A 168,549-nucleotide genomic window follows, 5' to 3' on the forward strand; every position below is an offset into this window, starting at 1 on the left:
CCGGCCGGAGCATCCAGCTCGCTCCCGCCGTCCTGAACTGCGCGGCACCCGACACCGGCAACATGGAGGTGCTGGCGCGGTTTGGCACGGCAGCGCAGAAGGAGCAGTGGCTGGAGCCGCTGTTGAACGGCGAGATCCGGTCGGCGTTCGCGATGACCGAGCCGCAGGTCGCCTCCTCCGACGCCACCAACATCGAGTGCCGGATCGAGCGCGACGGTGACTCCTACGTGCTCAACGGGCGCAAGTGGTGGATCACCGGGGCGATGAACCCCAACGCGAAGGTCTTCATCGTGATGGGCAAGACCGACCCGTCCGCCGACCGGCACCGCCAGCAGTCGATGATCCTCGTGCCCCGCGACGCGGCCGGGGTCGGGATCGAGCGCGGCATGCACGTGCTGGGCTACGACGACCACGACCACGGCGGGCACGCCGAGATGTCGTTCACCGACGTCAGGGTCCCGGCGGCGAACCTGATCGGGGGAGAGGGCGACGGCTTCGCCATCGCGCAGGCGAGGCTCGGGCCGGGCCGCATCCACCACTGCATGCGTTCCATCGGCGTCGCCGAGCGTGCCATCGAGCTGATGTGCCAGCGCGCCGGGGACCGGATCGCGTTCGGCAAGAAGCTGTCGGAGCAGGGCGTCATCCGCGACTGGATCGCCGAGTCGCGCGTGCGGATCGAGCAGCTCCGCCTGCTGGTGCTGAAGACCGCGTGGCTGATGGACACCGTCGGCAACAAGGGTGCCCACTCGGAGATCCAGGCGATCAAGATCGCGACGCCGAAGACGGTCCAGTGGATCCTCGACAAGGCGATCCAGACCCACGGCGCCGGTGGCCTCTCGCAGGACTTCCCCCTCGCCTCGGCGTACGCCGGGATCCGGACGCTGCGGTTCGCCGACGGGCCGGACGAGGTCCACAGCAACGCGCTCGCGAAGACCGAGCTCCGTCGCCACGCCTCCGGCGCCGGGCGGTGACCACGATGCTGGAGCAGTGGCTGGTGACCGCGCCCCAGATGCAGCCGAGGTCCTTCTCGGTCGAACGGCTGCCGTGGGGGCGCCATCACCTGAAGAGGGACGGTGCCGCGGTGACCGCGTGCGGCAGGTTCGCGGTGGGCTGGCACACGTTCTGGGAGCGGCCCCTCGATCCACGGGACCCGGACGCCTGCGAGGCGTGCCTTCGCGTGGCGCTCGCCGTGCACACCGGAGCAGCAGCGGGTTGACGCGGCGGCGTCAGGGCGAGGGCGTGGGCTGCCTCGTCCCGACCGCGAAGAGCTCGAGGGCGCTCGACTTCCCCTTGAGCTCGATGGCGCCGCGGCTCACCAGGTCGTGCTCGCGCCGCAGCCGGTCGCGCGTCGCGCGCGTCAGGAGCACGTCGTCCCCGGTCTGGCGGGTGGCCGCCTCGACGCGGGCGGCGACGTTGACCGCGTCGCCGATGACGCTGAAGTTGAGGCGGCCGGCGCCGCCCAGCGGCCCGGCCACGACAGTGCCGGTGTTGATGCCGCACGCGACCTGCAGGCCGCTCGGGCCGTGGTTGACCGCCTCGACGATCGCGCACGCCGCGGCGACCGCGGCGTCGGCGTGGTCGGTCAGCGGGCGGGGCGTGCCGAAGACGGCGAGGAGTCCGTCGCCGAGGAACTTGTCGACGTGTCCGCCGTGCGCGCTGACGATCGGGACGATCGTGGTGAAGACGTCGTTGAGGGCCGCGATCACCTCGGGGGCGGCGAGCCTCTCGGCCCACGGGGTGAAGCCGCGGACGTCGCAGAACAGGATCGTCGCCTCGACCTCGAACCCCTCGGGCGGGAGGTCGCCGGAGAGGATCAGCGCGGCGACCGCCTCGTCGGCGTACGTGCCGAAGGCGCTGCGGATCTGCTCGCGCTCGGCGAGGCCCTGCGTCATCCGGTTGACGTCGTCGGCGAGCTCGCCGAACTCGTCGCTGCTCAGCACCGCGGCACGCGCCTCGTAGTCGCCGTCGCGCACGGCGGCGAGCTGGTGCTGGAGCCGGCGGATCGGGTCGGTGACGGCATCGGAGAGAAGCACGGTGAGCTCCCGCGAGAGCAGGACGCCGACCGCGAGCGCGGTCACGGTGGTGACCGCGAGGGCGCCCGCGCCGTTGGCCTGGCCGAGGACGCCGACGGTGAGGATCGCGGCGGTCGTGGTGTACGCCGGCACGGAGACGCGAAGCCGCTGCGCGAGCGAGGTGCCGCGCTGGTAGACGGGGACCTCGGGAGCCCGGGCGGCGATCTCCTCGGCCATCGGTCGCGAGAGCAGCTCCGAGGTCGAGTAGGCGACCGCGGTCGCGTAGTAGGCCGGCACGATGGTGGCGACCAGGATCGCCGCGACGCCCGCCCAGTCGACGCTCCATGCCCAGTGCGTGATGGCGAGGATGGGCACGACGGAGATGAGGACCGTGCGGCCGGCCCACCGCCGGTAGATGTCCGCGGTGCCGTTGACCACCAGGCCCCACACCTCGCGCGTCTCCCTGGAGGAGGGGGCGGGGTCACGCCGCCAGGACCGGAACCGCTCGAGACGGGGTCGCACCTGCGCGCTCGCGAGGGTGACCGCGAAGACGGTGAACACTGCCTCCGCCATCACGGCCAGCACCACACTGCCGAGCGGCGGATCGAAGAACGAGGCCACCAGCACGACCGTCGCGCAGGCGACGAGTGCGGAGGCGCCGCTCTGTGCCGTCGCCATGACGATCCAGTACGCCGACCCGGTGCCGCACCGCTCGTAGAGGCTGCGGATCAGCCGGTCACGCATGGGCGGAGTCTCGCGCCAGCGCCCGGCGTACGTCGGCGACGACTCCTTCGACGCTCGGTGCGGAGGAGACGACGACCACCGTCTGGCCGCCCGTCTCGCTGGTGAGCGTGCGGAGGGCGAACGGCATGGCGCGCTCGAAGTCGCGCGGCAGGTCGGTGGTGGCCCCGCGCAGCCACTGGCGCAGGACGTGGTTGTGGGCGGTGATCACCGCGGTGGCGGTGAGCTCGGCGCGCAGGGCGCCGTCGGGCTCACCCTCGAGCCAGTGGGTGATGTGCTGGCTGAAGAGCCGCCGGTAGCGCTCGACGCTGGCGATCTCGCGCTCGCGGAGCGCCGGCACGGAGCTGGTCAGGCGGTAGCGGCGCCGCGCCACCTCGCCCTCGGCGATGTAGTGGTCGAGGACGATCCGGGCGGCCTCCTGGACCGCGACGGCGCGGGTGCCGGGCGTCGCGGTCCCGAGCCGTGCGGCGACCCGGGCGAGGACCTCGTCGTGGTGGGGGAAGAGGACGTCCTCCTTGGTGCCGAACGTCCGGAAGAAGGTGGTGCGCCCGACGCCCGCCTGGGTGGTGATCTGGTCGACCGTCGTCGCGTCGAACCCCTGCGCCTCGAAGAGGTCGAACGCCGCGGTGATCAGCCGCTCGCGTGTGGTGAACGTCATGCCGGGGATGTTACTTCTCGGTATCGAGTACCGCTAGTACGGTACTGAGTACAGCCACGATGTGAAGGAGTCCCGCGATGAGTGCTGGCATGTACGCCCTGTCCGAGGAGCAGCAGGAGATCCGGACCGTCATCCGCGCCATCTGCGACGACAAGATCGCGCCGTACGCCGCGGACGTCGACGAGCAGGCCCGCTACCCGCGCGAGGCCCACGACGCCCTGCTCGCCACCGGCTTCTTCGCGCCCCACGTCCCCGAGGCGTACGGCGGCGCCGGTGCCGACGCGCTCGCCACGGTCATCGTCATCGAGGAGATCGCCCGCGCCGACCTCAGTGCGAGCCTGATCCCGGCGGTCAACAAGCTCGGCTCGCTGCCCGTGCAGATCGGTGGCTCCGAGGAGCTGAAGAAGAAGTACCTCGGCGGGCTCGCCAACGGCGACGGTGGCTTCTCCTACTGCCTCTCCGAGCCCGACGCCGGCTCCGACGCCGCCAACCAGAAGACCCGCGCGGTCCGCGACGGCGACCACTGGATCCTCAACGGGGTGAAGCGCTGGATCACCAACGCGGGGGAGTCGGAGTACTACACGGTGCTCGCGATGACCGACCCCGAGAAGCGGTCGAAGGGCATCTCGGCGTTCGTCGTGGAGAAGTCCGACCCGGGTGTCTCCTTCGGGGCCCCGGAGAAGAAGCTCGGCATCAAGGGCAGTCCGACCCGGGAGGTCTACCTCGACAACGTCCGCATTCCCGGCGACCGGCTGATCGGCGAGGAGGGCCGTGGCTTCGAGTACGCGATGAAGACCCTCGACCACACCCGCATCACCATCGCCGCGCAGGCCGTCGGCATCGCCCAGGGCGCCCTCGACTACGCCCTCGGCTACATCCAGCAGCGCAAGCAGTTCGGCAAGGCGATCGCGGAGTTCCAGGGCGTCGAGTTCATGGTCGCCGACATGGGCATGAAGGTGGAAGCCGCTCGTCAGCTGACGTACGCCGCCGCGGGTCGCTCCGAGCGTGGCGACGCGGACCTGACCTTCTTCGGTGCTGCCGCGAAGTGCTTCGCCTCCGACGTCGCCATGCAGGTGACCACTGACGCCGTGCAGCTGCTCGGCGGCTACGGCTTCACCCGCGACTACCCGGTCGAGCGGATGATGCGCGACGCGAAGATCACCCAGATCTACGAGGGCACCAACCAGGTCCAGCGGATCGTGATGGCGCGCCAGCTGCTCGCGGGTGTGCAGAGCCAGCTCTGACGACGACACCGGTCGTCAGCGCGACGCCGCCTCCGGCGGACCCATCGACGGGACGACGGCGACGGGGAGGGGTGCCTGGCGCAGGACCGTCCGGGCGACCGTCCCGAGACTGACGCCGAACGGGCCATGGCGGTGCCGGCCGAGGACCAGGAGGGACGCACCGGCGGCCTCGCGCAGCAGTTGTCCGGCCGCTGAGCCAGTCGGTTGCGTCGTACGCACACGCACCCCCGGAAAGCGCTCGAGGTAGCCCGCGACCAGCGCGGGCAGGGGCGCGTCCTGCGCGTCGGACACCGGCCCGAAGCAGGTGTCGTACGGCGTGACCTCGCGGCCGCTGCTGACCCGGACCACGACCACGGGGGCACCGGTGTCCTGCGCCTGCGCGAAGCCGTAGTCGAGCTCGGCGCGACCGCTGGTCCCCGGATGCACGGCCACCACGACGGGTGCGTCGGGCCGCGCGGGCCGGGGCGCGTCGTCCGGCACGACGACGACCGGCACCGAGCTGCGCCGGGCTGCGCCGAGGGAGGTCGACCCGAGCAGGAGCCTGCGGGTGGCGCCGAGCCCGCGACGTCCGACGACCAGGACCGCCTCCTCGCGGGCCGCTTCGGTCAGCTCGACGGCGGGGGAGCCGGAGCGCGCTGTCTCGGTGACGGCGAGGTCGGGGTGGTCCTGCGTGGCGCGGGCCCGGCCGGCGTGCAGGGCCTCGAAGCCCTCGCCGAAGCCGGGTGCCCGCGGAGCGGCGGGGCGGCGTACGACCGCGCCCGCCGTGGGGTCGATGACCGCGGTGAGCCGCAGGGGCCGCCCCGTGCGATCCGCGAGCTCGGCGGCGTAGGCGACTGCGGCGTGGTTGGACGCCGACCCGTCCACGCCGACCACGACCGCGGGGACGGGGTCGCCTGGATGGGCCGCAAGGCCTGCGGCGCTGCGGACGTCCGGCGGCTGGATGCTGGTCATGGCCCGCCTTCCTCTGGGGATGACTCGAGTCCACCAGCCGCGGGCGCCCGCGGGGCAGGGCCGCACGTCGGAGGTGGGCGGGACCATGGGCCCCAGCCTGCCGCTCGCCTGCAGGGTCGGGAGCCGGGTCAGCGGGTGACGACGATCTTGCCGCGGGCCTTGCCCTGCTCGACGTACGCCATCGCGTCGAGGGTCTGGTCGAAGGGGAAGGTGCGGTCCAGGACCGGGCGCAGCGTGCCGTCGTCGTACAGGCGGGCAAGCGTGGCGAGCTGCTCGCCGCTGGCCTGCATGAAGAGGAACGAGTAGCGCACGCCGAGCTTCCGCGCCGTGCGGCGGACCTTGCGGCTCAGGACGGCCATGACCGGCTTGAGCAGCGGCTGGCCGAGCTGCGTGGCGAACGAGGGGTCAGGCGGCCCGACCACGCTGATCGCCAGGCCACCGGGCCTGAGGACGGTGAGTGACTTCTCGAGGCTCTCGGGGCCGAGGGAGTCGACGACGACGTCGAAGCCGGAGAGGACCGCGGCGAAGTCCTGCTGCGTGTAGTCGACGACCTCGTCGGCCCCCAGTGCGCGGACCTTCTCGACGTCGCGGCTGCTCGCCGTGGTCGCGACGTGGGCACCGAGGTGCTTCGCGACCTGGATGACCGTGGAGCCGAGGCCGCCGGCGCCGGCGTGGACGAGGACCTTCTGCCCGGGCTGTACGCCGGCCACGTCGACGAGCGCCTGCCACGCTGCGAGCGCGACGAGGGGGACCGCGCCGGCCTCGGCGAACGAGAGCGTGGCGGGCTTGTGTGCGACGTCGGCCGCGTCGATCGCGATGCTCTCGGCGAAGGCGCCGATCCGGAGATCGCGGGGACGTGAGTACACCTCGTCGCCGACGCTGAACTCCGTCACCTGCGACCCGACGGCGGTGACGACACCCGCGAGGTCATGGCCGAGGACGAAGGGCAGCTTGTACTTCAGCAGCTGCTTGAACTCGCCGTTGCGGACCATCTTGTCGAGCGGGTTGATGCTCGCGGCGCGGATGTCGACGAGGACGTCGCGGGGGCCGACGGAGGGCACCGGGACATCGGCCTTCTCGGCTCCGTCCGGTCCGTAGTGGGTGACGACGAAGGCCTTCATTCCTGCTCCTGGTTCGTTGATGAACCGGCGCGTCCGGACGCGCCGATCAAGGTCATGGCGTTGTCGTACGCCGCCGCGAGGATGCGGTCGGAGAGGTCGGGGTCCGTGACGGCGCGTGCGAGCTGGAGGGAGCCGACCAGCAGCGAGAAGAGGCCGATCGCCTGCTCGGTCACCCGGTCGGGGTCGCGTCCGTCCAGGTGACGCGTGATCGCCTGGATCATCGCGAGGGAGCCCGCGGTGTAGGCCTCCCGCACCGGGAGGTCGCAGCGGGCGACCTCGTCGAGGAGGGCTGCGGACGGGCAGCCGCCGGCCGGATCGTCGCGATGGGCGGGGGAGAGATACTCCCGGAGGTAGCCGACGACCGCCTCGAGGTCCGGCAGCGCGTCGACGACCGCCACCTGGTCGGCGAGCTGCTGCGTGACGACGGAGGCGATGAGGTCGTCCTTCGAGGCGAAGTGTCCGTAGAAGGCGCCGTTGGTCAGCCCGGCATCCGCGACGAGGGTCGCGATGCCGGAGCCGTCGAAGCCGTCGGCCTTGAAGCGCCGGCCAGCGGTCTCGATCATCCGGCGGCGGGTCGCTTCCTTGTGCTCGGCGGTGTAGCGGGCCATGACGGGGGTCTCCTTCCAGGGGCTTGCCACGACTTTAACATTATGACCATACTATTACGAACGTACTGCAATGACGAACGGGAGAACCCCATGGCTTCGCTGGCTGATCCGCTCGACCTGCCCTCCGGCGTACGACTCGCCAACCGCATCGCCAAGGCGGCGCTGAGCGAGGCCCTGGGCGACGCGGACAACTCGCCCGACGAGCGCATCGTCACGCTCTACCGTCGCTGGGCGGAGGGCGGCTACGGCCTGCTGATCACCGGCAACATCATGGTCGACCGCGCGCACCTGGGGGAGCGGGGCAACGTCGCCATCGAGGACGACAGGGCCCTCCCGCAGCTGACCGCCTGGGCGAAGGCTGCCCACGACGGCGGCGCCGCGATCTTCGCCCAGCTGAACCACCCGGGCCGGCAGTCGAACCTGATGGACATCGGCCACACGCCGGTCGCGCCGAGCGCCGTGCCGCTCGCCCTTCCGGGTGCTGCGGTCCCGCGTGCGCTCACCGGTGCGGAGATCGAGGAGATCATCGAGCGGTTCGCCACGGCCGCCGAGGTCTGCGAGGACGCCGGCTTCGACGGCGTACAGCTCCATGCCGCGCACGGCTACCTCGTCACCCAGTTCCTGTCACCGCTGACCAACCTGCGCGACGACGAGTGGGGCGGCGACGCGGAGCGCCGGATGCGCTTCCTGCTCGAGGTCGTACGCCGTGTGCGTGCGCGCGTCAGTCCCGGCTTCGCCGTCGCGGTCAAGCTGAACTCGGCCGACTTCCAGCGCGGCGGCTTCACCGAGGACGACTCCCGTGCCGTGGTCGCAGCCCTGGCGCAGGAGGGCGTCGACCTGATCGAGGTCAGCGGCGGCAGCTACGAGGCCCCGGCGATGTCGGGCTCCCAGGCCGCCTCGACCCGGGCCCGGGAGGCGTACTTCCTCGACTATGCCCGCTCGGTGCGGGCAGCGGCCGGCACCGTGCCGCTCGCGGTGACCGGTGGCTTCCGCACACGCTCCGGCATGCAGGACGCCCTCACGGCGGGGGACTGCGACGTCGTGGGCATCGCCCGACCGACCGTGACGACGACGGACGCGGCCCACGTGATCCTCCAGGGCCGCGCGGCATCGCTGGAGACCCACGAGATCGGCGTCGGGATGCGCCGGGTGATCGGCCGCTTCGCGGACCTGAAGATGCTCGACGGGGTGGTCAGCCTGGCGTGGAGCACGGACCAGCTGCATCGCCTGGCGCGCGGTCTGGAACCGGACCTCGAACGGGGCGCACTCCGCACCGTCGTCGCGATGGTGCGGCGCAACGGCAAGGTCTCCTTCAGGCAGCGCCGGGGGCTCAAGTGAGCCGCGCGACCTACGACCTGGCCGGGAAGGTCGTCCTGATCACGGGCGGCAACGGCGGGATCGGGGCGGCGACCGCCCGCGCGCTGCTCGGCCGCGGAGCCCGTGTGGTGATCGCGGACATCGCGCCGACCACCCCCGAGCGGGCGCTCGAGCTCCACCGCACCCACGCAGTCGGCGTCGTCGCCGACGTGCGCGACCGGCCGTCCCTCGAAGCGGCTGTCGCGCACGCCGTCGACCAGTTCGGACGGCTGGATGTCGTCATCGCCAACGCCGGGCTGCTGGCCAAGGCGGCCACGCTGCGCAACACCCCGGCAGCCGACATCGAGGCGACGCTCGCCGTCAACGTCACCGGTGTGGCCAACACGGTTGCGGCGGCCCTCCCGCAGGTGATCGCGAGCAAGGGGCAGGTCGTCCTCATCAGCTCCGTGTTCGCCTTCCTCAACGGCATGGGCACGATCCCGTACGCGATGAGCAAGGCCGCCGTCGAGCAGCTCGGGCGCGGACTTCGCGTGGAGGTCGCCGACCACGGCGTCTCGGTGCTGACTGCGTACTTCTCGCTCGTGCAGACCGACATGATCGCCCGCGGCGTCGACGAGGACCCCGTGGTGATGGAGCTCATGGGCGCACTCCCCAAGCCGATGCTGAAGCGGATCACGCCCGACCACGCAGCGGCCGGACTGGTCGAAGGCATCGAGAGCCGGGCGCCCCGCGTCGTACGGCCCGGCCTGTGGCGGCCGGTCTCGTCGCTGCGCGGCCTGCTCAACCCCACGCTCGACGCCCGCTTCGCGCAGGACCGTCGGATCCTCGACGTCCTGGCCCGCCTCGACGCGCGTCCGTCGCCGGCTCCCGTCCCTCCCACCGCCCCCGCAGCATCGTCCCGAAGGAAGAAGTCATGACCACCTGGAAGAACACCCCGACCAAGAGCGTCGACGTCGACGGCACCCCGTTCGCCTACCGCGAGCTCGGCAAGCCCGGCGGCGTACCCGTGGTGTTCCTGCACCACTTCACCGCCGTGCTCGACGACTGGGACCCGCGCGTCCTCGACGGTGTGGCTGCCCGGCACCACGTGATCGCCTTCGACAACCGCGGCGTCGGCTCGACCGGCGGCAAGGTGCCCCACGACATCGAGCAGATGGGTGCGGACGCGATCGCCTTCATCCGCGCGCTCGGCTACGACCAGGTCGACCTGATCGGCTTCTCGCTCGGTGGCGCGGTCGCCCAGATGGTCGCGCTCCAGGCCCCCGACCTCGTACGCCGCATGGTCCTCGCCGGCACCGGACCGCGCGGCGGCGGTGGCATCTGGAAGATGCCGTTCATCGTGGGCGGTGCCTACACGAAGGCGTTCCTGGCGCGGAAGGACCCGCGCCACTTCCTGTTCTTTCCGCGCAACGCGGAAGGCAAGAAGGCCTCGAACGAGTACTTCGCGCGGCTGGCTGAGCGGACCCAGGACAGGGTCCGCCCGGTGACGAGCCAGGCGCGCAACGCGCAGCTGCGTGCGATCACCAGCGGAGGCCTGCACAAGCCCGACGACCTGTCCGCGATCAAGATCCCCGTGTTCGTGGCGAACGGCGACAACGACCTGATGGTCTCCAGCGACCACTCCGCCGACATGGCGGCCCGACTGCCCGACTCGCGCCTGCGGATCTACCCGAACTCCGGTCACGGCGGGGTGTTCCAGCACTACCGCACGTTCGTGCCCGAGGTGCTGGAGTTCCTGGGCGAGGAGCGGGCGTGATCACCTCGTACCGGGAGGCCCCCTCGCAGACGGTGCGGGGCGGTGACGTCACCTTCGCCTACCGCGAGCTGGGACCGCGGGGCGGCGTACCGGTCGTGCTGTTCGTCCACCTTGCTGCCACCCTCGACAACTGGGACCCCCGCATCGTCGACGCGCTCGCCCGCGACCACCACGTGGTCGCGTTCGACAACCGTGGCGTGGGCGCCTCGAGCGGACGGGTGCCGGACACGATCGAAGCGATGGCCGATGACGCCTACACCTTCATCGCTGCGCTGGGGTTCGAGCAGATCGACATCATGGCGTTCTCGCTGGGAGGCATGGTCGCGCAGGACCTCGTCGTCAAGCACCCCGATCTGGTCCGCCGCCTCATCCTGACCGGCACCGGTCCGCGTGGCGGCGCGGGCATCGACAAGGTGGCCGGGGTGACCTTCGGGGACATCCTGCGCGCCACGCTCACCCGGTCGGACCCGAAGGAGTTCCTCTTCTTCAAGCGCAACGCCGCCGGGAAGAAGGCCGGGAAGGAGTTCATCGCCAGGCTCGACGAACGGACGAACGATCGTGACGCGGAGATCACCCTCACCGCGTTGAGGATCCAGCTGAAGGCGATCAGGAAGTACGGCCGTTCGGCACCGTCAGACCTCTCGGTCATCCAGGTGCCCACGCTGATCGCCAACGGCGATCACGACCGCATGGTCCCGACCGCGCTCTCCGAGGACCTGCACCGCCGCATCGCCGGCTCGGAGCTCGTGATCTACCCGGACTCGGGCCACGGCGGCATCTTCCAGTACCACGAGCAGTTCGCCCGGCTCGCCGTCGAGTTCCTGGCGTCATGAGCGGCCCCGACTTCGTCACGGTGGACGTCTTCGAGCGGCCGCCCGGCGGACGCATCAGGTGGCGTCGTGACCTCAAGCGCGCCATCGGCGGCGGCATCCCGGGCCTCCGCGGTGCGTCGGTCAACTTGGCGAACGACGGCACGCGCTCGCTGGTCCCGCACGTCGTCCCAGGTGGCACCGCGCTGGTGGCGGCCTGGGAGTCGGCGGAGGCGGCCGAGGCGGCGTTCGCAGGCCCGCTCCGCCGGGCGATCGACGGTCCTGGTCGGTTCAGCCTCGACACCGAGCTGGTCCGGGTGAAGGTCGACTCCGAGTCCGAGGTCGACACGTGGCACGGCTGGAGGCCGTCCGCCGAGGGGGCCGCGCCGCTGGCCGACGGGGAGCCGATGGTCGCGATCGTGCACGGGATCCTGCGTCGCGGCCGGCTCCTGGAGTTCGTCCGCAACAACGTCCACGCGGCCAGCCGGGCAGCACATCATCCCGGTCACCGTGGCAGCGTCGACATCTCCTCGCAGCTGCCCTACGAGCACACCTCGATCAGCCTCTGGAAGACCTACGCCCTCGCGCAGGACTTCGCCTACAAGAAGGGCGGCCACGCGAGTGCGATGACGCATGCGCTCAAGCAGAAGACGCACCGGGTCGGCGTCTTCCTCCAGGCCCGCCCGCTCGCGGCCAGCGGCACCCTCGGCCTCGACCAGCCGCCGTACCCGCAGCTGCCGGCCGCCCGCCGCGCCGGGCTCTAGGGGAGCGCGACCCGTGCGAGCGCAGCCTCGTGCGATGCCAGCGCCGACTCGGGATCCGCCCCGAGGCCGATGCAGAGGGTGACTCCCATCGGGAGCAGCACCTGGCGGACCGGGTCGTCGAAGTCGCTGAAGTGGTTGGCCAGCTCGAGTGTGATGTAGCCGTGGACCGAGCTCCACAGCGCGCCGGCTGCAGCGAGGGGGTCGTTGACGACGAGGCCGCCGTTGTCGCCCAACCGCTCCGCCGCCGCGATCACGTGGGCGTATGCCGCGGTGAACGCCGGCGAGTGCCCCGAGCGACGCTCTCCCTTGTCGGTCGACGGCCGGTAGGTCGCGCGGGTCGACAGCCCGAACATGGCGTCGTACAGGTGGGGGTTCGCCCGGGCGTACGCCAAGGTGGTGAGTGCCATCGTGAACAGGTCGGTGACCGGATCACTGCTGGGACCGATCTCGGCGAACGCTGCTCCGATCTGCTCGAAGCCGTGGTCCGAGACGGCGTTCATCAGCTCGGGTACGCCGCCGAAGTAGTTGTAGACGACCATGCTCGACATCCCGGCCTCCGCGGCGACCGTGCGCGCCTTGACGGCGCCCGGTCCCTGGGTGGCGAGCAGGTTGACCGTCGCGGCGATCAGGCGCTCGGAGATCCCGTTGGAGGGAGACTGTGCAGTCGTCGTGTCCTCGGCCATGCCGCTATCGTCCCAAACCGGCCGCCGGGACCTGCGCCATCGCATGCTCCGCGAGCGCAGTGATGGTGAGCGCAGGGTTCACGCCGGGATTCGCCGGCAGGGCAGCGGCGTCGCAGACGAGCATGTTCCGGTAGCCGAACACGCTGAGATCCGCATCGACGACGCCGGTCGCGTCCGTGGCTCCGATGACGGCACCGCCGAGGACGTGAGCGGTCATCGGCATGTTGCCGAGCGCCTCGAAGACGCTGCTCTGGGCAATGCCGCCGGTCCGGTCCGCCAGCCACCTGGCCACCGCGTGCCCGGCATCGAGGTACGTCGGCGCGGGTCGACCGGGGTCGACCCGCGTCACGATCCGGTAGCCACGACCCAGCCGGCGGCGCCTGGCCTGGAAGCGGATCGCGTTGTCGCGCGGCTGCATGACCAGCATCATCAGCGTCCGCCTGCTCCAGCCTGACCGAAGGGTGGCGAGCCATCTCCGCGGGTGCCGGGCCACCGAGCCCGCCCAGCGCAGCCGCCTCTGCCAGCGGCCTCCTTCACCGACCAGCACCGTGAAGAGAAGCCTCATGACGTCGGCGCGGCGTCCGTAGGTGAGGAACTCGACCTGGGTGTCGCCATCGATGATCACCCGACTGCTCGCGGTGACGTCGCGCCACGTCTCGATGTCGGACGGAAGCAGGACGGAGAGGACAGCTTCGCTGTTGGTCCGCACCAGTGCGCCGAGCTGGTTGCTGATGCGTGGCAGTGAGCCGCGGCCCTTGCAGTCGGCGAGGAGCTCGTTGGTGCCCACCGCGCCCCCGGCGAACACGACACCGCGGGCGGTGGACGTCTGCACGTCCCGCCTGAGCAGCCTGCCCGGGCGCCGGGTCGTGACGCGGTACCCCTGACTACCGTCGGCGGCTCCGAGTGGCCTGACGTCGATGACCTCGCGCTCCGGGAGGATCGTCGCGCCGGCCCTGGCTGCGAACCACAGATAGTTCTTGGTCAGCCGGTTCGCCGCGCCCGTGCGGCAGCCGGTCATGCACTCGCCGCATCGCGTGCAGCCGGTGCGGTCCGGGCCGGTGCCCCCGAAGTACGGGTCGGGGACCGTCTTGCCCGGCTCGCCGAAGTAGACCGCGACCGGAGCCGGAGCGAAGCTCCCGCGGGCGGCGAAGTGGTCCGCGACGTCGCGCGTCAGGCGCATGGTCACGGACTCCTACGGCGTCGTGGCGACGCCCAGCATGCGCTCGGCCTCGGCGTACGGGCGGGCGAGGAGCTGCTGCCAGTCAGCCAGGTCGTTCCACTGCGGGTCGGTGAAGAACGGATCCTGTGCGCGGAACAGCACGCCGCCGTACACCAGGCTTCCCCCGCCGACCCCGGTCTGGGTCGAGCTGAACACGTGCCCGAACAGGACGTTGCGCATGATCCCGCGCAGTCCCAGCGCGGGTGCCCAGAAGAAGCGCCGGTCGGAGGCGGACCGGGGGAGATCCTCATCGGCGTAGTCGCGACCACGTTCGACGACGGCGACGCGGTATCCCTTCTCGGCGAGGCGCAGGGCGGCGACGCTGCCGCCGAAGCCGGAGCCCACGACGATCCAGTCGTGGTCCAGCGGGGGATGGGTGGCGTTGCTCACGGCGTCTCCTCGGGGCTTGTCGAGGCAGAATAACTTCGTTATTGTCTGAGGACAAGGGGCGCCCCCGCCCGTCAGATCCGTAACGGAGACCGGTCATGGCAGAAGAAGTTCGCGGCAACATCGAGATCGAGGACCGCGGTGCCGTCCTCGTCGCCCGCATCGACGGCGGGCCGCTGGGCCTCTTCGGCAACGACATCGCCGAGCAGCTCGACGCGCTCGTCGACCGCGCCGACGCCGACCCGGAGGTCCAGGCTGTCGTCTTCACGGGCACGCACCCCGGCCGTTTCGTCTCCCACGCCGAGGTGCGCTGGCTGCAGGAGGGCGGCGCGAAGGTGCCGTCTGTCGGGGTCCGGGGTGCCGCCGCCCTCGCCCGTACGGCGCGTGGCGTCAACCGCGCCGGCGGGCTCAAGCCCGTGCTCGGGAAGACGCCGTTGTGGCCCGCCGTGCAGCTGGAGCGGGTGCACCAGACCTTCCTCAAGATGAACCGCAGTGGCGTCATCTTCATCGCCGCGCTCAACGGCTCGGCGCTCGGCCTCGGGGCCGAGTTCGCCTGGGCCAACGACCTGCGCGTGATGGCGGACGGCGACTTCGTCATCGGTCAGCCGGAGGTGCTGCTCGGGATCATGCCGGGCGGTGGCGGCAGCCAGCGGCTCCCGCGGCTGGTCGGCAACCACCGGGCGCTGCTGGCGATCCTCTCCGGCGAGCCGTTCACGCCGGCGGCAGCGCTCGAGGTCGGCGCCGTGGACGAGGTCGTCGAGCCGGCCTGGGTGCTCGACCGTGCGCTGGAGCTCGCCGCCCACCTCGGGTCGCGCCCGAAGTCGTCGCGCGCGGCGATCAAGCGGTCGGTCTACTTCGGTGGCTCGGCCGGACTCGAGGAGGGGCTCCACATCGAGCGCTCCGAGTTCCTCGCCACCGCACTCTCCGACATCGGTCAGGAGCTGATGCTCGACTACATGGCCAACACCGAGGCCAGCGGAGAGCTGCCGCTCTACCAGCCCGGCGTCTTCGACGACGTCCTCGAACGCGGGACCACCCGTGGCGCGGGAGCGATCCGATGACCGGCCATGTCGTCGTACGCCACGACGTCACGTTCGACTCCGACGGCGACAGCTGCGCCGCCTGGCTCTTCCTTCCGCAGGGTGTGGAGCGCTCACCGGTCGTCGTGCTCGGGCACGGGTTGGGGGCCAGTCGGGAGATGCGCGTGGACGCCTTCGCCGAGCGCTTCGCCGCCGCCGGGATCGCCGCTCTTGCCTTCACCCACCGCAACTTCGGTACGTCGGGCGGCGCGCTCCGCCAGGTCGTGTCGATCAGGCAGCAGCTCGAGGACTGGGAGTCGGCGCTCCGCTACGTGAAGGCCCACCCCGCCCTCGACGGATCGCGCGTCGCGGTCTGGGGCTCGTCGCTGGGCGGGGGCAACGCGATCACCGTCGCGTCGCGCCACCCCGAGCTGGCCGCGGCGGTCGCGCAGTGTCCCTTCACCAGTGGTGTGGCGACCTCCCTGGCGCTGGGTCCGGTGAGCAGTGCCCGGCTGCTGCCCGCCGTGCTCGCCGACCTGGTTGCCCAGGCGCGGGGCGGCTCCCCGGTGCTCGTGCCGCTCGCCGGCGAGGCGCGCGCGAAGGCCCTGATGGCCGGTCCCGGCGTCCTCGAGGACTGCCAGTCGCTGATGCCGGCGGGGGAGACCTTCCGCAACGAGGCAGCGGCGCGGATCGTGCCCGCCATCGCCCTCAGCCGACCGGGCCGTGCCGCGCGCAACGTCGAGGCGCCGATCCTGTTCTGCGTGTGCGAGCAGGACACCGTCACGCCGCCGAAGCCGACGTTGCGCTACGCCCGCAGGGCGCCGCGAGGGGAGGTCAGGACCTATCCGGCCAGCCACTTCGACATCTACGTCGGCGAGCAGTTCGAGGCGGCCGTGGCCGACCAGACCGAGTTCCTGGTCCGGCACCTGGACGCCTGAGCCACACGAAACCTACGCGAGCCGCGCAAGCGCGCGGGTGGCGGCGTTGTAGCCGCACATCCCGTGGGCACCAGCGCCCGGAGGGGTGGCGGCCGAGCAGAGGTAGACCCCCTCGACGCCGGTGGCGTAGGGGTCGAGTGCGACCCGGGGCCGGAAGAGCAGCTGGAGCGGGTCGTTGGCCCCGGTGACGATGTCGCCGCCGACGTAGTTCTCGTTGTGCTCGCTCATCGCCGTCGTCGAGCGCACGTACGTCGCCCGGATCCGGTCGCGGAAGCCCGGGGCGAACTGCTCGATCCGCTGCACGATCGCCTCCGTGGCGTCGCCGGTGTAGCCCGCAGGCACGTGGGCGTAGGCGTAGAGCGGGTGGACGTCGCCGACCGATCGCGTCGGGTCGGCGACGTACTGCTGCCCGACCAGCACGAAGGGCCGCTCAGGCATCCGGCCGGCGGTGACGTCACGCTCGGCGGCGGCGATCTCGGCGAGGTCGCCGCCGAGGTGGACGGTGCCCGCGATGCGGGAGCCCTCGTGGGTCCAGGGCACGCCGCCCTCGACGGCGAAGTCGACCTTGAAGGCGCCGGGACCGTGCCGGTAGCGGGTGTACGCGCGGCGCACGCGGCCCGGCAGCCGCTCGCCGATGATGGCGGCCGCGGCCCGGGGCGTCATGTCGAGCATGACCAGGTCGGGGCCGCCGAGCTCGTCGAGGGACCCGACCCGGCGACCGGTCTCGAACTCCGCGCCGTGCTCTGCCGCCCGCTTGAGGATCGCGTCGCGGATCGCCACCGATCCGCCCTGCGCGACCGGCCACCCGTCGGCCTGGGCAGCGGTCACGAGCGCGACGCCGATCGCCGAGGAAGCGATGCTGCCCAGCTCCTGGAAGGAGTGGGCAGCGACGCCTGCGAAGAGGGCGCGGGCCTCCGGGGTCGGGAAGTGGCGGGCCAGCAGGGTCGCCGGCAGCGCGGAGGAGAGCCCGAAGCGCGCCAGGTGGATCGGGTGGCGCGGCAGGTGGAGGACCGGTTGCAGGATCTCCTGGCTGATCGTGTCGAACCGCTGGACGAGCGGTCCGAAGACCTGGCTCCACGTGCGGCCCGCCTCGCCCAGCCCGGCGGCGGTCTCGGCCACCGACCGGCGTACGACGGCACCGCGGCCGCCGTCGAGCGGGTGGGCCGTCTCCGCCTCTGCCCAGCGCCAGGTCAGGCCAGCCCGCGCGAGGTCGAACCGCGCGGCGAAGGGCGAGGCGAGCGCAAACGGGTGGAAGCCGGAGCATTCGTCGTGGACCAGCCCCGGGAGGGTGAGCTCGGCAGAGCGCGTGCCGCCGCCGAGGGTGTCCGCGGCCTCGATGACCCGGACCTGAACCCCCTCGGCGGCGAGGGTGAGGGCAGCAGCGAGGCCGTTGGGCCCGCTGCCGACGACGACGGCGGTGGTCACGTCCTCGCCCCGGCGGCAGGACACTGGCCGTGGTCGACGCACGCAGGGAGGCAGCAGAGCACGCTGGTGATGATCACGGGCTGCCCCGTACCCCGGTGTCCGGCGATGACGCGCCGGTGCGCGTCGAGAACGCCGCGGACATCGACCGCACCTGGCCGACCCGGCCGTCTCGCCAACCCGACACCGCGCGGCGCAGTCAGGAAGTTGTCAGGTCGAGGGCCGCAGGCTGACCCGATGACGACGACCACGGCTGGGGCTCCGCGCACCACAGGAGAAGAAGTCCACATGCTGCTGCACGACGTGACGTCGTACAGCTTCTGACCCGTCGACGAGGCATCGCGGGGAGGAGAACGCAGGAGGCCGGGCCCGTCACGGGCCCGGCCTCCTGTCGCGTCAGCCCTCGAGTCCCCGCGTGATCGCGGAGATGATCTCCGGGCGCAGGTTCTGCGCCGAGATCACCGCGTCGACCGATCCGACGCGCACGGCACGGTGGATGTCGTGGACGCCGTCGAACTCACCGGCGACCTCGCTCAGCTTCTCCGCCCGTACGCCGGCGCGGAGCCGGCCCAGCTCCACGGCGAGCCGGCCGCGCTCGGCCGGGTCGGCGTCGGCGAGGGCTGCCTCGAGCTCCTGGACCTGCGTGTCGCGGGCGGTGCGCTTGTCGACCTCGGCGGAGAAGACCACCGCAGCCGCCGGGGCGCCGCCGATGACGGAGGCGAAGGAGCCCTCGAGCGCCAGCACCGTCATGCGCGGGTTCAGTGCCTTGGAGAAGACCACGAAGGCACCACCGTGGTAGCGCGAGATCACGACGAAGACGATCGGACCGTCGAAGTTCGTGATCGCGCGGCCGATCTCCGCGCCGTACTCCAGCTGGAGGTTGCGCATCGAGTCGGGCGAGCCGTCGAAGCCGGAGAGGTTGGCCAGGACGACGAGCGGGCGGTTGCCGCTCGCCGCGTTGATGGCGCGCGCGGCCTTCTTCGACGAGCGCGGGAAGAGCGTGCCGCCGGTGTAGACGTCGGGGCCGTCCGCCGGCGGGAACCCGCGCCGCGGGACCGGCTTGGACTCGATGCCGAGCAGGCAGACGGGGTGACCGCCGAGGTGCGCGTCGAAGACGACGGCCGTGTCGGCGTCGGCCATGCCGGCCCAGCGCTCGAGCGTGGCGTGGTCCTGGTCGGCCACGGCCCGCATGACCGTGCGGATGTCGAACGGCTTCTTGCGGTCGGGGTTGCTCGCGGACGAGAAGATCTCGCCGACCGTCGTGAAGTCGCTCGACGGGTCGTCGTGCGGGTAGGTGCAGACGTCGCGGTCCGCGGGGTCGCTGGTCGCGGCCTTGCGGGGGCCGGCCTCGCCGGGCGCGACGTACGTGTGCTCGTAGTGGGCCATCAGGACGTCGAAGGCGCCCGGCAGGTCGGCGGCCCAGTACTGCGCCTGGCCGTTGGCGCCCATGACGCGGTCGTAGCCGCCGATGCCGAAGTTGTCCTCGGCCGAGACACCGCCGGAGAAGTCGAGCGACTGCTTGCCGGTGAGCACCATGGCGCTGTCGGGCGTCATCACGAGGATGCCCTTGGTGTGCATGAGCATCGTCGCCTCGGCGTTCCAGTACGGCTGGGCGCCGACGTTGATGCCGGTCACGACGACGTTGATCTCGCCGCCGTCCTGGGTGAACTCGATGATGCGGCGCAGGCCGGCCGCCACCCAGTCCATGTTCTCGGTGCCGGACTCCATGGAGATCCGGGCGCCGGCGGAGAGGGCGTACCACTCCAGCGGTACGCCGAGCTGCTCGGCGAGGTCGATCGCGGCGATGACGCGCGAGCACTCGGCCTCGGCGACGGCGCCGAGTGCCTTGGTCGGGTCACCGCAGAGCACGACGCGCGTGACGCCCTCGGGGTGGAGCGCGGTCGGGGTCGTGACGACGCCCGCGATGATGCCGGCCTTGTTGAGGCCGCGCGGGCGGTCGACGGGCACCAGCACGCCGGTGTCGTCGAGGTCGTGCTCGACGAAGGAGCCGCGCGGTCCGGTCAGCAGCGGGAGCAGCTCGTAGGGGTAGACGAGGCCGCGGCGGCGGGCCCGCAGCACCTTGCCGTCGTACTCGTCGAGGGTCTTGAGGGGCTCGGTCGGGGGAGCCTCGACCGCGGTGACGACCCGGCCGCCGGGTCCGCGCGAGAAGCGGATGGACGCCGGGTGGGCATCCCCGTTGCTGCCTCCATCCCGGTGTGCGAGGCGGCCGCTGACGACGACCTCGCTGATGCCGGCGGCGTCGGTGAGCGGCGTGATCTTCCGCTGGAGGGCGGTCAGCTGCTCGACGTCGGCGTCGACGACCGGCCACACGTGGACCCAGACGTGGTTGAGGTCGAGCTTCACGCCGGCGCCGCCGCGCGAGGTGCGCGCCCGGCGGACCGCCTCGAGGCAGTTCTCGATGGCGCGCTCCGCGTGGGGTACGCCGGTCACGGTGCCGTCCTCGTCGCGGACGACGGCGAGCTGGCGGACCTGGGCCAGCGCGACCAGCCGCCGGTCATCGGCGTTGTCGCGGCCGACGCACTCGTAGAGCAGGACGTCCTCGGGAGCGTCCAGGCGGGTGATCTGGAAGTCGCGCAGCCGCCACAGGTCGAGGCGGCGCGCAACCATCGGGTGCACGCCGTGGACCAGGTCGTCCTCGGCGACGGTGCGGCCGCCGCCCTCGGGCAGCTCGGTGCCGGCGGGCGGCTCGGGCCGGAACGTGTAGTAGTCGACGCGGCCGTCCTCGCCCGGCAGGACGGCGACGGTGACCCGGCGGGCCAGCTCGATGAGGCCGCTCGCGGCGAGGGCGTCGCCGAGCGAGCCGACCAGCTCGTCGCCGGCGGGCGCTGAGGGCCAGTGGAGGAAGAGGTCGGCGACGACGTCCTGCGGGGCAGCCGCGTCGGCGAGCGCCGAGGAGAGGCCGCGGACCAGCGAGGAGGAGGCGTCACCCAGCTCGTCGAAGGTGCCCGTCGTGGTGACCAGGTGACGCGTCGCGCCGTCGAGCTCGTAGGTCGCGTGGAGGAGCTCGCGTCCCTCGCGCGGCTTGATGGAGACGTCGCCCAGGTGGTCGCGGTAGTGCCGCCGCGTCATCACCTCGAGCATCGGCTCCGGGCCCGTGGCGCCGGCGGCGATCCGCTCACCGAGGAACCCGACGATCTTCTCCGGGATCGTGGCCAGCGCCTCGATCCGTGCCTCGCGGTCGGTCGCGTCCGGCGCGGCGAGCGCCGCCACCTCGTCCCGTACGCCGGCCAGCACGGCCGCGCGGTCGGCGTCGACCAGCGGCTGGTCGAACCAGCGGAACCGGATGCTGCGGGCCAGGTCGCCCACGACGGGGAAGCGACGCTGGGTGGCGCCCTTGAGCCGCTCGAGACGGGCCCGGAGGTCGCCGGCGACGGCGGCGTCGGGCGCGGGCTCGTCGATCCAGCGCTGCAGCAGCGCGATCACGATGTCGGCGTCGTTGGCCGCACCCTGCTGCGCGAGGAACATCCGGAAGACGGCGTCCTCGAGCTCGGCGGTGCGGGTCAGGTCCTCGACGCCGTAGCGGGCGAGCACCCGGCACAGGCGGTCGCGGAAGTGCTCCGGCAGCCCACCGCGGTCGGCGTCGAGGCTGCGCAGGTAGGTGTGGAAGTGCTCGCGCGAGCTGTGGACGCGCAGCTCGGTGCGGCGCTCCTCGTCGGCCGGACGGTCGCGGTGCAGGTCGGCGACGTCGGTGAAGAGGTCGACGAGCGTGGAGTCGAGCGCGATCACGTCGGCACCGGAGGCGCGCAGCTCGTCGCGGGCGGTGAGGTACTCCTTCAGGGCGCTGGCGCGCTCGCGCGACGGCACGTCGTACCCGAGGAGGAGGGCGGTGAGGGTGGTGCGCGCGAGCTCGACCCGCTCCTCGAGGGAAGCGGGGGTGGCGGCCGTGGGCAGCACGAGGGCAGCGCCCTCGACGTCGGCGGCGGCCTCGGCGCCGTCGACGGCGACCGGCTCGATGCGGAGCAGGGGAGCGCCGGTCTCGACCTGGCTGCCGGTGATGACCTGGAGCTCGCGCACCCGGGCCTCGAACGGCGCGGGGAGGACGGTCTCCATCTTCATGCTCTCGAGCACCAGGAGGGGAGCGCCGGCGGGGACGACGTCACCGACGGCGACGGGGGTCGCGACGACGAGCGCCGGGGCGGGCGAGCGGACGACGCCGCCCTCGTCGCGGGTGACGCGGTGGGTGACGCCGTCGACCTCGACGAGGTGGACCGGGCCGTGCACCGCGGAGACGATGCGGTGGCGCTGGCCGGCGACGACGAGGTGGGCGTGGAACTGGTCGAGCCACTCGAGCTCGACGTCGGCGGTGGCCGTGCTGGCGCCCGCCTCGAGCGTGACCTGGTAGCGGCCCGGCGCGAGCTGCAGCGCGGTCAGTCGGTACGTCGTGCCGCGGAGCTTGACCTCGACCGGCTTGCCGACCTCGTGCTGGACCTGCGGCCGGCCGCCGTGGGCGGTCTCGAGCAGGCGGGTGCGCTCGACGCCCGTTCCCTCGTCGTACGCGGCGATGGCGGCGACGAGCAGGGCGACCTCCCGGTGTGCGTCGGAGACCAGGCGGCCCTCGCCGCGGGCGCGGTCGATCCACGCGGTGTCGGCCCAGGCCGGCTCGCCGGAGACGACCTCCGGCTGGTCGAGGAGGTCGAGGATGAAGCCCTTGTTGGTGGTGCCGCCCTCGATGACGACGGTGGTCTCGGCCATCGCGCGGCGCAGGCGGGCGAGCGCCTCGTCGCGGTCGCGGCCGTAGGCGATGACCTTGGCGATCATCGAGTCGAAGTCGGCGGGGATGACGTCGCCCTCGCCGAGGCCGGTGTCGACGCGTACGCCGGGGCCGCTCGGCAGCTCGAGCAGCGCGACGCGGCCGGGGGCCGGGGCGAAGTCGCGGTCGGGGTCCTCGGCGTTGAGGCGGGCCTCGACGGCGTGGCCCGCTTCGGCCGGGCGCTCCTGGGTGCCGGTGAACTCCTGGAGCCGGCCGCCGCGGGCGACGTGGATCTGCGCCTTCACGAGGTCGACCGAGGTGGTCACCTCGGTGATCGGGTGCTCGACCTGGAGGCGGGTGTTGACCTCGAGGAAGGCGAAGGTGCGCTCCTCGGGCTGGTAGAGGAACTCGACCGTGCCGGCGCCCGTGTAGCCCACCGCGACCGCGAGCCGCTCGGCGGACGCCTTGAGCTCGGCGACCTGGTCGGGGGAGAGCAGGGGAGAGGCGGACTCCTCGATCACCTTCTGGTTGCGGCGCTGCACCGAGCAGTCGCGTACGCCGAGGGCCCAGGCGGTGCCGTGGCCGTCGGCGATCAGCTGCACCTCGACGTGGCGGGCGCCGGTGACGACGCGCTCGAGGAAGACGACGCCGCTGCCGAAGGCACGCTCCGCCTCGTCACGGGTGCGCTGGTAGGCGTCGGTGAGCTCGGCGACGGTGCTGACCTTGCGGATGCCGCGACCGCCACCGCCGGCGGTCGCCTTGAGCATCATCGGGTAGCCGATCGCCTCGGCGGCGGCGAGCGCCTCCTCGAGGGTCTCGACCGGGCCGTTGCTCCACGGGGCGACGGGGACGCCGACCTTCTCCGCGATCCGCTTGGACCCGATCTTGTCGCCGAGCTGGCGCATCGCCTCGGCGGAGGGACCGATGAAGGTGATGCCGAGCCGGTCGCACAGGTCGACGAACGTCGGGTCCTCGGCGACGAAGCCCCAGCCGACCCAGACCGCGTCGGCGCGGGAGGCGACGAGCGCGCGCTCGAGCACGGCGAGGTCGAGGTAGGGCCGTGCCGAGGCCGGGCCCAGGCCGTAGGACTCGTCGGCCTCGCGCACGAACATCGCGTGGCGCTCCGCGTCGGTGTAGAGCGCGATCGTGGTCAGCTGCTCGCCAGCCGCCTTGAGGTCACGGACGGCGTGGACGAGCCGCATGGCCGCCTCGCCACGGTTCACGATCGCGATTCGGGAGAACACCAACAACCTCCGGGGCCTGCGCCCCGAGGGCGCGTCGATAGAACGAGAAGCTTCTGCAGGGATCGTCTCAAAACATGAGGGAATACTCAAGAAAAACTTGAGCAAAGGCTCATGTTTCTGTTCTCATGGTTCTCGTGACCCCAGACACCGCCCTCACCCCCGCCGCCCCTGCCCCCTCCGCGCCCCTCAAGGAGCGCACCTCGACCAAGCGCCTCCTGGACCGCCTCGCCGCGGGCACGCCCTTCGCCGTCGCGTTCGGTGGTCAGGGCGCCGACTGGCTCGAGCCGCTCGCCGAGCTCGTCCGGGTCCACCGCCTCGAGCTGGGCTCCCTCGTCGTCGCTGCCGACGCCCGCCTCGCGCCCGTCGCGCAGGACCTGCTCCACGCCGACGCCGAGTTCCAGCCGCTGACCTGGCTCGACGGCGTCGCCGAGGCCCACTCCTCCGAGGTCGAGGACGCTCCCGACCTCCCGTCGGTCGAGCGCCTGCGCGCTCCCTCCCGCTCCCTCCCCGGCATCACGCTGGGCCACCTGGCCGCGATCCGCGCGGTGCGCGAGCTGGGGCTCGACCTGCGCGGCGCCGTGGCCAGCATCGGCCACTCCCAGGGCTGCCTCCCGATCGCCGTCCTCGACGGCGCCGACGAGGCCGACGTCCTCGCCCTCGCCCGCCTCCTGGGTGCGGCGACCGAGGTCGTTGGCGTACGACGTGGCCTCCTGGGGGAGTGCCTCGTCGCCGTCCCGCGTCCCCGCGCCGAGCTGCAGGAGCTGATCGACACCCTGCCGGCCTCGAGCCGCATCGTCCCGGCGATCGTCAACGGCGCCTCCGCGACCGTCGTCTCGGGTCCGGCCGTCGGCCAGGCCCGCCTGCGCGAGGCCCTCGGTGACAAGGTCACCGTCGACCCGGTGCTCGCGCGTGCCGCCTACCACCACCCCGAGCTGGCCGAGGCCGTCGACCTCGCCGTCGAGTGGGCCGTCCGCTGCGGCCTCGACGCCGACTGGGCCCGCGACCTCGCGCACCGCTCGCTCGTCGAGCCGATCGACTGGCCCGCCGCCGTCGAGAGCGTCGCCAACGCCGGCGCCCGCTGGCTCCTCGACCTGGGCCCGGTCAACCTGGCCAGCCAGATCTCCGCCCCGACCGCCCGTGCCCACGGCATCGGCATCGTCGCCCCGACGACCGCCCGCGGCCTGCGCGAGCTCACCGTCGCCGGTGCCGCTCCGCGCCCGACCGCCGCGTGGTCGTCGTTCGCGCCCGAGGTCGTCGAGCTCCCCGACGGCAGCAAGCGTGTCGAGACGCGCTTCACCCGCCTGACCGGCCGCTCGCCCGTCGTCCTGGCCGGCATGACGCCGACCACCGTCGACCCCGCGATCGTCGCCGCCGCCGCCAACGCCGGCTTCTGGGCCGAGCTCGCCGGTGGTGGCCAGGTCACCGAGGAGATCTTCGCCGAGAACCTCGAGCGCCTCGGTGGCCTCCTCGAGCCGGGCCGCACCGCGGCGTTCAACGCGCTGCTGCTCGACCCCTACCTCTGGAAGCTCCAGCTCGGCGGCAACCGCCTGGTCCAGAAGGCCCGCGCGGCCGGTGCGGCCCTCGACGCGGTCGTCGTGACCGCCGGCGTCCCCGAGGTCGACGACGCCGTCTCCCTCATCGAGGAGCTGCGCGAAGGCGGCATCGAGTACGTCGTCTTCAAGCCGGGCACCGTCGCCCAGATCAAGAAGGTCCTCCAGATCGCCGACGAGGTCGCCCCCGTCCCGGTGATCATCCAGGTCGAGGGCGGCAAGGCCGGTGGCCACCACAGCTGGGAGGACCTCGACGCGCTCCTCCTCGCGACGTACGCCGACCTGCGCCGCCGCAGCAACGTCGTCGTCTGCGTGGGTGGCGGCATCGGCACGCCCGAGACCGCTGCCTCCTACGTGACGGGTGCCTGGGCCACGTCCCACGGCCAGCCCGCGATGCCGCTCGACGGCGTGCTCATCGGCACCGCCGCGATGGCGACCCTCGAGGCCACGACCTCGCCGGCCGTCAAGCAGCTGCTCGTCGAGACCCCGGGCACCGATGTCTGGCTCGAGGACGGCATCGTCGACGGCGGCATGACCTCCGGTCGCAGCCAGCTCGGCGCCTCCATCCACGAGGTCGAGAACACCTCCGCGAAGGTCGGCCGGATCCTCGACGAGGTCGCCGGCGACGCCGACGCCGTCGCGGCCCGCCGGGACGAGATCGCCGAGCTCCTCGACCAGACCGCCAAGCCCTACTTCGGCGACGTCGCCTCCATGACGTACGCCGGGTGGCTGGCCCGGTTCCTCGAGCTCTCCGCCACCCCGGAGTGGCTCGACGTCACGATCCGCGACCGCTTCCACGCGCTGGTGCAGCGCGCCGAGGCCCGCCTCGCCGAGGCCGACCACGGCACGATCCCGACGCTCTTCCCGGCGGCCTCCGACGTCGAGGACGGCGCTGCCGCGCTCGCGGCCCTCCGCTCGGCGTACCCGGCGGCCGACACGGTGCAGCTGCACCCGGCCGACCTGCCGTTCTTCCTGACGGTCTGCCGTCGTCCCGGCAAGCCGGTGCCGTTCGTGCCGGTCATCGACGCCGACGTGCGCCGCTGGTGGCGCGCCGACTCGCTGTGGCAGTCGCACGACCCGCGCTTCCCGGCCGACGCCGTCTCGATCATCCCGGGCCCGGTGGCCGTCGCCGGCATCACCCAGGTCGACGAGCCCGTGGCCGACCTGCTGCGCCGCTTCGAGGCCGGCATCCTGGACGCCGTCTCCGACGGCGCTCCGGCGGTCGTCCCCGGCCTGCGCCGTGCTCCCGACACCACCGGTGCCGTCTCCCTCGTGCTCGCCGCCCCCGACGCCGTCTGGGCCGGCCGCACCGTCATCAACCCGGTCCACCGCCTGGGCGACGACTGGCTGGTCGTCACCCCGGAGCGTGCCGAGCACCCGGCCACCGGCTCGGTGCTCACCGCCGAGGGCGAGGTCGCGCTCCTGGAGGTGCCGCTCGGCGCCACCACGCTCCGCTTCCGCATCGCTGCGGGCGCCGACGTCGCCGCGGGCGCTGCCCCGGTCGTGCTCAACCCCGACACCGAGATGGCCGCGCTGCTCAAGCTCGCGGGCGGCTCGGCCAGCGGCACCACCCGCTGGGAGCCTGCCGCCGGCGCCGCGCACGCCTCGGCCACCGCCGCCGGCGGACCCGCGACCGCGGTCGTCCCCGACGCGCTCGTCGGCCTGGTCTGGCCGGCCGTCTTCGGCGCCCTCTCGCAGCGCGCCGACGTCGTCGAGGGCATGCTCGACCTGGTCCACCTCGACCACGCCCTCGTGGGCGAGATCCCGGCCGAGGCGACCGACCTGAAGGTCGGCGTCGAGATCCGCGACGTCGCCGACACCGAGGTCGGCCGGGTCGTCACCGTCGACGTCACCGTCGACGACGCCACCGGCGAGCCCGTGGCGACGCTCGTCGAGCGGTTCGCGATCCGTGGCCGCACGGGTGCCGACGCCCTCGCCGACCCGCAGCGTGCGGGTGGTGCGCTCCTCGACGAGCGCAAGGCCGAGCGCCGCCGCCGGGCCCGGGCCACGGTCACCGCGCCGACGGACCTGCGCACGTTCGCCAGCGTCACGGGCGACCACAACCCGATCCACACCAGCACCGCGGCCGCCGCGCTCGCCGGCCTGGGTGGCCCGATCGTCCACGGCATGTGGATCTCCGCGGTCAGCCAGCGCGTCGTGGTCGAGCAGACCCGCCGCACGCTCACCGGCTGGACCGCCCGCTTCCTCGCCCCGGTCCGCCCGGGTGCCGAGGTCGAGGTCACCGCTCACCGCGTGGGCATCGACGAGGGGGCCGAGGTCCTCGAGGTCAGTGCCCGCGTCGACGGCGACCTCGTGCTGCTCGCCTCCGCCCGCCTGGCGGCGCCGCGCACGGCGTACGTCTTCCCGGGCCAGGGCATCCAGCACGCCGGCATGGGCATGGAGGGCTACCGCCGCAGCAAGGCCGCGCGCGCCATCTGGGACCGCGCCGACGCCCACACCCGCAAGGTGCTCGGCTTCTCGGTGCTCGAGGTCGTCCGCGACAACCCGACCGAGCTGGCCGCCTTCGACGGCACCCACCACCACCCTGACGGCGTCCTCTTCCTGACGCAGTTCACCCAGGTCGCGATGGCGGTCCTCGCCGCTGCGCAGATGGCTGAGCTCATGGAGGCGGGCATCGCCGTCGACGACGCGATCATCGCCGGCCACTCCGTCGGTGAGTACAACGCGCTCGCCGCGGTCTCCGGCGTCCTCTCGCTCGAGGCGGTCGTCGAGGTCGTCTTCCAGCGTGGCTCCGTCATGCACACGCTCGTCCCGCGGGACGAGGAGGGGCGCAGCGACTACCGCCTCGCGGCCATCCGTCCGGCGCAGTTCGGCGTGGCCGACGACGACGTCCGTGCCTTCGTCGAGGGCGTCGCCGCCGAGACCGGTGAGTTCCTCGAGATCGCCAACTACAACCTGCGTGGCTCGCAGTACGCCATCGCCGGCACCGTCGCGGGCCTCGAGGCCCTCGAGGCCGAGATCGAGCGCCGCCGTGCGGCGTTCGGCGGCAAGGCGTCGTACATCCTGGTGCCCGGCATCGACGTCCCGTTCCACTCGGGCGTCCTGCGGGGCGGCGTCGACGACTTCCGCGCCAAGCTCGAGGACCTGCTCCCGCCGGCCGTCGACCCGGCGCCGCTGCTCGGCCGCTACGTGCCGAACCTCGTCGCCCGGCCGTTCGCGCTGACGCGTGAGTTCCTGGAGTCGATCCTGGAGGTCGCGCCGGCCACCCGCGTCGAGGCGGCCCTGGCCGACTTCGACACGTGGGCTGCCAGGCCGCAGGAGCTGACCCGTCTGGTCCTCATCGAGCTGCTGGCCTGGCAGTTCGCCAGCCCGGTGCGCTGGATCGAGACCCAGGACCTGCTGTTCGCGGACTCCGCCGACGGCGGCATGGGCGTGGAGCGGCTCGTGGAGGTCGGCGTGGGTCGTGCCCCGACGCTCGCCAACATCGCGTCGTCGACCCTCAAGCTCCCCGAGGTACGCCGCACCCTGGCCGGTCCGGTCGAGGTGCTCAACGTCGAGCGTGACGCCCTCGTGGTGTTCGCCCGCGACGAAGACCCCGTCGAGGCCGTCGAGCCCGACGAGGGGTCGTCGGTGGAAGTCCCCGCCTCCACGACGGCCGAGCCGGGGAACTCTCCCTCCCTGACCCCGGCAACCCCGGCGCCTGCTGCGTCGGGCGGGCCGCGTCCCGCCGACCTCTCCTTCACTGGTGCGGACGCGACCCGGCTGCTTCTGGCGTGGTGGACGAAGGTCCGCCCCGACCAGCTCGGCGACGCCGACTCGATCGAGTCGCTGACCGACGGTGCCTCGTCGCGTCGCAACCAGCTGCTCGTCGACCTGGGTGCCGAGCTCAGCCTCGGTGCCATCGACGGTGCGGCCGAGGCCGACCTCCCGACGCTCTGCGCCCAGGTCGCCGGCCTCTCGCGTGGCTACAAGCCGCTCGGCCCGGTGCTCTCCGCCGCGATCGGCGACCACCTGCGCAAGGTGCTCGGCCCGCTCGGTGCCCGCCAGTCGGCGATCACCGACCGCGTGACCGGCGCCTGGCAGCTCGGCGAGGGCTGGGCCCTGCACACGCTCGTCGAGGTCGCTGCCGGCACCCGTGAGGGTTCCAGCGTCCGTGGTGGCGACCTCGCCACCCTGACGGTGCCCGGCTCGGCTGCCGAGGTCGACGCGCTCATCGATGCCGCGGTCGCTGCGGTCGCCGCCCGCCAGGGCGTGTCCGTGAGCCTGCCGTCCGCCGGCGGTGGCGAGGTCACCCTCGACGCAGCCGCGCTGGCCGGCGTCACCGGTGTCATCACCGACGCCCTCGCCTCCACCGCCCGTCACCTCCTCACCCAGCTCGGCGAGGACGCCCCGGCGCCCGCCGCGCTCGAGGACGCCGCCGAGGGCCGCCTGGCCCTCGAGCGGATCGAGGCCGAGCTCGGCTCCGACTGGCTCACGATGACTGCTCCGGCGTTCGACGCCACGCGTGCCGTCCTGCTCGACGACCGCTGGGCCTCGGCCCGTGAGGACGTCGCCCGGGTCGCCGCCGGCGAGCTCACCGAGGCCTCCGTCACCGGCGCCGGTCCGGTCGTCGCCGCCCAGGCCCGCTGGTACGGCCTCGACGACCTCGCCGCGCAGGCCGAGGACACCACCAAGGGTGTCTGGGCCGACGAGGTCGCGGTCGTCACCGGCGCCAGCAAGGGCTCGATCGCGGCCGCCATCGTCGAGGACCTCCTCGCCGGCGGTGCCACGGTCGTCGCCACGACCTCCAACCTCGACGGCAAGCGCCTGGCCTGGTTCAAGGAGCTCTACCGCACCCACGCCCGCGTCGGTGCCTCGCTCTGGATCGTCCCGGCCAACCTCGCGTCGTACGCCGACGTGGACGCGCTCGTCGCCTGGGTGACCACCGAGCAGACCCGCCGACTGGGCCCGACGACCGAGGTCGTCAAGCCCGCGCTGCACCCGACGCTGCTCTTCCCGTTCGCCGCCGGACCGGTGATGGGTGACCTCGCCGACGCCGGTGCGAAGGCGGAGCTGCAGGCCCGCATCCTGCTGTGGTCGGTCGAGCGCCTCGTCGGGGCCGACTGGGGCCGCAACCGGGTCCACGTCGTGCTCCCGGGCTCGCCCAACCGCGGCATCTTCGGTGGCGACGGTGCGTACGGCGAGGCCAAGGCCGCGCTCGACGCCATGGTCGCCAAGTGGAGCTCCGAGTCGGGGTGGCCCGAGCGGGTCACGCTCGCCCACGCGATCATCGGGTGGGTCGCCGGCACCGGCCTCATGGGTGCCAACGACGCCATGGTCACCGCCGTCCGCAACGCCGGTGTCCGTGTCTGGAGCCCCGACGAGATGGCCGGCCGGCTCCTCGCGCTCTGCACCCCTGCCGCACGTGAGTCCGCCGCCGAGCGTCCGCTGCACCTGGACCTCGCCGAGGGCCTCGAGAACGTCAACCTCCGCGACATCGCCGCCGAGGCGCAGAAGGCCACCGCCGCTGCCGCCGAGGCCACGGGCGACGACGAGGACGAGACGGTCACGATCGACGCCCTCCCGGCGTCGCCCGCCCAGCTCCCGGCGTACGCCGCTCCGGAGCTCGACGGCGTGCCCGCCGCCCCCGAGGACCTGATCGTCATCGTCGGTGCCGGCGAGCTCGGCCCGTGGGGCTCGTCCCGCACGCGGCACGAGGTCGAGGTCTCCGACGAGCTCTCCGCCGCCGGCGTGCTCGAGCTCGCCTGGTCGACCGGACTGGTCCGCTGGGACGCCCAGGGCGCCTCCTGGTACGACGTGGAGAGCGGCGACGCGATCGCCGAGAGCGAGATCCACGAGCGCTACCACGACACCGTCATGGAGCGCTGCGGCATCCGCCGCTACGAGGACGACGGCACGATGGTCGACAACGCCGCGCCGCTCATGGCCCAGGTCTTCCTCGACCAGGACATGACGTTCCGCGTGGAGAGCGAGGCGGAGGCCAAGGCCTTCGTCGCCGCCAACCCGGCGCAGACGACCGCGGCCCCGACCGCGGACGGCGGCTGGGCGGTCACCCGCAAGGCCGGCACCGAGGTGCGCGTCCCGCGCCGGGTCGAGATGACCCGGACCGCGGGCGGCCAGATCCCGACGGGCTTCGACCCGGCGGTCTGGGGCATCCCGGCCGAGATGCTCGAGTCCGTCGACCGGCTCGCGCTGTGGAACCTCGTCTGCACCGTCGACGCGTTCCTCTCGAGCGGCTTCACGCCGGCCGAGCTCATGCGCTGGGTCCACCCGGCGCGCGTGGCCAACACGCAGGGCACCGGTCTCGGTGGCATGACCTCCATGCAGTCGCTGTACATCGACACCCTGCTCGGCGAGCCCGTCGCCAACGACCTCCTCCAGGAGGCCCTGCCCAACGTCATCGCCGCCCACGTCGTCCAGTCGTACGTCGGCTCGTACGGCGCGATGATCCACCCGGTCGCCGCCTGCGCGACGACCGCGGTCTCCCTCGAGGAGGGCGTCGACAAGATCAAGGTCGGCAAGGCGGACGTCGTCGTGGCCGGTGGCTTCGACGACCTGGGCACCGAGGGCATCGTCGGCTTCGCCGCCATGTCCGCGACCGCGGACACCCAGGCGATGCTCGACCAGGGCATCGACGTCCGGCACATCAGCCGGCCCAACGACCGCCGTCGCGGTGGCTTCGTGGAGTCGCAGGGTGGCGGCACGATCATCCTGGCCCGCGGTGACGTGGCGGCCCGGATGGGCCTGCCGGTGCTCGGTGTCGTGGCCTACGCCGCGTCGTTCGCCGACGGCATCCACACGTCGATCCCGGCTCCCGGCATCGGTGCCCTCGCGGCCGGTCTCGGTCGCAAGGAGTCGCCGCTGGCGAAGGCGCTGGCCGAGCTCGGCCTCGGTGCCGACGACGTCAACGTCGTGAGCAAGCACGACACTTCGACCAACGCCAACGACCCCAACGAGTCGGACCTGCACGAGAGGCTCGCCGAGGCGCTCGGCCGCAGCGAGGGCAACCCGCTGTACGTCGTGTCGCAGAAGTCGCTGACCGGTCACGCCAAGGGTGGCGCCGCGGCGTTCCAGGTGATCGGGCTCTGCCAGGTCCTCCGTGACGGCGTCCTGCCGCCCAACCGGGCCCTGGACTGCGTCGACCCGGAGCTGGCCAAGCACCCGCACCTGGTCTGGCCGCGTCGTCCGCTGCGTCCCGGTCCGCTCAAGGTCGGCCTCGTGACCAGCCTCGGCTTCGGTCACGTCGCCGGTCTGGTCGCGATCGCCCACCCGGAGGTCTTCGTCCAGTCGCTGGGCGAGGCCGAGCGGGCGGCGTACCTCGAGGCTGCGCGTCAGCGCGAGGTCGAGGGTGCGATGACGACCACCCGCGTGATGCTGGGTGAGCCGGGCTTCGTCAAGACGACCGACCGTCGTCTCGGCAAGGAGAACCGCAAGGAGCTCGAGGCCGGGCTGCTGCTCGACCCCGACGCGCGCCTCAGCGAGGCAGGGCGCTTCCAGTGCCGCTGACGGACGTGAACGCGCTGACCCGGGCGCCGGAGGTTCCGGACGGCCTGGCCGTGCACGGGGTGGGCGTGGACCTGGTCCACGTCCCCTCGTTCGCGGACCAGGTCGGCCAGCCCGGCTCGCGGTTCGCCGACGTCTTCAGCCCGGGGGAGCGCGCCGACGTCGCCGCCCGTGGCGGCCACCCGCGGCACCTCGCCGCGCGGTGGGCCGCCCGGGAGGCGCTGGTCAAGGCCTGGTCGGCGCTGCTGTACGGCGAGCCCCCGCTCCTCGGCGACGAGGCGCTCAGGCAGATCGAGGTCGCCTGCGACGCGTGGGGCCGGCCGCGGCTGGTCCTGCGCGGCGCGGTCGCGGCGTACCTGGGGGAGTGCAGGGTCGACCTCTCGCTCTCCCATGACGGCGACTACGCCGTCGCCTACGTGGTGCTCTCGGCCGCCAGCAGGTAGGCCGCGAGCAGCCGCTTCAGCTCGATGACGGCCTCCTCGTGCTCCTGGCCGTCGCGGATCGAGAAGTTGAGCATCGAGTAGGTCACGTGCACGAGCACCTCGGCGATGATCCGCCGGCGGTCGCGCGGCGTGCCCGGCGTCAGTGGCGCCAGCACCCGCGCGACCTCGGCGGCGAGCTCACGCTCGGTGACCGCTGCCGTCGCGCGGGTCGCCGGGGTCGACTGCACGGCGTGCCAGACGGCGCGTCGTGACGGGTCCGTGCGCCAGAGCGTGACCAGGTGCTCGAGCAGTCGGTCGAGCAGGTCCAGCCAGTCGAGCGAGGGGATCTGCGCCGCCAGCGAGGCGACCTCCTCGCGCACCGCCACCGCGTGCACGCGGTCGAGCTCGCAGACGATGACGTACTTGTTGGCGAAGAACTGGTAGAGCGTGCCGATCGGCAGGCCGGCACGGTGCGCGACCTCCTCACAGGTGAACTTCTCGAACCCCACCTCGGTGAGCAGCTCACGTGACACCTGGAGCAGGTGGTCGAACTTCACGTGGCTCCGCTCCTGGGAGGGCCGCCGCCGTGGCTCGAGGATCTCGCTGGTCACGACCCCGAGGTTACCGGTACGTGGCGTTGCGGTGACGAAGGTCTACCGTGGGGGCATGAGCGGTGACACCGCGTTCACGGGTGGCGTCCCGGAGCTCTACGAGCGGCTCCTGGTGCCGATGATCTTCGCCGCGCCCGCGCGCCTGCTCGCCCAGGCCGTGCTGGCCGAGGCCCCGCAGCGCGTGCTCGAGACGGCCGCAGGCACCGGGGTGCTCACGCGGGAGCTGCTCGCGGCACCCGGCCTCGAGGTGGTCGCCACCGACCTCAACCCGCCGATGCTCGCGGCCGCGCAGGCCCGCATGCCCGACGGCGCGTCCGCGACCGTCCGCTGGGAGGTCGCCGACGCGCTGGCGCTGCCCTTCGCTGACAGCGAGTTCGACGTGGTGGCCTGCCAGTTCGGAGCGATGTTCTTCCCCGACAAGGTGCGCGGCTACGCCGAGGCACTGCGCGTGCTGCGCCCGGGCGGGCGCTTCGTCTTCAACGTGTGGGACACCGTCGCCACCAACCCGGTCCCGGGTGTCGTCTCCGACGCCGTCAGCGCGGCCCGGCCGGGGGAGTCGCTCGACTTCATCCGGCGCACCCCGCACGGTTATGCCGATCGGGAGCGGATCACCGCGGAGCTGGTCGAGGCCGGCTTCGCCGAGGTCGAGGTCGGCCTGCACCAGGCTCCGAGCCGTACGACGGCAGCCGAGGCCGCGGTCGCCTTCTGCCAGGGCACCCCGCTGCGCGCGCACATCGAGGCCTCCTCGCTCGACCTCGCCGAGGCGACGGAGCTCGCGCGCGTCGCGGTCGAGGAGCGCTGGGGCGAGGGTCCCTTCGAGGCGCCGATCGGCTGGCTCCAGGTCACCGCCCGCGTCCCGGCGTGATCACGCCGGGACGAGCCGCCGGCCGGTGAGGTCGGTGGTGCGGACCCGCACGTGGAACCTGCGGTCGCCCTCGGCCCACGGATAGGGCCGGTGCTCGTTGTCGTCCGGCAGGTCGGCGTACGCCGGGACCTCGGCCTCGCCGCGGACGACCACGGACCAGCCGGTCTCGTTGGCGGCGTCGAAGTCGTCGATCTCGAAGGCCACCTGGCGCCCGGGAGTCCAGTGCGCGATCGAGCCGTAGGGGCTGGTCGCGATCAGCACGTCCTCGCCGACGACGACGTAGTTGACGGGCAGGGCAGTGGGACCGCGGTCGTCGTCGAAGATGATCCGCCCGACCGTGTATCCCTTCAGGTGCTCGAGGCTCTCCTGGCGGTCCATGTCGCGGATGTGTGCCTTGAACCAGTGCTCGCTCACGGTGGTGCTCCTCTGTCGTCGGTGTCTCCTTCAGGAGACCGCGACGAGGGAGGCGCCGGCAGTGGCGACGGACTCCCCGCGACGTGACCTTCGGCCCGTCCGGCCGGGTCAGCCGGCGGCGCGCTCCGCACAGAACGCGCTGATCGCGTCGACCATCTGGTCCAGCCCCGGCTGCTCGAGCGGGTAGTGGCCGGCGTTCGCGAGCATGACCGTCGTGACCGGCACCTTCGTGATCCGGCGGAGGAACGGCTCGGAGAGCGACAGCGGCGTCCACCTGTCGGCCGCCGGCTGGGTGAGCAGCACGGGGCAGACCGCGAACTCCTCGGGCGTCACCACCGGCCGGTAGTTGAGGAACGACGCCAGGAAGGCGATGGTCGCACTGTTGCCGGCGGACGACTTGTCGGCGTAGCAGGCGTCCTTGGCGGCCTTGTTGTTGACCAGCGTGCGCATCTTGACCGCGAGCCACATCGGGATCCTGAACCGGCGCAGCGGAGTCCGGGTGAGCAGCCCGAGGACGAAGCCGCCGAGCAGGCCCGAGACCGGGTCGAAGCCCGCAGTCATCGCCACCTTGCGCGAGCTCGTGTCGAGGAAGGTCATGCCGACGATGCCCTGCACGTTGCCGTTCACGGCCGCCACGTGGAACGTCTCCATGCCGCCCGCGGAGAGGCCGTAGAGGACGATCGGCCGGCCGTCGCGCTCCTTCTCGACGAGGTCGGAGCCGATCCGGACCCAGTCGTCGTAGGTCACCAGGGCGTCGTCGGCGACCTCCGTGACGCCGTACGTCGGCATGTCGATCGCGACGGTCTCGTAGCCGCGGTCGGCGAGCGGACGGCCCAGGATCAGCGACATCTGGCGCCCGTTGGTGCCGACGCCGTGGAAGAGGATCACCTTCACCGGAGCCGCCGGGTTGCGGTAGGTGTCGAGGTGGATCCGGTGGCCGTCGTGCTGCCACCACTCCTCGGCCGGCTCACGCCCCGGCTTCAGCTGGTACTCCGCCGGGAGGAACTCCTGGATCCGCCGCCACTCCGCCTGCTGTGCGTAGGTCGTCATGGGACGACGATCGCACGCGGCAGCAGCACCGTCACGCGCATCCGCTGGTCGTGCGCGCAGGGCACCCCCGCCGCCACGCCGTACGCCGCGTGGTCGCCGCCGCAGCAGAGGCGCAGCTCGCCGCCGGCCGAGGTGACCAGCTGCTCGACGAGGGAGAGGCCGAGGCCCGAGCCGCGGCGACTGCGTGCCTCGGGGGCGCGGGTGAAGCGGCCGGTCACGCTGCGCAGCAGGTCGGGGGCGAGGCCCTCACCGGCGTCCTCGACCTCGAGCACGACCCACGGGCCGGTGGTGCGCGCGGACAGGCTCACCGGGGCGGAGCCGTGGAGGAGCGCGTTGTCGAGCAGGTTGGTGAGCACCCGGCGCACCTCGTGGTCGGCGAGGCCGGTGGCGAGCGCCGGCTCCGCCACCCTCACGTCGGCGATGCCGTGGTCGGCGGCCGCCTCGCGCGCGAGCGCTGCCACGTCGACCGGTTCCGCGGACCCCGACGGCTCTGCCTGCTCGAGGAGGTCGGCGCCGAGCTGGACCAGCCGGTCGACGTCGGCGCCCAGCTCGTCGAGCGTCCGCTCGTACGCCGCGGCGTCGCGTGGCCGGCTCCGGGCCAGCTGGATGCGGGCCTTGAGAAGGGTGAGCGGGGTGCGGAGCTCGTGGCTGGCGTCCTGGACGAAGCGGCGTTCGCGCTCGAGGGCCTGCTCCTGGGCGCCGAGCATCGCGTTGAGGGTGTGGCCGAGCCGGGTGACCTCGTCGTGCCGGTCGGCTGGCACGTCGAGGCGCAGGCCCTGGCGGCCACGCGCGATCTCGGCCGCCTGGTGGCGGTAGCGCTCGACGGGCCGGAGGGCGGACCGGGCGAGCATGCTGCCCACCGCGGTGGCGAGCGCGAGCGAGACCACCCCGGCGAGCAGCAGCTGGCCGAAGAGCTCGCGCAGGGCCTCGTCGCGGTGCTGCCGGCGGACCGCGACGAGCAGCCACGGCCCGTCGGCGGAGAGTCGCACGGCCCGCACCCGCACCGGCCGGGAGTCGTCCAGCAGGAAGATCGAGCCGACGTCGAGCGTGCGCGAGCCGGTCTGCGGGAGCCGAGAGGGGGCCACGATGGGGGCATCGGAGGCGGCGCCGCCGTGCGCGACCACGCGGCCGTCACGGATCACCTGCCAGTCCGTGCCCGTGGCGGTCGCCCGGGCGGGAGCGCTCACCGTGCCCTGCGGTCCGACCAGGGGCGTGATCGTGGCGACCGCCTTGTGGAGGTCGGTGGCGAGCCCGCGGTCGAGGGCGTAGGCGACGCGCTCGTAGACGAAGCCGCCGGCCAGGCAGAGCAGCACGGCCATCGCCGCCGCGAAGCCGGCGACGAGGCGCACGTGCAGCGGCAGGCGCTTCACGGCAGGTCCACGCGGAAGCCGGCGCCGCGCACCGTCGTGATCGTGTCGGTGCCGAACGGGCGGTCGATCTTGGCCCGGATGCGCGCCAGGTGGACGTCCATGACGTTGCTGGCGATGTCGGTCTCGCCGTCCCACACCCGGTCGAAGAGGTCGAAGCGCGACACCACGCGGCCCGCGTTCGCGACGAGTACCGCCAGGATGTCGAATTCGCGGACCGACAGGTCGATCGGCACCTCGCCCCGGCTGGCGGTCCGGGCCGCCGTGTCGACGACCAGGTCACCGACGGTGAGCACGGGCGGAGCCTCCCGCTGCGAACGGCGGTGGAGCGCCCGCAGCCGGGCCAGCAGCTCGCCCAGGTCGAACGGCTTCGGCAGGTAGTCGTCGGCGCCCGCGTCGAGGCCCTCGATCCGGTCGTCGACCGCACCGCGCGCGGTGAGCAGGAGGACCGGCGTCGTCACGCCGGCGTCGCGGAGCCGGCGGCACACGGTCACGCCCGACATCTGCGGGAGCATCCAGTCGAGGAGCAGTGCGTCGTACGGCAGGCCGCCGGGCAGCGCCCGCTGGTACGCCGCGCGGCCGTCGGCCACGAGCTCGGCCGTCCAGCCCTCTTCGGTGAACGCGTCGACGAGCAGCGGCCCCAGGCGGGGGTCGTCCTCCGCGATCAGGATCTGCATGACTCCACTCTGCCGTGTCGATGGCGGCTTCACGGTCCCGAAAGGTCCGGGAACCTACGGTCCGGGCATGGCTGCCGCCGCCGTACGCCGCGTCGCCGGGCTGGTCGTCCTGGCCGGCGCACTGCGGCTGCCGTTCGTCGGCCGGCCGCTCTCCTCTGACGAGGCCGGCTTCCTCATGCTCGCGCGACAGTGGGGCCACGGCCGCTCGCTCTACGGCGACTACTGGGTCGACCGTCCGCCGCTGCTCGTCCTGCTCTTCCGGGTGGCTGCGTTGGCCGGTGGGGAGATCCCCCTGCGCCTCCTCGGCGCGGGCGCGGTGATGGCGTCGGTCGCGCTCGCGGCCGTGCTCGGTGGCCAGGTCGCCCCACGGCGCAGCGGCCCTGTGATGGCCGCCGCCTCGGCGCTGGTCCTGCTCGACAGCCCGCTCCTCGGTGGCCTCCTGATCGACGGGGAGCTGCTCGCGGTGCCCTTCGTGCTCGCTGGCCTCTGCAGCGTCCTCGACCGGAGGTGGCTGCTCGCCGGCTGCTGCGCGATGGCGGCTGCGCTGGTCAAGCAGAGCCTGCTCGACGTCTTCGCCCTCGCCGCCGCGGTGCTGGTGTGGCGCCTGGTCCGGGGCAGCCGCCGCGTCGCCGTCCGCGACGGACTCGTCTTCGCCGCCGGCGCTCTGGCCACGCTGGGCGTGGTGCTCGCCGTGGCCTGGGCGCACGGCACGACGCCCGCGGGGGTCTGGGACGCCGTCGTCGTCTTCCGTGGCGAGGCCGGCGACGTCATCGCCACCCACGCCTCGCCGGCGACCAGCCACCGTGCGCGGCTGCTGGTCCTGCTCTGGATCGGCAGCGGCGCGCCCGTCCTGCTCGGGGTGACCCTCCTGCGGAAGGTGGGGCGGTCGCCGCACACCGACCTGCCGCTCGGCTGGCTCGCCGGAGCGCTGCTGGGGTGGGAGGCGCTCGGCGTGCTCCTCGGCGGCAGCTACTGGCCCCACTACCTCGTCGGCACCGTGCCCGGCACGGTCTTCGTGCTCGCCCGGGCGCTGGCCGGTGGTGCCTCCGTACGTCGCTACCTCGCCGCGCTCGCCGGCTGTGCGGTCTCGCTCGCGGCGACGTGCACCTACGTCGTGGTCATGGGCGTGCCCCGGCCCGTCGGCGTACCGGAGGTGGAGGGGTGGCTCGCTGCCCACGCGGAGAGGGGCGACACCGGGGTGGTCGCGTGGGGCCACGCCGAGATCCTCGCCAACGTCGGGCTGCGCAGCCCGTACCGCGAGCTGTGGAGCCTGCCGGTGCGGGTGCGCGACCCTCGCCTGCACGAGCTCACGCGCGTGCTGCGCGGCCCGCACCGGCCGACGTGGTTCATCACGCGGGGCCCCGGCCTCGCGTCGTGGGGGATCGACGCCTCGACCGCCCAGCCCGTCCTCGACGCGCGGTACGCCGAGGTCGAGCGGATCGGCATCTGGCGGATCTTCCACCTCGTGTGAGCTGCGGGCTCAGCGGGCGCCGACCGCCGCAGCGAACGCGGCCGGGTCGGGAGCTGCGACCGTGCCGAGCTGGATCCGCACGCCGTACTCGTCGCGGATGCCCCAGTGCTCCGCCAGCCGGTCGCCCTCAGTGCGGTAGATGTGCACCGTCTGCATGACGAACGGCTTCCCCTCCGATCCCGGCCCGTGCATGGCGTCCAGACCCACACCGTGCCCGGTGGCGCGGACGACGACCCGGTCCTCGGTGTCGAAGACGTCCTCGATCTCGTAGCGGAGCTGGAGGACCTCGGTGACGAAGCCGAGGATCATCCGGGCGCCCTCCGGTCCGGGCGGCAGCGGGAAGGGGGAGCCGTGGTCGACGTAGTCAGCCGTCATGACCTCGTCGAGCACTGCCAGGTCCCGGCGGTTCATGGCGTCGAAGACGGCGAGTGCCGCGTCGCGTGCTGCGTTCATGGGGGTAGCCTCCAGACTGGAACTGCATTCTAGTGGAATATCAATCTAGGCAAATGGAGGCGTCATGGGAAGGGCCTACGACAACAGCGGTCGTGCCGTGCGCGCGCAGGCGACGCGCGACCAGATCGTCGACACCGCGCTCGCCCTCCTCCTCGACGGCGGGTACGCCGCGATGACCGTCGCCTCCCTCGCCGCGGCCGCGGGGGTCAGCCCCCAGACCGTCTACAACTCCATCGGCGGCAAGCCCGCCGTCGTTAAGGCGGTCTACGACCGGCTGATGGCCGGCGACGCCGAGGATGTCTCGATGAGCGAGCGCCCCGAGTTCCACGCGCTCTTCTCGGCCACTGACCGCCTGGCCTTCGCCCGCGCGTACGCCGGCTGGTGCCGGGTCCGCGGCAGTCAGGTCGCCCCGCTGCTCGGCGCCCTCCTCGCACACGGCACCGACGCCGCGCTGGTGGACTTCCTGGCCACCATCGAACGTGAGCGCCACGTCGGCGCCACCCATGCGCTCGAGGGCATGCGTGACCGCCTCGGCCTGCCCCCCTCGGTGCGCGGCGCCAAGGGGTTCACGCGGCTCGTCGATGCCGTCTGGGCGCTCAACGCCTCCGACACCTACGACCGGCTGGTCCGGCGTTCGGGGTGGACGCCTGCTGAGTACGAAGAGTGGCTCGCCGGCCAGCTCGCCGTGCTGCTGGTGTGATCGGCTGTTGCTGAAGGCCCGTTGACGTCAGCCCTGCGCGGGACGCCCCAGAACGCACCAGAACGCGCCGCCCACGGCGCTGCCGAGGACGACGATCACCAGCCATGCCGGCTTCGACAGGGCCCGCACGTCGCGCTCGTCGGTGCGGACCAGGTCGACCAGGCACCATGCCCAGAAGGTGAGGGCGACAGTTACGAGCAGTGTGGGCAGGAGCACCGCCGGGGACGCGTTCACGCTTCGAGTCTCCTCCTGGGCCGCTGTCCGCGCCAGCGTCGCTCAGAGCGTGAGGGTGCCGCTGTGGGTGACGAGGACCCGGTGGCCGTGGGGCGTGCGCCACAGGTAGTAGCCGGGCTCGAGCATCGTGTAGCTCCAGCCGCCGAAGGTCTTGTGGCGGTGGTGGTTGCGACAGAGCGCGGCGAGGTTGTCGCTTGAGGTCTGGCCGGGTGGTCCACCGGGGTCGTACGGCGTGATGTGATCGATGTCGGCGCGGTGCGCGGGGCGGGTGCAGTGGGGGAAGACGCAGTGGCCGTCGCGTTCGATGACCTGGCGACGAAGCCGGTCAGGGATCTCGTACCGGTCGGCGCGGAGGGTGGCGGTGGTGTCGATGACCTGCCGGATTGCGAGTCTCAGGTCGGGGCGCGACAGCCATCGGCGCAGGGCGTCGAGGTCGATGAACGAGCGGGTCTTCTCGACCCGGGCGAGGCGCGCTGAGCTCGGCTGCTCTCCGGTGTGTGTTTCGGTGGATGTCTCGGCGAGGGCCGCGGCGAGGTCGTCCGCGGTGACGTGCACCCGGAGCTCCACGCCCGCGCACGCGCCAGGGGCGCGGTTGCCGGTTGCGAGGTCCAGCCCGAGGTCGGCGCGGGCCATCTGGCCGAGGGCCTTCGCGCGGCGTACGTCGAGGGGGTCGGTGTCGCCGTGGGCGCCGAGGTGGGCGGCGCGGCGGGCGATGGCGGCTTCGAAGTCGTCGGCGTCGGTGAGGTCGACGGTCGCGTGGATGTCGGCGAGGCCGGCATGGTCGCGGTCGTCGCGGTGGACGTCGACCTTGCGGGCTTCGGCTGCCGCGGCTGCGCGGGCGTGGGCCTGGTCGGGGTCGAACCGGCTCATCGCTTCGTCGACGAGCCGGTCGATGGTGACCTTGCCGACCTTGTGGGCGACCGGGGCGAGCTGCCGGTCGACGTACGCCGCACCCGTGGGTGGCAGGCAGCGGGTGGCCTGGGCGATCTGGCGGGCGCGCCAGACCTCGAGGGTGCCGGCCTGGGTGCGGGCGTAGATTCGCGGGAGGCGGTGGGCGAGCTCGAGGGCGTCGCCGATGTAGGTGCGCCCGGCGTCGGTGGACCTGCCGAGGACGGCGGCGAACTCGGCGATGCTGAACTCCGCCACCTCCGGGGTGCCTTCGCCGGCGAGCGGGAGGAAGCCCTGCTCCCACGACGCGCATGGGCCGACCCGTGAGCCCTCGGCGTGGAGCGCTGCCCAGGTGGCCGCGGAGGCGAGGGTCTCGGCCTCGGAGTGCTGCACGATCCGGCGGTGCTGCTCGACCCAGCGCAGCAGTGACGACGTGTCGTCGCCGGTGCCGTCGAGAAGAGCCGCTCCCATGCCTCTATTGTGATCGAACATGTGTTCGACGTCAATGGGCGTTCAACATGTTTCCGCAGGTCAGAGGCGGTTCTGTGGACGAAAGCCGGGCCGCTTCGTCAGGGGACGCTCACCCGCCGTGGATGCCCAGCTCCAGCTCGATGAAGGCCCCGATCATCGCCCGGTACGTCGCCTCGACGACCGTCTGCGAGGCACCCGCGACCTCCGCCTGAGCACGCACCTTCGCGACGACCTCCTCCACGCGCGCGGGCGCGCGGACAGCATCGCGAGGCTGCCCACGCTTGAGCTCGCCGGCGCGCGCGACGTACTGCTGGCGCTGCGCCACGAGGTCGATGATCTGGCGGTCCAGTGCATCAACACCTGCGCGCACCTCGTCGAGGGTCGTCACAGCAATTGCCGCCGCCGCCTCGACGGCGAGTGGCTCCAGCGCGAAGTGACTGACGTCGGGGAACGGGTCGTAGAAGTGGTGGAGCAGCGCCTTCCACTCCAGGTACTCCGGCGACGTCCGGAAGCCGTCCTCATGCGCGGTGACCGACTCCCAGCGCACCAGCAGCAGGAACTCGTGCGGCCGCTCGACGCCGCGGCGCAGCTCGAGGTCGACGAACCCGGGCTGGCACGAGATCAGCGGCCGGGCCAGCTCAAACGCTGAGAGAAAGGCGGGCTCGTGCCCCGGGATGACGGGCAGGACGACGTGTTCGAGGATCACCCGCCCGATCGTGCCGCAGCTGTCACCGGAAGTCGCGCGACTTCGGCGAGGCCCGCACGATCAGCTGCTCGCACCTGTCGGCGACGAGGTTGAGCACGCCGTCGGAGGTGTGCTGCAGGATCCCGCGGACGACGAGGGCAGCCGACGTGCGTGCGACACGCCGGTAGCGGGCCCAGGCGCCAGGCGAGACCACGACGTTGAGCAGGCCGGTCTCGTCCTCGAGGTTGAGGAACGTGACGCCGCCGGCGGTGCCGGGGCGCTGGCGGTGGGTGACCAGCCCGGCGACCTCGATCCGCCGCCCGGATTCCACACCTGCCACGTCGGAGATCGCCACCACGCCCCGCGAGGAGAGCCCCGCCCGCAGGTGCCGCAGCGGGTGGTCGCCGGGGGAGAGGCCGGTGGTGGCGAGGTCCTGCACGAGCTGCTCGGCCTCGGTCAGCATCGGCAGCAGCGGCGGCTGGTAGCTCAGCCCGCCCAGGTCGAGCTGGCCCGGGGCGAGCGCAGAGGCCTCACGCGAGGTCCAGAGGTCCTGCCGACGGTGCTCGCTGAACGCCCCCGCCATCGCCAGCGCCTCCAGCTGGGTGGTGGTCAGGTCGACGCGGCGGGCGAGGTCGGCCTGGTCGCGGAACGGCCCGTCGGTCTCGCGCGCGGCGACGATCCGCTCCGCCACCTCCACCCCGAGCTGCGTGACGTTGGCCAGCCCGAGCCGCACGCCCCAGCCGAGGTCGCGGTGGTGCGACGTCGTCGTGTCCGGCGCGTGCCGGTCGAACTCCCCGACCGGCGGCTGCTCGAACGAAAGGCACGACGCCATGCCCCCGTGCCCGTCGTACGACGGAAGGCGCTCGAGCCCCGCGTGCACACCCGACAGGTCGAGGGAGGGGCCGAGCACCGTCACCCCGTGGCGGCGGGCATCGGCGGCGAGCGACTGGGGCGAGTAGAAGCCCATCGGCTGCGCGCGCAGCAGCGAGGCGAGGAAGGCGGCGGGGTAGTGGAGCTTCATCCACGAGCTCGCGTAGACCAGCACCGAGAACGAGATCGAGTGCGACTCGGCGAAGCCGAAGTTGGCGAAGGCCTGGATCTTCTCGTAGATCTCGCTCGCCTTCTCCGCACTGAGCCCGTTGGCCTGCATGCCCGCGAACAACCGCGACTTGAGCGCCTCGATGCGGACGACGCCCCGCTTCGAGCCCATCGCCCGCCGCAGCATGTCGGCGTCCGCGTGGTCGCAGCCGCCGACCGCGACGGCCATCTGCATGAGCTGCTCCTGGAAGAGCGGGATGCCGAGCGTCCGCTCCAGCACCGGCTCCAGCAGGGGGTGGTCGTAGTCCCACGGCTCGCCCTGCCGACGGCGGAGGTAGGGGTGCACCGCGCCGCCCTGGATCGGGCCGGGGCGGATCAGGGCGACCTCGATGACCAGGTCGTAGAAGCAGCGCGGCTTGAGCCGGGGGAGCGTGCCCATCTGGGCGCGGGACTCGACCTGGAAGACGCCGATCGAGTCGGCGCGACAGAGCATGTCGTAGACGCCCTGCTCCTCGCGCGGGAGCGTCTCGATCGTCCACTTCTCGCCGAGGTGCTGCTCCACGAGGTCGAACGAGTACTGCAGGGCAGCCAGCATGCCGAGCCCGAGCATGTCGAACTTCACCAGCCCCATCCACGCGCAGTCGTCCTTGTCCCACTGCAGGACGGTGCGCTTCTCCATGCGCGCCGGCTCGATCGGGCAGACCTCGCCGATCGGACGGTCGGTGAGCACCATGCCGCCGGAGTGGATGCCGAGGTGGCGCGGGAACGTCAGCACCTCGCTCGCCATCGCGACGACCTGCTGCGGGATGCCGGCATCGGGGTCGACGGCGACCGAGCCCCACGAGTCGATCGACTTCGACCACGCGTCCTGCTGGCCCGGTGAGAAGCCGAGCGCCTTGGCCATGTCGCGCACGGCGTTCTTCGGGCGGTAGGTGATCACGTTGGCGACCTGGGCGGCGTTGCGGCGGCCGTACTTGTCGTAGACGTACTGGATGATCTCCTCGCGCCGGTCAGAGTCGAAGTCGACGTCGATGTCGGGCTCCTCGTCGCGCAGGTGCGAGAGGAACCGCTCGAACGGCAGCCCGTAGAAGATCGAGTCGACGCTGGTGATCTCGAGGACGTAGCAGAGCGCGGAGTTGGCCGCGGATCCCCTTCCCTGGCAGAGGATCCCGCGCCGCCGCGCCTCCTGGACGATGTCGTGGACGATCAGGAAGTAGCCCGGGAAGTCCTTCTGCTCGATCACCCCGAGCTCCTTCTCCAGCCGCTCACGCACCTCCTTCCCGTACGCCGGGTAGCGCTTCGCCGCGCCCGCCCAGGCGAGCTCGCGCAGCCGCTCCATCGGCGTCTGGCCGCCGGGCAGGTCGAGCTTCGGCAGACCCGGCTTCGCGGCCCGCAGCGGGAAGGCGAGGTCGTCGGCGATCTCGACCGTGCGCTCGACCGCGCCCGGGTAGCGCCGGAACCGCCGCGCCATCTCGTCGCCGCTGCGCAGGTGGGCCCCGTCGCCACCGGGCAGCCAGCCGTCGAGCTCGTCGAGCGACCTCCGCGCCCGCACGGCGGCCAGCGCCGTGGCCAGTGGGTGGCGCGCGGGCGTGGCGTAGTGGGCGCCGGTCGTCGCGACCGTGGGCAGTCCGAGTCGCGCGGCGACCCGGGCCAGCGCGTCGTTGTGGATCGAGTCGAGTGGTTGGCCGTGGTCGAGCAGCTCGACCGCGACGCCGTCCCGGCCGAAGAGCTCACGGAGCCGGGCCAGTGCGCGCTCGGCGGCCATCTCGCCGGCCAGCAGGTCGGGCGCCGACGTCAGCGCCCGGCGTACGGCACCCTTGCGGCAGGCGGTGAGGGCCACGACGTGCCCCGCGGTCGACAAGGCGAGTGCAGCGAGGTCGTAGACCGGCTTGCCCTTCTCGGCCCCCATCGCCAGGTGCGCGTCGGTGAGGGCGCCCGCGAGCCGGTGGTAGCCGGCCTGGCCGCGGGCGAGCAGGACGAGGTGGTCGCCGACCGGGTCGGCCACGCCCTGCTGGGGAGCGGGCAGGCCGAGGGAGACCTCCACGCCGTAGATCGTGCGTAGCGACGGGTAGGCCTCGGCGGCCTCGGCGAAGCGGACCACGCCGTACATCCCGTCGTGGTCGGTGAGGGCGAGGCCGTGCAGGCCGAGCCGGGCCGCCTCGATGACCAGCTCCTCCGGGGAGGAGGCGCCATCGAGGAAGCTGTAGTGGGAGTGGGTGTGGAGCTCGGCGTAGGGCGTCCTCGAGAGCTGCTGCTCCACGACCGGCGCGCGGAACGGCTGCCGCTTGCGCGAGACCGGCGCCTCGTCACGCCCGTTGGGGGCCGGCTTGGGAGGTCGGCCCGAATGGATCCGCTCCATCTCCTTCCAGGAGATCGGCGGGTTGTTGAAGCCCATGTCAGCCGGCTCGCTCAGTCATAGCGCCCCTCGACGGACCACGGTGCGGGCTCGTCAGCGGAGAGCTGCTCGTAGAGGAGCAGCCAGGCCTGGTCGTGGTCGTCGACCAGCTGGACCCGGTCGACGCGGCGGGTCTCGGAGGGGTCCCACCAACGCTGACGGATCGGCCAGGGACCGGCCCAGGCGGTGACCCGGCGGGGGCCGTCGCCCAGGGCGCCGGGGTCGAGCCAGGCCGGGTCACCGGAGAGCTCGCCACGGGCGCTGATCGTGATCAGTGCGCGGGCGGCGTCGAGGAGGCGGGCAGGCACGGGCTCGTCGTAGACGAGGGTCGGCGCGAGCCCGGGCAGGCTGCCCGGCCACGGCTGGTCGGCCCGGCGTGCGCTCACCGAGGGAGCAGCCTCGCCCCACGGCCGCAGCTGGGCGCGCTCGGCGAGCAGGCGACCGCCCCCGATCGTCGCGGTGAGGACGCCGTCGTGCCCCAGCCGCCCCTGCAGGCGGGTGGCCGTGTGGTGGACCCGGTCGGCCGGGCCGTCGCGCCAGAGCCCGCCGGCATGGGCGGCGGCGTCGTCGAGGGCGAGGGGAGCGACCTCGACGCGGACGACGGCCCGCTCCGGCCCCGAGCCGGAGCCCTGGAGCTGCCACCGGATCCGGTCGACGACCTCGGTCGAGGTGAAGTGGCGTGGGTGGGTCCAGACCTCGTCGCTGTGGGCACGCCCCGTGCTGTCGTCGTCGGTGAAGACGGAGACCTGCACCTGGCTGCAGACCAGCTGGCGGGCGGTGAGGGTGGCGATGAACTCCTCGGCCATCGTGCGGCAGCCGAACGCCACCTGGTCGACCCGCTCGAGCCCCGGCTCGAAGACGACGTGGCGGGTCAGGTCGGGTGGCGCGGCGGCGGGCCGCACGGGCGCCACCTCACGCCCGCGGGCCAGGTCGTGGGCCTGCATGCCCGGCACGCCGAACCGCGCCCGCACCGACGACCCCGGCAGCGCCGCGAAGTCACCGAGCGTGGTCAGCCCGAGCCGCTTCAGCAGCGTCACCAGCTCCGGCCCGGCACCGGGAAGGTCGGCCAGGACGTCGAGGGGGAGAGCGGCCAGGAAGGCGCGCGAGGTGCCCGGCGGGAGGACCCGCAGCGGGGCCGCGGCCGTGGTCGCCTGTGCCGCCAGCTCGGCGGCGTGGATGCCGTCGGCGATGCCGATGCGGACGTCGACCAGCCCCGCGACGCCGCGCACCTGGTCGGCCACCGCCCGTGCGGCCGCCTCCTCGCTGCCGTAGTAGCGGGCAGCGCCGGCGACGTGGACGGCGACCAGCCCGGGGCGGCGGACGTCGAGGCCGGGGACGACCTCGTCGACGGCGCGGACCACCGGCTCGAAGGCGCGCGCGTCGCGCAACGGGTCGTGGGGGAGCAGCGTGATGCCGGGGCAGCGGGCCTGGGCCTCGCGCAGTCGCAGGCCGACCGTCACGCCCTCGGCATCGGCGGCCGCGGAGCGGGCCACGACGCGCCCCTTCTCCATCAGGGCCAGCGCCACGTCGGGGTCGAGCCCGTGCTCGGTGCGGGTGGCCAGGAGTGACCAGTCGGGGCACCAGAGAGCCAGGGCGCGCCTGGTCCCGGGATGCGTCATGAGACATCCAGGTGGTGACGGGTGCGGCGGCCGGTGCGCTGCTGGACCTCGACCGCGAGCCGGCGCTCCAGGAGGCAGCCGTGGCCGGCACCCAGCCCGCGCCAGCCGGCGGGGGAGGCGTGGAGGGTCGCCTGCACCCCGGACCAGGTCGCGGCGGGAGGCTCGGTGAGCAGCAGCGTGCAGCCGCGCTCGCGCAGCCGTGCGGTGAGCCGCGAGGCCTCGGTCGGCGCCAGCCGGACCGGGCGGGCCAGCACCACCGGCACGATCTCGGCGAGCGCGGCGACGACGGTCGCCCACTGCTCGCCCGGCGCCGGGACGAGGAGGGTCCGCTCCAGGTCGAGCCCCATCCGCGCGGCCACCTCGAGCCCCAACCCGGGGAGTCCCACGACCGCGCTCCAGGCCCCCTGCGAGCAGGCCTCGGCGAGCAGCACGAGGGCCAGGGTCAGCGACCCCGTCACGGCGTACGTCGCGCCGGCGCGCAGGCCGGTCGGGAAGGCGGACCGCAGCGGCTCGGGCACCCCGAAGCCCGTCACGTCACCGGGGGCCCCGGCCCCCTCCAGCCGCTGGATCCGGGCGCGCAGGGCCGCCAGGTCGGGGGCCAGGTCGAGGGCTGCGGTCACCCCTCCATGTTCGAACAGATGTTCGAACATGTCAATCGGGCCGTTTCCCCACGGAGGCGGGTGAGGGGCCTCTAGATTTGTCCGGATCCGACGGCTCAGGAGGGGGCTCGCATGGGCGCTGCACGCGCGGGTGACCGCCGGGTCCAGTTGGCGCAGGCTGCCCTCGAGGTGCTCAGCGAGAGCGGCTACGCCAACACCGGTGTGCGCGACATCGCCCAGCGCTCGCAGTACTCCCACGGGGTCCTGCACTACTACTTCAAGGACAAGTCCGCCCTCATCCTCGAGGCGATCCAGCTCTTCAAGACGACGTGCGTCGGCCGCTACGACGCCGCGCTCGAGGAGGCCACCACACCCGATGCCGTGCTCGCCGCGCTCGGCGAGCGGCTCACTCACTCCATCGAGGTCGACGGCAGCGCCCACCGGCTCTGGTACGACGTCCGCACCCAGGGCTGGTTCGGCGTCGTCGACGGTGCCGAGCTGGCCGCGGTCGATGCCCTGCTCGAGGCGATGGTGCTCCGCTTCGTCGACACCTACGCCCGGCTCGCCGGCGTCCGGCTCCGGGTCGAGGGCGCCACGGCGTACGCGCTGGTCGACGGCCTCTTCCAGCGCGCCCTGCAGGACCACTTCCAGGGCGATCCGTACGCCGCGAGCACGCTCGTCGCGCGCCTGCGCGAGGCGCTGCCGCTGCTGCTCTCCTGAGCCGGCCGGTGCCCGGGGCGGGGCTAGAGTCCGCGCATGCCTACCGTCCTCGTCACCGGTGCCTCACGCGGCATCGGCCGCACCACGTCCCTGCGCCTCGCCTCAGCCGGCTGGGACGTCATCGCCGGCGTCCGCCGTGAGGAGGACGGCGCCGCGCTCGCCGCCCTCGACGCGCGGATCACCCCCGTCCTCCTCGACATCACCGACGCCGACCAGGTCGCCCGTGTCGCGGCGTCCGTCCCGGCCCTCGACGCGCTCGTCAACAACGCCGGCGTCGCGAAGCTCGGACCGCTCGAGGGGATGACCCTGGAGACCCTCCGGGAGCAGCTGGAGATCAACCTCGTCGGCCAGGTCGCCGTCACCCAGGCGCTGCTGCCGCAGCTGCGTGCGGCGCAGGGCCGGATCGTCTTCACCTCCTCGCTGAGCGGGCGGGTGGCGACGCCATTGACGGGTGCCTACAACGCCTCGAAGTTCGCCCTCGAGGCAGCCGCCGACGCGCTCCGCATGGAGCTGCGGCCGTGGGGCATCCGGGTCTCGCTCGTGGAGCCCGCGCAGGTCTCCACCGACATCTGGCACCACGCCGAGGCCGACCTCGACGCCGCGATCGACGCGATGCGCCCCGGCACGGAGGAGCTCTACGCCCCGCACCTGGCCGGCTTCCGCAAGATGATCCCGCTCTCGCAGAAGCTCGCGGTCCCGGCCGACCACGTGGCGAAGGCGATCGAGAAGGCGGTCACCGCCCGCCGTCCCCGCGCCCGGTACGTCGTGGGGTTCGGCCCCAAGGCCCAGGTCGCGCTGAGTGCGACCACGCCGACCCCGGTGCTCGACGCCGTGCTGCGCAAGGCGACCGGCGTACCGACGAAGGCCTGACAACGCAGCGAGACCCGGGTCTGGACGAACCAGGCCCGGGTCTCGCTGCTTACCGGATCAGCACTTCATGTGGATCCGCGAGTTGCCGAAGCTGAGCCGCGGGCCACCGTTCGGCCCGAGGACCGCCATGCTCAGGGCGGAGAGCTCCATCGACCCGTCGCTCCCGTCAGCGCACTGGCTGCGACGCTGGTGGTTGACCTGGATCGAGAAGGCGTTGTCCATGACCTGGAGCACCGGGTCGACCGCCCTGCGGACCGGGATCGTGATGATGCCGGTCTTGATGTCGTCGACGGCGAGCGCGAAGAGCTGGTGCCCGGCGTCGCTGAGCAGGAAGTCCCGGGCGGGGACGACCAGCGACTTGACGATCGGGTTGGCCACCACGACGGCTGCCAGGAGCGTCTTGCAGAGGAGCCCGCCCGTGACGCCGACCGGCGTGCACGTCGGTGCCGTCGTGTCGCCCATCAGGTTGACGCTCCACGTGGTGGTCGCGCTCTGGCCTGCCAGCGGGTTGAGGACCGCCGTCAGGTCGACCGTGACGCTGGCGAGAGCACCCTGCGCGGCGCCGATGACGATCGTCGCGACCTCCTCCATGAGGTCGTGGACCGTCTCGGCGATCATCGGGTAGATCTCGTCGTCGATCAGCTCGGTGTTCGGGTTCTGGCCGTTGAGGCCGGTCGGGTCACCCGGACGGACCTGCTGGGCGGGCAGGAGCGGACCGTCGACCGTCTCCTCGCCGTGCAGTGCCTGGTCGAGGCGCACGGTGGCCTTGCCGGTGGAGAAGTCGACCGTCAGGACCTTGTTCTTCGTGGTGATCGGCTTGGCCAGGATCGCCTTGAAGATCTTGTCCTGCATCTGCGAGCGCACCCGCGCCGTGACCTGGGTGCCACCCGGCAGGGCCGAGGTCAGCTTGGTCAGGTCGAGAAGCGAGTTGACCTTCTGCTCGACGACCCGGTCGATCGCACCGGCACCGTCGTAGAGCTGCGACGAGGCCTGCTGGATGGCCGGCTAGTGCAGGTCGAGGTCGGCCTGCGCGATGCGGTAGCGACCCGGTCCGCCGACACCGTCGGGGTCGGTGAACCGGCCGTCGACCGCCTGCAGCTCCGAGCCACCGATGCCCAGCTTGAGCAGGAGCTGGTCGACCGCGAGGTCGCTCAGCCCGCTGGCGCCGGCCTTGCGCAGCACCGACAGGACGTCGATGGTGGCGGGGTCGAACGTCGTGCCGTCGAGGCTGTCGAGCTCGATCGAGCCGTCGGCTCCGGCAGCGCCCGTGATGGCCCGGCCGTCGTTCGGCGTGGTCGCCGTCGACTCCGAGAGCATCGTGGCCAGCTGGCCGTAGTTGATGAACTGGTCGAGCGGGATGTCCGCCCCGCCCAGCTTGATCGTGCGGGTGTTGAGGACGCTCGGGTCGACGCCGCCCTGGTTGGGGCCGGGGTTGGTGCCCGGGTCTGCCTCGGAGTAGCCCTCCTCGGCGAGCGGCTGGTTGCCGCCGACGCTCACGACGCTCGCCTGGACCATCGGGGTGCAGGCGGCCACGCGGCTGCCGGCGTTGCCGAGGTTGAGCACGGCGCCGTTGGCGTTGCGCAGCACGGCCAGGCTGACGGCCGAGACGCGGAGCCGGTTGATGCCCTTGGTGCCGTCGGCCATCGTGCAGGTCCGGGTCTCCTGGTGGTTGACCTGCAGCGAGACGACCTTCGCGAGGACGTCGAGGAACGGCGCGACCGCGTTGCGGAGCGGGACGGTGATCATGCCCGTCTTCAGGTCGTCGACCGCCAGCCGGAAGAGCTGGTCGGCGTTGTCAGCCGTCCAGTAGTCGTACGCCGCCTTGAGCGGGTCGGCCCACGTCGTCGCCTTCACGACGCCGGTCTGGGCGTCGCAGAGCGCCGGTCCGTTCGGGCCCGTGGCGACGCAGCTCGGGGCCTTCGTGGTGGTGCCGCGCAGGGTCGTCGACCACGTCGTGACCGCGCTGTTGTCGGCGTCGGGCTTCGTGGTGGCGGTCCAGTCGACCGTGGTGGAGTCGAGGGAGCCCACGACGACGCCGGCGGCGATGTTGTAGACCTCGTCCATCAGGTCGTGGATCGACTCGGCGACCATCGGGTAGATCTCGTCGTCGACGATCTCGGTGTTCGGGTTCTGGTTGTTGAGGCCGGTCGGGTCACCCGGGCGGACGTCCTGGGCCGGCAGCAGCGGACCGTCGACGGTCTCCTGGCCGTGGAGGACCTGGTCCAGGTGGATGGTCATGACGCCGGTCGAGAAGTCGACGGTGATGATGTGGTTCTTCGTGGTGATGGGCTGGGCGAGGATCGCCTTCATCACCTTGTCCTGGAAGTTCGCGTGGACGTCGGCGTCGACTGTCGTGCCGGCCGGGAAGCGGCTGGCGACCGCACCCTTGTCGATGAGGTCGTTGACCTTGCCCTCGAACGCCGTCTGCATGCGACCGGCCGCGTCGTACAGCGTCGCGGAGGCGCCCTTCACGACGGGGGAGCCGAGGTCCAGGTCGGCCTGCCCGACGCGGTAGCGGCCGGGGCCGCCGACGCCGTCGGGGTCGAGGAAGTCGCCGCCCTTGGCGATCACCTCGGCTCCGCCGATGCCGAGCCGGAGGTCGGCCTTGTTGACCAGGCTGTCCGTGAGTCCGGAGACCCCCACCTTCTTCAGGACGGACAGCAGGTCGACGGTGACGGGTGCGAAGCCGCCGTCGGCGCGGTCGAGCTGGATCGAGCCGTCGCTCGAGAGGGTGCCCGAGATCGAGCGGGCGTCGAACGGCGTGGTGGCCGCCGACTCCGAGTAGAGGGCTCCGGCCTGGCCGAAGTCGATGAAGTCGGACAGGGGTACGTCGACCCCCGCGATCTTGATGGTGGCCCGGCCGAGGGCGGTGGCGTTGAGGCCACTGCGGTTCGGTCCGGGGTTGGTCTCCGAGGAGGCCTCGGAGGAGGCGGCCGAGGCGATCGGCAGTGAGCCGATGCCCGACTCGAAGACACTGGCGGAGGCCCCGCCGGGCTCATCGGCGCCGGCGGCCTGGGCGGCCGGCATGACAGGAATGACAACTGCGAGAGCGCCGGCCGCGGTGATGGCCAGCCCCTTCTTCCAGTTGCCGGCGACGCCCGAGCGGCGCGCCGTTGCAGACAGATCGAACATGCTCTCCCCTTCGCTTGAACCCCATGAATGCGAAACAGACGGCATGGAAGGGAGACCCGAGAACACGCCCCACCGTGACCTGGGTAACACTCAATTGCCGTCGGGGTGCGCTGTCAACGGTTACTGGGGAGTACCGATCTGCAGCAGTCGATCTGAGCGGAACAATCCGCTTCCGCCGCCCAAGTGGTCCAGACCGATCGGGGCGGGAATGACGATGCGGCTCCGGTAGGATCGCGCGTCGTGTCGACACCTGCGCAGAGCCCCGAGAACCCGTCCGGACCGGACGCCACGACGTACGACGTCGAGGCGGTCCAGGCGAAGTGGCTGGAGCGCTGGGACGGGCTCGACCTCTTCCGCGCGGACGACGCGGTGGCGCTGGCCGGCGAGAAGCCGACGTACTACGCGCTGACGATGTTCCCGTACCCGTCCGGCGACCTGCACATGGGTCACGCCGAGGTGATGGCGCTGCACGACGTCGTGGCGCGCTACAAGAAGTTCCGTGGCTTCGAGGTGCTCAACCCGATGGGCTGGGACTCCTTCGGCCTCCCGGCGGAGAACGCCGCGATCAAGCGCGACGAGCACCCCTCGGCGTACACCTACGCGAACATCGAGACGCAGTACGAGTCGTTCCGCAAGTACGGCCTGGCGTTCGACTGGTCGCGCCGCCTGCACACCTCCGACCCGGAGTACTACAAGTGGACGCAGTGGCTCTTCCTCAAGCTCCGTGAGCAGGGCCTGGCCTACCGCAAGAACTCCCCGGTCAACTGGTGCCCCAACGACCAGACCGTGCTCGCCAACGAGCAGGTCCTGGCCGACGGCACCTGCGAGCGCTGTGGCGCGGAGGTGACCAAGAAGGAGCTCACGCAGTGGTACTTCAAGACCACGCACTACGCGCAGGAGCTCCTCGACTGCCTCGACGACATGCAGGACACCTGGATCCCCAAGGTCCTCAACGCCCAGCGCAACTGGATCGGCCGTTCCGAGGGTGCCCACGTCTCCTTCGACGTCGTCGACCCCTCCGGGCGCACGCTCGAGCCGATCAAGGTCTTCACGACGCGCCCTGACACGCTGCCCGGCGCGACGTTCATGGTCGTCGCCGCCGACGCGAAGCTCGCCGCCTCGCTGGTCACCGACGAGCAGCGCCCGGCCCTCGAGGCCTACCTCGACGAGGTCAAGAAGGCCTCCGACATCGACCGCCTCGCGACCGACCGGCCCAAGACCGGCGTCGACCTCGGCGTGAGCGCGACCAACCCGCTGACCGGCGAGCAGGTCCCGGTCTGGGCCTCCGACTACGTGCTGGCCGACTACGGCACCGGCGCGATCATGGCCGTCCCGGCGCACGACGAGCGAGACCGCGAGTTCGCGGAGAAGTTCGGCCTCCCGGTCGTCGAGGTGTACGCCGAGGACGCGGCGTACGACAAGGCGGCGGAGATCTCCGCGGCGATCGCCAAGATCGAGGAGAGCGGCCACGGCGAGGGCACGATCAACTACCGCCTGCGCGACTGGCTGCTCTCGCGCCAGCGCTACTGGGGTGCGCCGATCCCGATCATCCACTGCCCGGTCGACGGCGAGGTGCCGGTGCCCGACGACCAGCTGCCGGTGCTGCTGCCCGAGCTGACCGGTGCCCAGCTGAAGCCCAAGGGCACCTCGCCCCTCGGCGCCGCGACCGAGTGGGTCAACGTCGCCTGCCCGACCTGTGGCGGCCCCGCGCAGCGCGACACCGACACCATGGACACGTTCGTCGACTCGTCCTGGTACTTCTTCCGCTACCTGTCGCCCAACGACGACACCCAGGCCTTCGACCCGGCGCTCGCCGAGGCGTGGGGCCCGGTCGACTTCTACCTCGGTGGCGACGAGCACGCGGTGCTGCACCTGCTCTACGCGCGGTTCTTCACCAAGGCGCTGCGCGACATGGGCCTGATCACCTGGGACGAGCCGTTCACGTCGTACCTCTCGCAGGGCAAGGTGATCAACAACGGCAAGAAGATGTCGAAGTCGCTCGGCAACGGCATCAACCTCGGCGAGCAGATCGACAAGTACGGCGTCGACGCCGTGCGGCTCACCCTGGTCTTCGCCTCCCCGCCGGAGGACAACATCGACTGGGCCGACGTGTCGCCCGAGGCGTCGCTGAAGTTCATCAAGCGGGCCTGGCGCCTGGCCGGCGACGTGACCTCCGAGGTCGGCGCCGACGCGTCGACGGGTGACGTCGCGCTGCGCCGCGTCACGCACAAGACCGTCCACGAGTGCTCCGACCTGCTGGAGCGCCACCGCTTCAACGTCGTCGTCGCGCGCACGATGGAACTCGTCAACGCCACCCGCAAGGCGATCGACTCCGGCTGCGGTCCGGCCGACGCCGCGGTGCGCGAGGCCACCGAGACCGTCGCGATCCTCCTCTCCCTCGTCACGCCGTACGCCGCGGAGGAGATGTGGGAGCTGCTCGGCCACGACACCTCGGTCTCGCTCGCCGCGTGGCCGACCGTCGACGAGGCGCTGCTGGTCGACGACACGGTGACGGCCGTCGTCCAGATCCAGGGCAAGGTCCGGGGTCGTCTCGAGGTCGCTCCGTCGATCTCCGAGGCCGACCTCGAGGCGGCTGCGCTGGCTGACCCGAACGTCCAGCGCGCGCTCGAGGGCAAGACGGTCCGCAAGGTGATCGTCCGCGCCCCGAAGCTGGTCAACATCGTCGCGGGTTGACCCGCGATATCGTCGGGGAATGGCAGAGCGGAAGGACCGGCGGATCGCGCTGGTCACGGACTCCACGGCGTCGCTGACGGCCGAGTGCGTGGCTGAGCTCGGTGTCACCGTCGTGCCGGTCCAGGTGATCATCGGAGCGACCGTCTACGACGACGAGATCGCGACCCCCGAGATGGTCGCCACCGCCCTGAAGGAGTGGACGCCGGTCTCGACCTCGCGGCCCAACCCCTCGACGTTCCTCGAGGCCTACGAGAAGGCCGCGGCTGATGGTGCGACCGAGGTGCTCTCGATCCACCTGTCCGGCGAGCTGAGCGGCACGGTCGAGTCGGCCCGCCTCGCCGCCCGTGAGGCCGGCGACAAGGGCATCAAGGTCACCGTCGTCGACAGCCGGCAGTCCGCCTTCGCGCTGGGCTACGCGGTCTGCGCCGCGGCTGCCGTCCTCGCCGAGGGCGGCTCGGTGCGCAAGGCGGTCAAGGCGGCCGAGCGGGTCAGCGAGGCGTCGCGCACGATCTTCTACGTCGACACGCTGGAGTACCTCCGCCGCGGCGGGCGCGTCACCACCGTGGCTGCCCTGCTCGGCGGTGCGCTCGCGGTGAAGCCCCTGCTCCACGTGCACGAGGGCCGCATCGAGACGCTCGAGAAGGTCCGCACGGCCGGCAAGGCGCTGGCCCGTGTGGAGGAGCTCACCGTGGCCCACGCGGCCGCGCTCGCCGAGTCGTTCGGCTCCGACGTCCGGGTCCAGGTGACGATCGGCCACCTGGCCAGCCCCGAGCGTGCGGCCGTGCTGGCCGACCGGATCAGCCACCGCCTGGGCGACCAGCTCGCGGGTGAGGTCCACGTGGGCGAGATCGGTGCCGTCCTCGGCGCCCACGTCGGTCCCGGCATGATCGCCGCCGTCATCGCCCCCGCTCACTGAGCGGGTTGTCCACAGGCCTGCCGCACGCCGGTTGGCGGGGTCTCCGTCGCTGCCTAGCGTCAGCGCCATGGGATCTCGGGAGTCGTACGACGAGGCGCTGGCGCGGCGCCTGGCGCTGCTGCGCGCGGAGCTGACGGGGGAGCGGGCGGCCGCCGAGGCCGCGCGGGCGCGCGACGAGGAGGAGCGGGTGCGCGAGGAGCGCGTCGAGGTCGAGGCAGGTGACCTGCCCCCGGGCGTCACCGCCCTCCGTGCTCCCGGCCGCCACGCCTCACGACGCCTCCCGGAGCCTGCCGGCGGCGTGGTCGGGCGGGTCTCGGGCAGGGTGCCGGGGGCGCTCCTCGGGCCGGGGCCGATCGCGGTCGTCGCCGTCCTGCTCGCGCTCGGCATCGGCCTGGTCGCGTGGCTCTCGCTCCGCAGCCAGCCGCGGGACCTGCCGATGGCGGTGCCGGTGGCCGGTGCCCTGGCGACGCCGGTCGGGGTCTCCGGTGCTGCCTCGCCCGCCGTGTCCGCGGGCGCCTCGGCAGCCGCCAGCTCGTCGGCCGAGGTCGTCGTCCACGTCGCGGGCAAGGTCCGGCGACCGGGCATCGTGGTGCTGTCGCCGGGCGCCCGGGTCGTCGACGCGCTCAAGGCGGCGGGCGGTGCACGGCCGGGCGTCGACCTGGCCGGGCTCAACCTGGCGCGCCTCCTCGTCGACGGCGAGCAGGTGGTCGTCGGCGCTCCGGCGGCGGCTGGCGGGGGAGCCGCGACGGGCGCGGGCGGGGCTGCGGGCGCCGGCGTCGATGCCGGCGGCAAGGTCAATCTCAACACCGCGTCCGAGGCACAGCTCGAGGAGCTGCCGGGGGTGGGCCCGGTGACTGCGGCGGCGATCGTCGCCTTCCGCGAGGAGCAGGGGCCGTTCGCCAGCGTCGACCAGCTGCTCGACGTCAGCGGCATCGGCGAGGCGACGCTCGCCGAGATCGCTCCCCACGCGACTGTGTGATGCCGACCGGCCGCGAGGAGCGCGGCCGCGACCTGCGCGGGCCGGCGCTCGGGGCCGCGGCCTGGTGGGGTGCGCTGCTCGTCCTCCTGGTGCCGCCCGTCCCGGCCGCGGTGCTGACGGTCGTGGCAACCGCCGCCGGTGGGTGGCTTGCGCTGCGGCGGCCGCTGTTGCGGGTCACGGTGGCCGCGTGGGCCCTGGTCGCGCTGGCCACGGCGGGCAGCGCGCTGCTCCACACGGAGCAGTCCGCCGCCGGGCCGGTCCCGGGCCTGGCGCAGCGGCTCGCCGCCGTCGACGCCCAGCTCGTGGTCACGTCAGACCCGGTGCCGCTCGTGCAGCGCTTCGGCGGAGGCGTGCGGTTCGACGCCACGCTCCTCGTGGTCCGCCAGGGTCGCGGTGGCGCCCGGCTGCACGCGCCCGTCCTCGTGGTCGCCGACGAGTCCTGGACACGCGTCGAGCTGGGCTCCCGCGTCGTGGCGAGCGGCCGGCTCCGGTCCGCCGCCGACCCGGCGAAGTCGGCCGTCTTCCTCCCACGCGGCAGTCCCGGGCACGTCTCCGGCCCCGGGCCGGTCTGGCGGGCGGCTGCGGCGCTGCGTGGCGGCGTACGGGAGGCGGTGGCGGGGCGCGGAGCGCCGCAGCGCGACCTCGTGCCCGCGCTGGTCGACGGCGACGACGCCGGGCTGCCGCAGCAGGTGCAGGCGGAGTTCGCCACGGCCGGGCTCACGCACCTGACCGCCGTGAGCGGCACCAACCTCACGCTGGTGGTGGGGTTCCTTCTGCTCGTCGGGCGCGCGGTCGGTGTGCGCGGACGGTGGCAGGTCGTCCTCGCCGTCGCGGGCATCGTGGGGTTCGTCCTGGTCGCGCGCACCGAGCCGAGCGTCGTCCGGGCTGCGGCGATGGGGTCGGTGGCGCTGCTCGGCTTCGGCAGCGGCGGACGTGACCGCGGGCCACGCGCGCTCGGGCTGGCCGTGCTGGTGCTGCTCCTGGTCCAGCCGTGGCTGGCCGTTCAGGCCGGCTTCGCGCTCTCCGTGCTGGCGACGGCCGGCATCCTGCTGATCGCGCCCTCGTGGACGCGCGCGCTCGCGCGCTGGCTGCCCGAGTGGCTTGCCGCCGCGCTCGCCGTCCCGGCGGCCGCGCAGCTCGCCTGCACGCCCGTGGTCGCGGCGATCTCGGGACAGGTCAGCCTCGTTGCGGTGCTCGCCAACCTGCTCGCGGAGCCGTTCGTCGCGCCCGCGACGGTAGCGGGCCTCCTCGGCGGACTGCTCGAGCTCGTCTGGCACCCGCTCGGTGCTGCGCTCGGCTGGGTCGCTGCCGGCTGCGGAGCCGCGATCATCGCGATCGCGCGGACGACGTCCGGGCTCGCGACGCCGGCACTCGACTGGGGTGCAGGACCGGTCGCGCTGACGCTGCTCACGCTGCTCTGCATCGTCGGCGGCCTGCTGACCGGGCCGCTCCTGGCACGCCGGGGGCCGACGCTCGTCTTCTCCGCCGGGCTGGTCGTGGTCATGCTCGTCCCGCCCCCGACTCCGGGCTGGCCGCCCGACGGCTGGGTGATGGCGATGTGCGACGTGGGGCAGGGCGACGGCCTCGTCCTCGACGCCGGGCCCGGCACCGCGGTCGTCGTCGACGCCGGGCCTGACCCCACCCTCATCGACCACTGCCTGGACCGCCTCGGCGTACGCCGGGTGCCGCTGGTCGTCCTCACCCACTTCCACGCCGACCACGTCGACGGCCTCGCAGGCGTGTACGCCGGACGGCAGGTCGGGTCGGTCGCCGTGACCAGCCTCGGCGAGCCGCCCGAGCGGGTTGCGATGGTGCAGCGGCTGGCGGCGGGGCGGGCGCGCGTCCCGGCGTACGGGACCCGCTGGCGGATCGGGGCGGTGCAGCTGCAGGTGGTCGGTCCGGTGCCGGGCGTGGTGCAGCACGGCACCGCGGCCGACGAGGGGAGCGGGCCCAACAACGCCTCGGTCGTCATGCTGGCGGAGATCGGAGGGGTGCGGATCCTGCTCGCCGGCGACGTCGAGCCGGAGGCCCAGCGGGTCCTCGAGCGCACGCTGCCGGGGCTCCGCGTGGACGTGCTGAAGGTGCCGCACCACGGCAGCCGCTACCAGGAGACCGACTGGCTCACCTCCCTCGGGGCGCGGCTCGCCCTGATCTCCGTCGGAGCCGACAACGACTACGGCCACCCGGCACCGGACCTGGTCGCCGCGCTGGCCACGGCCGGCATGGACGTACGCCGCACCGACCGCGACGGCGACGTCCTCGTGGTCGCGCGACCCGGCGGCGGCATCGCTGTCAGTACGCACCACTAGGGTGGGGCCCATGTCCGGACCGCAGGTGCTGGGCCGCGTCACGCTGGTGACCGGGCCCGAGGAGTTCCTCAACGAGCGCACCGTGCAGACGGCCAGGCAGGCGGTCCGTGGGTTCGACGCCGAGGCGGAGTTCTCCGACGCGCGCGGCGGCGACCTGACGCTGGCCACGCTCGGCGAGCTCGCAGCCCCCTCGCTCTTCTCGACCACCCGCTGCATCGTGGTGCGCCAGCTCGAGGACCTGCCCGAGGAGTCCGTCGCCGGCCTGCTCGACTACTGCGCCAGCCCGGTCGACGACATCGCCCTCGTGCTGGTCCACTCCGGTGGCCAGAAGGGCAGCGGAGTGCTGACCAAGCTGCGCAAGATCGCCACGGTCACCGAGGTGAAGTCAGCCGCGCTGAAGCCGTCGGAGTTCGTCGGCTTCGCGGTCTCCGAGGCGCGGGTCTCGGGTGCGCGCATGGACTCCGAGGCGGCCGGCTTCCTGGTCACCGCCGTCGGCCAGGACCTCCGTTCGCTCTCCGCCGCTGCCCACCAGCTGGCCAACGACTTCCCGGGCGAGCCGCTCACCCTCGAGAAGGTGAAGCGCTACTTCGGCGGCCGGGCCGAGGCGAAGTCCTTCGCGGTCGCCGACGCCGCCTTCTTCGGCCGCCGTGCCGCTGCCCTCGAGGAGCTCCGCTGGGCGCTCGACGGCGGCACCCCGCCCGTCCTCGTGACCTCCGCCTTCGCGGGTAGCGTGCGCGGCCTGGCCAAGTTCGTCGGCGCCCCGCGTGGCATGCGCGACAACGACCTGGCTCGCGAGGTCGGCGTCCCGCCGTGGAAGCTCCGCACCATCCGCGACCAGGCCCGCTCGTGGTCGCCCGACGGGCTTGCGGCCGCGATCCGGGCCGTGGCCCAGGCCGACGCCGACATCAAGGGCGCGGCCCACGACGCGGCGTACACGCTGGAGCGGCTGGTCCTGACCGTCGCCGGCCTCCGCGACGCCCGCTGAACTGCGCCGCCCGGACGTCGCTTCCTGACCCGGCCGGTCCGGTCGGACAGGACCAACGGCCCTGTTTCGGCTTCCGCGCAGCGGCTTCGCTGGTCCACGAGCCCACCAGGCGCGTGGCAGGAGGCCATCATGACGACGACGGACGAGATCAGGCGGGCCAACGAGCTGTTGCTCCAGACCGCTGCGAGGCTGGCGCAGGAGAACGACCGGGTCCCGGCAGGCGTCGCCCTGCGCAGCTTCTCCCGGGCCGTGCGGATGGCCCGCCTCGCTGGCTGCCCGGCAGGTCAGCTTCCGGTCGAGGCCGAGCGAGTGGCCCGCCAGATGCTGGCGCTGCGCAGCGAGGTGCCGCGACCCCGCCAGGGCTGAACCCCGGCGCCGGTCCACGGCCCAACCTCCCGAAATGCAGAACGCCGGCCCCGAAGGACCGGCGTTCGCGCTATCGCTGAGGGGCTCAGAGCTGAGCGGCCTGCTTGGCGATGGAGGACTTGCGGTTCGCAGCCTGGTTCTTGTGGATGACGCCCTTGGAGGCGGCCTTGTCGAGCTTCTTCAGCGCGACCTTGGCGGCGTCCACAGCGGCGTCCTTGTCGCCGGCGGCGGCGAGCTCGCGGAACTTTCGGATCGCGGACTTGAGGCCGGTCTTGACGGCCTTGTTGCGCTCGCGAGCAACCTCGTTCTGCTTGTTGCGCTTGATCTGCGACTTGATGTTCGCCATGAAAAACGTCCTTCTGAGACTGGAGAAAAAGGGTGTTTGGTACGGCGCTCGATCCCTGGCCACTCGTGGGGTGAGAGGGGAGAGGCCCGTTTGAACACGCGACCGCAAAGATTACCAGCGCGCGTCCGGCCCGCAAAAACGGGTGAAGCGCGGCCGGGTCACCAGCCGCGACGGGCGGCGAGCCAGTCCCAGAACGCCTCGCCCGCCGCCTGCTGGTGGCCGCGCAGGTGTGGGGCCGCAGGGGGCACCTGGTCGCTCGCCGACTTCAGGAAGTAGCCGGCGAGCAGCGCCAGCCAGGAGTCGACCGCCGCATCCGGTACGTCGCGGGTCAGCGCCCGCGTCGCCAGCAGGTCATCGACACCGTCCGCGCCCTGCGAGCGCGCGAGTGCGAGCAGGGTGACCGTGTCGAGCCAGGCTGCGCCCTCGGCGGGCCAGGTCCAGTCGAGCACCTCGGCACGGAGGCGCTCGGCGCCCGCGCCGTCAGCCTCGCTCACGAGGAGCAGGTTGTCGGCGCGGACGTCGCCGTGCACGAGCGTCTCGCCGGCACAGTGCTGCGCGAAGCCCGCCGCCAGCTCCCGGGCCTCGTCGAGGTGCTCACGCGGCAGCACCCAGTCCCAGTACGACGGCCACGCCGCGAACTCGTCGACCACGGACCCGGCGGAGATCGGTGACGGCGTCAGCAGTGCCGCGGCCTCCTCGAGCGCGTCCAGGCACGCCTCCAGCTCGGACGCCACCCAGGGGAGCGACGGCGCCCGCCCGCCGGCGTACGACGTGGAGAGGGCGACCCAGTCGCTGTCGATGGACCACAGCAGGCGGGGGACCGGGAGCGACGGGTGCAGCGACCTCAGCACCGCGATCTCGGCACGGTAGGAGAGGGCGGAGCCGCGCTGCGCCTTGGCGGAGGCCGCCTTCACGAAGTGCCGTGTGCCGTCGGCCAGGGTCAGCAGCGCTGCGAAGCCCGGGGTGAAGCCGAGCTCGCACGGCTCCTCCGCGACGACCTCGCCGCCACAGCGTGCGGCGATCTCGGCGCGCAGCTCGGGCGGCAGGAAGGGCCACGAGATGCGGCGCGCGAGGGGGAGACGGAGGGCTGGGACGGTCACGGGGAGCCATGGTGCCCGACGGGTGGCAGGAACGAGCCACAACCCATGGGAGAATCGCCCGTTGTGAGCACCGCAGCGAAGTCGGCACCCCAGCCCGGCGCGACCGACCCGTCGATCATCCGCAACTTCTGCATCATCGCGCACATCGACCACGGCAAGTCGACCCTCGCCGACCGCATGCTGCAGCTGACCGGTGTCGTCGGCGAGCGTGAGGCGAAGGCGCAGTACCTCGACCGCATGGACATCGAGCGCGAGCGCGGCATCACGATCAAGTCGCAGGCGGTCCGCATGCCGTGGACGGTCACCGAGGGCAACGACGCCGACGCCGAGCCGGGCACGTACATCCTCAACATGATCGACACCCCGGGCCACGTCGACTTCACCTACGAGGTCTCCCGGTCGCTCGAGGCGTGCGAGGCCGCGATCCTGCTGGTCGACGCCGCGCAGGGCATCGAGGCGCAGACCCTCGCGAACCTGTACCTCGCGATGGGCGCGGACCTGAAGATCATCCCGGTCCTCAACAAGATCGACCTGCCCAGCGCCAACGTCGAGAAGTACGCCCTCGAGCTGGCCAACCTCGTCGGCTGCGAGCCCGAGGACGTGCTGCTCACCTCGGCCAAGACCGGCATCGGCGTGGAGCACCTGCTCAACGAGATCGTGAAGCAGGTCCCCGCCCCCGTCGGCGACGCCGACGCCCCGGCCCGTGCGCTGATCTTCGACTCGGTCTACGACACCTACCGCGGCGTGGTCACCTACGTCCGTGTCGTCGACGGCTCGCTCAAGCACCGCGAGCGGATCCGGATGATGTCGACCGGCGCCGTCCACGAGATGCTCGAGGTCGGCGTCATCAGCCCCGAGCCGCTCAAGGCCGGCGAGCTCGGCGTGGGCGAGACGGGCTACCTGATCACCGGTGTGAAGGACGTCCGCCAGTCCCGCGTCGGTGACACCGTGACCCTGCAGCACCACGGCGCGACCGAGCCGCTCGGTGGCTACGAGCACCCCAACCCGATGGTCTACGCCGGTCTCTACCCGATCGACGGCGACCAGTACCCCGACCTGCGCGACGCCCTCGAGCGCCTGCAGCTCAACGACGCCTCGCTCACCTACGAGCCGGAGACCTCCGGTGCCCTCGGCTTCGGCTTCCGCTGCGGCTTCCTCGGCCTGCTCCACATGGAGATCACGCGCGAGCGCCTCGAGCGGGAGTTCAACCTCGACCTGATCTCGACCGCCCCCAACGTGGTCTACCACGTGACGATGGACGACGGCTCCGAGATCGAGGTGACCAACCCGAGCGAGTACCCCGACGGCAAGATCGCCGAGGTCCGCGAGCCGGTGGTCAAGGCGACGATCCTGTCGCCGTCCGACTACATCGGCACGATCATGGAGCTCTGCCAGAACAAGCGCGGCACGCTGCACGGCATGGACTACCTCTCCGAGGACCGCGTCGAGATGCGCTACACGCTGCCGATGGGCGAGATCGCCTTCGACTTCTTCGACCAGCTGAAGTCCAAGACCAAGGGCTACGCCTCGCTCAACTACGAGTTCGACGGCGAGCAGCCGGGCGACCTGGTCAAGGTCGACATCCTGCTCCAGGGCGAGCCGGTCGACGCCTTCTCCGCGATCGTGCACAAGGACGCGGCGTACGCGTACGGCGTGATGCTCGCCGGCAAGCTCAAGGACCTGATCCCGCGGCAGCAGTTCGAGGTGCCGATCCAGGCTGCCATCGGCGCCCGCGTGATCGCCCGCGAGACCATCCGCGCCATCCGCAAGGACGTCCTCGCCAAGTGCTACGGCGGCGACATCAGCCGCAAGCGCAAGCTGCTGGAGAAGCAGAAGGAGGGCAAGAAGCGGATGAAGATGGTCGGCCGCGTCGAGGTCCCCCAGGAGGCGTTCGTCGCCGCGCTCTCCACCACCCAGCCGGCGGAGAAGAAGACCAAGTAGGGACCGGCCGGTGAGCCACCCGATCGAACGCCACCTGCTGCGGGCGAAGGACCTCGCCGACCGGCACTACACCGAGCCGATCGACGTGGCCGCGATGGCCGAGGCCGCCGGCCTGAGCCGGGCTCACTTCAGCCGGGCCTTCAAGCGAGCCTTCGGCCAGTCGCCCCATGTCTACCTGCTGACCCGGCGGCTCGAGCGCGCCGCCTCGCTGCTGCGCCACACCGACCGCTCCGTCGCGGACGTCTGCATGACGGTCGGGCTCACCAGCGTGGGGTCGTTCACGACCAGCTTCAAGCGCATGTACGGCGTGACGCCGTCGGCGTACCGGGCCGCGGGGCCGCCCGCCTCGGCGTACGCGGTGGTGCCGGCGTGCGTCGTGCGGGCCCACGGCCGGCCGGCGCACGTCCCGGAGACCGCACGATTCGAGAAGCCAGCGGGCGACCCGGCTCCCTAGCGTTGAGACATCACCTCGACAACTCAAGGAGAACCCGATGTTCAAGCTGTCCACCGCGCAGGTCTGGGTCCACGACCAGGACGAGGCGCTCGCCTTCTACACCGAGAAGCTCGGCATGGAGCTCCGCACCGACGTCACCGTCCCCGAGCTGGGCAACTTCCGCTGGCTCACCGTCGGCGTCCCCGGCCAGGACGTCGAGATCGTGCTGATGGCGATCCCGGGCGCGCCGATGCTCGACGACGCCACGCAGGCCGAGATCGCCTCGCTCACCGCCAAGGGCTTCGCCGGCACGGTCTTCTTCACCACCGACGACTGCCGCAAGTCCTACGAGGAGCTCAGCGCCCGCGGCGTCGAGTTCACCGAGACGCCGGAGGAGCGCCCCTACGGCATCGACGCCGGCTTCCGTGACCCGTCGGGCAACTCCTTCCGGCTCACCCAGGTCACCGGCGACCTGGGCTGACACGCGGCTGACAGACTGGCCGCGTGAGTCAGCGCGACCGCGACGAGGCAGGACGGCCCCGGCAGGCGCGCCCGCGCGATGCCCTGGGCCGCCCGCTGCCGTACGACGCGGAGGGCGTCGAGCCGGTCTCGGAGGAGCCGCTGCCGCCGCTCGAGACGGTCGCCGAGGCCCGGCGGCTGCTCGCCGAGGGCAGGCCGTTCTCCGCGCACGAGGTCCTCGAGGCGCGCTGGAAGTCGTGCCCCGAGGAGGAACGGCCGCTGTGGCAGGGCCTCGCGCAGCTCTGCGTCGGGCTCACCCACGCGGCCCGCGGCAGGCCCGTCGGCGCGCAGCGGCTGGTCGAGCGAGGTGCCGGCAACGTCGCGGCCTACGCCGCGACCGGCGGCCCGACGTACGGCGTGGACCTGGCTGCAGCCGTCGCCTGCGCGCAACGGCGGGTGGGTTAGCGAGCGCCGAGGCCGGGCTCGGGCACCTCAGCCGCAGAGGGGCCGCTTCAGCTTCGACAGCGGCACGGCGGCTGCCATCGCCCTGTAGCCCGCGGCGCTGAAGTGCAGGTGGTCTCCGCCGTCGTACGCCGGGAGGATGCGCGAGGGCTGCGCCGGGTCGCGCACCGCCTTGTCGAAGTCGATGACGCCGTCGGCGAGGTGCTGACCACGGATCCACGTGTTGACCGCCAGCCGGGCCGGCTCGCCGAGTGCGCCGTACGCCGGCGGCTGGAGGGCCCCAGCCATCGGCGTGAGCGTGCCGATGAGGACGCGCAGCCCGCGTGCGTGCGCGGCCTCGATCGCCCGCGTGTAGCCGGCGACGAGCGCGTCACGGCTCGCGTAGGTCTGGCCGATGTCGTTGATTCCCTCGAGCAGGATGAGCGTCGTCGCGCCGGAGCGGCTGAGGGCGTCGCGGCCGAGGCGCGAGAGGCCCGAGGGACCGAAGACGGGCACGATCGCGTCCTTGAGCAGCATGTTGCCGGAGATGGCGGCGTTGGCCACGGAGAAGGGCAGGCCGGCCGCGGCGATCCGGTTGGCGAGCTGGTCCGGATAGCTGGCGAAGGCGTCGATGTTGGCGGCCGAGAGCACGAACGGAAGGACCTCGGCCTGCGTGCCGTCGGTGATCGAGTCGCCCATGGTCACGACCGCTCCGGTCGAGCGAGGGGCCAGCACGTCGACGCCGGTGAGGTAGGGGATCGACTGGGGGAGCGTGGGCGCGGTCTTGAGGAGCGGGGTCGGGAAGAAGCCCTGACCGGTGAGCTGCGCGGTGTGGTTGCCCGTGAGCGGCAGCGTCTGCCACGTGGTCTGCTCGGCGATGCCGTGCTGCGTCGCCGGGCCCGGGGCGCCGACGACGTGGACGCTGACCAGGAGTCTCTGGAAGCGGGCGAAGGTGATCCGCACCGGATCGCTGAGGACGTCAGCCCCCTTCGGCACGGTGGTGCGCGTGGCGCCGCCGAAGGTGATCGGGCGCAGTGTGCCCGGTGTGATCGCGGCGCCGGACTGCTGCAGGCCGACCGTCGCGTGGCCGAAGGTCACCGGCGCGATCCCGAACCGGTTGGAGAGGCGGAAGCGGGCCACGGTGCCCTGCGCGAGGGGCCGGACCTGGATCCGGAACGTCTGCTCCAGCGGAGGCTGGGAGAGCAGGGCGTCCCCGGGCGCGGCGTACCAGGCGGAGAGCCAGGCCTTCGAGCTGCACGACGGCAGGGCGGCGCCGGCGCCGGCGCCGGTCGTGACGGCGGCCGGCGCGAGGGCGGCGAGGGCACTGCCGACGAGGGCGAGGGCGGAGGCGAGGACGACGCGGCGCATGGTGGGAACAACGAGCCGACCCGGAAGTGGTCACCGTCACGGATCGCGACTTCGCTCGTTTGCCTCGTGAGGTCATCGAGCTGAGGAGTTCCCGTGTTCCGTCGCGTCATCACTGTCGTCGCAGGTCTCGCGTCCGCTGCGGCGGTGGCCGTCGTCCCGGCCGGGGGTCTCACCGCCGACGCCGCCACCCTGAAGTACGTCGCGATGGGCGACTCCTACAGCGCGGCCTCGGGCGTGCTGCCGCTCGACCTGACCGCCCCGCCGGAGTGCCTGCGCTCGACCCGCAACTACGGCCACGTCATCGCCGCGGCCAAGGGCTACGCCTACAAGGACGTCACCTGCGGCGCGGCGCAGACGAAGGACTTCGCGGGTGCGCAGTACGGCGGCGTCGCCCCGCAGCTCGACGCGATCGACGGCACGACGAACCTGGTCACGATGACGATCGGCGGCAACGACAGCGGCGTCTTCATCAACACGATCCTCAAGTGCGGTCAGGCCGGGCTCTCCACCCTCGGCCAGGGCCACCCGTGCCAGACGAAGTACGGCTCGTCGTTCACCGACACGATCAAGAACGTCACCTACCCGTCGCTGGTGGCCACGCTCGAGGCGGTGCACGCCAAGGCGCCGGCCGCGCGCGTCGCGATCGTCGGCTACCCGTGGATCACGCCGGCCACCGGGGGCTGCTTCCTCAAGATGCCGATCGCCTCGGGCGACGTGCCGTACGTCCACAACATCCAGTGGACCCTCAACGATGCCGTACGCCGGGCGGCGGCGGCGACCGGATCGACGTACGTCGACATGAACGCCGTCTCGACCGGCCACGACGCGTGCAAGGCGTCCGGCGTCCGCTGGATCGAGCCTGTGCTGACGGGCACGAACCCGGTGATCGTGCACCCCAACGCGCTGGGTGAGTCGAAGATGGCCGCCCAGACCCTTGCGGTGCTCGGTCTCAGCTGACGCGGGTGGGGCGCCGCGGTGGGAGAGTGCGCCCATGGAGCTCCGCCTCGTCCACCGGATCCGCCTCGACGCCAGCGGCGACACCCGTGCGCCGGGTGGTGCCGTCACGGTCGCCCTCTGCGGCGTCTGGGAGCACGACGGCGACTGCCGCTGGCCGCACCGCACCGACGTCGTGACCCGCGGGGGTGCGCTCGTGGTCGATGTCAGGGTGACCTGCCCGGCGTCTGACGAGGCAGAGGTCCGTTCACTGGTGCTCGGTGCCCTCGCCGCCGGCGTGCTCGTCGGCCCCGACGGGCGGCGTACGACGTGGGAGCTGGTGCGGTGAGGCACCGGAAGCCCCGCACGACGGTCGTCATCCGCCGCGCGACCCCGGCCGATGTCGACGGGGTCCTGGCTGTCGGCCGGGCGACGTGGCCGCCGACGTACGGCCCGCTGGTGGGGGACGCCTACGTCGACCACGTGCTCGCGAGCTGGTGGACGCCGGAGTCGACGCACGCGTCGATCGAGCGCGGGGTCGTCTGGGTCGCCGACGACGGCGGGGAGGTCGTGGGCATGGCCTCGTACGGCCTCCGCGAGCGCACCGCGACGATCGGGAGGCTCTACGTCCGGCCGGAGCGACAGCGCGAGGGTGTCGGTGAGGCCTTGTTGGCCAAGGTGCTCGGCGCGGTTGCCGGCACCGCAGACCGGGTGACACTCGCCTTCATGGACGGCAACGAAGCCGCCCGGCTGTTCTACGGCGCGCGGGGGTTCGTCGAGACGCGTCGGGAGACCGACGCATTGGGTGGCCCGGACGACGTCTGGATGGAGCTCGACCTCCGGCGTTGACCAGGTCGGGGCATCCCTGCGCATGACCGGGCGTGCGTCGCAGGAGCTGGCGCGGTGAGGTGTGCTGCTGGGCTCACCGGTGGTGACCAAAGCCCCGTCCTCGTATGACTGCGTGCCCTGACGAGAGGCGGTGCCGCCGGGCGACCGTGGGAACGAGGTGATGAGGATGACGAGCCCGCTCCCGCCCATGGTGAAGTCCGACCCTGACGTCCGCCGTGCCTGGTGGTCGCTGGCGGCGTTCATCCCCTCGTTCGTCGCGGCCTCCGTCGCGGGCGAGGGCCTGCTGGCGGCGCTGGGCCACAGTGGCGACGAGACCGTCCCTCCGGGGGTTGCACTCGCTGCCGGCTTGCCGGCGATTCTCGTCTTCGCGCTGCCGGCGCTGCTGGTGGGGTTCCTGGGGCGGCGTGCCATCCGCGGAGGACATCCCGAAGGTCGTACGCCGGTGCTGGTCGCGGTCAGTCTCGCGGGGGTGTTCCTCGCTCTCAACCTGGTCCAGCTGATCGCGGGGCTCGTCTCCTGAGTCCGTCGCGAGGCGCCGGCGCGCCGTCTTCGGGCATGCGCGTGACGCGATCGGGCAATGTCCGGGCGACGGCACGCTGACGGAAGGGACCACGATGAGCGGCTACGAGATCGGGCAGTCCGTGCAGGTCAAGGGCAGGGACGGGACGGACAGCACCGGCACCGTCGTCTCCTGGGACGACACCCGGCAGCAGTACCTCGTCCAGGTCGACGGCGACGAGGGGCAGCACTACTTCGCCGGCGACGAGCTCGCCACCGACGCCTGAGCGCGCGACGACTGCAGTTCCGGCGCGTCAGAGCTCCGCGCGTCGGCGCGTCAGCCAGGCCTGCTCGGCGGGGTTGCCGGCGAGCTCGATCGCCTGCGCATAGGCGTCATCGGCCTCGACCGCGCGCCCCAGGCGACGCAGCAGGTCCGCGCGGGTGGCGTGGAAGGCGTGATAGCCCGTGAGCGCCTCCGCCAGCGACTCGACCAGCGCGAGCCCGGCCGACGGACCGTCGAGCTCCGCCACCGCGACCGCGCGGTTGAGCGCCACCACGGGCGACGGCGCGACCACCATCAGCTGGTCGTAGAGCGCCCGGATCTGCGCCCAGTCGGTCATCGAGACGTCGACGGCGTCGCAGTGCACCGCGTTGATCGCCGCCTGGAGCTGGTAGGGCCCCGGACGACCGATCGCCAGGCAACGACGCACGAGTGCGTGGCCCTCGTCGATGAGCGCGGCGTCCCACAGCGAACGGTCCTGCGCGTCCAGCGTGACCAGGCAGCCGTCGACCACACGCGCAGTCGCCCGCGCCTGCGTGAGCAGCATCAGCGCCAGCAGCCCGAGCGGCTCCGGCGCGTCGGGCAGCAGCGACACGACGAGGCGGGTCAGCCGGATCGCCTCGTCGCACAGCTCCGAACGGACGGCCACGGGCGCGGCGGCATCGGGGCCCGCCGTACGGGGGAGGACGCCGGAGGAGAGGTAGCCCTCGTTGAAGACGAGGTACAGCACTGCCAGTACGCCGGACACGCGCGCCGGCAGGTCGGCTGCAGCCGGCACGCGGTAGGGGATGTGGGCGGCCGTGATCTTCTTCTTGGCGCGCGTGATGCGCTGCTCCATGGTCCGCTCGGGGACCAGGAAGGCGTGCGCGATCTCGGCGACGGTGAGGCCGCCCAGCAGCCGCAAGGTGAGGGCGACGCGGTTTTCCAGCGCGAGTGCCGGGTGGCAGCAGGTGAAGACCAGCCGCAGCCGGTCGTCGTCGATCGGACCACCAGGCTCGGACGCGGAGCCGGCGAGCTGTGTGGCCATGAGCGCTGCCTCCGCTTCCTTCGTGTCGCGCCGGCCTTCACGCCGGATCCGGTCGAGCGCCTTGTTGCCGGCGACCGTGGTCAGCCACGCGCCGGGGTTGGGTGGGATGCCGTCGACCGGCCACCGCTCGACCGCCACCAGCAGCGCCTCGGACGTCGCGTCCTCCGCGAGGTCGAGGTCGCCGAGGCGACGGGCGAGGGTGGCCACGACCCGTCCGTGCTCGGCACGGAAGACAGTGGTCAGGTCGACGTCGGACAAGAGCGGTCAGAGACCCTCGGTGTCGCCCTGGAAGGGGCGCACCTCGACCTTGCCCTCGCACGCCTTCGAGCCACGCTGGGCCCAGGCGAGCGCCTCGTCGAGGTCGGCGGCCTTGATCACCCAGAAGCCACCGAGGAACTCCTTCGACTCCGAGAACGGGCCATCGATGACGAGCGCCTCACCCTTGGTGTTGTCGACGGTCGTCGCCGCCTCGATCGGCTCGAGGCCGCCGGCGAAGACCCACGATCCGGCGTCCTGCAGCTCCTTGTTGAAGCGGTCGACCGCCTCGAAGACCGGCTGCAGCTCCTCCATCGTCTTCGACTCGAAGTCGGCGGTGCCGTCGTGGTGCACGGAGAGCATGTAGAGCGTCATGTCGCTGGTTTCCTTTGCAAGAGGTGGGCGGGTCCATCCTGCCCTGACACCCACTCCACGAACGCCGTACGCCGGATCCGACAGGCCTTGCAGAAAAATCTGCGGGAAGGCCTCAGCCGCCGTGCGAGTGCGGGGGCACGGTCGGCCCCTCGGAGGGCTGGACGATGACGAAGCCCTGCCCGCCGAACGCCACCTGGAACGCCTCACCCGACCCGCGCCCGATCAGTGCACCCGCGGTCGCCGTCGACCGGATCGACGTCTGGAGGTCGATCGACCAGGCCACGAGCGCGTTCGCGTCGGCGTACGTCGGGGCCTCGGCGGCGTCGAGGACGACGGGGTCGCCGTCGGTCGTGATGGCGACCCAGCCAGTGCCGCGCAGGGTGGTGTTGAAGAGTCCGCCGGCGACCATGCTGCCGCCCCGGACCCGCTCGACGTTCCACGCCAGGTCGGCGGAGAAGGCGAGGACGTTGGAGCCGTTGATGGAGATGCCGCTGTCGTCGAGCTGGAGGAGGTGGACCTGCTTCGCCTCGTCCGCGAGGAAGACGTCGCCCTGGCCCTCGACGCGCATGAGCGAGAGCCCCTCGCCGGTGAGCGCCTTCTTGAGGAAGCGCGCGGCCCCGCCGCCCTGGTAGGCGAAGCTGACCGCGCCCTGGTAGGCGACCATCGCGCCCTGGCGGGCCATGAACGGCTCGGCGACGCGGACCCGCAGCAGCTTGGAGTTCTGCAGGGACGGGCCGGGCGCGGCGGAGGTGCTCTCGCTGTAACGGCCGTCGACGAGGTCGCCGCTGATGCCGCCACGGCCGTGGCCGCCGCCGGTGGGGACGTGCTCGTCGATCGGCTCCGCGGGCTCGGGAGCGCTCCCGTCCGCCAGCGGGTCGACGGCCTGCACGCCCTCGTCGGCGACGTGCTCGGTCCACGCGTCGCCGCTCCAGTAGCGGAGCTCGTGCCGGCGGGTCGGGTCGGGAAGCCACTGCGCTGCGGTCATGCGCCTTGTCTACCGGGCATGATCAACCGGTGACCACCCCCCATCCGGCCCATGCCGTCGTCCTCTCCGTGAACGTCGGCCAGCCCCGCGCCACCACCGGCTCCCGCGAGGCACGAACGGCGATCGGCAAGGTGCCCGTGTCGGGTCCGGCACGCGCCACGCCGTTCGGCCTGCTGGGCGATGCCGTCGGCAGCCCCGACGTGCACGGTGGGGTCGACATGGCCGTCTATGCCTACGCGCGCGAGGACCTCGACCGGTGGGCGGCCGAGCTCGGGATCGAGCTCCCCGACGGCTGGTTCGGCGAGAACCTCACGACCTCGGGCATCGACGTCAACGAGGCGCTCGTGGGGGAGCGGTGGCGGATCGGCGGAGCGCTCTTCGAGGTCGCCAAGGTGCGGATCCCGTGCAACACCTTCCAGATCCGGATCGCCGAGGCGGGCGGCCCGACGCGCGGCTGGGTCCGGCGCTTCACCGAGGACGCGCGCCCCGGCCCCTACCTCCGCGTGCTCGAGGAGGGCGAGGTGGCGGCCGGCGACGCGATCGAGATCGTCCATCGCCCCGACCACGGCGTCACGGTCAGCCACATGTTCCGCGCCCTGACCACCGAGCCGGCACTGCTCCCGGACCTCGCGGCGATCGAGGGGCTCGCCACGTCGGTCCGGTCCAAGGTCGAGGACTACATCTCCTAGCGGGTTACCCGGGAGTACGCTGCGCGCATGCCGATCAACCGCGATGCGTCCTTCCTGGACACCATGCCGGCCAACGTGGCCATCCAGTTCCTCGACCGGGTGAAGACCTCCGGTCCCCGCGAGGCCTACCGCTTCCCGAGCACCGACGGATGGGAGTCGGTGACCTGGCAGCAGGCCGGCGACCGCGTCCGCAAGCTCGCCGCGGGCCTCATCTCCCTGGGCATCGAGCCCGAGCAGCGTGTCGGCATCCTGTCCGGCACGCGCTACGAGTGGATCCTCGCCGACCTCGCGATCATGTGCGCGGGCGCGGCGACGACCACCGTCTACCCGTCCACCGGCGGCGAGGACACGGCGTACATCCTGGCCGACTCGGGCAGCCGCCTCCTCTTCGCCGAGGACGAGGGCCAGATCGCCAAGGTCGCGGCGCACCGCGCCGAGATGCCGGAGCTCACGACCATCGTGACGCTGACCGGTCCGAGCTCCGAGGGCGTGCTGAGCCTCGCCGACCTCGAGGCGAAGGGCGCCGACTACCTGGCCAAGCACCCGAACGTCATCGACGAGATGGCCGCTGCGATCCCGGCCGACCAGCTGGCCACCCTGATCTACACCTCCGGCACGACCGGCAAGCCCAAGGGCGTCCGCCTGCGCCACAAGGCGTGGGTCTTCGAGGGCGAGGCGATCAAGTCGCAGGGCATCCTCGGCGAGGACGACCTGCAGTTCCTCTGGCTGCCGATGGCCCACTCGTTCGGCAAGGTGCTGCTCTCCACGCAGCTCGCCTGCGGCTTCGCCACGGCCATCGACGGCCGTGTCGACAAGATCGTCGACAACCTCGCCGTCATCCGGCCGACGTTCATGGGTGCGGCCCCGCGCATCTTCGAGAAGGCCTACGGCCGGATCGTCACGACCGTCGCCTCCGAGGGCAAGCAGGGCATCTTCGACAAGGCGTTCGGCGTCGGCCTCAAGGTCCGCAAGCTGCAGGCCGAGGGCAAGAAGGTCCCGCTGCCGCTCAAGGTCCAGTTCGCACTCTTCGACAAGCTGGTCTTCAGCAAGGTCCGCGCGCGCTTCGGCGGCCGGATCAAGTTCTTCATCTCCGGCTCTGCCGCGCTCAACCGCGAGGTCGCGGAGTGGTTCAACGCCGCGGGCCTGGTCATCCTCGAGGGCTACGGCCTCACCGAGACCTCGGCCGGCGCCTTCGTCAACCACCCCGAGCAGAACAAGATCGGCACCGTCGGCATCCCGTTCCCGGGCTCCGAGGTCCGCATCGCCAAGGACGGCGAGGTCCTGATCAAGGGCCCCAACGTCATGGAGGGCTACCACAACCTCCCCGAGGCGACCGCCGAGACGCTGGTCGACGGCTGGCTGCACACGGGTGACATCGGCGAGCTCGACGCCGACGGCCACCTGCGCATCACCGACCGCAAGAAGGACCTCTTCAAGACCTCCGGTGGCAAGTACGTCGCGCCGTCGTCGATCGAGTCGCAGTTCAAGGCGATCTGCCCGTACGTCGCCAACATGCTGGTGCACGGCAACGAGCGGAACTTCGTCTCGGCGCTGATCACCCTCGACCCCGACCTGATCGCCGACTGGGCCAAGGAGAACGGCCTCGGTGGCAAGTCGTACGCCGAGATCGTCACCTCCGACGCCTGCCAGACGATGGTCCAGGGCTACGTCGACGAGCTCAACGCCCGCCTCAACCGCTGGGAGACGATCAAGAAGTTCGTCGTCCTCGACCGCGACTTCTCGATCGAGGGTGGCGAGCTCACGCCGTCGCTCAAGGTGAAGCGGAAGGTCGTCGAGACCAACAACAAGGAACTGATCGACGCGCTCTACAGCTGAGTCAGCCACCTGGAAGCCCCGTGCCGCCCCGAGCGGTGCGGGGCTTCCTGCGTCCTGCTGGGAGGATGGGCGCGTGAGCCCCTCGACCCTGCCCGACGGAGAGCCTGCGCCCGCTGACGGCGCGCTCCCGGCCGAAGCGCTGGCGGGGCAGGAGAAGCGGCCCTTCGCGTTCTACGTCCACGTCCCGTTCTGCCGGGTGCGGTGTGGCTACTGCGACTTCAACACCTACACCGCGCAGGAGCTCGGCGGCGGTGCCTCGCAGGCGAGCTACGCGGAGACGGCCGTGCGCGAGGTCGCGCTCGCCCGCCAGGTGCTGGGCGAGGTGGACCGGCCGGTCGAGACCGTCTTCCTCGGCGGAGGCACCCCGACGCTGCTGCCCGCGCGCGACCTCGGCCTGGTGCTGCGCGCGATCCGCGACGAGTTCGGCTTCGCGCCGGACGTCGAGGTGACGACCGAGGCCAACCCCGACAGCGTCGACCTGGCCTACCTGAGCGAGCTGCGCGAGGCGGGCTACACCCGGCTCAGCTTCGGCATGCAGTCGGCGGTCTCCAGCGTGCTCAAGGTGCTCGACCGCACCCACGACCCCGAGCGCGTGCCGCGGGCGGTCGAGTGGGCGCGCGAGGCCGGCTTCGAGCAGGTCAGCCTGGACCTGATCTACGGCACGCCGGGGGAGTCGCTGGCCGACTGGGAGACGTCGCTCCGGGCCGCGCTCGCCAACCGGCCCGACCACGTGTCGGCGTACGCGCTGATCGTCGAGGACGGCACCGCCCTCGCCCGTCAGGTACGCCGGGGCGAGCTGCCGATGCCCGACGACGACGACCTCGCCGACAAGTACCTCCTCGCCGACGAGCTGCTGAGCGCCGACGGCCTGCACTGGTACGAGGTCTCCAACTGGTCGCGTGACGAGGCGAGCCGCTGCCGCCACAACCTCCTCTACTGGAAGGGCGCGGACTGGTGGGGCGTCGGCCCCGGCGCCCACAGCCACGTGGGCGGCGTCCGCTGGTGGAACGTCAAGCACCCGAGTGCCTACGCGCAGCGCCTGGCCGCCGGGACGAGCCCTGCGCACGGCCGCGAGCTCCTCTCCGTCGAGGACCAGAGGGTCGAGCGAGTGCTCCTCGAGCTGCGCCTCGCCGACGGCGTGCCTGATGTCGTCCTGGACGCGGCCGGCCGGGCAGCGGTGCCCCGCCTGATCGCCGACGGCCTGCTCGACGGCCGTGGCGCGATCAAGGGCTCGCTGGTGCTGACGACACGCGGGCGCCTGCTCGCCGACGCGGTTGTGCGCGACCTGCTCCCGTAGGCCGATGACGCGCCCTAGGCTGCGCACATGACCGCTGTCGTCGCCGTGATCGCGCTGATCGTCGCCCTGCTGCTCGCGGGCGCGTGCGCCGTGCTCCTGTGGCAGCTCAACGGCCTCAAGGTCCGTGCCGCCGCGCTCACGGAGCAGGTCGAGGCGCTCGAGCCGGCGGTGCCGCTGCCGGTCGACCTGGAGGCGCTGCTCGGTGCCGGGTCGCGCCGCGTGCTGGTGGTGGAGATCCTCAACCCCCTCGACGTGGCGCTCACCCGCAACAAGGCCGCTGGCGTCCTCGCCGCGATGGCCCCTGACAGCGTGCGCAAGGTCGTGCTCGAGCAGGCCTCGCGCGAGCTGGTCACCGAGATGGCCGCCGAGGGCGTCGAGGTCGAGGTGCGCGTCCATGCTGCTCGCTAGCGCGGTCGTCCTCGTCGTTCTCTGCCTCGGGCTGGTGGTCCTGGCCGCACGCTCCTTCCGCGACGCCGACCAGGCCCTGCTCGACGGTGAGCGGGCGGTCCGGCGCCAGCGGGCGTGGGCTGTCGAGCGCCGGGTCTACCTCGACTCCCGCACCCGCATCGCCGACGGCGTCCAGGTCGGCACCGAGGCGGTCGCGTTCGGCAGCGCGCTCGCGCGCGTCGGCCACACCGCCGCGGCCCGCATCCCGTTCGGCCTCTTCCGGGCGATCCCCGTCACCCGCGCGAGGGCGGAGCGGCTCCAGGCCGCCCACGACGAGAAGGCCGCGCAGATGTACGACGCGATCGACTCGGTCTCCGCCCGCATCGCCGAGGGCGTACGCCGTCGGCTCACCGGCGTCGACGACAGCCCGCGCGAGCTGCGCTCGAGCGAGCAGCCGGACGTGCTCGAGGTGGAGTTCGAGGTCCGCGACGAGATCGACCCCGGCTGATCAGGCCTGGGTCACGAAGTCGATGAGCTCCTCGACCCGGCCCAGCAGGGCCGGCTCGAGGTCCTGGAAGCCACGGACGCCGCCGAGGATGTGCTTCCACGCCCGGGCGATGTCGGCCTGGTCGCGGTGCGGCCAGCCGAACGCCTGGCAGACGCCCTTCTTCCACTCGAGGTGGCGCGGCACGTCCGGCCAGGCCTTCTTGCCGAGCCGCTCGGGCTTCACCGCCGCCCAGACGTCGATGTAGGGGTGGCCGACGATCAGGACGTGCTTGCCCTGCTCGGACTTCATGATCGACTGCGCGATGCGGCTCTCCTTGGAGCCGGGCACGAGGTGGTCGACCAGCACGCCGACGCGGCGGTTCGGCCCGGGCTGGAAGTCGCGCAGGTGCTCGGAGAGGTCGTCGATGCCGTCGAGGTACTCCACGACGACGCCCTCGATCCGCAGGTCGTCGCCCCACACCTTCTCGACCAGCTCGGCGTCGTGCCGGCCCTCGACGAAGATCCGGCTCGCACGCGCCACCCGGGCCTTCGTGCCGTGCACGGCGATCGATCCCGACGCCGTACGCGTGGGGAGCTCGGGGCCCTTCTGCGTCACCGGCGGGCAGAGGATGACGGGACGTCCTTCGAGCAGGAAGCCCGGCCCCATCGGGAACGTACGCCGCTTGGCCCGGCGGTCCTCGAGGGTCACCGTGCGGAGGTCCCGGTCGACCGCGACGATCTCGCCGCAGAAGTCCGTCATGACCTCCTCGAGCACGAGACCGAGGTCGGAGGAGATCTCGACGGCGCGGCCGTTCTTCGGCTTGCGCCAGTCGTTGTTGAGGACGTCAGTGCCGTAGCGGTCAAAGCTCACTGCGCAAGTCTGCCGAGCCGACCGCCCCGGATCGGGCACCGACACACGGGTGTCGTCCGCGTCACCGGCGCTGACGATGCCCGGCCGGGTAGCATTGGCACTCGCCAGTTCGGAGTGCCAGACGCGGCAACACCAGACCCCCGATGAGGAGGACGCATGCTCGAGGAGCGCAGGCTCGCGGTGCTGCGTGCCATCGTCGAGGACTACGTCGCGACGGAGGAGCCCGTGGGCTCCAAGGCCCTGGTCGAGCGCCACTCGCTGGGCGTCTCGCCCGCGACGGTCCGCAACGACATGGCCGCGCTCGAGGACGAGGGCTTCATCACCCAGCCCCACACCAGCGCCGGCCGGGTCCCGACCGACAAGGGCTACCGGCTCTTCGTCGACCGGCTCTCGACCGTGAAGCCGATGAGCCCCGCGGAGAAGCGGGCGATCTCGACCTTCCTCGACGGCTCGGTCGACCTCGACGACATGGTCCAGCGCTCGGTGCGGCTGCTCGCGCAGTTGACCCGCCAGGTCGCCGTCGTGCAGTACCCCACCCTCAGCTCCAGCACGGTCCGCCACGTCGAGGTCGTCTCGCTGGCCCCCACGCGGCTGCTGCTCGTGCTGATCCTCTCGACCGGCCGGGTCGAGCAGCGCCTCGTGGAGCTGCCGGGCGAGCTCGACGAGCACAACCTCGCCGACCTCCGCAGTCGTCTGCTCCACGCGGCCGTCGGTACGCGCATCGCCGAGGCGGTCACTGCGCTCGGTGGCGTGCCCGACCAGGTCGCACCCGAGGTGAAGGCCTCCGTCGAGACCGTCGTCCACGTCCTCACCGAGGCGATGTCCGACCACCGCTCCGACGAGCGGGTGGCGGTCGGCGGCACGGCCAACCTGGCGCGCTTCGGCACGTCGTTCGACACCGCCGTGCGGCCGATGCTCGAGGCGCTCGAGGAGCACGTCGTGCTGCTCAAGCTGATCGGCGAGGCCTCGTCCGACCTGGTGACCGTGCGGATCGGCCACGAGGGTCCCTACCAGGAGCTCTCCGGCACGAGCGTCGTCGCCGCCGGCTACGGCCCGCAGGACCAGGCGATCGCCAGCCTCGGCATCGTCGGCCCGACCCGCATGGACTACCCCGGCACGATGGCCTCCGTCCGTGCCGTCGCCCGCTACATCTCCCGCCTGCTCGACGAGCAGCCCTGACCAACAACCTGAGGAACCCCACGTGAGCCAGGACTTCTACGAGCTCCTCGGTGTCGGCCGCGACGCGGACGCGGACACCATCAAGAAGGCCTACCGGCGTCTTGCCCGGCAGTACCACCCGGACGTCAACCCCGACCCCGACGCCCAGGACAAGTTCAAGGCGGTCTCGCACGCCTACGAGGTGCTCAGCGACCCGGCCAAGAGGCAGCAGTACGACCGCGGTGGCGACCCGTTCGGTGGTGGCTTCGCCGGCGCCGGCCAGGGCTTCTCCTTCACCGACATCATGGACGCCTTCTTCGGCGGCGGCGGGCAGCCGGGCGGTGCGGCCAGCGGTCGCGGTCCCCGTCCGCGCGTACGCCGGGGCCAGGACGCGCTCATCCGGCTCGAGGTCCAGCTCGCGGAGGCGGCGTTCGGCGTCACGCGTGAGCTGAAGGTCGACACCGCCGTCCGCTGCACGGCGTGCAACGGCGACGGTGCGCAGCCCGGCTCGAAGCCGGTCGCCTGCGAGACCTGCCACGGCGCGGGCGAGGTCGCCCACGTGCAGCGCTCGTTCCTCGGCGAGATCCGCACGCTGCGTCCCTGCGCGGCGTGCAAGGGCTTCGGCACGGTCATCCCCGACCCGTGCCGCGAGTGCGCCGGCGACGGCCGGGTCCGCGCGCGTCGTTCGCTCACCGTCAAGATCCCCGCAGGCGTCGACAACGGCACCCGCGTCCAGCTCTCCGAGCAGGGCGAGGTCGGCCCCGGTGGCGGCCCCGCCGGTGACCTGTACGTCGAGATCCACGTCGCGCAGCACGCGACCTTCCGCCGCCACGGCAACGACCTGCACGCGACCGTCTCGGTGCCGATGACGGCCGCCGCGCTCGGCACCGTGCTGACGCTGCCGACGCTCGAGTCCGACCTCGGTGACGAGGGCCAGCAGACCTTCGACCTCGACGTCGCGGCGGGCACCCAGTCGGGCAGCAGCGTGACGCTCCGCGGCCTCGGCGTCCCCGGCCTGCGCACCCAGGCGCGCGGCGACCTCGTCGTGACGATCGTGGTCGAGACGCCGACGAAGCTCGACGCGCGCCAGGAGGAGCTCCTGCGCGAGCTCGCCAGGCTCCGCGGCGAGGAGGCCGTCGAGGGCTCGCTCCGCCCGGCCCACAAGTCGGTCTTCAACCGCCTGCGCGACGCGTTCTCGCAGCACTGATCCGGCCCCGAGAAGAGCACTGCTGATGTCGCTTCCCGTGCACCTCGTCCCCACGCTCTCCGGCGTCGCCGAGGGATCAGTCGTCGAGGTCACGGGCGACGAGGCGCACCACGCCGTCGCCGTACGCCGGCTGGCGGTGGGGGAGCAGGTCGTCCTGACCGACGGTTGCGGCGTCTCGGTGACCGGCGAGGTCGAGTCGACGGGCAAGCGGGTCTTCACGGTCACGGTCTCGTCGGTCGACGTCGCCGAGCCGGCGACGCCGCGGATCACCGTCGTGCAGGCGCTGCCGAAGGGCGAGCGCGGCGAGCTCGCCGTCGAGGTGCTGACCGAGATCGGCGTCGCCGAGATCATCCCGTGGGCCGCCTCGCGCTCCGTGGCCGTCTGGCGTGGTGAGCGCGCGGTGAAGTCGCACGCGAAGTGGGTCTCCACCGCTCGCGAGGCGGCGAAGCAGGCGCGTCGCTCGTGGTTCCCTGTCGTGGCGCCGCTCGCCACCACGGCCCAGGTCACCGCGCTCGTGCGCGACGCCGACCTCGCCGTCGTGCTCCACGAGGAAGGCCCCGCGTCGTTCGCGTCGCTGTCGGTCCCGGCCGAGGGCTCCATCGTGGTCGTCGTCGGCCCCGAGGGCGGCATCAGCCCCGAGGAGCTCGCGGCGTTCGCCGAGGCGGGCGTCCAGGGCGTGAAGCTCGGCGACGAGGTGCTGCGCACCTCCACCGCCGGCGTCGCGGCTGTTGCTGCGCTGCTGTCGCGCACCGCCCGCTGGGCGTGAGACAACCGGTCGCTGGACGCGGCCGCACCGTGCGAGGCTCAGCCATGGGCAAGGTGCACGAGGCGATCGACGGACGGCTGCGGGAGTTCATCGAGCGGCAGCAGGTCTTCTTCGTGGCGACCGCGCCGCTCGACGCGGACGGCCACGTCAACCTCTCTCCACGCGGTGTGCCGGGCACCTTCGCGGTGCTCGACGGCCACACCTTCGGCTGGCTCGACATGACCGGCAGCGGCAGCGAGACGATCGCGCACCTGCGCGAGAACGGCCGGGTCACCGTCATGTTCTGCGCGTTCGACGGCGCGCCCAACATCGTGCGCCTGCACGGGCGCGGCCGCATCGTCACGCCGTACGACGAGGGGTTCGGCGACCTCGTCGGCCACTTCGCCGAGCAGCCGGGCACGCGTGCGGTGATCGTCGTGGACGTCGAACGGATCTCCGACTCGTGCGGCTACGGCGTCCCGCTGATGTCCTTCGAGGGACACCGCGACCTGCTCGGGCCGTACTTCGCGCGCAAGGGCCCCGACGGTTCGGCCGCCTATCGCGTCCAGAAGAACCGGACCAGCCTCGACGGCCTCCCGGCGTACGACTTCGACCCGGTGGAGTGAAGGCCGATCTGCACAGCAAGCCGCCGCGACACTCCGGTGGGTCCGGTGTGTCGCGGCGGCTTGATGTCCAGATCTGCCCTGGCTACTTGATCGTGATGACCTTGGAGTCGGTGAAGGCACCGTTGCCCTCGGCGCCGCCCGACGGGTCGTCGGTCACCGCCATCAGCGTGTAGGTGCCGGGCTCGACCTTGGAGATGTCGATCTTCGTGCTGAACGGGAACAGCTTGTCGCCCATCCAGCCGTCGGCGGTCACCGGCCCCTGGAAGGCGATGTAGGTGCCCTCGTAGCGCTGCAGCCGAAGGACCACGTTCGCCTCGAAGGAGTTGGCCACGCCGGTCACGTCGATCGTGTCGCCGGTGATGACGTCGCCCTCGGCAGGGGTCGAGATGTTCACGTGGGAGAGCGTCTTCAGCACCGGCGCGTTGGCCAGCGGCTCGGACGTGGGTACGCCGAGGATGGTGTCGGTGTGCTTGCCGTCGAGCAGCAGCTGCACCGGGAGCCGGCCCATGCCGAGGGAGCCCTGGGCGGTGTAGATCAACTGCTCGATGGCGAGGCTGGCCTCGCGCTCGGTCATCTGGGCGGGGCGGTCGTGCAGGTTGCCGCTGAGGTCGATGGTGATCAGGCCGTCGCCGGGCTCGTCGCTCAGGTAGGCAGCCCGCACCTCGGTGCCTGCCGGCCACAGCGTGCGGTAGTCGCGGTCCTTCGGGTCGCCGGTGGCGGCGAATCCGACCGCGTCGACCAGCAGGTCGTCGGCGTTGCCGGCGAAGAACTCGCGGTAGAGCGCCAGACCGCCCGGAGCGTCGCCGGCGAAGTAGGCGACGTGGGCCTTGAGGGGCGAGGTGGGGGCCGACGAGTTGGACGGCGACGGCGAGGCGCTCTGGGTCGGAGTCGGCGACTGGGAGCCGGTGATGGTGCCGGTCGGCGACTCGGCCGGGCCGGGCGTCGGCGAGTCGTCGCCGTTGGTGGTGGCGAACCAGACGCCGCCGATCACGGCTGCGGTGGCGACGGCGCCGCCGAGGCCTCCCAGCAGCCAGGTGCGTGCAACAGACATGGGGCTCTCCTTGGGGGACGTGACGGTCCGGGCACGGATGGCGTCGAGGGCGGGGTGGGGCTGCACCTGGTCGGCCGCCTCACGGATCAGCTGAGCGAGGTCGTCCTCGTGGAAGCGATCGTTCATCGGAGGTCCTCCAGGTGCGGAGCGAGGTGGGAGCGGAGTGCCGCGGAGCCGCGCGAGGCGTGGCTCTTCACCGCCCCCTGGCTGATGCCGAGCGTGGCGGCGATGTCGGCCTCGGAGAGATCGAGGTAGTAGCGCAGCGCGAGGACCTCGCGCTGGCGTCGGGGGAGTGCCTGCAGCGCTGCCAGCACCTCCGTACGCCGGACCCCGGCGTCGACGCCCGTGTCGGCGCCCGGCGCGGGCTCGGGCAGCCGCTCGCGCGCGGCGTGGCGGTCGACGACCTTGCGGTGGCGCAGGGCCGAGCGGGACCGGTTGACCACCGACTGGCGGAGGTAGGCGAGCGCGGCCGCTGGGTCACGCAGCCGCGACCAGCGGTCGTGGAGCGCGACGAACGCGTCCTGGGTGATCTCCTCGGCGAGGCCCTGGTCGTGGACGAGGAGGACCGAGAGCCGCACGAGACGCCGCCAGTGGGCGGCGTACAGCTCGGCGACGGCCTGGTCCGCGCTCGACGGGGGCAGCCAGCCAGGCGCGTCGGCGAGCGGGTCCGGGTCCACGATGGTCACGCTAGTCCCACGCGCACCACGGCCGAGTGGTTTACACGCGTTACCGACGAATCCCTAGTGTGGGCTCCATGAACGCACCCGCGCCTGATGAGAACTGCCTGTTCTGCAAGATCGTCGCCGGCGAGATCCCGGCCCGGATCGTGCACGCCAGCGACCACTCGGTCGCGTTCCGCGACGTCAACCCGCAGGCGCCGACGCACGTGCTCGTCGTGCCGAAGGACCACTACGCCAACGCGGGTGAGGTCGCCCAGCACGCTCCGACGATGGCCGCCGACCTGATCACCACCGCGCGCGACGTGGCCGCCCAGGAGGGCCTCGACAACGGCTACCGGCTCGTCTTCAACACCGGCGAGGACGCCGGCCAGACGGTCTTCCACGTCCACCTCCACCTGCTCGGCGGCCGCTCGCTCGAGTGGCCCCCGGGCTGAGCGACCGGCACGACGACCAGCGCCGCCGCCGCTGTCGGCGTACGCGGATAGACTTGCTCCACCCATGACAGAGAACCCGCGCACGCCCCCACACGCCGACGGCCCCTTCAAGGAGCCCGGCGCCAAGAACACCCGCCACACGGTGGTCATCCCGGCCAGCGTCGACATGGTCAACGTGCTCGGCCCGGGCGACGAGTTCCTCGGCATCATGGAGGGCGAGTTCGAGGCCGACATCCACGTGCGGGGCAACACCTTCACCCTCCACGGCGTGCCTTCGGAGATCGCGCTGATCGAGCGCTACCTGCACGAGCTGGTGACGGTCATCCGCACCGGCCAGGGCGTCACCAACGAGACCGTCGAGCGGATCATCTCGATGCTGCGGGCGGAGACGAAGGAGAAGCCGGCCGACGTCCTCGGGCTCAACATCCTGAGCAACCGCGGCCGCACGATCCGCCCCAAGACGCTCAACCAGAGCCGTTACGTCGAGGCGATCGACAAGAACACCATCACCTTCGGGATCGGCCCCGCCGGCACCGGCAAGACCTACCTGGCGATGGCCAAGGCGGTCCAGGCGCTGCAGTCCAAGCAGGTCAACCGGATCATCCTGAGCCGCCCCGCGGTCGAGGCCGGCGAGCGCCTGGGCTTCCTGCCCGGCACGCTCACGGAGAAGATCGACCCCTACCTGCGCCCGCTCTACGACGCGCTCCACGACATGCTCGACCCCGAGCTGATCCCCAAGCTCATGGCGGCCGGCACGATCGAGGTCGCCCCGCTGGCCTACCTCCGCGGCCGGTCGCTCAACGACTCGTTCATCATTCTCGACGAGGCGCAGAACACCACGCCCGAGCAGATGAAGATGTTCCTCACCCGCCTCGGCTTCGGCTCCAAGATCGTCGTCACCGGCGACATCACCCAGACCGATCTCCCCGGCGGGGTGAAGTCCGGCCTGCGCGTCGTCGAGGGCATCCTCGACGGCATCAAGGACATCTCGTTCAACCGCCTCACCGCCCACGACGTCGTCCGCCACAAGCTGGTCGGCCACATCGTCGCGGCGTACGACGAGCACGATGCTGCGCTCGAGGCGGCCGCCGCCGCGACCACCGCACTCAACAAGACCATCAAGCCCCAGCAGAAGGAGACCCGTCGGTGACCATCGAGGTGCTCAACGAGTCGGGCCTGCCGCTGGACGTGCAGGCCACCTCGAGGCTCGCCCGGTTCGTGATGGACCGGCTCCGGGTCCACCCCCTCGCCGAGCTCTGCATCAAGGCCGTCGACGAGCCGACGATCGCCGAGCTCAACGAGAAGTGGATGGAGAAGGAGGGCCCGACCGACGTGCTCGCCTTCCCCATGGACGAGCTCCGTCCGGGCAAGGTCAACGAGGAGCCCGAGGAGGGCGTGCTCGGCGACCTCGTGCTGTGCCCCGCGGTCGCAGAGCGCCAGGCCACCGAACGCCGCGAGGCCGGCCAGGCCGACTACTCCACCGAGGCCGAGCTCCAGCTGCTGACCGTCCACGGCATCCTCCACCTGCTCGGCTACGACCACGCCGAGCCCGAGGAGCACCGGGTCATGTTCGGCCTGCAGGACCAGCTCCTCGCCGAGTTCCACGCGAGCTGACCCCGATGGAGCCTGCGGATCTCTGGCTGCTCGTCCTCGCGGTCGCCCTGACCGCGGTCGCCGGCCTCCTCTCGGCGGCCGACGCCGCCCTCATCTCGTTCTCGCGCGCCCGCGCCGAGGAGATCGAGCACGAGGGGCGCGCCGGCGCGCGGAAGCTGGTGCGGCTCCTCGACGACCCGCCGCGCTACCTCAACAGCGTGCTGCTGCTGCGCATCGCTGCCGAGGTCGCCGCGATCGTCCTGGTCACCTACCTGGCGGTGACGCGCATCGACTCCTGGTGGCAGGCGCTGCTGCTGGCCAGCGGCGTGATGATCGTCGTCTCCTACGTCGTGGTCGGCGTCGCTCCGCGCACGCTCGGTCGCCAGCACGCCGTACCCATTGCGCTGGCGGCAGCCCCGCTGCTACTCACGCTGACGCCGTTCTTCGGGCCCCTGCCGCGGCTGCTGATCATGCTCGGCAACGCGATCACGCCCGGCCGGGGCTTCCGCGAGGGCCCGTTCTCGACCGAGACCGAGCTGCGCGAGCTCGTCGACCTGGCCACCGCCTCGAGCGTCATCGAGGAGGGCGAGCGCCAGATGGTGCACAACGTCTTCGAGCTCGGCGACACCTCGGTGCGCGAGGTGATGGTGCCGCGCAACGACGTGGTCTTCGTCGAGCGCCACAAGAACCTCCGCCAGACGATGTCGCTCTTCCTGCGCAGCGGCTACTCCCGGCTCCCGGTCATCGGCGAGAACCTCGACGACGTCATCGGCCTGGCCTACCTCAAGGACGTCTCGCGCCGGGTCTTCGACGACGCCGACTCCGAGACCACGCAGCGGATCGACACCCTCCTCCGCCCGATCCACTGGGTGCCCGACAGCCTCCCGGCCGATGCCCTCCTCAAGGAGATGCAGGCCCGCCGCCAGCACATGGCGATCGTCGTCGACGAGTACGGCGGCACCGCCGGCATCGTGACCATCGAGGACGTCCTCGAGGAGATCGTCGGCGAGATCACCGACGAGTACGACGCCGCCTCGGTCGAGGTCGAGCACCTGCCCGACGGCCGGGTGAAGGTCTCCTCCCGCTTCCCGGTCGACGACCTCGACGAGCTCTTCCCCGACGTCGACATCTCCGACGACGACGTCGACTCGGTCGGCGGCCTGATGGCGAAGCTGATGGGCGTCGTGCCGATCCCCGGCTCTGCCGTCGAGTGCGAGGGCCTGCACTTCGAGGCGGTGGCCGCGAGTGGCCGTCGCAACCGCATCGACACCGTCGTCATCAGCCGGGTCCCCGTGGCCGAGGTCGCCGCCGACGACGAGCGCAGCGAGCGCCGGCAGGCCGCTGCGGGGGAGCCGTCCGCAGGCTCGGTAGCCTGACCCCCATGCCCGATCTTCCCGTTGCCCTGTCTGCCGAGGACAACAAGCTCGTCGTGCTCGCCCGCGCGACCCGTGCCCGCACCCGTGCCGCCGAGGGCGCCGCCGTCCGCGACAGCGACGGCCGCACCTACGCCGCGGCGACGGTCGACCTCCCGAGCCTGCAGCTCAGCGCTGTCCAGGTCTGCATCGGCATGGCGGTCGCCTCCGGCTCGCGCGGCCTCGAGGCGCTGGTGCTGCTCGGCGACGCCGAGGCCCTCACCGAGCCCGACGCCGCGGCCGTCCGCGACTTCGCCGGTGACGACGTCACGATCATCGTCACCGACCCCGCCGGCAAGCTCCGCTGAGGCCTGGGACACGCCCCAGGTTGCGGTTCGGTCTCAGGCAGTGACGCTCTCCGGAGCGCCGCGCTAGCGTCGTCCGTGTGACGACCCCCCTCGGATGGGACCGACACCGGGAGGGCGTGGCGCGACTGCTCTCGTCGTACGCCGCGATCCCGACCGGAGCGCCCGTGCGCCTGCGCAAGCGCACCTCCAACCTCTTCCGTCCGCGCGAGCAGGTCGAGGCCGGGCTCGACGTCTCCGGGCTGGACGGCGTGATCGCCGTCGACCCCGTCGCGCGCACCGCCGACGTGCAGGGCATGTGCACCTACGAGCACCTCGTCGAGGCGACGCTCGCCCACGGCCTGGTGCCGTTCGTCGTGCCGCAGCTGCGCACCATCACCCTCGGCGGCGCGGTCACCGGCCTCGGCATCGAGGCGACCAGCTTCCGCCTCGGCCTGCCGCACGAGTCCGTCCTCGAGATGGACGTGCTGACCGGGTCCGGCGAGGTCGTGACGACCCGACCGGGGGAGCCCCTCTTCGACACCTTCCCCAACTCCTACGGCTCGCTCGGCTACGCCACGCGGCTCCGCATCGAGCTCGAGCCCGCTCCGGCGTACGCCGCGCTGCGGCACGTGGCCTTCAGCGACTCCGGCCTGCTGGAGAAGGCGATCGCCGAGGTCGTCGAGACCGGCGAGTGGGAGGGGCAGCGGGTCGACGCGATGGACGGTGTGGCCTTCGCGCCCGGCGAGCTGGTGCTGACGCTCGCCCGGTGGACCGACGAGGCGCCCCACGGCGGCCAGCCCTCCGACTACACCGGCTCGCAGGTCTTCTACCGGTCGCTGCAGGAGCGCGAGAGTGACCTGCTCACGTTCCACGACTACCTCTGGCGCTGGGACACCGACTGGTTCTGGTGCTCGGCCGCGTTCGGTGCGCAGCACCCTGTCGTGCGCCGCCTGTGGCCGCGGCGCCTGCGGCGCTCCGACGTCTACCACCGGCTGCTCGGCCTCGACCAGAAGCTCGGCATCTCGCGCCGGCTCGACGCCCGTGCGGGTCGGCCCGAGCCCGAGCGCGTGGTCCAGGACGTCGAGGTGCCGCTCGACCGGCTGGGGGAGTTCCTCACCTGGTTCGACGCCGAGGTCGGCATGCGGCCGGTCTGGCTCTGCCCGCTGCGGCTGCGGCGCGAGGCGGCCCCGGGCGAGCGGCCCTGGCCGACGTACCCGCTGGAGCCGGGCACGACCTACGTCAACGTCGGCTTCTGGGGCACGGTGCGGGTCGGCGACGGCGCCTCCGAGGGGCCGACCAACCGCGCGATCGAGGCGAAGGTCAGCGAGCTCGGCGGCCACAAGTCCCTCTACAGCGAGGCGTTCTACGACGCCGCGACGTTCGACCGGCTCTACGACGGTCCGCACCTCGCGGCGGTGAAGCAGCAGCACGACCCCGACGGGCGACTCACGTCGCTCTACGACAAGGCAGTTCACAGGAGGTAGCCCATGGCCCGGATCGCCGAGGTTCTCGACAGCTTCTTCGACGGCGGACTGCCCATCCGCCTCGCCGCGTACGACGGGAGCGAGGCGGGCGACACCGACTCGCCGTACACGCTCGACATCACGTCTCCGCGCGGCCTCGCCTACGTGCTCACGGCACCGGGCGACCTCGGCCTCGCGCGTGCCTACGTGAGCGGCGACCTCGTGCTCCAGGGCACCCACCCCGGCGACCCCTACCCGGCCCTGTCCCTCATCGTCGGCCGCACCGACGTGGCCCGCCCCGGCCCGCTCGAGGTGATCAGGCTGATGACCGAGCTCGGCCTGTCGCACTTCATTCCTCCGAAGCCGCCGCCGGAGGAGCACCTTCCGGCCTGGCGCAACAAGCTCGAGGGGCTGCGCTGGTTCCAGCGCCACACCGAGGTGCGTGACGCCGACGCGATCCACCACCACTACGACGTGTCCAACCGCTTCTACGAGCTCGTGCTCGGCCCCTCGATGACCTACACCTGCGCGGTCTTCCCGCGGCCGGTCGCGACGCTCGAGGAGGCGCAGGAGGCGAAGTACGACCTGATCTGCCGCAAGCTCGACCTGCGCCCCGGCCAGCGGCTGCTCGACCTCGGCTGCGGCTGGGGCGGCATGGTCCGCTTCGCGGCCCGCGAGTACGGCGTGCACGCGCTCGGCGTCACGCTCTCGCGCGAGCAGGCGTCGTGGGCCCAGCGCGCGATCAAGGAGGAGCACCTCGACCCGTACGCCGAGGTGCGGCACCTCGACTACCGCCACGTCGAGGAGAGCGGCTTCGACGCGATCAGCTCGATCGGCCTCACCGAGCACATCGGGGTGGCCAACTACCCGGCGTACTTCGGGTTCATCCGCGACCGGCTCAAGCCCGACGGGCGGCTGCTCAACCACTGCATCACGCGCTCGGACAGCCGCCACGGTGCGCGGGCGGGTGCGTTCATCGACCGCTACGTCTTCCCCGACGGCGAGCTGGCGACCTCGGGCACGATCGTCGCGGCGATGGAGGACAGCGGGCTGGAGGTGCAGCACCACGAGAACATCCGCCGCCACTACGCGCTCACCCTCGCCGGCTGGAACCGCAACCTCGTCGACAACTGGGACGCGTGCGTCGAGGAGGCGGGCATCGGCACGGCACGGGTGTGGGGCCTCTACATGGCGGGGTCGCGGGTCGGCTTCGAGCGCAACGAGATCCAGCTCCACCACGTGCTCGCCACGAAGACCGTCGACGGCCAGACGTCGTACCCCATGCGCCACGCGTTCGGGGTGTAGCTCTCCCGCCGGTAGCCTTGGCCGGTGAGCACCCGAGCAGCGCAGTACGCCGCGACCGTCCTGAGGCGGGAGCAGCTCTCCGACCACTTCGTGCGGATCGTGCTCGGCGGCGACGGCCTCACGGCGTTCGAAAGCACGGGCGTGCCGGACGAATGGGTAGCGCTCACGGTGCCGGGGCAGTTCCAGACCCGCTACTACACGGTCCGCTCGTGGGCTGCGGGTGAGCTCACCCTCGACATCGTCGTCCACGACCACGGCCTGGTCACGGAGTGGGCCGCGGGCGACTGCGTCGGCGACGTGGTGACGATCAGCGCCGCCAAGGGCAGCTTCGACATGCCCGAGTCGGCGCAGTGGCTGCTGCTGGTCGGTGACCTGACCGCCCTGCCCGCGATCGCGCGGATCATCGAGACGGCTCCGGCCGGCCTCGACGTGCGCGCGTGGGTGGAGATCCCCGACGCCCCGCTCACCGATTACCTCCTGGGTGTCGCGGACGGACAGTCGGGGACGATCACGTGGGTCCCGGTGCCGCACGACGCCGAGACCGCGACCGCCGCGATCGTCGAGGCCATCACGTGGCCCGACGGCGAGGGCTACTTCTGGATGGCGGGGGAGTCCGCGCAGATGCGGGCGATCCGCAAGCACCTCATGCGCGAGGTGAAGCTCCCCACCAGCGCCTACGACGTGATGGGCTACTGGCGCGGCGGTGGCCACCAGCGCCAGCCGCGTGCGGTCGACCCCGGGCCGATCTGGCGCGAGGGCAAGGCACAGGGCAAGACCGACGACGAGATCTGGGCGGCGTACGACGCGGCCCGCGACGAAGCAGCCGCACAGGCGGCCGATGACGCAGCACGAGAGGCTGACCGATGACCGAGCACGACCGCGACTTCGACATCAAGGGCGTGGCGCCGGCGCCACCGCTCCACGGCCAGCGTCCCGAGGGCTACCGCAGCGGCTTCGCCTGCTTCGTGGGCCGTCCCAACGCCGGCAAGTCGACGCTGACCAACGCGCTGGTCGGCTCGAAGGTGGTCATCACCTCCAACAAGCCGCAGACCACCCGCACCGTGGTGAAGGGCATCGTCCACCGCGACGACGCCCAGCTGATCCTCGTCGACACCCCTGGCCTGCACCGCCCGCGGACCCTGCTCGGCGAGCGCCTCAACGACCTGGTCATGTCGACGTGGTCCGAGGTCGACGTGGTCGCCGTCTGCTTCCCGGCGGACGAGAAGATCGGTCCCGGTGACACCTTCATCGTCAACGAGCTGGCCAAGGTCCGGCGCACGACGAAGATCGCGATCGCGACGAAGACGGACAAGGCGACGCCCGAGCAGCTCGCCTCGCACCTGCTAGCGATCGCCGAGCTCGGCCGCACCACCGGCACCGACTGGGCCGAGATCGTCCCCGTCTCCGCCGTGGGCGACAGCCAGGTCGGCCTGCTCGCGGACATCCTGATCGGCCTGATGCCGGAGGGCCCGCAGCTCTACCCCGACGGCGAGCTGAGCGACGCACCCGAGGAGGCGATCGTCGCCGAGCTGATCCGTGAGGCTGCGCTCGAGGGCGTGCGCGACGAGCTGCCGCACTCGATCGCGGTCGTCGTCGAGGAGATGAACCTCCGCGAGGGCCGTCCTGCCGACCGGCCGCTGCTCGACATCCACGCCAACCTTTTCGTGGAGCGCGACAGCCAGAAGGGCATCATCATCGGCCACAAGGGCTCGCGGCTGCGCGAGGTCGGCACGGCCGCGCGCCTGCAGATCGCGGCGATGCTCGGCACGCCCGTCCACCTCGACCTGCACGTGAAGGTCGCCAAGGACTGGCAGCGCGACCCGCGCCAGCTGCGCAAGCTCGGCTTCTGAGCCCTACTGCTTCTTGGGCGCCCAGCAGAAGCCGTAGTGCTGGCCCGCCTGCCACTGCGTCTTCGTCGGCGGGGTCCAGCCCCAGGTGAAGCTCAGCTTGTCGTGCGCGAGGCCACGCACCCGGTCCTCACAGGCGCTGCCGGCGGCACGCGCCTTCGCAGGACCGGGGAAGCGGCCCTTCGCGGCACCCCTCACGTCGAGGCTCGCGACCGCGCGCCAGCTGCTCGGCGCCGAGCAGATCACCTGCTGCGCGCCCTTCGAGCCGGGCTTGGCCGTGGCGCAGCGACCCCAGCGGTCGCGCCCGGACTGCTTGTCGAGGACCTTCCGCAGGTGGCCGTCGAGCCGGGCGAGGCGACCTTCCGCGGCGAGCGCGATGACGTCACAGCGCACCCACGACTGACCGGCGTCGGACTGCTCGAGCGTGGGTCCGAACCAGGTCGGCGAGAGCATGCTGAGCCGGCGCTGCTCACCCGACCCGCCGACGTACGCCGCGAACCGGCGCGGGCACTCCGTCGCCATCTGGCTGCGCACCTTCTCGGAGTCGATGGCGAGGAGGTGGCCGCTCGGGGTGAGGGTCGCCGCGGGGCCGACGAAGTAGGTCTGCACGGTGTGGACCCTGCGGCAGGCCACGGGCCTGGCGTCGCTGGTGGCGGCCAGGGCCTCGGCGTACCGGAGGCGGTAGCAGGCGCCCGTCGAGGGCCAGGGGGCCGCGCTCGCGGTCGGCGGGTGGGTCGGGGTGACGGTCGGGGCAGCGACCGGCGCCTTGTCGTTGCACGCGGCGGTGGCCAGCGCCAGGGCGGCCACGGCGAGCAGTCGGGTGATGCGCATCGGGTCCCTCACTTCTCGGTCCTGGCCCAGCAGACCGACCGGCGGTTGCCGGCCTCCCACTCGTCCTTGTGGAACCACGTGTAGCCGAACTGGAAGTCCACGGCGTAGTTGAGCCAGGCGCTGATCGACGTGCGGCAGTACTCGTGCGTCTTCACCTCGATCTCGCGGTCGCCCGGGTAGGCCTCGCCGGGCTCGCCGACCTTGATCGTCGTCGCGGCGCGCCAGTCGTGCGGACGGCTGCACGGGACCTTCCTGCTGGTGCTGACCGAGGGCCCCCGCCCGCACACCATCCAGCGGTCGGCGGGCTTGCTCGAGTGGAGCAGCCCCTCCGTACGCCGCGGGAGGGCGGGCAGGTCGTGCCCCGCTGCAGTGGTGCCGGCGAGGAGGTCGCAGCGGTACCACCGCGCGCCCTTCTTCCAGGCCTTCTCCGACGGCCGGAACCACCGCCAGGTCAGCACCGTGCGCATCACGACGGACTCGTCGGCACCGAGGTGCTCCGCGAAGGCGTCGTTGCACGCGCGGTAGCCCGCGAGCGCCACCTCCTCGCTGTCGTACGCCGCGTGGTCGAGCGCCGCCGGCAGCTCGCCGACGGCGTACGTCTCGGCGGTGTGGCGCTTGCTGCAGCTCACGGTGCGCGTGGCGTTGGTGGTCAGCCGGACGTCGTGGGCGTCGAGGACGCGGCACGCGCCGCGGCTGGGTGCGGAGACCGCGTCGACCTGGTCGGGGTCGACGTCCGCGCCGAGGCCGGGGCCGCAGCCGCTGGTCAGGAGGAGGGCGGCCAGCGAGAGCGCGAAGGCCCCCGTCAGTGCGCACATGCGCAGCACGCCTCGCACCATCGGTCCTGTCCCGTTCACCCTCGCGTGCTCACTCGAGCGTGAGCGCGGCGATCGTACCGCCCAGCTCGTAGGCCGCCTCGCGGTGCGCGTCGGTGACCTCGCCGAGGACCTCGAGCACGTCGTACCCCTGCTTCCAGCCGAGCGCGCCGACGATGCTGGTGACGCTGCGGACGGCTCCGGTGAGGTCGTAGCGACCGTGGACGTAGAGCCCGAACGGGCGCTTGGCGGTGGTGCCGCTCTCGTTGCTGACGTCGGTGGAGCCGGTGTCGTCGAGCTGCCCGCCGACGGCCAGGAAGGTCGAGTCGAAGAAGTGCTTGAGCGCGCCGCTCATGTAGCCGAAGTTGGCGGTCGTGCCGAGGAGGTAGCCGTCGGCGGCGAGGACGTCGTCGGCGGTCGCCTCCAGCGCCGCCTTCACCACGACCTCCACGCCCTCGATGCTCTCGTCGTGGGCGCCGGCGACCACTGCGTCGGTGAGGGCCTGCAGCGAACGGGTCGGGGAGTGGTGGACCACCAGGAGCCGTGCCATGACCTCGAATCTAGTGCCAGCATCAGCACATGAGCACCCCACACCAGAGCAGGCACCCCGGCGTCGCGGCGTACCTCGAGAAGCGGGCCGGCAGCGTCCAGGCCCGGCTTGCCGACCTGATCACGGCGTTCGCGGGGTCGATGACCTTCGTCTACGTGCATGTCGTCGTGTTCGCGGTCTGGATGCTCGTGGCCGAGAAGAGCCCCTGGCCGACGCTGACGCTCGTCGTCTCGCTCGAGGCGATCTTCCTGTCGACCTTCGTGATGATCGGGCAGAACCGGCAGGCGGCGATCCAGCAGGCGAAGGCGGACCACGACTTCGTGGAGCAGGAGCTCGAGCTGAAGACCAACACCGAGATCACCCGGGCGATCCACCAGCTCACCGCCGAGCTGCACCGGCGGCTGCTGATCGAGGACTGACGAGGAGTGACGCGCGCGGTGTGGGGAGGCGCTGCTACTGTGGTTGTCGTCATGATGCGCCAGTTCCTTCTTCTTGGTCGCCGCAGCGAGGCCTGATCAGTCGGCCTTCCTCGCTGCGGAGAGCGTGTTGCGCGCCGGCGCCCCTCTGAACCAAGGCGAAATCCCATGACGTACATCAGCAACACCCAGAACCAGCAGAAGCCGTCGCCGATGCCGTACGGCCGCTACGCGGCGTTCGAGCCCGTGACCGTGCCGGACCGCACGTGGCCCGACGCGAAGATCACCAAGGCGCCGCGGTGGCTCTCGACCGACCTGCGCGACGGCAACCAGGCCCTGATCGACCCGATGGACCCGGCCCGCAAGCTCGAGATGTTCGAGCTGCTGGTCAAGATGGGCTACAAGGAGATCGAGGTCGGCTTCCCGTCGGCCTCGCAGACCGACTTCGACTTCGTCCGCTCGCTGATCGAGGGCGACAGGATCCCCGACGACGTCCAGATCTCGGTCCTGACCCAGGCCCGCGAGGACCTCATCGAGCGCACCGTGCAGTCGCTGGTCGGCGCGCCGCGTGCGTCCGTGCACATGTACAACGCGACCGCGCCCCTGTTCCGCCGCGTCGTGTTCGGCGTGACGCCGGAGGAGTGCATCGGCATCGCCACCCGCGGCACCGAGCTGGTCATGAAGTACGCCGAGTCGCTGCTGTCGCCGCTCGTCGGCAGCGAGGACTTCGGCTACCAGTACAGCCCGGAGATCTTCACCCAGACGCCCACCGACTTCGCGCTCGAGGTCTGCGAGGCGGTCTCCGACGTGTGGCAGCCCGAGCCCGGTCGCGAGATCATCCTCAACCTGCCGGCCACCGTCGAGATGTCGACGCCCAACACCTACGCCGACCAGATCGAGTACTTCTCGCGCGGCCTGACCCGTCGCTCGGTCTCCGCGATCTCGCTGCACCCGCACAATGACCGCGGGACCGCCGTCGCCGCGACCGAGCTGGCCCTGATGGCCGGCGCCGACCGCGTCGAGGGTTGCCTCTTCGGCCACGGCGAGCGCACCGGCAACGTCTGCCTGGTCACCCTGGGCATGAACCTCTTCTCCCAGGGCATCGACCCGCAGATCGACTTCAGCGACATCGACGAGGTGCGCCGCACGGTCGAGTACTGCACGAACCTGCCCGTCCACCCGCGCCACCCGTACGCCGGCGACCTCGTCTACACGGCGTTCTCCGGCTCGCACCAGGACGCGATCAAGAAGGGCCTGGAGGACCTCGAGCGGGTCGCCCGGGAGCAGGGCAAGGACGTGCGTGAGGTCCCGTGGGAGGCGCCGTACCTGCCGATCGACCCGAAGGACGTCGGCCGCTCCTACGAGGCCGTCATCCGGGTCAACAGCCAGTCCGGCAAGGGCGGCGTGGCCTACCTGCTGAAGGCGGAGCACAACCTCGACCTGCCGCGGCGCGCGCAGATCGAGTTCTCCCGCGTGATCCAGGAGCACACCGACGCGTCCGGCCAGGAGATCTCCTCCGAGGCCATCTGGAACATCTTCACCGCCGAGTACCTCGAGAAGACCGCTCCGCTGCAGCTCAACTCGGTCCACACCGAGTCGGCCGTCGGTGCCGCTGACGCGCTGCGCGTCGGTGTCTTCGTCGACGGCGAGCACGTCGAGCTGTCCGGCAGCGGCAACGGCCCGATCGCGGCGTTCGTCAACGCACTGGGCCAGGTCGGCCACGACGTCCGCGTCCTCGACTACACCGAGCACGCGCTCTCGGCCGGCGGCGACGCCGTGGCCGCGGCGTACGTCGAGTGCGCGGTGGGCGACAAGGTCCTGTGGGGTGTCGGCATCGACGCCAACATCGTCACGGCTTCGCTGAAGGCGGTCATCTCCGCGGTCAACCGCGCCTGATCCCGCCTCCCCGTACGCCGGTGCCCGCCCCGGGCGCCGGCGTACGTCATTTCCGGCGCCTCAGGAGGGGGCGAGTGCCCGGACCTCGTCGAGATCCCCGAGCTTGTGGAACGGCCCGATGTGGACGCGCGTGACCTTGCCGTCGACGATCACCACCGAGCTGGGGATGAACGAGATCGGCACGAGCCCGGAAAAGTGGTCCATCCAGGACGCGTCGGCGTCCTGGACGTTGGGGTAGCTGACATCGGCCTTGTGAATCGCGCGGAGCGCGTAGTCGTCGAACCGGTCTCGGGTGACGCCCACGACCGCCACCCCGTCGTCGGCGAGGTGCTGCAGCAGGGGCATCTCCGCGCGACACGGCCCACACGTGCTCGCCCAGAAGTTCACGAGCACCGGCCGGCCCGGCCGTACGTCGGGGGCGTGGCCCTGGAGGTAGTGCTCCGTCGGCAGCGTGACGCGGCGGCCGTCGGCGTCCGCCCAGCCGAGGTGGGGGAGGGCGATCTCGTCGGAGGTCGTGGTGCGCTCCTGCGCCGTCGGCCCGCACGCTGCGAGCAGCAGGACGGCGGTTGCGACGGCGACATGGCGCAGGCGGGGCATGCGGTGAGTGTGGAGCCGCCGCCTGAGTGGGTGCTGAGAGGATGATGCCCTCGTGATCACCTCGCTCCCCGCAGCAGAGATCGCGCGTCTGACGGCGGCGATCGTCACCTACGACGCGGTCGGTGCCACGCGCGGCCTCGTGCCCGACGGCTACCGCGCGCTTGCGCACACCCGGACGCTGCGCGATCGCACGTTCGACGAGGCCGCCGAGCTCCTGATGACCTGGCGGCTGCACGAGCGCTCCGGGCTCAGCGTCACCGCCTCGAGCACCCGGGTCGAGCGGGACGGCGTCGTCGTCCTCGGGCTCGGAGTGGGACGCATGCGGCTGCGGATTCCGTGCCGGGTGGTCTACGTGATCGATGAGCCGGACCGCCGCGGCTTCGCCTACGGCACGCTTCCCGGGCACCCCGAGGAGGGAGAGGAGCTCTTCCTCCTCGAACGCCGTGCGGATGGTGGCGCCGACCTGACCGTTCGTGCTTTCTCCCGCCCGGCCAGCCTCCTCGCGCGCGCAGGTGGACCGATGTCGCGTCGGGTGCAGGACTGGATGACCCGGCGCTACCTGAGGGCACTTGACGGCTGATCCGCCGGGCCGCAACGCCGCCGCGGCGTCGGGCGTGGCTGAGGAACCCAGGCGCGCTGCGGCACGTCCCACCCACATGCGCCCACGGTTCGTCGTACTCCTCGTCCTCCTGACGATCGGTCTGGTCCCGGCGACGTCGGCGACCACCGTGCCCCCGGCGCAGGCCAGCTGTGCCGGGCCGGTGCTCGACCTCGGCCGCCCGGCGAGGTTGCCTCGGACGGGTGAGGTCACGGTGACGGGCCGCTTCTTCGTCGACGGGTGCAACGACGTCGGTGTCTGCCACGGGGTGCTCGGCTGTCAGTCGTGCGACTACGGCCCGCCGGTGAAGCCGCTGACGGACCTCACGATCCAGCTCCACCAGCGCGGGCGCACGTGGGACCTCGCCACGGCTGACGCGACGGGTGGCAGCGGTCGGGTGAGCTGGACCTTCCGGTTGCCACCTGCTGCCCGGAGGGGCGCAGCCACCCTCACCGTCGACGGCGCGTACGCCGACGCCACGCCGGTGCGGATCGGCTGACTCCGGCTTCCGCGTTCACGCAACGGCATCGTCAGGGGTGAAGGCACGCAGCTCGACGTCGTTGGCCAGGTGCACCGCGAACGCGCGCACCCCGCACTCGCGCGCGGCAGTGGTCAGTCCGGACGCCCACGCCCGGTCGTACGCCGAGACCCCCGGGCCGCCGGGCCGGCTCAGCAGGAAGCCGACGCGGCCGTCGGGCACGCCCGCGATGCCCAGGACGTAGTCGCACAGGCGCATCAGGCTGGCCAGGTCATCGACGGAGGGCAGCTCCGGGAGGTCGTCGATCTCCTGGAGCATCGGCAGCGAGTGGCCGTCCTCGTCGAAGAAGGCGAGCCAGAGCGAGGTGCGCGAGAAGCCGAGCCGGCCCATGAGGGCACGGAAGTGGCGGTGCAGGTCCGCCTGCGTGCGGACGGGAGGCATGTCCTCGGGGCGGGTCAGGGGAGGGATCTCGTCGGTCATGCCGGACACCCTCACCCAACGCGTCGCCGGCCCGCTGGCGTCATCCACAGGCCGCCGCCAGCGGGCCCAGTGCTCACTCCTTCGAGCGGATGGCGGTGCGCAGCTGGTCGGCGGAGTTGCGGATCACGTCACTGATCAGCTCGGTGGTCCGCGGGTCCTCGAGGGCTCCCTCGACGACGCGCAGGACGGTGTCGGAGACCAGGCGCACGATCTCGTCGTGGAAGGGGACGTACTTGAGCTTGCCGGTCGTCGGGTCCGCCATGACGAGGTCGTGGACCATCGCCTCGAGCTCGAGGCGGTTCTCGTCGAGGGCGTCGCGCACGTTGGCGGCGTACGTGCCGGTCTTGATGACGTCGATGACCTCGTCGAGCACGGCGACGGTGATCGGCCGCTTGATCGCGTCGACGATCGGCGCAGAGAAGTGGTCGATGAGGAAGACCGTGACCGCGTCGCCGACGACGTTGTCGCCGGTGTCGATCGCGCGGGTCGTGCGGGCCAAGCAGATGGCCACGAGCGGCACGGTCGCGGTGCCGGCCCAGGGCGTCGCCAGCGGGACGAGCGCGAGGAGCTCCCACCAGGCGGTGGCCCAGAAGCGGGAGGTGCCGCCGTACCGGAAGACGCGGGAGAGCAGGCGGAGGGCGAAGAGTACCGAGATCGCCAGGTCGACGCCGTAGAGCACGTGGCGCAGGCCGTCGTCAGCGGGGCGCCAGAAGCCCAGCCAGAGCGCCAGGCCGAGCGAGGCGACCGACGACAGCGACATCACCCAGTCGCTGAAGCCGACCTTGCGGAGCTCCTGGGCAGCGTGCTGCGCCTCGGGAGGGAGCGCGGGCATGACCGCGTCGAAGAGAACGTCGGCGCGGTGGGCGTGCACAGGCGGCGGAGGGAGGCTCACCCGGGCACAATAGAACGCGTGCCCCTCTATCGCGCCGAGGCCGTCGTGCTGCGCACCCACAAGCTGGGCGAAGCCGACCGGATCATCACGCTCCTCACGCGCGACCAGGGGCGGGTGCGCGCGGTCGCCAAGGGTGTACGCCGCACGACGAGCCGCTGGGGGAGCCGGCTGGAGCCGTTCAGCCACGTCGACCTGCAGCTCGCCGAGGGGCGCAACCTCGACACGATCACGCAGGCGGTGACGATCACGCCGTTCCCGGCGAACCTCGGCATGGACTACGAGCGCTACACCGCCGGCACGGCGATGCTCGAGACGGCCGAGCGGATCATCACCGAGGACCGCGAGCCGGCGCTGCAGCAGTTCCTGCTGCTGGTCGGCGGCCTGCGGGCCCTGACCGGCCACGACGGCAGCGACGTCGAGAAGCCGCACAGCCAGGTGCTCGACTCCTACCTGCTGCGCAGCCTCTCCGTCGCGGGCTACGCGCCGAGCTTCGACGCGTGCGCCCGCTGTGGCGAGCTCGGGCCGCACCGGTGGTTCCACCCGGCTGCCGGTGGCGTGCTCTGCCCGAAGGACAAGCTGCCCGGCTCGGCGCACCCGCAGCCCGAGACGATCACGCTGCTCGGTGCACTGCTGGCCGGTGACTGGGCGACGGTCAACGCCAGCGACCCGCGCCACCGTCGTGAGGCGACCGGCCTCGTCTCGGCGTACCTCCAGTGGCACGTCGAGCGCGGCCTCCGCTCCCTGGCGTACGTCGAGCGCTGAGCCGGCCGGCGTACGTCGGAGGGTCAGTCGTCCTTGACCGGACGCCCCGCCTCGCCCAGCGGGTGGTCGGTGATCGCGGTCGGGACCGCGCCGTCCTCCCAGTGGTCGATCGTGGCGTTGAACTTGCCCAGCAGACGACCGAACTGCTCGATCTCCTCCTCGGACCAGTCCGCGAGCAGCAGGTCGAGTGCGCCGCGGCGGAAGTCGCGCGCCTCCTTGATCGCGCGCTCGCCGAAGTCGGAGAGGCTGAGGAGGGTGGCGCGCCGGTCGCCCGGGTCGGTCTTCTTGGCGGCCAGGCCGAGCTTGACGACCGCCTGCGCCTGGCGCGTCACGGTCGAGGGGTCGAGGTGGAACGCGGCTGCGATCGAGCCGAGGCGCTGGGGGCCCTCGTCGGCGAGCAGGCAGAGGATGCCGTAGCTGGAACGCTCGAGCGCCACCTCGCCACTGGCGGTGCTGACGTGGATCGCGTTGCTCCGGCGCATCACCTTGGTGAGCTGCTGCTCGATCACGTCGTTGGGGGTCTTCTGCTCCACGGGTCCTCTTCGCAGGTCAAAGGTCACGGTTTGATCACAGTGTGCATCATCGAAGTTACTCCAGCGTCAATCCGGCCGCGTGTCGAACGCCGATATCGATGACACGTGCGTAGCGACGCCGCGTTCCGCCGTCCGCGCGAGGGCCCCTAGTCTGGGCCCGTGACCCGTCGTTACGCCGCGCCGCAGCCGCATGTCTCCGGGGCGAAGCCACCGCCGATCCCGGCGGAGTTCGTCCCCGAGCACGTCGCCATCGTCATGGACGGCAACGGCCGCTGGGCCAAGGAGCGTGGGCTCCCGCGCAACGCCGGCCACGCCCAGGGAGAGTTCGCGCTCTTCGACGTGATGGAGGGCGCCATCGAGATGGGCATCAAGGCCGTCACGGTCTACGCCTTCTCGACCGAGAACTGGTCGCGGTCACCCGACGAGGTCCGCTACCTGATGGGCTTCAACCGCGACGTCGTACGCCGCCGGCGCGACGAGATGCACGCCCTCGGCGTCCGTGTGCGGTGGGCGGGGCGCGCGCCGCGCCTGTGGAAGTCGGTGCTCAAGGAGCTCCACGTCGCCGAGGAGATGACGAAGCACAACGACGTCCTCACGCTGACGATGTGCATCAACTACGGCGGGCGTCCGGAGCTGGTCGACGCCACGAAGTCGATCGCGCGCGAGGTCGCCGCGGGCCGGCTCAACCCCGAGAAGATCGACGAGCGCACCATCGCGCGCCACCTCTACGTGCCGGAGTTCCCCGACGCCGACCTGATCTGGCGTACGTCGGGGGAGCAGCGCCTCTCCAACTTCCTCACCTGGCAGTCGGCGTACTCGGAGTTCGTCTTCACCGACGTGCTCTGGCCCGACGTCGACCGACGTCACCTGTGGGCCGCGGTCGAGCAGTACGCCCGCCGGGACCGGCGCTACGGCGGCGCCGTCCCCAACGACGTCAGCGACAGCTAGAGCAGGTCCCGAACACCTCGAGCGTGTGCGCGATCTCGGCGTACCCGTGCTCGGCGGCGATCGCCTTGGTCCACCGCTCGACGGCCGGGCCCTCGACCTCCACGGTCGCCCCGCACGCGCGGCAGACCAGGTGGTGGTGGTGCGTGGCCGAGCAGCGCCGGTAGATCGCCTCGCCGTCCTCGGTGCGCAGCATGTCGATCTCGCCGCCGTCGCTGAGCAGCTGCAGCGTGCGGTAGACCGTCGCGAGGCCGACCTTCTCGCCGCGCTCGGTCAGCCGCGCGTGGATCTCCTGCGCGCTGCGGAAGTCCTCGAAGCTGGCGAGCGCCTCGGCGACGGCCCGACGCTGCCGGGTCGGCCGCACGGGCGCCCCCGGCTCGCCGTGCGTGTGGCCGTGGTCAGTGCTCGTCATAGTGCTCTCCGTGCGGTGCGTGCCGGTGGCCGTCGTGGACGTAGTCGACGTGGTCGCCGTGCGGGATCGCCAGGTGCCCGCAGTCCTCGCCGTGCTCGTGCGGGTGCTCGCCGGTCTCCTCGTGGCCGAGCGGCGGGAGCGCCTCGAAGGGCTGCCGCATCCGCTCGCGCCGGCGCAGCATGGAGCCCACCGGCCACGCGAGCACGAAGCAGGCGAGGGCGAGCAGCACGATCGTCGGGCCGGGGGCGATGGTCGCCGCCTTCGAGAGGTACGCCGAGGCGATCAGGCCGCCGAGCGCGGCGAAGACGCCGATGCCCATGGCGGCGGCGAGCGTCGTACGGAAGGAGCGGGTGACCTGCTGGGCGGCCGCGACCGGCACGACCATCAGGGCGGAGACCAGGAGCAGGCCGACCGTGCGCATCGCGACGGTGACCGTGACGGCCGCCATGACCGCGACCAGCAGGTTGTAGGCACGGACGTTGAGGCCGGCGACGCGGGCGAACTCGGCGTCCTGTGCGACGGCGAAGAGCTGGGGGCCGAGGCCGATGCAGAGCAGCAGCACCACGGTCGCGAGGATCGCGGTGATGACGACGTCGGAGGGCTGCATGCTGAGGAGCCCTCCGAAGAGGTAGGTGTTGAGCGTCTGCGCGCTCTGCCCCGCGATGCCGGTGATCATCACGCCACCCGCAATGCCGCCGTAGAAGAGCAGGGCGAGGGCGACGTCGCCGTTGGCGCTGCCGCGCTCACGGATCAGCTCGATCGCGACCGAGCCGAGGATCGCGACCGCGACCGCCGTCCACGTGGGCGATGCGCCGGTGAGCAGGCCGAGCGCGACACCGGTGACCGCGACGTGGCCGATGCCGTCGCCCATGAGCGACAGCCGCTTCTGGACCAGGTAGGTGCCGACGGTGGGGGCGGCGAGGCCGGTGAAGAGGGCCGCCACTAGGGCGTACTGCATGAACGAGTAGCTGAAGACGGAGAACATCAGGAGCCCTCCTCGGCGGTGTCGAGCGGCGCGGCGACCCGGGGAGCGTGGGGCGCTCCCGTGTCGGTCGCGTGGTGGTGGTGCGTGTGGCTGTCGCCGAAGAGCGGGCCGTGCACCGCGTGGTCGTCGAGCGCGGGCCCGTCGTAGGCGACCCGTCCGTCGCGCATGACGACGGCACGGTCGATGAGGGGAGCCAGCGGCCCGAGCTCGTGGGCCACGAGCACGATCGTCGCGCCCCGGGACTTGAGGATGCCCAGGGCGTCGGCCAGGGCGACCTGGTTGGGCAGGTCGACGCCGGCGGTCGGCTCGTCGAGGAAGAGGAGCTCCGGCTCACCGGCGAGCGCACGGGCGATGAGCACCCGCTGCTGCTGGCCGCCCGAGAGGGTGCTGACACTGTCGCCGACGCGGTCCGCCAGGCCCACGACGTCGAGCGCGGCCCGGATCGCGGTGCGGTCGGCCGAGCCGAAGGGGCGCAGCCAGCGGCGGCGGGTCAGCCTGCCGGACGAGACGACCTCCCACACCGACGCGGGTACGCCGCCACCCGCGCCGGGGCGCTGGGGGACGAAGCCGAGGCGCTGGCGCTCGTGGAAGCGGTCGAGCGGGGTGTCGAAGAGGCGCACCTCGCCGGCCGCCACGGGACGCAGCCCGGTCAGGGCGCGGACCAGGGTCGACTTGCCGGAGCCGTTGGCGCCCATCAGCGCGACGAACTCGCCCCGGCGTACGTCGAGGTCGACACGGCGCAGGATCGGCCGGCCGCCGAGCACGACGGAGAGTCCGCGCGCGGAGACGACGAGGTCAGGGTGGGTGCTCAACAGCCGTTGGCCTTCTTCAGGAGGGCGAGGTTCTGACGCATGACGGAGAGGTAGTCGCCCCCATTGTCCTCGGCCGCGGTGCTCAGTCCCTCGAGCGGGTCGAGGACGGCGGTCCTGATGCCCAGCTCGTGGGCGAGCGCCTCGGCGGTCTTGGGGCTCACGAGGGTCTCGGAGAAGACGGTCGTGATGCCGTCCTCCGCGATCACCTTGTGCAGGGTGGCGAGGTCGTGGGCGGTCGGCTCGGCGTCGGGGGAGAGGCCTGCGATCGAGCGGATCTGGACGCCGTACTTGCCCAGATAGCCGAAGGCGTCGTGGTTGACGACGGTCGTGTCGCGACGGCAGCCGGACAGGGTGTCGGCGTACTCCGTGTCGAGAGCCCGCAGGTCGGTGCGGAGCTTCGCGGCGTTGGCGCTGTAGTCCGCGGCGTGATCGGGGTCGATCGTGCCGAGCTCCTTCGCGACAGCGTCGCCGAAGGTGGCCAGGCGGATCGGGTCCTGCCAGAAGTGCGGGTCCTCCTCGCCGTGCTCGTGGCCGGTGTGGTTCTCCTCCTCGCCCGGCTCGTCGGCGAGGTGCTCCAGGCCCACCACGTGGGCGGCGTCGACCGACGGTCCCTGGCGGTTGTCGTCGACCGCCTTGTCGACGGCCGTCTGGAAGTGGCGCTCGAAGAGGACCAGGTCGGCGTCGCTGACCCTGGCGACCTGGTCGAAGGAGAGCTGCAGGTCGTGCGGCTCCATGCCGGGCTGGGTCAGGTTGGTGACGTCAGCCTGATCGCCCGCGATGCGCTCGGCGGCGTACTGCAGCGGGTAGAACGCCGCGACGACCTGCAGCTTGCCGTCGTCCTGCGCGGACGGCGCGCCGCACGCGGTGAAAGCGACGCCCGCGAGAGCGGTGCTGACAGTGAGGGCGGCGGTCCGTGCGACAGGCTTGAGCATGAGAACGATTCTCAATCACTTGAGAATGATTGTCAAGAACGTGCCCGGCGCGGTCGCTGCCCACACGCGTGGGATCCTTCCTCCCATGGGAGACCACAGCGGCCACGGTCATGGCCACGGGCACAGTCACGACCCCGCGGCATTTGCCGGAGTCCGCACGTCGAGCCTGCCGCGCAACGCGGTGCTGGGGCTGCTCGTCCTCGTCGCGGTCGCGACGGTCATCGGCCTGGTCACCCTGTGGCCTGACGGCAAGCGCCCCCACGCGGAGTACGCCGCCACCGGCGTCAGCTATCCGGTGGCGACCGTCGTCAGCGCGCACGATCCGTGCCCCGTCATCGACCCCAACGCCGACCCGTCCGGTACCCCGGAGATGCCCAAGGGCTGCGACGGGCTCACGGTCAAGCTCGCCGACGGCACGCGTGTCGACGTGCAGGCCGAGCCGGGCGCGGTCCGTTCGGGCCTGCGCAAGGGTGATCGCGTGACCCTGGCGAAGGTGCCCGGGGCCGAGGGCGGCGCGGTCTACTCCTACTTCGGCACCCAGCGGAAGGCTCCGGTCGGCCTGCTGCTGGCGGCGTTCGTGCTGGTGGTGGTGGCGGTGGCCCGCAAGCGCGGGGCGCTCGCCCTCGTCGGCCTCGGCGTCGCGGCGACGGTCGTCGGCGGCTGGATGGTCCCGTCGCTGCTGGAGGGCCACTCGCCGGTCGGCGTCGCCCTCACCGCGAGCGCGGCGATCATGTTCGCCGTCCTGTACGCCGCCCACGGCATCTCCATGCGCACCAGCACCGCCCTCGCCGGCACCCTCGTCGGCCTCGGCATCACCGCGCTGCTCGGTCAGCTGGCGAGCGGCTGGGCGCGGCTCAGCGGCCTGGGTGCCGAGGCATCCGACCCGCTGCGAACGTTCGCCGGCGACCTCGACTTCCGCGGCCTCCTCGTCGCCGCGATCATCGTGGCCGGCCTCGGCGTGCTCAACGACGTGACGATCACCCAGTCCTCCGCCGTGTGGGAGCTGCGTGCCGCGTCCGAGACGATGAGCCGCCGCGAGCTCTACACCAGCGCGATGCGCATCGGGCGCGACCACATCGCCTCGGCGATCTACACGATCGTCTTCGTGTACGCCGGCACGGCGCTGACGACGCTCCTCTTCGTGGCCCTCTATGACCGCACGCTGCTCGACCTGCTGCTCACCGAGCAGTTCGCCGAGGAGTGCGTGATGACCCTGTCGTCGAGCATCGGCCTGGTTCTGGCGATGCCTGCGACGACCGTCATCGCGGCGCTGACCGTCAGCGCGCCGCGCTCGCACGGACGCCGCCGCGCGGCCTGGTGAGCACGCGGGGGTGACTCAGGTGGCCAGGATGCTGGTCAGCTGGCGCGCCACCCGGTCGAGCGGCTCCGTGCTGCTCTGGGCGCGGGAGAGGATGAGCGCGCCCTCGATCGCGGCGACCGTCAGGCCGGCCCTGTCGGCGGCGAGGTCGGGGGCGATGCCGCGAGCAGTCAGCGCCTGCGTGATCTGCTCCTGCCAGCGGCCGAACGCCCGTCCGGCCCGGGCGCGAGCCTCGGACGTCTCGGCCGGGGAGATCGCCGCTGCTGCCACCGGGCAACCGTCGGTGAAGTCGTGCCGGGTCAGCGACTGCTTCCAGTAGTCGACGAACCGCGTGATCGCGTGCGCGGGATCGCCCTTCTCCATCAGGTCCGCCAGGAGCCGCCCGATGAAGTCGCCCGCCATCGCCGTGGCTGCGTCCGCCAGCTCGGCCTTTCCTCCCGGGAAGTGGTGGTAGATGGACCCTCGGGGCGCCTTCGCGTGGTCGACCACGTCACGCAGCGACGTCGCTGCGACGCCGCGCTCGCGGAAGAGCGCCGCGGCGCTGGCCACCATCGCCTCGCGGGTGCTCATCCCACAGGCTCCAGCCGGGCAGGGACGTACTTGTGCCACGGCGTACCGGCGAGGAAGTCCTTGTGGTGCAGCGACGTCAGCTCGTTGGGTGCGACACCGGTCGTGCCGTCAGCGTGCTCGACGCCCAGGCCGTTCGGGAGTGAGACGTGGCCGGGCTGCATCTGGTCGGTCACCTCGACCACAGCGACCGCCGAGCCCTTCTCGGTCACCACGCGCAGCGAGTCGCCGGTCTCCACGCCGTACGACGCGGCGTCGACCGGCCCGATGCGGAGCGCCCCGTGTGCGTCGCGGCGCCGCCAGGAGGGATCGCGGATGATGGTGTTGGCAGTGAATGCGCGACGCTCGCCGGCCGAGAGCACCATCGGGAACTCCTCGGTCGTCCACGTGCTCGGCGCGGTCTTCAACGCCCGGAGGTGCTCGAGCAGCTCGGGTACCTCGAGCGTGAACCGCTGGTCCGGGCGGCGCGTGTAGCTCCAGGCGTCGTGGTAGTCGTCCACCGTGAAGGCGACGGCCTCGCCGGTGAGAATCCGGTCGAAGAGGGCGTTGCCGGGCTCGAACCCGGTTCCGGTGAAGCCGGCGCGCGCGGTCGCGGCCGGGTTGGCCATCGTGCAGAGCTGGCTGACACCCCACAGCGATGCGGTCCCTCGCGCTCCGTCGGGGAGCACCTCGCCCAGGGTCTCGTGCAGGACGTAGCCGGCCAGTCCCATCAGCTTCGGCTTCGCTGCGACGGCGGCGAAGAAGGCGATCGCGAACTGCGTTCGCCCCTTGCGGGCGGCGCGGCGCAGCGGCGCGAGCACCGCCTCGTCGACCGCCCCGAGGCGCCGGATGATCCGGGCGTAGATCTCCGGCTCCGGCAGGGTGCCTGCGAGCGGCGGCATCGTCGGGCGGCGCAGGTGGAAGACGTTCGTCGGGAAGTCGACGTTGAAGAACGTGCACTCCCACTTCTCGAACTGGGTGCTCGCGGGCAGGACGTAGTCGGCCTGGCGAGCGGTCTCCGTCATCGCGATGTCGATGACCACGCTGAGGTCGACGGCGCGCATCGCCTGCCGGAACGACTCCGAGTCGGCCAGCGAGTGGGCCGGGTTGACGCTGTCGATCCACAGGGCGCGCATGCGCTCGGGGTGGTCGCCCAGGCACTCCTCGGCGATGGAGTTGCAGGGCACGAGGCCGGCGACGATGCGCGCGCCCGTCACCGGCGTACGACGGTCGGCGGCGGGGGAGCGCGGCGGGCCGGCCTGGGGAGCCGGGCCGTTCGCGACCGCGGTGACCGGCCCGCGGAGCCGCGTCGCGAGCGGTCCTGCCACCGCGTCGGGCAGGAAGGCAGGCACGCGGATGGCTGCGGCGCCGACGCCGTCGACGGCTGCGCCCTGGACACGCGAGACGAGGCGCTGCACCGGCGACGTCGGGCGACGGCTGCCGCCGCCCCCCGGGGCTGCGCCGGCGATCGGCGCGAAGGTCGAGTGCAGGAACATGCCTCCCTGCTTGGCGAAGTTGCCGGTCAGGATCCACAGCATCTTCTGCATGTACGAGTTGAGGGTGCTGTACGGCGCCTGCTGGACGCCGAGGTCCTCGTAGGTGCACGCACTCTCGGCGGAGGCGATGCGTCGCGCGGCGGTGCGGATCAGCTCCTCGGGCACGCCGCAGCGCGCGGCGTAGTCGGGGATGTCGACGTCGGCGAAGGCGGCGAGGACCGGGAGCGCGCCGGTCGTGTGGTTGTCGATGAAGTCGTGGTCGACCAGGTCCTCCTGGACCAGGACTCCGACCATCGCAGCGATGCACCACGCATCTGTGCCGGGCTTCACCTGGAGGTGGATGTCGGCCATGGCGGCGGTCTCGCTGCGCCGCGGGTCGAGCACGATCATGCAGCGTGCAGGGTCGGCAGCCATCTCCTTGAGGACCGGCCGGGTCCGCGGGAACGAGTGCGACTGCCACGGGTTCTTGCCGAGGAAGACGACGACCTCGGCGTGCTCGAAGTCGCCCTTGGTGTGGCCCCCGTAGAGCCGCCCGTCGACGTACATCTCGCCGGTCTTCTCCTGGGCGAGCGCGTTGGAGCGGTATTTCGCGCCGAGGGCCGCCTGCAGCGACTGGCCGTACGTCGCGCCGAGGTGGTTGCCCTGGCCGCCACCGCCGTAGAAGAAGATCTTGTCGCCGCCGTGCTCGTCACGGATCGCGGCGAGGCGATCGGAGATCTCGGCGATCGCGGTGTCCCACGAGATCTCCTCGTAGCTGCCGTCAGGGCGACGGCGCAGGGGAGAGGTCAGCCGCTCGGTGCCGTTCTGGTAGCGGTCGAGGCGCAGCGGCTTCTCGCAGGTGTAGCCCTCGGAACCCGGGTGGGACTTGTCCCCGCGGATCTTGACGAGGCGGCGGTCCTCGACCTGCACCTCGATCCCGCAGTTGCACTCGCACAGGATGCAGGCGGACTTCTGCCACTCGGTCACGGTGCGCTCCTCGGCGTACGACGATTATGACGACTGTCATAGTCGGCGCATGCGCCGCGCCAGGTCAAGCCCGCGGTGGTGTCGGCGGAGCGTCAGCCGCCGACGTGCACCTGCGGGCGACGGGCCTCGACCGGCTCGGCGCGCCGCAGGATCTCGTGGGTGAGCGGCGGGACGTCGCCCTCGCCGGCGAGCAGGAAGCGCAGCGCATTGGTGCCGGGGGAGCGTTCGCTCCACTCGAAGTAGACGTGGGGCACCTGGGTGTCCAGGTCGCGCACCTTCAGCAGGAACGCCGCGATCGTGTTCGGCACCGACGGGCCGCTGGCCCGCAGGATCCGGTGGCGGCCGACCTGGACGCTGGTGACCGTGACCGTGCCGGTGAAGTCGCTGGCGTCGGTGACCTCGACCTCGAGGAAGATCCGGTCCTCCTCGTCGCCGAGGTGGTTGTCGAGCTGCACGTCGGTCATCTTCGTGTCGTACTCGTCGTGGTCGCCGGCCTGGAGCTTGTTGGCGATGAACCGGATCGGACGCGGGTCCGCGATCGAGGCGTCGAGCAGGGCACGGGCAGCCTCGTCGATGCGCACGTCGTTGATCCGGAGCTCGGTGGCGCGCAGGATCCGGCTCATCACGCTGATCACGAGGATCATCACGACGAAGACCAGCGCGATCAGGAGGCCCTCGGGGCGGTCGACGATCGTGACACCGATCGTGTAGACGAAGACCGCGCTGACAGCGCCGAAGAAGGCGCCGAGGACGCGGTGCCCGCGCCGCCACTCGGTGAGCGTCACCGCGACGGCCGCCGAGGTCATCAGCGCGAGCACGCCGGTCGCGTAGGCACCGGCCTGCTCGTCGACGTCGGCGCGGAAGGCGAGTGTCACGACGGCTGCGATCGCGGCGAAGACGAGGACGAGCGGCCGCGTGAGCCGGGCCCAGTCGGGCGCCATGCCGTAGCGGGGCAGGTAGCGCGGCACGATGTTGAGCAGGCCCGCCATCGCCGAGGCCCCGGCGAACCACAGGATGCCGATCGTCGAGGCGTCGTACGCCGTGCCGAAGGCCTCGCCGAGCCGCTGGTGCGCGAGGAAGGCGAGGGCGCGCCCGTTGGCCGGGCCGCCGTCCTCGAACGCCGCGTGCGGGATCAGCACGGTCGTGACCAGCGACGAGCTGAGGAGCAGGACGCTCATGATCGCGGCGGCGGCGGTGAGCAGCTTCTTGGCGTTGCGGATGCGCCCCAGCGGCTGTGCGGGGGTGTCGTCGGCGTCGCCCTCGACCAGCGGCATGACGACGACACCGGTCTCGAAGCCGGAGAGGCCGAGCGCCAGGGCCGGGAAGACCAGCAGCGAGGCGCCGATGACGCCGAACGGCGCGGAGTGGTCGAGGGTGACGTTGCCCCACCAGTCGCCGAGCAGCGAGGGGTGACGGACGATCTCGAGGAGCCCGTCGCTGATGACCACGGCGCTGAGGCCCAGGTAGGCCACCACGATGACGACAGCGATGCCGATCGCCTCGTTGAAGCCCTTCAGGAAGACCGCGCCGAGCAGCGCGATCAGGCCCAGGGTGCACCAGATCTGGCCTCCCGAGAGCGCGTCGTGCAGGAAGGGGTTCTCGATCATGTGCGCCGAGGCGTCGGCGGCCGACAGCGTGATGGTGATGACGAAGCCGGTGGCGACGAAGCCGATCAGCGCGAGGACGAGGAGCTTGCTGGGCCAGTAGGCGAGGAGCCGCTCGAGCATGGAGAGCGAGCCGTCGCCGTGCGGGCTCTCGGCCGCCACCCGGCGGTACATCGGCAGTGCGCCGAAGAGCGTGATCAGCACCAGCACGAGCGTGGCGATGGGGGAGAGGGCGCCTGCCGCGAGGGCGGCGATGCCGGGCTGGTAGCCGAGGGTCGAGAAGTAGTCGACGCCGGTGAGGCACATGACCTTCCACCAGGCCTGCGTGTGGTGCTGCTGCGCGACGTCGGCCTCGCGCTCGTAGAAGCCCTCGGGCTCGGGGCGGTCGCCCGCGAAGAGCCAGTCACGCAGGGCGCTCGGCTCGGGCCCCCGCGATGGTGCAGTCGTCATGGCAGGCACCCTAAGTGCCCGGGCGGTCGGCGCCGGTCACCGGCTCGGTACTCTTCTGCGGCACGAGCCGGCAGCCAGCCGGCCCGAGATCTTCAGGAGCGCCCCGTGGCCAAGGCCCCCGCCAGCACCGTCGACACCGTCGTCTCCCTCGCCAAGCGCCGGGGATTCGTCTACCCGTGCGGCGAGATCTACGGCGGCACGCGCTCCGCCTGGGACTACGGGCCGCTCGGTGTCGAGCTCAAGGAGAACATCAAGCGCCAGTGGTGGAAGGCGATGGTGCAGGGCCGCGAGGACGTCGTCGGCCTCGACTCCTCGATCATCCTGCCGCGCGAGACCTGGGTGGCCTCGGGCCACGTCGGCACCTTCACCGACCCCCTGACCGAGTGCCAGTCGTGCCACAAGCGCTTCCGCGAGGACCACCTGCAGGAGGACTACGCGGAGAAGAAGGGCATCGAGGACCCCGACACCGTCAACATCAACGACGTCGTCGCCTGCCCCAACTGCGGCGCCCGCGGCTCGTGGACCGAGTCCCGCGACTTCCAGATGATGCTCAAGACCTACCTCGGCGTGATCGAGGACGAGTCGGGCCTGCACTACCTGCGCCCCGAGACCGCGCAGGGCATCTTCCTCAACTTCCAGAACGTCGTCACCAGCCAGCGCATGAAGCCCCCGTTCGGCATCGCGCAGATCGGCAAGTCGTTCCGCAACGAGATCACGCCGGGCAACTTCATCTTCCGCACCCGCGAGTTCGAGCAGATGGAGATGGAGTTCTTCGTCAAGCCGGGCGAGGACGAGGACTGGCACCAGTACTGGATCGACGAGCGCACCGCCTGGTACACCGGCCTCGGCATCAACCCCGACAACCTGCGCCACTACGAGCACGCGCCCGAGAAGCTCTCGCACTACTCCAAGCGCACCGTCGACATCGAGTACCGCTTCAACTTCGCGGGCTCGGAGTGGGGCGAGCTCGAGGGCATCGCCAACCGCACCGACTTCGACCTCGGCACGCACTCGAAGCACTCCGGCAAGGACCTGTCGTACTTCGACCAGGCCAACAACGAGCGCTACACGCCGTACGTCATCGAGCCGGCAGCCGGCCTCTCGCGCTCGCTGATGACCTTCCTCGTCGACGCGTACCACGAAGACGAGGCGCCGAACACGAAGGGCGGCGTCGACAAGCGCGTCGTGCTCCGTCTCGACCCGCGCCTGGCGCCCACCAAGGTCGCCGTCCTGCCGCTGAGCCGCAACGCCGACCTCTCGCCGAAGGCGAAGGCGCTGGCCGCCGAGCTCCGCCAGAACTGGAACGTCGACTTCGACGACGCCGGCGCGATCGGCAAGCGCTACCGCCGCCAGGACGAGGTCGGCACGCCGTACTGCGTCACGGTCGACTTCGACACGCTCGAGGACGACGCCGTGACCGTGCGCGAGCGCGACACGATGGCGCAGGAGCGGATCAGCCTGGACGGCATCTCGCGCTACTTCGCGGAGCGTCTGCTCGGCTGCTGAGCGGCCCCGGGTGCACAATGCGCCCATGACCTCTCGCGGAAACCGTCGCTTCCTCGCTGGCTCTGCCGCCGTCCTGGCGCTCACCCTCGCCCTCTCCGGGTGTGGGGGAGAGAAGAAGGAGAAGGCCGAGCCGACGGTGAAGCCGACGGTCACCGCGGGCGTCACGCTGACCCCGAGCGGCTCGAAGCTCGAGCTGGGCGAGGCGGCGACGATGACCTGGGCGCCCGACCAGAACACCAAGGGGCTCGTCTCGGTGGCGGTCGAGAAGATCGTGGCCGGCAGCCCCAAGGACGTCGCCCGGATCAAGATCACGCCGAAGCCGGAGCACCCGCACCTCTACTACGTGACCGTGAAGATCACGAACCTCGGCAAGGTGAACCTCGGTGGCGTTCCTGCCGCACGGCTCCCGCTCTTCCTCGACGAGGGCACCAACCTGCTCAACCCGCCGGCCGACCTGCGCGCCGACATGAAGTTCGCCAAGTGCCCGCTCGGCGTCCTGCCGAAGAAGTTCCAGAAGGGCGCCACGGCGACCGTCTGCCTGGTCTACGTGCCGTCCGGCGACGTCAAGCAGATGATCCTGCAGCCGGCGGCGGGCGACCAGATCACCTGGCCGGGCGAGGTCACCACGCCCAGCCCGTCGCCGTCGCCGAAGAAGAAGGCGAAGAAGGTCGCGCCGAAGCCGACCGCGTCCAAGGGCTGACCCCGGGCAGGCTCACGTGACCTGAGACAATCGGGTCATGTCCTCCCTGCCCACCCACCTGCAGCTCGGGTCCCTCCGCGTCGACACCCCCGTGGTGCTCGCGCCGATGGCGGGCATCACCAACGCGGCGTACCGCCGGCTCTGCGCGGAGCAGGGCGCCGGCCTCTACGTGTGCGAGATGATCACGTCGCGTGGGCTCGTCGAGGGCGACGAGACCACGAAGAAGATGCTCACCTTCGACGAGCTCGAGACCGTGCGGTCGGTGCAGCTGTACGGCACCGACCCGGTCTACGTCGGCAAGGCCGCCGAGATCCTCTGCGCGGAGTACGGCGTCGCGCACATCGACCTCAACTTCGGGTGTCCCGTGCCGAAGGTGACCCGCAAGGGCGGCGGTGGCGCCCTGCCGTGGAAGCGCAACCTGCTGGGCGAGATCCTCGAGAAGGCGGTCTCGGCGGCGGCGCCCTACGGCGTGCCGGTGACGATGAAGACCCGCAAGGGCATCGACGCCGACCACTTGACCTTCATGGATGCCGGGCGCATCGCGCAGGAGAGCGGCTGTGCCGCGATCGCGCTGCACGGCCGCACGGTCGAGCAGGCCTACTCCGGTGAGGCCGACTGGGCGGCGATCGCCGAGCTCAAGGCGAGCCTCGACCACATCCCGGTGCTCGGCAACGGCGACATCTGGGAGGCGGCCGACGCCGTGCGGATGGTCGAGGAGACCGGCGTCGACGGTGTCGTCGTCGGCCGCGGCTGCCTCGGCCGCCCCTGGCTCTTCCGCGACCTCGCCGCGGCGTTCACCGGCGAGCAGGTCGCGACGCTGCCGGACCTCGGCGAGGTGAGCGCGATGCTGCGCCGCCACGCCGAGCTGCTCGTCGAGCACATGGGGGAGGAGCGGGGCTGCAAGGAGATCCGCAAGCACATCACGTGGTACCTCAAGGGCTTCCCGGCGGGCGGCGAGCTGCGCCACCGGCTGGCCCTCGTCGACACCCTCGCCGACCTCGACGCCCTGATCGCCGAGCTCGACCCGACGGCGCCGTTCCCCGTCCAGGAGCTGGGTACGCCGCGTGGTCGCCAGGGTGCCCCGCGCAAGCGCGTCGTGCTGCCCGAGGGGTGGCTCGACGACACCGATGGCCACGGCTGCGTGATCGCCGAGGACGCCCACGACACCACCGGCGGGTGACCGGCATCACCGTTTCGATGTGAGCCAGCATGCTGCTAACTGGTAGCAAGCATGATGAACTGGACACCGGGTCGCCCACAGGCGGCCCTGTTGCATGAACCAGCCCATGCCCCCGAGCTAAGGACGTAGCGCCGTGGCCGACAGCCACCAGCGGAGCCCGATTGCCCGCATGAACCCCTTCGGACGTCGCATCTCCGGCCGTGCCGTGAAGATCGCCGCCCCCCTCGCCCTCGTGGCGACCCTCGCACCCGTCGGCATCGGGGTGGTCGCCGGTGGCGGCGGCGTCGCCCCTGCGTCCGCCGACCTCGGTGGCGCCTTCTCCGCCGCGAGCGGCCCGGCGCCCAGCCGCGCGCCGCAGGTCTCCCGCAGCGTGCCGCGCGTGGCGTGGACCAAGGACGAGCTCGCGCGTCAGGCGACGGCGCGCGCCGTCAGGAACGCCCACGTCCGCCTGTGGACGACCGACGACCTCACGCTCTGGTCGCTCCCCGGCGACCAGGCCGAGAAGCTCGGCACGGTGAAGGCCGCCACCTCCGTGCTGGTCACGGGCCGCGAGCGCTTCGGCCGGGTCGAGATCCTCCGCGACCGCCAGCCGCGCTGGGTCAAGGAAGGCAACCTCTCCGCGACCAAGCCGATCGTCGCCGCGGGTGGCCTCTCGATGGCGCCCTGCGCCGCGACGGGCGGCAGCGACCTCGGCCTGACCCGCGACGCGACGTACACCCTGCGCTCGCTGTGCGCGGCGTTCCCGCAGATCTCGACGTACGGCGGTCGGGACGGCCACGGCGAGCACGTCGACGGCTCCTCGATCGACGCGATGATCGACCCGTCCAACACCACGCTCGGCTATGCGGTCGTCGACTTCCTGCTCGCCCACGCGAGCGAGCTCAACCTCAACGACATCATCTACCGCCAGCGCATCTGGCAGCCCGGCGTCGGCTGGAAGCCGATGTCGGACCGTGGCTCGATCACCGCGAACCACTACGACCACGTCCACGTGCGGACCAACTGAGCGCGTGACACGCTGATCGACGGAGGCCCTGCGAAATGCGGGGCCTTCGTTGGCATGTTCAGGCATGCTGACGGCTGTGATCAACGCTCCGGCCATCCAGCTGTCCGGCGTCCGCAAGGAGTTCGGCTCCGTGGTCGCCGTCGACGGCATCGACCTCACCGTGCAGAGGGGCGAGGTCGTCGCCTTCCTCGGCCCCAACGGCGCGGGCAAGACGAGCACGATCGACATGGTCCTCGGCCTCAGCCGGCCGACCGCCGGCACCGTCGAGGTGCTCGGCCTCGAGCCCCGCGCGGCGATCGCGCGCGGACTCGTCTCGGCGGTGATGCAGACCGGCGGCCTGCTCAAGGACCTGACCGTCCGCGAGACCGTCGCGTACACCGCGAGCCTCTTCCCGGGCGCGGCCCCCGTCGACGAGGTCCTCGACCGCGCCGGCATCGCCGGCATCGGCGACCGCAAGGTGGGCAAGTGCTCCGGCGGCGAGCAGCAGCGGCTCCGCTTCGCCATGGCCCTCCTGCCCGACCCCGCGCTCCTGCTCCTCGACGAGCCGACGACCGGCATGGACGTCGAGGGCCGGCGCTCGTTCTGGGCCGCGATCCGCCAGGACGCCGGCCGCGGCCGCACCGTCCTCTTCGCGACGCACTACCTCGAGGAGGCCGACCAGTACGCCGACCGGATCGTCCTGGTCAGCCACGGCCGGGTCGTCGCCGACGGCTCGGGCTCCGAGATCAAGGCGCTCTCGTCGGGGCGCACGGTGCGGGCGACGGTCGGAGACGCCGCCGCAGTGGGCCGGCAGCTGCAGGCCATGGCCGGCGTCGATCGCGTGGAGGTCCGGGGCGACACCGTGATCGCCCACGCCAAGGAGAGCGACGCGGTCGCGCGGCACCTGCTCACGAGCACCGATGCGCGCGACCTCGAGATCACCGCCAAGGGCATCGAGGAGGCGTTCCTCAGCCTGACCGGCGACCACGACCCCAGCCGCACCGGCGACGCGACCGATGCCGCCGACCGGCAGGAGGCGCTCCAGTGAGCACCACGGCGTACGACCCGACGACGCGGCGCGTGCCGCCCCTGGGCGGCTTCAACCTGACGCTGCTCCGCATCGAGCTGCTGCGCATGCTGCGCAACCGCCGCACCGTGATGTTCACGCTCGTCCTGCCTGCAGCGCTCGCGCTCAGCTTCGGCAACCAGAAGGGAGCCGACCAGACGATCGGCTCGGGCAACCTCGCGGCGTACCTCCTGGTCAGCATGGCGTTGTACGGCGCGGCGCTCACGGCTGCCGCGACAGGGTCGATGGTGGCGATGGAGCGGGCGCTCGGGTGGTCGCGACAGCTCCGGCTGACGCCCCTCCACCCGATCGCCTACATCCTGACCAAGGCACTGGTGGCGCTCTCGATGGGTGCGCTCGCGATCGCCTCGGTCAACGTCGTCGGCCTGCTGATGGGCAAGGCTTCGATGCCCGCGCACATCTGGGTGGCGAGCGCGCTGCTCGCTTTGGTGTGCACGATGACGTTCGCAGCGCTCGGGGTCTTCGTCGGCTACATCGTCCCCGGCGAGAACGCGATGCAGATCCTCGGCCCGGGCCTGGCTCTGCTCAGCTTCCTCGGCGGGCTCTTCGTGCCGCTGAGCCAGTTCGCCGACGTGGTCCGCCACATCGCCTGGTGGACGCCCATGTACGGCGTCGCCGAGATCGTGCGGGCGCCCCTGACCCACGAGCTGCCCTGGTACGCCGTCGTCAACGCGATCGCCTGGCTCGCGCTCTTCGTCGCGGGCGCCGCCTGGCGGATGAGCAAGGACACCGCGCGGGTCTGACCGGGACCACTAGGGTCGGTCCCGATGGATGCCGACGCCCTCTACGACGCCCACGCCCGCGAGCGCCTCGTCCCCGAGCCGCCCAAGCGGGTCGACGCACCCGAGCGCACGCCGTTCGAGCGTGACCGGGCGCGGGTGGTGCACGCCGCCGCCTCGCGGCGGCTGGCGGCCAAGACGCAGGTCGTCGACCCGCGCTCCGACGACTTCGTCCGCAACCGGCTGACCCACAGCCTGGAGGTCGCCCAGGTCGCGCGCGACCTGGCCCGCGCCCTCGGCTGCCACCCCGACATCACCGAGACGGCCGCGCTGGCCCACGACCTGGGCCACCCGCCGTTCGGGCACAACGGCGAGACGGTGCTCGACGACCTGGCCGCGCCCTGCGGCGGCTTCGAGGGCAACGCCCAGACGCTGCGCATCCTCACCCGCCTCGAGTCGAAGTCGGTCGACGCCGACGGGAGCTCGGTGGGGCTCAACCTGACCCGCGCGACCCTCGACGCCTGCACCAAGTACCCCTGGCGCCGGCCCGCGCCGGGCGCGAAGTTCGGCGTCTACGAGGACGACCTGCCGGTCTTCTCCTGGCTCCGCGCGGGCGTCGACGGCAGCCGGCGGTGCGTCGAGGCCCAGGTCATGGACCTCGCCGACGACGTCGCCTACTCCGTCCATGACGTCGAGGACGGCGTGGTCGCCGGTCTGGTGGACCTCGGCCGGCTCGCCGACGCGGGGGAGCGCGCCGCGACCTGGGAGACGGTCCGCGGGTGGTACCTCCCGCGCGCCTCCGACGCCGAGCTCGACGAGGCCCTCGCCGCCCTGATGGCGGTCGGCAGCTGGCCCACCACGGCGTACGACGGCACGCGGCGTTCGATGGCAGCGCTGAAGAACCTCACCAGCGACCTGATCGGCCGGTTCTGCGGCAGCGTGCAGGCCGCCACCTTCGCGGCGTACGACGGGCCGATCGCGCGCTACGCGGCGGAGCTGGTCGTGCCGCGCGCGATCGCGACGGAGATCGCCGTGCTCAAGGGGGTCGCCGCGCACTACGTCATGCAGTCGGCCCACCGGCTCGAGCTGCAGGAGCGCCAGCGGGTGCTGCTCCACGAGCTCGTCGAGGCGCTGGTCGCACGCGGGCCTGACGGCCTCGACCCGATGTACGCCGAGGACTGGCACGCCGCCGCCGACGAGGCTGCGCGGCTGCGCGTGGTGCTGGACCAGGTCGCCTCGCTGACCGACGCCTCGGCACACGCCTGGCACACGCGGCTGGTCTGAGGGCCCGCACACAGAACGACGAGGCCCGCCCCGCTCCGGAGAGCAGGACGGGCCTCGTGGCGTTCAGGCGGTGCGTCAGCCGGTGACCGGGACGTCCGTCTTGATCGGCTTGGGAGCCGGGGCCGACGGAACCTCGCTGGGCGGCGTGTCGTTGGTGACGTTGCCGCAGGTCACGTGACCGATCTCCAGGTGCACGACCGGGCTGCCGGTGGCGCTCAGGAGGTCGAGCTGGAGCGCGGTGACCGAGAAGGTGCCGTCCGCGTTCTTCGTCTGCGTGTTGAGCTTCAGGTCGACGACCGGGGCGAGCGCGCCCAGGGCACCGTCGGAGAGGGCCTGGTTGGTGCCGAGCGGCAGGACGACGGGGAGGCCGAGCAGCGAGATGTTGCCGACGTGGCTCGTGCCGGTGTCGCCGGTGCACTCCGCGGTGACGGCACCGATGGAGATCAGCTCACCGAGGTTGTTGAGCGCGTCGCAGACCGGGGTCAGGTTGCTGAGCAGCTCGGCGTTGGTGAGGACACCACCGTTGTCGGGCTGGGTCAGCGGAGCGAGGCCGGCGCCCAGCTGGTTCACCAGGTTGGTCAGCTGCGTGGAGACCGGGTCCAGCAGGACCGTCGTCGCGGAGTTGAGCTGGTCGCAGATGGTGTTCAGCTGGGTGAGGACCGGGGCGAGCGCGTCACCGACGGGGGCCAGGGCGCCCGAGGTGAGCGAGGTGCCGCTGACCGTCACGCCGGCGACGTCGGAGGTCGCGTGGTTGTTCTCCGCGGTGACCTCGACCAGACCGACGTTCGCGATGTCCGGGACCGGGATGGTGGCGACGCTGTCGCTCTGGAGGGTGCCGTCGGTGGAGGTGACGAACGGCGTCGGGGCAACGAGCTCGTTGCCCGCCAGCGAGGCCGTGATGCCGTAGGCGGAGGACGGCACGCCCGCGGCGGTGCCGGAGGTGGCGCCACCGACGACGACCACGGAGGCCGCGCCGGCGAGGAGCGCCGTGGCGCCGATGGCGACCTTCAGCTCTCGCTTCATATTGATTGTTCCCTTCGTTGCTTTTCAGCGTTCTGTCTTGTCAACGGAGCAAGGTCCGTTTCGTGACGGGTTATGCAGGACTGGTTTTCGGGTCAGCTGTCGTCGATCATCACGAGGGTGCCGATCGGCACCTGGCGCAGCTGGAAGAGCGCCTCGCGGGGCACGCGGATGCAGCCGTGGCTGACCGCATGTCCGAAGACCTTCGGGTCGGTCCAGCCGTGGATGGCGACCGTGCCGGGGCCGCCGCCGAAGTTGTCGAGGGTCGCGCTGTGCGTGCCCAGCGGGAGGATCACCGGGGAGAAGCTCTGGGCCGGGTCGGTGAACTGGCCCAGCACGAACGTGCGCCCGGTCGGGGTGGGGGTCTTCGGAGCGCCGACGGCGACGCGCCAGGCTCCGACGAGGGCCCGGTCGCGGTAGAGCTCCAGCTGCGTCGTGCGCAGGTGCACCCGGATGACGTACGGCGTGTGGCCGGTCGACATGAGCCCGGCGCGCACCCAGCCGGTCGAGCCGTTGGGCTTCGAGGGCAGCATGACCTGGAGCCAGCCGCCGGCGCGCGCGATGGCGGGCAGCCACGTGTCGCCGAACTCCTGCGGGCTGAGCTTGGCGAACGGCTTGCCGTCGGGCGCGTCGTACAGGCCGACGGTGCGCTGCGGGTGGACGACCAGGCCGGTCGTCGCCTTGCCGGGGTACGGGTCGTGCGGAGCCCGGGGGGTCCGGGTGTGGGTGGTCGCGTAGCCCTTGTCGCGCAGGGCGGCGGCGCGGTCGACGGGCTCGGGCTTCGCCTGGTGCTTCTGCACCGTGAGCATCGCGAACGCGAGCAGGCCACAGGCCACGACGGCGATCAACACCGGCGTGAACCACGATGCACCGCGGCCTTGAGCTCCCGACACGTCACACTCCCCATGAATGTCCGGTCCACCCTCTTTGGACCGTCGCACATACTGTCACGACAAACGTCTGGAAAGACCTGCTTTCGCGGGAGGAAGTTTCCCGCTGTGACGACCGAATGGGTCACATTCGTTCGTGTGTAGGCTCCGCACGTGGCTGGACGGATCCGAGACGAGGACATCGCGGAGGTCCGCGAGAAGGCGCGGATCGACGACGTCGTCTCCGGCTACGTCACGCTCCGCAACGCCGGCGGCGGCTCCATGAAGGGGCTCTGCCCCTTCCACGACGAGAAGTCAGCTTCCTTCCACGTGACGCCCAGCCGTGGCTTCTTCCACTGCTTCGGCTGTGGTGAGGGTGGCGACGTCATCAACTTCCTGATGAAGATCGACGGCCTGAGCTTCACCGAGGCGGTCGAGCGGCTGGCTGACAAGACCGGCATCCAGCTGCGCCGCGAGGAGGGCGACGTTCCCCAGGGGCCGCGCGGCCCGGCTCGTGGCCGGCTGATCGAGGCGCACCGGCTGGCCGCCGAGTTCTACGTCGACCAGCTCACCACGCCCGACGCGCTCGCCGCCCGCCAGTTCCTCGGGTCGCGCGGCTTCGACCAGGACGCCGCCGCGACGTTCGGCGTCGGCTACGCGCCCCGCGACGGCGAGATCCTCTTCCGCCACCTGCGCCAGAAGGGCTTCTCGCCCGACGAGCTGGTCACCTCCGGCCTGATCGGCCAGGGCCGCTCGCACTACGACCGCTTCCGCGGGCGGCTGCTCTGGCCGATCCGCGAGGCGAGTGGCGAGGTGATCGGCTTCGGCGCGCGTCGTCTCTACGACGACGACCGGATCGAGGCGAAGTACCTCAACACCCCGGAATCGCCGATCTACAAGAAGTCGCACGTGCTGTACGGGCTCGACCTGGCGCGCAAGGAGATCGGCCGCTCGTCCCAGGCGGTCATCGTCGAGGGCTACACCGACGTCATGGCCTGCCACCTCGCCGGCGTCGGCACCGCCGTCGCGACGTGCGGCACGGCGTTCGGCGACGACCACGCGCGGGTGCTGCGGCGCTTCATGGGCGATCACGGCGAGCTGCGTGGCGAGGTGATCTTCACGTTCGACGGCGACGCCGCGGGCCAGAAGGCCGCGTTGCGCGCCTTCGGTGGCGACCAGAACTTCGTCTCCCAGACCTACGTCGCCGTCGAGCCCTCGGGCATGGACCCGTGTGACCTCCGGCTCGAGAAGGGCGACGAGGCGGTCCGTGAGCTGATCTCCGGCCGCACCCCGCTCTACCGGTTCGTGCTCGGCAACGTGCTGACCCGCTACGACCTCGACCGCGCCGACGGCCGCGTCGACGCGCTGCGCGAGGCCGCCGGCCTGGTCTCGTCGGTGCGCGACAAGTCGAAGGTGGAGGCGTTCACGCGCGAGCTCGCGTCCTCCATCGGCATCGACCCCGACGAGGCCCGCGCCGAGGTACGCCGGGCGGCAGCGCGCGCTGCCCGTGGCGGTGGCCGCGACCAGGGGCGCCTCGCCCAGCAGCAGCGGCCCGGCAGCCAGCAGTCAGGCCAGCAGCCGGGCCAGGGGTCCGGCCCGGGCCACGCGTCGGGCCAGCAGCCGGGCGGTTCCGCGTCCGCGGCCCCTGAGGCTCCACCCGTCCCCAACCTGCGTGATCCTCGCTTCGCGCTCGAGCGCGAGACCCTCAAGCTCGTGTTGCAGCATCCGGCCGCAGTCGCCAACGCCGCGCGCGACGTCACGGTCCACGACTTCACCCACCCGACCTACGCCGGGGTGTGGCAGGCGGTCGCGGCCTCCGGTGGCCCCGCGGCGGGTGCTGCGGACGCCGGCTGGACCTCGCGGCTGCGCGACCGGATCACCGACCCGCTCGCGATGGCCGTGCTCAGCGCGCTCGCCGTCGAGCCCGTGCTCTCCCCGCGCGAGCCCGACACGGCGTACGTCGTGCAGCACGTCAACAAGCTCCTCGAGCTGACCGCCGCGCGCCGGATCGCCGACGTCAAGTCCCGCCTCCAGCGGACCAGCCCGCAGCAGGACCCGGTGGAGTACAACCGGATGTTCCAGGAGCTGATGGCGCTCGAGCAGCGCCGCCGCACGCTGCGCGAAGGTGCCCTGGGCGGCTGACGCCGCCCGGTCGTCTCCCGGTGGTGGGGCCGATTTTCCCGGCGGGCTTCGTCGTTGGTATGGTTTCGCCCGCCGCAAGGCATTCCCCTGTAGCTCAATTGGCAGAGCATTCGACTGTTAATCGAAGGGTTGCTGGTTCGAGTCCAGCCGGGGGAGCCAGAGACCGCCCCTGATCCTCGATCAGGGGCGGTTCGCATTTCCCGGGCGTAGAGCCTCGCGGCGCGCAACAATGGCGGGGCCCGTGACCATCGAGGAGGGGCCATGCGTCGTCTGATCGGTGTGGTGCTGATCCTCGCCGGCCTGTCCGGCCTCGGCTACATCGGCTGGCAGTTCTGGGGCACCGACTGGCAGTCGGCGCGGATCCAGGCGCAGGTGCGCACGGAGACCGAGCAGGCGTGGGCCCATGGCAAGGAGCCGCACGTGAAGTGGGGCACCGTCGAGGGCATCGTGCGGATCCCGCGGTTCGGCGACGACTACGCGATCCCGCTGATGGAGTTCACCGGCTACCCGGCGCTCCACGCGGGCTTCGGACACATGCCGAAGTCGGCGGACGTGGGGCACAAGGGCAACTTCGTGATCATCGCCCACCGCACGACCCGCAACGAGCCGCTGCGACACATGCCCGACCTGCGGGTCGGTGACCAGGTCGTCATCGAGACCCGGACGCGCGTCTACACCTACCGCCTGATCACGCGGGGCGACGCGCTCCGGGTCCGCTTCGACACCGGCGGCTGGGTGCTGGACCCGCTGCCGCACAATCCGAAGCCCGGGGGAGTCGAGCCGCCCCAGCATCCCGGCCAGCGCCTCATCACGATGGTGACGTGCGCCGAGCTCTTCCACTCCGACGACCGGCTCGCGGTCTTCGGTGAGCTGCAGCGCGTGGATCAGAAGGCACCTCCGGCGTAACCCCCTGCCGTCACCCTCGTTGAGGAGGCAGGGAAAGCATCTGGTCCACCCTCCCTCCCAGGACCGGAAGCGCGGTGCCCGCCGTCCCTCGTCCGGCAGCACATGGGGTGTGCCGGGCCTCAGGCGGGCACCTCTATCTCCTTCACGCGTACGCCGCGGCGCGCGGCCGGCGGGCGGCGGGCGGCTCCTAGGCCGCGCCGAGCTCGGCCGCGGCGCGGTCGCGACTGCGGATCGCCGCCGGACTCGTGCTGACCAGGGCCAGTGCCGCCACCGCGACGCCACAGCCGAGCACGAGCCCCCACGCCAGGTGGGAGGCGCTGGCCAGGCCGGTCGAGGCGGGCCCGCGCAGCTGCGCGTAGGTGACGGTGGGGAGGACGGCGACGCCCAGCGACATGCCCACCTGACGGCTGGTGGAGGCGATGGCCGCCGCCACCCCGGCCTGTGTCCGCGGCATCCCGGAGACGGCGGCGTTGGTGATCGGGGCGTTGAGCATGCCGAAGCCGATGCCGAAGGCGAGGTAGGCGACGCCGAGGTAGACGTACGACGTGCCGTTCTCGACGCCCAGCAGCATCGCGCCGCTGAGCGAGATGCCTCCGCCGGCCAGCAGCAGGGGCAGTCGCGGGCCGACGGCACCGACGATCCGTCCGGAGACCGGCGACATGAGTGCGGTGGCGCCCGCCATCGGCAGCGTCATCAGCCCTGCCCGCAGCGGGGACAGGCCCCGGACGTCCTGCAGGTAGAGCGTGTTGAGGAAGAGGAAGCCGCCCATCGCGCAGAAGCCGAGGACCGCGCTGAGCACCGCGCCGCTGAACGGGATGCTGGCGAAGAAGCGCGGGTCGAGCAGGGGCTCCTCGCGCCGCAGCTCGTAGGGGACCAGCACCACCAGCGCGGCGGCGGCGACGGCGAAGCAGGCGAGGACCGTCGCCGAGTCCCAGCCGAGGGTGCGTCCCTCGATGATCCCGAAGGTGAGGGTGGCGAGCAGGACGACGACCAGGGCCTGCGCGACCGGGTCGAGCCGGCGTACGCGATCGGCGCGCGATTCGGGCACGAAGAGCGCGCTGAGGACGACCGCTGCGACGACCACGGGGATGTTGAGCCAGAAGATCGCCCGCCAGCCGATGCCGTCGACGAGCAGGCCGCCGAGCACAGGCCCCAGCGCCATGCTGAGCCCGACCGTGGCGCCCCACAGCCCGATCGCCTGCGCACGCTCCTTCGGGTCACGGAAGGTGTTGGTGATGATCGACATCGCGACCGGGTTCAGCATCGAGCCGCCGGCTGCCTGGATCGTGCGGGCGGCGATCAGGAAGCCGGGGGTCTGCGCTGCCGAGCAGAGCAGCGATCCGAGGCCGAAGAGGACCAGCCCCACCTGGAAGACGCGGCGCCGTCCGAGCCGGTCGCCCGTCGAGCCGGCCAGCATCAGCAGGCTCGCCAGCACGAGCGTGTAGGCGTCGATGACCCACTGCAACTGGCTGCCGTCGGCGCCGAGGTCGCGACGGATCGACGGGAGCGCGAGGTTGACGCCCGTGGCATCGACGCCGACGACGAAGAGGCTCAGGCAGCAGATGGCGAGGACGCGCATGCGGCGTTCGTGGCCGACGGGCTCCACCGGGGCGCTCATGCTTCGCCCGCCTCGCGCATCTTGTCGATCAGCCGGGCCAGCTCGCGACGCTCCGCGGCCGTCAGGGAGGAGACCGGCGCGGGAACGACGCCGGGCAGGGTCCGGAGGTGCTCCATCAGCTCGCGGCCCGCGTCGGTGATCGTCACCAGCTTCACCCGTGCGTCCTGCGGGTCGACGCCGCGCTCGGCGTAGCCACGCTCGACCAGGTCGCCCACGATGCCGGACATCGCCGGGGCGTCGACCCGCATCGCCTCGGCGAGCTCACGCTGGGTGAAGGCGCGGTCCTCGACGCGACGCAGCGCGCGGTAGCGGCTCCACGGCATCCCGGAGGCCTCCTGCAGCAGCGACTGCGCCAGCAGCTTGTGGTCCATGACGAGGGCCATCAGACCCATCCAGACGCTGATCGGGTCCGAGGAAGTTCTACGCATGCAACGATTGTATGCATACAACTAAAAACGGAGCGAGCGTCCCGGGTTCGGCACCTCGCCGCTAGGGTCAGCGGTCGCGGGCCGGTAGCTCAGTCGGTTAGAGCAGAGGACTCATAATCCTTGGGTCGTGGGTTCGAGCCCCACCCGGCCTACAACGCTCTGCGGAGCCCTGCGCGGACCGCGGGCGCGCCGTACGCTCGGGTCGTGAACGCCGAGCTCCCCACCGTCGCCTCGATCCACATCGCGAAGGCGCGACGCCTCGAGATGCGGCCGGTGGACTCCGTGGTCGCTGAGGAGGGCAAGGGCCTGGTAGGCGACCGGTACCACGGCACGAAGCATCGGCACGTGACGGTGCAGTCGGCCGAGGGGCTCGCCGAGGCATCACGGCTGCTGGGTCGCGAGGTGCCGCCCGAGGGGACCCGCCGCAACCTCACCCTCAGCCACGGCGCCGTGCCGACCGTGCCCGGCAGCACCCTGCGCATCGGCACCGTCCTGCTCGAGGTCGTGCGTGTCGCGGCGCCCTGCAAGCTCCTCGACGACGGGCTCGGCCCGGGCGCGATGGACTCCCTGCGCCGGGGCCGCGCAGGTGCCGTCTGCCGGCTGCTCAGCGGTGGCGTAATCGCTGTCGGCGACACGGTGGAGATCACCGTCGCCGAGCGCTGAGCGCGCAGCCGCCGGGTTGCGGAACTTGTCGACGGCCCTCTCTTCCGGTTGACTCGCTGCACCGATCGGTGCGGTGAAGGAGGGTCTGATGCTTCGTTTCGACGGGTCGGGCGCCTCCGACCGTGGTCCCGTGCGCGAGGTCAACGAGGACGCCGGCTTCCTCGGCACCCACGTCCTCGTCGTCGCCGACGGCGTGGGCGGTTCCGCGGCCGGCGAGGTCGCGTCGGCCACCACGGCGTACGTCGTGTCGCGGGCGGTCACGCCTGGTGCGGACCCCATGCTCGCCCTCGACAAGGCCGTACGCCGGGCGATCGACGTTCTCTCCGCCGCCGAGGCCGCCTCGGCCGAGGCCGGCGGCCTGGGCACGACGCTCACCGCCCTGGCGATCGACGGCGACCGCGCCGCACTGGTGCACGCGGGTGACTCCCGTGCCTACCTGCTGCGGGCCGGTGGCCTGGCCCGGCTGACGCGCGACCACACCTACGTCCAGCGGCTGGTCGACGACGGCTTCCTCGCCCCCGAGGGCATGACGCAGCACCCCTGGCGCCACGTGGTGACGCGCTCGATCCATGCACTGCCGATCCCTGACGACGAGCGGCCGGAGTACCTCGAGCTCGCGCTCGTCGCGGGCGACCGCGTCCTGCTGTGCACCGACGGCCTGACCGACTGCCTCGACGACGAGCGGATCGCCGCGCTGCTCGCGATCCCGCGCGCCGACGAGGCCGCGCGCGTGCTCGTCGACGAGGCGCTGCTCGCGGGCGGGCGCGACAACGTGACCTGCCTGGTCGCCGACATCGTGACGGCCCACGCGACCCCGCGGCCCCGCCTGCCCGGCGACGGGCTGCGACTCGGGTCGCTCGCCGACGACGGCAACGTGCTCGCTGCGAGCGGGATCACGGCGTACTGAGCGGGGCCGGGCACGAAACTCGCCTGCGTGGAACGCTGGTGTCGCGTGGCCTCATCGGTCACAATGGCACCACAACTACATACGTGTCACTTGTCCGAATCCATCTCCACTGAAGGGCCGCTGGGGAAGGCGTTGTCCGACGCCGGAGATGAAGGAGGGTCACAGTGACCAGCAACCGCACCGCTACCCGGGGTGTCCTCTACGTGCACTCAGCGCCTTCCGCGCTGTGCCCGCACGTGGAGTGGGCAGTCGGCGGCGTCCTTGGCGTCTCCGTGAACCTCGAGTGGATCCCGCAGCCCGCGCAGAGCGGCACCTACCGTGCCGAGCTGTCGTGGACCGGCGCCGTCGGCGCTGCTGCGGCGATCACCTCGGCCCTCCGAGGGTGGAACCACCTGCGATTCGAGATCACCGAGGAGCCGTCCAGCGGCACCGAGGGCTCGCGTTACAGCTACACCCCCGAGCTCGGCGTCTTCCACGCCGTCACGGGAGTGCACGGTGACATCCTCATCCCCGAAGACCGGCTGAAGGCATCCGTCGTGAAGGCCGCCCTGGGCGACACCACGCTGATGCTCGAGATCGACAAGCTCCTCGGCAAGCCGTGGGACGACGAGCTCGAGACGTTCCGTCACGCAGGTGACGGCGCGCCCGTCCGCTGGCTCCACCAGGTCGTCTGACCGGTAGCAAACGCAACGAGGCCCCGCTCAACTCCTGTTGAGCGGGGCCTCGCACGTTGTCGGGGCGTCACTCCCACCAGGGGTAGAACGACGGCATCTCCGAGGCCTTGCCGGTGAACTCCGGGTCGCGCTTCTCCAGGAACGACGCGACACCCTCCTTGCCGTCCTCGCGCGAGGCGTAGAAGATCGCCAGCGAGTCGGACTCGTGGGCGCGCAGCGGGTGATCCGCGGCCATGTTGCGGTAGACCAGCTGCCGCGCGAGCGCGGTGGCCACGGGGGAGCGGTGGGCGGTGAACTTCCGCGCCAGCTCGTACGCCGCCGGCAGCAGGTCCTCGGGCTCGTGCACCGAGCGCACCAGGCCGGTCTCCTGCGCCGCCTCGGCCGTCATGATCTCGGCGGAGTAGAGCATCTCCAGCGCCCGGGAGACGCCGACGATGCGCGGCAGGAACCACGTCGAGCAGGCCTCCGGCGTGATGCCGATCTTGCCGAAGACGAAGCCGATCCGGGCCTTCGTCGAGGCCAGGCGCACGTCCATCGCGCAGATCATCGTGGCGCCGATGCCGACGGCAGGACCGTTGACCGCGGCGATGACCGGCTTCTTGCAGTCGTAGATCGCCAGCGTGACCCGGCCGCCGGTGTCGCGCACACCCGAGGCGATCTCCGGGGCGTCCAGGCGCTCGCGCATGTCGGCGATCGTCGGCTCCTGCGACTCGTCGAGGCCGAAGACGTTGCCCTCGCGGGTGAGGTCCATGCCGGCGCAGAAGGCGCGGCCCTCACCGGTCACGACGATCGCGGCCACCCCGTCGTCCTCGGAGGCGCGGCGGAAGGCGTGCTCCAGCTCGTCGGCCATCTGCACGGTGAACGAGTTGAGCGCGTCCGGCCGGTTCAGGCGGAGGGTCAGGATGCGGTCGTCGACGTCGTACGCGAGGGTCTGGTAGTCCATGCCCCGCAGGATGTCAGACGGCCGCGCGGAGGACGTACGTCGTGGCGTCCTCGACGCGGACCAGCCCGATGACCTCGCTGTCGGGGATGACGACGCCGAAGCGCTCCTCGATGCCGATCACGAGCTCCAGGAGCGAGAGCGAGTCGACGCCGAGGTCCTCGACGAGCCGCGACTCGGGGGTGATGTCGGTCGCCGGGACCTCGATGATCTGCGCGAGCAGCTCGGCGATGTCGGCGTGGACGTCGTCGTGCGGGGCGGAAGTCATGGGAGTCACCTTCTGGAAACAAACCGGACCTAGTGTGGGGGCCATCCTCGCACTCCGTCGCGGAGCGCCGCGCACGGTCGGACCGTGCACGATCCCAAAGGGGGCAGCGCCATGACCGCACCGTTCGACGTCCAGTACGTCCAGCTCCACGGCCACCGCAGGGCCTACGTCCGGGCGGGCAGTGGGCCTGCGCTCCTGCTGCTCCACGGGCTGGCCTGCGACCACCGCACGTGGGACCCCGTCATCGCCGAGCTGGCCACGCGCTACACGGTGATCGCGCCGGACCTGCTGGGCCACGGCGCGTCGGACAAGCCGCGCGCGGACTACTCGCTCGGCGGCTACGCCAACGGCATGCGGGACCTGCTGGCCGTGCTCGGCATCGAGAGCGCGACGGTGGTCGGGCACTCCTTCGGCGGTGGTGTGGCGATGCAGTTCTCTTACCAGTTCCCCGAGCGCACCGAGCGGCTCGTGCTGGTCTCCGCCGGCGGCCTCGGGCCGGAGGTCACGCCGTTCATCAAGGCGATCCAGCTCCCGGGCTGGGAGCTCGGGATGCGGGTCGTCACGCGGCCGGGCGTGCGCCACGCGGTCACGGGCGTGATGCGCGCCAGCACGGGGGTCTGGCCCCGGTTCACGCGCGACCTGGACGAGGTCGCCGCGATCATCGACAGCTGGACCGACCGGCGCGCCCGCTTCGCGATCCGTCACCTGGTGCGCGCGGTGATCGACACCCGGGGGCAGATCGTGACGATGTCCGACCGCGCCTACCTGACCGAGGCCCTGCCCACGGCCGTCGTCTGGGGTCGTGATGACCAGGTGCTACCGGTCCACCACCTCGACAACGCGCAGCGGCTCGCATCCGGCGCCGTGACCGAGGTCTTCGAGGAGTGCGGCCACTTCCCGCATCGCGACCACCCGGAGCGGTTCGTCGCCTTCCTCGACCGCTTCATGGAGTCGACGCAGCCGGCGGCGTACGACCGCGAGCGGGTCGTCGACCTGCTCCGGCGCGGGCCCCTGATCGAGGCGCAGATCGCCCAAGGTGGCGACGCCCCGGTCTCTCCCGTACGCCGCCTCGCCCCCGTACGCCGCCTCCGCGGCGCCTGAGCGCGGGGGAAGCCGGTCAGGCGTCCGCACCCTCCTGCGTGACGTCGGCGACCGCCGTCGGGTCGTCGATGCGGTAGCGCTCCAGCGCCTGCGTGACCACCTCGGCCGGCACGGCGCCTGCGTCGGCGAGCGCCCGCAGCGCCTGCACGACCACGGACTGGGCGTCGACCCGGAAGAACCGTCGCGCCGCGGCGCGGGTGTCGGCGAAGCCGAAGCCGTCGGTGCCGAGCACGCGGTAGTCGGCCGGCACCCACTTGGCGATCTGGAGCGGCACCGCCGCCATGAAGTCCGAGACCGCCACGACCGGGGCCCCGTCGTTGCCGAGCCGCTCCTCGACGTACGCGTGGCGGGGTGGCTGGTCGGGGTGGAGGAGGTTCCAGTCCTCGGCGGCGACGCCGTCGCGGGCCAGCTCGTTCCACGAGGTGACCGACCAGGTCTCGGCGGCGACGCCCCACTCGTCGGCGAGCAGGCGGGCGGCCTCGTCGATCCACGGGAAGGCGACGCCGGAGGCGAGCAGTCGCACCCGCGGCGCGGCCGAGGTGGCGTGCGCCCCGCCGCTCGTCTCGGTGGCTGCGACGCGGTGCAGGCCGCGCAGGATGCCGTCGACGTCGACCTCCGCAGGCTCGGGCGGCTGGGTCGTCGGCTCGTTGTAGACGGTCAGGTAGAAGATCACGTCCTCCGGCTGCGGGCCGTACATTCGCTCCAGGCCAGCGCGCATGATGTGGCCGACCTCGTAGCCGAACGCCGGGTCGTAGTGCACGACGGCGGGGTTGGTCGCGGCCAGCAGCGGCGAGTGGCCGTCGGCGTGCTGGAGCCCCTCGCCGGTGAGCGTCGTGCGGCCGGCGGTCGCGCCGATCAGGAAGCCGCGGGCGAGCTGGTCCGCCATCGCCCAGATGGAGTCGCCGGTGCGCTGGAAGCCGAACATCGAGTAGAAGATGTAGAAGGGGATCATGTGCTCCCCGTGCGTCGAGTACGCCGAGCCCGCCGCGATCGCCGACGCCATCGCGCCCGCCTCGGAGATGCCCTCGTGGAGCATCTGCCCGTGCGCGGAGGTCTTGTAGGCGAGCAGCATGTCGCGGTCGACGGCCTCGTAGGTCTGGCCCGCAGGGTCGTAGACCTTCGCGCCCGGGAACATCGAGTCCATGCCGAACGTGCGGTACTCGTCGGGGGCGATCGGCACGATCCGCTGGCCGATCACCGGGTCCTTCATCCAGTCGCGCAGCAGCCGGACGGTGGCCATCGTCGTGGCCACCTTGTTCTTGCCGCCGCCCTTCTTCAGCTCCGCGTACGTCGCGTCGCCGGGCAGCGTGAGCGGCCTCGAGCGGTCGACGCGGCGGGGGAGCGGACCACCCAGCGCCGCCCGCCGCTCGTGCAGGTAGGCGATCTCGGGGGAGTCGTCGGCGGGCCGGTAGAACGGCGCCGTGCCGGTGGCGTCGTAGAAGCTGTCGAGCTCCTTGTCGGTCATCGGCAGGTGCAGCCGGTCGCGGAACTTCTTCAGCTCCGCCGGGCTCAGCTTCTTCATCTGGTGCGTGGCGTTGCGGCCCTCGAGGGCGTCGATCGTCCAGCCCTTGATGGTGTGCGCGAGGATCACCGTCGGCTGGCCGACGGCCTTGGTCGCGGCGTCGAACGCGGCGTACACCTTGCGGTAGTCGTGGCCGCCGCGCGGGAGCTTCTCGATCTGCTCGTCGGTGAGGTGCTCGACCATCTTGCGCAGGCGCGGGTCGGGGCCGAAGAAGTGCTCGCGGTTGTAGGCGCCGTTCTCCACGGAGAAGGTCTGGAACGCGCCGTCGGGCATCGTGTTCATCTGGTTGACCAGCACGCCGTCGACGTCGCGGGCGAGCAGCTCGTCCCACTCGCGCCCCCAGATGACCTTGATGACGTTCCAGCCGGCGCCGCGGAAGTTGGCCTCGAGCTCCTGGATGATCTTGCCGTTGCCCGTCACCGGGCCGTCGAGCTGCTGCAGGTTGCAGTTGACCACCCAGACCAGGTTGTCGAGCTCCTCACGCGCCGCGATCCGGATCGCGCCGAGCGACTCCGGCTCCGCCATCTCGCCGTCGCCGAGGAAGGCCCACACGCGCTGCTGCGAGGTGTCCTTGATGCCGCGGTTGGCGAGGTAGCGGTTGAACCGCGCCTGGTAGATCGAGTTGATGCCGGTCAGCCCCATCGAGACCGTCGGGAACTCCCAGAACTCCGGCATCAGCCGCGGGTGCGGGTACGACGGCAGGCCGGCGCCCTTGCCGTGCTGGACCTCCTGCCGGAACCGGTAGAGCTGCTGGTGCGTGAGCCGCCCTTCGAGGAAGGCGCGGGCGTAGATGCCGGGGGAGGCGTGGCCCTGGATGTAGAGCTGGTCGCCGCCGCCGGGGTGGTCCTTGCCCCGGAAGAAGTGGTTGAAGCCGACCTCGTAGAGGCTCGCGCTCGACTGGTACGTCGCGATGTGGCCGCCGACGCCGAGGCCGGGCCGGTTGGCGTCGCTGACCATGACCGCGGCGTTCCAGCGGATGATCGAGCGGATCTTCCGCTCGACCTCCTCGTCGCCGGGGAACCACGGCTCGCGCTCGGGCGGGATGGTGTTGATGTAGTCGGTGCTGCGCAGCGCCGGCACGCCGAGCTGGCGCTCGCGGGCACGCTCGAGCAGGCGGAGCATGACGTAGCGGGCGCGCTCGGGGCCGCGGGCCGCGACGAGCGCGTCGAAGCTCTCGATCCACTCCTGCGTCTCGCCGGGGTCGATGTCGGGCAGCTGGGTGGGCATCCCCTCGTGGATGACGCGCGGGGAGACCGGTCCGAGAGCCCGGTTGTTCGGAGGCGTGTCGTTGCTCACACCTGCATCGTGACACCCGGGTGGGTGGAGCGCGAGGGCCGTCGTGGGCGCTGCCCCGGGGTTCAGCCCGTGGTACCAGTGGTGCGAGGCTTGCGGGGTGAGGCCCTTGTCCGCTGGACTGGACCCCATCCCGGCAGAGAGCCGGACACCACGAGAGGCCAGGAGGCGTCAGTTGAGTTCCACCACGGGCGATGAGTCCGTCCAGACATCCACGGTGGCAGGCCCCCTCGGGCTCAAGCCCGGCATGGCCGTCCAGGAGCTCGGGTGGGATGAGGACACCGACGACGCCCTGCGCACGGCCATCGAGGACGCCATCGACGCCGACATGGTCGACGGTGACCAGGGCGACGTCGTCGACGTGGTCCTCCTCTGGTGGCGCGACGAGGACGGCGACCTCGTCGATGCCCTCGTCGACGCGCTGACCGACCTCGCGGGCGGCGGCGCCATCTGGCTGCTGACGCCCAAGGTCGGGCGTCCCGGCGCGGTGGACCCTGCCGACATCGCCGAGGCGGCGCCCATCGCCGGCCTCTCCCAGACGACGTCCGCGTCCGTGAGCAAGGACTGGTCGGCGACCCGCCTCGTGGCGCCGAAGACCACCTCCCGCTGAGCCAACAGGAGCACCCGTCGTGCAGAACATCCCCCAGGTCGTCCGTGTCCTCGCGGGCGGCGGCCTGATCCGTCCGATCGGGCCCGTCGCGGGGGCCAAGGCGCTCTGCACGGTCGTGCGGTACGGCATCGGGCCGGCAGGTGGCTTCATGGCCCTTGCCGCCCGTTCTCCGCACAAGGTGGGGCTCGTCGACGAGCTGGGCGAGCTCACCAACAAGCAGCTGGACGAGCGCTCCAACGCGCTCGCCCACGCGCTCGCCGGACTGGGGGTCGGCGAGGGCGACAGCGTCGCGATCATGTGCCGCAACCACCGCGGCTTCATCGACGCCTCGATCGCCACCGCGAAGCTCGGTGCCGACGTGCTCTACCTCAACACGGCGTTCGCGGGTCCGCAGCTGAGCGAGGTGATCGCCCGTGAGAAGCCGACGGTCGTCGTCTACGACCAGGAGTTCACGGGCCTGCTCTCGGCCGTCGAGGGCGTCACCCGGGTCCTGGCCTGGGTCGACGGCGAGACCGCCGGCGTGCCCGACGTCGAGAGCCTGATCGCGTCCGGCTCCGTGCGCGCGCTCAAGCCGCCGAAGCGCCTGGGCCGGATCATCATCCTGACCTCCGGCACCACCGGCACGCCCAAGGGCGCCCCGCGCTCCGAGGCCGGGCTCGACGCAGGCGCCGCGCTCATGTCGCGGATCCCGCTCAAGCGCGGCCAGCGCGTCCACATCGCCGCGCCGCTCTTCCACACCTGGGGCCTGGCCCACTTCCTGCTGGCGATGCTGCTCGAGACCACGATGGTGCTCTCGCGCCGCTTCGACCCCGAGGAGTTCCTGCGCATCATCGACGAGCAGCGCTGCGACGGCGCGATCGTGATCCCGGTCTTCCTGCAGCGGGTGCTCCACCTGCCGGAGGAGGTCCGGGCGAAGTACGACGTGTCGCGGCTGAAGGTCGTCGCCTCGTCCGGCTCCGCTCTTCCCGGCGACCTCGCCACCGAGTGGATGGACGCGTTCGGCGACAACCTCTACAACGTCTACGGCTCCACCGAGGTGGCCTACGCCTCGATCGCGACGCCCGAGGACATGCGCGCCGCTCCCGGCACCGCAGGCAAGCCGCCGCTCGGCGCCGTCGTGCGGCTCTTCGACGCCAACGACAAGCCGGCCGCGCCGGGGGAGTCGGGCCGGATCTTCGTCGGCAACTCGATCCTCTTCGAGGGCTACACCGGCGGTGGCGGCAAGGCGGTCATCGACGGCCTGATGTCGTCGGGTGACGTCGGTCGCTTCGACAGCGAGGGCCGGCTCTTCGTCGAGGGCCGCGACGACGACATGATCGTCTCCGGCGGTGAGAACCTCTTCCCGCAGGAGGTCGAGGACTGCCTCGTCCGCCACGACGCGATCGTCGAGGCCGCCTGCGTCGGCGTCGACGACCCGACCTTCGGCAAGCGCCTGCGCGGCTTCGTCGTGGTCGAGGACGGCGTCTCGGTCACGGAGGACGAGCTGAAGAGCTGGGTCAAGGACAACCTCGCCCGCTTCAAGGTGCCGCGCGAGATCGTCTTCGTCCCCGAGCTGCCCCGCAACGCGACCGGCAAGATCCTCAAGCGTGAGCTCGTGACGTGGACGCCGGAGTCCTGACCTTGACCTCCTCGGCCCTCACGGGTCGCCCCGACGTCGGCGACCTGGCACCTGACTTCACCCTGCGCGACCAGTTCGGGCAGGACGTCAGCCTCTCGGCGTACCGCGGGCGCAAGTCGGTGCTGCTCTTCTTCTACCCGTTCGCGTTCTCCGGCGTCTGCACCGGCGAGCTCGGGGGAGTGCGCGAGCGGCTCGACGAGTTCCTCACCTTCGACAGCGAGCTGCTGGCGATCTCGTGCGACCCGACCTACAGCCTGCGGGCCTTCGCCGACCAGGACTCGCTCAACTTCCCGCTGCTCTCCGACTACTGGCCGCACGGCGCCGTGTCGTCGGCGTACGGCGTGTTCAACGAGGTCAAGGGGTCACCGGAGCGCTCGTCGTTCCTCGTCGACACCGAGGGCGTCGTCCGCTGGGCGAAGCACAACGCACGCCACGAGGCACGCGATCTCTACGAGCACCTGGCCCAGCTGCGCGCGCTGACCTGACGTCCGGAAAAGGCCGGGTCGCGCGGCGTGGTCTGGACCGGATCACGACCTGATCACGATTTTTGGCGATTCGGCAGACAAGGCCCGGCATGGTGCGCCAATATTCAAGTGCTGCGACCGCTGGGGACCCGAGACCCCGGCGGTCGCAGCTTCAGTTTCCCGGTGATGTGCCGGTCCGATTCCGCCCCCGGCGCGCGACTCGCGTAAGGTGCCGGAGGCCCGCTTGCGGGTGCCAGGGCGTGTAGCTCAGCGGTAGAGCTTCCGGTTTACACCCGGACGGTCGGGGGTTCGAACCCCTCCGCGCCCACGTAACAACTACCCATATCTCCCTATCTCGGGCTATGCGTAGGCTAACGTGTAGGCTAACGTCGATGCATGAGGCGTAAGTATCTAGCACCCCGGAGCCGGATAGTTATTCGGCTGAATGCCTGCGACGAGATGGCTCGGCGATCCTTCAGTGTGCGTGATCTGCGTCGCGGCGAGATCTCCGAAACCACCAGTCACCAGCCCGAGGTCGAGTCATGATGGTCGGCATGCGCAAGTTGATCGCCGCCCTGGCCGTGCCCCTCGTCATGGCCTCCGCGTGTGGCGGCTCCGAGAAGCCGAAGGCCACGCCGGCCCATGTGACGGTTACTGCTTCTGCCTCCGCGGCTCAGACCAACGAGGCAGCCCCGCCGCAGGTCGGCGACGGCGCACTGCAGATTGGCCAGGTGCGCCACGGCAGCGGCATCGACACGACCGTGATGGAGGTCCAGATCCCGCTGCGCGGACGACCCGACTACCTCGCCGACGAGCCCGACGTCTTCGCTGGGATCCGAGCCAAGGAATGCGCCCATGCTGACGCCACTGAGTCGTTCGATATCGGCTGGTCGGACTTTGCGCTCGTCGACCCGGACGGTTCGAGCTACCCGGGCGCGTCGGAGAGCTGGGACGACTGGCCGCCGAAGCCCCATCTCCCGATGGTCGGAACGCTCGGCGCCGGTCGATGCGTCCAAGGCTGGGTTCTCGTCGAACTTCCGGCGGGCGCCAAGGTCGGCCGCGTCGCGCTGGGTGACCCCGGCGACCCGGCCGCCGAGTGGCTTCTGAAATGACGAAGTGCCCCGCCTCCCGATGCTGGGAGGCGGGGCACTTTTGCGTCTGCGCGGTGGCGCTACCGCGGACTCAGGATCTGCGTGAGCGTCGCGGCCATCAGGGCGTACCCCTTCGCTGAGGCGTGGGGCAGCTTGGACTGGTTGAACAGGGAGTAAGGGTCCGTGGCGGAGGCGGCCGGCATTCGCGCTGAGTGGTCGACCACCACCACAGTGGAGTCCGCCGCCTCGATCGCGCGCATGGCCGCGACGTAGTTGGCCCACGGCTCGACGGCCGCCGCCCCGTTCTGCGCGTTGTAAGCCGCGTTGAGGATCAGCGGCGCGGACACCTGCTTCCGGAGGTTGGTGATCAGGGTGCTGAGGTTCGTCTTGAACTGAGCCGACGACACGTTGCCGATCGACGTCAGCGAGTCGTTGGTGCCGAGGTCGAGGATCACGAGATCAGGCGAGAGCGACTTCTGCGCGGCGGGCCAGCCGGTCGCCGCGTAGTCGTTCCAGTTCTTCGCGGTGGTGCCCGAGACGCCACAGTTGTGCACCATGACGCCGGAGTTCTCGTCGCCCTTGTATTCCGTCACTCCGAAGAGCGTCCACGAGGCACCCGCGTTGAATCCGACCTCGATGCTCGTGTTCGCGGCTGCGGCGACGTGCAGAGTGTTCAGTCCGGGCGTGACCGCCGTGCTGAACGTGACCGCCGTGCCGCCGTCGATCTTGTAGTAGCCGCCCGTGGTCGAGCCCCCGGAGGAGGGCGCGAAGTAGACGACGTCGAACGAGGTCACAGGCGAGGACAGGGTGTCGATCGCCTTCTGACCGGCCGCGCCGAGAGTGATGTAGTAGTCGTTCGGCCCGTATCCGAGGCCGTAGACCGCTCCGCCACTGATCTGAAGGGGCCAGAACGAGTGATTCGCGCCTACCTGCCCGTTCGCGCCGATGAAGCCCCGGCCCGCCGACGTGATGCCGTTGCGCGCCCTGAGGGCGGCGGCGGTCTGCGCCGGGAGCGTCTCGGCCCACGACGAGAGCCCGTAGCCCATGACGAGCGAGTCGCCGAACATGACGATGTTCGCGCGCTTGCGGGAGGAGTTGGCGAGCGCCGCGAACCACGGGAGGAGTCGGTCGTAGCGGTAGGTCGGGGAGACCTCGGTCGTCGAGGGGATCGCGATCGAGTCCAGGCGCCGGCCGGTGGAGTCCTTCATGTAGCCCATGCGGCTCACGCCTCCCAGACGATGTCGGTGATCTCGTGCGTGGCGGGGTCGACCTTCACGGTGATGTGCCCGCCGGTCATCGGCGCGCCGGTGTCGGACCGCTCGAAGGTGACGTAGGTCCCGAAGAGTGAGGCCCGCACCCCGCTGGTGGGGTTGTCGATCAGGGCCCGCACGGTGGCGTCCGTGAGGCTCTCCGCCGGGATCGGCGCAGGCGCGACCGTGATCAGGTCGGCGAGGTCCACCGTGCCCAGCGATGCCGGCAGGTAGAAGCTCTCGTCGATGCCATGTGGACCGAGCAGCCGGTACTGGAAGCCCGTCGGCGTGAGGCTCACGTCATCGGTTGCCGGGAGCACCACGGAGAAGGCGCCTGTGTTGTCGGGCCGAATGGTGACCGCGCCGGCCAAGATGACGTTGTCTGTGGCGTCCACCACCCGTTCGACGTTCGCGAGGACCGAAAGGTTGGAGCGCGTTGGGTCGCCAGAAGGACTGGTGACCGTTCCGGTCAACGTGACGGTCGAGTACGACATTCACTGCTCCTTGGGGGGTCGGAAGTGCCACGCAAGGGCGGCGACGATGGCGACCCCAATGACCGGGTAGCGCCTGTGGATGGCCGTGATGGTGGGTGCGCGTCCGGTGAGGATCGCGAGCGTTTCGTAGGTGCAGAGGCCCGCAACGACGGCCTTGACGGCGTCGGACTCCTCAAGCTCGCTGAGCATCGCTACGCCTCGCGACGACCTGTGATGCCGCGCTGGGCGACGGTGGTCAGGATGGACGCAAGCCCAGCCATGCCCGACACGGAGACGAGCGTGAGCCAGTCGGTGTCGAGCAGGCCGGTCCCGTCGGCGACGAGCATGGCGGCGGCGGACTGGCAGACGGTGCGGACGGCACGGTCGGCGAGGTCGCGGAAGTAGGTGGGGATCTTCATGACTCGATGACCGCCTTCTGGGTGGGGTTGGCGGCGAGGAGACGCTTGCCGCGGGGTGAGGTCATGAGCGCGCGGGCGCGCCGCTCGCAGGTGGGGAGGTCGCGGTTGATCTCGGTGTGCATCTCGTCCTTGCGGGCCGTGTAGTCGCCGCCCCAGCGCAGGCAGCCGCGGTACAGGACGAGGCGGGCGTGGATCTTGACGACCTGCCACGGCTTGAATGTGCCGACCTTCCCCAGCGGGTGCGTGGTCGCGTTGAGGTCCATCGCCGTGCCCGAGGCATGGTTCGACAGGGTGGTGGAGTAGCCGCGCACCGTCCGGTAGGCGTAACCCCAGTCATCGAGCGTCTTGGCAAGCACGGGCTCGACGACGTCGGCGAACCACAGCGCGTAGTGCGCGAGGAGGAACCCGGCCGAGCCGTTGCGGAGGCGCAGGGTGAAGTCACCGGAGCGGGCCGGGATCACCCACGTGTAGAGCTTGGTGGAGTCGCTGGCGAGCGCGGGCCAGTGGTTCTGCGAGGTGGACATGAGGGGCTCCTTCTTCGGTGGCCGCGCCTTGACGGGGGCGTGGAGGGTGACGCGGATGCCCCTGTGGTCGGAGGCGGGGTTGGGCGGGAGGATCCGCCAGGAGTCGACGTGTCGGCCGCGGCCGATGAACCAGTCGATGAGCCGGCCGCCGGCGTGCGTGCCACCCGAGGGGAGGGTGGTCGGCGCCTTGAGCTCGGGCCATGCGGCAGCAACCCACTGCTGCGTCCGCGGCTTGTGCAGGTTGAGGTTCCAATCAGCGAACGCGTCAACCGCGCCGGGTCGATAGAGCACGGCGAGGCGGTTGTGCGCGACCCGGTACTGCTGCACTGCCGCCCGATACGCAGCGGCACGGGGCGAGTCCCACTGGCCCTCCACTGTCGCGGGGAGGTGCGCGTCGGACACGAGGTAGATGAGGCCCGTGTCGACGTGCTCGAGGACCGCGAACAGGGCGATGACGCGACCACCGGGACCGAGGTCGGGGCCGATGACCCGCGCCTCCCAATGCAGGACTCGCCACACGGAATCGCGGACCAGCATCGCGACCTCTGCCGCGTCCCCGTGCTTGGTGTCCTGCAGGACCGTGAAGCCGGGGACCTTCCGCAGCGCCCGCCGGCGCCGCCAGCCGGCGACCTCGGTGAGGGTGATGATGTCCCGCGCGAGAGCCGATGCCTGCACCTGTCGAAGCAGGAGGCGGGGCGCGCGGTCGTAGCGGCCCGAGAGCTTGTCGATCAGGATGGCGGCATAGCGCGTCATGGCCCCTCCAGGGGATAGATGCCGGTCTGCTCATGCGCGACGCAAGGGCAGTGGTCGCAGTCGAGCCACAGGTGCTCGTGACCGCAGTGGGGGCAGGGAGCCTGGCGAGAGACTGGCCCGCGCATGACTACTTGCCGAGCGCCGTCGGCAGCCAGTTGCCGACCAGCCCGCCAGCCGCCGCAGCGAAACCAGTGACGATCCAGATCTTCTTCTCGATCGCCGACACCCGCTTGTCGAGGCCATCGACCTTGTCCTCAAGGCGCTTCGCGTGACCCTGAGCGGCTTCGTCCTGCGCGACCATCTTCGTCACCACGTCCGTCAGGCTCGTCACCTTCGTGTAGACCTCGGCAGGAGTGATGATGATCGACCCCTCAGGGACAACCGTCGTCGGCTGATGCTGCGCTGCGCTCACGTCACCGCCTCCTGTCGCGACGCTTGAGCAACTTGCGCAGCGCGTTCGCGGTAGTACGTGCATCGGCATCCAGCTCGAGCTCAACCGAGTGCGAGTCGGAGTTGTACGTCGCCGACCAGATGCGGAACACCGTCAGCCCGTCGTTGCTCGAGGCGTTGAGCGCGTCGGGGTACGACTCGACACCACGCACCCGGATCAACTCGCCGGGCTCGATCTCGAACGGCTCGACCATGCGGCCGGTCGCGAGGTCGCGGATCCGGCGCGAGACAGTCAGGGTGCCCGAGTTCTTCGGGGCCCGGTGCTCGTCGAGGAAGTTGTCGCCCGCCTTCTCTGCCGCCGCCACTGAGCCGACCTCGTCAGAGAGGTCGATGATCGCCCGGCGCGTGATGCCCTTGTCGTCGAGGATGGGGCACGCGCCGGTACGCAGCACCTGCCGCACGAACCCGTCGGCACGGACCCACCGCACCGTCACCTCGTTGTAGAGATCCTGCGCAGAGACAGGGAACGAGCCGCCGTCGTCGAGCGTCGCCTCATAGCGGACGGTCGTCGGCCACGCCTCCCACCGGAACCCGTAGCCGTTGCCCGTGTCCGCACTGGTGGTCCAGCGGAAAGCGGGCTCCAGTGCCATCAGGTCGTTGAGCACCTGCTCGGCAGTGGTGCCATCGACGTAGGCGAGCTGGTCGATCGTGTAGACGCCCTCAGTGCTGACGACTGCGCTGGCTCCGTCGAAGCGGGACAGGATGCGCCCGAGCAGGTCGTTGACCACCTGGTGCGCCACGACGGTGTTGGTCGTGTAGCCGCTCAGGAGGTCCACGCCGGTAGCCGACTTCAACAGCGCGCGGATCTTGATCTGCGAGAAGCCGAACCAGGTGTTGGTGCCACCCGTGGTCGAGGTCGTCTGACGGGCGCAGCGAACACTGACGATGTCGTCGCCGTTGGGGAAGTTGGTGACGACGACGCCGGTCCGGGTCGAGCTCGTGGTCGACGCGCCGATGTCGACGGCCGCGTTGCCGCCACCCGTGGGCGTGTTCCTCGTGACGACCATCTGGTGCCAGTCCGCGCCGTTGACTCCTGCGTCCATGACGACGCTGATGCGGGCGAGCTTCTGCCGCGACTGGTAGAGCGCCCGGTAGACCCAGTCACCCAGCCATGTGGTGCTGATCGTCTTGCCCTCGTCGGCGACCACCTCGAGCGAGGGGGTGTTGGCGTTGATCTCGGACGTGTTGGTCGTCGCGCTCTTCGACGAGGCCGAGGACCGCACGAACTGCGTGGTGGCCTGATCGACCACGACGTAGGGGAACGTGATGTCACTGGCGCACTGGGCAGGCCCAAACGCGACCATGTCCCAGACCTGCCCGGACCCATCAGTTCCGCGGCCCTGGTCAGTCAGGTCCCCGTCGGCGATGATCTCGGCCGAGCGCGCGTCGTAGATCGTGACGTGCTCAAGCAGGTCGAGATTGGCGTCGAACTTGTCGAGCGGGCGGGCGAGGCGCAGTGCGATCGACTTGACCCCGCCGACGGCCTCCTTGCGGATCTGCAGTCCGGCAACCTCGTTGGTGATGTGGCGTGTGCCAACGCGGACCGTCAGCGGCACAGGCAGGCTCATGACGCGCTCGGCCGGACGTAGAGATACCGCGGGTAGTAGTAGCCCTTCACGATCCACGTTTGAAGGCGATCGCAAGAAGCGCCGGAGATCGTGGTGCTATCCGCAGTCAGTAGGTACAGCCGATTCGTCTGTCCCGGATACACCCTGGGAACACCGCCCGAAAGGTTGAGGGCCGCGCGGGTCTCTTCAATATCGAAGTTGCCGTCAATCAGTCCGAGCGGCCCAGCCGAGGGTCCGTACCCGATCTGATCGCGCACCCCGTCAATCCATAGCGAGCTTGACGGCACGGCGGCCGGGGTCCAGAAGATTCCCATCTGCTCAAAGGCAGGCAGCACTCCGACATAGTCGATATCCAGGGTTCCAGTCCCAGAATCACGTGCGGCATGAATCTCGACCGACGCCGTACTTCCATTGGTGACCGTGCTGTAGCCAACCTCGTTCAATCCAGCGAATGGGGCGATCAGGCCAAGGTCAACGACCATGCGCGAAGTGGAGAGTGGGACGACGACAGTGTCTCCCGTGATGGTGACTCCAGACGCGGTCGACCCCGCGCGCATCCTCATGGCAGACGATGCATCCGAGCGCCGGACTACTGCGATGACGCGGCACGCGCCACGATGCCGCACGTTGACGATCTGGGCAGTCGTGAGCCGGTTCGCCATCGTGGCGGTGTTCGAGAACGACGTCCGCACGAAGTTGTCAGCATCAGACCCAGACATCACAGTGTCAACGCCGGCCGCGGTCGTGTCCGCGCCCATCGTTCCGCCCTCTGCCTGCAGGAAGGCGTTCTCAAACCCGGCCGACCCGGGCCGGCGCGCCGCCATAATCACAAAGGCAGGAGACATTGGGCTGCCCGAACTGGGTCGGTTGAAGTTCAAGATGAGCGGAGCTTCGACGTCCCCCATGATCGATGCGTACTCGATGTACTGACCGGTGGCTGCGGCGGTATTCGACACCGGGGGGCTCGTGGCGTCAGTGTCGTACCCGGTGTCAAGGAACGACGAATCAGTCCACTGGGGGGCCACACTCGTCACCAGCTTCTCGGTGCCGGCCGACGTAGACCTGTAGATCCTGTAGTCAGTTGCCCCCGGAACTCGGGTCCAACTCACGGTGACGGTAGATGTGGCGCCAGTGGTGGTGATCGACTTCTCGTTCGACACGGTGGTCTCGCCGCTGCTCGTGACCGCGGTCACCACGTAGTAGTACGTGGCGGCGGCCAGCGTCCCCCCTGTGGTTGCCGTCGCCAGATTGGCCTGCACCGGCGCCGAAATGGGGCCTGACCCCAGGGCCGGGTCGTTTGAGACGGTCACCTTTGGCAGTGCCTCCGGCAGTCCCAGGGCGAACGGCTCTGCCAGCAGCTCGATCGTGAACCGCCGCATCGCCTTCTGCGCGATCACGTCGTCGATCTGCGCAAGGTCCGACCGGAACGTCTTGAAGAAGACGGGCTTCGATGCACCGTCGGGGCGGTACATGATGAGGTTGCTCTCGCGGTCCAGTTCGCGCGCCAGCTTCTGCAGCTCGGTCGCCGCGGAGTCCTGGTCGTTCTTGATGCACTCCAGCTCGATCGTCAGGGTGCGGGCGTCATAGGAAGACGAGCCGACACTGATCCCGTCGCGCATCGCGTTCGACGACATGCTGCGCCGAAGACGAGGAGCCGGCGCCGAGAACGAGCGCACGTACCAGCCGTTCGTCGCCTCGCCATTGAGGTCGAGGCGCACCGTCGGAGAGGCAACGATCGAGTCGACGAAGCGGACCAAGTCAGCCATGTCAGCCTCCCATCAGGTAAGCGCCACGACCGGCGTCAGGAAGTTGGACAAGGGGAGTGCCTTCACGCAGGGCCGAGACGATGGCGCGGGCGAGGCGGGTGTAGTCCATGCCGCCCGAGTCGCGGGTCATGGCGGCGTTGTCGACCTGCGCACCACGAGGCAGAGTCACGCGCTCCGGGCCGAGTTCGCCCACGAGGTACGAGCCGCCAGACGGGGCGAACGTGGTGCCGGACGCCGACCGCTTCCTCGGCGCTCCGCCGACCAGCGGGCCCGCCAGGAGCGTGTTCAGCGCCTCCTGCCCGGTGACGGTGACGGAGTACCTGACCCCGACGTTCGCCGTAGTCCCGTCGAGCTTGGTGATCTTGCCAGCGAGTTCCTCGACCTCGGCAGACGCGTTACTCAAGGCGTTGGCCGTCCTGCCGATCCACTTCGGCGCACCAGGGATGCTCGCGAGGACCCCGAACAGCTTGCCCAGAACGCCGATCGTCTTCGCGATCGCCTGCGTAATGAACTTGAAGGCAGGCTGCAGCGCGTTGTTCCACAGCCATGTACCAGCGCGACCGAGAGCGCCGAACGCCTTGCCGAGGATGGCGACCTGCCGACCCGCCTGAGCGAGCGCGTGCTCAGCCAGCCAGCCCAGAGCAGGGATCAGGACGTTCTTCACGACCTTGCCGAGCAGGTCAAGGTAGGGGCCCGCGTCCTTGAACGCCTGCCGCACCTTGTCCATGTAGTCGCGGACCTTCGGTGCGATCCGCTCGCCGAACTCCTTCAGCGGAGGGATCAGGTTCTCCTGCACCCACTTGCCGACCTTCTGGAACGCCGGCCCCATATGGGTGGTCAGGAACTGCGCCACCTTGACCGCGATCGGCAGCAGCTTCTCGCCGAGCTTCGCCTTCGCGTTCTCGAACTGCGCGCTCAGGATCTTCTGCTGGTTCGCGAGACTGCCCGACGTCCGCGAGAAGTCGCCCATCGCCCGGGCACCGTCCTTGTGGACGATCGCCAGAACCGCAGCTGCCTTCTCCTGCGCCGTCAGCTCCTTGGCCGTCTTCTTGCCCGTCTTTGCCAGCGCCTCGGACTCGACACGCGCGGCGTTGATGTTCGGGATGACCGCCTGCAGTGAATCGAACTCGCCACGGAAAGCCGCCGACATTCGGTCCGCCACATCGGCGGTGTCAAGGTTGGAGAATGAACCCAGGTCCGCAGACATCTGCACGACCTGCTTCGACATCTTCGTGGCCTGATCACCCGAGAAGCCGATCTGGGAAAACATGTCACCGAAGCCAGTCGCCGCAGACAGGGCCGCGTTCTTCGACAGGCCCATCGTCTTCGCCGCACCCGACGCCCACGTCTCCATCGACTTGGCGTTCTTGCCGAAGATCACCGACGACTTCGAGATCGTCTCGTTTAGGTCAGACGCCGAACCGATCGCCGACCACGCGAACTTGCCCGCAGCGACACCAGCCGCAGCGAACGCCGCCGCACCAACGACCGCGAACCCCTTCAGCTTTGAGCCCATACCGTCCGCCGACTTGCCGACCTTGTCGAACTTGTCGGAGGCCCGGTCCTTGGCAACGATGTCGAACTCAAGCTTGGTTGCCACGGCGTGCCTCCTTGTTCAGGTGTTCGATCAGGTCGCAGCCGCGCTCCCACTGATCGAGAGTCAGGCGCTCAAGTTCCGCGGGCGGCGTGTGCAGGTGCAGGGCGAACGCCCACTCGTAGTAGCGGTAGCGGCGAGTGATCCCGAACGGCGTCAGGTAGTGCTCGGGCCAGACGCCGCCGACTGAGGGTCCGCCTCCGAAGCACCGTCCTCAGCGTCGGCAGCAAGAGCCGCCTCGTCGTCCTCGTCGACCTCAAGGCCGACCTCGTCAAACGCGAATACCACCTGGTCCGGCTTCAACTGCGGACGCTGGCGCTTGAGCAGAACGAACAGCAGCGCGTGAATCGCGATCATCGAGCCCTTCTGCACCGACTCGATCCACTCCGAACCGAACGCCATGCCCGTCAACTTCTCGATCGCCATCGCCTCGGGAGACGTCAGCTTCATCGGGTCGAACGGCCACGAAAGCCGCTCCCCGCCCTCAGGGGTGTAGACGAACTGCATCAGCCCTCAACTCTCCGCGCGATGTCCTGAAGGACGCGCACCATCTCGCGCGCCACAACAGGGCGCTGCTCCTCGAACGTCTTGTCCATCCAGTGCGGCTGGACGCCCTCGGTCTGCGTCACGAACCGACCACCAAACACGGGGCGCCGCAGTCGGCCAGTGCGGTGGATCGACCCGAGGTCGAACCCCTTCTTGCCGCGCACGAGGATCCGCAGACCCGCGTTCCGGCCGCCTCGCACATTCGCGACGACGGACTGCTTCCGCATCGCCAGGGCCTGCAATCCGCCCTCGGTCGGCAGGTTCTCGGGCTCCCCGGTCGACGCCTTCATGTCCTCGCGCACAGGCTTCGACACGCGATTCAGGCCCGAGTAGAGATCCTTCTGGATCGCCTTCTTGTCGGCGTGCGTCCGAATGCGGCGTACCAGTGCGTCAATCGCGTCGCCGCCCCGCAGCTCGACGTCAGGCATGGATCAGACCGTCGTGTCGGTCGACATGTACTCGATCGTCCCGACACCATTCGTCGGGTCCCAGAACGCAGAGAACGGGATCGACGCCTTGTTCACATCAGGCCCGTCAACCTCCGGGACATCACCCGAGAAGTAGACCTTCGGAACCTTGATGCGGAACGTCTCGTTGTACGCGCCCGAGATCACCGGCCCCACGAACTCGATGACCAGCGACGTCGAAGTGTGGCCGACGTAGCGGTCCACGAAGTCGGCCTTGTTCACGAAGTCCACCTCGAGCGTCCCGGAGATCGCCACGAAGTCGTTCCACACCGGCTCCGACTTCTTGCCTCCGTTACCCGCATAGAACCGGCCCACGTCCTGCGACCGGGAGAACGTCACGCTCATGCCCTTCACGCCCTGCACGCCAGCCTCAGCGCCATACGTGCCGAGCTTCACGGCCATCTGGTTGAACTTGAACGGCAGGTTCCCCGCCTGGTACGACGGCGCCACCAGCGTCTGGGCCTCGGTGATCTCGCGGCAGTCCCAGTCGACACTGACGGTCAGTGCCTCGCCAGCCGCACACGAGAACTCCGCCTGCGTGACCTTGCTGCCCAGCGCCGTGTACGGACGAACCGTGCCCGTCGTGTCCGCAATGCCACACTGCACCGACATGGACTTGCCGAGGTTGTCGCCCCACGCGTGCGTCTGCAGGTACGCCGTCGTCGCGCCCTGCTGGACCGGCGACGACGTCGAGCCCGTGAGCTGCGACAGCAGCAGACCCATCTGCTTGTTCATGACCTGGCCCTCAAACTTGGCCGTGCCCTGAACCTGCGTCACCACCTCATCCGGAGGCGCAGGACGACCCGCAGCCACACCCGAAACAGGGACAGTGTCCTGCAGATGCTTCACGTTGAACGTGCCCGCAAGATGCCGACCCGCAGCAACATACGTGCCGTACACCGACTCAGCCGCAAGGCCAAGCGAGGAGCCAAGACCGCTTCCGATAGCCAATTAGCTCACCTTCTTGTGCTCGTACCGCGCGCTCGCGGCATTGCGGCAGGTACGGCATTCGCGCGCACCCTTGGGGGAGATGTAGAGATTCGGTCCACTGAGTGGATGGCCAGCGCGAGCGCAATGAGTCTTTGCGGCGTTCCGTGCGGCGGGGGTGTCGCCGCGCATGACGTTCTCGCGCGGGGTGACCGGTTCTAGGTGGTCGGGGTTCACGCAGTGGCGGACGCGGCAAAGATGGTCGAGCTGTAGGCCGTCGGGGATGGGGCCGTTGCGCTGCTCCCATGCCCACCTGTGGGCCACCGTCGTTCGCTGCTCGCCTGACCAGAAGAGTCCGTAGCCCTGCCAGCCCGTCTTGGCTTGCCACAGCCAGCAATCGTTGTCGTCCTTGACGACCTTCTCCATGAATCGCAGCCATGGGTCGCGGCGCGGGATAGCCATCAGGCGTCACCCTTCTTCTTGCCGTCAACCAGCTCCCACGTCGGGGCCGGGAAATCCATGCCAAGGTCGTCAGCGACCTCGATCACCTGACCCGCAAGAACGAGCCGGTTGCCAAGCCACGGCAGCGTCAGGTCCACCCCGGAGGTGTTCTTGATCTTCATCAGCGCGATGCCTTCCTAGAGCTGGGCCTTGAACAGGACGCGGAACACACCAAGCGCCCACGTCCCGTTGCGGTTCTGGTCGGAGTCGATGCGGGTCACCGACAGGTGGCACCACATGAGTTCGGGGATGGACGTCAGGTCCGGGTCCGCGCGCAGTGCGGTCGCGAGCGCGTCCAGCACCGCCTCGAGCCGGGTCAGGGCGATGTCGGTGTCGGTGTCGCCCGTCGACACGAACGCCACGCAGTTGATGCCGCCGCTCTCCGTGCGGTTGACGGCACCCGTGTAGAGGAAGTCGGAGTCGCCGTCGACCATTGGGGCGGGCTGGTCCGAGAACGGGTCGTCGGCGCCAACCAGCACGTAGTCAGCGGGCGAGTCGGTCACGCCGTAGCCGAGACGGACATCGACATCGGCGGGGACAACCGCAGCGAATGCGGGGACGAGAGTGCGCATGAGGGTCGCGCCGACCGTTGCCTTGACCATCAGAACCCCACAGACAGGTGCGGCGAGATGAGTTCAAGGACGCGGTTCGGGAACATGTATGCCGCCCCGGGAACAACCTCCGCCGAGCCGCCACGCTGGCCATTGCCACGCTGCGACGACTGCCACAAGTGCCGTACCAGTTCCTTGACCGCAAGCATCAAGTCATCCGGACACGTTCCACGGCCCGCGGTGTATGCCACGTCGTACTCGCGACCAGTGAACGTGCCGCCGTGAACGAACCTCACGACACCCGCGGACGTGTGCAGCGAAAGGTCCGCCACCGTCAACGCGACGCCGCCGACCTCCGTGACCGACGTCAGCGAGATCGCAGGGGAGGCGTACAGCGCCAGTGCCGGACCGCCACCACGCACACGGTCAGTCCGAGAGCGCGGCTGCAGGGGTCCGACGCGCTCCTCGAGAGCCGCCTCCGCCGCCGCGATGAACGCCTCGATCTCGGCGTTCCACGTGTCCACGCTGATGTTCAGGTGTAGCTTCGCGTCGGACAGCGACAGGACCGATGTCACCGTCGAGCCTTGGATCCGGCGCGCACCTCAGCCTTGGGGGCGGTCTTCTTCTCCGCGTTCGCCACCTCTGCCACCGGAGACGCCAGGCCAGCCGCACAGAGCTCAGCGCCCTCGGCGTCACCGACGACGACCTCGCCGCCGACGGACGGCCACGGCTCACCGTTGCGCGTTCCTGAGATCGCGACATTCATGCACACCTTCATGGCGCGCTCCTTTCCGTAGACGATGACCACCCAGACGGGAGCGGCGCGACCCGTGAGGGGCCGCGCCGCAACCGATCAGGTGGCAGCGCCAGCGAAGTGCTTGACCGCGCCCGTCTGGTCGACCAGCACGCCGTCACCGCGGACGAGGCACCGGAAGGTGACGAGGTCCGAGTTGAACGCGTACTCATCCGAACGCTCGAACCGCACGCCGCCCGCGAGGCGGACGAAGTACGCCGAGACGTCACCGAACAGGACCGACTTCGCGGTCGTGCCCGTCGCGGCGATGTTCGGGTCCGTGTGGACCGGCTTGCCGAGCAGGAGGTCCGGCACGCCGGCCTGCAGGCCCGGCTGCCACAGGTAGTTGTTGTCCGAGCCCTTGAGCTTGCGGACTGCGGCCACCGTGGCGTCGCGCATGATCCAGCCCGCCGACGGCGAGTTCCGGTATGGCGCGATGACCGAGTAGAACAGGTCGATCAGGTTGTCGGCGGTGAACGCACCCGCGACGCCCGTGCCACCCGTCACGCCCAGGCTCGAGCCCGTCACGATGCCGGACGGCTGCGAGGAGCCGGTGCCGGTCGCGAGGTGGGCACCGAACGCGTTGCCGACCGCACGACCAGCCTGCATCGAGAGGTAGCCCTCGAGGTCGACGCCCGTGTCGTCGATCAGCTCGCGTGCCACCTGGATCAGGACGCCGTACTTGTAGGCACCGAGAGTGCGCTTGGCGAACGCCGGGTCCGACTCCGCGATGGCCGCAGCCTCCGCAACGAGCGCGCCCGAGGAGTGGGCGGTCGTGGTCGGAACCTCGAAGTTCTCGCCGCCAGAGGTCTGCAGCACGGTCGGGCCGGCCGACAGGATGCCGGACACCTCGATCATGTGCTGGACGAGCTGGTTGTAGAACGACGTCGGGACGATGTTGCCGCCCGCGGTCGCGGTGCCCTTGGTCAGGTCACGGAAGTTGACCGGGCCGTCGGGGCGAACCTCGAAGGAGCGGGACTCGCCGCGGAGGAACTTGCGGAGCTCGTTCTGCGTCGGCTCGGCCAGGATCGCGGGGGCCTTGCGACCCTCTGCGATCGAAGCGAACGCCGCGTCCATGTCGGCGTTGCGCTGCTCCTGCTCCTCGATGGACTTGACCCGCTCCGCGATGGAGTCGAGGTCGGCGTTCATCCGGTCGTAGGACGACTGCTCCTCGGCGGACAGGTCGCGGTTCTCTGCGGCAGCGGTGTCGAGGAGGGCCTTGGCCTGCTCCCAGGTGTTGGCCCGCTGCTCGCGAAGGCGCTGGATGAAGTCACTCATCTCGCGTCTCCTTTCTGCATGCCTTGGGCATGCGAAAGCCCCCGACCAGTCGGTGCGGGGGCGGAGGGGAATTGGAAGTTCGACGGTGGGTTGCGCCCTGCCGTCAGAGCTGCTTCTTCATCTCCAAGGCGCGCAGCATCACCTGGAGCCGTCCTGCCGAGTGGGTTTCGCCCTGCTCGGACTGGCCGGAGTTTCGGGAGCCCAGATCCACCATGATCGGTGCGGGCTTGATGAGGTCGGCCAGACGGTTCTGCCGGGCCATCTCCTCAACCTCGACGACCTCCATGCTGCGCGCGTCCGCGAGGGAGCGCAGGCCGGTGGAGGTGTCGTAGTAGGCGGGGTCATCGACCGGGGCGACATCGACCAGTGACATGCCCAGCACGGTCCGCAGGGGGAACCCGTCGGGCGTCAGTGACCAGTCCGACTCGTGCATGTACGCAGCGAACGACGAGCGGGCCACATCGCCTCGCGCAACCAGCTTGCGGACCCGCTCGGAGTCGGCGTCGTCCAGAAGGTCGACCTCGTAGTCAAGGCCAGTGCCGTCGACCATCAGGCGCAGTGAGTCGCCCGCAATGGAGCCCAGCAGCACCTCATGGTTGTACCGAGCCATGACGCCGGGCCAACCGTCGCCCGCAGACTTCGACAGCGACGACGGGTCGATCTGCTCAACCCAGCCGCCGAGGTTGCGGGACAGCTTGTTGAACTTCAGCGCATACCCACCAATGCGGGGCGGTCCGTCGTCCTTCGCGGAACGCAGTGCCACCGGCTCTCGGAGCAGTCGCCGCTCGAGCTCGTTCGTCATGAACCCTCCTCTTGGGAACGCTTCTCCGTCGCCGCCGCAGCCTTGGTCGCAAGGGGCGTGTAGTCCTGGCCCTGCCCATTCGGCAGGGGCGCCTCGTCCTCGAGACGGCGGATCTCATCGACGTTGTGCAAGCCGATCTCGCGCGCGATCTTGTGCACCTCAAACCGGGTCTTCGTGTCCACGCGGATCAGGGAGTCGACGTTGAACTTCACGTACTCGCCGGGCCGCATCATCGACGAGAACGCCGCTTCGAGCCGCACCAGCCATGGGCGCAGACTGTTCGTCAGGAACTGGATCTGGTTGAGCTCGACCGTGGAGTACGTCAGTGAGCCGGCCGCCTCGCCGCCGACCATCTCGGGCGGGATGCCGAAGATGGATGCGACCTGCGAGGCGGTCAGTCGCGCGGCGGACACGAACCCGGCATCGTTCGCGGAGAGCGACAGGAAGTCGAGCTTCCAGTCCTTGCCGGTGACGAACGGCTCGCCCGCGCGCATCGTCGCCAGCGTCCGCTCCTTGACGACCGCGGCCTCTTCTGGCGTGAGCGTCTTGTCGGCGTTCTGCACATGCACCGACGGGATCGCCCGGTTGCCGTACCACGACGCCATGAACTGCTCCGTGGACTTGCCAGCAGTGATCGCAGCCGAGCACGCAGAGAGCGGAGAGACGCCCAGCCGCGAGCCGGGGAGCACCATCGCCGGGATGTGCAGCATCTGCGCGTCCGGGATCTCGCGGCCGTTGTAGTACCACCGACCGTCGTGCAAGCGGACCTTGTCGGGGTGCAGCCACTCGATCATCTTCGGCATGCCCGGCGTGTCCCGGTCGCTGCCAACGATCAGGCCGTAGGCATTGCCGCGCAGGAGGAGCGACGTCATGCACCGCTGAAGCCAGTCGATCCGCGTGCCCCGGTTCGACGGCGAGTCGAACACGGCAGGCAGGGTCATCGCCTGACGCTCGCCGTCGGCACCCTTGCGGTACGCCTGAAGAGGGAGGGAGGCGACGGCCTCGGACACCAGGCGCACCGACGCGTACACCGGGATCAGCCCCAGCGACCCCTCGAGCGAGGCGTCAGCGATCGGCGAATCGCCGCCATGACTCCACGGCAGCGACGAGATGTCGCGAGCCTCGGGGCGCGATGAGCGGAAGAACAGGCTCACTGGTCACCCCGCGCCAGCTCGCGCGACGCCAGCAGCATGCCCGCGCCAAACACGGCCAGGCACAGCGGCGGCCAGATCGCGAAGCCAAACAGCGCCAGAAGGCACAGGCCAGCAAGGTCGAGAACGTCGGTCTTCGACATCAGGCCCTCCTCAGTAGAAGCTCTGGAGTACGTCGTAGTCGGGCGTAGTCAGCGCGGCCTGCCACGCAGCGAGGGTCACGGCCTCGAGCATCGAAACGTCCGTCTCGGAGTTCTTGCGGTCCCACACCCAACGGCCCTCAGGGGTCGTCCTGCGGTGCGCGCCGTACACGGCGTCGTCAAGGTCGTCGTGGTTCGCGTGGGCGAATGTGCCCGCCTGGACGCGGTCGAAGATCTGAGCGCAGGCATCCTGCGAGTCGCCCGTCCGAGCGATCACCAGACCCGAGTCCTGCGTCAGGCCCACCGCCTCAAGCGCCGGGATCAGGTCAGCAGCCGAGCGAGCCACGACCACCGCACACCCGTAGGCGTCATGCAGGCGCTTCGCCTCGGGGACCAGCCAGCCAGTGCCCTCGCGTCGGTCGACCGCGGCGCCAAACACGCGCTCGTCGTCACCGATCCGCACGCACCCAGCCGCGCCGATCGAAGCGTGCATCCGATCCATCGACACCGACAACGCGATGGCGTCAACCTGCGGGCCGGGATCCTCGACCATGCACTGCTCCCAGCGGCCGGCGCCGAACGCGAAGTTCTTGCGCAGTTCGTCCCAGATCCCCAAGCCCTCACGCAGGAACGACGCCTGCCCGAGCTTCTTGCGCATCCGCAGGATCGCCTCGCGCGAGGTGTCATCAGGGAACGACGGGTTGGCCTTCGCTACCTGCGCCCAGTCCCGCTCCGTCAGCGGAGCCGGGAGAGCAGTCACGACATGGGACGGATCCGCTCCAAACTCGATCCACGCCGTGTCATCGTCCTCGCCAGACAGCGCCTCCTGGCGCATCCGCGTGAACACCTCAGACTTGTCCGTCGGCTTCGGCGGCGTGCCCATGAACAGCAACAGCGCGCCGCAGTCCTGACGGGACTGGTTCATCGCCGGGATCATGTCGTCAAGCGCGGCGTCGTCAAGAATCTGAGCCTCGTCGTACACCACGACATCGACCTCGTCGAAGCCGCGACCGAAGCCCGCGGCCCGAGCGCCGAACATGATGCGCGAACCGTTCGTGAACTCGATGCACTCTTCGCCAGAGCCGAGCGTGATCTTGGCGACGAACGGCGCGATCTTCTTCCGACGCGCCAGCGCCTGCATCTTCTTGAATGTCTCCTCCGCAGTGCGGAGGCGATGCGCCGACCAGACGACCGTGAGGTTCGGGCGGAGCAGGCAGAGAGCGAAGATGATCGCGCCGACAAGGAACGTCTTGCCGACCTGTCGCGGAATCGACAGGCCAGTGCCGCCGATCGTCGAGGCGTACTTCCCGTCGGCCCGCTTGCCCAGGATGATCTGCGCGATTGGGCGCTGCCACCAACGGAAGCGGATGCCCAGGTCGCGGCACTTCGCCTCAACCGCAGGGAAGCCCGTCGTCACGATCCCCTTCGGGACCACGACATGCCGGGCTACGTCAGATAGCCGCGGGGTCGAAGGCTTCGTCAACAGCTTCGCCGCTGCCACCCTCGCCCGCTTCCTCCGCCGCCGCATCACGGCGCGCCTGCTCGGCGGCGATCAGTCCATGCAGCTTGTTCAGCTCGTTGTTGAACTGCGGGCGCGTGTTCTCCGCCGCCGACGACAGCGACTCCGCGATGAGCCGGCGCTGGGCCAGCAGCATCTCGAGCACATCGCCCGACTCCACCGCCTCGAGCAGGGTCGGCTTGGCCTCATCGCTCACGGCGTTCACCACCTTGAAGGGGGGAGGGGGGTTCGTAGATAGAGGGAGCCCCTGCTCCTGGGGTCCTGCTGGTCGCCGTTCCTAAAGAACCGGGCGTCAGATCCGCCATCTCTTGCGCGTGTCGGCCTTGCGGTGCTTCTCGACGCCGCCCTCACTGCGGTTGCACTGTGCGTGGGCTGGCCCGAGGTAGCAGGCGTCGACACAGCGGTGGCGGTTCTTGCCGGGGCATACGCGCCTGTCGTGGGCTAGGTCCCACTCGTCATCGGGGTCGATGGCTCGCGATGTCTTGAGGCAGACGAGCTCGTGACACCAGCCGTTGCCCGCGTCGATGTTGGGCTGTAGTGCGGCACGTCGAGCACGGTGGTCGTGGCCGTAGTCAGCCACGTGCGGCCAGCCAGTCGTCCAGCAGGTCATCGAGCAAGTGGTGCGCGTCGTCCCACTTGCTCGGGTACGCCGACGTGCCAATGACCCGCTGCTGCCGTGCCGCGTAGTGCGCTGTCTCGATCAGCTCGGCCTCGATGCGCGCACGTTCAGTGGCGCTAGGGAAGACGGTTGCCATCGGGATCACCGCCCATCACGGGACGAAGGGGTTGCGAGGTCAGACGCCGCGCACGATGGACATGCGCTCGGGCTCGATGCTGAGTCGCGAGTGTCCGCCGCAACTGGTGCAGCGGTGCATCGTGTAGGTCATGACATTGGCGACGTACCTGCGTGCGATGGGCTTCGTCTCGTGGCCGCATCGGTTGCAGGTGGTGAGGCGGTCCTTGCCGTCGACGAACAGCGCGGGGTGGTTCTTGATGTGCGGTCGTGCCCAGTCGTAGATCCATTGGCCGCCGATCACGTCGCCAGCGCAGTAGTCGACGAGGCGGTCGCGGTCTTCGACGGATCCTGCGACTGCCCGCTCCATCGCGTCGGGGTCGTAGCGGTCGGTCTTGCCGCTGTGCCCGAGGATCTGGAGCGCGGCGTCGAGTCCCTTGAAGGGCATGCCGGTCTTGAACTGTGACCGCAGCACCTTGAGCGTGTCGACGGTCTTGAACGGCGGCAGGGGTGCCAGCTTCGGGATGTGCTTGTGGCCGATGCGCGGGAGGTAGAAGTCGCCCATGAGCCAGGGCACGTCGGCTCCGTCGACGTTGTGGCCGACGATGATGTCGGCGTTGGACACGAGTCGGTGGACGTTCTTGAGGAACTGGCCTCGTCCGCCCTTGTCCCACTCGGCGAGGCGGATCACGTCGGGGGAGTCGTACCACTTGGCGCACACGATGGTGGTGCGTGGTTCGCGGATGACTGTCTCGTGGTGGATGTAGCGGTTCTTGAGGTCGCCGCGGTCCCACCATCGTTGCTGCGTGATGCCGGGGAGTCGTTCGACGTCGAGGACGAGGATGCGGTTGCGGGCCTTGGGCGAGACGGATGCGATGGCGGCGTGGATGTCCACGCTCAGCCCCGGAGGTAGCAGGCACAGGTGCCTGCTCGGTGCGCGCGGATGGTGGTGACCGAGACGCCGATGCCGAGGGCTGCGAGCACCTTGCCGAGTCGGGGCGCGGACATCTCGTCGCGGTTGTCGACTGCTGCGAGGAGCTGGTCGAGTCCGGGCGTCTCGGCGGGGATGGAGTCCAGGTTGCGCTGGAGTGCGCACTGCCCGGTTGCTGCGGGTGTGGCTGACTCAAGCGCGGCGAGAATGTCGATCACGACGACCTCCCTCGTGAAAGACGAACGCCCCGACCGTGAGGCTCGGGGCGGTTTTTGGGAAGGCTCTCGCAGGGAGTTGCGGCGAATGGTGCGCGCCTGCCGAAATCGTACCTCATGCGTTGCTCCTTGCGGTAGTGGCGCGGCGTGTTTCGATCCACTTGGCGTAATCGGCGTGGGTCCACCTGTGCTCGCGGTTGGCACCGCAGGTCCAGGTGTCCCCGCTGTCGTCGGTGTAGTGCTGCGGCTCGCGGCAGTGGTCGTCGGTGCACCAGTGGCCGTACTTGCGGACGAGGCGGGGGGCCTTGTCGCCGTTCTCGACGCACGCGGGGCAGGGTGCGCCTCGTTCGGGGCGGACGAGGGTGGCGAGTACGGATTCCATGTGGCGCCGGCACTTGCGGATTTGCCCGGCGAACAGGGGCCAGTCTTGGCCTTCGTCTTGGGCGATGCGGGCGAGCTGGTTGATGAGGTAGTCGGCGGCGTTGGCGACGGTGACGCGCTTGTTGGAGGGGTGCTGGTAGTCCTCGCGGATCGCCATGTCCCAGTGCCCGAGGAGGTTGTACGGGTGCCGGTCGTCGTCGTCGGGCATAGCGGCGAGTGCGTGGGTTGCCTGCTCTTCGGTGATGCGTCCGAGTCGCATCCATGCGGTGAGGTGGCGGGACATGGCGAGGCGTCGTCCGGCCCACTTTGCGGGCTCGGCTCCGGGTGCTGCGAGGTTGGCGGCTTCGGAGTTGACGCCGCCTGCGAGGGCGGCTGGGAGCATGAGTGCGGCGAGGTCGACGATTCGCTTGATGTCGTTGCGGGTGCGTCCTACGCAGCGGGCGCAGGTGAGGTCGTTGTGGCCGATGTGCTGCCCGCAGTTGGTTCGGGCGGTGCAGTGCTTGGTTGGGTCGCCGTATTCGTCGTGGGTGCAGGGTTCGCCGTCTGGGGTGAGGTGCTGCTCGAGGTCTCGGTCGTAGCGGCAGGTGGTCATGCGTCCTCCGAAATGACTGCGGCCCGCTCAGCGAGTTGCTGGCGGGCCGTGAGGTAGGCGGGCGTTGGCGCGGTTGTGTCCGGTGGTCGTGTCTGTGGTTGGTCGCAGATGCAGCGGTGGAGGTGTTTGCCGCAGAGCCGGCAGGCTTCGTTGCTGCGGGGCGGCTTGGGTGCTCGTTCGGCGTCGGTCGGGTTTGCTGCGGTCCACCAGGGGCCGTGTTCTTTGACGCGGGCGGGGGTTTTGGTGGTGGAGTCGCAGGCGACCCAGACGAGGGCGAGTGCGACGTCGAGGCGTGGCCTGTGGGCGAGCTCGGGTTGCCGCAGGAGCGTCTGGATGGAGGCGATGGGCCAGTCGGGTCGGAGCGCGTTGACGGCGGCGGCGATGCGTCCGATTTCATGTTCGTTCATCGCCAATTCCAATCGCGTGCGCGTACCAGTGAGGTAGGCACTTGGTCTTGGATTAGACAGATGACCTGCACCCGAAGAGGGGGAAGGGGGAAGGGGGAAGGGGAGTTGGCGATCGCATGGGCCATCGCATTGTGGATGCCATTGCGCATGCGATCTCCTATTCCATGTCCAATGCCATTGCGCATGCCATGTCGAATGCGATGGGGTCGTGGGACTTGAATCCGGCCCACCCTTCACGGCTGGGATCTTCGGCGTAGAGGCGTGCGAGTTCGTGCATGAGCGCGTCTCGAACGTCTTGGGAGTGGACCTTGCCGATGGCTTTGGCGCACGCGATCCCCATGTTCTTCCGGGCGAGGATGTTGTCGTGCCGGATGAATGAGCGGATGAGGAGTTCCTGTGTGCCCTGGTCGACGACGACGAACTTGTCTCGTGCGAGTGTCTTGACGGCGGCGCGGAGCTTGGGTTCGGTGAGGTCGGTTGCATTTCGGAGCATCCGGCCGGGCACGTAGTCGACGACTCCGCAGTAGGACACGCCCTTTTGTGAGCCGAGCATGAGGTAGGCGTGTTGGGCTGCGGAGGGGAGTCGGATGAAGTCGGGGTTGTCCCAGATCGATACGTAGATGCGGGCGTGGTCTCGGGCCATCAGGTCCCTCCTTCTTCGTCGGGCCATGCCTGCACGTTGTGTCGCGTCTCGGCGTGGTGTTGGCGCGCGGTGTCTGCGGCTGTGGGGAAGTCGGTGGCGTAGTTCCATGCGGCTTCGGGGCAGTCGGGGTCGTAGCATCGCCAGCGCGCGCCGATCACGACGTCTCCTCGGTCAGTTCGCGAAGCAGCCCGCGAAGAGTTGCGACGGCTTCAACGGAACCCATTTGGAGACACGTGTCGAGGGATGCCTTGACGATGCCGCTCATCCAGTCGACAACGGCGGACGCCATCTCTTGGTGATGGTGTTGGATGATGGGGTTGTATAGCGGCTGTCCATCGTCGCCGCATCTAATGAGCAGCGATGCGCCACAAGTGCAGCCCAGAAGGTTGGGCTGAAACACATCCACGACGTGCTCGTCTCGGACTCGGGCCAGGATCTCCGTGACCCGCTCGGCAAGATCACCCATCACGCACCGTCCTCGGTCAGCAGGGCACGGAGTGCGGCGGCGGCAGTCCGTAGCACGACTCCGTGCCGGGGGTCATCCCCGGCCTCGGCCCGCCACTTATCTGTGAGGTCGCGGATGGCCTTGTCCCTGTCGGCCAGACGCTGCTCGGCGGCGTCAGCACGGGCTGTCTCCGCACGCAGCAGAGTGTTCTCCGTGTCGCGGTAGTTGTCGGCTCGCTTGCGCTGCGCGTCGCGCTGCTCACTGGTCCCGTCGATGTGTCCGAGGAGTTCCTGCGCGCGCCACAGCCAGACGTGTCCGAGGTCGTTGTCGTTGGCGCGCTTGATGTCGGCCCGGTAGGTGTCGAGTGTCGTGTCGGGGAGGATCCTGGGGTCGCTCATGTCGTTTCCTTGTCGTTCCATTCGTGGTGCCAGTGCTTGGGCCACGAGGCGAGGTAGACGGATGCGTGCTTGCCGTCGTGGTCTTTGAGTCGCGCGCACCGTGGCGGCATGTCGGAGCCGTCGTGGTCGATGGCGTTGCAGTGTTCGTCGTCAGGCACAGTCGGTCTCCTCTTCTTCGTCGAGGTGGCAGATGCAGGCGCAGTTGTCGTAGCGGCAGGCGGTGTGCTGGTTGCGGTTGCACCAGTCGGAGTTGCCGCTCACTGGTCGGCCTTGCAGGTGACGCGCATCGGTCGGTCGGGGTCGATCCAGAGCGGCCTGTGGTCGATCACCGGCAGTCCGTCAAGCGGGTTCCATGTCGGCAGCACGTACTTGATCGCCGGTCGTGCGTGCCGGTAGACCGCGTGCCCGGTCGCTGCTTCCATCGCTTCGTCCCAGTCGCCCGCGGAGTCCCACAGGTCGCAGGTGTCACAGGTCCAGCGCCAGTAGGTGCCGTGGGTGGAGCAGTGGACACGGACGGTCATGACGGCTCCCCTTCGTCACAGTCCTCGCACGCCAGTTCGTCGTCGTCGCTGTCGGCGTGAACCCACGTCAGAAGTGCGATCGAGATGTTCGGGTAGCCGTAGACGTCCATGAGCACCTGCGCGTACTGCTCGCCGTCGCAGAACGTCGCATCGAGTGAGTGACCACGACCGGGCCGGACCTCGTCGGCCCACGTCAGGGTCCAGCCGTGCGAGGTCGGAAGACGTGGGATGCCGTGCCGCTCGAGCACTGGGATGACGTCGTTGTCCCATGCCTTCGCCTGCCGCACGGTGAACGCGCTCATGACGCACTCCCGACACCGTGACGCTGGCCGTACTCGCAGACCGTCGGACCGGGAGGCAGCACGTTGGCCCCGGACGCCGCTACTCGCGCGTGCCCCTCGGGCTGGTCGCACTGGATCTGGCGCGGCTTGGCGGGCACACCTCCGACGCCGGCTGCGATGTAGGACTTGAGCCGCGCGACCTCGGACTCGGCGTGCTGCCTTGCGCGTGCCTCCTGGTCGACGACGACGTGCAGGCGCTCGACCTCGCGTCGCAGCGTCTCGGTGTCGTCGGTGTCCGCGCACTTGCTGCACGCGCGGCACTTGTGGTCGTAGCAACGGTCGTGGCTCATGACTTCTCCTTGTGGATCTCGATGTCGTCGCCTGCGTTGAGGCGGATGGTGATGTCTGCCCCAGCACCGTTCGGGCGAGGGATGACGCCGACGAGGACGCCGGTTGTGGAGATGAGGCGTCCGAGGTGACCGTCGATGAGGGTGGTGGGCTTGCGGATCACGACGTGCTGCCGAATAGATCAGGCTCGCCGATGGGTCGGTTGCTCCACAGAACCTCGACGCGATCCGTGTCGCCCGAGAGTGTCGTCGCGCCCTTGATCTCGACCCTGTGCCAGTCGGCGAATAGGTCGTCATACAGAGGCGAGTTGTACCCGCTGATGACTACAGGCGCGCGCGAGTCGTGGCAGACCTGCGCGAAGTCCATGTGCTGCTCGTCAGCCGCCATCTCGACGCCGTAGTTCGCGGCACGGGTCGATCCCACATATGGCGGATCCGCATAGATGCACACCGTGGGCTCTGTGCCGTAGTCGCGGATCACGTCGAGCGCATCGCGGTTTTCGAGACTGACGCCGCGCAGGCGCCGTGCGGCGTCGGGCATTCGGTCGGCAAAGGAAGTAACGCGCTGCGATGCGTGACCGACGTCGATCCGACGGCTGAATTTCCATCCCGTCTTGGCAAGGGAATGTCCGCGGCTCTGCGTGAGTCGGACCCACACGCGACGCGCCTGTTCGATCTCGTCGCCGACATGATCGTCGCCCCAGGACTCGGCGAACTCTTGACGAGAGTGCGGCGTTAGTTCTGCCGCCCTCGCAAGAGACTCGGGATGGTCCCGCAGTACGCGCCAGAATGTAATCAGTGACCCGTCAAGGTCGTTGACCGTTTCTGCACGCGAGGGCGCTTTGGCGAGCAGGACCGCAAGCGATCCAGCGAACGGCTCGACGTAGTGCTGATGGTCCGGCAAGAGCGAGGCGATTCGCTCAGCCAGTGCCATCTTGCCGCCGTAATACGCGAAGGGTGGCTTCACAGTCTGTCGATCCATGTCGAACCCTCCCGGTCATCCCATGAGGCGCGCGGCTTCGGGCTGCGCTCACCAGGAGATGCCTTCACTGGCGGCACTCCGTCGCACTTCTTCGCGTGTTCTGCCTTGATCCGTTCCGCATGCCGCGGGGTGACCGAAGCTCGCTCCCAGCCGCAGTCGCATGTCACGAGATGAGTCGCCATGCCGTCTCCTTGAATGCAAGAAGCCGCCCCATGCGAGGTGGCTTCGGTGGTTGTTGGCCGGTTCATCGGCGCTGCCTCGCGTCCCGGTGCGTCGTGCACCAACGGCTCGTCGTCACAGACCACTTGGCGCAGAACTCGCACCGACGCTCACCGTGCTCAGAGGTGCGGTACGAGTCGCGGGCACGGATCACGGCGGCGGTGTAACGGGCGAACTCGAGCATCTGTTCGCGGGTCACGACGCACGCCCCAACGTCGGACGCATCACAAGGCCGTCACGCACCCACTGGCCCTCGTAAGCCAGCGGATCCACATGGCGCACACGCGAACCAGGGCGCGAACCAGGAGGCCGCAACTCGACGCCCATCTTGCGCAGCCGATCCGCCACGTACTTCGCGGAGACGCCCCACCAGTCAGCGAGTTCCGTCGTCGTCCAACCTTCGATGTAGTCCGCAGCCATCTCGGCCTGCTCCTCGGCGGTCAGGATCCTGCTCATGCCGCACGTCCCTTCTCCTTGTAGCGACCGGCAGCCCAGCCGTGCATCTCGCACAGGGATGCCTCACTGCGGCCCTTCGCCAGCCAGCGAGCCAGCGCGGCCTTCTTCTCCGCGGGGGTCGACGCGACCCTGTGGCCCGCAAGCAGTCGTGCGACCACTTCCTCGTCGATCCAGTCGGGCTGCGGGGTGACCCTTGCGACCGGCGCCTCGTCGTTGTCGATGTCGTCCCAAGCCAGCGGAGGCGCCCACCCGTTCTTCGCCGCGATACGCCTCGTCTTGTTCGACGGACCCGGCTTCATGCACAACGCCCGATACGCCTTGTCGATCACCGCCGCCGTTTCAGGGCGGACGGTCTTCCGGTCCACAAGGTCGGGAATCAGGCAGCGGTCGGGCATCCCTGCCTCGTCGGCGATGTGCTGGAACGTCCACCCGATCGCTTGCAGGGCACGGATGCGGCGGATCGTTCCCCGTGCGTCGATGAGTACGAGTCGTCGGCCGTAGTTGGTACGCCGCCGCCAACTACGCATCTGCTCGCGCTGCTTCCGCCGCGACTCCTGCTTCTCGGCCCACTCGGTCTGCATGTCCCACGTCGGCCAGTCGGCGCCGAGTTCGTCACGGGCCTTCGCCCAACGACGAACGGCTTCGATCGCGACGCCCGGATGGTCGACCTTCACAGCAGGCCAACCGCCACGCTCGTAGGTATCGAGGACCGCCCGCACCAACGCCGGTTCGGTCTTGAGGTTCACCGGAACTCCTGCGGGATGCAGCCGAGTGCGTCCGCGAGATCCAGTGCGTCAGGCAGGCCCGAGATCGTCGCCCACGCAGCCCGGTAAGTGTCCGGCGCCGGCTCGGTCAGGGTGATCGTGTCCAGAGACAGCGTTGTGCCGTCGTTCTTCAACATGAGGTGCTCCTAGAAACAGGAAAGCCACCCGGGGGAGGGTGGCTGGTGGACGGGATGGGTCGCGGTCGGCTAGAGCGTGTTGTAGCCCCGGACGGCGACGCTCATGTGCGGATGGATCGGTCGAGTCATCACGCGGTCGATCGAGTCGTAGCCCCTCGTCAGGAGGCCGCAGTGAATGCACTCGTAGCGGTCGCGACGGGCAAAGAACCCGGCAGTTCGGATGCGACAGAAGATGTGCGCGCAGGCTGCATCGTGGTCACTCATGTGCCCTCCTTCGGGCAAGCGAAAGGCCGCTTCATGTGAGGCGGCCTTGGGTTGATTGGTGCGGGGTCAGTCGCGCGCGTAGGGGTTGTCGGCCGGTTCAAGGTCGGAGGTGGTGTCGAGGGTTCCGCGCAGGTAGCCCTCTTCCCACGCGTCGTGCTTCTCGCGCTCCACCAGGCGGGCGAGCTGCAAGGCGAGGTGGGCGTCGCGCTGTCTGCCGTCGGACCGGGCGAGTACGTGATACGCCGCCAGGACGTCGGCGATCTGCTCGACCAGCGGTGCCGGTTCGTGCTCACTCATGCTCGGTTCCCTTCTCGGGGTCAGGGGAAGGACGGCGGCAGGCTTCGTGTGCAGCAAGGAACTCGCGGCCACGTGCGGCGAGGAAGGGTCCAAAGCCGCTATATGTCATCGCCGCCCCGCACGAGCAGAACAGACGCAGAGTCTCGGCGCTCATCACGACGCACCTTCGATGGCGGCGACCTCGGCACGGACGGGCTTGCGGTAGTCGTTGCCGTTCGGGCTGAGGAAGTGTCGCCAGATGCGCGTCAGCATCTCATCGGTGCACTCTTCGCCGTCGTCGGTCGTGTCGCCGCCATAGAAGACGCGCGCTCCCGGGAATGCGGCCTGCATGACTCGAATGGCGCCGTAGATGCGAGGCCAGTCGCCGCGCTCGTAATGCTCGCCGTAGTAGCGGCTGAGCGTCTGGAGTCCGATGCGTGGGGCTCCGAAGGAGTTGTCGACATAGAAGATGCCGTCGCCCCTCCAGTTGTCGCCAAGGTCGGACCTGTCGACGAAGAATGCTTCGGCCTGAGCGAGCTCTACATCGGTGGCGGTGGTCTCGGCGTAGAGGTTGACGTCGACTCCCATCACGCACCCGCCTTGATCGTCGCGACCTCGTCCTCGATGACCTTGCGCCGGTCAGCATCAGCCGTCGCCCACTCGGCCTTGAGTGCGGCGATGCGCGGGTCGACGGGGGCAGGGGTCGGCAGCGGGTCGACGGCGAACGTGTCGCGCTTACCCCTGGTGACCTGCAACTTGATCTCGATGCGCTTGTCGATGTGGGACATGTGCGAGATGCGGATTCCGCCGACGACGTCCTTCCCGAAGCGGATCGTCGGGTCGCGGTAGAGCGTGAGGCGGCGTCCGACGTACTGGTCGCCGTCGGTTCCCCATGCTGCTGCGATGAGGCGGCGCATGGTGACAGCGGGCCGGAACGCGCGGTCGGTCTCTTCCAGCAGGAAGTCGAACGGCTGCTCGGCCTTTCCGCCGACGACCTTGCGGATGGTGACGGTCATCGGCCCAGCAACGAGATCGTCTGCGTTGATCTGGTCCGACCGCGGGGCGAGGGAGGTGGAGATGTCCACGGCTAGGCCCCCTTCGCCGGGTCGCCGAGATCGCGCACGCGCACAAGGGCGGGCGGGTCAAGGGTCAGGTCTAGGACGGGTCCGTTCGTCGCGCCGGACATCAGCGCGAGGGTGTTGACGATCTCGCGCCACGTCTCGCCGCTTGGCTCGATCGCATCCTCGGTCCAGCTCAACTCATGGTTGGGCCCGGAGTGGACCTCTCGCACCGTGAAGTAGTTCTCGCCCGTGGGAAGGCGCTCGCGGGCCAGCAGGTACCGCCAGGTGTGTTCCGAGGTGTTCATGCCACCCCTCCGATCTTGATGTCGTCGAAGTCGTCGTACTCGTAGCCCCACGGCGGCAGGTCGATGACGTGCCGGTCGGGGCCGTAGGAGGGCAGGTCGATGCGCTTGCCGAGTTGCAGCCAGCGGTCACATGCCAGTGCCATCAGTTCGCGGCCTCGGTCGATTGCGTCGGGGTGGATCTCGAGAACGGACACGCGGTATTCGCCACCGGGGGTCTTGTCCTTCTCGACGCAGATCAGGTCGAATCGTTCGGCGTCGAGTCCGTTGGCTCGTGCGACGTCGAGGTAGTTGGCGGCGGACACGTGGTACAGGTACTTGTGCATGGTCCGCCCGAAGTCCTCGGGGTTGCCGTCGAACGTGGTCTTGACGTCGGCGATGTAGCCGGGGCCGACGAGATCGAACCGGGCACGGACACGCGCGCCGGACGGATGGTCGGCATAGGCACTGACTTCGTGCCCCGTGGCGGCAGCAAGGAGCCGAGACGCCTCAGGGTGCAACTCGACCGCCATCGCCATCTCCTGCGCCTTGTGCAGGGTCGCCGGCGAGATGACCGTCAGCCCGTCGCGCTTGGCGGCGAACACGGCGTCCTTCCATGCCTTCGTCGCGGTCGGGTTGTCGGCCCGCGATCCGTCAGCCTTGACGCCGATGATGTCGGGGTCTAGTACGGCGTACTCGTCGAGCCGGTCGGGTTCGAGCAGCACGACGTGAACCAGGCTCCCGAACGACAGGGCGTCCGAGTCCTGCGAGGGGGGCCGCTTCCCGAGCAGCACCTTCGCGCCGGATGCAGAGAGCGTCGTGGTGTCGGCGTGGTACTCGCGTTCGGGGAGGTTGTGGATCAGCTCAGCGCTCATTCCTCCACCCCGTCCCAATACTCGGCGTCCATGTCGGCCTTGTGCGCTGCCCATTCGTCGAGGCAAGCGGCGCAGATGTCGTTGCGGATCTTCTGCCCGCAGGTGGCGCAGTTGTCGGCGCGGGACATCACGACTCCCCGAGGTAGGTGCGGGCGACGGCTAGAGCGTGCTTGGCGTGCAGCGAGTCGTCGTCGCCGAAGCGGCAGAACGGGGCGATGAAGTCCAGCCAGTCCGCGACGGCGAGCGCGACGGCCGGGTGCCACGACGCGATGTGCTCCGCGTTCGGACGGTCTGAGTAGAGCGAGACCGTGTCGTGCTCGCCGTGGTGGACAGCGAAGCCCTGCCCATCGACGTGCGCGACCGACCACGGACCACGGGTAGCGGCATCCGCGTTCTCGCGCATCTTCGCGGCAGCACGCCTGAGCAGTTCGGCACTCATCGCAGCCCCATCTCCTTCTCGTATGCGTTGTCGCGTGCGGTCATGGCCCACTCGTCGAGGGGGTAGTCGTCGGGCACCATGTCCCCGTCGAGCGGGTCGCATTCGGGCACTCCGGGCGGGAGGCTTGCGATGATCGCGGCGAGTTCGGCAGCGACCTGTTCGGCGCGAGTCAGGGGGCCGATGCGGGTCATGGGCGCTGCACCTTCTTGGTGTAGGTGAAGATCACCCAGAACGGACCGAAGCCGATCATCACGTCGATCAGGTCGGTGTAGTCGGCGTCCACGTAGACGCCGATCAGCCATGCGCTCCAGTCGAAGCGTGCAGTCGCGCGGATCACGGCCGCCACCAGTGCGTGTCGCACGTGTAGCAGGTGTACAGCCCGCGCGTCCCTACGAACCGCTTCCGCACATCGTGGTCGCGACGCACATGCCAGTAGAGCCGCGACTTGCAGACCCTCAGTTGAATCCAGGCGGTCATGACGACCACTCCTCCATGTCGGCCTCGAGTCGATCGAGGCAGTCACATGCGCTCGTGACGAGCGCGACGAAAGAACCGCCGACCAGAAGGCCAGCGGTGAAGATGAGGGCGGTCATGCCGACTCGCCCCCGAACTCAGCCATGTCCTCACGCAGGTTCACGAGGTTGTGCTCGTACCAGATCGCGTCGTAGATCGGCGTCTCCGAGTTGCGGACCAGCGCTATGCCCTCGTCCAGCAGCCGTGCGTCGTCGCCATTCAGCAGCTCCGACACGCGCACCATCGCCTGAGCCGTCGCACGCTGCTCGCGGCAGAAGTCACGCACCGCCCACACGCACAGGCCGACGATCACGAGGCCGATGACAGCAGCGGCGATGTAGTCGTTCGGGATGCCCGCGGTCATGACGCGGCCTTGATGCGCGGCATCGGGCACATGGCCACCAGTGGCAGGTCGTACAGATCGGCACCGAAGCCGAGCAGGACGTCGTCAGGGTTCTCGCCGTCCTGCGTGGTCACCAGTTCTGCCTCGCAGAACCACGCCCACCGCGACACGTCCGCGACCGTGGCAAACGTCAGGTCCAGGCGCTCGCCGTTGAAGCCGACGCGGACGGGGACGGGCAGGTCGGCCTTCGAAGCCGACGCGAGGACAAGCGACACCGCGCTTGCTACGGAGTAGATGCTGCTCATGGGTACGCTTCTTTCTGGTAGATGGACGAAGCCCCCGCCCGCCTTGTCGGCGAGCGGGGGCTTCTGTGTTGTGGCGCGCGTCGGGAGTTGCGGCACCACGGACCGCCCGAGGGAGGGATGGGCGGCGGATTGGTTCGGCGCGGAGGCAGGACGGTCACCCGCGGAATGAGGACGCGGGCATGAGGGCTGCCTTCGATCCACGACGAGGCACCATGAACCCCGAGTGGTGACGTTGACCCCCGCGCCGAAGAACTAGGCGGCCGAGGTCCAGACGTAGACGCGGGCGAGCTTGTCCTGGTTCGACCCGACGGCATCAGTCGACTGCTCCCAGCCGTTCTCCCACCGGATCAACCGCTTCTGCTGCGCCTTGGTCCAGTAGAGCCCGATCTTCTTGTGCGCAATCCGACCTCGAACCTTCGGGCGCACATCGTTCACATGCACCGTGCCGTCAGAACGCACCGACGACTTCAACGCCGCGACGAACAGCGACCACTCGTCCGGCTTGCCACACAAGCGGATCTCGCACGACGTACAGACCGACGCGCCAGACAGCACGTCCGCCTTGAACAACGGGCCAGAGCAGCGGTCGCAGATCACGGATCCATCACCCCTCGCCGCCCGACGCCTGCTCATGGCGGTCGGGGACATCGGAACCGTTCGCGGCGTGGTGGACGCAGCCATGCGGGGCGTCGTGCGGGGCGGTGTTGTGACACGGCCAATCAATGCGGTTACACATGGCGAACTCCTTCAACGAGAAACGCCGCCCATGTGGACGGCGCGAAAGAACAGGGGGAGAGGCGGGCTACGAGGACGGGGAACACTCGCCGTGATCTGCGCCAGGGCCGAACCACTTGCCGCACATGTCACACTTCGGCGGCTTGATCGACACCGGGCGCGACGGCTTGCTACGACGAGCGCGAGGGACATCGCGGCGCATCAAGCCCTCGTAGCCGCGGGAGGTGGTGGGGTACTTGCGGTCAGTCATCGCTCGCACACCGGGCACTCGACCGACAGGTGCTCAACACAGCAGGAGTGCTGCATGTGGCCGCACGTCCAGCGGCGGCAGACGGTCAAGTCCCTAGGCGTGGTGTACGAAACGAATCCTCCGTCGGGCGTGTCGCTAGGCGCTGATGGCGACCTCCTCGGTGAT

181 protein-coding genes and 3 tRNA genes (1 of these 184 running past the window's edge) are annotated in these 168,549 nt (G+C 70.8%); 77 read left to right on the forward strand and 107 right to left on the reverse strand.

Translation table 11 applies throughout. From position 1 onward, the window contains the following. Both IEX47_RS03975 and IEX47_RS03980 read left to right on the forward strand, forming a co-directional pair. On the forward strand, positions 1–971 hold the 3' portion of the coding sequence (locus tag IEX47_RS03975; protein ID WP_188782647.1) for an acyl-CoA dehydrogenase family protein. Its footprint begins 259 nt before the window's first position; only the last 971 of its 1,230 coding nucleotides appear in the window; the start codon falls outside the window, past its left edge; its stop codon occupies positions 969–971. After that, entirely contained in the window at positions 968–1,216 is a 249-nt protein-coding gene (locus IEX47_RS03980; RefSeq protein WP_188782648.1) for a hypothetical protein, read from the forward strand. Before IEX47_RS03975 ends, IEX47_RS03980 begins: the two co-directional genes overlap by 4 nt. A 10-nt stretch (positions 1,217–1,226) precedes the next feature. On the opposite strand, the gene IEX47_RS03985 is transcribed toward IEX47_RS03980, so the two are convergent. After that, the gene (locus IEX47_RS03985) at positions 1,227–2,756 is read right to left on the reverse strand and encodes an adenylate/guanylate cyclase domain-containing protein (protein ID WP_188782649.1); all 1,530 of its coding nucleotides are present in this window, start codon (positions 2,754–2,756) and stop codon (positions 1,227–1,229) included. Beyond that, the gene (locus tag IEX47_RS03990; protein ID WP_188782650.1) at positions 2,749–3,411 is read right to left on the reverse strand and encodes a TetR family transcriptional regulator; all 663 of its coding nucleotides are present in this window, start codon (positions 3,409–3,411) and stop codon (positions 2,749–2,751) included. Before IEX47_RS03990 ends, IEX47_RS03985 begins: the two co-directional genes overlap by 8 nt. 77 nt (positions 3,412–3,488) lie before the next feature. On the opposite strand from IEX47_RS03990, the gene IEX47_RS03995 reads away from it, so the two are divergent. Next, positions 3,489–4,655, forward strand: coding sequence for an acyl-CoA dehydrogenase family protein (locus IEX47_RS03995; protein WP_188782651.1), 1,167 nt, complete (start codon positions 3,489–3,491; stop codon positions 4,653–4,655). Positions 4,656–4,670: 15 nt separating this feature from the next. Here IEX47_RS03995 and IEX47_RS04000 read toward each other — a convergent pair whose 3' ends face one another. The 3 genes from IEX47_RS04000 to IEX47_RS04010 form a co-directional block, all read right to left on the reverse strand. After that, a complete protein-coding gene (locus IEX47_RS04000) occupies positions 4,671–5,606 on the reverse strand; it encodes a universal stress protein (RefSeq protein ID WP_188782652.1) in 936 nt (311 codons plus the stop codon). 128 nt (positions 5,607–5,734) lie between these two features. Further along, a complete protein-coding gene (locus IEX47_RS04005) occupies positions 5,735–6,727 on the reverse strand; it encodes an NADP-dependent oxidoreductase (RefSeq protein ID WP_188782653.1) in 993 nt (330 codons plus the stop codon). After that, on the reverse strand, positions 6,724–7,365 hold the full coding sequence (locus IEX47_RS04010; RefSeq protein ID WP_229662604.1) for a TetR/AcrR family transcriptional regulator: 642 nt from the start codon (positions 7,363–7,365) through the stop codon (positions 6,724–6,726). Before IEX47_RS04010 ends, IEX47_RS04005 begins: the two co-directional genes overlap by 4 nt. Before the next feature lie 60 nt (positions 7,366–7,425). On the opposite strand from IEX47_RS04010, the gene IEX47_RS04015 reads away from it, so the two are divergent. Genes IEX47_RS04015 through IEX47_RS04035 form a run of 5 tightly spaced genes read left to right on the forward strand, consistent with a single transcriptional unit; the run spans position 7,426 to position 11,981 of the window. Continuing rightward, positions 7,426–8,673: an NADH:flavin oxidoreductase/NADH oxidase family protein gene (locus IEX47_RS04015; RefSeq protein ID WP_188782654.1), complete on the forward strand. Its 1,248-nt coding sequence runs from the start codon at positions 7,426–7,428 to the stop codon at positions 8,671–8,673. Beyond that, positions 8,670–9,569, forward strand: coding sequence for an SDR family NAD(P)-dependent oxidoreductase (locus tag IEX47_RS04020; RefSeq protein WP_188782655.1), 900 nt, complete (start codon positions 8,670–8,672; stop codon positions 9,567–9,569). The genes IEX47_RS04015 and IEX47_RS04020 overlap by 4 nt, the downstream gene beginning before the upstream one ends. Further along, on the forward strand, positions 9,566–10,408 hold the full coding sequence (locus tag IEX47_RS04025) for an alpha/beta fold hydrolase (RefSeq protein ID WP_188782656.1): 843 nt from the start codon (positions 9,566–9,568) through the stop codon (positions 10,406–10,408). The genes IEX47_RS04020 and IEX47_RS04025 overlap by 4 nt, the downstream gene beginning before the upstream one ends. Further along, positions 10,405–11,241, forward strand: a complete 837-nt coding sequence (locus IEX47_RS04030) for an alpha/beta fold hydrolase (RefSeq protein ID WP_188782657.1) — start codon at positions 10,405–10,407, stop codon at positions 11,239–11,241. The genes IEX47_RS04025 and IEX47_RS04030 overlap by 4 nt, the downstream gene beginning before the upstream one ends. After that, complete coding sequence (locus tag IEX47_RS04035) at positions 11,238–11,981, forward strand: hypothetical protein (protein ID WP_188782658.1); 744 nt, start codon at positions 11,238–11,240, stop codon at positions 11,979–11,981. Before IEX47_RS04030 ends, IEX47_RS04035 begins: the two co-directional genes overlap by 4 nt. Here IEX47_RS04035 and IEX47_RS04040 read toward each other — a convergent pair. The 3 genes from IEX47_RS04040 to IEX47_RS17900 are packed head-to-tail and all read right to left on the reverse strand — an operon-like array spanning position 11,978 to position 14,273. Then, the gene (locus IEX47_RS04040) at positions 11,978–12,664 is read right to left on the reverse strand and encodes a TetR/AcrR family transcriptional regulator (protein ID WP_188782659.1); all 687 of its coding nucleotides are present in this window, start codon (positions 12,662–12,664) and stop codon (positions 11,978–11,980) included. The genes IEX47_RS04035 and IEX47_RS04040 overlap by 4 nt on opposite strands. 4 nt (positions 12,665–12,668) lie before the next feature. Next, entirely contained in the window at positions 12,669–13,844 is a 1,176-nt protein-coding gene (locus IEX47_RS04045) for a GMC oxidoreductase (protein ID WP_229662605.1), read from the reverse strand. A 12-nt stretch (positions 13,845–13,856) separates the two neighbouring features. After that, positions 13,857–14,273 carry an FAD-dependent oxidoreductase gene (locus IEX47_RS17900; RefSeq protein WP_229662606.1) on the reverse strand — a complete coding sequence of 139 codons (417 nt, stop codon included), beginning with the start codon at positions 14,271–14,273 and terminating at the stop codon, positions 13,857–13,859. Between the two features lie 95 nt (positions 14,274–14,368). On the opposite strand from IEX47_RS17900, the gene IEX47_RS18075 reads away from it, so the two are divergent. Together IEX47_RS18075 and IEX47_RS04055 are read left to right on the forward strand one after the other, a co-directional pair. Further along, on the forward strand, positions 14,369–15,331 hold the full coding sequence (locus IEX47_RS18075; RefSeq protein ID WP_188782660.1) for an enoyl-CoA hydratase/isomerase family protein: 963 nt from the start codon (positions 14,369–14,371) through the stop codon (positions 15,329–15,331). Further along, the gene (locus tag IEX47_RS04055) at positions 15,328–16,227 is read left to right on the forward strand and encodes an alpha/beta hydrolase (RefSeq protein ID WP_188782661.1); all 900 of its coding nucleotides are present in this window, start codon (positions 15,328–15,330) and stop codon (positions 16,225–16,227) included. The genes IEX47_RS18075 and IEX47_RS04055 overlap by 4 nt, the downstream gene beginning before the upstream one ends. Before the next feature lie 12 nt (positions 16,228–16,239). Here IEX47_RS04055 and IEX47_RS04060 read toward each other — a convergent pair whose 3' ends face one another. Then, positions 16,240–17,652 (reverse strand): phytoene desaturase family protein, encoded by a 1,413-nt coding sequence (locus IEX47_RS04060; protein WP_188782662.1) that lies wholly within the window; start codon positions 17,650–17,652, stop codon positions 16,240–16,242. A 393-nt stretch (positions 17,653–18,045) separates the two neighbouring features. Then, entirely contained in the window at positions 18,046–23,604 is a 5,559-nt protein-coding gene (locus IEX47_RS04065) for an ATP-binding protein (RefSeq protein WP_188782663.1), read from the reverse strand. Between the two features lie 134 nt (positions 23,605–23,738). Between IEX47_RS04065 and IEX47_RS04070 the strand changes: the two genes are divergently transcribed. Together IEX47_RS04070 and acpS are read left to right on the forward strand one after the other, a co-directional pair. Continuing rightward, positions 23,739–32,621 carry a type I polyketide synthase gene (locus tag IEX47_RS04070; protein WP_229662607.1) on the forward strand — a complete coding sequence of 2,961 codons (8,883 nt, stop codon included), beginning with the start codon at positions 23,739–23,741 and terminating at the stop codon, positions 32,619–32,621. A 5-nt stretch (positions 32,622–32,626) separates the two neighbouring features. Beyond that, complete coding sequence (gene acpS, locus IEX47_RS04075) at positions 32,627–33,061, forward strand: holo-ACP synthase AcpS (protein WP_229662608.1); 435 nt, start codon at positions 32,627–32,629, stop codon at positions 33,059–33,061. On the opposite strand, the gene IEX47_RS04080 is transcribed toward acpS, so the two are convergent. After that, a complete protein-coding gene (locus tag IEX47_RS04080) occupies positions 33,031–33,651 on the reverse strand; it encodes a TetR/AcrR family transcriptional regulator (protein ID WP_188782665.1) in 621 nt (206 codons plus the stop codon). The two genes, acpS and IEX47_RS04080, sit on opposite strands and share 31 nt — an antisense overlap. Before the next feature lie 55 nt (positions 33,652–33,706). On the opposite strand from IEX47_RS04080, the gene IEX47_RS04085 reads away from it, so the two are divergent. Next, positions 33,707–34,516 (forward strand): class I SAM-dependent methyltransferase, encoded by an 810-nt coding sequence (locus IEX47_RS04085; RefSeq protein WP_188782666.1) that lies wholly within the window; start codon positions 33,707–33,709, stop codon positions 34,514–34,516. Here the strand turns inward: IEX47_RS04085 and IEX47_RS04090 are convergent, their stop codons facing one another. From IEX47_RS04090 to IEX47_RS04105, 4 genes are all read right to left on the reverse strand, one after another. After that, positions 34,517–34,930, reverse strand: coding sequence for a pyridoxamine 5'-phosphate oxidase family protein (locus IEX47_RS04090; protein ID WP_188782667.1), 414 nt, complete (start codon positions 34,928–34,930; stop codon positions 34,517–34,519). It abuts the gene before it with no gap. 108 nt (positions 34,931–35,038) lie between these two features. After that, positions 35,039–35,980: an alpha/beta hydrolase gene (locus IEX47_RS04095; RefSeq protein WP_188782668.1), complete on the reverse strand. Its 942-nt coding sequence runs from the start codon at positions 35,978–35,980 to the stop codon at positions 35,039–35,041. Next, a complete protein-coding gene (locus tag IEX47_RS04100; protein WP_229662609.1) occupies positions 35,977–37,350 on the reverse strand; it encodes a sensor histidine kinase in 1,374 nt (457 codons plus the stop codon). Before IEX47_RS04100 ends, IEX47_RS04095 begins: the two co-directional genes overlap by 4 nt. Then, positions 37,347–38,024 (reverse strand): response regulator transcription factor, encoded by a 678-nt coding sequence (locus IEX47_RS04105; protein WP_188782669.1) that lies wholly within the window; start codon positions 38,022–38,024, stop codon positions 37,347–37,349. The genes IEX47_RS04100 and IEX47_RS04105 overlap by 4 nt, the downstream gene beginning before the upstream one ends. Before the next feature lie 67 nt (positions 38,025–38,091). Between IEX47_RS04105 and IEX47_RS04110 the strand changes: the two genes are divergently transcribed. Then, a complete protein-coding gene (locus tag IEX47_RS04110) occupies positions 38,092–39,495 on the forward strand; it encodes a glycosyltransferase family protein (protein ID WP_188782670.1) in 1,404 nt (467 codons plus the stop codon). Between the two features lie 9 nt (positions 39,496–39,504). Here IEX47_RS04110 and IEX47_RS04115 read toward each other — a convergent pair whose 3' ends face one another. Further along, on the reverse strand, positions 39,505–39,948 hold the full coding sequence (locus tag IEX47_RS04115; protein WP_188782671.1) for an ester cyclase: 444 nt from the start codon (positions 39,946–39,948) through the stop codon (positions 39,505–39,507). A gap of 64 nt (positions 39,949–40,012) precedes the next feature. On the opposite strand from IEX47_RS04115, the gene IEX47_RS04120 reads away from it, so the two are divergent. After that, positions 40,013–40,648: a TetR/AcrR family transcriptional regulator gene (locus IEX47_RS04120; protein WP_188782672.1), complete on the forward strand. Its 636-nt coding sequence runs from the start codon at positions 40,013–40,015 to the stop codon at positions 40,646–40,648. Positions 40,649–40,675: 27 nt separating this feature from the next. On the opposite strand, the gene IEX47_RS04125 is transcribed toward IEX47_RS04120, so the two are convergent. The 6 genes from IEX47_RS04125 to imuA' form a co-directional block, all read right to left on the reverse strand. After that, positions 40,676–40,882: a PLDc N-terminal domain-containing protein gene (locus tag IEX47_RS04125; RefSeq protein ID WP_188782673.1), complete on the reverse strand. Its 207-nt coding sequence runs from the start codon at positions 40,880–40,882 to the stop codon at positions 40,676–40,678. 42 nt (positions 40,883–40,924) lie between these two features. Further along, entirely contained in the window at positions 40,925–42,241 is a 1,317-nt protein-coding gene (locus tag IEX47_RS04130) for an HNH endonuclease signature motif containing protein (RefSeq protein WP_188782674.1), read from the reverse strand. A gap of 109 nt (positions 42,242–42,350) precedes the next feature. Continuing rightward, complete coding sequence (locus IEX47_RS04135; protein WP_188782675.1) at positions 42,351–42,947, reverse strand: chorismate mutase; 597 nt, start codon at positions 42,945–42,947, stop codon at positions 42,351–42,353. A 22-nt stretch (positions 42,948–42,969) separates the two neighbouring features. Next, positions 42,970–46,359 carry an error-prone DNA polymerase gene (locus IEX47_RS04140; RefSeq protein WP_188782676.1) on the reverse strand — a complete coding sequence of 1,130 codons (3,390 nt, stop codon included), beginning with the start codon at positions 46,357–46,359 and terminating at the stop codon, positions 42,970–42,972. Between the two features lie 14 nt (positions 46,360–46,373). Further along, a complete protein-coding gene (locus IEX47_RS04145) occupies positions 46,374–47,978 on the reverse strand; it encodes a Y-family DNA polymerase (protein ID WP_188782677.1) in 1,605 nt (534 codons plus the stop codon). Beyond that, on the reverse strand, positions 47,975–48,598 hold the full coding sequence (gene imuA', locus IEX47_RS04150; protein ID WP_188782678.1) for a DnaE2-dependent mutagenesis accessory factor ImuA': 624 nt from the start codon (positions 48,596–48,598) through the stop codon (positions 47,975–47,977). The genes IEX47_RS04145 and imuA' overlap by 4 nt, the downstream gene beginning before the upstream one ends. A 111-nt stretch (positions 48,599–48,709) precedes the next feature. On the opposite strand from imuA', the gene IEX47_RS04155 reads away from it, so the two are divergent. Further along, on the forward strand, positions 48,710–49,297 hold the full coding sequence (locus IEX47_RS04155; protein ID WP_188782679.1) for a TetR/AcrR family transcriptional regulator: 588 nt from the start codon (positions 48,710–48,712) through the stop codon (positions 49,295–49,297). Between the two features lie 36 nt (positions 49,298–49,333). Further along, positions 49,334–50,167: an SDR family oxidoreductase gene (locus IEX47_RS04160; protein WP_188782680.1), complete on the forward strand. Its 834-nt coding sequence runs from the start codon at positions 49,334–49,336 to the stop codon at positions 50,165–50,167. A gap of 57 nt (positions 50,168–50,224) precedes the next feature. On the opposite strand, the gene IEX47_RS04165 is transcribed toward IEX47_RS04160, so the two are convergent. Together IEX47_RS04165 and IEX47_RS04170 are read right to left on the reverse strand one after the other, a co-directional pair. Next, the gene (locus tag IEX47_RS04165) at positions 50,225–51,166 is read right to left on the reverse strand and encodes a hypothetical protein (protein WP_505805720.1); all 942 of its coding nucleotides are present in this window, start codon (positions 51,164–51,166) and stop codon (positions 50,225–50,227) included. A 6-nt stretch (positions 51,167–51,172) separates the two neighbouring features. Beyond that, positions 51,173–53,299, reverse strand: a complete 2,127-nt coding sequence (locus IEX47_RS04170; RefSeq protein WP_188782682.1) for a choice-of-anchor G family protein — start codon at positions 53,297–53,299, stop codon at positions 51,173–51,175. A 240-nt stretch (positions 53,300–53,539) separates the two neighbouring features. On the opposite strand from IEX47_RS04170, the gene leuS reads away from it, so the two are divergent. The 6 genes from leuS to IEX47_RS04200 all read left to right on the forward strand — a co-directional run bounded on the left by leuS (position 53,540) and on the right by IEX47_RS04200 (position 61,548). Beyond that, on the forward strand, positions 53,540–55,993 hold the full coding sequence (gene leuS / locus IEX47_RS04175; RefSeq protein ID WP_188782683.1) for a leucine--tRNA ligase: 2,454 nt from the start codon (positions 53,540–53,542) through the stop codon (positions 55,991–55,993). Between the two features lie 19 nt (positions 55,994–56,012). Continuing rightward, positions 56,013–56,909 (forward strand): DegV family protein, encoded by an 897-nt coding sequence (locus IEX47_RS04180; RefSeq protein ID WP_188782684.1) that lies wholly within the window; start codon positions 56,013–56,015, stop codon positions 56,907–56,909. 67 nt (positions 56,910–56,976) lie between these two features. Then, a complete protein-coding gene (locus tag IEX47_RS04185; protein ID WP_188782685.1) occupies positions 56,977–57,888 on the forward strand; it encodes a ComEA family DNA-binding protein in 912 nt (303 codons plus the stop codon). Then, positions 57,888–60,197, forward strand: a complete 2,310-nt coding sequence (locus IEX47_RS04190) for a ComEC/Rec2 family competence protein (RefSeq protein WP_188782686.1) — start codon at positions 57,888–57,890, stop codon at positions 60,195–60,197. Before IEX47_RS04185 ends, IEX47_RS04190 begins: the two co-directional genes overlap by 1 nt. Before the next feature lie 10 nt (positions 60,198–60,207). Continuing rightward, positions 60,208–61,182 carry a DNA polymerase III subunit delta gene (gene holA, locus IEX47_RS04195; RefSeq protein ID WP_188782687.1) on the forward strand — a complete coding sequence of 325 codons (975 nt, stop codon included), beginning with the start codon at positions 60,208–60,210 and terminating at the stop codon, positions 61,180–61,182. Between the two features lie 129 nt (positions 61,183–61,311). Next, complete coding sequence (locus IEX47_RS04200) at positions 61,312–61,548, forward strand: hypothetical protein (protein ID WP_188782688.1); 237 nt, start codon at positions 61,312–61,314, stop codon at positions 61,546–61,548. Between the two features lie 85 nt (positions 61,549–61,633). Here the strand turns inward: IEX47_RS04200 and rpsT are convergent, their stop codons facing one another. Both rpsT and IEX47_RS04210 read right to left on the reverse strand, forming a co-directional pair. After that, positions 61,634–61,894: a 30S ribosomal protein S20 gene (gene rpsT / locus IEX47_RS04205; RefSeq protein WP_188782689.1), complete on the reverse strand. Its 261-nt coding sequence runs from the start codon at positions 61,892–61,894 to the stop codon at positions 61,634–61,636. A gap of 158 nt (positions 61,895–62,052) precedes the next feature. Beyond that, complete coding sequence (locus tag IEX47_RS04210) at positions 62,053–62,994, reverse strand: protein kinase family protein (RefSeq protein ID WP_188782690.1); 942 nt, start codon at positions 62,992–62,994, stop codon at positions 62,053–62,055. A 45-nt stretch (positions 62,995–63,039) separates the two neighbouring features. On the opposite strand from IEX47_RS04210, the gene lepA reads away from it, so the two are divergent. The 4 genes from lepA to IEX47_RS04230 are packed head-to-tail and all read left to right on the forward strand — an operon-like array spanning position 63,040 to position 66,292. Next, complete coding sequence (gene lepA, locus IEX47_RS04215; RefSeq protein ID WP_188782691.1) at positions 63,040–64,935, forward strand: translation elongation factor 4; 1,896 nt, start codon at positions 63,040–63,042, stop codon at positions 64,933–64,935. A gap of 10 nt (positions 64,936–64,945) precedes the next feature. After that, entirely contained in the window at positions 64,946–65,389 is a 444-nt protein-coding gene (locus tag IEX47_RS04220; protein ID WP_229662611.1) for a helix-turn-helix transcriptional regulator, read from the forward strand. A 37-nt stretch (positions 65,390–65,426) separates the two neighbouring features. After that, on the forward strand, positions 65,427–65,849 hold the full coding sequence (locus tag IEX47_RS04225; RefSeq protein ID WP_188782692.1) for a VOC family protein: 423 nt from the start codon (positions 65,427–65,429) through the stop codon (positions 65,847–65,849). 23 nt (positions 65,850–65,872) lie between these two features. Further along, positions 65,873–66,292 (forward strand): DUF309 domain-containing protein, encoded by a 420-nt coding sequence (locus IEX47_RS04230; protein WP_188782693.1) that lies wholly within the window; start codon positions 65,873–65,875, stop codon positions 66,290–66,292. A gap of 27 nt (positions 66,293–66,319) precedes the next feature. Here the strand turns inward: IEX47_RS04230 and IEX47_RS04235 are convergent, their stop codons facing one another. Then, positions 66,320–67,636, reverse strand: coding sequence for a GDSL-type esterase/lipase family protein (locus IEX47_RS04235; RefSeq protein WP_188782694.1), 1,317 nt, complete (start codon positions 67,634–67,636; stop codon positions 66,320–66,322). Between the two features lie 93 nt (positions 67,637–67,729). On the opposite strand from IEX47_RS04235, the gene IEX47_RS04240 reads away from it, so the two are divergent. The 5 genes from IEX47_RS04240 (at position 67,730) to IEX47_RS04260 (ending at position 70,203) form a co-directional block, all read left to right on the forward strand. Then, a complete protein-coding gene (locus IEX47_RS04240) occupies positions 67,730–68,593 on the forward strand; it encodes an SGNH/GDSL hydrolase family protein (protein WP_229662612.1) in 864 nt (287 codons plus the stop codon). A 34-nt stretch (positions 68,594–68,627) separates the two neighbouring features. After that, a complete protein-coding gene (locus IEX47_RS04245; protein ID WP_188782695.1) occupies positions 68,628–68,918 on the forward strand; it encodes a hypothetical protein in 291 nt (96 codons plus the stop codon). After that, positions 68,915–69,418 (forward strand): GNAT family N-acetyltransferase, encoded by a 504-nt coding sequence (locus tag IEX47_RS04250; RefSeq protein ID WP_188782696.1) that lies wholly within the window; start codon positions 68,915–68,917, stop codon positions 69,416–69,418. The genes IEX47_RS04245 and IEX47_RS04250 overlap by 4 nt, the downstream gene beginning before the upstream one ends. 166 nt (positions 69,419–69,584) lie before the next feature. Further along, on the forward strand, positions 69,585–69,938 hold the full coding sequence (locus IEX47_RS04255; protein ID WP_188782697.1) for a hypothetical protein: 354 nt from the start codon (positions 69,585–69,587) through the stop codon (positions 69,936–69,938). A 94-nt stretch (positions 69,939–70,032) separates the two neighbouring features. Continuing rightward, the gene (locus IEX47_RS04260) at positions 70,033–70,203 is read left to right on the forward strand and encodes a hypothetical protein (RefSeq protein ID WP_188782698.1); all 171 of its coding nucleotides are present in this window, start codon (positions 70,033–70,035) and stop codon (positions 70,201–70,203) included. A 27-nt stretch (positions 70,204–70,230) separates the two neighbouring features. Here the strand turns inward: IEX47_RS04260 and IEX47_RS04265 are convergent, their stop codons facing one another. The 3 genes from IEX47_RS04265 to IEX47_RS04275 form a co-directional block, all read right to left on the reverse strand. Then, the gene (locus IEX47_RS04265) at positions 70,231–71,481 is read right to left on the reverse strand and encodes an RNA polymerase sigma factor (RefSeq protein ID WP_188782699.1); all 1,251 of its coding nucleotides are present in this window, start codon (positions 71,479–71,481) and stop codon (positions 70,231–70,233) included. Positions 71,482–71,487: 6 nt separating this feature from the next. Next, complete coding sequence (locus IEX47_RS04270; protein WP_188782700.1) at positions 71,488–71,853, reverse strand: YciI family protein; 366 nt, start codon at positions 71,851–71,853, stop codon at positions 71,488–71,490. Between the two features lie 112 nt (positions 71,854–71,965). After that, positions 71,966–72,838, reverse strand: a complete 873-nt coding sequence (locus IEX47_RS04275; protein ID WP_188782701.1) for an AIM24 family protein — start codon at positions 72,836–72,838, stop codon at positions 71,966–71,968. A gap of 29 nt (positions 72,839–72,867) precedes the next feature. Between IEX47_RS04275 and IEX47_RS04280 the strand changes: the two genes are divergently transcribed. The 5 genes from IEX47_RS04280 to IEX47_RS04300 all read left to right on the forward strand — a co-directional run bounded on the left by IEX47_RS04280 (position 72,868) and on the right by IEX47_RS04300 (position 77,555). Further along, entirely contained in the window at positions 72,868–73,527 is a 660-nt protein-coding gene (locus tag IEX47_RS04280; protein WP_188782702.1) for an MOSC domain-containing protein, read from the forward strand. Between the two features lie 27 nt (positions 73,528–73,554). Then, positions 73,555–75,363, forward strand: a complete 1,809-nt coding sequence (locus tag IEX47_RS04285) for an AMP-dependent synthetase/ligase (protein ID WP_229662613.1) — start codon at positions 73,555–73,557, stop codon at positions 75,361–75,363. A 73-nt stretch (positions 75,364–75,436) separates the two neighbouring features. Then, positions 75,437–76,660 (forward strand): radical SAM family heme chaperone HemW, encoded by a 1,224-nt coding sequence (gene hemW / locus IEX47_RS04290; protein WP_188782703.1) that lies wholly within the window; start codon positions 75,437–75,439, stop codon positions 76,658–76,660. A 27-nt stretch (positions 76,661–76,687) separates the two neighbouring features. Continuing rightward, positions 76,688–77,068, forward strand: a complete 381-nt coding sequence (locus IEX47_RS04295) for a hypothetical protein (RefSeq protein WP_188782704.1) — start codon at positions 76,688–76,690, stop codon at positions 77,066–77,068. Next, positions 77,055–77,555 (forward strand): hypothetical protein, encoded by a 501-nt coding sequence (locus IEX47_RS04300; RefSeq protein ID WP_188782705.1) that lies wholly within the window; start codon positions 77,055–77,057, stop codon positions 77,553–77,555. Before IEX47_RS04295 ends, IEX47_RS04300 begins: the two co-directional genes overlap by 14 nt. Here IEX47_RS04300 and IEX47_RS04305 read toward each other — a convergent pair whose 3' ends face one another. Further along, a complete protein-coding gene (locus IEX47_RS04305) occupies positions 77,556–78,404 on the reverse strand; it encodes a DUF3097 domain-containing protein (protein ID WP_188782706.1) in 849 nt (282 codons plus the stop codon). A gap of 156 nt (positions 78,405–78,560) precedes the next feature. Between IEX47_RS04305 and hrcA the strand changes: the two genes are divergently transcribed. From hrcA to IEX47_RS04325, 4 genes are read left to right on the forward strand one after another with little or no spacing between them, the layout of a single operon-like run. Next, positions 78,561–79,583, forward strand: coding sequence for a heat-inducible transcriptional repressor HrcA (gene hrcA, locus IEX47_RS04310; protein ID WP_188782707.1), 1,023 nt, complete (start codon positions 78,561–78,563; stop codon positions 79,581–79,583). 22 nt (positions 79,584–79,605) lie between these two features. After that, on the forward strand, positions 79,606–80,769 hold the full coding sequence (gene dnaJ, locus IEX47_RS04315) for a molecular chaperone DnaJ (protein ID WP_188782708.1): 1,164 nt from the start codon (positions 79,606–79,608) through the stop codon (positions 80,767–80,769). A gap of 25 nt (positions 80,770–80,794) precedes the next feature. Next, positions 80,795–81,535 (forward strand): 16S rRNA (uracil(1498)-N(3))-methyltransferase, encoded by a 741-nt coding sequence (locus IEX47_RS04320; protein ID WP_188782709.1) that lies wholly within the window; start codon positions 80,795–80,797, stop codon positions 81,533–81,535. A 44-nt stretch (positions 81,536–81,579) separates the two neighbouring features. Further along, positions 81,580–82,140: a pyridoxamine 5'-phosphate oxidase family protein gene (locus IEX47_RS04325; protein ID WP_188782710.1), complete on the forward strand. Its 561-nt coding sequence runs from the start codon at positions 81,580–81,582 to the stop codon at positions 82,138–82,140. 82 nt (positions 82,141–82,222) lie between these two features. Here the strand turns inward: IEX47_RS04325 and IEX47_RS04330 are convergent, their stop codons facing one another. Together IEX47_RS04330 and IEX47_RS04335 are read right to left on the reverse strand one after the other, a co-directional pair. After that, a complete protein-coding gene (locus IEX47_RS04330; RefSeq protein ID WP_188782711.1) occupies positions 82,223–83,317 on the reverse strand; it encodes a Gmad2 immunoglobulin-like domain-containing protein in 1,095 nt (364 codons plus the stop codon). Continuing rightward, on the reverse strand, positions 83,314–83,877 hold the full coding sequence (locus tag IEX47_RS04335; RefSeq protein ID WP_229662614.1) for a SigE family RNA polymerase sigma factor: 564 nt from the start codon (positions 83,875–83,877) through the stop codon (positions 83,314–83,316). Before IEX47_RS04335 ends, IEX47_RS04330 begins: the two co-directional genes overlap by 4 nt. Positions 83,878–83,945: 68 nt before the next feature. Here IEX47_RS04335 and IEX47_RS04340 point away from each other — a divergent pair, with 68 nt between their 5' ends. From IEX47_RS04340 to era, 9 genes are all read left to right on the forward strand, one after another. Next, positions 83,946–84,305, forward strand: a complete 360-nt coding sequence (locus tag IEX47_RS04340; protein WP_188782712.1) for a histidine triad nucleotide-binding protein — start codon at positions 83,946–83,948, stop codon at positions 84,303–84,305. A 166-nt stretch (positions 84,306–84,471) separates the two neighbouring features. Beyond that, positions 84,472–85,455 (forward strand): PhoH family protein, encoded by a 984-nt coding sequence (locus tag IEX47_RS04345; protein ID WP_229662633.1) that lies wholly within the window; start codon positions 84,472–84,474, stop codon positions 85,453–85,455. After that, a complete protein-coding gene (gene ybeY / locus IEX47_RS04350; RefSeq protein ID WP_188782714.1) occupies positions 85,452–85,919 on the forward strand; it encodes an rRNA maturation RNase YbeY in 468 nt (155 codons plus the stop codon). The genes IEX47_RS04345 and ybeY overlap by 4 nt, the downstream gene beginning before the upstream one ends. Before the next feature lie 5 nt (positions 85,920–85,924). Continuing rightward, positions 85,925–87,274: a hemolysin family protein gene (locus IEX47_RS04355; protein ID WP_188782715.1), complete on the forward strand. Its 1,350-nt coding sequence runs from the start codon at positions 85,925–85,927 to the stop codon at positions 87,272–87,274. Between the two features lie 5 nt (positions 87,275–87,279). After that, positions 87,280–87,618: a cytidine deaminase gene (locus IEX47_RS04360; protein WP_188782716.1), complete on the forward strand. Its 339-nt coding sequence runs from the start codon at positions 87,280–87,282 to the stop codon at positions 87,616–87,618. A 77-nt stretch (positions 87,619–87,695) separates the two neighbouring features. After that, positions 87,696–89,081: an FAD-binding oxidoreductase gene (locus tag IEX47_RS04365; RefSeq protein WP_188782717.1), complete on the forward strand. Its 1,386-nt coding sequence runs from the start codon at positions 87,696–87,698 to the stop codon at positions 89,079–89,081. A gap of 3 nt (positions 89,082–89,084) precedes the next feature. Continuing rightward, positions 89,085–90,365 carry an SAM-dependent methyltransferase gene (locus IEX47_RS04370; protein ID WP_188782718.1) on the forward strand — a complete coding sequence of 427 codons (1,281 nt, stop codon included), beginning with the start codon at positions 89,085–89,087 and terminating at the stop codon, positions 90,363–90,365. A 24-nt stretch (positions 90,366–90,389) separates the two neighbouring features. After that, entirely contained in the window at positions 90,390–91,232 is an 843-nt protein-coding gene (locus IEX47_RS04375) for a siderophore-interacting protein (RefSeq protein WP_188782719.1), read from the forward strand. Then, a complete protein-coding gene (era, locus tag IEX47_RS04380; RefSeq protein WP_188782720.1) occupies positions 91,229–92,215 on the forward strand; it encodes a GTPase Era in 987 nt (328 codons plus the stop codon). The genes IEX47_RS04375 and era overlap by 4 nt, the downstream gene beginning before the upstream one ends. A gap of 3 nt (positions 92,216–92,218) precedes the next feature. Here the strand turns inward: era and IEX47_RS04385 are convergent, their stop codons facing one another. From IEX47_RS04385 to IEX47_RS04395, 3 genes are read right to left on the reverse strand one after another with little or no spacing between them, the layout of a single operon-like run. Beyond that, positions 92,219–93,043, reverse strand: coding sequence for a septum formation family protein (locus IEX47_RS04385; protein ID WP_188782721.1), 825 nt, complete (start codon positions 93,041–93,043; stop codon positions 92,219–92,221). Between the two features lie 8 nt (positions 93,044–93,051). Beyond that, entirely contained in the window at positions 93,052–93,858 is an 807-nt protein-coding gene (locus IEX47_RS04390; RefSeq protein WP_188782722.1) for a septum formation family protein, read from the reverse strand. A 49-nt stretch (positions 93,859–93,907) separates the two neighbouring features. Continuing rightward, entirely contained in the window at positions 93,908–94,405 is a 498-nt protein-coding gene (locus IEX47_RS04395; protein WP_188782723.1) for a flavodoxin family protein, read from the reverse strand. Between the two features lie 29 nt (positions 94,406–94,434). Between IEX47_RS04395 and IEX47_RS04400 the strand changes: the two genes are divergently transcribed. Both IEX47_RS04400 and leuA read left to right on the forward strand, forming a co-directional pair. Continuing rightward, entirely contained in the window at positions 94,435–94,824 is a 390-nt protein-coding gene (locus IEX47_RS04400; RefSeq protein ID WP_188782724.1) for a DUF1003 domain-containing protein, read from the forward strand. A gap of 165 nt (positions 94,825–94,989) precedes the next feature. After that, complete coding sequence (leuA, locus tag IEX47_RS04405) at positions 94,990–96,717, forward strand: 2-isopropylmalate synthase (protein WP_188782725.1); 1,728 nt, start codon at positions 94,990–94,992, stop codon at positions 96,715–96,717. 60 nt (positions 96,718–96,777) lie between these two features. Here the strand turns inward: leuA and IEX47_RS04410 are convergent, their stop codons facing one another. Further along, complete coding sequence (locus tag IEX47_RS04410) at positions 96,778–97,314, reverse strand: TlpA family protein disulfide reductase (protein ID WP_188782726.1); 537 nt, start codon at positions 97,312–97,314, stop codon at positions 96,778–96,780. Between the two features lie 52 nt (positions 97,315–97,366). Here IEX47_RS04410 and IEX47_RS04415 point away from each other — a divergent pair, with 52 nt between their 5' ends. Together IEX47_RS04415 and IEX47_RS04420 are read left to right on the forward strand one after the other, a co-directional pair. Further along, positions 97,367–97,894: a DUF1990 domain-containing protein gene (locus tag IEX47_RS04415; protein ID WP_188782727.1), complete on the forward strand. Its 528-nt coding sequence runs from the start codon at positions 97,367–97,369 to the stop codon at positions 97,892–97,894. Positions 97,895–97,970: 76 nt separating this feature from the next. Beyond that, positions 97,971–98,411: a hypothetical protein gene (locus IEX47_RS04420; protein ID WP_188782728.1), complete on the forward strand. Its 441-nt coding sequence runs from the start codon at positions 97,971–97,973 to the stop codon at positions 98,409–98,411. Positions 98,412–98,426: 15 nt separating this feature from the next. Here IEX47_RS04420 and IEX47_RS04425 read toward each other — a convergent pair whose 3' ends face one another. Together IEX47_RS04425 and IEX47_RS04430 are read right to left on the reverse strand one after the other, a co-directional pair. Continuing rightward, positions 98,427–98,870, reverse strand: coding sequence for a hypothetical protein (locus IEX47_RS04425; RefSeq protein WP_188782729.1), 444 nt, complete (start codon positions 98,868–98,870; stop codon positions 98,427–98,429). Positions 98,871–98,943: 73 nt separating this feature from the next. Next, entirely contained in the window at positions 98,944–99,762 is an 819-nt protein-coding gene (locus tag IEX47_RS04430; protein ID WP_188782730.1) for an ion transporter, read from the reverse strand. Between the two features lie 18 nt (positions 99,763–99,780). Between IEX47_RS04430 and recO the strand changes: the two genes are divergently transcribed. Next, positions 99,781–100,524: a DNA repair protein RecO gene (gene recO, locus IEX47_RS04435; RefSeq protein ID WP_188782731.1), complete on the forward strand. Its 744-nt coding sequence runs from the start codon at positions 99,781–99,783 to the stop codon at positions 100,522–100,524. A gap of 23 nt (positions 100,525–100,547) precedes the next feature. Here recO and IEX47_RS04440 read toward each other — a convergent pair whose 3' ends face one another. Beyond that, positions 100,548–101,057, reverse strand: a complete 510-nt coding sequence (locus tag IEX47_RS04440; protein ID WP_188782732.1) for a MarR family winged helix-turn-helix transcriptional regulator — start codon at positions 101,055–101,057, stop codon at positions 100,548–100,550. 159 nt (positions 101,058–101,216) lie between these two features. Here IEX47_RS04440 and IEX47_RS04445 point away from each other — a divergent pair, with 159 nt between their 5' ends. Beyond that, on the forward strand, positions 101,217–102,005 hold the full coding sequence (locus tag IEX47_RS04445) for an isoprenyl transferase (RefSeq protein WP_188782733.1): 789 nt from the start codon (positions 101,217–101,219) through the stop codon (positions 102,003–102,005). On the opposite strand, the gene IEX47_RS04450 is transcribed toward IEX47_RS04445, so the two are convergent. Genes IEX47_RS04450 through IEX47_RS04465 form a run of 4 tightly spaced genes read right to left on the reverse strand, consistent with a single transcriptional unit; the run spans position 101,992 to position 105,143 of the window. Beyond that, on the reverse strand, positions 101,992–102,414 hold the full coding sequence (locus IEX47_RS04450; RefSeq protein WP_188782734.1) for a Fur family transcriptional regulator: 423 nt from the start codon (positions 102,412–102,414) through the stop codon (positions 101,992–101,994). The genes IEX47_RS04445 and IEX47_RS04450 overlap by 14 nt on opposite strands. After that, on the reverse strand, positions 102,401–103,399 hold the full coding sequence (locus IEX47_RS04455; RefSeq protein WP_229662615.1) for a metal ABC transporter permease: 999 nt from the start codon (positions 103,397–103,399) through the stop codon (positions 102,401–102,403). The genes IEX47_RS04450 and IEX47_RS04455 overlap by 14 nt, the downstream gene beginning before the upstream one ends. Beyond that, the gene (locus IEX47_RS04460; RefSeq protein ID WP_188782735.1) at positions 103,399–104,211 is read right to left on the reverse strand and encodes a metal ABC transporter ATP-binding protein; all 813 of its coding nucleotides are present in this window, start codon (positions 104,209–104,211) and stop codon (positions 103,399–103,401) included. The genes IEX47_RS04455 and IEX47_RS04460 overlap by 1 nt, the downstream gene beginning before the upstream one ends. Next, positions 104,208–105,143 carry a metal ABC transporter substrate-binding protein gene (locus tag IEX47_RS04465; RefSeq protein WP_188782736.1) on the reverse strand — a complete coding sequence of 312 codons (936 nt, stop codon included), beginning with the start codon at positions 105,141–105,143 and terminating at the stop codon, positions 104,208–104,210. The genes IEX47_RS04460 and IEX47_RS04465 overlap by 4 nt, the downstream gene beginning before the upstream one ends. Before the next feature lie 85 nt (positions 105,144–105,228). Here IEX47_RS04465 and IEX47_RS04470 point away from each other — a divergent pair, with 85 nt between their 5' ends. Next, entirely contained in the window at positions 105,229–106,464 is a 1,236-nt protein-coding gene (locus IEX47_RS04470; RefSeq protein WP_188782737.1) for a YibE/F family protein, read from the forward strand. Between the two features lie 15 nt (positions 106,465–106,479). On the opposite strand, the gene IEX47_RS04475 is transcribed toward IEX47_RS04470, so the two are convergent. From IEX47_RS04475 to IEX47_RS04485, 3 genes are all read right to left on the reverse strand, one after another. Beyond that, positions 106,480–107,031, reverse strand: coding sequence for a TetR/AcrR family transcriptional regulator (locus tag IEX47_RS04475; RefSeq protein ID WP_188782738.1), 552 nt, complete (start codon positions 107,029–107,031; stop codon positions 106,480–106,482). Next, positions 107,028–109,469: a molybdopterin-dependent oxidoreductase gene (locus IEX47_RS04480; RefSeq protein WP_188782739.1), complete on the reverse strand. Its 2,442-nt coding sequence runs from the start codon at positions 109,467–109,469 to the stop codon at positions 107,028–107,030. The genes IEX47_RS04475 and IEX47_RS04480 overlap by 4 nt, the downstream gene beginning before the upstream one ends. 92 nt (positions 109,470–109,561) lie before the next feature. Next, positions 109,562–111,523 carry an APC family permease gene (locus IEX47_RS04485; protein ID WP_188782740.1) on the reverse strand — a complete coding sequence of 654 codons (1,962 nt, stop codon included), beginning with the start codon at positions 111,521–111,523 and terminating at the stop codon, positions 109,562–109,564. Positions 111,524–111,628: 105 nt separating this feature from the next. Between IEX47_RS04485 and IEX47_RS04490 the strand changes: the two genes are divergently transcribed. The 7 genes from IEX47_RS04490 to IEX47_RS04520 all read left to right on the forward strand — a co-directional run bounded on the left by IEX47_RS04490 (position 111,629) and on the right by IEX47_RS04520 (position 118,984). Then, positions 111,629–113,029 (forward strand): glycine--tRNA ligase, encoded by a 1,401-nt coding sequence (locus IEX47_RS04490; RefSeq protein WP_188782741.1) that lies wholly within the window; start codon positions 111,629–111,631, stop codon positions 113,027–113,029. Between the two features lie 25 nt (positions 113,030–113,054). Beyond that, positions 113,055–113,729, forward strand: a complete 675-nt coding sequence (locus IEX47_RS04495; RefSeq protein ID WP_188782742.1) for a hypothetical protein — start codon at positions 113,055–113,057, stop codon at positions 113,727–113,729. A 37-nt stretch (positions 113,730–113,766) separates the two neighbouring features. Continuing rightward, the gene (dusB, locus tag IEX47_RS04500; protein ID WP_188782743.1) at positions 113,767–114,909 is read left to right on the forward strand and encodes a tRNA dihydrouridine synthase DusB; all 1,143 of its coding nucleotides are present in this window, start codon (positions 113,767–113,769) and stop codon (positions 114,907–114,909) included. 133 nt (positions 114,910–115,042) lie between these two features. Beyond that, positions 115,043–115,915, forward strand: a complete 873-nt coding sequence (locus IEX47_RS04505; RefSeq protein WP_188782744.1) for a VldE C-terminal domain-containing protein — start codon at positions 115,043–115,045, stop codon at positions 115,913–115,915. Positions 115,916–115,994: 79 nt separating this feature from the next. Continuing rightward, on the forward strand, positions 115,995–116,942 hold the full coding sequence (locus IEX47_RS04510; protein ID WP_229662634.1) for an ABC transporter ATP-binding protein: 948 nt from the start codon (positions 115,995–115,997) through the stop codon (positions 116,940–116,942). Continuing rightward, entirely contained in the window at positions 116,939–117,724 is a 786-nt protein-coding gene (locus tag IEX47_RS04515; RefSeq protein WP_188782746.1) for an ABC transporter permease, read from the forward strand. The genes IEX47_RS04510 and IEX47_RS04515 overlap by 4 nt, the downstream gene beginning before the upstream one ends. A 24-nt stretch (positions 117,725–117,748) precedes the next feature. Then, positions 117,749–118,984, forward strand: a complete 1,236-nt coding sequence (locus IEX47_RS04520) for a deoxyguanosinetriphosphate triphosphohydrolase (protein WP_188782747.1) — start codon at positions 117,749–117,751, stop codon at positions 118,982–118,984. Between the two features lie 75 nt (positions 118,985–119,059). Here the strand turns inward: IEX47_RS04520 and IEX47_RS04525 are convergent, their stop codons facing one another. Beyond that, the gene (locus IEX47_RS04525) at positions 119,060–120,007 is read right to left on the reverse strand and encodes a hypothetical protein (protein WP_188782748.1); all 948 of its coding nucleotides are present in this window, start codon (positions 120,005–120,007) and stop codon (positions 119,060–119,062) included. 92 nt (positions 120,008–120,099) lie between these two features. Beyond that, positions 120,100–120,855 (reverse strand): L,D-transpeptidase, encoded by a 756-nt coding sequence (ldt-CoaP, locus tag IEX47_RS04530; protein WP_188782749.1) that lies wholly within the window; start codon positions 120,853–120,855, stop codon positions 120,100–120,102. Positions 120,856–121,047: 192 nt separating this feature from the next. On the opposite strand from ldt-CoaP, the gene dnaG reads away from it, so the two are divergent. From dnaG to IEX47_RS04545, 3 genes are all read left to right on the forward strand, one after another. After that, positions 121,048–123,015 carry a DNA primase gene (gene dnaG / locus IEX47_RS04535; RefSeq protein ID WP_188782750.1) on the forward strand — a complete coding sequence of 656 codons (1,968 nt, stop codon included), beginning with the start codon at positions 121,048–121,050 and terminating at the stop codon, positions 123,013–123,015. An 83-nt stretch (positions 123,016–123,098) separates the two neighbouring features. Continuing rightward, positions 123,099–123,174: transfer RNA gene (locus IEX47_RS04540), tRNA-Asn, on the forward strand. A 102-nt stretch (positions 123,175–123,276) separates the two neighbouring features. Continuing rightward, positions 123,277–123,921 carry a sortase domain-containing protein gene (locus tag IEX47_RS04545; protein ID WP_188782751.1) on the forward strand — a complete coding sequence of 215 codons (645 nt, stop codon included), beginning with the start codon at positions 123,277–123,279 and terminating at the stop codon, positions 123,919–123,921. A gap of 187 nt (positions 123,922–124,108) precedes the next feature. On the opposite strand, the gene IEX47_RS04550 is transcribed toward IEX47_RS04545, so the two are convergent. Together IEX47_RS04550 and IEX47_RS04555 are read right to left on the reverse strand one after the other, a co-directional pair. Further along, positions 124,109–125,539, reverse strand: a complete 1,431-nt coding sequence (locus IEX47_RS04550) for an MFS transporter (protein ID WP_188782752.1) — start codon at positions 125,537–125,539, stop codon at positions 124,109–124,111. Continuing rightward, positions 125,536–125,967: a MarR family winged helix-turn-helix transcriptional regulator gene (locus IEX47_RS04555; RefSeq protein WP_188782753.1), complete on the reverse strand. Its 432-nt coding sequence runs from the start codon at positions 125,965–125,967 to the stop codon at positions 125,536–125,538. The genes IEX47_RS04550 and IEX47_RS04555 overlap by 4 nt, the downstream gene beginning before the upstream one ends. Positions 125,968–126,045: 78 nt before the next feature. Between IEX47_RS04555 and IEX47_RS04560 the strand changes: the two genes are divergently transcribed. The 4 genes from IEX47_RS04560 to IEX47_RS04575 all read left to right on the forward strand — a co-directional run bounded on the left by IEX47_RS04560 (position 126,046) and on the right by IEX47_RS04575 (position 128,211). Next, positions 126,046–126,119: transfer RNA gene (locus IEX47_RS04560), tRNA-Ile, on the forward strand. Positions 126,120–126,171: 52 nt separating this feature from the next. Beyond that, entirely contained in the window at positions 126,172–126,630 is a 459-nt protein-coding gene (locus IEX47_RS04565) for an MOSC domain-containing protein (protein WP_229662616.1), read from the forward strand. 88 nt (positions 126,631–126,718) lie between these two features. Beyond that, entirely contained in the window at positions 126,719–127,537 is an 819-nt protein-coding gene (locus tag IEX47_RS04570; RefSeq protein ID WP_188782754.1) for a PP2C family protein-serine/threonine phosphatase, read from the forward strand. Between the two features lie 164 nt (positions 127,538–127,701). Next, positions 127,702–128,211: a DUF3145 domain-containing protein gene (locus IEX47_RS04575; RefSeq protein WP_188782755.1), complete on the forward strand. Its 510-nt coding sequence runs from the start codon at positions 127,702–127,704 to the stop codon at positions 128,209–128,211. A 67-nt stretch (positions 128,212–128,278) separates the two neighbouring features. Here IEX47_RS04575 and IEX47_RS04580 read toward each other — a convergent pair whose 3' ends face one another. Beyond that, entirely contained in the window at positions 128,279–129,154 is an 876-nt protein-coding gene (locus tag IEX47_RS04580) for a crotonase/enoyl-CoA hydratase family protein (protein ID WP_188782756.1), read from the reverse strand. A gap of 13 nt (positions 129,155–129,167) precedes the next feature. Beyond that, positions 129,168–129,419, reverse strand: a complete 252-nt coding sequence (locus tag IEX47_RS04585) for an acyl carrier protein (protein ID WP_188782757.1) — start codon at positions 129,417–129,419, stop codon at positions 129,168–129,170. 111 nt (positions 129,420–129,530) lie between these two features. On the opposite strand from IEX47_RS04585, the gene IEX47_RS04590 reads away from it, so the two are divergent. After that, positions 129,531–130,520 carry an alpha/beta fold hydrolase gene (locus IEX47_RS04590; RefSeq protein WP_188782758.1) on the forward strand — a complete coding sequence of 330 codons (990 nt, stop codon included), beginning with the start codon at positions 129,531–129,533 and terminating at the stop codon, positions 130,518–130,520. Between the two features lie 16 nt (positions 130,521–130,536). On the opposite strand, the gene aceE is transcribed toward IEX47_RS04590, so the two are convergent. Further along, positions 130,537–133,269 carry a pyruvate dehydrogenase (acetyl-transferring), homodimeric type gene (gene aceE, locus IEX47_RS04595; RefSeq protein ID WP_188782894.1) on the reverse strand — a complete coding sequence of 911 codons (2,733 nt, stop codon included), beginning with the start codon at positions 133,267–133,269 and terminating at the stop codon, positions 130,537–130,539. A 283-nt stretch (positions 133,270–133,552) separates the two neighbouring features. Here aceE and IEX47_RS04600 point away from each other — a divergent pair, with 283 nt between their 5' ends. The 5 genes from IEX47_RS04600 to IEX47_RS04620 all read left to right on the forward strand — a co-directional run bounded on the left by IEX47_RS04600 (position 133,553) and on the right by IEX47_RS04620 (position 137,139). Continuing rightward, on the forward strand, positions 133,553–133,945 hold the full coding sequence (locus tag IEX47_RS04600; RefSeq protein WP_268238940.1) for a DUF3052 domain-containing protein: 393 nt from the start codon (positions 133,553–133,555) through the stop codon (positions 133,943–133,945). A 19-nt stretch (positions 133,946–133,964) separates the two neighbouring features. Further along, positions 133,965–135,563, forward strand: coding sequence for an AMP-binding protein (locus IEX47_RS04605; RefSeq protein WP_188782760.1), 1,599 nt, complete (start codon positions 133,965–133,967; stop codon positions 135,561–135,563). Beyond that, complete coding sequence (locus tag IEX47_RS04610; protein WP_229662617.1) at positions 135,545–136,048, forward strand: peroxiredoxin; 504 nt, start codon at positions 135,545–135,547, stop codon at positions 136,046–136,048. The genes IEX47_RS04605 and IEX47_RS04610 overlap by 19 nt, the downstream gene beginning before the upstream one ends. Positions 136,049–136,283: 235 nt before the next feature. Further along, a tRNA-Val gene (locus IEX47_RS04615) sits at positions 136,284–136,355 on the forward strand. A gap of 226 nt (positions 136,356–136,581) precedes the next feature. Then, entirely contained in the window at positions 136,582–137,139 is a 558-nt protein-coding gene (locus IEX47_RS04620) for a DUF4352 domain-containing protein (RefSeq protein WP_188782761.1), read from the forward strand. A gap of 59 nt (positions 137,140–137,198) precedes the next feature. Here the strand turns inward: IEX47_RS04620 and IEX47_RS04625 are convergent, their stop codons facing one another. From IEX47_RS04625 to IEX47_RS04880, 53 genes are all read right to left on the reverse strand, one after another. Further along, complete coding sequence (locus IEX47_RS04625; RefSeq protein ID WP_229662636.1) at positions 137,199–138,335, reverse strand: SGNH/GDSL hydrolase family protein; 1,137 nt, start codon at positions 138,333–138,335, stop codon at positions 137,199–137,201. 5 nt (positions 138,336–138,340) lie between these two features. Continuing rightward, entirely contained in the window at positions 138,341–138,841 is a 501-nt protein-coding gene (locus IEX47_RS04630) for a hypothetical protein (protein WP_229662618.1), read from the reverse strand. Positions 138,842–138,862: 21 nt separating this feature from the next. Beyond that, complete coding sequence (locus IEX47_RS04635; protein ID WP_188782764.1) at positions 138,863–139,051, reverse strand: hypothetical protein; 189 nt, start codon at positions 139,049–139,051, stop codon at positions 138,863–138,865. Positions 139,052–139,053: 2 nt separating this feature from the next. Beyond that, positions 139,054–139,260, reverse strand: coding sequence for a holin (locus IEX47_RS04640; RefSeq protein ID WP_188782765.1), 207 nt, complete (start codon positions 139,258–139,260; stop codon positions 139,054–139,056). Continuing rightward, complete coding sequence (locus tag IEX47_RS04645; protein WP_188782766.1) at positions 139,257–140,537, reverse strand: M15 family metallopeptidase; 1,281 nt, start codon at positions 140,535–140,537, stop codon at positions 139,257–139,259. Before IEX47_RS04645 ends, IEX47_RS04640 begins: the two co-directional genes overlap by 4 nt. A gap of 127 nt (positions 140,538–140,664) precedes the next feature. Continuing rightward, positions 140,665–140,949 carry a hypothetical protein gene (locus tag IEX47_RS04650; RefSeq protein ID WP_188782767.1) on the reverse strand — a complete coding sequence of 95 codons (285 nt, stop codon included), beginning with the start codon at positions 140,947–140,949 and terminating at the stop codon, positions 140,665–140,667. A 1-nt stretch (position 140,950) separates the two neighbouring features. Next, the gene (locus IEX47_RS04655; protein ID WP_188782768.1) at positions 140,951–142,555 is read right to left on the reverse strand and encodes a hypothetical protein; all 1,605 of its coding nucleotides are present in this window, start codon (positions 142,553–142,555) and stop codon (positions 140,951–140,953) included. Then, positions 142,552–144,321 (reverse strand): hypothetical protein, encoded by a 1,770-nt coding sequence (locus IEX47_RS04660; protein WP_188782769.1) that lies wholly within the window; start codon positions 144,319–144,321, stop codon positions 142,552–142,554. The genes IEX47_RS04655 and IEX47_RS04660 overlap by 4 nt, the downstream gene beginning before the upstream one ends. Before the next feature lies 1 nt (position 144,322). Next, positions 144,323–145,921, reverse strand: coding sequence for a phage tail tape measure protein (locus IEX47_RS04665; protein WP_188782770.1), 1,599 nt, complete (start codon positions 145,919–145,921; stop codon positions 144,323–144,325). Between the two features lie 150 nt (positions 145,922–146,071). Next, positions 146,072–146,422, reverse strand: a complete 351-nt coding sequence (locus IEX47_RS04670) for a hypothetical protein (protein ID WP_188782771.1) — start codon at positions 146,420–146,422, stop codon at positions 146,072–146,074. After that, the gene (locus IEX47_RS04675; protein WP_188782772.1) at positions 146,422–146,889 is read right to left on the reverse strand and encodes a hypothetical protein; all 468 of its coding nucleotides are present in this window, start codon (positions 146,887–146,889) and stop codon (positions 146,422–146,424) included. Before IEX47_RS04675 ends, IEX47_RS04670 begins: the two co-directional genes overlap by 1 nt. A gap of 3 nt (positions 146,890–146,892) precedes the next feature. Next, a complete protein-coding gene (locus tag IEX47_RS04680; RefSeq protein ID WP_188782773.1) occupies positions 146,893–147,879 on the reverse strand; it encodes a phage tail tube protein in 987 nt (328 codons plus the stop codon). Further along, entirely contained in the window at positions 147,880–148,281 is a 402-nt protein-coding gene (locus tag IEX47_RS04685; RefSeq protein ID WP_229662619.1) for an HNH endonuclease signature motif containing protein, read from the reverse strand. Between the two features lie 35 nt (positions 148,282–148,316). After that, positions 148,317–148,478 (reverse strand): hypothetical protein, encoded by a 162-nt coding sequence (locus IEX47_RS04690; protein WP_188782775.1) that lies wholly within the window; start codon positions 148,476–148,478, stop codon positions 148,317–148,319. A gap of 15 nt (positions 148,479–148,493) precedes the next feature. After that, complete coding sequence (locus IEX47_RS04695) at positions 148,494–148,958, reverse strand: hypothetical protein (RefSeq protein WP_188782776.1); 465 nt, start codon at positions 148,956–148,958, stop codon at positions 148,494–148,496. Next, complete coding sequence (locus IEX47_RS04700; RefSeq protein ID WP_188782777.1) at positions 148,958–149,482, reverse strand: head-tail connector protein; 525 nt, start codon at positions 149,480–149,482, stop codon at positions 148,958–148,960. Before IEX47_RS04700 ends, IEX47_RS04695 begins: the two co-directional genes overlap by 1 nt. Then, positions 149,479–149,685: a hypothetical protein gene (locus IEX47_RS04705; protein WP_188782778.1), complete on the reverse strand. Its 207-nt coding sequence runs from the start codon at positions 149,683–149,685 to the stop codon at positions 149,479–149,481. The genes IEX47_RS04700 and IEX47_RS04705 overlap by 4 nt, the downstream gene beginning before the upstream one ends. Before the next feature lie 75 nt (positions 149,686–149,760). Beyond that, on the reverse strand, positions 149,761–150,978 hold the full coding sequence (locus IEX47_RS04710; RefSeq protein ID WP_188782779.1) for a phage major capsid protein: 1,218 nt from the start codon (positions 150,976–150,978) through the stop codon (positions 149,761–149,763). Positions 150,979–151,081: 103 nt separating this feature from the next. Further along, entirely contained in the window at positions 151,082–151,780 is a 699-nt protein-coding gene (locus IEX47_RS04715; RefSeq protein ID WP_188782780.1) for an HK97 family phage prohead protease, read from the reverse strand. Next, positions 151,777–152,934 carry a phage portal protein gene (locus IEX47_RS04720; RefSeq protein WP_188782781.1) on the reverse strand — a complete coding sequence of 386 codons (1,158 nt, stop codon included), beginning with the start codon at positions 152,932–152,934 and terminating at the stop codon, positions 151,777–151,779. The genes IEX47_RS04715 and IEX47_RS04720 overlap by 4 nt, the downstream gene beginning before the upstream one ends. Then, positions 152,931–153,074 carry a hypothetical protein gene (locus IEX47_RS04725; protein WP_188782782.1) on the reverse strand — a complete coding sequence of 48 codons (144 nt, stop codon included), beginning with the start codon at positions 153,072–153,074 and terminating at the stop codon, positions 152,931–152,933. Before IEX47_RS04725 ends, IEX47_RS04720 begins: the two co-directional genes overlap by 4 nt. Positions 153,075–153,084: 10 nt before the next feature. Next, complete coding sequence (locus IEX47_RS04730) at positions 153,085–154,488, reverse strand: terminase large subunit domain-containing protein (RefSeq protein WP_188782783.1); 1,404 nt, start codon at positions 154,486–154,488, stop codon at positions 153,085–153,087. 34 nt (positions 154,489–154,522) lie between these two features. After that, positions 154,523–154,786, reverse strand: a complete 264-nt coding sequence (locus IEX47_RS04735; protein ID WP_188782784.1) for a hypothetical protein — start codon at positions 154,784–154,786, stop codon at positions 154,523–154,525. A gap of 376 nt (positions 154,787–155,162) precedes the next feature. Beyond that, positions 155,163–155,345, reverse strand: a complete 183-nt coding sequence (locus IEX47_RS04740; protein WP_188782785.1) for a hypothetical protein — start codon at positions 155,343–155,345, stop codon at positions 155,163–155,165. 39 nt (positions 155,346–155,384) lie between these two features. Further along, positions 155,385–156,218, reverse strand: coding sequence for a 3'-5' exonuclease family protein (locus IEX47_RS04745; RefSeq protein ID WP_229662620.1), 834 nt, complete (start codon positions 156,216–156,218; stop codon positions 155,385–155,387). A 2-nt stretch (positions 156,219–156,220) separates the two neighbouring features. Beyond that, positions 156,221–156,472, reverse strand: a complete 252-nt coding sequence (locus IEX47_RS04750; protein WP_188782900.1) for a hypothetical protein — start codon at positions 156,470–156,472, stop codon at positions 156,221–156,223. A gap of 112 nt (positions 156,473–156,584) precedes the next feature. Continuing rightward, positions 156,585–157,442, reverse strand: a complete 858-nt coding sequence (locus IEX47_RS04755) for a hypothetical protein (RefSeq protein WP_188782786.1) — start codon at positions 157,440–157,442, stop codon at positions 156,585–156,587. After that, positions 157,439–157,849, reverse strand: coding sequence for a hypothetical protein (locus tag IEX47_RS04760; protein WP_188782787.1), 411 nt, complete (start codon positions 157,847–157,849; stop codon positions 157,439–157,441). The genes IEX47_RS04755 and IEX47_RS04760 overlap by 4 nt, the downstream gene beginning before the upstream one ends. Before the next feature lie 157 nt (positions 157,850–158,006). Beyond that, entirely contained in the window at positions 158,007–158,492 is a 486-nt protein-coding gene (locus tag IEX47_RS04765) for a hypothetical protein (protein WP_188782788.1), read from the reverse strand. A 154-nt stretch (positions 158,493–158,646) separates the two neighbouring features. Next, positions 158,647–158,958: a hypothetical protein gene (locus IEX47_RS04770; RefSeq protein WP_188782789.1), complete on the reverse strand. Its 312-nt coding sequence runs from the start codon at positions 158,956–158,958 to the stop codon at positions 158,647–158,649. Then, positions 158,958–159,335 (reverse strand): hypothetical protein, encoded by a 378-nt coding sequence (locus IEX47_RS04775; RefSeq protein WP_188782790.1) that lies wholly within the window; start codon positions 159,333–159,335, stop codon positions 158,958–158,960. The genes IEX47_RS04770 and IEX47_RS04775 overlap by 1 nt, the downstream gene beginning before the upstream one ends. Beyond that, positions 159,332–159,493, reverse strand: a complete 162-nt coding sequence (locus IEX47_RS04780; RefSeq protein WP_188782791.1) for a hypothetical protein — start codon at positions 159,491–159,493, stop codon at positions 159,332–159,334. The genes IEX47_RS04775 and IEX47_RS04780 overlap by 4 nt, the downstream gene beginning before the upstream one ends. Positions 159,494–159,592: 99 nt before the next feature. Next, positions 159,593–159,856, reverse strand: coding sequence for a hypothetical protein (locus tag IEX47_RS04785; protein ID WP_188782792.1), 264 nt, complete (start codon positions 159,854–159,856; stop codon positions 159,593–159,595). Further along, positions 159,853–160,158, reverse strand: a complete 306-nt coding sequence (locus IEX47_RS04790) for a hypothetical protein (protein WP_188782793.1) — start codon at positions 160,156–160,158, stop codon at positions 159,853–159,855. The genes IEX47_RS04785 and IEX47_RS04790 overlap by 4 nt, the downstream gene beginning before the upstream one ends. Then, positions 160,155–160,487 carry a hypothetical protein gene (locus tag IEX47_RS04795; RefSeq protein ID WP_188782794.1) on the reverse strand — a complete coding sequence of 111 codons (333 nt, stop codon included), beginning with the start codon at positions 160,485–160,487 and terminating at the stop codon, positions 160,155–160,157. The genes IEX47_RS04790 and IEX47_RS04795 overlap by 4 nt, the downstream gene beginning before the upstream one ends. Then, positions 160,484–160,648 (reverse strand): hypothetical protein, encoded by a 165-nt coding sequence (locus tag IEX47_RS04800; protein WP_188782795.1) that lies wholly within the window; start codon positions 160,646–160,648, stop codon positions 160,484–160,486. Before IEX47_RS04800 ends, IEX47_RS04795 begins: the two co-directional genes overlap by 4 nt. Beyond that, positions 160,645–161,466: a DNA adenine methylase gene (locus tag IEX47_RS04805; RefSeq protein WP_188782796.1), complete on the reverse strand. Its 822-nt coding sequence runs from the start codon at positions 161,464–161,466 to the stop codon at positions 160,645–160,647. Before IEX47_RS04805 ends, IEX47_RS04800 begins: the two co-directional genes overlap by 4 nt. 414 nt (positions 161,467–161,880) lie before the next feature. Beyond that, on the reverse strand, positions 161,881–162,141 hold the full coding sequence (locus IEX47_RS04810; protein WP_188782797.1) for a hypothetical protein: 261 nt from the start codon (positions 162,139–162,141) through the stop codon (positions 161,881–161,883). After that, positions 162,138–162,887 carry a hypothetical protein gene (locus tag IEX47_RS04815; protein ID WP_188782798.1) on the reverse strand — a complete coding sequence of 250 codons (750 nt, stop codon included), beginning with the start codon at positions 162,885–162,887 and terminating at the stop codon, positions 162,138–162,140. Before IEX47_RS04815 ends, IEX47_RS04810 begins: the two co-directional genes overlap by 4 nt. After that, a complete protein-coding gene (locus IEX47_RS04820) occupies positions 162,884–163,042 on the reverse strand; it encodes a hypothetical protein (RefSeq protein ID WP_188782799.1) in 159 nt (52 codons plus the stop codon). Before IEX47_RS04820 ends, IEX47_RS04815 begins: the two co-directional genes overlap by 4 nt. A 69-nt stretch (positions 163,043–163,111) precedes the next feature. Continuing rightward, entirely contained in the window at positions 163,112–163,306 is a 195-nt protein-coding gene (locus tag IEX47_RS04825) for a hypothetical protein (protein ID WP_188782800.1), read from the reverse strand. A gap of 66 nt (positions 163,307–163,372) precedes the next feature. Further along, positions 163,373–163,603 carry a hypothetical protein gene (locus IEX47_RS04830; RefSeq protein WP_188782801.1) on the reverse strand — a complete coding sequence of 77 codons (231 nt, stop codon included), beginning with the start codon at positions 163,601–163,603 and terminating at the stop codon, positions 163,373–163,375. Between the two features lie 153 nt (positions 163,604–163,756). Then, complete coding sequence (locus tag IEX47_RS04835; protein WP_188782802.1) at positions 163,757–164,170, reverse strand: hypothetical protein; 414 nt, start codon at positions 164,168–164,170, stop codon at positions 163,757–163,759. Beyond that, a complete protein-coding gene (locus IEX47_RS04840; RefSeq protein ID WP_188782803.1) occupies positions 164,170–164,667 on the reverse strand; it encodes a hypothetical protein in 498 nt (165 codons plus the stop codon). The genes IEX47_RS04835 and IEX47_RS04840 overlap by 1 nt, the downstream gene beginning before the upstream one ends. Before the next feature lie 2 nt (positions 164,668–164,669). Then, positions 164,670–164,948, reverse strand: a complete 279-nt coding sequence (locus tag IEX47_RS04845) for a hypothetical protein (protein WP_188782804.1) — start codon at positions 164,946–164,948, stop codon at positions 164,670–164,672. Then, the gene (locus IEX47_RS04850; RefSeq protein WP_188782805.1) at positions 164,945–165,799 is read right to left on the reverse strand and encodes a PD-(D/E)XK nuclease-like domain-containing protein; all 855 of its coding nucleotides are present in this window, start codon (positions 165,797–165,799) and stop codon (positions 164,945–164,947) included. The genes IEX47_RS04845 and IEX47_RS04850 overlap by 4 nt, the downstream gene beginning before the upstream one ends. After that, positions 165,796–165,927: a hypothetical protein gene (locus IEX47_RS18080; protein ID WP_268238941.1), complete on the reverse strand. Its 132-nt coding sequence runs from the start codon at positions 165,925–165,927 to the stop codon at positions 165,796–165,798. Before IEX47_RS18080 ends, IEX47_RS04850 begins: the two co-directional genes overlap by 4 nt. Next, positions 165,927–166,238, reverse strand: coding sequence for an ead/Ea22-like family protein (locus IEX47_RS04855; RefSeq protein ID WP_188782806.1), 312 nt, complete (start codon positions 166,236–166,238; stop codon positions 165,927–165,929). The genes IEX47_RS18080 and IEX47_RS04855 overlap by 1 nt, the downstream gene beginning before the upstream one ends. After that, positions 166,235–166,429 carry a hypothetical protein gene (locus IEX47_RS04860; RefSeq protein ID WP_188782807.1) on the reverse strand — a complete coding sequence of 65 codons (195 nt, stop codon included), beginning with the start codon at positions 166,427–166,429 and terminating at the stop codon, positions 166,235–166,237. Before IEX47_RS04860 ends, IEX47_RS04855 begins: the two co-directional genes overlap by 4 nt. Further along, complete coding sequence (locus IEX47_RS04865; RefSeq protein ID WP_188782808.1) at positions 166,426–166,599, reverse strand: hypothetical protein; 174 nt, start codon at positions 166,597–166,599, stop codon at positions 166,426–166,428. Before IEX47_RS04865 ends, IEX47_RS04860 begins: the two co-directional genes overlap by 4 nt. A gap of 228 nt (positions 166,600–166,827) precedes the next feature. Continuing rightward, positions 166,828–167,115 carry a hypothetical protein gene (locus IEX47_RS04870; protein ID WP_188782809.1) on the reverse strand — a complete coding sequence of 96 codons (288 nt, stop codon included), beginning with the start codon at positions 167,113–167,115 and terminating at the stop codon, positions 166,828–166,830. After that, entirely contained in the window at positions 167,112–167,399 is a 288-nt protein-coding gene (locus IEX47_RS04875) for a hypothetical protein (RefSeq protein ID WP_188782810.1), read from the reverse strand. The genes IEX47_RS04870 and IEX47_RS04875 overlap by 4 nt, the downstream gene beginning before the upstream one ends. Positions 167,400–167,651: 252 nt before the next feature. After that, on the reverse strand, positions 167,652–167,996 hold the full coding sequence (locus IEX47_RS04880; protein ID WP_188782811.1) for a hypothetical protein: 345 nt from the start codon (positions 167,994–167,996) through the stop codon (positions 167,652–167,654). Between the last annotated feature and the right edge of the window lie 553 nt (positions 167,997–168,549).

This window comes from Nocardioides phosphati (genome assembly GCF_014646375.1).
In the GTDB taxonomy this organism is placed as follows: domain Bacteria; phylum Actinomycetota; class Actinomycetes; order Propionibacteriales; family Nocardioidaceae; genus Nocardioides; species Nocardioides phosphati.

Coding starts and splice junctions, on each gene's coding strand:
- IEX47_RS03985 (WP_188782649.1), bottom strand. CDS start 2,756: ATGCGTGACCGGCTGATCCGCAGCCTCTACGAGCGGTGCGGCACCGGG.
- IEX47_RS03990 (WP_188782650.1), bottom strand. CDS start 3,411: ATGACGTTCACCACACGCGAGCGGCTGATCACCGCGGCGTTCGACCTC.
- IEX47_RS03995 (WP_188782651.1), top strand. CDS start 3,489: ATGAGTGCTGGCATGTACGCCCTGTCCGAGGAGCAGCAGGAGATCCGG.
- IEX47_RS04000 (WP_188782652.1), bottom strand. CDS start 5,606: ATGACCAGCATCCAGCCGCCGGACGTCCGCAGCGCCGCAGGCCTTGCG.
- IEX47_RS04005 (WP_188782653.1), bottom strand. CDS start 6,727: ATGAAGGCCTTCGTCGTCACCCACTACGGACCGGACGGAGCCGAGAAG.
- IEX47_RS04015 (WP_188782654.1), top strand. CDS start 7,426: ATGGCTTCGCTGGCTGATCCGCTCGACCTGCCCTCCGGCGTACGACTC.
- IEX47_RS04025 (WP_188782656.1), top strand. CDS start 9,566: ATGACCACCTGGAAGAACACCCCGACCAAGAGCGTCGACGTCGACGGC.
- IEX47_RS04035 (WP_188782658.1), top strand. CDS start 11,238: ATGAGCGGCCCCGACTTCGTCACGGTGGACGTCTTCGAGCGGCCGCCC.
- IEX47_RS04040 (WP_188782659.1), bottom strand. CDS start 12,664: ATGGCCGAGGACACGACGACTGCACAGTCTCCCTCCAACGGGATCTCC.
- IEX47_RS04045 (WP_229662605.1), bottom strand. CDS start 13,844: ATGCGCCTGACGCGCGACGTCGCGGACCACTTCGCCGCCCGCGGGAGC.
- IEX47_RS18075 (WP_188782660.1), top strand. CDS start 14,369: ATGGCAGAAGAAGTTCGCGGCAACATCGAGATCGAGGACCGCGGTGCC.
- IEX47_RS04055 (WP_188782661.1), top strand. CDS start 15,328: ATGACCGGCCATGTCGTCGTACGCCACGACGTCACGTTCGACTCCGAC.
- IEX47_RS04085 (WP_188782666.1), top strand. CDS start 33,707: ATGAGCGGTGACACCGCGTTCACGGGTGGCGTCCCGGAGCTCTACGAG.
- IEX47_RS04095 (WP_188782668.1), bottom strand. CDS start 35,980: ATGACGACCTACGCACAGCAGGCGGAGTGGCGGCGGATCCAGGAGTTC.
- IEX47_RS04105 (WP_188782669.1), bottom strand. CDS start 38,024: ATGCAGATCCTGATCGCGGAGGACGACCCCCGCCTGGGGCCGCTGCTC.
- IEX47_RS04110 (WP_188782670.1), top strand. CDS start 38,092: ATGGCTGCCGCCGCCGTACGCCGCGTCGCCGGGCTGGTCGTCCTGGCC.
- IEX47_RS04115 (WP_188782671.1), bottom strand. CDS start 39,948: ATGAACGCAGCACGCGACGCGGCACTCGCCGTCTTCGACGCCATGAAC.
- IEX47_RS04120 (WP_188782672.1), top strand. CDS start 40,013: ATGGGAAGGGCCTACGACAACAGCGGTCGTGCCGTGCGCGCGCAGGCG.
- IEX47_RS04130 (WP_188782674.1), bottom strand. CDS start 42,241: ATGGGAGCGGCTCTTCTCGACGGCACCGGCGACGACACGTCGTCACTG.
- IEX47_RS04140 (WP_188782676.1), bottom strand. CDS start 46,359: ATGGGCTTCAACAACCCGCCGATCTCCTGGAAGGAGATGGAGCGGATC.
- IEX47_RS04145 (WP_188782677.1), bottom strand. CDS start 47,978: ATGACGCATCCCGGGACCAGGCGCGCCCTGGCTCTCTGGTGCCCCGAC.
- IEX47_RS04155 (WP_188782679.1), top strand. CDS start 48,710: ATGGGCGCTGCACGCGCGGGTGACCGCCGGGTCCAGTTGGCGCAGGCT.
- IEX47_RS04160 (WP_188782680.1), top strand. CDS start 49,334: ATGCCTACCGTCCTCGTCACCGGTGCCTCACGCGGCATCGGCCGCACC.
- IEX47_RS04170 (WP_188782682.1), bottom strand. CDS start 53,299: ATGTTCGATCTGTCTGCAACGGCGCGCCGCTCGGGCGTCGCCGGCAAC.
- IEX47_RS04180 (WP_188782684.1), top strand. CDS start 56,013: ATGGCAGAGCGGAAGGACCGGCGGATCGCGCTGGTCACGGACTCCACG.
- IEX47_RS04185 (WP_188782685.1), top strand. CDS start 56,977: ATGGGATCTCGGGAGTCGTACGACGAGGCGCTGGCGCGGCGCCTGGCG.
- IEX47_RS04190 (WP_188782686.1), top strand. CDS start 57,888: ATGCCGACCGGCCGCGAGGAGCGCGGCCGCGACCTGCGCGGGCCGGCG.
- holA (WP_188782687.1), top strand. CDS start 60,208: ATGTCCGGACCGCAGGTGCTGGGCCGCGTCACGCTGGTGACCGGGCCC.
- IEX47_RS04200 (WP_188782688.1), top strand. CDS start 61,312: ATGACGACGACGGACGAGATCAGGCGGGCCAACGAGCTGTTGCTCCAG.
- rpsT (WP_188782689.1), bottom strand. CDS start 61,894: ATGGCGAACATCAAGTCGCAGATCAAGCGCAACAAGCAGAACGAGGTT.
- lepA (WP_188782691.1), top strand. CDS start 63,040: ATGGGAGAATCGCCCGTTGTGAGCACCGCAGCGAAGTCGGCACCCCAG.
- IEX47_RS04225 (WP_188782692.1), top strand. CDS start 65,427: ATGTTCAAGCTGTCCACCGCGCAGGTCTGGGTCCACGACCAGGACGAG.
- IEX47_RS04235 (WP_188782694.1), bottom strand. CDS start 67,636: ATGCGCCGCGTCGTCCTCGCCTCCGCCCTCGCCCTCGTCGGCAGTGCC.
- IEX47_RS04245 (WP_188782695.1), top strand. CDS start 68,628: ATGGAGCTCCGCCTCGTCCACCGGATCCGCCTCGACGCCAGCGGCGAC.
- IEX47_RS04255 (WP_188782697.1), top strand. CDS start 69,585: ATGACGAGCCCGCTCCCGCCCATGGTGAAGTCCGACCCTGACGTCCGC.
- IEX47_RS04260 (WP_188782698.1), top strand. CDS start 70,033: ATGAGCGGCTACGAGATCGGGCAGTCCGTGCAGGTCAAGGGCAGGGAC.
- IEX47_RS04270 (WP_188782700.1), bottom strand. CDS start 71,853: ATGACGCTCTACATGCTCTCCGTGCACCACGACGGCACCGCCGACTTC.
- IEX47_RS04275 (WP_188782701.1), bottom strand. CDS start 72,838: ATGACCGCAGCGCAGTGGCTTCCCGACCCGACCCGCCGGCACGAGCTC.
- IEX47_RS04285 (WP_229662613.1), top strand. CDS start 73,555: ATGCCGATCAACCGCGATGCGTCCTTCCTGGACACCATGCCGGCCAAC.
- IEX47_RS04295 (WP_188782704.1), top strand. CDS start 76,688: ATGACCGCTGTCGTCGCCGTGATCGCGCTGATCGTCGCCCTGCTGCTC.
- IEX47_RS04300 (WP_188782705.1), top strand. CDS start 77,055: ATGCTGCTCGCTAGCGCGGTCGTCCTCGTCGTTCTCTGCCTCGGGCTG.
- hrcA (WP_188782707.1), top strand. CDS start 78,561: ATGCTCGAGGAGCGCAGGCTCGCGGTGCTGCGTGCCATCGTCGAGGAC.
- IEX47_RS04320 (WP_188782709.1), top strand. CDS start 80,795: ATGTCGCTTCCCGTGCACCTCGTCCCCACGCTCTCCGGCGTCGCCGAG.
- IEX47_RS04325 (WP_188782710.1), top strand. CDS start 81,580: ATGGGCAAGGTGCACGAGGCGATCGACGGACGGCTGCGGGAGTTCATC.
- IEX47_RS04330 (WP_188782711.1), bottom strand. CDS start 83,317: ATGAACGATCGCTTCCACGAGGACGACCTCGCTCAGCTGATCCGTGAG.
- IEX47_RS04340 (WP_188782712.1), top strand. CDS start 83,946: ATGAACGCACCCGCGCCTGATGAGAACTGCCTGTTCTGCAAGATCGTC.
- IEX47_RS04345 (WP_229662633.1), top strand. CDS start 84,472: ATGGTCAACGTGCTCGGCCCGGGCGACGAGTTCCTCGGCATCATGGAG.
- IEX47_RS04355 (WP_188782715.1), top strand. CDS start 85,925: ATGGAGCCTGCGGATCTCTGGCTGCTCGTCCTCGCGGTCGCCCTGACC.
- IEX47_RS04360 (WP_188782716.1), top strand. CDS start 87,280: ATGCCCGATCTTCCCGTTGCCCTGTCTGCCGAGGACAACAAGCTCGTC.
- IEX47_RS04370 (WP_188782718.1), top strand. CDS start 89,085: ATGGCCCGGATCGCCGAGGTTCTCGACAGCTTCTTCGACGGCGGACTG.
- era (WP_188782720.1), top strand. CDS start 91,229: ATGACCGAGCACGACCGCGACTTCGACATCAAGGGCGTGGCGCCGGCG.
- IEX47_RS04385 (WP_188782721.1), bottom strand. CDS start 93,043: ATGCGCATCACCCGACTGCTCGCCGTGGCCGCCCTGGCGCTGGCCACC.
- IEX47_RS04390 (WP_188782722.1), bottom strand. CDS start 93,858: ATGTGCGCACTGACGGGGGCCTTCGCGCTCTCGCTGGCCGCCCTCCTC.
- IEX47_RS04395 (WP_188782723.1), bottom strand. CDS start 94,405: ATGGCACGGCTCCTGGTGGTCCACCACTCCCCGACCCGTTCGCTGCAG.
- IEX47_RS04400 (WP_188782724.1), top strand. CDS start 94,435: ATGAGCACCCCACACCAGAGCAGGCACCCCGGCGTCGCGGCGTACCTC.
- leuA (WP_188782725.1), top strand. CDS start 94,990: ATGACGTACATCAGCAACACCCAGAACCAGCAGAAGCCGTCGCCGATG.
- IEX47_RS04410 (WP_188782726.1), bottom strand. CDS start 97,314: ATGCCCCGCCTGCGCCATGTCGCCGTCGCAACCGCCGTCCTGCTGCTC.
- IEX47_RS04420 (WP_188782728.1), top strand. CDS start 97,971: ATGCGCCCACGGTTCGTCGTACTCCTCGTCCTCCTGACGATCGGTCTG.
- IEX47_RS04425 (WP_188782729.1), bottom strand. CDS start 98,870: ATGACCGACGAGATCCCTCCCCTGACCCGCCCCGAGGACATGCCTCCC.
- IEX47_RS04450 (WP_188782734.1), bottom strand. CDS start 102,414: ATGACGAGCACTGACCACGGCCACACGCACGGCGAGCCGGGGGCGCCC.
- IEX47_RS04455 (WP_229662615.1), bottom strand. CDS start 103,399: ATGTTCTCCGTCTTCAGCTACTCGTTCATGCAGTACGCCCTAGTGGCG.
- IEX47_RS04465 (WP_188782736.1), bottom strand. CDS start 105,143: ATGCTCAAGCCTGTCGCACGGACCGCCGCCCTCACTGTCAGCACCGCT.
- IEX47_RS04470 (WP_188782737.1), top strand. CDS start 105,229: ATGGGAGACCACAGCGGCCACGGTCATGGCCACGGGCACAGTCACGAC.
- IEX47_RS04475 (WP_188782738.1), bottom strand. CDS start 107,031: ATGAGCACCCGCGAGGCGATGGTGGCCAGCGCCGCGGCGCTCTTCCGC.
- IEX47_RS04485 (WP_188782740.1), bottom strand. CDS start 111,523: ATGACGACTGCACCATCGCGGGGGCCCGAGCCGAGCGCCCTGCGTGAC.
- IEX47_RS04495 (WP_188782742.1), top strand. CDS start 113,055: ATGACCTCTCGCGGAAACCGTCGCTTCCTCGCTGGCTCTGCCGCCGTC.
- dusB (WP_188782743.1), top strand. CDS start 113,767: ATGTCCTCCCTGCCCACCCACCTGCAGCTCGGGTCCCTCCGCGTCGAC.
- IEX47_RS04520 (WP_188782747.1), top strand. CDS start 117,749: ATGGATGCCGACGCCCTCTACGACGCCCACGCCCGCGAGCGCCTCGTC.
- IEX47_RS04525 (WP_188782748.1), bottom strand. CDS start 120,007: ATGAAGCGAGAGCTGAAGGTCGCCATCGGCGCCACGGCGCTCCTCGCC.
- IEX47_RS04545 (WP_188782751.1), top strand. CDS start 123,277: ATGCGTCGTCTGATCGGTGTGGTGCTGATCCTCGCCGGCCTGTCCGGC.
- IEX47_RS04550 (WP_188782752.1), bottom strand. CDS start 125,539: ATGAGCGCCCCGGTGGAGCCCGTCGGCCACGAACGCCGCATGCGCGTC.
- IEX47_RS04555 (WP_188782753.1), bottom strand. CDS start 125,967: ATGCGTAGAACTTCCTCGGACCCGATCAGCGTCTGGATGGGTCTGATG.
- IEX47_RS04570 (WP_188782754.1), top strand. CDS start 126,719: ATGCTTCGTTTCGACGGGTCGGGCGCCTCCGACCGTGGTCCCGTGCGC.
- IEX47_RS04580 (WP_188782756.1), bottom strand. CDS start 129,154: ATGGACTACCAGACCCTCGCGTACGACGTCGACGACCGCATCCTGACC.
- IEX47_RS04585 (WP_188782757.1), bottom strand. CDS start 129,419: ATGACTTCCGCCCCGCACGACGACGTCCACGCCGACATCGCCGAGCTG.
- IEX47_RS04590 (WP_188782758.1), top strand. CDS start 129,531: ATGACCGCACCGTTCGACGTCCAGTACGTCCAGCTCCACGGCCACCGC.
- aceE (WP_188782894.1), bottom strand. CDS start 133,269: ATGCCCACCCAGCTGCCCGACATCGACCCCGGCGAGACGCAGGAGTGG.
- IEX47_RS04620 (WP_188782761.1), top strand. CDS start 136,582: ATGCGCAAGTTGATCGCCGCCCTGGCCGTGCCCCTCGTCATGGCCTCC.
- IEX47_RS04625 (WP_229662636.1), bottom strand. CDS start 138,335: ATGGGCTACATGAAGGACTCCACCGGCCGGCGCCTGGACTCGATCGCG.
- IEX47_RS04635 (WP_188782764.1), bottom strand. CDS start 139,051: ATGCTCAGCGAGCTTGAGGAGTCCGACGCCGTCAAGGCCGTCGTTGCG.
- IEX47_RS04640 (WP_188782765.1), bottom strand. CDS start 139,260: ATGAAGATCCCCACCTACTTCCGCGACCTCGCCGACCGTGCCGTCCGC.
- IEX47_RS04645 (WP_188782766.1), bottom strand. CDS start 140,537: ATGACGCGCTATGCCGCCATCCTGATCGACAAGCTCTCGGGCCGCTAC.
- IEX47_RS04655 (WP_188782768.1), bottom strand. CDS start 142,555: ATGAGCCTGCCTGTGCCGCTGACGGTCCGCGTTGGCACACGCCACATC.
- IEX47_RS04660 (WP_188782769.1), bottom strand. CDS start 144,321: ATGGCTGACTTGGTCCGCTTCGTCGACTCGATCGTTGCCTCTCCGACG.
- IEX47_RS04670 (WP_188782771.1), bottom strand. CDS start 146,422: ATGCAGTTCGTCTACACCCCTGAGGGCGGGGAGCGGCTTTCGTGGCCG.
- IEX47_RS04675 (WP_188782772.1), bottom strand. CDS start 146,889: ATGCCTGACGTCGAGCTGCGGGGCGGCGACGCGATTGACGCACTGGTA.
- IEX47_RS04685 (WP_229662619.1), bottom strand. CDS start 148,281: ATGGAGAAGGTCGTCAAGGACGACAACGATTGCTGGCTGTGGCAAGCC.
- IEX47_RS04690 (WP_188782775.1), bottom strand. CDS start 148,478: ATGAAGATCAAGAACACCTCCGGGGTGGACCTGACGCTGCCGTGGCTT.
- IEX47_RS04695 (WP_188782776.1), bottom strand. CDS start 148,958: ATGGTCAAGGCAACGGTCGGCGCGACCCTCATGCGCACTCTCGTCCCC.
- IEX47_RS04705 (WP_188782778.1), bottom strand. CDS start 149,685: ATGAAGGTGTGCATGAATGTCGCGATCTCAGGAACGCGCAACGGTGAG.
- IEX47_RS04710 (WP_188782779.1), bottom strand. CDS start 150,978: ATGAGTGACTTCATCCAGCGCCTTCGCGAGCAGCGGGCCAACACCTGG.
- IEX47_RS04715 (WP_188782780.1), bottom strand. CDS start 151,780: ATGACGAACGAGCTCGAGCGGCGACTGCTCCGAGAGCCGGTGGCACTG.
- IEX47_RS04725 (WP_188782782.1), bottom strand. CDS start 153,074: ATGTCGAAGACCGACGTTCTCGACCTTGCTGGCCTGTGCCTTCTGGCG.
- IEX47_RS04740 (WP_188782785.1), bottom strand. CDS start 155,345: ATGGCAACCGTCTTCCCTAGCGCCACTGAACGTGCGCGCATCGAGGCC.
- IEX47_RS04755 (WP_188782786.1), bottom strand. CDS start 157,442: ATGACCACCTGCCGCTACGACCGAGACCTCGAGCAGCACCTCACCCCA.
- IEX47_RS04760 (WP_188782787.1), bottom strand. CDS start 157,849: ATGAACGAACATGAAATCGGACGCATCGCCGCCGCCGTCAACGCGCTC.
- IEX47_RS04765 (WP_188782788.1), bottom strand. CDS start 158,492: ATGGCCCGAGACCACGCCCGCATCTACGTATCGATCTGGGACAACCCC.
- IEX47_RS04770 (WP_188782789.1), bottom strand. CDS start 158,958: ATGGGTGATCTTGCCGAGCGGGTCACGGAGATCCTGGCCCGAGTCCGA.
- IEX47_RS04775 (WP_188782790.1), bottom strand. CDS start 159,335: ATGAGCGACCCCAGGATCCTCCCCGACACGACACTCGACACCTACCGG.
- IEX47_RS04785 (WP_188782792.1), bottom strand. CDS start 159,856: ATGACCGTCCGTGTCCACTGCTCCACCCACGGCACCTACTGGCGCTGG.
- IEX47_RS04790 (WP_188782793.1), bottom strand. CDS start 160,158: ATGAGCGCGTTCACCGTGCGGCAGGCGAAGGCATGGGACAACGACGTC.
- IEX47_RS04795 (WP_188782794.1), bottom strand. CDS start 160,487: ATGAGCCACGACCGTTGCTACGACCACAAGTGCCGCGCGTGCAGCAAG.
- IEX47_RS04805 (WP_188782796.1), bottom strand. CDS start 161,466: ATGGATCGACAGACTGTGAAGCCACCCTTCGCGTATTACGGCGGCAAG.
- IEX47_RS04810 (WP_188782797.1), bottom strand. CDS start 162,141: ATGAGCAGGATCCTGACCGCCGAGGAGCAGGCCGAGATGGCTGCGGAC.
- IEX47_RS04820 (WP_188782799.1), bottom strand. CDS start 163,042: ATGTTGAAGAACGACGGCACAACGCTGTCTCTGGACACGATCACCCTG.
- IEX47_RS04825 (WP_188782800.1), bottom strand. CDS start 163,306: ATGAGTGACCACGATGCAGCCTGCGCGCACATCTTCTGTCGCATCCGA.
- IEX47_RS04830 (WP_188782801.1), bottom strand. CDS start 163,603: ATGAGTGAGCACGAACCGGCACCGCTGGTCGAGCAGATCGCCGACGTC.
- IEX47_RS04835 (WP_188782802.1), bottom strand. CDS start 164,170: ATGGGAGTCGACGTCAACCTCTACGCCGAGACCACCGCCACCGATGTA.
- IEX47_RS04845 (WP_188782804.1), bottom strand. CDS start 164,948: ATGAACACCTCGGAACACACCTGGCGGTACCTGCTGGCCCGCGAGCGC.
- IEX47_RS04850 (WP_188782805.1), bottom strand. CDS start 165,799: ATGAGCGCTGAGCTGATCCACAACCTCCCCGAACGCGAGTACCACGCC.
- IEX47_RS18080 (WP_268238941.1), bottom strand. CDS start 165,927: ATGTCCCGCGCCGACAACTGCGCCACCTGCGGGCAGAAGATCCGCAAC.
- IEX47_RS04855 (WP_188782806.1), bottom strand. CDS start 166,238: ATGAGTGCCGAACTGCTCAGGCGTGCTGCCGCGAAGATGCGCGAGAAC.
- IEX47_RS04860 (WP_188782807.1), bottom strand. CDS start 166,429: ATGACCCGCATCGGCCCCCTGACTCGCGCCGAACAGGTCGCTGCCGAA.
- IEX47_RS04870 (WP_188782809.1), bottom strand. CDS start 167,115: ATGACCGCGGGCATCCCGAACGACTACATCGCCGCTGCTGTCATCGGC.
- IEX47_RS04875 (WP_188782810.1), bottom strand. CDS start 167,399: ATGAGCAGCATCTACTCCGTAGCAAGCGCGGTGTCGCTTGTCCTCGCG.